Here is a 227,589-nt window from a genome sequence, read left to right as displayed (position 1 = left end):
TTATCCTCGACTGGGTGGTCGGACACTTTCCGACCGATGATCACGGCCTGGCCAAGTTTGACGGCACCGCGCTGTATGAACATGCCGATCCGCGCGAAGGCTACCATCAAGACTGGAACACCCTGATTTACAACTTCGGCAGAAACGAAGTGAAAAACTTCCTGCAAGGCAATGCCCTGTATTGGATAGAACGTTTCGGCTTCGACGGTATCCGCGTTGACGCCGTCGCCTCCATGATTTACCGCAACTACTCGCGCAAAGACGGCGAGTGGATTCCGAACCAATACGGCGGCCATGAAAACCTTGAAGCCATCGCTTTCCTGCGCGATACCAACACCATGTTGAAAGAAGAAGTTCCGGCTGCGACCGAAATTGCCGAAGAATCTACTTCATTTGCCAATGTAACCCGCCAAGAAGGTTTGAACTTCAGCTTCAAATGGAATATGGGCTGGATGAACGATACCTTGCGCTACATGATGGAAGACCCCATCAACCGTAAATACCACCACAACAAAATGACCTTCGGCATGATGTACCAGTACAGCGAAAACTTCGTCCTGCCGCTTTCACACGATGAAGTCGTACACGGCAAACGCTCGCTGCTTGGACGGATGCCCGGCGACTGCTGGCAGCAATTTGCCAACCTGCGCGCCTACTACGGCTTTATGTACGGTTTCCCCGGCAAAAAACTCTTGTTTATGGGCAGCGAGTTTGCGCAAGGCCGCGAGTGGAACTACAACGAAGGGCTGGATTGGTTCCTGCTGGAGCAAGAGGGCGGCTGGCACAAAGGCGTACAAGACTTCGTACGCGAATTGAACCATGTCTATAAAGACACCGCGCCGCTTTACCAGCTTGACCAATGGCCGGAAGGCTTTGAATGGCTGGTCGCTGACGACGGCAATAATTCCGTTTTTGTCTTCGAACGCCGCGACCGCGAAGGCAACCGCGTTATCGTCATCAGCAACTTCACGCCTGTAGTGCGTGAAGGTTACCGCTTCGGTGTGAATTCTGCCGGCGAATACCGCGAAATCCTCAATTCAGACGACCTGCATTACAAAGGCAGCGGCGTTTCTGCCGGCGCAACGGTGGAGACAGAAGAAGTTTGGTCGCATGGCAAACCAAATTCCCTGTCTGTGACCGTACCGCCGTTGGCAACTGTTTACCTGTATCAGGCGGCAGTCAAAGAAGAAGCGTAAATCAACTTTGAGGGTGGGCATCCTGCCTGCCCAATCAGCTGAAAATTAAAGATAGTGACATCAATATGACTCAAGGCCGTCTGAAAGATTTTCAGACGGCCTTATATTGGACACGAAACCAAATACATACCAAGGAATCATTCTATGTCTGCCAAATCATGGCATATCGAGGAAGGCAAGCCTTATCCCATGGGCGCGATCCTGACAAGCAAGGGCGCGAATTTCACCTTGTTTTCCATCAATGCCGAAAAGGTCGAATTGTGTCTGTTTGATAAGGATAAAGAAACCCGTTTGGAGATGCCTTCGCGGCGTGGTTCGGTATTTTACGGATTTGTTCCGGATGTTAAGGCAGGGCAGCGATACGGTTTCCGCGTGTATGGACGTGAAAACGCAGAATACGGCTCATGTTTCAATCCCAACAAATTGCTGATTGACCCGTATTCCAAAAAAATTGACGGCAAACCAAGCTACCGTAACACCGAAGAAATGGCATGGTTCAGGCCGGAAGATGAACGCGACAATGCCGCCGTTGCGCCAAAAAGCGTCGTGGTCGGACGCAGCCGATTTAATTGGGCCAAAGATTGCCGTCCGGAAATACCGTGGGGCAAAACCGTTATTTATGAAGCCCATGTCAAAGGGTTGACCAAGCAATTCCCTGATTTGAAGTATGCAGGCACTTATAAAGCCTTGTGCGATAAACGGGTTTTGGTCTATTTGCAAGAATTGGGGGTAACGACGGTCGAGCTGCTGCCGATTCATTTTCATCTGGATGAATACCATCTTCAGCAGATGAGCTTGAGTAATTATTGGGGCTACAACACTTATTCCCATTTTGCCGTCGAGCCGTCTTATGCCGACAATCCCGAACGTGCGGCGGCGGAGTTTAAACAAGCGGTCAAAGCCCTGCATCAGGCAGGTTTGGAAGTGATTTTGGATGTCGTGTACAACCACACGGCCGAGCAGGATGACAAAGGCCCGATGCTGTGTCAGCGCGGTATCGATAACACCTTATGGTATTGGCACACCCCTTACGGCAATTATGAAAACTGGTCGGGTTGCGGCAATACGCTCAATATTGTCCGGCGCGATGTTACCCGTTGGGCGGCAGACAGCCTGCGCTATTGGGCGGAAGAGTTTCATGTCGACGGCTTTCGTTTCGATTTGGGAACCGTATTGGGACGCGAGCCCGATTTCCAATCGTACGGCCGTTTTTTCCAAGTCCTGTATCAAGATCCGGTTTTGGCCGGTTTGAAGCTGATTGTCGAAGCATGGGACATCGGTGAGGGCGGCTATCACTTGGGCAATTTCCCGCAACCTTTTGCCGAATGGAACGGCCGTTTCCGTGATGACATGCGCGCGTTTTGGTCATGGGAAAGCGGCAATTTGGGCGCATTTGCCGAACGCTTGGCCGGGTCGTCCGATATTTTCAACCACAGCGGCCGCCACCCGTCCGCTAGCATCAACTTCATCACTGCACACGACGGCTTCACTCTGCGTGATTTGGTCAGCTACAACGAAAAACACAACGAAGCCAACGGCGAAAACAACCGCGACGGGCATAATGAAAACATCAGCTACAACCACGGCGTAGAAGGCGAAACCGATGATGAAGAGGTGTTGCTCAACCGCGAATACACCTCCAAAGCGCTGCTTGCCTCCTTGTTTTTATCCAACGGTACGCCCATGCTTTTGGCGGGCGATGAGTTCGGCAACAGTCAGCAAGGCAACAACAACAGCTACTGCCAAGATAATCCGATTACATGGTTGGATTGGCAAAATGAGCCTCATGAGTTGCAAAATTACACTCAAGCGCTGATACGCGTACGCAGCCGAATCAAGCTGCTGACAGATGATTGCTGGTGGGAAAAAGAGCGTGTGCAATGGCTCAATGCCGATAGCAGCCCGATGACCGAATATTGTTGGCACAACAGGGGCAGCAAGGCGATTCAGGTTGTTTTGGACGACGAGTGGCTGCTGTTGGTCAATGCCAAACGTAGTCGTCAGTTATTTAACCTGCCTCAAGGCAATTGGGAAATTTCTTGCGTACCATCTGAGAAATTTAATTACGAAGAGGCTGGAAAATGTGTTGTCGAACACATGGGGATTTGGATTTTACATAAAACGAATTAAAGAAAAACCAAGCCGTTATATTGTTAACCCTTTGATATTTTGTCTGTATCCGTTGGGCCGAAGCTTGCATGGCATAAATGGAAATGTCGATGAGATGATGAGTGGTTTAATTTGTAATTAAATGTTTTATAAAGAAAAAATAATACGGAGTTGAATCTTTCAGTTATAATCCGTATCAAACCTGAAACAAACCTACCTATAAATTTTTCAGACGGCATTTATACTTCTTCAGGCCGTCTGAAAACTGAATAACGTTGTTTCTATAAACCATCAGGCGCGTTGTCCAAGTGCCTCAAATGAAAGAAAGGCTTCCATGGCTAAGCAAAAACTCCCCATCTCCGGCTACGATTACGTTATGCCCAAACCGGATGCAGAAACCATCCGCAAGTCCATTGTTTACAAGTTGATTTTCATCTTGGGCGTCGATCCTAAAGAAGCAACTTCACACCAATGGCTCAACGCCGCCATGTTGGCCGCACGCGACCTGATTGCCGAGGATTTCCTCAAAACACGCCGTGCCCACATCGACAACAGCAAACGCATGGTTTATTACCTGTCTATGGAATTCCTGCTCGGCCGTGCGTTTGTCAATGCGCTGATTAACGAAGGCGTTTATGCCGAGTTTGAAGAAGCCTTCAAGCAACTGGGCAAAGAATTTGCCGATGTCTGCGAACAAGAAGAAGATCCGGGTTTGGGTAACGGCGGTTTGGGCCGTCTGGCCGCCTGCTTCCTCGACTCATTGGCAACCCTGCGCATTCCTGCCATGGGCTACGGCATCCGTTACCAATACGGTATGTTCAAACAAGAAATCGTGGACGGCCAACAAGTCGAAAAACCTGATTTGTGGCTCGACCAAGATTTGGCATGGCAATTTGCCCGTCCGAACAAACAATATTCCGTCCGTTTCGGCGGCCAAGTATTGAACTTGGGCAACAAAAAAGAATGGCAGCCGAGCGAAGAAATCTCAGCTTGGGCATACGATGAAATTATTCCGGGCTATGGCGGCGAATGTGCCAACCCATTGCGCTTGTGGACTGCGCACGCAGGCAACCTGTTCGACCTTGCCGACTTCAACCGAGGTGACTATGCCTCTGCCGTTCGCGCACAAAACAGCGACGAAAACATCTCGCGCGTCCTCTATCCGAACGACTCTACCGATTCCGGCCGCGAATTGCGCCTGAAGCAAGAATACTTCTTGGTTTCCGCGTCCGTTCAAGATATTGTTGCACGCCACAAATGCCGTTTCCCAAGCATCCGTACGCTGGCGGACGAAGTTGCCATCCACTTGAACGACACCCACCCGGTACTCGCCATTCCAGAATTGATGCGCATCCTGATTGACGAAGAAGGCATTGAATGGACTGAAGCATGGAATATGTGCTGTAAGATTTTCTCTTACACCAACCACACATTGATGAGCGAAGCCTTGGAAACTTGGCAGGTTGACCTGATGGGCCGTCTGCTGCCGCGCCACTTGGACATCATCTTTGAAATCAACGCCTACTTCCTCAATGCCTTACGCGCCATCGGCAACTTCGACGACGACTTTGTCCGCCGCGTATCCATCATTGACGAAACCCACGGCCGTCGCGTCCGCATGGCATGGCTTGCCGTGATCGGTTCGCACAAAGTCAACGGCGTGGCCAAAATCCACTCCGATTTGATGACCACATCCATCTTCGCCGACTTTGCCAAAATATTCCCAGAACGCTTTACCAACGTAACCAACGGCGTCACCCCGCGCCGCTGGATCAACATCGCCAACCCGGGCCTGACCAAATTCTTGGACAAACATCTGGGCGACGAAGACTGGCGCCTGCATTTGGACAACCTGACCAAGCTCAACGACAAAGTGGACGATGCCTCCGTACAGGCAGAATTCGGCGCAGTGAAAAAAGCCGCCAAAGAGCGCCTTGCCAAATACATTGAAACCGAACTGGGCATCAAGGTTAATACCGATGCACTTTTCGACATCCAAATCAAACGTATCCACGAGTACAAACGTCAAGCGTTGAACGTGATGCACATCGTCGACCGCTACAACAAAATCCTGGAAAACCCGGATTTCGATTGGCAGCCGCGCGTGTTCATCTTTGCCGGTAAAGCCGCATCCGCTTATTACATGGCGAAGAAAATCATCCGACTGATTAACGACGTTGCCAAAGTCATCAACAACGACACCCGTATCCGCGACCTGATTAAAGTTGTGTTCATCCCGAACTACAGCGTCAGCCTCGCCCAAATCATCATCCCGGCCGCCGATTTGCACGAACAAATCTCACTGGCGGGTACAGAAGCCTCCGGCACCAGCAACATGAAATTCGCCCTCAACGGCGCGCTCTGCATGGGTACGCTGGACGGCGCGAACGTCGAAATTTTGGAAAAAGTCGGCGCGGACAACTGCTTTATCTTCGGTAACACCGTCGAGCAAGTCGAAGAAATCCGCCGCAACGGTTACGACCCGTTGAGCTATATCGAACGAGACAGCGACCTGCGCCGCGTCGTCAACCAAATCAGCCAAGGCACTTTCTCTCCGGAAGAGCCAAACCGCTACAACGACGTGTTGCAACCATACGGCGACTTCTATCAACTGATGGCCGATTTCCGCAGCTACATCGACGCGCAATACAAAGCGGACGAACACTACCGCAACGTATCCGCATGGCGCAAATCAGCCTTGATCAACATCGCCAACATGGGCTTCTTCTCATCCGACCGCTCTATCGCCGACTACTGCCGCGATATTTGGTACATCAAACCATTGAGCGAAAAAGAATTGCCCAGCAGAAATTAAGCGTTAAGCAGATAGCGAAAGCCGATACATCGGAAAGGTGTATCGGCTTTTTTTCAGACGGCATGAGATAGAAACGAGTAAAACAGTATGGTTATATTTATTACTGTTTTAGCGTATTTCTAAATGACTCAATTTAAAATCGGTATTTAAAATTTAGTAGCCATTCATTCTGACGGTATCGGTAATGTACTGTATTGCTATGGGAGATTGAGCGTCTGAAACGAAATTCAGGATACACACCTTTAAGGTTCCACTGAGGAAAGCCTGCAGCGGCTATCATGATGTATTGATTGTCGCGCCGCCGTCTGTTGTCGCTGACAAAACTTGCTGCGTCATAAAGACTGCGGCGGTGAAGCAGGATGGTGTTGAGGTAAGTACCGCTTGAAAAAAAACTATACACTCCCAGCCGTGTCGTATATTCCTTGCTGGAAGAAGATTTTTCGGGATAGGCTTTGCGTGTTGCATCAAAGTTGGCGAACAGGCCGCTTTGGGGTGTGAAAGAAAATTCTGCCCCTACGCCTAGTTCGTATTGCTTATAGTCGGCAAAATAATCTTTGTTTTGTCCGCCGTATCCGGTCTTTTTTGCTCCGGCATGTGAGTTAATGCGCCAGCGAGGGGAGAGTGTGCGTGACCAGTTGACATCCGCACCCCATGCGCGGTAGTGGGTGTGGCGGTTGCGGAAGTCGTATTCGAAATAGGGCAGCAGGGAAAAGGAGGAGCGTGCGTCGGCATAGGCATATCCCGCATACAGCGAACCATTGTGATAGCCGTAATCCGGCATGGCCGCCGAATCTTTGTCTTTTTCCGTGTAGCGGTTGCCGTACAGGACACCGCGCACCTGTACACCGTGATGCCCTTTGAGCGGGACGGTTCTTTCGGCGGTTGCGCTATAGGATGAGAAGGTCGAATCCGTTGGCGCAGGCAGGGTGCGCTCCATCAGGCATATGCCCGCGATTTCCCACACGCATTGGCTGATGCCGTTGCCTTGGTTTACATTGCTATTGTAGCCGTAGCCGAGGCTGATTTGGCCGTGCCAGCGGCGGCGTTTGCCCAGTTCGGATAGGTAGTGTTCCACGATGGGGCGGGTTTCAGCAGGAATATCTGTTTTCAGAACTTTTTCAAATGCGGCGGCGGACTCTTTGTTTTGGTTGTCTTCGGCATAAAACCGCCCCGCTTCGAGCAGCAGGCGTGGGTTGTCGGGTTCGGCTTCCAAGGCCGTCTGAAAACTGTTCCCCGCCGCGCGAGAATCTCCTTCGGCCCGTTTTTGCAGCGCATCGGCCAAATGAATCAGCGCGGGTTTGTGCTGCGGCAGTTTGGCATAGCGGGCGGCAAACTGTCGCACCTTGTGCCACTGCCGCGCGTTGAGGGCGTGGTAAATCGCACTTTCCAGTTCTTCCGCCGTATCGCCGACTTGGTAGACTGTACCGTCTATCATGATGTAGCTGTCGTTTTCTCCCACTTCCCCGTGTGCCTGTTCCGTGTCCAGCCAGTCACTTTCTCGATATTGCTGCGTTTGGCGGCTGCTCTCATCCAGCAGGCGGCGGCGTTCATCTGCGGCATCGTTGGACGGAGCGGCAAGGCAGACCGTACAGAGCGGTAGAAAAAGCAGGCAGAAGTGGTATTTCATGGGATGGGGTCCTTTGGGCGGAGAGGCTGTCTGAAAGAAGTAAAAACAGAAATTCCGCAAGGCAATGCAGGTTTGCACGGCACTTCGAAAACAGGTCAGCCGCAGTATATTTATGCCTACTGCGGCTGCGGTTAAAAAACGGCGGTTTTCCTGATTGCGGGAATGGACGGCCAAACGCCGAAAACACCGGCATTCCCTAATCGCATAAGCAGGCAAGGTTATTTTTTCGCGCCGCCGAAGGCTACGTCTTTATCTGCGCCTGCACGATCCACGATACCTGCCAAGGCTTCCGCTCCGCTACCATAGAAGCGTCCGGTAATATGCTCGGTATTTTTATGGTTATCAAATTTACCGCTGCTTTCGATTTTGGTATTGGCAAAATTGATGCTGTCTCCGGCGCGGGAAATAGTGCCGGCCAGTTCATTTTTACCTGTTCCATAGTTGGCGGTCAGTACGCCGGTATAGAAATCATTTTTCCCTGGAGTATGCTTGTTAATACCTAATACATTGTATTTCGCATTGACCAGTTTCGGCATATTAGCTGTCGGATTCTCACCCACGAACCAAACCGTGCGGTTGCCGTCGTTCATATTCAAATCCGTGCTGTTGGCAATCTGATTGCTGTTGCCTTTGCGCGGTGCCCATTCGCCGAAGAAGACGTTGGTTGCCGCAGTCGGCACTTTGGCAAAGGTCATGCCGCCGAATTTCGGTGCAATCGGCAACAGCGGGTCAGCCATTTGGCGTACGCTGAACACCTCGGTGTTGTTGGCGCGTTTTTCATACCAAACTTGTCCGAGTTTTTTCGAGCTGAACCAGCCCAATACGGGATTGACATCACCTGGGGTGAGGTATCTCGGATTGGCCGCACCGTTTACATTGGCGTTCTGATTGCCGCCGTTGATGGGTGCGTTGCCGTATTTGGTGCGGATGCGTTGCGCGGGACCAGCTTGGAGGTTGATAGAATTGGATAAGCCATTGCCTGTGCTGACTTTGATGCCGGCAGCACCCGAACCAAAGGGCAGGGAATCGGATGTTTTGGGTTCGATTAAGTTCAGTTTGCTTGAACCACCTTCCACATTAACTGCATAAGCAGAGCTGAAGGTTGCAGTCAAAAGGACAGCGAGGGCTAATTGTGATACTTTCATGATTTTTCCTTTTAAAGAAAAGATATGGTGGATACCGCTGTTTTGTCTCGAGCGGCAAGGTGTATCGGGTGTTACCGATAGGGCGCATATTAATATAAATAAAAATATAAATCTAATTAAAACTCATTATCAAATGTAAAGTGCGGATTGCATTTGTTAATATTTTATTTTTAATATCATTGCATTATCATCTAAGAAATACAAAAATTATAGTAACGGTAACAGGTTGTAGCCGACGGGCAGATTCCTGCCCGTCGGCTACATAGGATACAGTCAAGCCTTAAAACCTACCCTTGATGCCGAAGGTAACTGTCCTGCCCGGGCCGGGGACAGGAGTGCTGGACATGGGGTCTAAGTAGTAGCGGTTGGCGAGGTTTGTTACTCCGAAGTTCAAGTCTATATGTTTCCCTATGCGGTAGCGGGCATAGGCATCAAGCAGGGTGGCGGCGTGCCAGCCGTAGGGTTTGCCGTTGCGCTCATACACCTGCCCTGCGCCGTCGGCAATCAGCTTGTCGTAGTTTTTCCGTTCCGCCTTGCTGTGATGGATGGCGCGCATGCCCAATTCCAGTCTTTCGTTGAAGAAGCGCGTGCCGACATCGAGGGTAAGCGAATATTTCGGCTGCAAGGACTGGAAGAAGCGGCTGAGGCCGAAGCCGCCTTCAAGGCATTCGGGTACGCGTTGCAGGTAATAGTCGAATTTGAAGGCGATGCCCTTGTCGCACACCATATGTTTCAAGCGGTAAGTGCCGCCGAAGGAGGCAAAGAAGCGGCCGCTGTCGAGGCGGCTTTGCAGTTCTAGCCCCTTGCTGATTGCCTTGTCGTATTGGATCATGCCGCCGTCCATATTCGAGGTGTCGATTTGGTTTTTGATTTTGTTGCTGTAGTAGGTGAGGCGGATATCGCCTTGGCGCAGCTTGGCGAAATGCGGGGCGAAATTGAAGTTGTAGCCGACTTCCCAGTTGGTGCTTTTTTCCGGCTTCAGGCTGTATTCGGCCACGGTCTCGCTGCCGTACAGACCGCCGCTGCCGGTGGCGGCGGTCAGTTCGTAAAGGCTGGGGAAGCGGCTCATGCGGGCATAGCGGGCGAAGAGGCGGTGGTTGTCGGCAAGATCGTAGCTGACCGACAGCATGGGCGCCCAGGAATGCGCGCGCTGTTCCTGCGGCATGCGCCAGCGGTCGGCTTCGCCGAATTGATGCCGGATCCAAGCGGTACGATTGTAATCGCTGCCATATTTCAGTACCTGATTATTGTCTTCTTTTGACGGAATTTGGTTTTCATTGGCCATACGTTCCATTTCTTCGCGTACCGGGTCGGTCATGTAAATATGCGATCCTGGGATATAGCGACGGTAGCTGCCGCTTTTTCCCTGCGGATTGTTTACCCTTTCGCGGTACATTTCCGGCGTAATCTGCACTTTGCCGTGATCAAATTTGCCCGCGACCATTGGGATAATTTGCTTGCGGCGCAGGACGTAGAGTACACCGTTGTTTTTATCCGCTTGGTAACTTTGAAACAGGCTGCCGTCGGCTTTGCTGTAAAGCCGTGTTCCCGAGACGAATGTATCGCCCGGACGGTAGTCATAGCCGTTTTTTTCCTTAAAGCGGCGGTTGAGCCTTTGATATTCTTCAACCTGTCCCCCGATTCTATCAGGGTCATAAAGCTGCTCCATCCGCCGCTGGCTGGCAATATCTTCTTCATCCGCCAATTCGTAATAAGGCATCATCAGGCCGGTAACATAGCTGTCCGAACCCAGGCCGTACTGATACCAAGGGTTGCGTGCGGCACGCTGCCGCGCCAGTTCGATATTGCGTCCTTTAAAGTTCTGATAGCGCACGCCCGCCTGTATGTTCAGGCGGGAAGTCGGTTTCCAGTCGAAGACCAGGTTCGCGCCCCATTCGCGCTTTTTCGCCGACTGCGGGCCGCCCAAGGCTGCCATGCGGGTCAGTACGCCGAACGTGTTCATCAGGTCGGCGCTGTTAGCGATGTCGGTGCGTTCTTCCAGTGTTTCGCGCTGGTAGTCGGCGGCAAGGGTGAGGCTGAGTTTGTCGGAAAGGCGGAAGCGGTTGCTGAGGTTGAAGCCGTTGCGGACGACGTCGGTACGCTGCCGCGCGCCGGGAATGATGATGCGGTCGGGATGTTCGATGTAGTAGCGTTCCTGATTCAGCTTTTGCTTCAGTTCGGCCAGGTTCATCAGCCTGCCCAGATGGTTGGTCTGGTCGGTCATCACATTTTTATCGGCGGGCGTAATGGCGTAGTAGCCGCCCGTATGCCCCATCCAGCGGTCGGTAATCGCACGGTTGTTTTCATCGTACTGGGCCAGCCTGCGGGCGATTTTGTCGGGCGTGTCTTCTATCATGCGCAGCACTTCTTCATGGGTTCGTGCCGAACCGTAGGCGTTCCACGTCATCGCGTCTTCGCAACTTTCCGTTCTAAGACCGGGAGACTGCCGTTTGCGTATGTTGCACCAGTACCAGATGTCGTAGTCCATGTCGGGCGTGGTTACGCCGACGACGGGGCCGCCGCTCTGATGGCGGTTGCTGTCGGTCTTCACCCGCCACATATCGGCCTGAAAATCTATCCACTTGTTGTCCTGCGGCTTCCATTCGTAGCCGATTTTGTAGGTTTTACTGTCGATTTTCGTCCCTATCCCTGGTGCCTGCTGCGCGGGGTCATTTAGGGATTGTTCGCTGAAACCGAGTATCCATGCCGTTATCAGGGGGTTGATTTCACCGAAGCCGATTTTGTTGTCCATATATTGCAGGCTGATTTTCTGATTGCCCGGCAAATACCAGTTATTTTTCAGCAGCAGGGTTTTGGTGTCGGTGTGGCTGTTCATGATTTCTTCGCCCGGCCTGAACAGGATGGCCATATTCGGCACCAGGCTGGCGGAAGATTTGCAGAGTATGTCTTTTTCCCGTTGCGATTTATCGGGATACTGGTCGTAACAGGCATCCGCACCGTAAATGGGGTTGTTGAGGTAGCTTTGATAGCCACGTTTGCCCGCGTAGTAGTTGCCCTTTTGACGGTGGCTGTATGCGGCAAGGCCGTCTGTAATGTCGGTTTTAAAGGCGGCGGACAGCATCAGCTGCCTGTCGTCTTTGAAGTTGGTGTGGCTTTTGCCGCCCGAGAATTTCGTGTCGGCTATGCCTTCGTCCAACAACAGGGCGGTGGGGGAGGGTTTGCCGGTATAGCCGGTCAGCACGTCCGCCATACCCGGTGTACCGTCCGCCGTCGCGCCTATGGGCGAGAGGGTGCGGTAGTCGCGGCCTAAGAATTGGCGCAAGTCGTTTTTCTGCGCCACGGTGTTGCCGGAAAATTCGGTTTTGACTTCGATTCCCCAGTTTCTTCCTTCGGGGATGATGTCGGAAGGTTCGATGGTGCGGATGGACATCGCGCCGCCGACGCCCGATTTCACGCCGCGCGTGAGGGCGGGGCTTTTTTCCACCGCGATGCTGCGGAACAGGGCGGGGTCGAGGTAGTTGCGGTCGCCCACGCCGTAGTTGTTGAGCCAGACATCGACCGTTTGCTCCGTGCCGTCCAGCGTTACGGGAATACGGCCTTTGCCGGTGATTCCGCGTATATTAGGCGTAATCGCGCCGCCAGCGGTGCGGGTGTTCATGTTGTACACGCCGTTTAAGCCTTTGAGTACGTCGCCGGCGGATTGGACGCGGTAGCGTTCGAGGTATTCTTTGCCGACGTAGGCGTTGGAAACGTTTTTGTAATACACATCGTCCGCGCCTTTTTGGTCGTTGGTACGTTTGCCACTGACAACAACGGTATCCAATTCTTGGTATTGTTCGGGTTGAGCTGAGGTTTCGATGACATTAGCAACGGTTAATGTACTGAATGCGCTGGCAAGGCTGAGAATGATTATTTTGGGTTTGGGAGTAAAAGCAGACATAGTTTCTCTTTGTTAAGAACTTAATATAAGAGGTTAAAATACTCTTTTATATGAAAAATATAAAATTTTTAAATATTATTAATATTTATCTAATAATTGATTATTCTTATTATTATTGAAATAATCTAATAAATAGTCTTTTTTATTGTGATTTTATTTGGATCATATTCAGATAAATAGAGATATGAAAAGGCCGTCTGAAACCTTTCAGACGGCCTTTTGTTTCATTTGTTTTGAGCATCAATCAAGCAAGATTATTTTTCAGCTTCTTCAAAGCCGACGACTTCGAGGCCGAAGCCGGTGAGGCCGGTGAAGGATGACGGTTGGCCGAGGACGCGCAGTTTTTTGACGTTGAGGCCGGCGAGGATTTGTGCGCCTATGCCGTAGCTTTTGCTATCCCATTTGTAGGCTTGGTTGGCGCCTTTGGGCAGGGTGCGGTCGAGCAGGGTGGCGCCGTCTTCGGTGCGGTGCAGGAGGATGACGACGCCGCTTTCGGCTTGTTGGATGCGCTCAAGGGCTTTGGGCAGCGACCATGAGTGGCGCGGGTTGGTTTGGATGAAGTCCATGACGCTGAAGGGCTCGTGGACGCGGACGAGGGTTTCTTCTTCGGCGGAAGGTGTGCCTTTGACAAGGGCAAGGTGGGTTTCACCGGAGAGTTTGTCAACGTAAACGTGTTGTTGGAACTCGCCCCACGGGGTTTGTACGGGCGCGTTGCCCATGTCTTCAAGCAGGCTTTCGGTACGGCTGCGGTATTCGATGAGGTCGGCAATGGTGCCAATTTTGAGGTTGTGTTCTTCGGCGAATTTCATCAGCTCGGGCATACGCGCCATGGTGCCGTCGTCGTTGATGATTTCGCAGATGACGGCGGCGGGAATCAGGCCGTTCATTTGTGCCAGATCGACGCCGGCTTCTGTGTGTCCGGCGCGGACGAGTACGCCGCCTTTTTGGGCGCGCAGTGGGAAGATGTGGCCGGGTTGGACGATGTCTTCGGGTTTGGCGGATGGGGAAACAGCGGTTTGAATGGTCAGGGCGCGGTCGGCGGCGGAAATGCCGGTGGTGATGCCGTGGGCGGCTTCGATGGAGACAGTAAAGTTGGTGCCGTATTGTGCGCCGTTTTTCTGGGTCATCATGGGCAGGCCGAGTTTTTCTACCATTTCGCCGTCCATCGGCAGGCAGACCAGGCCGCGTGCGTTTTTGATCATGAAGTTGATGGCTTCGGGGGTAACGAATTGGGCGGCCATCAGCAAGTCGCCTTCGTTTTCGCGGTCTTCGGCATCGGTGATGATGACCATTTTGCCGGCTTTGATGTCTGCTAGGATTTCGGGGATGGTGGAGATGTGGGACATGGTATTTCTTTCTTGGCTGATGGTGGGGGCGTGGCGGTCTTGATGGTCTTGATCCAGCCACATGTCGGGCATATTGGCTGCCTGCTCGATTTTTCGGGCTTTTTTCTCGCCGAAAGATTTGTTTTTCAGCAGGGCGGACAGCTCGCCTTGGTTGATGGCGATGGCTTGGGCAAACTTGGTTTGCTGGCCGTTGTGGTGTTGTGTTATCCATTGCCGCAGGTTGAGGCGGCGCAGGTCGGTGGTATTCATGATGGGATGAAGTTGAATTGTGTGTAATGGATTGTAGTCTTGTCTTTACCAAAAGGCAAACTTTGTTTGCGGGGATTTTTTTATTACTTTTTGGTAATGAAATTTATTGTTTCAGACGGCCTGAATATGGCTTGAAATTGATGGTTTTGGGAGAATATGGGGAATGTTTTGATGATTATTTTAACGGGGGATGTTTGAAATGAAAATGTTTGGGCGCGGATTGGCCGTGCTGGTGTTGTGTGCGCTGACTGCTGCGGGCGGCTGGTTTTATGCTCTGCATGGTCAGAACGAAGAACATCAGGTTTTGTCCCGCGAAGGGGTTTTGATGCAGATTAAGCAGATGAACCGCTTGGAAAGTACGGCATTTTATATCGATACGATTATCCGTACGGAGAAAAAAGGGGATTGGCGCAGGCTGTGGCAGGATTCGCAAAGCGGTATTTTTATTGTGCGCGGTAAGGTGTTGGCCGGTTTGGACTTGGACAAATTAGGCGCGGACAATGTCAATATTGTGGACGACAAGGTCTTAATCAGCCTGCCGGCGGTGGAAATTTTGAGCGTGGATTTGGAAAATATCGAAGTGTACGATATTCAGACCGGCTCGTTTAATTTGCTGCCTATGGATAAGTCGGTATTTAAGACGGTGCAGGAAGAGGCAAGACGGCAGGTGTTGCAAAGCGCGTGTAAGGCTGAGATTTTGGAACATGCCAACCGTCAGGCGCAAATGCAGTTGGAAAACTTGTTTGCATTGACGCAGACGAAGGTATCCGTCTATCCGGCTGCGGTAGGGAAGTGCGGTTAAATAGATTGCTTGCAAAGATAAGGCCGTCTGAAAATTTTTCAGACGGCCTTTGTTTCATCAAGCCATTATCCGCGGCGTAAAACGGCGGTATTGATGTATTTTTGAATGCCTGTTGCAATGGCTTGGGCACATTGTTGGCGGAATGATTCACTGCCGAGCAGCCGCTCTTCGGTAGGGTTGGAGAGGAAGGCGGTTTCCACCAAAATGGACGGAACATCCGGCGCGCGGAGGACGGCAAAGTTGGCTTCGTCAACGCGGCCTTTGTGCAGTTGGTTGAGCTTACCCAATTCGGTCAGCACCAAATGTCCGAGTTTGCGGCTGTCGCGCAGGGTTGCGGTTTGGGTCATGTCTAAAATCGTGTTGTCGACGTTGTGGTTGCCACTGGTCTGAATACCGCCGATGGCGTCGGCGTTGTTTTGGGTTTGGGCCAGGAATTTTGCCGCCGAGCTGGTCGCGCCTTTGGTATTGAGCATGTACACGCCGGTACCGCGTGCGGACGGGCTGGTAAAGGCATCGGCGTGAATGGAAACAAATACGTCGGCATTGCGCGCGCGGCCTTTGGCGACGCGGATGCCCAAGGGAATGAAGATGTCTTCGTTGCGCGTCATGAATACGTTGTAACCCAAGGCTTCGAGGCGTTTTTTGGTTTCGCGTGCGATGGAGAGTACGACGTTTTTCTCTTTGAGGCCGCTCGGTCCGATGGCACCGGGGTCTTCGCCGCCGTGGCCGGGATCGATCATAATCACGGGACGGCGGTTGCCGCCGCTGCCGCGGTTGCTTTTAGGGGCGGGGGTGTCGTATGCGGTGTTGGTATTGGGACGTTGTTTGGGGACGCTGCCGTTGAGCAAGGCCATCATCGGGTCGTTGGCATCTGCGCCGTGCGGATAGAGGTCGATAACCAAGCGGTTTCTGAAGTTGCCGACAGGGGTGAGCGCAAAGACTTGCGGATGGGTGCTTTGTTTGAGGTCGATGACGATACGCACGGTATTGGGCGTATTTTGACCGGCGCGGATGCTGCGGATGAAAGGGTCGTCAGACAGCACTTTGCTGGAAATGCCTTGTAGGACGCTGTTGATTTCCGCACCTTGGATATCCACGACCAACCGGCTGGGGTTGTCCAACATAAAATGTTGGTATTTCATCGGGTGGTTGCTCTCAAGGGTAACGCGTGTGTAGGCGTGCGCCGGCCAAATGCGGACGGCAAGGAATTGCGCAGGAGAGGCCGGTTTGGCCAATGCGGCCCCCACGGGCGTGAGGGTGAGAAATAGTCCTGTGCCTTGACGGAGAATGTGTCTTCTAGTTAATTTGACCATGATTCTAAACTTTTTCGGCCTTGGTTTGTATGGGCGGAAAAGGTGCAGGTTCTGCCCTTATCGGTGTACGTCAATGTAATGGTAATGTCTGCCGGAGGTGTGAATTCCCCGCCTTGCTGCGGCCATTCGATGAGGCAGATGCTGTCGGGCGCAAACAATTCGTCCAAACCGGCATCTTCCCATTCCTCGGGCATGGTAAAGCGGTAGAGGTCGAAATGGTGGAGGGTGAATGTATCCAGCGGATAAGATTCGACAATGGTGTAAGTCGGGCTTTTGACTGCGCCCGTATGCCCCAGTCCGCGCAAAATCCCGCGTGTCAGCGTGGTTTTGCCTGCACCCAGCCCGCCTTCAAGATAGATGGTCAGCGGAGCGGAAAGCTGCTTGCTCCATTCTTCACCCAGTTTCAGGGTTGCTTCTTCATCGGGTAGAAAACGGGTGTACAGTCCGTTTGAGTGCATGGAATAGGCCTTGTCGTTCAAAAGGCTTAATTATGATGGAATTGGCGGCGTTTGCAAACCTGATAGACGATAAAGTTAGATAAAGATAGTGTTGAGGTCGTCTGAAAACGGAATTCAGACGGCCTTTAATGTTAAAATCAAAATATCCCCCACAAAATTGCGAGACAGCTTATGCCTTTATCCATAGACGAACAATTATTGCCGCACCGCAATGCCATCGACAGCATCGATGCGGAAATCCTCCGTTTGCTCAACGAGCGCGCCGGTCATGCGCATGCTATCGGCGAATTGAAAGGGACAGGCGCGGTGTACCGTCCTGAACGGGAAGTGGCCGTTTTGCGCCGGATTCAGGATTTGAACCGCGGCCCTTTACCGGACGAATCGGTTACCCGGCTGTTTCGTGAGATCATGAGCGAATGTTTGGCAGTGGAGCGTCCGCTGACGATTGCCTATTTGGGCCCGAAGGGGACATTTACCCAGCAAGCCGCCATCAAACATTTCGGCCACGCCGCACACACCATGGCGTGTACCACCATCGACAACTGCTTCAAACAAGTTGAAACGCGCCAAGCCGATTATTTGGTGGCACCGGTCGAAAATTCGACTGAAGGCTCGGTGGGCCGTACTTTGGACTTGCTGGCCGTAACCGCGTTGAAAGCCTGCGGCGAAGTGGTTGTCCGCATCCATCACAACCTGCTGCGTAAAGACAGCCACGAAAGCGGCGGCATTACCAAAGTTTTCGCCCATGCCCAAGCCTTGGCGCAATGCAACGACTGGCTCGGCCGCAACCTGCCTAATGCCGAGCGTATCGCCGTAGCCAGCAATGCCGAAGCGGCGCGTTTGGTTGCCGAGTCTGACAGCCCGAATGTGGCCGCCATTGCTGGACGTATCGCCGCGGAAATTTATCAGTTGAGTTTTGCCGCCGAGTGTATCGAAGATGAGCCGAACAACACCACGCGCTTCTTGGTGATGGGCCATCAAGAAACCGGCCGCAGCGGCAACGATAAAACCTCTTTGGTCGTCTCCGCACCCAACCGTGCCGGTGCCGTTACTTCTTTGTTGCAACCTTTCACCGAGTTGGGCATTTCCATGACCAAATTTGAAAGCCGCCCAAGCAAATCGGTTTTGTGGGAATACCTGTTCTTCATCGATATTGAAGGCCATCAAAGCGATGAAAATGTCCAAAAAGCCTTGCAGCTTTTGGGCGAACGCGCTTCCTTCGTGAAAGTTGTCGGCTCTTATCCGACCGTTGTTTTGTAAGAATTATTGGGTATCAAAGGCCGTCTGAAAAGTTTTCAGACGGCCTAAATCATGTTCTTAATAGTTGCCATTTATGCAACATTATTGGCAGATTGATGTCAGTAAGTTTGCATGATTGGAAATGAACCCTCTATAATCCGAACGTTTTTAATATTTTCATGCAAAGAAAGGAGCAAGCCATGACACGCAATACTTCAATCCGCTCAATCACATTCTTTGCAGCCCAAGCGTCGGTCTGATTTTCGGATAACGCTTTTCGCATTCCATGTCGCCCGCTTCGGGCTGCTTTCCCTACGATTATCGGCTAGAAACCAGGCCGTCTGAACATTTCTCAGACGGTGGCTATTTATTGTCATCTGCTGACGGTTTCTATCCGTTTTAAAGAAAGCATAAACACATGGGCAATTATCCCCATCATATTCAAATTATTGCCGATTCAAATACATGGATTGAAGGCAATGCTGTCGCACAGCTTGAAACCACCGCCCGATTACCGCATATGTTGCGCGTTGCCGGAATGCCGGATTTACACGCAGGGCGCGGTTATCCGGTTGGTGCGGCATTTTTCAGCGACCGTCATTTTTATCCTGCCCTGATTGGGAACGACATCGGTTGCGGCATGGCGTTTTGGCAGACCAATTTACGCGCAGCCAAACTCAAACCGGCCAAACTCGCCAAACAGCTCGGTAACATCGATACGCCGCTAGACAAAGACGAACAGGTCGATTTATTAGGCTACGCTGTCGATATGCGCCAATTTTCAGACGGCCTTGCTGTAGGTACGATTGGCGGCGGCAACCATTTTGCCGAGTTGCAAACCGTTGACACCGTTTATCGCGCCGATCTGCTCCCGATAGATTTTGATGAAAACCATCTGCAACTGTTGGTGCATAGCGGTTCGCGCGGATTGGGCCAGCAGATTTTGCAACGCCATATTGCCGCCTTCGGGCATCAAGGTTTGGCGGAAGAGGGCGAAGCGGCGGCGGCCTATCTTGCCGAACACCAAACAGCCCTTGAATTTGCCAGCCTTAACCGCCGTTTGATTGCGGCCAGAATGCTCGACCGGTGGCGCGCAGAAGGAACATGCCTGCTCGATGTCCACCATAATTTTTTGGAGCAAACCGAGATTGACGGCATAACCGGTTGGCTGCACCGAAAAGGCGCAACGCCCACCGATAAAGGCTTGGTCATGATACCCGGCTCGCGTGGCGATTACAGCTATCTGGTCCGACCTGCCGAAGATTGCCAAATTTCGTTGAATACCTTGGCTCACGGCGCAGGTCGGAAATGGCAGCGCGGCGAATGCAAAGGCAGGCTGTCGCACAAATATACTGCCGACAGCCTGCGCCAGACCGAGTTTGGCAGCGTAGTCGTTTGTCAGGATAAGGCCCTGATTTTTGAAGAAGCACCGCAGGCTTATAAAAGCATCGACAGCGTTATTGCCGCCATGAAAAATGCAGGTTTGATTGAATTGGTTGCGCGGTTTAAACCTGTTTTGACCTATAAAACCGGCGGTGAGTGTGGAGCGTAAAGATGAAACAGAATACACCAGCGGTTTATCTGCAAATTTCCACCGCGCAAGGGCCGGCAGAGTGCCGTATATTTGCCCGTTTCGTCTTGGGCAAGCTGCTTGCCGAAGCCCAAGCCAAAGGCATTGATGCCGAACTTGTTAACGAAACCGCCGATAAGCACGGCATTTTGTCGGCGACGCTCAAGTTGGCAGGGCAAAAAGCCGAAAGCCTAGCGCAAACTTGGCAGGGGACGCTCCAATGGATATGCCCCAGCCCCGTCCGCCCGAAACATCCGCGCAAAAATTGGTATATAGGCGTTTTCCGTTTGCCCGATATGCCACAGACGTATGAAATGCCGTCTGAAAACGGAATCGAGTTTCAAACCTGCCGTTCGGGCGGTAAAGGCGGGCAACACGTCAATAAAACCGAGAGTGCCGTCCGCGCTACCCATAAAGAAAGCGGCATTTCCGTGCGGGTCGAGAGCGAACGCAGCCAGCATGCCAATAAAAAATTGGCGGTAATGTTATTGGCGCAAAAGCTGGCGGAGCATCATGCCGGACAGGCTGGAAGTTTTGTGCAGGAGCAACACGCGCAACTCTATCAAGTTGAGCGCGGCAATCCGAAAAGAACGTTTGTCGGTACTGCTTTTAAGGAAAAGTAATTTGCCTGCCGGATAAGGAGGTATTTAAAACATAAATCAAAGGCCGTCTGAAAATTTTCAGACGGCCTTTTATTGGTTTATCGATTAGCGTTCGCTTAACGCTTGTTTCATGCGCGTAATCGGTTTGATCAGGTATTGGAAGATGGTTTTTTCACCAGTTTTGATGTCCACCGTTGCCACCATGCCCGGAATAATCGGCATAGGTTTGCCGTTTTTGTCTTTCAGGGAATTGTTTTCGGTTTGGACGAGAACGCGGTAATAGACTTGGTTCGGGTCAAGTTTCAAGTCGTTGGCACGGTTTTGCATGGAATTGCTGACGGTATCGGCACCGACGAGGGTAACTTTGCCTTCCAAACCGCCGTAGATGGAGTAGTCGTATGCGCTGACTTTAACCAATGCAGGTTGGCCTGCGCGGATAAAGGCAATGTCTTGCGGACGGATATAGGCTTCGACCAGCAGTTTGTCGTCAACCGGGACGATTTGCATAATGTCTTCGCCTGCGTTCACAACGCCGCCGATGGTGGTGACTTTTATGCCTTTGACGATGCCGCGCATAGGGGCGCGGATTTGCGAGCGTTCAACCGGGTCTGCGCGCATGGCAACGTTTTCTTTGGATTGCGCCAGCTCGGATTCGGCTTGCAAAAGTTCGTTGTTGGCATCAGCTTTGTAGCGGTTGCGGCGCTCGGAAATTTGGGTGGCCAAGTCGGCAGACTCACGGCGCATTCTTAAGAGTTCGACTTCGGAAACCACGCCTTCAGCAACCATGGGGGCGGTAATGGCGATTTCGCGGTCAAGCGCAGCCTTGCTTTGGGAAAGGCCGCTGACGGCGTCGGTCATGGCTTGACGGCGTGCTTTGTAGGCGGCGATTTCGCGACGGCGAAGCTCGGGACCCACGCTGTCAGGGAAGGAGAGCTTGGTGCCGTAGGCTTCGGCTTTCAAGCGGGCAACAGTGGCTTCGAGGTTTTCGACTTTGGCTTCGCTTTCACGCAAAACAGCAGAGCTGCGCGTGTCGTCGAGTTTCATCAGAATCTGATCTTTCTCGACCATATCGCCTTCTTTAACCATGATTTCGGTTACGATGCCGGGGTCGAGGCTTTGGATTACTTGCTCACGGCTGCTGGGAATGATATTGCCGTTGCCGCGGGTCACTTCTTCGACAGGACTGTTGTATGCCCAGACGACGAAGACAACCAGGAAAAGGAAGAATAGGATAATGACCCAAAATTGACCGCTGTGCTTTTCTTTTTGAAGGGCGGCGTTGAGGTCGTTGATGAGGTGTAGGTCTTTGGATTTGACGTTGTTTTCGCGGCTCATAATCGTGTGTCTTTATTGTGTTTGGTGGATTTTAACCATTAGGGCAGGCCGTCTGAAAGGGTAAGCAGGTTTCAGACGGCCTTTTGCTTTATTGTGCTGCCGATTGAGGGGCGGCGGCTTGTTGTTGCTGTTTGGCGTTGACAGCTTGTTGCTGTTGTTTGACGTTGGCTGCTTTGGCCTGTTCGTTTTGCATGAGTTTTTGCAATACCAGGTCGCGCGGGCCGTCCATCACGACTTTACCATTGTCCATGACAATGATGCGGTTGACGATTTGCAGCACTTGCGGACGGTGGGTTACCAAAAGCATGGTGCGGTTGCGACCCCATTGGGCGATGGCATTGAGCGCCATGCGTTCGGTAGCCTGGTCCAGGCTGGTGGTCGGCTCGTCCAGCAGGACGACTTTCGGATTGCGCAAGGTCATGCGTGCCAGGGCGATGATTTGTTTTTGACCGCCGGACAAGCCCAAACCGTCTTCACCTAAAGGCATATCCAAACCGCGCGGATGGTTGCGGATGATTTTGTCGAGGCCGAAGCGGTTGAGCGCAATCAGCAGGTCTTGGTCGGTAGAGTAGCTGCCGGTACGCGCCAAGTCCATGTTTTCGCGCAATGTACCGAGGAACAGGCGTGGCGATTGGCTCAGCAGTAGGACTTGGTCGCGCAGGAAGTTGGGGTCAAGCTGGCGCATATCGACGCCGTCAAGGGTAACGTTGCCTTTTTCGGTATCGTACAGGCCGCTGGCCAGTTTGAGCATGGTGCTTTTACCGCTGCCGATACGGCCCAAAATACCGACTTTTTCACCCGGTTTGATGGTCAGGCGCAAATCTTCGACGGCGCTGTTGTTGTCGGCTTGATATTTGAACGATACGTTTTCAAAGGTAATATTGCCTTGAACGTTGTCCAAAGTAATGTATTTGCGTTCCGGATTGCGCTCGATAGGGCGGGTAACGATATCGTTTACGCCTTTGAGGGCAAGTTTGGCCTGTTGGAAGCGGGTCGCCAAACCGGCGATTTGTGCCAACGGCGCCAAAGCGCGGCCGGACAGAATCACGGAGGCAATCAATGCACCCATGGTAATGCGTTCCGCATGGTTTTCGGCATGAATCAGATAGGTACCGACTACGACCAAGAAGACGGTATTGAGCTGCTGCATGGCAACGGCAAAGTTGACCATGAAGTTGCTGGTGTCTTTGACTTTGATGGAGGAAGCGGAAGTTTTGGCGGTGTATTCGTCCCAGCGTTGTTGCGCCCAAGATGTGGCGTTGTTGGTTTTCAGGGTTTCGATGCCTTCGATGGCTTCAACGGCAAGGCCGGAGCGTTGCGAACCTTCTTTCATCGATTCGTTGATGTGGCGAGAGAGCGGGCGTTGTACGACAAAACCGACAATCACGACAATCGGAATGATGGTTAGGGGAACGAGTGCCAGTTTGCCGCCGACCATGGAAATTACGAAGATAAACAGCAACAGGAAAGGCAAGTCGACAATGGTCAACAAGCTGGCACTGGTCATGAACTCGCGCACGGCTTCAAATTCGCGCAGGTTGCTGGCGTATGAACCGGAGGAAGCGGGACGGTCTGCCAGGCGCAATGCCATCACGCGGCGGAATAAAGCGGAGCTGATGATCAGGTCGGCTTTTTTACCGGCAATATCGGTCAAGTGGCCGCGAATCATCTTGGCGGCAAACTCAAACAAAATCGCCAAGACCACGCCGATACTCAATACCCACAAGGTTTCATAGGCTTGGTTGGGAATCACGCGGTCGTACACGTTCATCACATACAGGGAGCTGACGAGCGCAAGGAAGTTAATGATGATGGTGGCCAAGATGACTTGGTAGTAGTAGCTGCGGAATCGCCAAATGACTTTCCAAAACCATGCTTTGGGCAAATGGTATTCAGGCAGCTCCGAGCGCATATCGGTAGCCATTTTGGGTTTGATAAACCAGCAGTAGCCTAAATACAGGCCGGAGAGCTGCTCGTGGCTGAGTTCCTGTTCCAAACCGTCAACCTGGCGGATATGGTATTTGCGCTCTTGGCCGGAGCCTTCGATTTTGGTGACGACCGCGGCCTCTTCGTTGTGCAGGATAATCATGACCGGCACGGCGAGCGAGGGGATGTCTTCTAAATTGCGTTTGGACAAGGTGTTTTCAAAGCCGTGGCTGCGCAGGACTTCGACCAGCGAGTGATAGTTGACCTTGAGCTTTTTGTCGCGCACGACTTCGGCGGACAAAGCGGCTTCGGATACGGGCGCACCCAAAAGACGGGTCACTAAAACGATGTGTTCAATGATGGCTTTCATATTTTTTCGCGTAATGTTTTTGGTTTAACCGGCGGATATGGCTTTATTTTTGCGCCAAACCGACCCAAGCGGAGATTTTGGCCTGGGTATTTAAATAGTCGAGCGCCGCATCGCGGAAATCGTTGCGGGCGGCAACGTAATCCTGTTCGATGGAGGATAACTCGCTGTATGCGCTCAAAACGTCGGTCAGCGTGCGTCGGGCGATTTTAAACTGCAATTCGTACACTTTGATGACTTCTTTCTGGGCGGCGATGTGTTGCGCTGTCAGGGCGGCACGCTGTTCGCTTTCCTGCATATCGATGGCCGACGTTTGGACGCGTTCGTTCATGTCGCGCAGGATTTGTTCGGATTTGGCTTCTGCGGCAATCAATGATTTGGCATTGCGCTCTACATTGTGTCGTGCGGCAATATCTAGCACATTCCATGCAACATTTAAATAAAGCTGTTTGGTATTGCGCGTTGCACTGCCTTCCAAATTGAGGGCAGGCAGACGTTCGGCTTTGGAGGCGTCCAAATCGGCACGGACGCTGTCGCGTTCGGCCAATTGTGCCTGATAGGACGGATTATTATTGCGGTTGGGGTTGCTGAAGCGTTCGCTGATGGATTTTGCCGTGTCGTTTTTAAACGGATCTTCCAAATCGTTGGCAGTCAGTTGGCGCGAGGTGTAGCGGGATAGGCGGCTCAGCGCCAAATCCATGGTGCGGCGTTGTTGGGCAATGATGTTGGCCACTTGTAATTGGCGCGCGCGTGCTTCAATCAACTCGGAACGGCGGCCGGCATCATATTTGACGATGGTATTTAAGTCTTTTAAGAGGTTGTTGTGGCGCGCCAAAGTCTGCTCGTTGAGAATCAGGGTTTCTTTTGCACGCAATGCGCTCAGATAGAGGCGGCCGATATCGCTTCCCAGCTGCTCTTGGCTTTCGGTGTATTTGTGTTGATAGTATTCTTCGCGGCTGCGGTCGCGGCGGACGGCGGCTTCAATCGCGCCCCATGAATAGATGTTCAGGCTGCCGCGTACGCCGACGCCGTCTTCCATATCGTTGCTGGTGTATTTATTGTGTTGTGCCAGCACTTTCGTGCCGGTCAGGGTAACAACGGGGTAATGGCGCGCACGCGTGGCTTTGGTCGTGCTTTGCGCCGCTTCTTGGGTAGCCTTGGCTTCACGCACAATCGGGTCGCTGATTAAAGCATCCCTGAGGATGTCTTGCAGGCTGTATGCAGAGGCCGTCTGAAACGGCAGCAGACAGCAGGCGACGGCAACGGCCGATGACAATAAACGGGGCTTTGTGGGGGAAGAATAAATATGCGACATGATTTTTAACCAAATGATTTATATATTATCGTTGTCCGTATCGGGTATCGCTTGAGGCATGGCCGGGCGAATTTTGAACGAGAACACATACATTTACAAAGCATAAAGCATTTTTTCCGGCTTTTCACAATATTCTGATAAAAGGTCGAGATACAGGCCTCAAAGTATATTATTGCAAAGCGCGACTATCGTAATTTATGGTTTTAATGTAAGAAATCTATCGATAAGGCCGTCTGAAAGGAATTCAGACGGCCTTTTTCAACCTTAATCCTTGCGTTGCAATACAGCGGCAAAGAAGCCGTCGGTTTGGTGTTCTCCGGAGTTGAGGCGCAGGTATTTTCCGGTATCCAAATCAACCTTCAGGCTTTGCAGCAGTTCGGCGCAGTTGACGAGTTCAAATTCGGGATGTTCGGACAGGAAACGTTCGACCTGCTGCTCGTTTTCTTCCGGCAATACGCTGCAGGTGGCGTACACCAAGCGGCCTTGCGGTTTTACCAGTTTGGATGCGGCATCGAGGACGCTGTGTTGCTGTTCCAAAAGGTTGGCCACGGTCTCGGCGGATTGGCGGTATTTGAGGTCGGGGTTGCGGCGTAAAGTACCCAAACCGGAGCAGGGTGCGTCCACCAACACGCGGTCTGCTTTACCTGCCAGTCGGGCGATACGGGTATCGTGTTCGCTGCTGATGCGTTCGGGGTGGATATTGGTCAGTCCGGCGCGGGTCATGCGCGGTTTGAGGTTGGCAAGGCGTTTTTCGGCGATGTCGAAGGCGTAGATTCGGCCTTTGTTGGCCATTTGCGCGCCGACAGCCAAGGTTTTGCCGCCGGCGCCGGCACAGAAATCGACAATGATTTCGCCGCGTTTTGCGCCCACCAATAAGGCAAGCAGCTGGCTGCCTTCGTCTTGGACTTCCAGCGTGCCGTCTAAAAACAGATCGTGTTTGTTAAGCGCGATTTTATTTTTCAGGCGGATGCCCCAAGGCGAATAAGGCGTTGCCTCTGCATCGGCACTTTCAGCCTGTAACAATGGCAATACTTTATCTCGTTTGCCTTTCAAAGTATTGACGCGGATGTCGAGCGGGGCAGGTTGGTTGATGCTGCGGCCGAAGGCGAGAATTTCTTCTTCGCTCCAATGCTGTTGCAGTTGTTCCACCAGCCATTGCGGCAATTCTGCGGCGGTATTCAGGCCGTCTGAAAACTCGGTTTTACGGGCTTTCAAATTGCCGAGGAACGCTGTTTCTTCTTCATCAAGCAGGTCTTTGATTTGGCTGATGTTGGTGCTTCTGCCGAGAACCAGCGCGGCAAGAGCGGCTTTGCGCGGCTGAGCGTGCGGACGGCGCAGGGCGGTGCTGATTTTTTGATAGTGGCGCAGCGCGGCAAAGGCAGTTTCGGCGATTTCGTGGCGGTCTTGGCGGCCGAGTTTTTTGTGTTCGCGGAAATAGGCGGAGAGGACGGTGTCGGCAGGCTGTTTGAAAGTCAGCATTTCAGCCAAAACTTTGGTGGTGTGGTCGAGTTGTGCGGCGTTCATGATGTAATGGGTTTCTCTTAAAGTTAGTAAAGGGTTTCAGACGGCCTTCATGATGCGTTCGATTTCGTGCCAAAAGCCGTCCGGCCGTAATTCCAAAACGGCAATCAAGCCTTGGTCGATACGGCGGATTTCGGTTGCGTTCAATGTTTCGGTTTCGGCAACTCGCGCAGGGGCGAGATAGGCCATGCGGTCGAGCAGGTGGTAGCGGGCTTCTTGGCGTTCAAACCCGTATTCCGCCCAATCTTGAATATAGATGCCGCGCCAGCCGTATGGGTTAAGTGGCGGCTCAAAAGCATGGAAACCTTGCGGAAAAAATCCGATACCGCGCACGATGGAAGCAGGGAGCGGATTTTCCGGCAGGCCTTGTGTAGCTAAGGTTGCTTTGCCTTGCGGCGTATGCAGCAGCTGGGATTGCTGCACCAATTTGGCGGCTTTGTCCGTCAGCGTGTCTTTAGGATTGAGGCCGCGCAGGTTTTGCACTTGGTCTCCGCCGTAGTATTTACACGCCAACTCGATATGGTAGGGTTGTTGGTTGAGGGAAACGACAAAATCCGCGGCGCCTAAGGTTTGGCCGTCTGAAAAAACGGGCAGATTGTATGCGTGCAGTTTGGCGTGCGGCGCGTTGGCAAACCAGAAAGCCAGCAGCTCTTCGGCATAAATGCCGAGACGGTGTCCGAATGGGGCGCGTTGGGCAAGGTAATCCGTCAGCGGCGCGGGATCGGCATCCAATGCCAAAAGGTAACGGAAACCGTGTTCCCCCAATAATTCGCGTACGCTCAATTCGCAACCGCTTTGCCACAAAGGCGGCGCAGTCAGCAGCGAGGCGAGGTCACGGACGGGTTGGCTGGTGAGTTTCCACCATAATGCGTCTAGGGCGTAATTCATGCTTATCCGAATATCAGTCATGCCGTCTGAAAAGCTGGAAATGTTTTCAGACGGCCTTAATCAGTCTTTTTTATGGATACGGTGGCTGACGGTATTGAAAAAACCGCGCAGGATATCGATGTCTTCGGTTTGCGTGTTGGCGCGGCCGAACAGGCTTTGCATTCGGCGCATCAGGCGCTCGCCGTTGCGGCGGTTGAAAAAGCCGATGTCGTTCATCACGCTTTCCATGTGGGCGACCATGCCTTTAATTTGCTCGTGGGTCGCGGCGTGGTCTTCCTGTTGAAGGTGGGTCATGGGCGAATCGGTTTGGCTGAAGATTTCGTAGCATACGACCTGCACGGCTTGGGCGAGGTTGAGCGAGAAATAGTCGGGGTTGCCGTTGATGGTCATCAGTCGGTTGCAGGCTTGGACTTCTTCGATGCTCAAACCGAACGTTTCGTTGCCGAAGACCAGCGCCACTTTCTCGCCGCGGTTGGCAGCCTGCAGTAATTCGGGTACTAACTCGCGCGGGGTTTGCAGCGGCGCAGTAATTTCGCGGCGGCGGCTGGTCAGGGCGCAGGCGATGGTGGTGTCGGCAAGGGCTTCGTCCAAAGAAGCGGCAATGGTGGCATTTTCCAAAACGTCTGCCGCGCCGGAAGCGAGGATGAAACTTTCTTCCGGTAATTTAAACGATTGCGGACGCTCCGGGTCGAACACGGGCGGATTTTCCGTCATCGGCGTTGCCATCAGATTTGGGGCGACGATGGTCAGTTTGTGCAGGCCCATCGTTTTCATGGCGCGCGCGGCGGAGCCAATATTGGAAGGATGGCTGGTGCGCGTGAGGATGATGCGGATGTTGTCCAGATAAGCGGGCAGGGCGGGTTTTTCGGAAGTCATGTTTTATTTTCTGTTTGTACGGGAATCAGGTATAATGCGCCATCTTTTTGTTTTCAGACGGCCTTTTTCCATGTCGTCTGAAATGTTCTTTAACAGCATCGGAAACGATTAACAGCCTCTTGTGTGCCTTGTTCGGCGCATTAGGGCGTATTTTACCTGAATTAGGAAGAAAACCATGAATCCGTTTTTAAATACCGCTTTCAAAGCCGCCCGTAAAGCAGGGCAAATGATGATTCGCGCCGCCGGCAATCTGGATGCCGTCAAAGTAGACAGCAAAGCATTCAACGACTTCGTTTCCGATGTTGACCGCAGCTCCGAAATGATTTTGGTGGAAGCGCTCAAAGAAGCCTATCCGCATCACAAAATCACTTGCGAAGAAGGCGGCTCCCACGGTAAAGCCACCGCCGAGTACGAATGGATTATCGACCCGCTCGACGGCACAACCAACTTCCTCCACGGCCATCCCCAATACGCCATCTCTATGGCACTCCTGCACAAAGGCGTGTTGCAAGAAGCTTTGGTGTACGCACCTGAGCGCAACGATGTATATATGGCTTCCCGCGGCAAAGGCGCGTTGCTCAACGACCGCCGCATCCGTGTCTCCAACCGCATCGAATTGAACCGATGCCTGATCGGTACCGGCTTCCCTGTTGTCGATCAAAGCATGATGGACAAGTATCTGGCAATTTTAAAAGATTTCTTGTCAAAAACCGCCGGCGGCCGTCGTGAAGGCGCGGCTTCTTTGGATTTGTGTGCCGTTGCGGCCGGCCGTTTGGACGGTTTCTTCGAGTTCAACCTCAAACCTTGGGATATTGCCGCCGGTGCATTGATTGTCCAAGAAGCAGGCGGTATCGTTACCGATATGTCCGGCAATGAAGGCTGGTTGGAAAGCGGCGACATTGTTGCGGCCAATCCTAAAGTATTGGCGCAAATGCTGAAAATTATTTCCGACCACCAATAAACGTTTGTAGGGAACGGTCTGTATTTATCTTTGCAGGCTAGAGTTTCAATAATCGGTAAAAGGCCGTCTGAAACCTGAAATAGGGTTTCAGACGGCCTTTTGTTTTATTGTTAACAGATTCGTGTAAAAGCTGAAAATATGGCTTTTGAAGGAGACACTTTTTAATTTTGTCTGTATTTTCTATTGCTTCGCAGTTATGATGTGGATTGGCTTGGCTGAAATAATGCCGCGTGCAATCATAAAAATAGAAAGCAGAGGAGAATAATGAAACGAGATTTTGAAGCAGTAAAACGCATTGTCATTAAGATTGGAACCAGTTCTTTGGTGTTGCCAAACGGCAAAATCAATTTGGCAAAAATCGACCAACTGGCCTTTGTCATTTCCAGCTTGGTCGGAAAGGGCAAAGAAATTGTGCTGGTGTCTTCCGGTGCGATGGGCTTTGGGCTGAATGTCCTCAATATGGAAAAACGTCCGGCGGAAATTGCGCAGCAGCAGGCTGTTTCCAGCGTCGGCCAAGTGGCCATGATGAGCCTTTACTCGCAGATTTTTTCCCATTATCGGATGACGGTATCGCAAATTCTGCTGACGCGCGATGTGGTCGAATATCCGGAAAGTTTGGTAAACGTTACCAATGCTTTTGAATCCCTGCTTTCCATCGGCGTCATCCCTATTGTCAATGAGAATGATGCAGTTAGCGTGGACGAGATGGACCATGCCACCAAATTTGGCGATAACGACCGTTTGTCGGCAGTCGTGGCGAAAATCGTTAAAGCAGATTTGTTGATTATGTTGTCCGATATCGACGGTTTGTTTGATAAAAATCCGGCTGTTCACGCCGATGCCAAGCTGCGCAGCCATGTGGCCGATATTACCGAAGAAATTATTGCTTCTGCCGGCGGCTCGGGCAGTAAGTTTGGTACGGGCGGCATGTTCAGTAAGATTAAGAGCGCGCAGATGATGTTTGAACATCACGGACAGATGGTGTTGATGAACAGCGCCAATCCGCGCGATATCCTTCAGGTTTTAGATGGCGCGCTTATCGGAACGTGGTTTGCACAAGAGAAATAGGGAGGTTTGATGAGCTATATCGAACAGTTGGGCAAGAATGCCCAAAAAGCCAGTAAAACGTTAATCAGTTTGGGAAGCGTAGAAAAAAACAATCTGCTGCATCAGGTCGCGGCGGCGTTGGTTGAACAGGCTGAGATGATTTTGGCGGAAAATGCCCGCGATTTGGCCGCTGCAAAAGAAAACGGCATTTCGGACATTATGCTCGACAGGCTGCGCTTGAATCACGAACGCATCAAAGGCATTGCGGAAGGTGTTGGGCAGGTTGCCGATTTGCAGGACCCGATTGGACAGGTTGTCCGCGGCTATACCAATCTGGACGGTTTGAAGATTGTTCAAAAACGCGTGCCTTTGGGTGTGGTTGCCATGATTTTTGAAAGCCGCCCCAATGTTTCGGTCGATGCGTTCTCTCTGGCCTTTAAAACCGGCAATGCCATTATTTTGCGCGGCGGTCGCGATGCCATCCATTCCAATACCGCATTGATTGCCGTCATCAGGCAGACTTTGGTACAAGCGGGAATAGATGCCGATGTGGTGCAACTGGTCGAAGATACCAGTCATGCTGCTGCCGAGGAATTGATGCAGGCAGTTGATTATATTGATGTACTGATTCCGCGCGGCGGCGCGCGCTTGATTCAGACGGTGAAAGAGAAATCGAAAGTCCCCGTCATTGAAACCGGAGTCGGCAATTGCCATATTTATGTGGATGACAGTGCCGATTTGGAGATGGCGGCCGATATCGTCGTCAATGCGAAAACGCAGCGCCCAAGCGTGTGCAATGCCGCGGAGTCTTTGGTTGTCCACGAAAAGATAGCGGAAGCGTTTTTGCCCAAACTGGAAGAAGCTGTTGCCAAAGTGCATCTGGTCGAATTTAGAGCCGATCAGGAGGCATTGCGTATGTTTAAAAATGCTGTTTTGGCGACCGAGGAAGATTATAAGACTGAGTTTCTTGACTATATTATGTCGGTCAAAATAGTGAAATCAGTGGAAGAAGCCGTCGATTGGATTAACGGCCATACAACGCATCACTCGGAAGCAATTGTGACCCAAAGCATTGCCCATGCCGAGTTTTTCCAAGAAAGCATTGATGCGGCGGCGGTTTATGTCAATGCGTCCACTCGGTTTACCGACGGCTTTGTGTTCGGATTGGGTGCGGAAATCGGGATTTCCACCCAAAAAATGCACGCCCGCGGCCCGATGGGTTTGGAAGCGCTGACTTCGACCAAGTTCTACATCAACGGCAACGGTCAGATCCGACATTGATAAACGCCCCTCAACTTCATCAATTTGCGTATAATGGCGGGAAATTTGATTTTCCCCGAACAACCGATTTAGTAAAAAGGAACACACCATGTCCTCTATCCACGATCAAATCAAAGAAGTCGTTACCACACACCGCGTCGTATTGTTCATGAAAGGCACGAAGCAATTCCCGCAATGCGGCTTCTCTTCCCGTGCCGTACAAATCCTGAATGCGGCAGGTTGCACCGACTATGTAACCGTCAACGTATTGGAAAACGATGCCGTACGCCAAGGCATTAAAGAATACAGCGACTGGCCGACCATTCCTCAACTGTACGTCAACGGCGAATTTGTCGGCGGCTCCGACATTTTGATGGAAATGTACGAAGCCGGCGAACTGCAAGAATTGTTGAAAGCTTAAGCATTTTAAATATTCCCGCAATGTAAAATTGTTGACAAAGGCCGTCTGAAACCCTGATTCAGACGGCCTTTCGCATGAATACGCACTTTGCGCGCCATGCGAAAAAAAGTATAATTCCCCTCCATCAACGCAATTCGGAAAATCAACATGAACGTTACCGTTATCAACCACCCTTTAGTCCGCCACAAACTCACGCTGATGCGTGAAGCGGATTGCAGCACTTACAAATTCCGCACGCTTACCACCGAGTTGGCACGTCTGATGGCATATGAAGCCAGCCGTGACTTTGAAATTGAAAAATACATTATTGACGGCTGGTGCGGCTCTATCGAAGGCGACCGCATCAAAGGCAAAACGCTGACCGTCGTCCCGATTTTGCGTGCCGGTTTGGGTATGCTTGACGGCGTACTCGACCTGATTCCGACTGCCAAAATCAGCGTTGTCGGTTTGCAGCGCGATGAAGAAACTTTGAAACCGGTTTCTTATTTTGAAAAATTTGTCGACAGCATGGACGAACGTCCCGCGCTGATTATCGACCCAATGTTGGCGACCGGCGGCTCTATGGTTGCCACCATCGACCTTTTGAAAGCCAAAGGTTGCCGTAACATCAAAGCATTGGTATTGGTTGCCGCTCCGGAAGGCGTGAAAGCCGTCAACGAGGCGCATCCTGATGTAACCATCTACACTGCCGCGCTCGACAGCCACTTGAACGAACACGGCTACATCATCCCCGGTTTGGGCGATGCCGGCGATAAGATTTTCGGTACACGTTAATTGAAATGTTTAAGGCCGTCTGAAAAGTGTCAAACCTAAACTTTCAGACGGCCTTGTTATATGGTTTGCTTTAAAACCCACATCAGAAAGGACAATCATGAGCTTCCAAGACAATCTGGCCGCCATGCCTGCCATCGATCATTTAAGCGGCTTGGATATTCTCGACAAAGAGGGCAATGTGGTTCATCACATTCCCAATGCACCCGGCAAACAAGGCTCGCTCAAGCTTTACCATGCTTTGGCACAAGAGTTTGGCGGTAAACTTGACGCAGCGGCGGCAGAACGTGGCCTGGCATGGTTTGCCGAACATGTTGCCGATGCCGAAGCCAATCCGGGTAAACATCCGAATATTGATTTGCTGTTTAAAGTGAAAGCTGAAAATGCCAGCCTGACTTTGAAACCATTGGCTGCTTAATGAATACAAAAAAGGCCGTCTGAAAACAATATTCAGACGGCCTTTTTATATGCTTAAAACCTTAAGCGATAGAAGCTTCAACGAATGCAGTCAGTTGGCCTTTAGCCAATGCGCCAACTTTAGTGGCAACGTTTTCGCCGTTTTTGAACACCATCAGGGTAGGGATGCCGCGAACGCCGAATTTGGCAGGAGTGGCTTCATTGTCGTCGATGTTGATTTTAACGACTTTCAGACGGCCTTGGAATTCGGAGGCAATGTCGTCCAAGATTGGGGCGATCATTTTGCAAGGGCCGCACCATGGTGCCCAGAAGTCCAACAATACAGGTACATCGGATTTCAAAACGTCTTGTTCGAAGCTGGCATCGCTGGCGTGGATAATCAATTCGCTGCTCATGTTTGTTTCCTTTTGAATCGGGATTAATAAATATGTTGTTCAGGATAGTGGCAGACAGGGAAAATTTCAAGTGCCGCCACTCAGTAATAGTTTTTTTGAAATGCGTCTATCGCAATCCTTAAAGATTCAGACGGCCTCTTGGACCATGTGGCCGGAGTGGGCAATCAAATGGCGCGTGTAGTCGCTGCTTGGATTGGCAAACACGCTTTCGCATTCGCCCTCTTCAACGACTTGACCGTCTTTCAATACCATCACGCGGTGGGAAATGGCGCGGATGACGGCGAGGTCGTGGCTGATGATGATGAAGGCGAGGCCGTATTCTTTTTGCAGGCCGCTGAGCAATTCAAGGATTTGTTGTTGCCATTGGACATCGAGCGCGCTGGTTGGTTCGTCCAATACGAGAATTTTCGGGCGGACAATGATGGCGCGGGCGATGGCGAGGCGTTGGCGTTGGCCGCCGGAGAATGCGTGCGGATAGCGTTCGAGGGCGTCTTCGGGCAAGCCGACTTGTTTGAGGACTTCTTGAACGCGGCGGCGCATTTCTTCGCGCGGCATTTCAGGTTCGTGTACGCGTAAGGCTTCGGAAACGGTATCGAAGACGTTCATGCGCGGATTGAATGCGCCGAACGGGTCTTGGAACACCATTTGGATTTCGCGGCGTAATTCGTGTCGCCATAGCTCGCCGTTGATGTGCAGGCTGCCTTCGGAGTCGATAAGGTGCATAACGGCTTTGGCCAGTGTGGTTTTGCCGCAGCCACTTTCACCGATGATGCCTAAGGTTTCGCCGGATTTGAGGTCGAAAGAAATGGGGTTGAGGATGGTTTTGTCGCGTTTTTTAAACCAACCGTCCGATTCTTTGACGGAAAAGGCGACGTGTTCGGCTTTGAGTACGGTGGCCGGGTTTTTAGGTAAGGGGGCGACGCGGCGTGTTGTGCCGGCATTGAGCAGCATTTTGGTGTATTCGTGTTGCGGATTAGCGAAGACTTCGGCGGCTTTGCCGGTTTCGAGGATGCGGCCGTTACGCATAACGGCGATGTCGTCGGCAAAACGGCGCACGAGGTTTAAGTCGTGCGTAATGTAGAGCATGGTCATGCCGTGGTCTTCCTGCAGGCGCGAGAGCAGGTCGAGAATTTGGGCTTGGACGGCAACGTCTAATGCGGTGGTCGGTTCGTCGGCAATCAGGAGTTTGGGTTGGGCGGATACGGCCATGGCAATCATGGCGCGCTGGCGTTGACCGCCGGAAAGTTGGAACGGATAAGCCTGGGCTTTTTGCTCGGGCTGGTGGATGCCGGTTTCGTCTAGGAGTTCGATGGCGCGCGCCCATGCCTGTTTTTTATCCAAACCCAGATGCAGGGTCAGGACTTCGGCGATTTGCTCGCCGACACGCATCACGGGGTTGAGGGCGGTCATGGGTTCTTGAAACACCATGCCGATTTCGCAGCCGCGCAGCTTTTGCAGGGCGCGTTCGGACTGGGTCAGCAGGTCGGTTCCGCAATATTTCAGACGGCCTTCAAAGCTAACCATCGGGTTGAGGCGCATAATGCCTTGCGACAATACGGTTTTGCCGCTGCCGCTCTCGCCGACCAATGCCAGCTTGCGGCCGGGTTGCAAGGTCAGGTTGATATTGTGCAGGACTTGCTTGCTCGGAAAGGAGCCGTTTAGGTTTTCGATTTCGAGTATAGGTGTCGTCATGGTCGTGGCCGTCTGAAAAGGTTTGTGGAATACAGGTTGTTTTCAGACGGCCTGCATGAATCAAGAGGCCGTCTGAAACAGCGGTTTAGTCTTGAAACTGTTCTTTGAGTTTGCGTTTTAACACTTTGCCGGTGGCATTGCGCGGCAGCTCGTCTTGGAAGATGATTTGTTTGGGGATTTTAAAGTTTGCCAGCAGGCCGCGCAGGTGGCTGCGGACTTCGGCTTCTTCCAGCTTCATGCCTTCTTTGAGTTGGATAAAGGCAATGATTTCTTCATCGGCGTATTGGTCTTTCACACCGATGACGGCGGCGGCTTCCACGGCATCGAGTTTGTAAATGGCTTCTTCGATTTCGCGCGGATAGACGTTTTGGCCTTTGGAGATAATCAGGTCTTTTTTGCGGTCGACGATGAAGATGAAGCCGTCTTCGTCTATGGTGACGAAGTCGCCGGTTTTCAGCCAACCGTTGACGATGGTTTCATCTGTGGCGTCAGGCATATTGAGGTAGCCTTGCATGACCGAGCCGCCTTTGATGATCAGTTCGCCCACTTCGCCGCGCGGCACTTCGACCAATTCGTCATCGACGGCTTTCACGGTCAGGCCGGGCAGGGCGACGCCGACGCTGGCAGTTTTTTGGCGTTCGGGCGTATTGACGGCCACGACGGGCGAGCATTCGCTCAAGCCGTAGCCTTCCAGCAATTTGGCGCGTGGGAATTTGGCTTTGAAGTCGTCAATGGTTTGTCCGGCCAGAGGCGCGCCGCCGCTGATAAACAGACGGACGCGATTGAACCATCTGAAATACCAAGGGATTTTGGCTTTGCTCATGGCAGTGTAAATAGCCGGTACGCCGAGGAAAATGGTAGCGCGTTTGAGCAAAACCTGTTTCAACACGTTGGAGAATGGGAAGACGGATTTGACCAAAATAATCGAGCAGGCTTGAGATATCGGCAGCAAAACCATGGCGGTCAGCGTAAAGCTGTGGAACATGGGCAAGAAGACGACGAAGCGGTCTTTTTGCGAAATTTGGAAAATTTGTTCGATGCCCGAAAGATTGGAAAACAGGTTGCTGTAACTGATTAATGCGCCTTTGGGGTGGCCGGTTGTGCCGGAGGTGTAGATAATGTGCGCCAAATCGTTGACGGACGGCTGACGGCTCAGATTCGGCTTGCCGGGGAATGTACGCGCGGCATCGAAATAGCTGTCATCGCCACTGGCGGCGTTGGTTTCGCCAATCCAGATGATTTTATTGACTTTGGTTTTGGCTTTGATGTTTTTGAGTTCTTTGGCCAACGGCGCGGAGGCAAACATAAAGCGTGCGTCGCAGTCATTGAGGATGTAAGAGAACTCTTCGCTTTTCAAAAAGACGTTGAGTGGGACGGCTACCGCGCCGATGGAAGTAATGGCGAAATAGGCGGCAATAAATTCGGGAGAGTTGGAAACGACAAGGGCGACCTTGTCGCCATATTGTACGCCTTCGTGTTGCAGATAGGCGGCGACGGTTTCTACTTCGTGTTTGAGGGAGGAATAGCTGATTTTTTCTTTGTCGTTGAAAATGACCGTGCCTTTACCGTTTTTTTGGCAGGCGGCTGTCAGCATGGCGTAAAAATTAGAGTGGGTGTGCATTTCGGAGTTCGTGTCCATATTGTGTCGATGGGTGTACGGTTTCGATGAACCGTTTATTTCGAAGGATAGGTTTTACATCCTATCGGTAAAATAAGCAAGAGGCCGTCTGAAAATACTTTCAGACGGCCTCTTGCTTTGTCGGGCTTAGGAAAGCAATATTTTGAATTTAAATTCATTTATTGTGTTGATGGAAATATTTCCATTCTTTAAAGGTCCGGCCGTCCGGAAGATGGCACAAGCCGATTTTGTTGTCGTTTCTGTCTTGAGCCATTTTGAGTTTGCCGCTGCGTTTGAGGCAGAACCGGTGGTAGAAAGTCTTAGAACTAGCCGTTGTTCAGACGGCTGTCGAGTACTTTCTTAAACAGGCGATAGAAATTGTCGCTGGTGTTTTGTGCCAATGTTTCCAAGCTCTCGCCGCGCAGATTGGCTACGAATTCGGCTGTATAGCGGACGTAGGACGGCTCGTTTTGTTTGCCGCGTTTGGGAACCGGCGCGAGGAAGGGGGCATCGGTTTCTACCAAGATTCTATCGGCAGGGACGTATTTGGCGGCTTCCTGAATCAGCGGCGCGTTTTTAAACGTCACAATGCCGGAGAAGGAAATGTATAAGCCCAAATCTAAAGCGGCTTTGGCAAAGGCGACGTCTTCGGAGAAGCAGTGGATCACGCCGGAGTTGGTGTGGCACTCTTTCAAAATCCGCAACGTGTCTTCGGCCGCATCGCGCGTGTGGACGATAACGGGCAGGCCGCTTTCGTTGGCGGCTTGGATGTGGTCGGCAAAGCGTTGATGCTGCCATGACAAATCGCCTTTACACCAGTAATAGTCCAAACCGGTTTCGCCGATACCGACGATTTTCGGATGTTTGGCCGCTTCTACCATTTCGGCAATGGTAAATTCCTCCGCTTCTTGGCTGTCGGGATGTACGCCGATGGTGCAGTAGATGTGGTCGTGCGCCTGGGCAATGTCGAAGACTTCGGCAAAACTTTGTTTGCTGACGCTGATGGCAAGCGCTTGTTTGACGCTTTGCGCTTCCATGTTGGCAAAGACTTCGGGCAGGCGGTCTTTTAGGCCGTCAAAGTTGAGATGGCAATGTGAATCGATTAAATGCATGGTATTACAGGGTAAAAGTAGTACGGTCGCTGCGCAGGCGCGGGCCGAGCTCGGCTTCGATCAGGTTTTTTGCCTGCTGGCAGCTTTCGTGTTCGGAAAAGGCAAGGCCTACGCCTTTGGGGCGGTGGGCCGAGGTGCGCGCCGGATTGATCCAAACGACTTTGGTTGGCAGGAAGCGTTTGGGATAGTCGGCGATTTCGACGGCCAAGAGAATGTCTTCGCCTAGGGAGAATACGTCATCGGTCGGCACAAACAGGCCGCCGTGTTCTAAAAACGGCATATAGCAGTTGTACAACAAATTGGGGTCTTTGAGTTGCAACGCCAACATCTTCGCCGGAATGTCTTTTTTATTCATGATTTATTACCTGTTAGGGTTTGTTTTGCCAAAAATCTAAATATTCGATAAGCAGATACTCAAGCTGCATTTTAACACTCAAGGTATGGTATCCGTAAGGGTTGAGCGCGTTCAGACGGCCCAATAGGGCAAACAGCCTGCGTGAATCGGTTTTGGAGGCCGTCTGAAGCAGGGCTTGGGCATGGTGCGGATAATAAAGCGGCGCCATGCTTTGTTGTGCCAAACCGACATCCGTCAGCCACTTTTGCAGCCAGTCGATGAAAACGGCAAGCGGTTGCTTTTGTTTGTCGAACGCAGCGGCGTAGTCGAGTATGGCCAACAGGCGCGGGGCAGCCAGCAGCGTCAGCAATTCTTCGCGCAATGCGTCCAATTCGGGAGCCGGTGTGAATAAAGGCGCGCCGCTGTGGAATGCCAACAAGGCTTCGGCATTTTCCACACCCTGTTGGCGCAGATATGCCGCAGCTTGTTCATGGGTCGGCGAGGGCAGCACCATCTGGCGGCAACGGCTTTTGATGGTGGGCAGGAGTTTGTCGCGCGCGTGGGTAACGAGCAGGAAAACAACGTGTTGCGGCGGCTCTTCCAAAGCTTTCAACAAACCGTTTGCCGCCTGTGTATTCATGCTTTCCGCCGGATGTACCAATACCACGCGCAGGCCGCCGCGGACAGCGGTCAGGTAAATGTTTTCCACAATATCGCGCACGGCATCGATTTTGATTTGCAGGAGTTTACGTCCTGTTGTCTCGCCTTCGGGAATTTCCGGCGTGAGTTCGTAAAAGTCGGGATGCGTGTTTTGGCTGAACAAATGGCACGAAGCGCACTCGCCGCAGGGTTCATGGCCGGACTTGGGCGATTCGCACAGCAATGCCTGCGCGACAAAGCGGGCAAACTCGGTTTTGCCGGTATTTTCTTTGCCGGTAAACAGCCAGGCGTTGGGACGGTTTTGCCAATGGGCGGCGAGCTGTTGCCATTGGGTTTCATGCCATGGATAAATCATATCGTTTGGGAACTATAAGGTAGGTGGTTATTATACGCTCAGGCCGTCTGAAAAAGTTTTCAGACGGCCTTTTATTAACTGCCTAAAAATTAATCAAATATCGTTTTGTTTTGAAATATCAAACATTAAGCAGACTTATTCACAGCCTTTGCACACGCTTGTTTGGGGAAAATGTGCATTTTGTCCGGCGGTAAAGTGATGCTTAAAATTTAGTCAGTCCTGTTTTTTAATGTTAAATCAGACAGTAATCTGATTTATGCACAAGCTGTCCACGCGATTGAACAGTGAAAATGTGCATGGTGGGGATATATTTCAGACGGCCTTATTTGCTGATTTTCAACAAAGCGGTCAAATCCCCGATAAATTTCGGTTCCCGTTTGATGAGGTAAACAATCAACGGAAGATTACCCACGGCAACAATCAAATACAGCAGCGTAATGCTGTCGAACAACATCAGCAAAACCGCGCTCAAAATAGCGGCCGACACCATAAACACGCCGTTGATGATGTTGTTGGCGGCGACGGCGTGGGCGCGGAAGGTTTCGCTGCTGGCGGTTTGCAGCCAAGTGTAGAGTGGTACGGAGAAAAAGCCGCCGAAAAAGCCGATGGCCGACATCACGAGCATAATCGGATACGCTTGGGCTTGCGATAAAAACCAGAGAATGCCGTTTAATTCGGTAAAGCGTTGGCCGTGGGTCAGCCACACCAACAATAATCCACAGACCGTCAGCCCCAGAGTACCGATGGTGACCAAGCCCAAAATCAGTCGCTCATGGCTGAGTTTGGCGCATAATACCGAGCCGATGGCGATGCCGATGGAGAACAGCGCCAACATCAGGTTGAACACATTATCGTTGCCGCCCAAATGGATTTGCGTGAACGTCGGCAGTTGGGTGGTATAAACCGAGCCGACAAACCAAAACCATGAAATACCGATAATGGAAGTGAATACAGGGCGGTCGGCCACCGCTTCTCGAATCAGCGAATTCGTGCCTTTGATGATGTTCCATTCGATTTTTGTGTCCGGCATTTTAGCGGCTACAGACGGCATAAACAGGCTGGTCATCGTGCCGCCGATGGCGACCAATAACACCAAACCGCCAACAATATACGGCGGAACGCCCGCGACTGCCGTGCCCAAAATCTGGCCAAGCAAGATGGCAATAAACGTACCCGATTCAATCAGGCTGTTGCCCATAATCAGTTCTTTGTCGTTGAGGTAATCGGGCAAAATGGCGTATTTCAGCGGGCCGAACAAAGTCGATTGCGTGCCCATGCAAAACAGGCAGATTAAAAGCAAAGGCGCGGATTGGATGTAGAAGCCATATGCCGCCACTGCCATGATGATGATTTCCAACAGCTTGATCCAGCGCGCCAAAACGGCTTTGTCGAATTTGTTGCTCAGCTGTCCTGATAGCGCGGAAAACAGAAAATAGGGCAGGATAAACAGCATCGCGCCCAAGTTCAGCATTTGGCTGGACGGCAGAAAGTCATTTTTGCCCAAACCGTAAAAACTGATCATCACGAATAATGCGGTTTTGAACACATTATCGTTAAACGCGCCCAAAAACTGCGTCCCAAAGAGCGGCGCAAAACGGCGGGTCGTGTGGAAATTCAGATTGTCTTTTTTAAGGCTCATTGTTCGGATTCTTTGTTTTCGTCTTTTTCGATCAGTTTTTCAGTGGAGTCGTCGTCCATCAAAATGCGGTGTGCAGGTCCTTCAAGGTCGTCAAACTGTCCGTTTTTACCCGACCACCAGAAAAACCAGCCGATGATAAAGGCCAAAATAATGCTGATGGGGACAAGGATAAACATACTTTCCATTACATCGCTCCGGTCAAATCGGTCAGGATAAAGGTTTTGCCGCTGACGGTCAGGTATTCGTTGCGCAGCGCACCGATGTTTTTATCGTCAAAAAACAATTCGATACGGTCTTTAACCACGCGCCAGTATTGCGGAATATCGGTTTGCTCGAAAGGCGACAATACCGCCGCTGCGGCTGCGTCTTCACTTTGCAGCTTGATTGCGAAGCGTCCGCTTTGCGGCGGATTTTGCGACTCATCGTCTGCCAACATAATAAAAAATCCGGCATGCTCACCGTCTTGAGTGTGGATACTGAAATAATGCATATTGAAAATTCTTCAAAACCGCCGTCATTTTTCAGACGGCCTAAAATAAAATTCCGTCCATTTTACATCAAATATTAAGTCAAGCAGCCGATTACATTTTTTGTTAGAATACCGCATTTACTTTGTTAATCTGTTCAGACCGCTACCCACTACGTCCCTCAGCGGATGCAACCCAGCCGGAGCAGCAGTAAGATCCCGACAAAAAGGCCGTCTGAAACCTCAAGGAGCATAAAAATGACACAAAAGTTAATCTTGGTTTTGAACTGCGGCAGCTCTTCCCTCAAGGGTGCCGTATTGGACAACGACAGCGGCGAAGTATTGCTGAGCTGCCTGGCAGAAAAACTCAATCTGCCTGATGCCTACATTACCTTCAAATTTAACGGCGAAAAACGCAAAGTCGATCTTTCTGCCAAACCTGACCATACCGGTGCCGTTGAAGCCCTGATGGAAGAACTGAAAGCGCATGACCTCGATAGCCGTATCGGCGCCATCGGCCACCGTGTCGTCAGCGGCGGCGAATTGTACAAAGAATCTATTTTGGTTACAGACGAAGTCATTGCCGGTATTGAAAAATGCATTCCGCTCGCTCCTTTGCACAACCCTGCCCACCTTTTGGGCCTGCGTGCTGCACAAACCATTTTCAAAGGTCTGCCGAACGTTGTCGTATTCGACACCGCCTTCCATCAAACCATGCCTGAACACGCTTACAAATATGCTGTTCCACATGAATTGTATGAAAAATACGGCTTGCGCCGCTACGGCGCGCACGGTACCAGCTACCGCTTCGTTGCCGATGAAACCGCACGTTTCCTCGGCAAAGACAAAAAAGATTTGCGCATGGTTATTGCCCACTTGGGTAACGGCGCATCCATTACCGCCGTTGCCAACGGCCAATCTCAAGACACCAGCATGGGCCTGACTCCGTTGGAAGGCTTGGTAATGGGTACCCGCAGCGGCGATATCGACCCTGCCGTTTTCAGTTTCTTGGCTGAAAACGCCAACATGACCATTTCCCAAATTACCGAAATGCTGAACAAAAAATCCGGCCTGCTCGGTATCTCCGGTTTGTCCAACGACTGCCGTACCATCGAAGAAGAAGCTGCCAAAGGCCATCCGGGCGCCAAACTGGCTCTGGAAATGTTCATCTACCGCTTGGCTAAATACATCGGCAGCATGACAGTAGCGGCAGGCGGTTTGGACGCATTGGTCTTCACCGGCGGTATCGGCGAAAACTCCGACATCATCCGCGAACGCGTATTGGGTTACTTGGGCTTCCTCGGTCTGCACATTGACCAAGAAGCCAACCTGAAAGCCCGCTTCGGTAATGCCGGTGTGATTACCACTGCTGACAGCAAAGCTGTTGCCGTTGTGATTCCTACCAACGAAGAATTGATGATTGCACACGATACTGCCCGTCTGAGCGGCCTGTAATCCATCATCATTGAAAACCTGTCCGCAAGGGCAGGTTTTTTATTGTGTATAGATGAAGAAAATTTTGAGGATATATCGAAAAAAGCCGGCAAACATTGTGTTTGTCGGCTTTTGAGTCAGTGTTGTATCAAGAATGCTGATAGATAGAGATAGGTTTAGAACTTATAACTGATGGTAAACAGCAAAGTCCTGCCTCGTGCGTAGTTGTTCAAGACGGAGCGTGTCGTGCCGCCATATTTGCCGTTGCATAAACCGTTGGCATCACATTCGACCTCTTCATCATCCAAACCGCCTTTTCTTTCAAATACGCTGAAATAGCGCTGGGTTGCAGCATCGTTTGCAGCATCCAAAGGATCGATATAGCGTTTATTGAACGCATTTTGAATGTCGAAACGAAGGATAAGGTTTTTCTTCGGTTCGTAATTGGCATAGAAATCAAAAATCAGCGGCTGTCTGTTGATGCTTTCTGTTTTTTTGATCACCCTTCTGCCCATTTGGTGTGAAGAGTAGGTATTGGCGCCGGTTGTCCCGTCAACAAATTCTTCCTCAGTCGTTGCCCGTGTACTTTTGCCGTAATAGCGCATAATGCCGCCGATGGTCAATTTGTTGCCCAACCAGCGTGATCCCAATTCAAACCGACCGTAATCTCGGGGCAGGCGGGAAATTTTGCTTAAGCCGTAGCCTTGTTTGATTTGGTCTTCTTTAGAAGAGTTACGGGGCGATTCGCTGGCATCGCTATAGTTGGTCGGCTGGTTGGTTTTTTGATAGGCGTAAGACAGGGTTGTAAAAAAGCGGCCGAAATCATAGTTCATTTCCACCTCCAAACCATTTTTATGGACAGGTTTGGCGTAGTTTCGATGCTGGATAGAGTATTGCAGGCCGGTGCTGGTTACCCAGCTGGGTGCTTTATCCAAATCCCACCATTTGCCATAAACATTGTGAATATAGTTGTTGATCCTGCTGCGATAGGCGACCAGTTTAAAACCCAATACATCGTCCGGCTTGAAAATCCCTTTTTTGAAGGTATTGAAACCTATTTGGTAAGTATTGGCCTGTTCCGGCTTGAGGGCGGTATTGACGCCCGAGTCGCCGATTTGTGAAAAATACATTTCTTGAATATTCGGCATTCTATGCGTGCGCGAATAGCTGATAAACGGCATAAAGTAGTCGTTGACATTGATGTTTAATGCCACCGAATGGTTTACCGCATGCTTTTTACCGGATTTGGTATAAACGGGTTCGTAAAGGTCGCAGCTTGGCGTGCAATGCTGTTTATAAATTTCAGAGTCTTCTCCAAATGCTTTTTTAAAGTCTTCTTGGGTATTGAAGTAGTCGGTATATTCGCCCTTGTAGCGGTAGTTGACCATATTGGCGCTGTAATTCAATTGATAAATGCCTTTTTTCAAGGAAGTATCAAAATAGAATGTATTGAATTTTTGCTGGCCTGAAGGTTGCAATATGGTTGATTTTTGAGGAAATATTCCTTTGTCTCCTTTGAAGCGGCCTAAAAAGCTGTACAGGCCGGCATCTTGATCCGGGCCGTCGTAAAACAGGCTCAGCTCTTCCGGAAAGCGGTTTTTACTGTATTGGTTTTTAAAGAAATTGAAACCGACAGTAGCTTTTAAATCTGTTTTTTGGGGAAGTTTGAAAGAAAAACTGTTGTTGATATCCAAAAGATTGGCTGTATTTTTGGTTTCCAAATAATCAAGCAGTCCCCATCCTGAAAAACGTGAGTTTTTCGGATATTTTTGTTTTCCCAAATTATGGGCGGCCAACACGTTTAAATCGACATAATCGCCAATGTTTAAGTTGTAATTGGCTTGGTAGTTGCGGTTTTCTACTTTGCGGCTGCCGATACGGTTGTTCATGGTACGAAGCTGAAGGTCCAGCTTGTTGTTGTCGTTTTCGTATTCCACTTTGACCAAATGGCTGTTTGAGCGTTGTTGCAGGCTGGTCGGGTCGATTGGAGTCAGATCCCATTGCGGTGCCAAATTCTCTTTCCAGCCTCTTTCCAAGTCATCGACATAATCTCTTTGTAAAACTTCAGGATCGTTATATTTTTTGGAGAAAGGGTAGTCCCAATAGCTTTTACCGACCGCATTGCGCTTGGAAAAGTCGCGAACCCAACGATTTTGCCCTTGGTCGAATTTCAATAAGTTGCTCTCAAAATATTCTTGTTTTTTACGGTCCAAATATTCTTCACCAAAATTGCCGATACGCTGACCGCCGCCGCCTACTTTATAGTTTTGCTCGACATTACGGTGGCTGTAACCATATAACGCCCCCAGGCGTGCACCGCTGTCAAACCATTTTTGTACCGCCCCGGTTGCCATAAAATTGCTTTTGGTACTGTTTGTGCCGGTCAATCCTTTGGTCAAGAGGCCGAAGGTATGGTTTCCGTGTACCACATCGTCCACCCGTAAAGTACGGAAATTGGCTGTACCGGATAAGGTATTAATGCCGTTGGCACCCGAGAAACTGCCTTTGGTTACATCCACACCGGCAATAAAATTGGGATCCAGTGCCGTACCGAATTGCGAGGAGCTGCCGCTGCGTCCGGCATCGGCAGAAGTGGAATAGAAGGTTTGGGTTACGCCGTCAACCATCGTATTGACACGTCCCAAACCGCTATCGCCACGGATATTGACCGCCAATACCCCCGATCCCTTGTCTTGTTGGGTGAAGACACCGGGCATGCTCCGCACGATGGTATCGATGTTTTCGCTGGATTGATAAATGCGTTCGCGCGAACTTTTGGCTTGGCCTTCGGTAAAAACTTTTTTCTCTTTGGCAATGTGTTTGCCTTTGACTTGAATTTCATCAAGCTCTTGAGTTGAAACTTCTTCTTCTGCGTGTGCGATACTTGTTATAGCCAGTAAAGATAATGTCAGTAGATTTAATTTGAAATTCGGATTCATGATAGTTACCTCAGAAACGAAGTCGCTACTGTATAACATATTATTAAACTTTACAAATATTTTGATAATGGTTTTTATTTTTTAAAAAATAAAGCAGATTCTTGTTTTAGGAAATAATCCACCGACATATTATTAATCTGGCTGAAAAGATAAAGCAGGTCTGAATTTGAATTTGATTGGTAGAGAAGAAGGGAGATTTAATTGAATTTAAACAGCCGGAAGAAGAAAATTTGATTGCGCTATGTGAATTGAGCCGTCGGTTTCAAATGAAACCGACAAAACATGAAATGCAAAATATAGTGGATTAAATTTAAATCAGGACAAGGCGACGAAGCTGCAGACAGTACAGATAGTACGGCAAGGCGAGGCAACGCCGTACTGGTTTAAATTTAATCCACTATATAAAGTCGATAGGGAAAGGTTTGAAGTCAGTTGAAGAAAAGGCCGTCTGAAAATGATATTTCAGACGGCCTTTATTGTTTTAAGCCTTATTCCGGACCGCGGAATGTATCGTGGCAAGATTTGCAGCTTGCACCGGTTTCGCCGTAAGCGGCTTTGATTTCTTCAAGCTTGCCAGTTTGGGCGACAGCATTGAGTTTCTCAACTGCGGCGGCAAATTTTTCTTCTTCGGCTTTGAAGGTTGCCGTGTCTGTCCAGATGGCAGGCAGGGCGCGGCCGTTGCCTTGAGGATCAGATTCAAACAGGGTGAACGGTTTTTTGCTGTTTTCAGCGAAGGTTGCGGCGGCTTGTTTGAATTTTTCTACGTCGTAAGGCTCTTCGTCTTTGACCATTTTGCCCATGCGGGTAAACTCGGGCATCATGGATTTGAACGCGGCTGTACGGTCTTCGGAAATCGGGCCTTTAGGCTGGGACGGCGCGCCGCTGCCGCCGCAGGCGGTCAGGGTAAGCGCCACTGCCGCCAAAGCGACAGGGAGAAAACGGGTTTTCATATGGAGTGTGTCCTATTGTAATGATATGATTATCGTTAAATTTAGAATCGGTCGGCCGAATTTCAGGCCGTCTGATAAGGCGTTATCATACCTTAAACTCAAGTCTGAAACGAGTACAGAAAGGAAACGATATGGCAATTTTGATTACCGGGGCATCGGCGGGATTCGGCGCGGCAATGTGCCGCACCTTTGTTGCGGCAGGCTATCATGTCATCGGCGCGGCACGGCGCGAAGACAAATTGCAACAGTTGGCTGAGGAATTGGGCGAGCAGTTTTACCCTTTGGAAATGGATGTTTCGCGCACGGAGTCGATTCAAAACGCTTTAAACAGCCTGCCCGAGCATTTAGCTGAAATCGATTGCCTGATCAACAACGCCGGTTTGGCTTTAGGTTTGGATTCTGCCGATAAAGCCGATTTTGGCGATTGGGAAACCATGATTCAAACCAATATCATCGGCCTGACTTTTCTGACCCGCCAGATTTTGCCGCAAATGGTTGCGCGCAAACAAGGCTACATCATCAATCTGGGTTCGATTGCCGGCAGTTATGCTTATCCCGGCAGTAATGTCTATGGCGCGACCAAGGCTTTTGTGCGCCAATTCAGCATGAATCTGCGCGCCGAATTGGCAGACAAAAACATCCGCATTACCAATATCGAACCGGGCTTGTGCGGCGATACCGAGTTTTCCAACGTCCGTTTCAAAGGCGACGACCAGCGTGCGGCCGAGGTTTATGAGAATGTCGAGTTTATCCAGCCGCAAGATATTGCCGATACCGCTTTATGGCTCTATCAGCGTCCGGCGCGGATGAACGTCAATTCCATCGAAATCATGCCGGTTGCCCAGACCTTTGCAGGCATGAAAGTTTACCGTGACGCGCCTGCTCCGGCGAAGGAAGAAACGTTTGAAAAACAAAGCATGTCTTTGTTTGGAAAAATTAAATCTTGGTTTAAGTAATCGGCATCAGGCCGTCTGAACGTTTCAGACGGCCTCTTTGTTATCTGAAATTGAACAAACACGTTATAATGTAATTTTTTATTAACAAGGCCGTCTGAAAGGCTGTTTCAGTTATGAACGCAATCAAACAAAAAATCTTAGAACAAGCGCAGCGCGATGGTGTGCAGGTAACCGCTTTGCGCGAGCAAGTGCTTGATATTGTTTTGAAACAAAGCGGCGTGATTAAAGCCTACAACGTTCTGTCGCAGATGCAGCAGCAAAGCGAGGGCGTGGTTGCGCCGCCGACGGCCTACCGCGCCCTTGATTTTTGGGCGGAGCAGGGCGTTTTGCACAAAGTGGCGGCGGTCAACGGCTATATTTTGTGCAGCCACGCGCAGCACGAGTGCAACGATCATTGCCACGACCACGAAGAAGCCGAAGCGCACCACAGCGCGTTTATTTTGGTCTGCACCGAATGCGGTACGGCGGATGAGCAGACTTTGAGCCAAGAATGGGCGGCATTGCGTGCAGGCGTGGCCGAAACCGGTTTCTCATTAAAAGAAGAACATGTTGTTTTAACAGGAATTTGTAAAAAATGTCAGAAGTAAAAAAGACTAAAGTCCACCTGATTTCAGGCTTCCTCGGAACAGGCAAAACCACCGCCCTTAAAAGTCTAATGGCACAAAAAGACCCGAATGAAAAATGGGTCATCATTGTCAACGAATTTGGCGAAATCGGCATTGACGGCGCCGTCTTGAGCGACAACGGCATTCCCGTAGCTGAAATCGCCGGCGGCTGTTTGTGCTGTACTGCCGGCGCGCAAATGGGTACGACCGTACAAAAAATGCTGCGCGATGCCCAACCCGACCGCTTGATGATTGAAGCCAGCGGACTGGCGCACGCTGCCAGCGTTATCGACGAACTGAAAGCCAAACCGCTCGACAGTATGTTGGAAATCGGCGCCGTCTTTACCGTTGTCGATCCGCGCCAATTCATTAATCCCGATTACGCGCAACAAGCCTTGTATAAAGACCAAATCGGCATTTGCGACGTATTGGTTGCCAGCAAAACCGACTTGTGCACGCCGGAGCAGCTGGCTGAGTTTCACGATAAAGCGGCCAAGCTGTTCCCGCCCAAAGCCAAAGTCGTTGAAGTACAAAATGCTCAACTCGACATCCAATGGCTTGATATTCCCGTGGTCGAAAAATCGCGCTACCGCCTTAAAGCCCTGCCGGACAACACCATGGGCTTCCAGTCGCAAGGTTTCACTTTCCCTGCCGGACGCGATTTCGACGGTGAAAAATTGACCGATTTCTTCAACGACCTGCCTAAATTTACAGACGGCCTCGTGCGTGCCAAAGGCGTGTTCCAAGTGCTCGGTACTTGGGTATGGCTCAACTGGGTGGACGGTCAATGGGGCGCAAATCAGGTTTCATGGCGCCGCGATTCCCGCTTTGAGCTGATTGCTAAATCCTTTGATGCGGATTTGATTGAGAAAAAATTGCTGGAGGCTTTGGAGAAGTAAATCATCGTCCAAACGCTTATTAATCCGTTACTATATGCCGTCTGAAGTCAGCGATTTCAGACGGCCTTCAAATCAAAAAAATAGAGGAACACTTAACCATGTGGCGTTATATCTTTCATCGTTTGCTCCTTTTGATTCCCACGCTGTTGGGGATTTTGGCGATTACTTTCGCCGTGATTCAGTTTGTTCCCGGCGGCCCGGTGGAGCAGATGGTTCAGCAGCTGACGCAGGGCGCAGTTGGCGGCGAGACGGCGGGACACAGTATGCCCGGAACTTTGGCCAAAAACGGCAACCGCATCAGTGCGGAAGATTTGGCCGCGCTGAATGCTTTATACGGTTTCGACAAGCCGCCTTTGACGCGTTTTGCCGATATGGTATGGAAATTCGCCCGTTTCGATTTGGGTGAGAGCTTTTTCCATCACCAAACTGTGTTTGAATTGGTGAAAGAAAAAATGCCGGTATCGATGAGTTTGGGTTTGTGGACGTTTTTCCTGACTTATTTGATATGTATTCCGTTGGGTATTGCCAAGGCGGTCAGGGATGGCAGCCGATTCGATACGATTACGGGCATGATCATTTTGGTCGGCTATACCGTACCGCCGTTTGTCTTGGGTTTGGTGTTGCTGGTGTTGTTTGGCGGCGGCAGCTTTTTTGCCTGGTTTCCTCAGGGTGGTTTGGTCGGCGATGATTTCGATACGCTCTCTTGGGCCGGTAAAGTCAAAGATTATTTGTGGCATATGGCCTTGCCGATTACCGCTTCGGTGGCAGGTAACTTGGCGGTAATGACCGTATTGACGAAAAACGTGTTCCTTGAAGAAATCCGCCGTCAATATGTTTATACCGCACGAGCTAAGGGCTTGCCTGAGAAACAGATTTTGTGGAAACATATTTTCCGCAACGCCATGATTCCTTTGATTACCGGTTTCCCGGCCGCATTTATCGGCGCGTTCTTTACCGGCAGCCTGTTGATTGAAACGCTGTTCTCGCTGGATGGTTTGGGTTTGCTGTCTTACGAGGCAGTGATGAAACGTGATTATCCTGTCGTAATGGGTACGCTGTATGTATTCACGCTGATGGGGTTGTTGGCTAAACTGGTGTCGGATATTTCTTATTCATGGGTCGATCCGCGTATTCACTTTGGCGGACAGAAATAAGGCCGTCTGAAAATATCTTCAATCCATTATTAAAGAATGTTTCGAACCATGAAAAAGAAAAAATCTACTTCAAACCCTACTTGGCAAGCCTTTAAGCAGCATAAGCGCGGTTGGTTGGCTTTGCGGATTTTGGCCGTTTTGTTTGTCGTCACTTTGCTTGCTCCTTTGTGGAGCAACGATAAACCTTTGTGGATACGCTATCAGGGCGAGTATTTCTTCCCCTTGGTAAACGAATACAACGAAACCACATTTGGCGGCGATTTCGATACGCCGGCGGATTATTTGGATCCGCTTATCCGTCACAACATCACTTCAGACGGCAATTTTGCCCTTTACCTGCCCAATCCTTACGATGCCGATACCTTAAACGATTTTGATACGGCACCCGATCCGGCCAAACCGTCCGAACGGCATATCTTGGGAACGGATGACCGCGGCCGCGACCTGTTGGCACGCTTGGTTTACGGTTTCCGCGATTCGCTGTTGTTTGCCTTGGTGTTGACTGTGGTGACTACCGTGATTGGCGTGGTTGCAGGCGCGGTACAGGGTTATTTTGGCGGTAAAACCGACCTTCTGATGCAGCGTTTTATCGAGGTTTGGGGCGGTATGCCGGAGTTGTACCTCTTGATTATCCTGTCTTCGTTCTTTAATCCGGGACTGTTGATTTTGTTGGTGTTGCTGTCGCTTTTCGGCTGGATGGGCTTGTCCGACTATGTCCGCGCCGAGTTTTTGAAAAACCGTCAGACCGATTACGTTTTAGCAGCGCGCGCGATGGGCGTAGGCAACCGTGAAATCATGTGGCGCCATATCCTGCCCAACAGCTTGACGCCGGTATTGGCCTTCCTGCCTTTCCGTATTTCCGGTGCCGTACTTGCCCTGACCAGTTTGGACTTCTTGGGCTTGGGCGTACCTGCCTCACAGGCAAGTTTGGGCGAGTTGCTGGCGCAAGGTAAAGACAACTTGGACGCGTGGTGGATTGGCCTGTCTGCCGTTGCTACGCTGACGGTAATGCTGCTTTTGCTGGTTATGATCGGCGAAGGTTTGCGTCAGGCATTTGATGTACGCGCACGCAGTTAATTGCTTTTCTAAAACGTGAAGAGGGTGGGCGGAAAAGCCTGTCCTTCATTCTCAAGGCCGTCTGAAAAGTTTCAGACGGCCTCATCCATTCGTTTGAATCATTAAAAATCATGAATCAAGAAATCACATTTCTTACTCTTTTTTTGCTCGGCTTTTTTGGTGGAACGCATTGTGTCGGCATGTGCGGTGGATTGAGCAGCGCATTCGCTTTGCAGCTGCCGCCACATTTAAACCGAATCGGGCTGATTGTATTGTTGAACTTGGGGCGCATCAGCAGCTATGTCGTCATCGGCCTTCTGGTCGGCTTGGTCGGGCAGGTCGGCATTTCCTTGGACGATACGCGCGCGGTTCAAAACGGTTTGTATATTGCCGCCAATGTTTTGCTGCTTTTGCTCGGTCTGTATCTTGCCGGTATTTCGACTGCCGCAACCAAAATCGAAGGCATCGGTAAACCGATATGGAAACGCCTGAATCCTTTGCTGAACAAATTGCTGCCGATTAAATCAGTGCCTGCCTGTTTCGGCGTCGGCGTGCTTTGGGGCTGGCTGCCTTGCGGTTTGGTGTACAGCGCGTCTTTGTATGCTTTGGGCAGCGGCAATGCCTTGCACGGCGGGCTGTATATGCTGGCGTTTGCATTGGGGACCTTGCCGAACCTGCTCGCGATGGGCATATTTGCAGCGCAGTTGAAAACCTTTCTGCAAAAACGCATGGTTCGTTTGTGCGCCGGATTGTTGGTGGCAGGATGGGCGATATGGCGCTTGGCTGTATTTGCGATGGGGCAAATCGGGTAAGGTAAAAAGGTTTTATTTAGTTTGTTGTTTTGCAATTAAAAAGGCCGTCTGAAAGAATTTCAGACGGCCTTTTTCACAAGAAAGATTTAATGTATCAAATTCCAAGCCATCTTGGCGGCAATCAGCAGCAACATGATGCCGAAGGCGATTTTGAGTTTTCGGGCGGGCAGCTTGTGCGCCGTTTTTACGCCGAGTGGAGCGAAGAGGATGGTGGCAACGCTCAATATGGCTACAGCCGGAAGATAGATAAAGCCTGCCGCGCCTTCAGGCAGGTGGGCAACATGTAAACCGTTGGCAAAATAGCCGATGGTGCCGGCAATCGCAATCGGCCATGCCAGACCTGAAGATGTGCCGATGGCGCGGTGTGCCGGAAAGTTGCAATATAGTAGAAATGGAACGGATAGCGAACCGCCGCCGATACCGACCCAACTTGAAGCCGCCCCAAAAAGCGTACCCACGGCTGTCAGGCCGTGGAGGGCAGGCAGGGTGCGTGAAGGTTTGGGTTTGGAATCGCGTAGGGTTTTGACTGCGATAAAGGCAAGAAATGCAATAAAGAAAACTTGCAAAGCCAGCGTCGGCATATATTTTGCCGTTACCGCGCCGAGGAGTACGCCAAGTATCATGCCCGGCGTCATTCGGCGGACGGTCGCCCAATCAATGGCGTGCTTTTTATGTTGGGCGTACATACTGGAGAAGGTAGTAAACACCATGACGGCAAAGGAAGTGCCGATGGCAAGATGCTGGGCATAGGGGTGGCTGCCTATGCCTTGCAGCTGCAACGCCCATAAGACAACGGGAACAATCAACGTGCCACCGCCTACGCCGAATAGTCCGGCAATAAAGCCCGCTGCGCTGCCGACGGCGAGCAGGGCAAGGATGATGTCCCAAGACCACATTTCAGACGGCCTTGTCGTGTTTGTGTGCTTTATGGCGTTTTTTAAACCAACGGATGACTGCCATCACATAACCGGACAGGCTGTAACCGAGGAAAAATAGGAAGAGGACGAGAGAAGGCTCCCAGTTGATGAGCAGCAATACCAACACGGCCAACACCATGCCCATAAACGGTACTTGGCGGCGGATGTTGATTTCTTTGAAGCTCCAAAACGGAATCTGCACAATCATGGAAATGCCGGCAAACAGGGTAATGCCCAATGCCCACCAATGCACGCCGGGGAAGCGTTCGATGCTGTGGTTGACCCAAATCAGGCCGACAATCAACGCAGCGGCGGTCGGGCTTGGAACGCCGATAAACCAGCGTTTGTCGACTTTGCCGATAAGCGTGTTGAACAGTGCCAAACGCAGAGCGGCGCAGGCGCAGTAGATAAAGGCGACGGAATAGCCGATTTTGCCAAACTGCCAAAGTTGCCATTTGTAGGCAATCAGGGCAGGCGCGACGCCGAAACTGACCATATCGGCGAGGCTGTCGAGCTGTTCACCGAATGCGCTCTGGCTGTTGGTCAAACGTGCAACGCGTCCGTCCATGCCGTCGAGCAGCATGGAAAGGAAAACTGCAATCGCCGCCGTTTCATAACGTCCGTGCATGGACTGTGTAATGGCGAAGAAGGCGCAAAACAGTGCGGCGATGGTAAAGGAATTGGGCAGCAGGTAAATGCTGTTTTTGCGGATGGAATTGCGTGGTGGAATCGGATTTTCTGTATTTTGTGAGTTGTCCATAATGTTTCCGTATATGCTGCGGGTGCAGATGAGGCATTATACCGCATTGGCAGGTTAAGGATTTTTAAAAGGCAGACATAGTTTCACTTCAATCGCATAAAGTTTCAGACGGCCTTTATTTTGTCAGTCAAACAACTCGCCCTGAGCCTGCTCTTTGGTCACGCGTACGTCGGTTTCGCCGTCGGCAAAAGTGATGTGCAGTTTCTGCCCTTGTTTCAATGTATCGGCATTGCGGATGACTTGTCCGCGTGTGTTTTTGACGACGGAGAAACCTCGCTCCAGAATATGCTGCGGCGATACGGCTTCGAGCAATGCGGCTTGGGCGATCAGGCTTTGACAGCGTTGGACAAGCAGCTGGCGGAAGGAATGCGACAAGGCCGTCTGAAAGCGGTCGATGTTGTGTTTGTAAATGGAAACATCAGGACGGCAATGTTTCAGGGTTTGGGTTTGGCGTTCAAAACGGGCGGTATGGGCACGGAGGTTTTGCGTCATCGAGTAAGACAGCGTTTGCGCCAGCTTGCTGATTGAAGCGCGCTGATCGTCAAGTTTTTGGCGCGGGTGACGGATTTGCCGCGCCAACCAGTCGAGTTTTTGGCTGGCATCGAAATAACGTTGCTCCAAAACGGTTTTCAGACGGCCTTGCGCTTGGGCTAGACGATGTAACGATTCTTGGCGGTTGGGGCTGACCAGTTCTGCCGCGCCGGTCGGCGTGGGTGCGCGTACGTCGGCGACGAAATCGGCGAGTGTGAAATCGGTTTCGTGGCCTACGCCGCTGACAACGGGAATTGCGCAGGCTTCGATGGCGCGCACAACCGGTTCTTCATTAAACGCCCACAAGTCTTCAATGCTGCCGCCGCCGCGACAGACAATCAGCACGTCACATTCGGCGCGTTGCGAAGCGGTTTTAATCGCTTGAGCAATTTGCAACTCGCTGCCTGTGCCTTGTACGGGCGTCGGATAAACGATAACGGGGATTTCGGGTGCGCGGCGGTTTAAGGTGGTCACGACATCGCGCAAAGCTGCCGCCGCCAGGCTGGTGACGATGCCGATACATTGCGGACGGGCGGGCAGAGGTTTCTTGCGTTCCGCTGAAAACGCGCCTTCCGCCTGCAACTGCGCCTTCAATCGCTCATAGGCTTCGTAAAGCTGCCCCAAGCCTTTGAGCCGCACCTCGTTCACCGTAATCTGAAATTCACCCCGCGCTTCATAAATACTGATTCTTCCTGATACCTCGATATGGTCGCCTTCTTTCAAAGGCTTCGCCAAGCGCATGGCCGCACCCTTAAACATCGCGCAACGCACCTGAGCGCGGCTGTCTTTGAGCGAGAAATAATAATGTCCGCTGGCAGCACGGGTCAGGTTGGATACTTCGCCGGCAATCCACAAGCCTGCGAGATGGTCTTCCAACAAGGCTTTGGCGAGGGCGTTGAGTTCGGATACGGAAATGGAGGAGGGCGCGAAGAGTTCGGACATTGCGAAACAGGAAAAATTTGGGAAAGTTGAATTATAAGGGTTTTAGAGCGATTCGTTGTATTCGTTTTTATGAAACTTGCGCCCTTTGTTTTAATATTATCAAAGGCGCATGTTCAGACGGCCTTGCCTGGGCGGGCTTGTGTTATATTATCGTTTGATTTTCGCTTCAAAAGCCGTGCGTATGCCCAAACTCCACCAAATTATCGAACGCCATTGGCAATCCCCCAATCCGTTTTTGTCTTTGCTGTTAAAACCATTGTCCAAGCTGTTTGCCAAAATTGCGGCGAAACGGCGCGATGATTTTGTTTCAGGCCGTCTGAAAAGCGAAAAATTGCCTGTGCCTGTGGTGGTAGTCGGCAATATCCATGCAGGCGGAACAGGGAAAACGCCGATAGTCGCTGCGCTGGTGTCGGGTTTGCAGGAAAAGGGCGTTAAGGTCGGTATCATCAGCCGAGGTTATGGGCGCAAGAGTAAGGCGGTTCATGTATTGAATACAGCCAGCAGTGCGGCAGATGCAGGCGACGAGCCTTTATTGCTGTTTCGCCAAACCGGTGCGCCGACGGCGGTAGGCAGCAGCCGTGCAGAAGCAGGCAGGGCATTGCTTGCAGCGCATCCGGAGCTTGAATTGATTGTGACCGACGACGGCTTGCAACATTATGCCTTGCAGCGCGATATGGAAATTGCCGTATTCCCGGCGGCGGATACGGGGCGGACGGATTTGGATTTACTGCCCAACGGCAGCTTGCGCGAACCTTTGTCGCGATTGGCTTCCGTTGATGCGGTCGTCGTCAGTGGCGGAAAGGCAGATGCGGCATTTAAGCCGTCTGAAAATATGTTTGTCAGCCATATTGAAACAGGGCGGATTTACCGGTTGAACAGGCCGTTTGAGAAATTGGATTTGGAAGGCTTGGGAAATCAAACCGTCGCTGCCGTCGCCGGTATCGCTAAGCCGGAGCGTTTTTTCAATACGTTGCAAAGCATGAATATCGCTTTGAAACAAACCGTTGCCTTGCCTGATCATGCAGATATTACGGCAGCGGATTTGCCGAATGCAGATGTGGTGATTATCACGGAAAAGGATGCGGTCAAATTTTCAGACGGCCACGGCCTGAATCATGTGTGGGTCTTGCCTGTTTATGCGATAATTGAGCCGGACTTGGCGGCGTTTGTATCCGCGAATGTTTCAATCTAAATGCTTATAGATGTTTCACAGATGTTTTAAAGATGATCTTCAAACTACGCGATAGGAGTAAATCATGAAGTTAAAATATTTGTTGGTCGCTTGCGCAGCTTTATTTGTATCCACTCAAAGTCTGGCTGCTAAACCAAGTGATGAATCTGCAATGAAATGGTTGGAGATTCAAGGGATAAGCAGTAATTATAGCGAGAAAGTACAACGTTCTTTGGAGATGGTGAATAAAGAGGACAATGAACGCTTGTTAACGATGACGCCCAAAGCTCAAAAAGCGCAGATGAAGGCGGTCATCAGCCGTTATATGAAAAACATGCAAGACGATTTGAGCCGTCCTGAGTTGAAAAAGCAATGGTTGGATGAAGAAAAGCGTGCCGTACAGAAAGTATTTACACAAGAAGAAGTCGATGTAACCAACCGTTTTTTCTCTTCACCTCAGGGAAAAAATATTTTGAAAAAGATAAGAAATTCACAACAGCATGGTGGAAATCTTGAGGATGTATTGAGCCAATCGGATATAGAAAAGATGGCTGAAGCATTTGGGCATGGTGCCGGTAAGTCTGCGCTCGAAAAAGTCAAGCATTTCGATAAGCTAAGTGATGAGATTATCCAAAAAAACATGAGTCAAAACTACCTCAATGCAAGCAATAAATATACGCCTGCTTTTGAGGAACAAACACATGGTATTTTATGCAAAGGCAACCAACATTTGCAGAAGTGTGCCAAATAATTTTCCGACTATCTGAAAATATTTATTTTTTGTTGAAAGGTAGAAAAAGATGAAGCTGAAAACCTTATTATTGCCCTTCGCCGCGCTGGCATTGTGTGCCAATGCGTTTGCCGCTACACCTAGCGATGAGTCGCTGGAGCGTTGGTTGGATACGCAGTTTTTTGACCGGGAATTAGAAAAAAATATGATTGACGGTTTCAATGTTGGATTTAAACCGTATGCAGATAAAGCCCTTGCCAAAGTACCGGAAGCGAAAAAAGAGCAAATGGCAAAAGCTATTGATCGTTATCGCGAAAATGTTTTGAGAGATTTGATCACGCCCGAAGTGAAACAGACTATCCGCAATAATTTATTAAAGAATGCCAAATTAACATACACTCAAGAAGAAGTTGACGGCATGATTGCCTTTAATAGTTCACCTGTCGGGCAGGCTGTTGTTGTTAAGACTCCTCTTATGCTCAATCAAGCTATGAACGAACTAATGACTTTTGGATTGGCATTAACAGAGAAAGTTGCACAGCGTCATATGCCTGAATTTGCGAAAGAGATGCAAGGTATCATGTGCGGCGGCAAAAAACCTGATACAAGCTGTAAACAAGCCAAACAGGTTGGGAAAAAGCATAAGAAATAAATTATAGTCGTCTGAAAATATTTCAGACGACCTCCAATTTATCAAACGAAAGAAACCCATGGAAAAAAAATTCTTAGACATCCTCGTCTGCCCCGTTACCAAAGGCAGGCTGGAATATCATCAGGACAAACAGGAATTGTGGAGCCGGCAGGCGAAGCTGGCTTATCCGATTCGTGACGGCATCCCTTATATGTTGGAAAACGAAGCGCGCCCGTTAAGCGAAGAGGAACTGAAAGCATGACCGAATTTGTCGTATTGATTCCGGCGCGGTTGGATTCTTCACGTCTGCCGGGTAAGGCTTTGGCCGATATTCACGGTAAACCGATGGTTGTACGTGTTGCCGAACAAGCAGCAAAAAGCGAGGCTGCGCGTGTTGTCGTTGCCACCGACCATCCGGATATTCAGACGGCCTGTCAGGCGCACGGTGTCGAAGTGGTCATGACTTCCAATCAACACGAAAGCGGTACAACGCGCCTTGCCGAAGCGGCCAATACGCTGAAACTGCCGCAGCATCTGATTGTTGTGAACGTACAAGGCGACGAGCCTTTAATCGATCCCGAACTCATCAACCGTACGGCCGAAGTTTTGGTTGAAAACAATGTGCAAATGGCGACGGCTGCCCACGAATTGCACGATTTTGACGAGTTTATGAATCCCAACGTTGTCAAAGCCGTCCTCGACAAAAACCGCAACGCCATCTATTTCAGCCGCGCTCCGATTCCTTATCCGCGCGACACCATGCGCGCCGAAAAACGCGAATTGCCTTCAGAAACAGCCGTTTTACGCCATATCGGCATTTATGCCTACCGCGCAGGCTTCCTGCAACGCTATTCCGAAATGGAAGTTTCTCCTTTGGAAACCATCGAATCGCTGGAACAATTGCGCGTCCTGTGGCACGGCTATCCGATTGCCGTTGAAATTGCCCGAGAAGCGCCAGCCGCCGGCGTGGATACGCAGGAAGATTTGGACAGGGTAAGGGCTGTGTTCGAGGCCGTCTGAAAGGAAAAAACATGAATGATTTACGCCATTTGAGCCGTGACGAACAAAAACTGCTTGCCGATGTCGCTTTGCTGGTCAAAGACGACGATCAAGAGTTCAACTACGAAATGTTGAAAGTAGCCGCGCCAGACGAGGCCAGCGGCGAATTTTGGTTTCGCATGGCAGAAATGCTCAGCACCCTGCCGCCCAACCAGTCTTTAGATTTGCGCATGACCGGCGGACGGTTGGCAGTCGCCGTATCGATTTTATCGGTGTTGTTGCAGGAAAGCCCCGACATTCCCCAGCTTTGGGCGCAAAAAGTGATTGCGCTCAACTATCTGGCACATGGCCATCGGACACGCGCCCTCGGTTTGGCGCAACAACCGGACAAAGCGGCAGAAGCCAACGAGGAAGAATATTTGGCAAAAGCCTTGTCCCAAAACCTACTTTCCACGTTGAAAGACGCGTTGGAACGCTTCCCCGAAGACAGCTGGTTTATCGAAATGCGCGATGATGCGTGGCAGCACTTTGGCGCAGAGCAGGCCGTCTGAAGTTTTGAACGATAAACGCAAGGCGTGTAGAATTAAACAAACATCAAATCCATAAACCAAGAAGGACTCATCATGAAAGTATTATTGTTGGGCGCACCTGGCGCAGGCAAAGGCACTCAGGCTCAATTCATCACCGCCGCATTCGGCATTCCTCAAATTTCTACCGGCGACATGCTCCGCGCAGCCATCAAAGCAGGCACCCCGCTGGGTTTGGAAGCAAAAAAAATTATTGATGAAGGCGGTTTGGTGCGCGACGACATCATCATCGGCATGGTGAAAGAACGCATCGCCCAAGACGACTGCAAAAACGGTTTCCTGTTTGACGGTTTCCCACGCACATTGGCACAAGCCGAAGCGATGGTTGAAGCAGGCGTGGATTTGGACGCGGTTGTTGAAATCGACGTACCCGACAGCGTGATTGTCGACCGCATGAGCGGCCGCCGCGTGCATTTGGCTTCCGGCCGTACTTACCACGTTACCTACAATCCGCCCAAAGTCGAAGGTAAAGACGACGTAACCGGCGAAGATTTGATTCAACGCGACGACGACAAAGAAGAAACCGTGAAAAAACGCCTTGCCGTTTACCATGAACAAACCGAAGTTTTGGTTGATTTCTACAGCAAACTGGAAGGCGAACACGCGCCGAAATACATCAAAGTCGACGGCACTCAGCCGGTAGAAGCCGTGAAAGCCGAAGTATTGAAAGCTTTGGGCAAATAAGTTTTACTAAAGTAAAATCATAAGGCCGTCTGAAAAAATATTTTCAGACGGCCTTTTCATATTATTGAATGTGGATCAACTGAATTTTTGTTCCAGTTCTTTTGCTAGAGTCCATCCTGCTGCTTCAAGTAATGCAACAGAAATAGTTGGTGCAACAACGCTGCCTAAGCCTGGAATTAATTTTGACAGTTCTTTTGCTATTGTTTTTATGGGTTGTTTTAACATGGTATTTTTAATTGCAGCAATAGCCATTGCCTTGGCAGCTGCTTCGGTCATATTCCCGCCAAAAACAGCACAAAGACTTGTGCACATGGTAGTCATTGTAACCATATCTGTAGCGATACCAAGTCCTGGGACGGGAACGGCATTACCTGCGGCAGCAGCAACTGCATGAGAATGGATAATTTTATGGCATTTTGATTCTTGAGCTGGTGTCATAGTTTTCTCGTAACAGATAAGATATAAAACGGTGTAATACTACGTTATTCGTAGTAAATAATCAAGAAAAATATACGAAATTCGTAACTTTGATTTTTAGGATAGAAGTTATGAATTTACAAGAAATTTTTACAAGGCGATTTAAGGAAGCAAGAAAAGCAAAAAATTTGACGCAGGAGAAACTGGGACTGGCGATAGGATTAGATGAGTTTGTGGCAAGTACGCGTATTAATCGCTATGAGAAAGGAAATCATCAGCCTGATTTGAATACTTTGCAGAAAATTGCTGAAGTATTGGAAGTTCCACCAGCCTTTTTTTTCAGTGATGATGAATTTTCTGTAAAAATTTTAGATTTATATAAGAATAATTAAGGTATGTTGTGATGAGGCCGTCTGAAAAAATACTTTCAGACGGCCTTTCGTGTACAAAAGCTGTTAAAATCGAAGCTATAACCGTTTATCCGCAGGCATCTTATGAATCCCTTAATCTCCGACTTCCAAACCCAGCAACAACATACTCCCGTTATCGTCGCCCTTGATTTTGCCAACGAAAAAGACACACTCGGATTTGTCCGTAATCTTGACCCGACATTGTGTCAAATCAAAATCGGCAAAGAGCTGTTTACCGCGACCGGTCGCAGTTTGGCAGAAAGCTTAATCAATCAAGGTTTCAAACTTTTCCTTGATTTGAAATACCACGATATTCCCCACACCGTTGCGCAGGCATGCAAAGTTGCCGCCGATATGGGCGTTTGGATGGTCGATATGCACGCATCGGGCGGCCGCCGCATGATGGAAGCTGCCGTAGAAGCCGTTGCCGGATATCACACCAAGCCGCTTTTGATCGGCGTAACCGTATTGACCAGCATGGAACAAAGCGACTTGGCAGAAATCGGTTTAAACATCGCCCCTGAAGAACAAGTCATCCGCTTGGCGAAACTGGCGCAAAGTTCAGGCTTGGACGGCGTGGTATGTTCCGCCCAAGAAGCCGCACCGTTGCGCCGTGAATTGGGACAAGATTTTGTCTTGGTCACGCCGGGTATCCGCTTGGACGTTGCCGGCAATAACGACGATCAACGCCGCATCATGACACCGGCCGAAGCATTGGCGGCAGGCTCGACTTATCTGGTAATGGGCCGTCCGGTAACCAAAGCTGCCGACCCAGTAGCCGTATTGCGCGAAGTGAACCGCGTGGTAAACCTTGAAGCAAACTGATTTTTAAGCGACCTTACAGGTTGAGGCCGTCTGAAAAAAACACAACGGAGGCAATATGCCCACCAAGTTCCAACAAGAAACCCTCAAATCTCGTTTTGCACAAGCCAAAGTCCTGGTTGTCGGCGATGTGATGCTCGACCGTTATTGGTTTGGCGATGTGTCCCGTATTTCTCCTGAAGCCCCCGTGCCGGTGGCGAAAATCGGACGTATCGACCAACGCGCGGGTGGCGCGGCAAACGTTGCACGCAATATCGCCTCATTGGGTGGTAAAGCAGGGCTGTTGTCCGTAACCGGCGATGATGAAGCTGCGGATGCACTGGATGCGTTGATGGTGCAAGACGGTGTTTCTTCCTATCTGATGCGCGACAAGCAGATTGCGACTACTGTCAAACTGCGCGTTGTTGCTCGCAACCAGCAGCTTATCCGACTTGATTTTGAAGAGCCGCCGCATCGTGAGGTATTGGAACAAATCAAGCAGCAATACCGCGAAGTGTTGCCCGAATATGATGCCATTATTTTTTCAGATTACGGCAAGGGCGGCCTGTCGCATATTTCCGATATGATCGATTGGGCGAAACAGGCCGGTAAACCGGTTTTAATCGATCCCAAAGGCGACGATTACGAAAAATATGCCGGCGCTACGCTGATTACGCCGAATCGTGCAGAATTGAAAGAAGTGGTGGGCAGCTGGAGAAACGAAAACGATTTGACCGAAAAAGCCCAAAACTTGCGCCGTCATCTTGATTTGAATGCGATTTTGCTGACCCGAAGCGAAGAGGGCATGACCCTGTTCAATGAGGGCGAGCCGATTTATCAGCCTACACGGGCTCAAGAAGTCTATGATGTATCCGGTGCGGGCGATACCGTTATTGCCGGAGTGGGCTTGGGTTTGGCGGCAGGTTATACCATGCCCGAAGCGATGCACCTTGCCAATACGGCAGCAGGCGTTGTCGTGGCAAAACTTGGTACGGCGGTTTGCTCGTTTGCCGAATTGACCAATGCATTGGAAGAGCAATAATGATTGTTTCAGACGGCCTTAAAATTCTAAATGCCGTCTGAAAATAGAGTTGGAAAATAAACCAGACAGAAAAGTTTTTATTTTCAGACGGCATGATTTCTTCAAGGCCGTCTGAAAAATCAAAATAAAGGAAATTCATTATGACCATTATCGTAACAGGCGCGGCCGGCTTTATCGGCAGCAACATCGTTAAAGCACTTAACCAGCGCGGTATTACCGACATTGTTGCCGTCGACAATCTGAGCAAAGGCGAAAAATTTAAAAACCTTGCCGAGTGTGAAATTGCCCACTATCTCGATAAACACGAATTTATCCGTCAAGTGCGCGGCCATCTTCTGCCTTACGACGATATCGAAGCCGTTTTCCATCAAGGCGCATGTTCCGATACCATGAATCATGACGGCCTTTACATGATGGATAACAACTACCAATACACGCTCGATCTTTTGGACTGGTGTCAGGATGAACGTATTCCGTTCCTCTACGCTTCCAGTGCCGCCGTGTACGGCAAAGGCGAAATCTTCCGCGAAGAGCGCAAACTGGAAAAACCACTCAATGTGTACGGCTACTCTAAATTCTTGTTTGACCAAGTATTGCGCCGTCGTATGAAAGAAGGCCTGACCGCCCAAGTCGTCGGCTTCCGCTACTTCAACGTATATGGACAGCAGGAGCAACACAAAGGCCGTATGGCATCCGTCGCCTTCCATCATTTCCACCAATACCGAGAACACGGCTATGTTAACCTGTTTGGTGCCAATGACGGCTATGGTAACGGCGAACAAACCCGCGACTTTGTCAGCGTAGAAGACGTTGCCAAAGTTAACCTTTACTTCTTCGATCATCCTGAGCTTTCAGGCATCTTTAACCTCGGTACAGGCCGCAGCCAACAGTTTAACGATCTTGCCGCTGCCACCGTCAACGCCTGCCGTGCAGCCGAAGGCAAGCCTGAAATGAGTCTGAAAGAGTTGGTTGAAGAAGAACTTATTCGCTATATCCCATTCCCCGATGCACTTAAAGGTAAATATCAGAGCTTCACTCAAGCGGACATCACCAAGCTGCGCGAAGCCGGGTATACAGAAGAATTTTTGGATGTAAAACAAGGCGTCAGCCGTTACGTGAAATGGATGCTGGAGAACTTGGTTTAAGTCCTTCTGATTTGAATGATAAGGCCGTCTGAAAAAGGATTTTCAGACGGCCTTATTATTTTGTGAAATTTTAAAATGAGACCTTTGTAAAATTTCTTTTCCTCCCAATAGCCGAAATTCAAACACAAATTTTCGGCTGTTTTCTGTGGGGGACTGTTAGTTTTTGCACAAGGAACAAATAGAGTAAAAAAACGCTGAAATCTTCGAAAGACGTGGATTTCGGCGTTTTTTTGTATCCGGAAAAGTTACGCCAGCTTTTTCACAAAACCGCGCCGGAATGCGCGGTTTTCTGTTTAAAGCTGACGAGATTAGGGAATTTTTAAAACTGTTTTAAGAGGTTTTTAAAATGGATTTAATCAATACTCCGGCCATACCACTCAACACGGCCTATGATGGCGATGTCGTCTTGGGCATTGCTCAAATCTATTTCAAACGGTGCGTAACGTGGATTTTCGGACGTTACAAGCAGTTTGCCCGGTATACGTTGCACACGTTTGACAAAGAGGTCATTGCCTATACGCAAGACATATAGGCCGTCACGCGGGTCGGTTTCGGCGTGATTGATGAGAATGGAATCCCCATGATTGAGCACGCCCTCCATTGAATCGCCTTTAACGGTAATTACAGACAGCTTTTCCGGCTGTTTGGTCACATAGTTGTCAATCCAATATTTCCGGAAAGCCAAGCAGAACAAAGGTTCTTCGCCGAAGACCGGTGCGCCATACCCTGCTGCTGCGGCTACGTTGTAGCGCGGCACGAATACAAACTCTGACAAGTCGACAGGGTTGCCCATAGTGTCGGTAATTCCATCAGAATTTCTGCTTACAGAGAATGCTCCGGCGTTTTCCGGCCTAGCTTTATCAAGATACGGTAAGCCTTTGCCGGTCAGCAGCCAGTTTAAATCACAACCGGTAACTTCTTGAATTTTTACTAGGTAATCGGCTGTTGGGATAGCTCCCTCTTTCCAAACTCTATTAAATCCAGAAGCCGACATTTCTATCTTGTTATAGATGTCAGATGGCTTAGCCCCATGAGGCCAAAGAAATTTGAGCCTATCTAAAAAAGTATCCATAGTAATCCTGATTTAACTCATTTAAGCAAAACATTAAGCAAAAAAGAAACTCTTTTACTTAAATAAGATTACTCAAATAATCAATATGTTGTAAAAATAATTACGTTTTTGAGAAAAATATTTTAGCAAAAGAGTTGCAGGAAACTGTTTTGCTAAATATAATTCACTCACTTACTAAATAACGGCGGTTAATAAACCTACTTAATTAAGGAATTGCGAGAATGAAAAAAAAGCAAGAAACCATGACTGATTGGCATCGTGCTGACATTGTGGCTCGTCTTAAAAAGGCAGGCTGGTCTGTGAGAGCGTTATCTATCGAGGCTAATTTAGCACCAAATACATTAGGGAAAGCTTTAGATGCTCCTTATCTGAAAGGCGAAAGAATCATTGCAGCAGCGATTGGAGTACCCGCAGAAGAAATCTGGCCATCTCGTTTTGAGAAACGAAACCATAAGCCAACCTTCCCAAGATCTATAAATAGATAACTGTTTTGCTAAATAGTTCCAAAAGAGTAACGCATTTAAGCAAAAATAGAAAGCGGAAAAAATGAAAATATCTGCATCTGATATTGCGAAATTAGGAATTCCGAGCCTACCAACTGATAGACAAGGGATTGAATACCATGCCAAGAAAAATAATTGGCAACACTGTTTTGAGCAAATAGGAAGAGGCCGTCCTAAAAAACTGTATGAAATCGCTTCCCTTCCAGCCGAAATCCGAGCCGCCATCATGAAACGGCAGTCGGACGAGCTGGCGGAGAAGATGCCGAAAACCCTGCCCCAAGTCAGACCGGGGACGGCGATGTCGGCTCAGGCACTGGCTGAAGCGGCCAAGCTGTTGAACGAGAAACAACGGTCGGTGGCGGATGCGCGATGTGCGGTGGTGGCGGCGGTGTTGGGGATCAAATACCAATACGGTTGCTCTGCGAAGGCTGCGGTGGCTCAGTTTTTGGGCTTGCTGGCAGAGGGTAAGTTGGACGCGGTTACGCTTGGGAATTTGGAAAAGGCTAATGACCGCAGCCGGTCGGCGAAGGTTGGCGAACGTACTTTAGACGGCTGGATATCTGCCTACCTTAAGGCGGAAAACGCGACGGAGCGGTTGGTCGCTTTGGCTCCGAAGACGACGAAGGCGGTCAAGCCGATTGAAAGCTACGGTTGGTTACCGATGTTTATGCAGTTTCACAACATCCCTTCAGCTCCGAAACTGGCACATAGCTACCGCCGGTTTGTGCAGTGGGCGGAAGCGGAAAATATGCCGGTCAATGATGTGCCTAACTTGAGTATGGTGCGGCGCGTTTGGGACAAGCTCCCGATGATTATGCAGGAGCGCGGCAGGAAAACGGGGGCGGCTTATAAATCGCTGCTGCCTTATGTGAAACGTGATTGGGGGGCTTTGAAGCCTAACGATGTTTGGATCGGCGACGGCCACAGCTTTAAAGCGAAGGTGGCACATCCGGTACACGGCAGGCCGTTTAAGCCGGAAGTGACGGTGATTATTGATGGTTGTACGCGGTTTGTGGTCGGTTTTTCGGTATCTCTTGCTGAAAGTTGTGTGGCGGTATCGGACGCTCTGCGTATCGGGGTCAAGCACTTTGGTTTGCCGATTATCTATTACTCGGATAACGGCGGCGGCCAAACCGGCAAGACGATAGACCATGAAATCACGGGTATTACGTCCCGACTGGGTATCCGGCATGAAACGGGTATTGCGGGCAACCCGCAAGGGCGCGGCATCATTGAGCGATGGTGGAAAGACAATCTGATTGAGATGGCGCGGCAGTATGAGACGTTTGCGGGCAGCGGGATGGACAGCAGCACGAAGAACCTGATGTACCGCAAGATGGAAAGTGCTTTTAATGCTTTGGAAAAAGGCAAGGATTTGACGGAGGAACAACAAAAATATTTGAAAAAACTGCCGAGCTGGTCGCGTTTTATCGCGGATGTGGCCAAGTGTATCGACGAATACAACAACCGCCCGCACGGCGAGCTGCCCCGACATCCGGACGGCGGGCATTATTCGCCGAAGGCTTATCGGGAAATGAGGCTGGAACAGGACGGTATCGCGCCGGATATGTTGTCGGTAGAAGAGCTGGCGACGATGTTTATGCCGCAAGAGGTGCGAAAAGTACAGCGCGGTTGGCTGGATTTGTTCAACAACTCTTATTTCTCAACTGAGCTGGCGGAGTATCACAAGGACGAGGTACGGGTCAGCTACGATTTGAGCGATGCGTCGGCGGTCAATGTGTTTGATATGGACGGCAAGTTTATCACTAAGGCGCAGGCCAACGGCAATACACGCGAGGCTTTCCCGACGGCGCGTATCGACCAACTGGCGGAAAAACGCCGAAAAGGCAAAATCAAGCGGGCGGAAAATGCAATCAAGCTCGCAAACGCGGAAGTCAATCCGGCACTGGAACAGGCTGCGGTTTGGGACGAGCTGGGAAATTTGGGCGGAAACGTCATCAAGGCGGAGTATGCGGTATTGCCGAAAACGGGCACGGACAATTTTGTGTTGTTTGAGGCGGATAGAAGTTAAAACGGTTTTAAACCTCTTTTAAAAGGACTAAAAAAATGAAACAAATCAATCATACATTGCAACAAAAACTGGCTGAATTTAAAGCCAAATCAGGTATGAACCAAACCCAACTGGCACGCGGTATCGGTACTTCGCCGGCATCCATCAGTATGTATCTCAATGGTACTTATGCGGAAAAAGGCGGCAATTATGAAACCATCGAGCCGAAAATCGAGGCGTTTTTGGAGATGCAGGACAGTAAGGCGCAACGTGAAGAGCTGGTGTTGGGATTTGTATCGACTAAGACGACACGCCGTATTGCAGAAGTGATGCGCGATGCGCACGAAGGCGGCGAAACGGTGGTGATCTACGGTCAGGCGGGTTTGGGCAAGACGCAGGCGGTCAAAAACTACTGCGAGAAAAACCCTGCGGCCATCTTGATTGAGGCTAATCCGAGCTTTACGGCTTTGGTCCTGATGCGCAAGTTGGCGACAGCGGCGAAGGTATCGGCGATGGGCAGTTTGAATGATTTGTTTGAGTCTGTATCTGACCGCCTGCGCGATTCGGGCCGTCTGATTGTGGTCGATGAAGCGGAAAACCTGCCGTTACGCGCCCTTGAAATTGTACGCCGTCTGCACGATGAGACTGGCTGCGGCTTGGTGTTGAGCGGTATGCCCCGACTGGTGGCCAACCTGCGCGGTAAGCATGGCGAGCTGGTGCAGCTTTACAGCCGCGTGTCTGTTGCGCTGAATTTGGGCGAATCTTTGCCGGATGACGAGCTATTTGAGATTGCGAAAGCGGCTTTGCCTGATGCGGACGAGGAGACGCTCTTGGAACTGGTTAAACATAGCAACGGCAATACGCGCCGGATGAGCAAATTGATGCGCGGCGCGGTACGCACGGCGAACAAGAACGGTATCAAGATGCAGGCCGGTATCGTTAAGAAATACAGCTCCCTGATTATCCGATAAGAAAGGCCGTCTGAAATGAGACAAGAATATGCGGTACACGCCGGAGTCTATGAGGACACTTGGCACGACTACGAAACCCATAAACGGCGCAAGATTTGGCGGGCTGATGTGCGCGGCAAGCGGAAAGAAGGCTTCGCATGGTTGCAAATCCGCCGACTGCGGAAGCGATTTGAAAGCAAAGAGGAAGCCAAGGAATGGGCGGCTCAAGTGAAGGCGGATTGGGTACGCAATAATTTTTTTGCCTTGAGAAAATATTAAGTAATTGATTTATAAGGAAATAGGAAAATGTCTAATTTGTTTTGCGAACGAAAAACCAAGTGGATCGGTTTGGCTTTTTGGTTGTTGTTTTGGGCGGTTTTGGTGGGAACGATGCTGCATAGCTGCTCTAAGCCGGTGGTGTCGGCGGCGAAATTGGAAATGTCGCGCCGCGAGCGTATGGCGGATTTGGAGGCTCAAGCTTTGGGCGAGCAATACGAGTCGATGAGTACGGAGGAAAAAATGAAAGGGATTGTTTATGAGCGATAAGCCATTGAGCCCTACGGCGAAACAAGAGGCTTTGGAACGTGCGCTTAAGGAAATCCGCGCGAAATATGGCGATAAGGCGATTGTGAAAGGATGTGTGAAATGAGTTTCGGACGACGTAATACGGATTGGCAGGCTTGGGGACAACACCGCAGGCGTGCGACGGCGCGAATGGCGCAAAAAAGCCGAGAGCGTGAAATCGAGGAATATCAGGCGCGTTTTAAACGGCCTGCCGAGAAGAAGGAGGAGAAAAAATGATTTGGTTTGTTGTCGGATTGGCGGTGTTGGTGGTGCTGGGGATTTGGCTTGAACTGCTGGCCCGAATCGTCGTATTGCACATGATAGGCAAATGCCATGACGGGTATGACGACAATTAAAACGGTAAGCCGTTGATGTTGCTCTATATTTTTTTGCCTTATTGTAAATATAAGGTATTGATTTAAAAGGAATTTAAAAATGAATGCAAAAGAAATTGCAGAATGGATCGAAGACCGTGGCGAGCTGATGTTGATGAAGAAGGACGGCGAGGGATTTGTGATTGCCGCGCGGTCGCCGGACGGGATGTGGAAAACGGCGGAAGCGGAAACTTTGGCTCGGGCGATAACTTTATGGGAGGAAGCGTGATGGACATTGAGCAATACAACCCTAAAAAGAGTCCGAAATATAGCAATTTTATTTATAGATTTTTGAAAAAGAACAAAAAAATTATACCGCATAGAGGAATGCCGGTTATCGAAAAGTTTGACACGTTGGGTATCTGGCGTATCGGATGGCATGACAGTGACGGATGGTTTACCGGTGCTCCCATCAGTTTTTTACCCAATGGCAAGGTAGAGATTTATGCATTTAAGCCAGGCGGACAAGTTGTCGAAAAAGTCGAATGGTGTGATTACAAACGTATTGGAGCCTGTGCTATTGACGGGTATGCGCATAAATGGCGTGAAGTTAATAAAAACAGTCGGTGCTGCGAATACTGCGGCCAATGGATACGACGGAAAGTTAAAACCGAGAAAGTTATTCGCCGCCGCGATATTTGGGAGATTGAATCATGATTTGCCGTTGTCCTAACTGCGGAGCGGCCAACAGCTTGGATAGTTTAGTCAGTGATGCTGAAGCAGCCGAAGTGCTGAAGATGTTGCTGGAACTTGATGCTGATATCGGGAAAGCGGCGATACGGTATATCGGTTTATTCCGCCCTGCCAAGTCCCAGCTCTCTTGGGCGCGTACCGCGAAACTGTTGAATGAGTTGCTGCCGATGATTAAGGCGCAGGAGGCGGCGCGTGATGGGGTTTGTTTTCCTGCCCCTACCGAGGCTTGGATTCATGGCTTTAACGAGACGGTCAATGCACGCGACCAAGGCCGTCTGAAACTGCCGCTTAAATCGCATGGTTATTTGTTGGAGATTGTGAGCCAGTGGCAGGGTTCGGGGTTGCCCTCTCCCCAGCCCTCTCCCACGGGGAGAGGGGGCGAAGGTGGTGCGCCGTCCAAGCTGCGGCAGGGTGTGGCAGCCTTGGGCGAATGGGCGGGGAATGATTGGGCGAAACGGGAAATCGCGGCAGGGTTTGCATTGCTCGCCGCGCTCAATCTGCCCAACCGCCCCGCAGCGCAAGACCTGCCGGTAGTCGCGGAAATTTGGTATCGGCAACTGAAGGAAGCCAAGGAAATCGTCTCGCCGGAGTATGACCCGATACGGATTCAGACGGGGTTTAAGGTGTTGCAGGCGGCAGAAACATGGCCGCAACCCGCCGAACTGCGCCGCAACCTACCGCCACGGTTGATACCGAGGGCGATGTTGGCGAAGCCCGCGCCGGACAAAGAAAAAGGCCGTCAGAAAATGGCGGAAGTGAAAGATGTTTTAAACAAGAAAGGAAAGTGAAATGAAAGTGTATGTTTTTAAAATTAGTAATGAGAACGGTAAGTTAAAGATAGAACTCCCCGAAATCCCAATGGGTAAGCAAATTGACGAAGTTGATTTGATTGCTGGGCTAACCACGGAATTTATTGCAAGTATGTTACGTGATGCCCAAAAAGATCGTCGCAAATTCGTAATCGACGCATCAAATCAATTGGCTGCAATCCAGGCATATCAAAAAATCTTTAATTAAGGAAGGAAGAGAAAATGGCTAAAGTCATTATTACCATTAAAGATAGTACCAAAAACTTATTTGATTTTGAAATCAAAGGATTGGAAGAGGAAAGTGGAAAAACTCCTGCAATCTTTGCCGGACATGCCGCCGCCGGCTATCTGAGAAAAAGGCAAACAGCCCTCCACGAGAATTTTTTAAGTCAAATTTTACGAGACTTATCAGATCAAGATTTTTAGAGCGAAAGGAAAAGAAAATGGCTAAAACCCGAATCAAACACCCCGCTATCGAAGCGGCACAAGACAAAGCGGAAGTCACTGCGTTTATCCGCAAAATCGGCGACTTGCAGCGCGAAGTCAAACGCCTGGAAACAGAAGCCGGAGACAAAAAAGCGGTCATCGAAGAAGAATATGCCGCCAAAGCCGCGCCGATGTGTGCCGAAATCATGAGCCTGACCGAACGTGTGGCCGCATACTGCGAGGCACATAAGGACGAGCTGACGGAAAACGGTAAAACCAAAACCGTGGACTTTACTACCGGCCTGATTAAATGGCGCATCCGTCCGCCATCCGTCAAGGTAACGGGCGTGGCCGCCGTCTTGGCGTGGCTCTCGGAGAAATCTGCCTTTGCCGAGTTTGTCCGCACTAAAAAGGAAATCGACAAAGACGCCATCCTGAATCAAAAAGAGCGTTTTTTAGACGGCAAGGTGCCGGGTATTAAGATTGTGTCGGGGCTTGAGGATTTTGTGATTGAGCCTACTGAGCAGGAGTTGGTGTGATGGCGAAAATTGTTATTACGATACAAGACGAGATGCCAGTAAACGGCTTGAACGGCGTGACCATCAGTTATGACGGCGATTTGGAGCCGCAAGGCGAACTGACGATGGCGCAGATGACGGCTTATAACATCAAGAAATTGATGGATGCGGTTGAGTTTGAGACCGCAAAAAGGCTAAGTAAAGCAAACTGACCCACGGCGGGCAACAGCCCGCCATTTTTGAAAAGGATTTAAATATGTGGTTTAAACAAGTTACCCCATTTCGCTTGCCGGAATTGCCCGAAAAACGCTATTTAGATGAATCTCTTGGAAGTAGCTGGTTTAAGAAACTCAATGGATTCGACTGGTTTTCCGAGGGCTTTACTCACCCAAATGCGTTTGCCGAACTTGCCGTGTTTGAAGCGCAAAAGACTATGCTTATTACCCTGAAGCGCGAAGAAAAAGTGCTGCCGAATGCAGTGATTAAAAACAATCTGGACGAAATCGTTAAAAAAATCGAAGCCAGAGAAGGAAGAAAAGTCGGTCGCAAAGAAAAGAACGAGCTGCGCGAAAACCTAACCAGCAACCTGCTAACCCGAGCCCTAACCAAAAGCAGCCGCACTTATGGTTTATTTGCTGGCGAGTGGTTATTCGTTGATACGGCAAATCGCCGCAAGGCCGAAAACCTGTTGACCAAGTTGCGCGAAGCCCTTGGCGGGCTGCCTGCTCAACATCCGGTTACCCGTCAATCGCCGGCATCATTGATGACCAATTGGCTGTTGCAGGGCGAAGCTCAAGGTCGGTTCATGCTGGATTCTGACGTTACCCTGGTCGGTGTGGGCGATGTTGCTCCCAAAGTTAAAATCAGCCGTAAAGACCTTACCGCCGAGGATGTGGTACAACACGCCAAAAATGGCATGAAAGTAACCGAACTTGGCTTGGTATGGAATGACCGCGTGGCATTTATCCTGACACAGGATTTAACACTGAAACGTATCCAATGGCTGGACGTTGTGCAGGAAGAAGCTGAAGGCAGCTGCGATGATGCGGAAAGTATGGCTTATGCCACACAGCTACTGATGGAGGCTGCACTGAGTGCGATTCTTGGTGAGTTGGTGGATTTACTGGGAGGTTGGCAGGAATGATGGAGGGTTGGGATGGATTCTAAAGGCTGGGATTTTTAAAGCTTGATTAAAGGCCGTCTGAAATGGGGTTTAAAACCTGTTTCAGGCGGCCTTTTTGTTTGTAGTCATATTGCGTATAATCAAACAACATTTTGACTATATCATATGAGGATAAATCATGAAGAAACTATTAATTGCCTGCGTAACTTTGGCTTTGGTGTCTGTGCCTTTAACTGTACAAGCTAAGGGCCGTCAGCCTTGTTCGGGTAAAAAAGGCGGTGTGTCGCATTGTGCGGGAGATAAGTTTGTATGCCAAGACGGCAGTATTAGTAAATCAAAACGTATTTGCGGCCGTTAATTAAGGTTTTGAAATTTTGGCTGTCTGAATTATTCAGACGGCCTTTTTTGTGCCTATCAGTTTCACAAAAAACATCGACTTAATACTATATATTGTATTTTATTGGTATAATATGCGCTAATTTATACTATATGTTGTATTGGAGAGATAATGCGCCGTGCGTTGATTGCGAAAATTAAGATTGCTCAAAAGGAGCTGGGTTTGGATGATGCGACGTATCGCGCAGTGTTGGAGCGTGTAACGGGCAAGCGGTCGTGTACCGAGTGCAGTATCCCCGAGCTGGAACGCGTAGTAGAGGATTTGCGCCAACATGGGTTTGCGCCGAAGAAAACGGCAGGTCGACGGCCGAACCGCCGAAGCTCCGCTGACCCGATGATGCGCAAAATCGAAGCCCTGCTGCTGGATAACGGCTGGACTTGGAATTATGCGCACGGTACGGCGAAAAAGATGTTTAAGGTTGACCGCGTGGAATGGTTGTCAGACGGCAATATGCACAAGTTGGTGGCGGCGTTGCAGATTGCGGCGAACCGTAAGAAAAAGGAGGCATAGGAATGAGCGTAAGTTGGGAGATGACGGAGCAGGATTTTGAGGATGTGAAACATCTTCTGCCGCAGAGCGTGGTGGCGATGATTACGGTCATCGGGCTGGAGGCGACATTTCACATGGTCAAGGTATGGGGCGGAACGAATTATCCGATATCCAACCGCCGCCGCAATACGCGCCAAAGCCGAATCTTACACGCGCAACTGGTCGAGGACATCGGCGAAGATGCTGCGGGACGATTAGAGCGAGCATATGCCGGTCAGCCTTTCTTGGCGATTCCGCGTTGCTGGGATGCAATGCGCGAACTTCGCAACCGATTTATCCGCCGCCAGTATGATGCGATGAGCGCGGAAGGTTTGAGCGATTTGGTTATTGTGCGCGAGCTGGTGTTGGCTCATCGGCTTTCTACGCGAAATATCCGTTACATTTTGAAAGAGGCCGACCGCGAGGCGGCGGCAAGAGCGCAGACGGATTTATTTGCAGCTTGATTGTGTTGTGTGTTTCTTGTGAGTGGACCTTTGCCCTGCTTTATGCGGGGCTTTTTTTGTTTGCGGGATAGTAAGTGCATTTGTGCCGACCGTCTTATGCCGTCTGAAAAGGTTAAATAAGGTTTTGAAAATAAATCGTGATTTAACTTGGAGATGCTAATGGGCAAAACTGTAACTTTAACCGCAGGCCACAGCAACACCGACCCGGGCGCGGTCAACGGAAGCGACCGTGAGGCGGACTTGGCGCAGGATATGCGCAATATTGTGGCTTCAATCTTGCGTAACGATTACGGCCTGACCGTACGCACCGACGGCGAAGGCAAAGGCAATATGCCGCTGCGTGAAGCGGTTAAGCTGATTCGCGGCTCGGATGTGGCGATTGAGTTCCATACCAACGCGGCGGCCGCGAAAACGGCCACTGGCATTGAGGCTTTGAGTACGCCGAAAAACAAACGCTGGTGTCAGGTGTTGAGCAAGGCTGTTGCGAAGGCGACCGGCTGGAAACTGCGCGGCGAAGACGGCTTTAAACCCGACAATGCGGGCCAGCATTCGCGCCTGGCTTATGCGCAGGCCGGTGGCATTGTGTTTGAGCCGTTTTTTATCAGTAACGACACTGATTTGGCTTTGTTTAAGGCTACTAAATGGGGCATCTGCCGCGTGATTGCAGACGCGATTGCGGTGGAATTGGGAGCGGCGAAGGTATGAAAAAGTCTTTGATTGCTTTGGCTCTGTCTGTGTTGAAACCGCCGATGCCTGAATTTGAGATTAAGCCTGCCAGTATTGGCTATTTGAAACAACATCCGTCTATGCGCATGGGTAAGTCGGGCGTGGCGGCTGCCAAACGCGCGGCGCGTAAACGCAAGAATCGTCGTTAATCATGGGACAGGTTGAGTTTTACGAAAAGATGATTGAGCAATGGTCGCGCAAACCTGCGTTTGAATTTGCGGAGGGCGAACTGGCCAATTATCGGGAAATGCTGAAACGGCACCTGCAAACCAAAAGTGTGGAATAGCAATGCGTATTTTGGATATTTTTAAAAACCCTGCGACAGGCAATGTGTCGCACTCGAAGCTGTGGGCAAATGTTGCCTGCGCGGCTGGGACGTTTAAATTTGTGATGTTGCCCGATCCGTCGGCGGAGATTTGGGCGGTGTATTTGGGAATTGTCGGCGGCTATGCGGTGGCGCGTTCGTTTGTCAGCGTCAAACGTCAGGAGGTTGAGAATGACGCTCAAACTGTTGACGAATAAATGGGTGTTGAGTGGCTTGGCTGCCATCTTAGTGCTGATTTTGGTGGCATCGTACAAGCAAGGGTACAAGACGGCATACCAAGAACAGCAGGCAGTCATCGATAAGATGGAAAAAGACAAGTCGGAAGCATTGCGTCTGTCGGCGCAAAACTACGCACGCGAGCTGGAACAAGCCCGCGAAGAAGCAAAACAATCTGAAGCCAAGGCGCATGCCGTCGGTGTGGAATTGGCACAAAAGCAGGCGGAAGTCAGCCGTCTGAAAACGGAAAACAAAAAGGAAATCGAAAATGCGCTTACTCAAGACCGCCAAAAAGCAGGCGGCGGTTGTATTGACGGCCTTGGCTCTCACAGCCTGCGCCTCTACGCCCGCGCCCTCGGCTACGGAAATTAAGATTGTCGAAAAGGCGGTCATGCCGACACCGCCCGCTGCGTTGATGGTTGCGCCGGTGCGCCCGAATCCGCCGAAAGACGGTAAAACGGCCACGCTGCTCGAACACGCCGCCGAGTTTGGCGGCTATGTTTCGGAACTGGAAAACCAAAATCAGGCTTGGCGCAACTGGGTCAACAGTCAAGCGGCAGTTGACGGTTCGGAGGGCGCGCGATGACGACTTATCGTGAGTTGGTACAACGTACGGTCGCCTGCCGCCATGCGGATTTAGAGCTGGGATTGAGCCGCGCACGCGAGCAAGAGCCGTTTGTCATTCATGTTTCCGACCTGTTGGATAAGGCCGGTATTGAGTACGCGGTACGCATGGATAAGGATTTTCAGACGACCTTTAATCTCGAATATCCAAATACAAGCTACGACACTTTTAAACGTGCAGTTTGGCAGACGATTTCAGCGTATTACTGCGTTTGTAACGATGGGGATGGACTCGAAATTACCAGCAATCGTCCTAACGGCTACTCCGTCCGTATCGTATTCGGCGATGTGCTGGTTTAAAGGGGTTTTAAATGGACTTTGAATTTGGTTTTAAAACTCTTTGGCCAATTGCGACGGCGGCGTTTTGGTTTTGGGTCAACGGCATTTCAGGCCGTTTGAAAGAGGCGGACAAGCGTATCGATGACCTTAAAGAAGAGCTGCACGCGGTCAAGCTCTCTTATCACACCAAGCAAGATGCCAAGGCAGACCGCGACAATATCGCAGCTTCTTTGGGACGCATCGAAAACAAGTTGGAAAAAGTAAACGAAAAACTGGACAGGAAAGCGGACAAATCATGAAAGACCCGATTTTGGAAGCCTTGGCGCGTATTGAAAACAAGACTGATCAAACTCTGAAAAATCAGAAGGAAATGCAGGCGGAAATTGCACAAATTCGCCAAGACACGAAACGCACGGCCATTACATTCGGCGCACTGGGCGGCGGCGTGATTACGGTCGGCTGGGAATTGCTTAAAGCGAAAATGGGATTGTAATTATGGCTCACCCGCAAGAAATCCGTGAAAAGTTACGCCGGCTCTATGTGAGCGGCGAGCAAACTTTGGAAACGGCGGCCTTGATGTGCGAAATCCCGCAGGCCACTGCGCGTGCGTGGAAACGTGCGGATAAGGAAAAAGGTGACGACTGGGATAAGATGCGCGCCGCCTACACTTTGGCCGGCGGCGGTATTGAGGACTTGAGCCGTGCGATGTTGGCCGGTTTTATGGTGCAGTACAACAGCACGATGACGATGCTGCAGGATTCGAGTACCGAAGATTTGCCGCCATCGGACCGTGCGAAGCTGTTGGCCAGCCTGGCTGATGCGTTTACGAAAACCGTATCAGCCAATGCCCGTGTGATGCCGGAAACGTCAAAACTGGCGACGGCTTTGGAATTGATTGAGTTCTTGATGGCGTTTGTGCAAGAAAAACACCCCAAACATTTGCCTGCCTTTGTGGAGGTATTGGAGCCGTTTGGGGCAGAAGTGGAGAAGAAGTTTGGATAAGTTGAAAGTCGAATACACACATAAGGGCTGGTTTTTATTCTGCCCGATTTGGATTGCCGATTGGGAAAGTGAAACTCCTGCAGTCGCACCGCGCTATAAGCTGGAGCCGTTGTTTTGGCTGGCCGACCAGTTTTTTTACTTTATGTCCGCCATGCATGAAATGAAAACGGGAGAGCCACTTCCTTTTTGTTTCAAGGTTTATCCCAAACCGCTAAAAAAACCTATCGTTCACTATTACAAGGCCGTCTGAAAAAAGGTCGGCTTATCAAACCCGACCCTTTGGATTAAACCGGCAATGCTGTAAACGTGCCGTCTTCTCGTCTGTGTGCCATGCCAAGAGCAACCTGAAGATTTAAGTGTTCGGTCAATTCAGGCAATGTAATGCTGAAGCCTTGCTCTTCCAATAGATCTTTTATTTCTGATGGTGTGTATCGGCCATTTTCGAGGATTTTTGCAAGTGAGTAATCGATATTCATATTGTATTTCCTTGTAAACTTTGCAGCAGATTGATAATTTGAGGAGATGTAACAGCGTCGATGGCTTTCTCGGTAAATTTTGCCAATGCGACATCTCCCATTTTGCTTAAGATAACCTTTAGCTTGCTTTTTTCTTCCGGAGGGATATCTGCTTGGTCAATTTTTGTATTGAGCAAAGCTTGAATAGTGTCACTGTGTAGTTTGACTGTGACAACCCCAAGAATAGCAGAAAGGCCGCCATCATCCATAAGGAAGTCTATGCCTTTGGCCGTGATTTTAACAGTAGCGGTTATGAGAGTCTCATTGTCGAAGACAACCAAGCCATGTTCGGCTAAATATTGCAGATTTGCGGATTGTTTTAATACAAACGAAGCATCTTCTTCTGCTTCTATAACACCACTAGTTTGGGCGATAGCGGCATTTATATAGTAGTCATAAGTAATACTGTCTGGATAAACCTTATAAAGCTCTGACAAAAATTCGTGTTGCAGGTTTCTGTCTAACCAATCCATTTTGAGCGCTCCATATGAAAAATAAAGAATTCCTCAAATCCCTTGCCGAACTGGCCGCCAGCCTGCGCCAAGTCATCGAAGCGGAAGTGGACGGCTTCGATGCGTCGTCCAAGGCTATTGCTGCACGCCGTGCCAAGGTGTTTGACCCGGTAGGCGGTTACGAATATTTCGTAAATACCTACTTCCCCCATTATATCCGCTCGCCTGAGAAATCCGAACTGCATGCGTTTTTATTCAGCCGTCTGCCGGAGATTATCCGCTCCCCTAAAGGGGAAAATGAGGCGGTGGGTGCGCCGCGCGGCGAGGGTAAATCGACGCAGGTTACTCAGTTGTTTACGCTGTGGTGTATCGTGACCGGCCAAAAACATTATGCGGTCATCGTCATGGACAGTATCGACCAGGCATATCCAATGCTGGAGGCCATTAAGGCAGAACTTGAGTTTAACCCGCGCCTGAAAACCGACTTCCCGGAAGTCTGCGGGCAAGGCCGTGTATGGCAGGCCGGTACGATTGTGACGGCCAATGACGTTAAAGTCCAAGTGGCTGGTAGCGGTAAAAAGCTGCGCGGTTTGCGTCACGGCCCTTACCGTCCTGACTTAACTGTTTTGGACGATATTGAGAATGACGAGCAAGTCCGCAACCCGGAACAGCGCGACAAGCTCAATGCGTGGCTGACTAAAACGGTATTGCCTCTGGGCGGGGTCGGCCAGAAATACGATGTGATCTATATCGGCACGATTTTGCATTACGACAGCGTACTGAATCGTACTTTGAATAACCCGTTTTGGCACGGTATTAAGTTTAAGGCGATGAAACGCTGGCCCGACCGCATGGATTTGTGGGACCGCTGGGAGGAACTTTTCCGAAACGACGGCGAGACGGTGGCCGAGGCGTTTTATCAGGCAAACAAAGACGAGATGGAGCGCGGCGCGCAAACAAGCTGGGCGGCTCGCGGCGTATTGGCATTGATGAAAATCCGTGCGCGTGACGGCCATGCGACATTTGACAGCGAGTATCAAAACGACCCAGTCAGCGGCGAAGATGCGCCGTTTGCCGAAAACATCAAATACTGGTCGGAGTTGCCGGACGATTTGGTGTACTACGGCGCTCTAGACCCATCATTGGGTAAAGCGGGTGCGGGGCGCGATCCGTCGGCAATTTTGGTCGGCGGTTATCAGAAATCAACAGGCCGTTTGTTTGTAACTGTTGCCCAAGTCAAAAAACGCCTGCCCGATTTGATTATTGAGGACGTGATCCGCATCCAAAAAGAGGCGCGGGTCAAGCCGGTGTTGTGGGTGGTGGAGACGGTGCAATTCCAAGAGTTTCTCAAGGATGAGCTGATTAAGCGCGGGGCGCGTTCGGGTGTGCATATTCCGGTGCGCGGTATCAAGCCGTCTTCGGACAAGATGTTGAGGATTGAGACCTTACAGCCGCATATGGCAAACGGGCTTATTCTGCTCAACCCCGACCAAAAGACCTTAATCAGCCAGTTGCGCCATTTCCCGAAAGCCGACCATGACGATGGCCCCGATGCGTTGCATATGCTGTGGATGGCGGCAACGACGGGCAATGTATCAAACAGAGCGCGGGCGATTGATTTGCCTGTGCCGATGTTGGAGATTTAACAATGTGTGATGGAAAACGTATAACCGCTCGTGAAAAAGAGCTGACAGAGGATGTTGAGTACCTCGAGCGTGGTTTGGATAAAGCGATTGCACATCTGCAAGAGGTTGTCTCCTGCTATAAGGCTGGGCGGCTATTAAATCTACATTTTATTGTCGCTGAAATTGAAGGTTTTTTGACGGCTCGCGGCGAAGAGTATTGATTTTAAGGTCGTCTGAAAACGGTTTCAGACGACCTTTGGAGTAAGAAAATATGTTCGGATTGATTAAAAGCGCAACACGGAAAACCGCCATCAAGACATTGACGAGCGCGACGGAAGATGCGTTGGAAAGCCTGTTTTCAAATATGGAAGGCACGGACTCTCTACTATCTCGCCTCGGCGTGGACAGACAGCAGGCGTTGGACGCGGTATCGGGCGACGATGAGGTCGCCGCCTGTTTGGAGGATTTGCATTCCGCCATGCAGAACAAGGCGTGGCGCATTTATGGCGAGGACTTGAGCGACGAAGACAAAGACCGTCTATGGAAAACGCTGAAACGCCATCTGCCCGCACTTGCCGAAATCGTGTTGACGGCGCGTTTGGGCGGCTATGGTGTCGGTCGGTACGTTTATCAGCCCGAACCCGACGGCTTTTTGACGATTAAGCATATCAGCAACAAAAGCGGCGAATTGGCGAAATACGTTCCCTACCGCGACGGCTCGCTGGTGTATCGCGGCAGCGGTGGCGAGGAAGCCTGCAATACGGACGTGCTGTATCTCTTTATTACCCACCGCGCCACTTCAACCAATCCTGCGGGCGAAATGGCGGCGGCGCGGCTGTATGCGCCGGTTGCGTTGCGTAAAAAAGGCTTTGTCTATGCGGCGCAATTTATTACGCGCTACGCCCAGCCTTATCTGATTGCCAAAATCCAAGCCAACAGCAACGACGACCACGACAGCTTCATGAGCCGATTTTACCGCTTTGTTTCCGGCGGCGCGTTGAGTATCGAACGCGAAGACGATGTAATGATGCTGCAAAACAGCGCGGATGGTCAGGCATTCCGCCGTCTGGAAAACCTCGCCAATGCGCGCATCCAAAAAACGCTGTTGGGCAAGGTCAAAACCAGCGACCTTGAGACCGCCAGCCGCGCGAGCCAAGAGACCGAAGAAAACAACCGCGACGAGCGTATTGGCGCGTATCTCGCTCTGCTCTCCCGCGCTGCACAGCACTTTATCGACGCGCTCGTGATGGTCAACAACGCCTACGGCAAGCCGATTAATGCGCCCAAAGGCGTATGGTTTGAGTTTGAAGAAGAAATCAAGGTCGATAAAACCCGCGCCGAACGCGACAAGATGTATATGGATACGGGGCAGCTCGTTTTGACCGAAACCTACTACCGCGACATCTTGGGCTTTGAGCCGGAGCATTTCGAGCTGCGCGACCCTAAAACGTCGTCTGAAAACCCTGCGCCTGCCAAATTCAGCCTGCGACTGTCTGACGGCCTTGCCCGTAATGCGCCTGATACGGCGGAGCAGGCAATCGCCCGACCGAAGATGGAGGCGGTGTTGGGTTTACTGGAAAGCTGCAAAGACTACGCCGAATTTGAGGCGAAGCTGTCCAAACTTGATTTGAGCCAGGGAGACAATCTCTTAATTCAGCGTTTGGTTTCAGACGGCCTTTCGGCTTGGGCTGACGGAGCGGACGATGGACGGGATTGAATACAACTTCTCAGGGCTGGTCGATAAAGCCGCTTTCGAGCATTTCAAATCCAAGAAAATCCTTGCGGGTTTCAGTCATTACGACGTTTGGCTATATCAACACAGCCTTGCCTTTACCGCCGCCAAGATGATGGACGCGGATATGCTTGCCGAAGTCAAAGACGCCATTGAATCCGCGCAACAAAACGGCACGGCGTTTGCCGATTTTAAAAAGCGTTTAAAACCATATTTGATGGCGAAAGGCTGGTGGGGCGAGCAAGTGATGACCGACCCGCTGGACGGCGAGCCGAAATTGGTACAGCTCGGCAGTACACGTCGTCTGAAAACCATCTTCAACACCAATATGCAAACCGCCTTTGCGGCGGGGCAATGGCAGCGGATTCAGGCAAATAAAAAAGCCTTGCCGTATTTGCGCTACAACCATTCCGCCGCCGGGCATCCGCGCGACAGCCATAAACGCTACTACGGCTTAGTCCTGCCGGTTGACCACGACATTTGGAAAGTCATCTTTCCGCCCAACGGCTACGGCTGTAAATGCTCGGTGTCCGCCCTGACCCGTCGGCAGGCGGAGCGCGAGGGCATCAGCGGCGAGCCTGATGTGGATATGGTCGAGTTTACCAATCCGCGCACAGGCAAAACGGTATTGATTCCCGACGACATCACGCCGAGCTTTGCGCACAACCACGGCGACCGACTGGGCGCAATGGACGCGCTGTTTGGCGAGAAAAACGGCGAAGAGGCACTGGCCGCCATGATTGCCGAGCGTGAGGCGTGGCTGGACAAGCGGTATAGCGTGCCGTCTGATAAAGTGGCGGTGTTGGCTTTGTCAGACAAGGTGTCGGAAAAAGAAGTGCGTAGGCTGACAAAAGAGCAGTCTGCCAACAATACCAAAGACCACGAAGCGAGAGCTGCGGCAGCGTGGCAGGCTGAAACGGGCGACAGGCTGGAAGTGTTCGATTTGGCGGTAGAAAAAGGCAAAGGACAAGCCGATTATCTGATTGTTTCAGAAGACCTGCCTCGTGAGCAATGGGTAAAACTGGATTTTATGTTTACCGAAAATCCCGAACGTGCGGAATTGATGAACCGTTATTTTGCGCACACCGCCGACGCATGGAAAGGGAAGGTTGACAATATTCAAGAGCATTTCAACAAAGCCGATATTGTCCCGCTTGATTTGCGCCATCTGAATGCGGTAAACCGGCATAAATTGTTGCAGTATGTGTTATCATTGCCAAAAGAACAGCGGGATAAAGTCCGCTTATTGGTAAAAATATCGGAGTAAGTCATGCCGTCTGAACTGTATGTCAGCCGCGAAGTAAAAGTATTTTTAGGCGGGAAAACCGCCCCGTCCGAATTATTGGACTATCTGTACCCGCGTCTTGCCGAAATCGACAAGGAGGCCGCCGAGCAAATGCAGGGCGAGTTTTCGGGCTGCGTTTTTTCGATTGCGGATTTATCCGCGGAGGCATTCGCCCGTGTATGCGGATGGATACTTGAGGCTGCTGAAAAGTCCGAGTGGATTAAGCCTTACAAGTCCGATTTAAAAGCCGCGCTTGAAGCCGATCCAAGATTCAAGTCTATATAACCCAAAGGCCGTCTGAAACCGATTCAGACGGCCTTTTTTATAACCGCTCAAATTTCGCGTTTTAGCGCGTTTAAATGCTTTGGGTAAGCAAAGATATATCCAGCATTTTAAAATCAATCCTAGAGGCTTCTAAAAAGCCCCTGAATCGAATTTTAAATAGATGAACCGCGCAAGGCCGTCTGAAACCTGATATTCGGGTTTTAGGCGGCTTTTGCATTTGGATTGGGAAGTGAAATCCTGCCGTCCGTCTTTTTGAACTTGGCAAGGCAAAATGGAGCAATGGATACGAACAACACCCCCCTCAATATCAAATTGTCCGCCGCGCTGCCGGTTGCCTTGGCGACCCGTGCGGATGATGTGCGCACCTTTAAGGGTGTCGCCAATTCGGGCAAGCCGTTCGGCTACGGCGGTTATCAAACCGTCGTCGATTTGGCTCAGTTGTCGCACAAAGCGTCCGTCCCCGTCCTGCTGGAGCATTCGCCGCTAAAAATGGCGGGCGTGTGCAGCCTGTCGGTAACGGCGGACGGCCTGATTGCGGAAGGCAGTCTGTTGTCCAACGAGTTTGGCACGCAGATTGCCGAAGCCGCCGACCAAGGTTTCCCTTGGGAGATGTCGGTTTACGCGCAAGCGGAATCCTACGAGGAGCTGGCGGCGGGCGCAGTATTGTCCGTCAACGGCAACGAGGTAACCGGGCCGGCCGTCATCCTGCGCCGTTGTGCGATACGCGAGGTGTCGTTTACCGCCGTCGGCGTGGACAGCGAGACGGAGGCGGTGGTGTTGTCGGACGGCAGTCCATTGCCGGATATTTTTAAACAACCTTTGGAGTTATCTATGACACCCGAAGAAAAGCAAGCGTTTGACAACCTGAAAGCGGAAGTCGATACGCTCAAGGCTGAAAAAGCCGAAACCGAGAAAAAGCTGAAAGAAGCCGAAGCGGCTGCCAAGAAAAACCAAGTCAAGGCGAAATTGTCCGCCGCCGGCTTTAAGGAAGGCGAAGACGGCAAGTTTGAAGGCTTGTCCGACGCAACCATGACCGTGCTTTTGTCTGCTGACATTGAAGCGGCAGAAGCCATGATTGCCGATTTGAAGCCGAAAGCCGCTCAATCTGCCGTACCACCCGCGCTGTTGAGCGAAGGCGCAGGCAAAGGCGCATCCGAAAACACCGGCGAGGCGGAGGGCAAGTTCTCCGTCGCCAGCCACAAAGGCTTATTGGGAGGCTCTTATGTCTAAAGCCAAAACCGAAATCCTCGGCCCTGCTATTTCCGATTTTTTGAAATATGAAGCGACGCCGTTAACGCGTGTGGCGATTGATGCTCCGCAAGGCACAAAAGCCGGTACATTTGTTAGTTGGACTTTCCGTAACGGGGGCAAGCTGCTGGCATTGACAGATGAAGCCGACGGTAAAGTCATCGTACAGCCGCACAATTGCATCATCAATCTGAATCAATGCTTAGACGCTGAAATTCGTGCAGGTGCATCGAAATTATCAAGCAATGTGATTGAGCAGCTGAATAAAGACGGCGATCCATACGGCATCGTTTATTTTGTAAACCGTACTGTCAATTCGAGTAGCGACAGCCTGTAACCATAAGGAAAAAATATGCCTTTATCTGATAACAGCAAATTCGGCGTGCAGGCTTTGACCACCGCCATCAACAAAATCGACCCGGGCGCAAGCCAAATCCGTGAACTGGGTATTTTCGAACCCGAATATCTGACCACCACCTACGCCGACATTGAGTTCCAAGACGGCAAAGTCCACTTGGTAGCCAGCAAAGAGCGCGGTACGGCCGGACAGGCGGTCGAAAGTCCGAAACGCACCGTGCGTACCGTCAAAATCCCACACCTTCCGATTCATGACGTCATCCGTGCCGATGACGTACAAAACCTGCGTGCTTTCGGCACGACCCAAGCCGCGACCGTCATGGACAAGGTCAACGAAAAGCTGGCCGGCGGCAAATCCGACCTTGAATACACCCGTGAGCACCTGATGCTCGGCGCGTTGCAAGGCAAGATTTTGGATGCGGACGGCAGCGTGATTTTGGACATCAATACCGATTTCAAAGTGCAGCGCAAAACACAAGACATCGAATTGTCGAAAGACACGACCAAAGTCGGCGCGGTATTGGACAAGCTCTTGTCCGAACAACGCCAAAAATTCAACGGTGCGCAAGTGCGCGGCTGGGTTGTCTATTGCGGCATGGAGTTTTTGAGTGCGCTCAAAGAGCATAAGTCTATCTTCGAAGTGTACAAACGCTTTGACGAAGCACGCGCCTACCGCGAAGGCGATACGCTCAATCCGACCGAGTTTGTCCACAAAGGCATCCGCTTTATCGAGTATGCCAACCATTTCGGCAGCGACGCCGACATCGGTGCGGACAAAGCCATTCTGCTGCCGGTTGGCCGCAATCTCTACAAAGAGTATTTCGCGCCTGCCGACATGAACGCCACCGTCAACACCCGCGCCCTGCCGTATTACGCCAGCCGCGAGAAATTGCAGCACGACAAAGGCTGGAGCCTGCATATGCAGTCCAATCCATTGCCGATTGCGCTGCGCCCCGAGTTGTTGGCAACGCTGACCATGTCTTAAACGGATTTCAGACGGCCTTTAAGGCAGTTTTAAAGGTCGTCTGAAAACGGAGGACGGCATGATTACCATCCAAGACATGATTACCCGCTTCAGTGAGCAGGAAATGGCGGAACGGTCGAATCATGAAAACTACGAAACCATAGACGAAGCAGTGATGGCGGCGGCAATCGCCGACGCGGAAGAAGAAGCGGCAAGCTACCTTCGGGCGGCGAAACTGTTTTTTACCAACGACACTGCGCCGCAGGTTTTGAAAATCAAAGTCTGCGACATCGCCCGCTACTACCTCTACGACGACGCGGTAACGGGTATTGTCGAAGAGCGTTATCAGTCGGCAATCGCCTGGCTGAAGATGGTCGTCAAAAATCCGAATATGCTGGACGAAAACCGCGTATCGGATGACCGCAGACCGTCAACGTGTGCCGTTTATGTGAATGCCGAACCCGATTTGCGGGAATGGCTGAAGGAGTAGGCAATGCGGATTACGGTATCGCACGACTTGTCGCGTATCGCCCAAAGCCTGAACCGCCTGTCGGGCAGGTTGAACGGCAGCCTTGAAGAGCCTTTGCGCGCTATCGGCGGCATCCTCGAATCTTCGACCCGCCGCCGTATCGCCGAAACCAAAACCGCGCCTGACGGCAAACGCTGGCAGGATGTCAGCCCTGCTACGGCAGAAGCCAAAAACGGACGCGGCGGGATTTTGGTGGATTACGGCAACCTCTTGGCAAGCATTACGCACGAGGCATCGGCAAAAAGCGTGATTACCGGCTCAATCATGGGCTACTCGGTTTATGTGCAGGAAGGCACGAAAACCATGCCTGCCCGCCCGTTTTTGGGCTTATCGTCGCAAGATTATCAGGACATTGACGATTTAATGTCCGATTGGCTGGAAGGATTGATTGTCTGATATGGCTTTAAAACAGCATGAAAACTTATTGGCGGTCTATCCCGAAATCCTAGGTCGTCTGAAAACCGTCAAAGGCATTAAGGCGGTCAAGGAAATCGGCGAACTTGCCGAGCTGCTCGCCCAAGGCGCGGCGAAGCGCAAAGCTGCCCCGCTGGACGGCGCGGTCTATGTCGTTTACGGCGGCTCGACCTTTGCCGACGAAGCGAAAAACGGCAAATTCCTCAAATCGACGCTGCACTTTACCTTTGTTCTCGCGCGAAGCTATACCGCCAACGGCAAATCCACGCTGTACGAGGTCGGCGAGACCCTGACGGCAATCCAACGGGCGTTTTCTGGCTGGGACGCTGGCGACGAATATGCCGTTACCCCTTTCCGCCGCATCGCCTCGCCATCCATCGAATACAACGACGGCTTTGCTTTTTACCCTATTTCATTCGCCTGCGACACCGTGCAGGCGGCAAACTAAAGGAGCTGCCACATGGCAAAACAAAACGACCACGGCTTAATCTTTGAGGGCGACGTCAAGGTACGCAACCTCAATCAAAAAGGCTCAGGCTTTATCGAAATCGGCAATACCACCGCCCTGACCACGCAGACCAGCGTGGAAACCAAAGAGCGCGTGTCCAAGCAAAAAGGCACTTACGGCAGCGCACTCGACAGCCTGAAAACCGTCAAGCCTACCGAAATCGGCTTGAAGCTCGACACTTTCGATAAAGACAACCTCGCGCTTGCCCTGATGGGTGAAGCCGCCGTCATCGCGGCTACGGCGCAGACCGTTACAGGCGAGACCGTAACCATCGGCAAAAAAGGCATGGCGTACAAACTGGCAAACGGCAACATCGATCCGGCTACCGTCAAAGTCAAAAACAAGTCAAACGTCAATGTTGATGCCAAGCATTTGGACATTAATGCCACCTTGGGCATGATTACCATCCTGACGGCCGCCGATACTGTCAATGATGGCGAAAACGTCACCGTCGAATACAAAACCCGAGATTCCGGCGGCTACAAAGTCTCTGCCGCTACCTTGTCCCGCTTGGACTTGGAAATCTACGTTGACGGCCGCAACCGCGTTACCGGCGAGACCGGCATTCTGCATATCCCCCATGCCGTACTGGCGGCGGACGGCAGTATCGACTGGTTCGGCGACGACTTCAACGAAGCCGAATTTAAAGGCACGGCAGTGTTGGCTTCGGGCGAGACTTCGACCTATTCCTTTACGTCGTACAACAACTAAAGATTCGGTAATAAACAAAGGCCGTCTGAAATTGGCTTCTGCGTGTAGGCGCAGCGGCGGCAGGTTTCAGACGGCCTTTTTTAAACGGGTTTTAAAACAGGATTAAATAATGGCGAATATTCAGGCAGGTTTAGAGATTAAGGCGGGCGTGTCCGGCGTTGAAAACATCGACGCGCTGGCGCAGTCCATCGAGGCGGCGGGCATCGATACGGGCAAGCTGACCACCGAAGCGAAAGAGCTGGGCGCAACGCTGGCCAAAGCACAAGCGCAACAGGCGGCAATTGCAGAATATAAGGCGTTGTCGGCGGAATTGGACAATACCGCTAAAGAAATGCGTGCACTGGACGAGCTGACCGCGACGTTGGAGAAATCCATGCGCGGTGGCGGTACGCAGCAACAGCAGGCCGATTTGGCGAAACTTCGCGCCGAATCCGAACGCCTGGCAAAAAGTGAAACCGAGCTAACGGGCAAGCTGTATGCCGCCCGCGATGCGATGTCGGTGTCTGGGGTGTCCGTCAAAAACCTTGCCGCCGAAGAGGCGCGCCTGTCGTCCGAATCCGCCGCCGCAACGGCGCAGCTCGACCGCCTGACCGCCGAAGCACAAACCCTAAAGGCGATCGCCGATGCCAAAATCCAGCTCGGCATCGATACCGACGACAAGGCGCGGCAGGAAATCCAAAAGACCAAAGACGCCTACGAATTGCTTAAAAACAGCGGCACACTCTCGCATGAAGAATTAGCCCGGGCGGCGCAGTTGCAGGAAGGCAAGGTGCGCGAACTTGAAGCCAGCCTGAAAGGCGTGAAGCCGTCTATTGCCGAGGTTGCTTCGGAGATTCAGGGCTTGGTTGGTGGTGCGGGCGGCTTGGCGTTTGCCACCCGCGAGGCGATGAAGTTTGAAACCGCTATGGCGGGTGTGAAAAAAGTCGCTGACGGTACGGACGAGCAGTACGTCCAACTTTCAGACGAGCTGAAGAAAATGGGCGCGGAATTAGGCATTTCCGCCGCTGAAATGGCCGAGCTTGCCGCAGCGGGCGGACAACTCGGCATTCCGATTGAGAAATTGTCGGAATTTACCGCTATTGCGTCCAAGATGTCGGTTGCCTTCGGCATGACCGCTGAAGAGGCAGGCAATGCCGCCGCGACGATTGCCAACGTGTTCCAACTTCCGATTGGAGAGGTGGAAAAACTCGGCGATGCCATCAACGTTTTGGGCAACAATACCGCCGCACGAGAAAAAGACATTGTTGCGGCGATGGCACGTATCGGCGGTACTGCCAAGCAGTTCGGTTTGGCTGCCGACGAGGCCGCCGCGCTTGCCGACGCATTTATCGCATTGGGCAAACCGCCCGAAGTGGCGGCGACCGCCATCAACGCCATGCTGCAAAAACTGCAAACTGCGCAAAGCCAGGGCAAAGGATTTCAGGCGGCCTTGGAAGGCATCGGTACGTCTGCCGACGAGATGGCAGCCAATATCGCCGCCAATCCGCAGCAGGCTTTAACGGACTTCTTGCACAAACTCGAAGGCTTGGACAAACAAAGCCGCGCCCTGATACTCTCGGAACTCTTTGGCACGGAATACAGCGACGACATTGCGCTTCTGGTCGGCTCACTCGGCGAATATGAAAAGGCTTTGGGCTTGGTAAACGATCAAGCTCAAATACAAGGCGCGATGCAGAAGGAGGCGGCAGCTGCATTAAATACTACCGAAGGGCAAATCAATAAGGCCAAGGCGGCAGTTTCCAATATGGCGGGAGAACTGGGTAATGCCTTATTGCCTATTTTAAAAATAACGGCATCCACAGTTGAAACGGTTGCAACGGCAATTAGCGATTTCACAAAAGATTTTCCGGTATTGTCAAAGCTGGCAATTTACTTTGCGGCCGCCCGTGTTGCAATGGAGGCGTATTCTGCAGTTGTGCGTCTTGGTGGTGCGACTGCGCTGAAAAGTTTGGTGTCTCAAAAAGCTGCTGTCGATGCGTTGACTGTTTCATATGGCAAAGCCGGTTTGGCGGCTAAAGAATATGGAATAAGTGCGGCGGCAGGTGCAGCGCAAACACGCGGCGTGAGTGGTTTGGCATCAGGACTGTCTGCGGTCGCCTCCCGATGGGGACTGATTGGGACGTTGGCGGTAACCGCCGGTGAAGCCCTCGGATCATTCATTCAGGACCTATACGAACACATCCCGGGCCTACGCGGTATTTTTGACGAGATAGCACGCCCGATCGCCATGATAGAGAGTCTGGTAACAACGGGAAGTTTGGATAAATATCACGAATTTTTCAAAACTGACGCTGAAATCAAGCGCGAGCTTGCAGAATCAAACAAAAAGGCTACTGAAGCTGCCGAAAAAGCCGCTGTCGCCAAGAAAAAAGCTGCCGAAGAAGAGGCAGCCGCCGTCAAAGCCCTGCAAGCCGAATATCGTGCGTCTGCAACAGAGTTGTCAGCGTTGGAGCACAGTATGGCCGCCTTGCGTGCAGACGGTCGAGAAGCCAGCGACTTTTACAGTGAACTGGCAATCAAGCTGGAAAACGTGCGTACCAAAACCGCCGAACTGAAAGCCGAACTTGATAAGAAAAACGTCAAAATCAGCGCAGATACGGGCGAGCTCGCCGCAGCACAAAAAGCCCTTGAGGCTTTGGGTTTGACGGCGGAAGAAGTAACCACCGGCATGAGCAAAAAGGCGGCGGAAGGTATTGCCAATTTTTCGCGTGTTGCCTCTCAGTTTGGTAATGATGCCGAGCAGATGGGCCGGGTGTTTCAGGCTGCGCTCAAGCAGATGGACAGCAAAGAATCAACTGATGCTCTTTTGGCTGAATTGGAAAAGGTAGGCAAACAATCCGGGCTGACGGCCGAAGAAATCAAGAAAATCGGAGATACGGCAAGGGAGTCGACGGACAAGGTTGCCGATGCCTTCGCCAAAATCGGCGTGGACAGTAAAGCCGTGATGACGGGCATCAGCAGTGATGCGCGGCAGGCATTCGCCGATTTTCAGACGGCCTCGACAGAAGCGGCGGCGGCCGGTCAAAAAGATGCCAAGCTGATACAGGCAGCCTTTGAGGCCATGATGGGCAAACTTAAAAGCAAGGAGGAATTTGCCGAGTTTCAACACCAGCTCAAAGCCAGCGGCGACGCGGCACTGTTGACGCAGGAGCAGCTTGCCCGGTTGGGCGATGCGGCTTCGGGCGGTGCGGAAAAGGCCAAAGCCGCCTATCAAGGGCTGAACGATACTGCCGCTAAAGCAGGCGAAGCCGCGAAAGCCGCGCATGACAAAGGCTCGCAAGCGGCGGAAAACCATGCCCAATCGGTCAGAAAAGTGGCGACAGCCAACAAAGAGGCGGCAGTGGAGGCAGACAATGCAGCAAAAGCGGCGGCAAATGCGTCTAAATCGTTTAGTGATTATGGCTACCGTCTGACGCAAACGGCTGGATTTTATAAGCTCAATAATGAGCAGCTGGATTTAATGAACCGACAGTTTTCCGGGATTAAGTTGGGCATGGAGGCCACATTCCGCACTGCTCAGATGAAAGAGTACACGCAACAGATTTACAACGCGAATACCGCGATGCAAAGGCTGACCAATGCTTCTGCTCAAGGCGCAGTGACACAGGATATCTTGAACGATGCGGCCAGCGCGGCATCTCGTGCTGCCGATAAATTGGGGAATACTGAGCTGACAAAATTCCGCAATGCGATATCCGATGCCCAACGCCGGCTGAATGCCCTGCGTCAAGAAGCACATGATGCAACCCGCGCGCTTGAGGCCGAGCTTGCCGAGCTTAATGGTAATACGGAAGCGGTTTATTCTTTGCAGCAAGAAAGAAAAATCCGTGAGCTGCAACAAAAACTCGACAATGCCAACCGCCTCAAACAAACCGACGTTGCGCGCGAATATCAGCGTCAAATCGATTTGCAGCAACAGATTTACAACAGGCAGCGCAGCAAGCGCGCCGAATCTGCCGCGCAAGAGCAAGTCCGCAACCAAGGTTCGTATGGTAACAGTAATGCCGCCCAGCGGTTGCAACAAATCGGCAATACGCAGGTTAATATCGACCCGGAAAAGCTTAACCAAATTTTGGCGCAGCGCGACCAAGCGGTTGCCGAGAAAGCTGTTAACGGTTTTATGAATAGTTTACAAGCTTCATTAAAGCGCACGACCTAATTCAGACGGCCTGCAAACATCTGACTGCAACCATGCCAAGCCCCGATTTTCGGGGCTTTTGTTTTAATAGGGTTTTGAGAAAAATACGCAAAGGCCGTCTGAAATGGCAAATCAAGAATGGACGCTGAAACGGAAAGACACCGGCGTGGCCGTACATCTGCCGCAGGATATGCGCTGGGACGATGAATTTGAATGGAACAAGGTTGCGCAGGCCGCTCCGCAGCGCACCTTGTCGGGCGGATTGGTCATCCAACAAGGCATTAAGGCAAACGGTCGTCCGATTACGCTGTCGGGCGATTGGGTATGGCTTGATTTAAGTATCTTGCGTACGTTGCGCGACTGGACGGACGTCCCCGAATTGGAAATGACGCTGACGCACTACGACGGCCGCGAATTTAATGTTATTTGGCGCACCCACAACGCGGCTTTGAACAATGTCGAGCCGGTGCATTACTCAACGCCGGAAACGGATAGCGAGCGATACACCGCCCAGCTCTGCCTGATGACGTTTTAAGGTCGTCTGAAAGTAGGTTTAAACAGGATTTAAAAAGGTTTCAAACATGGAAAAAACAACGCGCCTAACGCAGCAGGATTTGCAGATTTACCCCAGCCAGCGCATGACCGATACGCCTGACGGCGGCGGTTTGATGGTCGGCCAACCGCTGACCGGCGAGGATAACGAGATTTTCCCACCCGTCTCGGACGTTGACCGCACGATGGGCAGCCTGGACGCGCGTCTGCTGTACCCTGCCGTCTTGCGCAATGATTCCGAGCCGCTTTACGGCGGTCATTTTGTCATTACCGAGCCGCCGACCTCCGAAAACGTGTCTTTCTTGGCGTTTAAGGCGCGCAACTACGGCGAGAGCCGCGCGGATATTATGCCGCGCATTGAGGCGTATTCTGTGCCGACAGTGGAGAGCCGCATGACGTTATTGGGTCGCCATTTGGCAGGCGTTCGCCTTGTGCAGGCGTATCAGCGCGTAGAGGCTCCTTTGCCGAAGGTTGGCGAGCGTTATTGCCTGCAATATGAAGAAAAAACCAAAGATGTGACGCGCCGTATCACGGAGTATTTCCGCATTATCAACATCGAAGATGAAGTGCGAGTTTTTGAGATCCCAAAATCAAACGGTGAGGTCGAGGAAGTGCCGCGCCGTGTAGTCAAAATGGAAATCAGCAATCCGTTAACCCGAGATTTTGATGGTGTCGATTATCCGGTTAAGGGGTATGCCGCGCCTAAAGTTAAGATTTTGGAAACCCAAGTGGCAGATTCCGCGGCTTATTATGGCGTGAAACCTGTATCAGACGGCCTTTCGGCAGGAGATGCCACGCTGACGGTGTCTAGCATTTACGAAAAGCTTGTACCGACCTCGACAGTCGAGACACCTTATGCGGACGAATACCCGGTTCCCGGTGAAGCATGGGTCGCCGCTGCGCCGGAAAAGCAGCTTTTTGCGGGGCATGTCAATAGTGGAACCTTAACTTTGCCTTCGGCTGTTTTACCCGGCAGTATCAAGATTGGGAACTACACAGACAATGGCTTCGGTCAACTTAAAAGCGGGGACAATATCGTCAATGCCGATTACGCTCATGGGCGTCTGAGTGGTTTGCCGACAGGTTATTACACGGTAACTGCGGTTCCTGGTGCTAAATCATCATCCGCTCGATATGCTATTGCGGTAGAAATTAAAGAAACCAATCACGGTACATCATTTGCCCCTCTGCTTAGACCTAATCCTGCTTTGGGTAGTTTAAAAGTGTCTTTTATGGCTTTGGGCGTTTGGTATGTTTTGACCGATACAGGCGACGGCGTGTTACGGGATGAGGCCGGTAAAAGTGTAGGTACGGTATCGTCTGCAACAGGCAGTGTATTGCTTAATCTACCGTCTCTTCCGGATGTTGGCAGCCGCTTAGTGTTCCAATGGGGAGACTCCTCTGGTTTCACGTCTTTTGATGGCGGAAAGACGGGCGGAAATAATCTGCCCAAGGCTGCAAACGGGAAGTGCACTTATTCCCTGGGGCATTCGATTAAGCCGGGAACGCTGGTGCTTACTTGGCAAAATAACGGTAAGAAAAGAGCGCAAGACGATGGCGCAGGAAAATTAACGGGTGATGCAACTGGCAGCGTGGATTATTTGAACGGTACGATTAGATTGCCGGCTTATATTGACTCTACTTCAGTTGATTATGTTTGCGATGAGCCTGAACGCATTCAGGTTGGTCTTGCTGATGGGCGTGGGTTGACCGCAGAGGAAAAAGGAGAGATATGGAATATCACACTAGGTACGGCAGTACCGGATTGGCGCACTGTTTCTTTAACGGCTTTGGGAGGCTTTGAGGAATATACAAGTACAACCGTTTCAAACAGGTATTCTTGGGAATTGGCAGCATTGAGATAGGATAAGTAATGGGAGTAAAAACTGGTTCAGGCGGCTTTAAAATTGTATTGTCCGCCAACCCTGCGAAAAATGGCGAGTTTACAATCGGCGGTCGAATAGCCGAGGGTGTGAGTGGTGTAGGGTCGACAATGATCGTGCCTAAAGCGGTGTTACAGGTTACCGGTAATGAAAGATCGATGGTTGAACAAAATATTTTGGATACACCACATAAGTACCTAAAATCGCTTGAGACAAAAGAAATAAACCGTTATGGAAAAATAGTCAGTTGGTATGCAGATTACCTGACTAGTGATCCAGCTTCAATAAAAAAACGTCGTGGCAGCTTGAACGGCGGCTTGTTATTTAATGTTTTGAGCGACTTTGATCAAGGAAGCGTCTGTGTTTTTGATACCTGGTCATTTCATGACGGCGAGACAGAGATTATTGAGCGAGGCGGTACGCTTTATAAGAATTGGAATGCAGTACAAGGTTCGGGCGATGCAGTCGGTACGTTGACTGCTGACGGTAAAGTCATTATCAATGACCGTAATATTGCCTTCCTGAATCTTAAAATTACAGGCGGTATCGTACGCCAGCCACAGATCAAGGGTTATGGTTATGCAGGCCGCACACCTGCCGCGCCGGTCAAGCCTGAAAGCTTTACCGTTTACGCGGGCAATGGCGAAATTGTCGGCAGAAGCAACGCCGCAGGCGAAATTACCGGCGGCATCACAGGCAAAATCGACTACGAGACAGGCTTTTATGAAATCAAGCGCGATGAGGGTTTTTACCCCGAAGATTTACGCTACAACGCCGTGACCCAAGACAACCTGCCTTTGGATTCGTCGATTATCGGCATTGATGCAGTGCGCCTGCCTGCCGACGGACGCGTCCCTGTGTTCCGCAAGGGCGATATGATCGTGATTTCCAACCGCCTCAAGCAGGATTTGGGCAGCGCGTTTACTGCCGCTCAAAAAATCACGCTCAACCGTCAAAATATCGACCGCCTATGCTTGGTCGACAGCAAGGGCAAACACGTCCTCGCCGAGAAATACACGGCAGACCTCAAAGCGGGCAGCATTACTTTTGCCGAGCCGTTGGACTTGTCGCAATATACCCTGCCGCTGACGGCCGTGTGCGCGTGGGAAGAGGAAAACCGTGTGACCGGCGTCGATATTTCAGGCCGTCTGAAACTCCAGTTTGCGATTGGGCGCAACTATCCGAAGGAGCATACATTTGTGTCTTCCGCCCTGATCGGCGGCGATTTGCTGGTGCGCGCTACCGAGCCGTTTTCTCAGCAGGCATGGGACAATGTGTGGAGTGACGCGCAACGCGGGGAGCCTATTTTGGCGCGTACCAATGTCAAAGACTACCCGATTAAGTTGGCCAGCAACGGCGCAATTACCGAGCGTTGGCTGATTAAATTTATTACTGCAACCCAATTTGAGCTTTACGGCGAGCGGCTGGGCTTGGTCGCAAAAAGCGATACCTTGACCGATCTTGCGCCGACCAATCCGGCAACCGGCAAGCCTTATTTCACGCTCAAGGCGGCCGCATTCGGCGGCGGCTGGTCGGTGCAGAACTGTATCCGCTTCAATACCTACGGTACGCCGTTGCCTGTTTGGATTTTGCGCAGTGTCCAGCCTTCGCCGGACAAGCAAAACGGCCGCGATGGTTTTACCGCGTGTTTGCGCGGCAATACAGTGGCCGAATAAAAGATAAGGCCGTCTGAATAGGACTTTCAGACGGCCTTCATACCGTTTGTTTCTTTTTTATGCCGTTTGTTTTAGAATACATTATTTAAAATAAATATGGAGAATGAAATGGAAAACTATTACAAACTTCTTGGGATTATGTCATCTGCAACGGAAGAAGAGATTAAACGGGCTTTGAGGCGTGCTGCGGAGCGACAGAAACTTGAATTGGATGAGATAAGATGGTGTCGCGAGTATTTGCTGAATCCGGCGGCAAAGGCGGAATACGATAAAATCCTCCATGCCGAAAATCCCGATCTTGCCAAAGAAGAAAGCGAAAAAGCGAAAGAAAGAGAAAAGCTCAGACAGAAAAATAAAAAAAGCGGAGGGTCTGATTTCTTGAAATTGATCGGTACCGGGATTCTGGTTTCCATCCCGATGCTTTGGTTTACATTCAAAAACGGCGGCACGTCATCCAAGCCGAGCGTATATCAGGCACAATCAGCCTGCGAAAGCGCGGTAACGGGTATTTTAAAATCGCCTGCTTCGGCTGATTTCGGGGGATGGCAACGGCGTGAAAATGCCGATGGGACGTTTGAAATAAGCGGATATGTCGATTCGCAAAACAGTTTCGGGGCTATGTTGCGTGCGCAATTTAGCTGCTCCGTCGATGCAAGCGGCAGTCAGGCGACAATTACTTATTTCCGCTGAAATCAATAAAACAAAATAGAAACAAGCTATTGAGTGCAACTATGCCAAGCCCCGATTTTCGGGGCTTTTGTTTTAATAGGGTTTTAAATAAACCATTGAAGTAAAAAGAAAGGCCGTCTGAAATGTTTGATACGCAACGTGTGCCGGTAAAGGTTTACCGCTGGGATGACGAGGGTGCGCCGCAGGTTGAATCGGCGGCAGGCAGTATTAAAACGATTTTAAAAGCCTGCCTGGTTACCGGTTATGGCGAGGGTAATAAACGCAAGGACGCTCTAGGCTGGGAAATGGCGTTTGAAAAGGCGCAAGAAGCCTGTTTCCGCAGTATGCACCCGAAGGCGACAAAGTGGTGGCTGGGGGTGGATGATACGAAGTATTTGGCAGGCGGCGATAGAAATAGTCGTTATACCGATGTCTGTGGGATTTTGGAGCCGACATCTGCTACAGCGGGCAAGAAGGTTCAATATGTTTGGCGTAATTCGGATAGGGTTCGGTTTACTAGTGCCTATTATTCCGATAATAGTTTCAGATTGGAATGGGTTTTAGTAGGTCATGCACGTGCCTTTGCCCTTATTTTGCTGGGTCCGGATAATTCGTCCATCAGCCCTGTACTTTATTTTGGGGAGTTTCCAAGCCTGGCGGTGGCGGATGAGCATCAAAACCTATTGGGGCTGGGTGGGCCCGGAGACAGAAGATATTTTACTTTGAATGACACCAACGCATTTCATTGCTCGGCCATGCGCGATTACAAAGGGGATGCGCCAAATGCATTTTATTGTGGTGCTAATGTGGTTCAATCCTCTGTCCCTTACCCAAGTCCTATCAGTGGCGGCTTTACTGCTTCCGACCTGTATCTTTTTGAAGAGCTTAATGGCAGTAAATATGCGATTCGCGGCTTAGTTCCGGGTTTGATGCGGACCAACGAAGAGATGCCGAGTAACAGTGTTATTCCGCAAGGTACTGTTTACGATAATTTAGACAATTCCGGCGATGAATGGATGTATGCCAAAGTTTTTGGTAATCGTTCCGGCCTGCTGATCAACCTCACAGCCTGGGAGCTGTAAGCCATGCCGAATTATGTTTTCCGTAGCCGTCTTGCCGTTAAGCGCGGCAAGTTGCGTAGCAAAATCGTCAATCGGATTGGGCGAAACCGTGCAGTCAAATCGCCGCATTGGAAATACGGCGGCCACGGCTATATTGCCGGCGAAGGTACGGGTATTGTTACGGTGGGCGGCCAGCCGGCTTCGCGCCGTATTTATCTGTTTGCCCGGCCTAATATGTACTGCATCGCCGATACTTGGAGCGCGGAAGACGGCAGCTACCGCTTTGACCGGCTCAAGGAAGACGAGGAGTATTTGATGGTGGCGACGGATTATAAAAAGCAATACGAGCCTGTTTCTTATGATTTTATTAAGCCTTATGTCGAGCGTGACGGCGGCGGTTGAGGCCGTCTGAAATGTCTGAAGACAAAATTTATGATGATTCGGCGCGTATCCCTTTGCCTTTCGGCTTGGCGATTGGCTCCCGTCCGTCGTCCAGGCTCTTGCCGTTGGCGTTCAGACGGCCTTTACGCCATATTGAGGATGGCGGTGAGATTGTTCCCGATACGCCGCTTAAGCCTAATCCGTACCGCCCTCCGGATGGTTATGCGACTGTTTCGGGGGCATGGGGCTTTGTGCAGCAGGCGGTGTCAACGCAGGCGGTGTGCGCGGCCGGTCGTTATGATTTGGGCGACATGGCTGCCCAAGTGTCGGGGATAACGGCGGAGGCTGTCGGGGAGGCGGTTTGTTTTCAGACGGCCTTTTCGGATATGCCTGAGTTGGAAAGCTGCCTGCATGAAACGGTCGGCTTGTCTGACGTGGTTTCCGGGTGTATGCAGGCGGTGCAGGCCGGAATGGATGGTCTGGACGGCTGTCTGCATGATGCTTTCCCCGATGATTTGTTCTTAAGCGGCTGTAATGCAGACCGATCATCGGCAGGTCTTGGTGAGGCTTTGGCGGCGTGTTCGGAGAGTGTGTTTTCCGATGACGCGCCGGTGGACGATTGTTTGGTATCGGAGGTGCGCGAGGCGGCGGTATTGGCGCGCTGTGCGCATCCGCAAAGCCTTCCTGCTTTGGCTGTGCCTTGCGAGTATTATGAGATTCCGGTTGAGCCGGAGCCCGTCCCTGAAACTTATGTTTGCGGTATCCGCCCGCCTTCAAACCGTCTGCACCTGCGCTTTTACCGCAAAAAGATTGCACACGATGCGCGCCATATTCCACTGCCGTTTGCTTGTTTTGATACGGTAAGCACTCCTGTTTTAAACGGATATATCATGCAAAATATTATTAAGGCTACGGTTGACGGCCAGCCGATCGGGCTGTTTTCTGCTTCCTTTACGACGGACACTGCCGGTTATTGCTGGCAAGGCAGTTTGACTGTTTCGCCCGATGATTTTGCCAAGATTAATCCTGATGCCCGACCGAAAGGCGGGGAGGCTGAAATCGAGGTGCAAATCAATGCGGATACTTTTGTCATTATTGCCGAAGATTACAGCGACAACCGCCGCTTTGGGCAAAAGAGCTATATGGTAACCGGCCGCAGTGTTACCGCCCGTTTGGGCGCGGACTATGCGCCTAAAGGCCGCGGTACATACCGCAATCCGATTTATGCGCAACAAATCGCAACGGAGGTTTTACGCCCGACAGGTGTGGATTTGGACGGCTGGACGATGGTTGATTGGTTGATTCCGGGAGATGTGTATTCGTTGACCGATAAAACGCCGATTGCTGTTTTGCAAGAGCTGGCTCAAGCCGCCGGGGGATTTGTGGAGAGCGACCGCGCCCGACCTGTTGTCCGCTTTAAGCCTAAATGGAAAAAGGCTTCTTGGGAGGTTTCCGATGCGCCTGCCGATGTCAGTGTCCCTGTCAGCGTGATTTTCAGCATCAGCGGCCAGCGCAATGTATCGGAGCGTGCCAACGGGGTTTATGTTTGGCCGAGCCATAACAAGGGCAAAGGCGCGGATGTGTACCGCAACGGCAGCAACCGCGAGCCGCGTGCCTCCGCGCTGACCAATACGCTTTATACCGACCAACCGGTCTTGCTTGCCGCCGGTATCGCCGCTTTAAGCGAGACCGGTGTTCATAAGCGCGAAACGGTGTCTTTACCGGTATCGGATAAATACGCCATTCCTATGGCGAATTTAGGCGAGATTTGGCAAATCAATGAGCCTTCGGGGAGCTGGCAAGGCGTGGTGGTTGGTGTGTCGGTCGAAGTCAAAATCGAAAACGATGCGCCTGTCGTGACTCAAAATGTAACGATAGACCGCTATTTTGACGAATGATTAAAGCTGGTTTAAAGATGCTTTAAAGGCCGTCTGAAAGCCATGTTCAGACGGCCTTTTATCTTTTTGTTGAGGATAACAAAATGACTAATCTGTATCAAAACCTGACGGCACTGCTCAAGCGCGAACAGCGCGGCATTGCCAAAATAACGGGCGATTTGGGCGGCGGCTCATGGGCGGCGCAAACGCAAAGCGGCGGCAATCTTGTTTTAAGCGGGCAAGCCGCTTTAAATCAGCGCGTGTTTTATGATGTCTTGAGCAACCGTATCCTTGGGCAGGCTCCCGATACTACTGTTTTAGAGCTTGGTGTATAAGGCTAAGTGCAGTATAGCCAGGCGTTGCTTTCGTATAACGTCTTAAAATAATTATTATTATTATTATTTTGAAGAGGTTTTATGCGAACTGAAGTGTTGGGTGTCGGTATTGGCGACATTTTAAAATTTGAAGCCACTACCTTGACGCGTGTGAAGGTAAAAGTGTCTGAGGGTACGCGTGCCGGTGATTGGGTCAATTTCTCTTTGCGTGACAATAAATTAGTCGCGTTAACCGATGAACAGGACGGATACGCTCTTGTTCATCCGCACAACTGTATTATTGACCTGCGTTATTGCGCTAAACCTGAAAATATTTCTGATACCTTGCAGCAAGGCGACCGATTCGGCATTCAATATATTGGCGCACCGGTCGAGCATGAGCGTCATACCGTTATGCCGTCCGGCCCTGTTATTCCTCCGAAAGAGGCGGCACGCCCGGTAGCTCCTCCTTCCCCTCCTTCTGCATTGAAACGTAGCCTCAATTTCTTCGGCGACTCCACCAATGCACGTATCGGCGGTCAGGCTGTGAGTGTTGCCGCCGCTGAAAATCTGCCGGTTGTAAACAACGCACAGGGCGGCAGTCTGGCTGCGTATGCCCTAATGTCGATGAACGGCAGCCCGGTGGAAGTTACTTTTAAAGTCGATACTATTCCAGCTAAAGCAAATGGCGTGATGGTTGATGGCGAGTTGGTTTACGGCGAAGGCGTTACGCCTTTCAGTATGCACTCTACCGTCGTTATTATTGGCGATGACATCGAAGCGGTCATGACCGGCCAAACCGCTAATATTAAAGTCATTCCGCGCGATAGCCAGGCTCATAACGTTGTTCCGGGTAAAAAATATCCGGTACGCCTGAAAAACAGCGGTGGTGTCGATGGTATTTGCGTGTTGGCAACCGCAAAAAACGACATTAACGGCGCAAATGTCGGTAACTGGCAGACGGTTTTGGAGCGTATTAAAGGCTATGTTGAAAAATGTATTCAACAAGTTCAGCCTAAAGAGTCTCCCCGTTATATTGTCCTGACTGTATGGGCTGATAATAAGCCGGGTTGGGCCAAAGAAAACCACCCATACCGACATCAGCTCAAGGATCAATTTAATAATTGGCTCAAGTCTAAATATGGCAATAATGTCTTTGATATTGAGCAATATATTTTATCTGATCAGATTTGGACGGATAGCGGCCTCACGCCAAATGAGGCGGATAAAAAAGCGCAAACAGACGGCGTAATGCCGTTGTCACTCTCACAAGACGGCGGTGCCCATCTGCTTCCGGCGGTTGAGGCTAAAGTCGCTGAACGTATCATCGCAAAAGCGAAAGAGTTGCGCTATTTGTAGGCAAATATAAATAAAAGGCCGTCTGAATAAGGCGGCCTTTGGGAGGATTTTAAATATAAGTGGGACGGCGACGTAACAGTGCGGCAACACTGTTACGCCAGCCAAGCAGAGTATGCCTGCATTGACTTCTAAGGCCGCCTTAGTCTCTAGAGACCGAGGCATTCTATCTGATACAGGAGTGGATGCAAATGCAAATCTATCGTGAATTACGCTGTAAGTTTTGTGGGAAATTGCTGGCAAAAGGCAGCGGCTGTGTACAAATAAAGTGCGCTCGTTGTAAAAACATCAATTCTTTCAGCTAATTAATAAATCAAAAGAATGCCTTTGAGCGTCATATTAAATCTGATTTAGAGCATCGCGAATGCCATAATTTAGGAGTATATATGATGCAAAAAATGCAACAGACATTACCTATTATCCCCTGGATGGGTGGCAAACGTCGTTTAGCAAAACATCTTTTGCCCATGTTCCCCGAGCATTCTTGCTATGTCGAGTTGTTTTCTGGTGGCGCAGCATTGTTCTTTATGCGCCCAACGCCTGCTAAAGTAGAGGTGCTCAACGACATCAACGGACAGCTCATCAATCTCTATCGTGTGGTACAACACCATTTCGACGAGTTCGTCCGTCAGTTCGAGTGGACGCTGACCAGCCGTGAGACATTCTCCGGCCTGCAAAATACGCCGCCCGAATGCATGACAGATATTCAACGTGCCGCTCGTTTCTTCTACCTTCAACACAACGCTTTCGGCGGCAAAACCGTCCATCAGCATTTTGGGACAGCTACCACGTCAAAAGCGTGGGATGCATCTCAGATTGAGGTTAAATTAAAGGCTGCTAAAGACCGTTTAAAAGGTGTTTATATAGAGAATGAATCGTGGGATCGTTGCTTCAAGCGATATGACCGTGAGCATACCTTCTTCTATGCAGACCCACCATATTGGCAGACCGCAGGCTATGACCAATCATTTGGCTGGGAGCAGTATAAATTACTGGCCAAGGCAATGGCAGAGAGTAAGGGTAAGGTCATGCTATCCATTAATGACCACCCTGATATCAGGGAATTGTTTAAAGATTTCCGTATCACTCAACTTGAATTGGCTTATACGGTCGGAAGAAATAAAACTGGTAAAACCAGTGGAGAATTGGTCGTATGTAATTGGTAAAATAAAAAGCGACGGTAGCGTCGCTTTTCTTATTTCTCATCATCCGATATAGTGCAAAAGCTGTCGAAACTTTCGCGAAGCCTAGAGTGCAAAAGTTACTGCAACAAAGTGCAAAAGTCGGCGGCGGCTTACATTTCGCCCCTAATTGTTCCTGATTCTACCCAAATACCCCCTTAATCCACCTTGGATACCTGATTAATCAGGCATCCGAGCCACCTTTTAGGCAGCAACAGGCACACTTAGCCTGTTGGCGGCTTTCAACAGGTTCAAACACATTGCCTTCAGATGGCTTTGCGCACTCACTTTAATCAGACCGAAATAGGCTGCCCGGGTGTAGCGGGACTTACAGTGCAGCGTACCGAAGCTTTGTTTGACCACATAACGGGTCTTCGATAGATGTCGGTTACGTTTGGTTTGCGCTTCCGACAGTGGATGTTTGCGGTGGGCTTTGTGCATAATGCCGTCCAGCAAACGATGATTACCAGATGCTACCAGTCTTCCTTACTGTCATAGTTTGAGGCCTTTGCAGGAGCTTGTCACATTTGATACATACGGGGCAAGTTAGACACAAATCAGGCACAAACAAAAAAGACAGCCTTACAAATAAGCTGTCAATTGGAAATTTGGAATCTTAGATTTTCAATAAATTCAGATAAAATTCAGATATTTATTGGTGCCCGGAGCCGGAATCGAACCGGCACGGCCGGTTTAGGGCCGACGGATTTTAAGTCCGTTGTGTCTACCTATTTCACCACCCGGGCATAGACAGTAAATTGAGAAATTGGAGGCGGGGGCGCGGATTTGAACCGGCCTGTATAAGGGTTGCACCCCTTATAGCATAAACACTCTGCCACCCCGCCATGAAAGGGATGGAGGCGAGAGTCGGAATCGAACCGGCGTAGACGGATTTGCAATCCGCTGCATAACCACTTTGCTATCTCGCCAAAACTACGTTTGAGTGTTGTAGTATGAAACTGGAGCGGGAAACGAGTCTCGAACTCGCGACCTCAACCTTGGCAAGGTTGCGCTCTACCAACTGAGCTATTCCCGCATATTCGGATGCATGATTTGATGGAGCGGGAAACGAGTCTCGAACTCGCGACCTCAACCTTGGCAAGGTTGCGCTCTACCAACTGAGCTATTCCCGCATTTGAGTGCATCTGAAATTAAACTGGAGCGGGAAACGAGTCTCGAACTCGCGACCTCAACCTTGGCAAGGTTGCGCTCTACCAACTGAGCTATTCCCGCATATTGAAAAAGAACAATCAACAAGTAATCAGAATGGAGCGGGAAACGAGTCTCGAACTCGCGACCTCAACCTTGGCAAGGTTGCGCTCTACCAACTGAGCTATTCCCGCTCTGATATTTGTTGCTTCGTATATCGAAGAAGACGCAATTATTATGGATTTAATCGCGTGCGTCAAGTGTTTTGTTTTTATTTTTTCAAAAAATTTATTTGAATTCCTTCCATGCCATTTTCAGGTAGTAGCACATTGACCAGATGGTTAATACAGATGCTATAAACATCAATATGTTACCGATGAGATAGAAAGGATCGTTATATTTGTCTGTGCCGATAAGCAAAAGGAAGATGGCGATCATTTGGGCAGTGGTTTTGAATTTGCCGATGGTTGCCACGGCAACGCTGCCGCGTTTGCCCATTTGTGCCATCCATTCGCGCAAGGCGGAAATGGTGATTTCTCGGCCGATAATAATCATGGCGAAGATGGCGTATGTTCTGCCAAGGCTGACGAGCAGGAGCAGGGCAACTGCGACCATGAGTTTGTCGGCAACGGGGTCGAGGAATGCGCCAAAGTCGGAAGTTTGTTTCCAGCGGCGTGCCAAAAAGCCGTCGAACCAGTCTGTAATAGCGGCAAGTGCAAAGATAATAGCGGCTGTCCAGTTGACGGTTTGTGGTTGAATCCATGTGTTCGGCAAATAGAATAGGATGGTGAACACGGGGATTAATAGGACGCGCATCCAGGTAAGTAAAATAGGTATGTTCCAAGGCATGGTTTGGGATCTTTTGGATGATGTGTCGGGTTGTTCATTATAGCTTATTTGTTCACTCTGCTTTTTGAAGTGTTGTTTTTTTGCCGACAAGTATCTCGGGCATAGATTTTTGTCGTGTGGGTTGTGAAGAAAATCTGCTAAGGCCGTCTGAAAAATAGGCTGTTGCGGGGTGTAAATGTTTTTGGGTAGAAAAGTGGCTGCGAAATAGTGGGCAATAAGGTCTGCCTGCTGTTCGATATTTAATTGGTTAATGTGTGGTAAGGGGATGGGATAGGCGTAAGCTTTGCGTTTTCTGTATCCGCCTTTGAGCATGATGAATAGGCCGGAAAGCCAAACTTTGTGACCGTGTTGGTGTTGCCAGACATGTGTCAGCTCATGAATCAGCCAAATTTTGTAGGCTATGCCGGCTTGAGTGAAATCTTCGGGGCAGTGTTTACGCGGAAAGTATATGTTTCCATTGGGTGCAATGGCGGTATTGGCGTTGGGTATAAGTGGAATGCCGCGATATATTTTGATGCGGTGGAAGTTTATGCTGTCTGCAAAAACTTGTTTTGCCATACGGACTTCGTTTTCGGTCAGTCTGCGCCAATCGGAAAAAATCATCTTTGGAAGAGAATAAATATAAGAGGGTATGAAGATTTCAGGCCGTCTGAAAGGTTTCAGACGGCCTGGGTCGGGATTTATTGTTCTGTTGAAGCGGCTTGTTTGCCGTTGTCGAACAATTTGTCCATGGGTGTCAGGTTGACTGCATTGCCTTGGCTGACTATCCATTTGTTTTCAACACGCCATATGCCTGAGGCATCTTCAACGCGCAAGTACCAATGATTGGTTGGGCGTAAAGGCTTAAAGACGGCTTCGTATTCCATGCGGCCGTTTTGCGGCTCGACTGTTACGGCGCGCAGCTTGACGGTTTGGTCATCGGCTTTGCGCGTCGGGTGCATCAACAATAGGTTTAATGGCTGTTTGGTATCGAATTGTCCGCTGACGAATACTTTGGCGGCGTTCATATCCGGACTGATTAAGACCTGCACCTGAATTTGCCGTTTAACGGCTTCTTCATCGCGGTGAAGTTGGATTTCGATGTGTTTGCCGTCTTTGTAGTAATCGTCAGACACCAAGTCTGTCGTGTGTTCTTTTGCGACGAAGAACATGGAAACGCTGGCGATAACGACGAAGATGGGGCCGGCCATCAGCACCCAGGGCCAAATATGTTTGTACCAAGGTTTGATTTGGGGTTGTGGGGACACCGTTTATTCTCCGATAAAGGTTGCTTTTTCTTCTAAAGTAGTCGGTTTGGAGTCGGCAGAGCCGGTCTCGCGATAGGTAAAGGTAAATTCGATCGGATGGCTGCCTTTGTCGGCGTATTCGGGAATGGTAGACACCTGTACCGGGATGGTAACGGTTTCCCGCGGCGCAATTTTAATACCGTTTTCAGGCAGGCCGGTCAGCGCGATTTCATCAAAGCCTTTGACGGTTGCGGTCATCAGTTGTTCGTTTTCACTATTGTTGATAATGCGCAGGTTATAGGCATTTTCCAACCAGCCTTGGCTGTTTTCGCGAACCATGACGCCACGGTCTTTCAGGATATCGACTTCGACCATTTTTCGGGTGGAAATGCCGACCAGGAAGGCAATGATGACCACCAAGAGTACTGCGCCATAACCGGCTACGCGCGGACGTTTCAAGCGTTTTTTGATGTCGCTTTCAGGGTATTCGTGTTCCAACGCGCCTTCGGTCGTATAACGGATCAAGCCGCGCTCGTAGCCCATTTTGTCCATGATTTCGTCACAGGCATCGATACACGCCGCACAGCCGATACATTGGTATTGCAAACCGTTGCGGATGTCGATACCGACGGGGCAGACTTGCACGCACATGGTGCAGTTGATGCAGTCGCCCAAGCCGCTGTCTTCTTTGTTGGCGGTTTTCTTGCGTGCGCCGCGCGGTTCGCCGCGTTCGGCATCGTAAGAAATAATTAGCGTGTCTTTGTCAAACATTGCACTTTGGAAACGTGCATACGGACACATATGCAGACAAACTTTTTCGCGCATGATGTGGGCGAAGAAGAACGTCATGAATCCGTAAAACGCTGCGGCAAACATCGCGCCGCCGCCTGCTGCTCCGGTAAACAAATCAGGAACAAACTGGCGGATCGGGACAAACCAGCCGGCAAAGGTAATGCCTGTCCATGCGCAGACAAGGAAAATCAGCAGGTATTTAGTGGCTTTGATGCGGATTTTGGTGAAATTCCACGGCGATTTTTCCAGTTTTAGGCGTTTGTTTCTATCGCCTTCGACCAAGTTGTCAATCCACAGCATAATTTCGGTGTAAACCGTTTGCGGGCATGAATAGCCGCACCACAAACGGCCGGCAATGGTTGTCCACCAAAACAATCCGAATGCGCAAATCATCAGCAGCAAGGCAAGGTAAATCAAATCGCCCATGCCCAGCGACAGTCCGAAAATGAAGAAATGACGGTCAGGAATATTGAATAAAACCGCCTGACGGCCGCTCCAGTTGAACCATGGAATAACGTAAAATACAAACTGGGTCGCCAATACGGCGGCGATACGCAGTTTGGCAAAGCGTCCTTCCGCCTTTTTGGGATGGATGCGTTCGCCTTCAGGATGGATTTGAATCACGCTGGATTTGGGTTTGGAAGGTTTGGGCGGAGTAGCTTTTGCTGTTTTTTCTGTTGAGGGTGTGGTGTTTTCAGCTTGGTTTTCTGGTGACATTTCAGTGTTCCTTGATGAAGTGCACACAAGCCTGTTGTCATGGTAGTAGTTTGATGTGAATATTTTCAGACGGCCTTTCGCGTGCATACAAATCATAACATTTGACTCTATTCAAAGCAAAAGAAGGACTTCGTCTTAACAATGGATTCCTTGCGGCCGTTTGATGTAGGGCCGTCTGAAAAGGGCAGTATTCAAAGGTTTGCGAATCAGTCTGTGTGCAAACTTATAGTGATTTGCTATTTACACGATAAAAATATATAAAGTACTGTTTCAAAACGAAATAACAGTTAATATCATCTATTCATTCCGTTTCGGGCAACCGAGTGGAAACAGGCCGTCTGACAAAGCGAATATCAAAAGCTATCCTTGAAAGCACGGCTGATTCAGGCGATAATCGGCACACCTTTTTTCATATTTCCAATCTTGTCCAAGGAAGGTCAAACCATGTCTCAACTGGCAAACGCAATCCGTTTCCTCTCAGTCGATGCCGTACAGAAAGCCAACTCCGGCCACCCCGGCGCACCTATGGGTATGGCGGAAATGGCGGAAGTATTGTGGACGAAGTTCCTCAACCATAACCCCGCCAACCCTAAGTTCTACAACCGCGACCGCTTCATCCTTTCCAACGGTCATGCGTCCATGCTGCTGTACAGCCTGTTGCACCTGACCGGCTACAATGTATCCATCGAAGACTTGAAAAACTTCCGCCAATTGCACAGCAAAACCCCCGGCCACCCCGAATACGGTTACACCGACGGTGTGGAAACCACGACCGGCCCCTTGGGACAAGGTATTGCCAACGCTGTGGGCATGGCTTTGGCCGAAAAAATCTTGGCTGCCGAATTCAATAAAGACGGCTTAAACATCGTTGACCACCACACCTACGTCTTCATGGGCGACGGCTGCATGATGGAAGGCGTGTCGCACGAAGCCTGTTCGCTCGCCGGCACTTTGGGCTTGGGCAAGCTGATTGTTTTATATGATGACAACAATATTTCCATCGACGGCAAAGTGGACGGCTGGTTTACCGAAAACATCCCGCAACGCTTTGAAAGCTACGGCTGGCATGTGATTCCAAATGTGAACGGTCATGACACTGATGCCATTCAGACGGCCATTGAAGCAGCCAAAGCCGAAACCGGCAAACCGTCCCTTATCTGCTGCAAAACCTTAATCGGCAAAGGCAGCGCCAACAAAGAGGGCAGCCACAAAACCCACGGTGCGCCTTTGGGTGCGGACGAAATCGAAGCCACGCGCAAACATTTGGGTTGGAGATATCCTGCGTTTGAAATTCCGCAAGAAATCTATGCCGCATGGAATGCAAAAGAAAAAGGCGCAAAACTTGAGGCCGAATGGAACGAGCTTTTCGCTCAATATCAAGCCAAATACCCTGCCGAAGCTGCAGAATTCGTGCGCCGCATGGATAAAAAACTGCCGGACAACTTCGATGCTTACGTTCAAGCCGCATTGAAAGAAGTGTGCGCCAAAGCCGAAACCATCGCCACCCGTAAAGCTAGCCAAAACAGCATCGAAATTCTGGCCAAAGAGCTGCCTGAGTTGGTGGGCGGTTCTGCCGACTTGACACCATCCAACCTGACTGACTGGTCAAACAGCGTCTCCGTTACCCGCGAACACGGCGGCAACTATATTCACTACGGCGTACGCGAGTTCGGCATGGGTGCCATCATGAACGGCCTTGCCCTGCACGGCGGTGTGAAACCCTTCGGCGCGACTTTCCTGATGTTCAGCGAATACGAACGCAACGCCCTACGCATGGCGGCACTGATGAAAATCAACTCCGTCTTCGTGTTTACCCACGACTCCATTGGTTTGGGTGAAGACGGCCCAACCCACCAACCTGTCGAGCAAACTGCCACTCTGCGCCTGATTCCAAATATGGATGTATGGCGTCCGTGCGATACCGTTGAATCCTTGGTGGCGTGGTCTGAAGCCGTTAAAGCGGCCGATCATCCGTCCAGCTTGATTTTCAGCCGTCAAAACCTGAAATTCCAAGCGCGTGATGAGCAACAACTGAACGACATCAAACGCGGCGGCTATGTCATCAGCGAAGCCCAAGGCAACGCCCAAGCCGTCATCATTGCCACCGGTTCTGAAGTTGAATTAGCTCTTGAAGCGCAAAAAGTATTGGCAGAACAAGGTATTGCCGTGCGTGTCGTTTCCATGCCGTCCACCAACGTATTCGACCGCCAAGATGCCGCCTATAAAGCCGCCGTTCTGCCCGAAGGCTTGCCACGTGTAGCCGTAGAAGCCGGACACGCCGACGGTTGGTATAAATACGTCGGTTTGAACGGCGCAGTAGTCGGTATCAATCGCTTCGGCGAGTCTGCACCTGCTGATTTGCTGTTTAAAGAATTCGGCTTTACCGTAGACAATGTGGTTGCTACTGTTAAATCCGTCTTGTAAATCAGATTTTTGATTGAGATAAAAAGGCCGTCTGAAATTTCAGACGGCCTTTTTTCTAGGTCTTGCCGTTTGGATCTTCGAATACACTAAATTGTCATTTAAATAGAAACGTTTTAATCAGCATCATTTTCGAGTTTATGAGGAATTACTTTTAATCTAGTAACTGTTTTTCAAATGTCTATTTCTTGGAATTTCCGACGGCCCTCCACCTGTGTAGGAAAAAAGGCTGATTGAAACGGCATGTTTTGTTTCCATTCCTGTTGCATTAAAACTGTTTCTCCACACTGACGAATGTCTGCATATTCTTGCGGGAGTAGAAGCCGCTCATATTGCTGTCGATTTTCAGGTAACGGAAATTTAAATGCGGCACTAAGCCTTTCCATGCAATTTTATTGTGCCAAATAGAGGCATTTGCCTGATATTCATGGTCTTTTCGGGTTAGGCGGTACACCAGGCTACCCGGTGCATCAAAGGTACGGCGGGCGTAGCGCAGGTTGGTGCGGATGCCGAATCCGTTCTCAAACGCTTTCGCCGCGCCGAAGTGTATGCCCTTGCGCACAGATGCTTGCTCGGCTTCTTTGGTCATGTCGTGCGACCAGTCCGCGCCGCCGTAGAGCAGCCAGTTTTTCGGCGCAGAGTATGCCAGCGTTGCACCCGCCAGTGGCATATGGCTGTTGTAACGCTCTGCCGAATCGCTGTTCCGATAGTATTTTTTGATATAACCTGCATTGAGTGAGAACCGCCATTTTTCGTTCAGACGACGTGAAAAGTCGGTATTGATACCGGTTTCACGATTATAACGTTTGCCGCCCAGCCAGTTTTGCTCGGCAAACGGTACAACCCCGAAAGATTGCACCGCCGAACGGTTTTTATAGCCTGCTGCTAAGTGCAGGCTTTGCTCGTTAAAATCCTGATTGTCCCAATAATGCACGCCGTCGCCGCTGAGGTTGCCGTAAACAAAATGATGTCCACCCACATTGATTTCGCGCGCTACGCCTGCGCCATAGCGGATACTGTGCGCCTTTTGCGGCAGGCTCTCAGCGGTTTTATTCCAGCGTCTGCCGTTCCATTCTATAACGCGCTCGGACGAGGCATTGTTCACATTATCGGTTTGCTCGTATTGCAGCGAAACATCGGGCTGCCAGCTTTGCGTCGATTCAATGGAAGCAAGATAGCGGTCGGCAAGTTGCTGCATGGGCGGCTGCAAATCCGGTTTTGCCCGTTTCAATTCAGCTTTTGCCTCATGGTACTGTTTGTTTTCAAACATCATTACGCCCAAATCGAAACGCGGATACGCCAAATCGGGATGTTTCGCCAAAATGCCGCGATAGAGTGATACAGCCTCACCATGCCGCAACTGACTGCGCCGCAACGCGCCTAAAGCATAATCGTATAAAACGGCATCCCGGTCGGGCACGGCTTTATATTGCGTCAACAAACCTTCCAGCGTCTTCCAGTCCCGTCCGATTAATGCGCGGTTGATCTGTGCTTCCAATGAGGAATCGGCAGGAAGGTCGTCTGAAAGCCTCTGTTCTGCAGGTTTGTCGTCGGTAAATTCTTTTGAGGGCGTTTCGCTGTTGGATTGTTTGTCAAAAAATACAGGAGCAGGTACACGGACAACGGGTGTTTCGGCAAGGGCGGCTGATGTGAAGGAGAATATTAGTAAGACGAGATGGTTTTTATTCATTTTATTCAGTGGGATATGGGTCGTAGGAATATTCTGTCATTATAAGGATAACACGGTGAAAATGGTCGAAAAGGTCGTCTGAAACGTTTTCAGACGACCTTTTGGTTATATTACATTAATATTAGCGGGAGCCGGCAAAGCCGATTTCACCATTTTTTTATCATCGACAGTACCGACGATTTCTTCCGCATCCGGACCGAAGAAGCCGAGTCGGTAGCTGCCACGGTTGGAAGAGCCTTCGATGCCGTGTCCATTAATTACTGTGTTATCGATTTCGTTGGTGTAGCTGCCTTCTCGAATAGACGCTTCGTGCAGATTGATGTCGCTGCCGACACCGGTAATTTTACCGCTGCCTTTTCTGCTGTCGAAGTCAACAGAATAAGCCAATTTGCCTTTGCTTGCGCCATCGCTTGCAATACCTGAGTAGTCAAATTTTCCCGAAGTCGGCAGGGTTTGGGTAGTTTGACCTTTAATCAGGATATAAGTATCGTCAAGATTTTCAGATTTGTTGATGTCTGGACCTCTAAGAGTAGCTTTTGTCGGATTGATGCCCGCAATCAAAGAGTAGTTTTGACGGTAAATATGGGCTTTACCGCTTTGGATAATGGTGTAATTTTTACCTTCGGCACGCGCAATGGCGGTTTCTTGGAAGTCTTGATTGAGTGCTAATTTTTTGAGCGGGTATCCGGACAAATTAAGTTCCTTGCCCTTACTGGTTTGATTACCTAATTTCACAGTGTATGATTGAAGGGCCGCATCATCAACACCAAACTCTTTTGCTAGGTGTTGAACAGCTTCATTAGCATTGCTTTTTAAGCCTTCATATGAAACTGAAAAATCAACGCGTGGTGTAGCGTTGGCAGAAGAATTATTGTTGCCGGAAGTATTGCTATTGTTGCCGGAAGTATTGCTATTGTTGCCGGAAGTATTGCTATTGTTGCCGGAAGTATTGCCATTGTTGCCGGAAGTATTGCTATTGTTGCCGGAAGTATTGCCATTGTTGCCGGAAGTATTGCTATTATTGTTGGAAGTATTACTATTATTGTCAGCAGAATTGCCGTTATTCTTCTGGATGCCATTTGATGAACTAGTGATGGATGGAGTGTCATTAGGCTGGTTGTTGCTGCAAGCCGCCAAGCTCAGGGCGATAATAGTTGCTGCACTTACTTTTTTGAAAGACATAGATATTTCCTTTGCAATGAATTGATTGATAATTAAAATGTAGATGTATTATCAAATAGTCATTTAAAAATATCAAGTAAATAATTTACAAAAATAATTAATTTGTTAAATTACGAGGTATTTTGTTATTTGTAGCCTCTATATAGACGGAGAATTAGGCATTAATTACAAAAAGGTTGTCTGAAAACGGAAATCTCGTTTTCAGACGACCTTTTTTGCCTTTATCCTTCAAACCGCTGCTGTTTCAGGTTTGACCTTGCTTTTCTTAAACTTCAATACGGCTTCTTCTTTTGCTGCATCCCAGTCTATACGCACGAAGCCGCCGTCGGCGAGTTTGCCGAACAGGAGTTCGTCGGCGAGTGGTTTGCGGATTTTTTCCTGAATCAGGCGGTGCATCGGGCGCGCGCCCATTTGCGGGTCGAAACCTTTTTCCGCTAGATATTTGCGCAATGCCGGCGTGAACTCGGCTTCAACTTTTTTGTCGAGGAGCTGGTGTTCGAGCTGGAGCAGGAATTTGTCCACGACTTTGGCGATGACGGGTTCGGACAGGGGCGCAAACGGGATAATCGCGTCCAAGCGGTTGCGGAACTCGGGCGTAAAGAGTTTGTTGATCGCCTGCATTTCGTCGCCGCGCTCGCGTTTGGCGGTAAAGCCGAGGCTGGGGCGGCTGAGGCTTTCCGCGCCTGCGTTGGTGGTCATAATCAGGATGACGTTGCGGAAATCGGCACTCTTGCCGTTGTTGTCGGTCAGTTTGCCTGCATCCATGACTTGCAGGAGAACGTTGAAAATGTCGGGATGGGCTTTTTCGATTTCGTCCAAGAGCAACACGCAGTGCGGCTGTTTGTTGACGGCTTCGGTCAAAAGGCCGCCCTGGTCGAAACCGACGTAGCCCGGCGGCGCGCCAATGAGGCGCGATACGGCATGGCGTTCCATATATTCGGACATATCGAAGCGTTGCAGCGGTACGCCCATCGAGTAGGCAAGCTGTTTGGCGACTTCGGTTTTGCCGACGCCGGTCGGGCCGGAGAAGAGGAAGCTGCCTATGGGCTTGTCGGGTAGGGCAAGGCCAGAGCGCGACATTTTGACGGCGGCAACCAGCGCGTCGATGGCGTTTTCCTGACCGTAAACCATGTTTTTCAAATCGCGGCCGAGGAATTGCAGCACTTGTTTGTCGTCATGCGAGACGGTTTTTTCAGGAATCCGCGCGACTTTGGCGATGACGGTTTCGATTTGCGCTTTGCCGATGACTTTTTTCTGTTTGGATTTGGGCAGAATCCGTTGTGCCGCGCCTGCTTCGTCCATTACGTCGATGGCCTTGTCGGGCAGGAAACGCTCGTTAATATAGCGGGCAGAGAGTTCGGCTGCGGCTTCGAGTGCGCCTTGCGTATAGCGGACTTGGTGGAAATCTTCAAACATCGGTTTCAAGCCGCGCAGGATTTGCACGGTTTCGGCGACGGTAGGCTCGACCACATCGATTTTTTGGAAGCGGCGGCTTAAGGCATGGTCTTTGTCGAAAATGGTACGGTATTCGTCGTAGGTGGTCGCGCCGATGCAGCGCAGCGAGCCTTTCGCCAATGCAGGTTTGAGCAGGTTGGACGCGTCCATTGTGCCGCCGCTGGTACTGCCCGCGCCGATGATGGTGTGGATTTCGTCGATGAACAAAATGGCGTGCGGGATTTTTTCAAGCTGTTTCAAGACGGATTTAACCCGCGCTTCAAAGTCGCCGCGGTATTTCGTACCCGCCAAAAGCGAACCCATATCCAGCGCGTACACTTCGGCTTCTTTCAGCGCATCGGGAATGTCGCCGTTGACGATTTGATGTGCCAAGCCTTCCGCCAGCGCGGTTTTGCCCACGCCTGCTTCGCCGACCAAAAGCGGATTGTTTTTGCGGCGGCGGCACAGGATTTGCACCAGTCGTTCCATTTCGTGTTTTCTGCCGATTAAGGGGTCGATACGGCCGGCTTTAACTTCGGCGTTGAGGTTGACGGTGTAGTCGGAAAGGGAGCCGGTTTTTGGTTCCGCTTCTTCGCCCTCACGTTCCAGGCCGTCTGAATCATTGCCGTCTTCGTCATCGGGTGAGCCATGGGCAATGCAACGCAAGACTTCAAAGCGCGTAATGGATTGCAATTTGAGGAAATAAACGGCATGGCTTTCGGATTCGCTCATCATGGCAACCAAAATATCCAAAGGCTCTACTGAGGCTTTACCGGCAGACTGGGTATGCACCATTGCCCGTTGGATGACGCGTTGGAAGCCCAATGTCGGCTGGGTTTCGACCGTATCCAGAAGATGATCGGGAATTTGCGGCGTATTTTCGGCAACACTGGCGGCCAGCTGCTCGGACAGGACTTTCAAATCCGCACCACACAGTTTCAAGACGTTTGGCACAGCCGCATCTTCTTCTATCAGCACCAAAAGCAGGTGTTCCAAGCTGATAAACTCATAACGCGCGTTGCGTGCTTCACGGTAGAGCAGTTGCAGGATGTGTTCCAATTCGGGTGAAAGCATGGTTTAAACCTCTTCGACTATACATTTGAGCGGATGCCCTTCAGCTTTGGCGCGTTCCATGACCTGATGCTGCTTGGTTTGCGCAATATCGCGCGTGTAGGTGCCGCACAGGCCTTTGCCTTCGTGGTGCACCAGCAGCATAACGGCCACTGCCTGTTCCTGTGCAAGCATAAAGACTTCGGTCAGGATTTCGACGACAAATTCCATGGTGGTGTAATCGTCGTTCAATAAAAATACGCCGTAACGTTTCGGCGGCTGCGTGTTGATATCGCTGATCAGGGTATCGGATTGGTGGTCGGTATTCGGATGGTTCATAAGCTTAGATTTCAGTTTTCAGACGGCCTGTTTTAGAGTGCAAACCGTTTTCTGTTGTATTTCGGCCAATTTTTTCTATTTTCCCACTTTTTTGAAAACATAGCTTGACGTTTTGTCTTAACAAATGTAAAAAGACGGTTAAGCAGAAGTTGGCACTCGACCGCGTAATAAAAACGGGGGAGAAACGCTGAACGTTTTAGTTTGCTGTATGCCTTGTTTTGCTGATTTTGTTAATTTTTAAGTATAGGAAGTTTCTAATGGCAACCGGTATCGTAAAATGGTTTAACGACGCTAAAGGTTTTGGTTTCATCACTCCTGACGAAGGTGGCGAAGATCTGTTCGCTCACTTCTCAGCGATCAACATGGAAGGTTTCAAAACCCTGAAAGAAGGCCAACGCGTGTCTTTCGACGTAACCACCGGCCCTAAAGGCAAACAAGCTGCTAACATTCAAGCTGCTTAATCAAATGCGCGGCATAAGCCGTAAAATCATGGCGGGGTTTCCCGCCATTTTTTATGGGCGTTCGAGTTAAAAATTATGAATCCAAATTCATCTTATCAAAATGCTTTAAACCAGTTGGACGAGCTTATCCGTCATTTCCGCAGCGAAGGCGAGGTCAGCTGCGCCGTTGCCGAGCGTGAAGACCAAATTTTGATCCGCCTTGCCGATTTGAAATTGGATTTGCGCCCTGAAGATGAAAAAGCGATTGCCGATATAGACCGCTTTTACCGCCGCCATGTTTTAAGCGAATAAACGTTTCAAAACCGTTTGCCGTTTTATTTTTTAAGCATGCCTGATAAAATAGGCCGTCTGAAAAGTTTGTAAAGAATCAGCACAATGAGTATTGCCAATAATAAAAAAGCCTTTCACGATTTCTTTATCGAAGACCAAATCGAAGCCGGTATAGTATTGGAAGGATGGGAAGTCAAAGCCATCCGCGCTGCACGCGTGCAATTAAAAGAAAGCTATATCTACTGGAAAAAAGACGCGTTCTATTTGGTGGGCTGCCACATTACCGCGTTGCCCACTGCCTCGACACACGTCAAACCCGACCCTGTCCGTCCGCGTAAGTTATTGTTGAAACAATCGGAAATCAATAAGTTAATCGGCAAAACCGAACGCGCCGGTTATACGATTGTGCCTTTAAACCTGCATTACACCCGAGGTAAAATCAAAGTGGAAATCGGTTTGGCCAAGGGTAAGAAACAGCATGACAAACGCCAAAGCCTGAAAGAAGCGGATTGGAAGCGTGAGAAACAACGTTTGATGAAAAACGTACGTTGATTTTTTCAGACGGCCTTTGCATGAAGGCCGTCTGAATATTTATTGTTTGAACATTTTAAAAGGAAAACAGATGAAAACCATGATTTTAGCGGCGGCTTCAGCCGTATTGTTGCTGGGCGCGTGTTCCACTACGGAACAAAGAGTATTGAAACCTGAAGAGCTGACCAGCATCAAACATGTCTGCATCATTCAAAACGCAAAAGTAAGACCGCATGATTTGGATCGTGCTTTGTCCAAAGCTTTGGCGAAACGCGGCATTGGCAGTACGATTGTAACCGCGGACAACCGCGGCAAACTGTATGATTCTTCTTGCCCGTATAACCTGCGTTACAAAACCAAAGGCAATAACGAAATCTTGCGTAAAGGCGTATTTGTGTTGCGAAGCACCAAGTACGCGGTTTCTACGGTCAGCTACTCTTTGAACGATGAAAACCACTTCCGAACCAATCCTGATTTGGTGAAACAGGCCGAAGGCGTTGTCGCCAAATTGTTGGAAAAAAATAGTAAATAAAAGCCAGAATAAAAAACCGGCTTGCCGTGATATGGAGAATATCGGGCAAGCCGGTTTTATTTTCAGACGGCCTTAAATGGATTTGATTTTTTCCCAAAGGGTTTTGACCGTACCTTGATAGTAAGTATCGGAAGTGCAATAGACTGTTTCTAAAGCACATTGTCCTTGAGAGCCATATTTTTTGATGCACTGGCTCAAGGCAATTTGATGCACGTTTTTGAAGCGCGGAGACGTAATGGCCACCACGTTTTGAGCAGTTAATTTGCCCATGGCTTTAGGGTAGGCAACCGCGATACAGGTATTGTGCAGTGGGACAACCGTTTTGCAGCCTGTTGCTTGGCCAGCGCCGATACCGGCTAAGGCATCTTGGCCTTTGCAGAATGTTTCGAGTTCTGCCGTCGCGTCCAGTTGGGTGGCATTTTCTTTGGTGGTTTTGATTTGCAGCGCTTCATTGCTGTCGGCTGGGTTTTGCCACATGGCCAGGTAGCCGTAAGTATCGGCAGCCAGGGCGGCAGGAGTCAGTGCGCAAAGGATAAGTGTCGTTAGTGTTTTTTTCATGTTTGTTCCCTGTTTGTTGGGTATTTGTTGTCATTATAAAGCAAAAGTACTTATTTGATATAAATTTGCCATTAAAATGAAATTCAGTGTGGCAAACAGATGATAGGCCGTCTGAAATTTCAGACGGCCTGTTGATGATGTTTCAAAGAATAGAATGTGGCTTAGAGGCTTATACGCTGTGGCGGTCGAGCCAACGTTCGGCATCAAGTGCGGCCTGACAGCCGGAAGCCGCGCTGGTGATGGCTTGACGGTAGGTATGGTCTTTGACGTCGCCTGCCGCCCATACGCCTTCGATATTGGTTGCGCCGACATTATCACCGGTACCGCCTTTGGTTTTCAGGTAGCCGGTTTCATCCATATCAAGTTGACCTTTGAAGATATCGGTGTTGGGTTTGTGGCCGATGGCGATGAAAACGCCTTTTACAGCGATTTCTTCAGTGCCGCCGTCATTGTGTTTCAAGCGTGCACCGGTAACGCCGCTTTCGTCGCCCAAGATTTCATCAACCGAGCTGTTGAGCTTGAGGATGATTTTGCCTTCTTCGACGCGTTGCATCAATTTGTCCACCATGATTTTCTCGGCACGGAAGCTGTCGCGGCGGTGAATCAGGGTAACGGTGTTGGCGATATTGGCAAGGTAGAGGGCTTCTTCCACAGCGGTATTGCCACCGCCGACTACGGCAACATCTTGTTTTTTATAGAAGAAGCCGTCGCAAGTTGCGCAGGCGGAAACGCCTTTGCCGGCAAAGGTTTCTTCGCTTGGCAAACCTAAATATTTGGCGGATGCGCCCGTGGCAACGATGAGTGCATCGCAGGTGTATTCGCCCATATCGCCTTTGAGGGTAAACGGACGGTTTTGCAAATCAACGGTGTGGATTTGGTCGAAAATCATTTCAGTGCCGAAGCGTTCGGCATGAGCTTGGAAACGGGCCATTAGTTCCGGACCTTGTACGCCTTCTGCATCGGCAGGCCAGTTGTCCACTTCTGTGGTGGTCATCAATTGTCCGCCTTGCTCAACACCGGTAATGATTACAGGGTTAAGGTTGGCGCGGGCGGCATAGACGGCGGCAGTATAGCCGGCAGGGCCGGAGCCGAGGATGATGAGTTTGTGATGGTTGCTCATGATGGTTTCCTTGCTGATAAATGATTGAATTTTGTCGTGTCTACGCTTTCAGACGGCCTAAATTCTACTTGAATCTGCCGCCGTCTGAAATATGTTTGTCGTTTGGGTTTAGTGGCTGTCTTTCCATTGATAGTATTTTGAACCGAGGTAAGAACCGAGTTTGCGCAGGAATGGTTGGGTAATAATGTTGCTGTGGCGCAGTTGTTCAAAAGGTTTCAGACGGCCGTCATCGCCCATGATGGCTTCGGCAATTGCCAAACCGGCAATGCCGGTAATTGCCATGCCGTGTCCGGAGTAGCCTTGTGCAAAGAAAACGGTAGGGGCGAGGCGGCCGAAATGTGGGGCGAGGTTGCGCGTAATGTCGCATTCGCCGCCCCAAGAATGCTCGATTCTGACATCGGCAAGTTGTGGAAAAACTTTCAGCATGTCTTGGCGGACGAGTTCGGTCATGCGGTCTGGATCGTCGATAAATTCGTTGTCTTTGCCGCCGAAGAGCAGGCGGCCGTCGGCGCTGAGACGGTAGTAGTCGAGGACGTGGCGGTTGTCGCAGATGGCCATATTGTTGCGGATCAGGTCTTTGGCACGCTCGCCCAGAGGCTCGGTGGCGATGATAAAGGTGCTGACTGCAATGGCTTTTTGTTCCAATACTTTGAATTTCGGGTGTAAACCGGCATAAGTATTGACGGCATAAACGAGGTTTTTGCACTCAACGCTGCCATTGGGCGTATGAACCAGCCAGCCGTTATCGCATGGCTCGATACGTGTCATGGGGGACTGCTCAAAAAGTTGTGCGCCTGCATCGGCTGCCGCTTTGGCAATGCCTAGGGTGTAATTGAGCGGGTGCAAGTGGCCGGATAAAGGATCAAATTGCGCGCCTTGATACCTATCACTGGCAAGTTGCTGCTTCAGCGTGGCTTTATCCCAAAGCTGGTAATGGCTTGCGCCATAATGTTTTTGGGCGTGTTCGTGCCATTGTTGCAATTCTTCCCAATGCTGAGGACGGACGGCGACGGTCGCATAGCCGCGTTGCCAATCGCATTGGATATTGTGTTTTTGAATGCGCGAGTCAACCAGTTCAACGGCTTGCAGGGATTGCTGCCAGAACCATTGGGCCTGTTCTAAGCCGACTTGTTTTTCGATCTCTTCCATGCCGCAGGCAAAATCACTGATGACTTGTCCGCCGCTGCGGCCTGATGCGCCGAAACCGATACGTGCGGCTTCAAGCACGATGACTTCATGGCCGTTTTCGGCAAGCGGTAGGGCGGTGCATAAACCGGTCAAGCCGCCGCCGATAACGCAGGTTTCAGTTTTCAGACGGCCTTCAAGCGTCGGATAAGACGGATGGGGATTGACTGTGCTGACATAGTAGGAAGGAAGGTATTCTTTGAAGCTGGGATTGATCATGATTTGGGCTTTAGGTTGGTTTTCACTTTATTGAAAACAGGTTTTCAGACGACCAGGAATATGGGCTTAAGTTTAGGCCGTCTGAAAGGATAAAATGCGGTTAATAAAACAGGCTGTTCCGACACTTTATCGGACAGCCTGTCTGCATATTAGGCGGCTTTCTCGGCTGCCAATTTTTCTTGGCGGTAGGCTTCGGCAGCCTCGCGTTCCCGTTTGGTTGCCTGACGCATCATCCAGTAGTTGACGACAATCACCAGCGTACCGATGATACCGATCAGGATGGTTGCCAAAACGTTCATCTGAGGGTCAAGGCCGAGTTTGATTTTGGAGAAAATCACTTGCGGCAATGTCGATGAACCCGGGCCCGATAGGAAGGAGGTAATGACCAAGTCGTCTAAAGACAGGGTAATGCCCAAGAGGAAGCCGGAAGCAATCGCAGGGGCAATCAGCGGCAGGGTAATCACGAAGAAAATCTTCAGCGGACGGGCGCCCAAGTCCATAGCGGCTTCTTCTAAGGATTGATCCAATTCCACCAAGCGCGAGCGGATGACGACGGTAATGTACGCCATGCAAAGCGTGGTGTGGCCGAGGAAGATGGTGAAGAAACCGCGATCGAAGTAGAGCGATTGCAGCAATTCACTGCCTTGCAGGAACATTTGTACCTGAATAATCAGCAGCAGCATGGACAAACCGGTAATCACATCAGGCATCACCATAGGCGCGGAAATCATACCGGCAAACAGGGTGCTGCCACGGAAGCGTTTAATCCGCGCCATAGCGTAGCCTGCCAATGTGCCGAGTGCCACGGCGGCAAGCGAGGAAACGATGGCGATACGCAATGACAGCCAGGCGGCTTCCAAGATGGTGTCGTTTTCCATCAATGCGCCGTACCATTTGGTTGAGAAACCGCCCCAAACGGTAACCAGTTTGGATTCATTGAAAGAATAGATGACCAAAACTACCAGCGGAATATAGAGGAATGCCAGCGAGAGCAGGAGCATCAGTTTCAAGAACCAGGATAATTTGGTTTTCTGCATTATTTGCCTCCTTCTTCCAATTCGCGGTTTTCATAGTGTTGGAACAGGGCAATCGGTACAACCAACAGGGCAACCATGACGACGGCGACGGCAGAAGCCAGCGGCCAGTTGTTTTGGTCGAAGAATGCCTGCCACAATACTTTACCGATCATCAGATTTTCAGAACCGCCCACCAATTCAGGAATCACAAATTCACCGACAGCCGGAACGAAGACCAGCATAGAGCCTGCAATGATGCCGGTTTTGGACAAAGGCAGGGTAATGGTAAAGAACGATTTGATCGGACCTGCACCCAAGTCGGAAGCGGCTTCGAGCAGACGGTTGTCCAGTTTTACCAATTGTGTGTACAGCGGCAAAATCATAAACGGCAGATAGGCGTAAACCATCACCAAATTCAGCGAAAAAGCATTGTAGAACAAGTCTAAAGGCTCGCTGATGATTCCGTATTTGATTAAGAAATTGTTGATGATGCCGTTGTGTCCCAATAAGCCCATCCATGCGTAAACACGCAACAGGAAAGAGGTCCAGAAAGGCAGCATGATTGCCAACAGCAGGCCGTTGCGCGCAGCCGGATTCGCGCGTGAAATGGCATAAGCGGTCGGATAACCGATCAACAGGCAGATGATGGTTGTCGTCAGCGCCGTCTTAATCGAAGACCAGTAGGTCATCAGATAGATATTGCTGTTTTCACTGTCGCCAAACGGATTGAGCGTATTCCAAAAGTTTTGGAAGATGTCGGCGTAGTTCTGATAGCTGATGGCAATGTTCAGACGGCCTAAGTCTTCATCAATCGTTGTCAGCGGCGTAAATGGCGGAATGGCAATTTCTTGTTCGGCAAAGCTGATTTTCAATACGATGGCGAACGGAATCAGAAACAGAATCAAAAGCCAAATATACGGCACGGCAATCACTGCACGCTGGCCGGGGCGGCGGAACAGTTTGTTTTTCAGTTTTTTAAGGTTCATTGCATTTCCCTCAAATTAACTGAACAGAGGTGTCGGTTGGTTTTCAGGCCAGCTGATGTAGACAGTCTCGTCCCAGGTCGGCGGCGTAATGTTGCGCACATACCAATAAGGTGCGGGAACTTGGCTTTTGACGACACGGCCGTTGGCAAGTTTGATGTGGTAAATCGCGAAGCTGCCCAAGTAGGCAATTTCTTTGACTGTGCCTTGGGCCCAGTTGTGCGCGCCCAAGTGTTCCGGTTTCTCTTTGTGCAAATCAATGTCTTCAGGGCGGATGCTGATCCAGATTTCATGGTCGTTCGGAACGCCCAGGCCGTGGTCGATGCGGACGTGGTTTTCCAAGCCGTCACATTTGACGATGGAGAAATCGGCGCGGTCGTCAATAACGACGCCGTCAAAAATATTGGTTTCGCCGATAAATTCAGCGGTAAAGCGGCTGTTAGGGTAGTCGTACACGTCGCTAGGTGTGCCGACTTGACGCAATTGGCCGTCGGACATAATGGCGATACGGGTCGCCATCGTCATCGCTTCTTCTTGGTCGTGGGTAACCATGATGCAGGTTACACCGACTTGTTCCAGCGTGTTGACCAATTCCAGTTGGGTTTGTTGGCGCAGTTTTTTATCGAGTGCGCCCAAAGGTTCGTCAAGCAGCAGGATTTTCGGACGTTTTGCCAGGCTGCGCGCCAAAGCGATACGTTGTTGTTGGCCACCGGAAAGTTGGTGCGGCTTACGTTTGGCGTATTTGGTCATTTGCACCAGGCGCAACATTTCTTCGACGCGGGCATCGATTTCGCCTTTAGGCATTTTGTCTTGTTTCAGGCCAAAAGCAATGTTTTGTTCAACGCTCATGTGCGGGAACAGGGCATAGCTTTGGAACATCATGTTGATTGGGCGCTCATACGGGGCAAGCTTGGTAATGTCTTGACCGTCGAGAATGATTTTGCCCTGATTGGGGCTTTCCATGCCTGCCAACATACGCAGCAGTGTGGATTTGCCACTGCCTGAGCTGCCCAAAAGGGCGAAGATTTCGTGTTGATAGATGTCCAAGTCGATGTTATCGACAGCGTAATTGTCACCAAACTTTTTCACCAAGCCTTGGATTTGCAAATAAGGTTTGGCTGAAGACGCAGTGGTTGCGGTCATAATGGCAATACTCCAAAAAGAAAGACGAGTACCGGCAAAACGGATTTTCGAATGGGTGATAAAAAGCTGTTTGATTGCTGGCGGGAGTCGGACGGAGGCCGTCTGAAACTCTTGTAAAGCGCACAGGCAGCGTGGATAGAAAGCAGTTTAAGCCTCAGCTTTTGCTCTCGGCAAACTCAATATTATATTAGCCTAAGCCTCATAGGGGCAATATGAAAATGCTTGTAGCGGCTGATTTGAAACAAATAGGAAAGGAAAGGCAGGCAGGGGAACAGGATAGCGAAAATGGGTAACGTTGTTTTTCTGCACAAAAGGGTTTAATTTATATTCAAATGTCTTAAAAAATAATTCAAGATAGAATAAAATACGCAAATTGCATTAATTTGCTAAAGCCATAATGGATTACGTTTTATATCGGGTGAGGCGGTTTTGCTCAGAATTGAAACTAAATCCTCTATATGAATAAAAGGGAAAACATGAGTATCAAAGAATGGCCCGAAGGGGAACGACCGAGGGAGAAGCTCTTGGCGCACGGTGCAGCGGCGTTGAGTGATGCGGAGTTGCTGGCGATTTTGCTGCGTGTCGGAACGCGCGGCATGAGCGCGGTTGATTTGGCGCGTTATTTGTTGAGCGAGTTTGGCAGTTTGGGAAAGCTGATGAGTGCGGATGCCAAAACACTTTCTGCTTGCAAGGGCATGGGTTTGGCGAGCTATACTCAGTTTGCCGTGGTCAAAGAAATCGGACGGCGGATTTTGGGTGAGGATTTGCAGGAGCAGATGGTTTTGTCAAACCCGAAATCGGTTGCGGATTATCTGCGCCTGCATCTTGGGCATGAAAAAATCGAAGTCAGCGTTGCGTTGCTGCTCAACCGTCAAAATCAATTGATTGCGGTCCGGGAATTGTCGCGCGGTACGGTGGCGGAAAACACGGTTTATATTCGTGAAATTGTCAAATTGGCATTGGATGAATATGCCGACAGTTTGATTTTGGCACACAATCATCCGGGCGGCTCGGCAAGGCCGTCTGAATCTGATGTGCAGTTTACAGAGCGTTTGAAACAGGCTTTAAGTTTGGTGGATATTACGCTCTTAGACCATTTTATCGTAACTGCAAAAGAAACCTGCTCTTTGCGCGAACAGGGCTATATGTAAGGATGAATGTTCAGACAGCCTTGGTAAGATGGGTTACTTTACCGAGGCCGTCTGAAGGATTATTGCGTTACTTCATCGGAGGACTCTTCCTTATAGATGATTTCTTCCGATTTTGGCTTTTCTTTGCTCTTTTCTTTGTCCTTGTCTTTTTTGCCGTCAGGAATGGCAGCATCAATCACTGCACCCGTTCCTTTGACAACCAATTTTCCGGCAGTCAGGACGGTTGTCGCAGCCAAATCGACAGCCGCGCCTACAACGCAGCCGTTAAGCGTCAGGCAAAGGGCAAGTGTTGGAAGCAGGCGTTTTGCACATTTCAATGGCTGCATCCGCAGTGTCCTTCATGATGATGGCTGCATCCGAGTGCTTCTTGCCAAGCATCGTCGTCGCCGTCAAATTCTTCGACTTCGTCAAATTCACCGTTTTCTACCATGCTTACCAGCTCTTCCAAGCTTTCTGCGCCTTCTACCCAAAAGCAGGGAATATCGGGCGGTGTGTCGGGGGCAAGCAGGGCGGATTGTTGGTCGTGCCAAGCAATCCAGTAGCCGTTTTGCGTTTGTACGAATACGGCATCGGGATGGATGGTTTCGTTTTCAGTATTGACCAGCATTCTGGCGGCGATATCGGTTTGAAAAGGTAAGGTTTGCATGATGGTTTGAGAATGTGGGAAAAGAAAGTATTGTAACATGGCAAAAACAAACGCACCGTCTGAGTCAGGCGGTGCGTTTGTATCTCGGCAACTTGGGTGCGGACGGTTTAGGGTATCGGCCGCACCGGAAATATCATTCCGTTCAGATTATTTGTCGTCGTTGTTTGCCAAAACAAAGCGGTAAATAGCCGCGCCAACTGCTGCGCCGGCAATAGGAGCCAACCAGAACAACCACAGTTGTTCAACAGCCCAGCCGCCTTGGAACAAGGCAACGCCGGTAGAGCGTGCAGGGTTGACGGAAGTATTGGTCACAGGAATGCTGATCAAGTGAATCAGGGTCAGACCCAGGCCGATGGCGATAGGGGCGAAGCCGGCCGGAGCCAGTTTGTCGGTAGAACCCATGATGATGATCAGGAAGAATGCGGTCAGGACGAATTCGATCAGCAACGCGGCCATCATGTCGTAACCGTTAGGAGAGTGTTCGCCGAAACCGTTGCTGGCAAAGCCGGAAGCAACAGCATCAAAACCGGTTTTACCGGAAGCAATCAGATACAGAACGCCTGCAGCGGCAATCGCACCGACAACTTGGGATACGATGTAAGGCAACAGGTCTTTACCGTTGAAACGGCCGCCGATGAATAGGCCGACGGAAACGGCAGGGTTGAAGTGGCCACCGGAAATATGGCCGACGGCGTAAGCCATGGTCAGTACGGTCAAGCCGAACGCCAAGGCGACACCGGCAAAGCCAATGCCGAGTTCAGGGTAGGCTGCTGCCAATACTGCGCTGCCGCAGCCGCCGAATACCAGCCAAAAAGTGCCGAAAAATTCTGCAAAATATTTTTTCATTTGTTTTTCCTCGTAAAGGGTGGGGGTGTTGCCGAAGGCTTGAATCATAATAATATTGTTTCTAATCGAAAAACGGATTTACCTGTTTTTTCCGGTCTTGACAAAAGGCCGTCTGAAAATGGTGACAAACGGGTAGAGATATGTATTTTGTAGGTTGAGTTTGGTTGATTGAACTTTGTTTATTTGTGAAGCAAATACCGTCAATGTAAAAGCATTTAGATTTGTAAGAAATGTTGTTTATAGATTACTTATTTGCTTGTTTATTTGATTGGAATTGCTGAACCATATCTGATTTAAAAAGGCCGTCTGAAAAGTTTTCAGACGGCCTTAATTTTAAACAAGGATAAATTAATCCAGATGGTCGCTGCTTTGCGCCAAGATGGTGCGGTTGCCGTTGTTTTCTGCCGGGGAAACAATACCGTCGGCTTCCATTTGTTCAATCAGGCGGGCGGCGCGGTTGTAGCCGATGCGCAGTTGGCGTTGGATATTGGAAATGCTGGCCTTACGCGATTTCAAGACAACGGAAACGGCTTCGTCATACATGGGGTCGAGGTCGCTGTCGTTGCTGCGGCTGGTGCCGGTAAAGTCTTCGGTGGAACCGTTGCTCAAAATATCGTCGATATAGTCGGGTGCGCCAAATTGTTTCAGGTATTCCACTACGCGGTGAACTTCATTGTCGGAGGCGAATGCGCCGTGTACACGTTGCGGATAGTTGGTACCGGGTAGCTGGAACAGCATATCGCCTTGGCCGAGCAGGTTTTCCGCACCCATTTGATCAAGAATCGTGCGGCTGTCGATTTTGCTGGACACTTGGAAGGCAATGCGTGTCGGAATATTGGCTTTAATCAGGCCGGTAATAACATCCACGCTTGGGCGTTGGGTGGCAAGAATCAAATGGATACCGGCTGCGCGTGCTTTTTGGGCGAGGCGGGCAATCAGTTCTTCAATTTTCTTACCGGCGGTCATCATCAGGTCGGCAAACTCATCTACGACGACCACGATAAACGGCAGTTTTTCCAATGGCTCAGGATTTTCAGGCGTGAGGCTGAACGGGCTGCCGATTTTTTCGCCACGAGCGGCGGCTTCGGCAATTTTTTGGTTGAAACCGGCAAGGTTGCGCACGCCCATAAAGCTCATCAGGCGGTAGCGTTTTTCCATTTCGTTGACGCACCAGTTCAGCGCGTTTGCAGCCAGCTTCATATCGGTTACGACAGGGGCGAGCAGGTGCGGAATGCCTTCGTAAATGCTCAACTCCAGCATTTTCGGGTCAATCATAATCATGCGCACGTCTTCAGGCGTTGCTTTGAAGAGCATGGACAGAATCATGGCATTCACACCTACGGATTTACCCGAACCGGTCGTACCGGCAACCAGCAGATGCGGCGCTTTGGCCAAGTCGGTGACGACAGGCTGGCCGGTGATGTCTTGGCCGAGTGCGAGGGTGAGTTTGGATTTGGATTCGGTAAACGCAGGCGAATTGAAGATTTCGCTCAAGCGGATCATTTGGCGTTTCGGATTAGGCAATTCCAAGCCCATGCAGGTTTTGCCGGGGATGGTTTCCACCACGCGGATGGAAGCCACGCCAAGCGAGCGCGCCAAGTCTTTTTCAAGATTCAAAACAGCACTGCCGCGCACGCCGACATCAGGCTCAATCTCGTAGCGCGTAATGACCGGGCCGGAATAGGAGTCCATCACTTTGACTTTAACTTTGAACTCGGCCAGTTTTTCTTCGATGGTAATGCTGTTTTCCAACAACTGTTCTTCAGTTTGCGAGGCGCTCGGGTCAAACTGCGGCGGCAGGAGCAGGGCAGTGGTCGGCAGGTGTGCCTCGGTCAGTGTTGCCGAAGTTGGAATCGCTACGCTTGGTGTATCTTCTTGAACGTTGGGTTCTACGGTTTGCACAGGTGTTTCAACGACTGTCTGTGTATATTCAGACGGCCTTACGATTGTTTCAATAGATTCAACAGGTTTAATCGTTTCAACCGCTTGAATCGCTTCTGTTTCCTCTTGTACAGGCGCTTCTGGCTCACCATCTAATTCTGTTTCTTCTTCCGCAGATTCGCTGATTAAATAATCGCGGATACTGCGTTCAGGCTGGTTGCTGACGTGCGCATTGACTTGTGCATCAAAAATCGGCACTTGGATTTTATGTTCGAAAGCAGGCGGCTCGGGAATATCAATCGGCGCAATCGAGGTTTGGAAAACGGGCGGCTCGGGAATATCGGTTTTCGCCATCGGGACGACCGGTACGGCAGGCGGCTCGACTACGGTTGCGTTTGGTGCGGCAGGTCGGGAGATATAAGGGGATTTTTTAACAGGCGCAGCCGGTTTTGGACGGGACGGCGTTGCCGGTACGGCAGGTTGTGGTGCAACAGCTTCCGTAGCAGCTTGTTTACGTGCCCATCTTTCGGCGGCCGCTTCGGTATGGCGAACTTGACGGCGTAAGCTGGCAGGACGGCTGATTTGTCCCAAGTTGGCCAAAATTTCGTCATTTTCAATGGTGCGCGGAGAGTAGTCGCGCAAAGGGGCGACGGCAGCGGCCAGTTTGTGGCGCGCGGCGGTACGGCGGGCAAGGTTGTCGTGAATATCTTCCGCTTGGATTTCAGAAGGAAAAGCCTGCATGGAAGTATAGGGGAGTATGGCTTCTTTTTCGGCAGTTCTTAAGGCCGTCTGAACGGTTTCGATGTGCGGCGCATTGGCTTCTGCCACGCGGACATTGTTGGCGCGCGCCAAGGCACGCTCGCGTGTGCGGCGCAAAATAGGGTCGTTGTAGTCGATGATTTCCATGCCGGTCATCGGCAGGGATGAAGCGCGTAACAATGGAGTTTCGACTTCGTCTTTGTAAATCGGCGCATTTTTTTCGGCCAAATGCTCGTTCCATTCTTCAACCGCTGCTTCATGCAGGGAACGGGTGGCTTCTTCTAATGTGATTTCTTCAAAATTGCTGTTTTGCACCAAAGATGGGCTGTATTCGGGCGTTTCCATTTGTGCAAACGGCGTGATTTTAGGAATACGTTCCGGCTTGGCAGATTTGCGGGTTTTAGGCGCAACTTTGATTTCTTCCTCGGTCGCTGCGATGTGTTCCGGCTCTTCGGCAACGGGTTCTGCTGCGTGCTCTTCGTTTGTTTCGGCGCGTTGCATTTTATTGTGTTCGAGCGCGGAAAGCAGGCGGATGCGGGCGATTTTATGGTTGTCGGCGGTGCGCTTGTTCATGCTGAACAAACGTTTCAGGCTGTCCAGTTGGCTGGCAAAACCGACCGGGCTGTCTTCTTCGTTGATTTCTTCTTCATCGCCACTGAGTCGGGCCAATTCTTGGCGCCACTTTTGCTCTTGTTTCTGGCGCCACCAGAACAATCCGGCTATGACAGCCAGCAGAATTAAAGCCAATATTGTCCAAAGCATGCGTCCATCCCCTTAATTAAACGGCAAAGTCCGTTATTCTAACGCTTTTTTCAGGTAAACAAAACCAGCCGAAACAAGCTTTAACGGCAAAGGCAGACAGGATTGTCAAAGCTGTGGCTTGAGGCGCGTATAATAGGCCGTCTGAACATTTTGCGGATGAGAAGATGATTTTTCAAAACGGATGGTTTCCCGTTGGTGTCGTGATGGCGGCATGGCCTGTGTTGCTGGTGATTTTTGCTTTGTGCGCAAAGCAGGCATGGGTGTCGGTATCGCAGCATCGTTCCGCATTTTTGTTGGCTGCCGTGATGTTGCCGCTGGCTTGGAGTTTGAATGCCTCCCCGGAAAGCGGACAACTGGCCGGCATGAGCTATCATTTGCTCGCCTTGAACCTGACGGCTTTAATGCTGGGCACCTCTGCTGCGTTCTGCATCGGCGTTTTGCTGTTTTTTCCATATTTGTGGCTTTGGGGCGATTGGCATATGTTCCCCATCAATGCCTTGTCCGTATTGCTTCCGCCTTTGTTGGTGAACTTGGGCTTCCGCCATTGGGTGACGCGTTTGCCTGCCAATATCTTTATCTTTATTTTTCTGAATGGTTTTTGGGCCGCGGCGGTCGGCATGGTGTTTACCGGCGTGGTTTTGGTCGGTTTGTTGAACTGGGCGGATGTATTTGATACGGCGGTATTATGGAAAACCGCTTTTCCTGTTTTCTTCTTAATCGCTTGGGCAGAGGCATTTTTGAGCGGTATTTCAACAGCCATTTTTATCGCGCTTAAGCCGCAATGGATTTGTACTTTTGATGACGGCAGGTATTTGAAATCTGCGCCTAAGATTTGGCAATAAGATATGAAGGCATCTTTGTGTGGTTTTCAGACGGCCTCATGACCGGATGGCCTGTTTTTTGAATTGAATTCTTAACGTATTATGTTTGCTTATATTTTTCCCATTGTTTGCGGCGCTGCCGTCGGGGCTGTATTGCGTTGGCTGTTTGGCTTGGTGCTGGTGTCTTTTACGCCTTTTTCTATTGGTACATTGGCGGCAAACTGGCTGGGCGCGCTGCTGATCGGCGTATTGGCAGAACTCTTAACCGATCCGCAATGGCGTTTGCTTTGGATTACCGGATTTCTCGGTAGCTTGACCACATTTTCAGGTTTTTCAGTGGAGATGGTGGGTTTGATGCAGGCGCAACGCTGGGGCATGGCTTTGATGGCAACCTGTCTGCATGTTTTCGGTTCGTTTGGTTTGACGGCACTGGGGATTAAATTGGCGCAGATTTGGAAGTAAGCAAAAGTTACAGGGTGCAAAATTGCACCCTGTTATTTTTTATAGGTATTCAATCAATGCCAATAGGTAAACAGACGGTTTCTTGACAATAGGTTTTGCCGGACTCGCTTAAATGCGCCGGTTTGTAGGCGGCAAAGGTGTAGGTCAGGTCTGCGCGGAATGTGTCGGGATCGGCTTCGGCGGTGTCGCAGTTGAGGCCGGTGGGAATATCGAGGGCGACTTTCAGGCCGTCTGCATGATTGAGTTGGCGGCAGAGGGCGGCGATTTCGGTTGGAAGCGCGCCGCTGAAGCCTGTGCCGAATATGCCTTCGATAATGATGTCGTAACCGTTTTTCAGACGGCCTTCCAGTTTTTGGACGGATATCAATTCAATATGGGGCAAACCGTTGAGGCGTTCTTGATTGGTTTGAGCCAAGGAGGAGAGGTTTTCTCCGAGTGAAAACAGAATATCGATGTGCCAACCTTGCGCCTGCATATATCTTGCCATGACTAAGCCGTCGCCGCCGTTGTTGCCTTTGCCGCAAACGATCAGGGCGCGTCCGGCTTGAGGGTGACGCTGCATGAGGTCTCGGGCGGCAGAGCTACCGGCGTTTTCCATTAGTTGGTCGAAGCTTGTGCCTTTATCGACGGCTGCTTGTTCGCGTTCGCGCATTTGGGCGGCGGTATAGACTTTCATGATCGGCTCTCTTTGCAGGAAGTTATTGGTCGGCGGTATTCATCAGGCGCAAGGCTTTCAGACGGCCTATTTCTTTTTGATATTCCACCAGCCCGATAAATGTGCCGTCTCGGTTGTACACACGGATGGGCTGCTCGGCGGAAATGTCTTCGGTGAACTGGGGACGTTGGCCGTGTTTGAGCATGGTAACGGCGTAGTCGTTTAGCTCAAGTTTGGGGAAATGTTGCACCAAGACATCGCAAGGCAGCAGCAGGGCATCGCGTTCGGCTTCGTCCAATTCTGCCAAGGCTTCGAGCGTGTGGCTTTGGGCAATGGTAAAGCCGGCGGTTTCAGTACGGCGCAGGGCGGTCAGGTGGGCGAATGTGCCGATGTGTTTGGCGATGTCTTCGCTGAGGGTGCGGATATAAGTACCCTTGCTGCAACGTACGTCTATCACGGCTTTGGGTGCATCAAATTCAGTGATATCAATGGAGTAGATGGTAATATCGCGCGCTTTGCGTTCGATAACGATGCCTTTGCGTGCGTATTCGTACAGCGGTTTGCCTTCGTGTTTGAGGGCGGAAAACATGGGTGGAACTTGGCGGATATCGCCCGTTAAGGCTTGGCAGGCCGTCTGAAATTCGGACAATGAAATATCAGCGCGTGCGGTGGCGATGATTTCGCCTTCGGCATCGCCCGTGCTGCTGGCTTCGCCCAGTTTCAGCGTGGCGGTATAGGCTTTGTCGGCATCAATCAGGTATTGGGCAAACTTGGTCGCTTCGCCGAAACAAACAGGCAAAAGCCCTGTGGCCAAAGGATCGAGTACGCCGGTATGCCCGGCTTTTTCGGCACGGAATAAACGCCGCGCTTTTTGCAGGGCGGTATTGCTGGAAAGACCTTCGGATTTGTCGAGGAGAAGAACGCCGTTGACCGGGCGTTTGGTGGGTTTGGCTGTCATATTAAGTAGGGGGAGTGTTAATGTTCAGGCCGTCTGAAAGGGTTCAGACGGCCTGCGTGTTTTAATCAATCAGTCTTCAACCGGTTTTTCCGCCGCCACTTGGTCGATCAGGCTGGAAATGCTCATGCCGCGTTCGAGTGATTCGTCGTATTTGAAGTGCAGCTCGGGCGTTTTGAAGAGTTTGATGCGTTTGGCCAATTCGCTGCGCAAATGGCCTTTGGCGTGTTCCAAAGCTTCTTCGGTGATGTCGCGTGTGCTGTCGTCGAGGACGGTGTAGAACACGGTCGCGTGGCTGTAATCGCGGGTAACTTCGACTTCGTTGATGGTGATGAAGCCTGCGCGCGGATCTTTCAGGCCGGTGCGGACGAGTTCGGCCAGTTCGCGCATAATTTGTTCTTTGACACGGTCTTGGCGGGCGTAGCCGCGTTGGGGTTTTCTCATGGTTTTCCTTGATGTATGGCAGGCTGTCGTTTTCAGACGGCCTGCGGTTTGGATTTTGAACAGCTGCCTATTATAACGGAGCGCGGTTTATTGTGCTTGAACCGAGAAAGGCATATCGATTTTTTGCCATTGCGCGCTTTCGTAGTCCAGCGCATCGGCGATGAGGGGGTGTTGCTCCAGCCATTGGGCGTTGATGCGCAAGATGAAGCTGTGGTTGCTTTCATCAATGCGAAGCTGGGTTTGCGGCGGTAAATCGAGCGGCAGGCGCGAGCGGCAGAAGAGGGCGGCCAGACGCAGGGACAATACGGCACACCACATGATTTCGTTGTCGCCGATAATATCCGCCATTTTCTTGAGGTCGCCGCGATGGCCGATAACCAGTTGCGCCAAAATGGTTTGCTCTTTGCGTGAGAAGCCCGGCATATCGGCGTTTTCGAGAATGTAGGCGGAGTGTTTGTGATAACCGGTATGGGCGATATCCAAACCGATTTCATGTAGACGGCCTGCACGGCTGAGGTATTGGTTCCACAGGGCAAGCTCTTGAACGGTTACGTTTTTGGCGTGGCATAGGCTGTTCATAAAGGCTTGCGCGGTATCGGCAACGCGTTTGGCTTGGTTGAGGCTGACGTGGTAGCGTTTTTGGAACTCTGCCGTTGTCTGTTCGCGCATATCGACATTGAGACTGCGGCCGATTAAGTCGTAGAACACGCCGTCGCGGAGTGCGGCTTCGGTAACGGTCATTTTGGTCAGCGAGAGTTCTTCAAAAGCGGCCATCATCACGGCCAACCCGCCTGCAAAAACTTCGACACGTTCGGGTTTGAGGTTTTCAAATTTGGCTTTTTTAACCGAACCGGCTTCGATAATCCTATCGGCAAGATAACGCATGCCTTGGGCGGTAATATCGGCTTCTTGCGGCAATTCGGCCGCCAAAACGTCGCGTATGGATTTGGCCGAACCGGACGTGCCGATAGCGAAATCCCAACCGGTGCGCTTCATCAGTTTGCTGATGCGTTGGATTTCGATACGCGCGGCGGAAACGGCGGCTTGGAAATCTTTGACGGTAATTTTGTTTTGGAAGAAGCGCATGCTGTACGTTACGCAGCCTAAAGGCAGGCTTTCTGTGGTCAGCGGTTGCAAATCCGAACCGATGACAAATTCGGTCGAGCCGCCGCCGATGTCGATAACCAGCATTTTGTCGCCTTTGGGCGGCAGGGTATGCACTACGCCGGTGTAAATCAGACGCGCTTCTTCGCGGCCGGCAATGACTTCGATGGGGAAACCCAGCGCCGCTTCGGCACGGGGCAGGAATTGGGCGATGTTTTTGGCGACGCGGAAAGTGTTGGTGGCCACCACGCGCACGTTTTCAGGTTGGAATCCGCGCAGGCGTTCGCCGAATTTTGCCAAACATTCCAAGGCTTGTTCTTGAGAGGCTTCGCTCAGGTTTTTTTGTTCGTCCAAGCCGGCGGCAAAGCGTACCATTTGTTTGAACGAGTCGATGACTTTCAGCTGGCCGTTGTTGTTTTCACAAATTTGCAGGCGGAAACTGTTGGAACCCAAATCGACGGAGGCTAAAACGTTGGCGGGAGTGGTGGTCATAAAAAATACCGCTTGATTAGAAAAACCTAAATGTTACTTGAGGCGGTATCACTTGACAATAAAAGGAATACAGCTCTTTGATTCTGCTCATAGATGTATTTTATAATGCCGATATTTAAGCAAATATATCAAAGGCCGTCTGAACTTTTCAGACGGCCTAAAAAGAGAAACACATGAAATCGGAAAACCAAGATTCCTTATTTTTATCACGCCGCCGCCTGTTGCAAGTCGGCGGAGCCATGCTTTTGACGCCTGCGGCCGCATGGGCGGGGGCGCAACGTGAAGAAACGCTGGCTGATGATGTGGCGTCCGTGATGCGCAGTTCGATCAATAGCGCCAGCCCTGCGCGGCTGGTGTTTACCGATGCAAGGGAAGGGGAGCGTTGGTTGGCGGCGATGTCTTCCCGATTGGCACGCTTTATTCCCGATGAAGGCGAGCGCCGCCGTCTGCTGATCAATATCCAATACGAAAGCAGCCGGGCCGGACTCAATACTCAAGTGATTTTGGGTTTGATTGAAGTGGAAAGCGCGTTTCGCCAATATGCCATCAGCGGCGTGGGTGCGCGCGGTTTGATGCAGGTGATGCCGTTTTGGAAAAACTATATCGGCAATCCGTCGCACAACCTTTTCGACATCCGCACCAATCTGCGCTACGGCTGCACTATTCTGCGCCATTACAACAATATCGAAAAAGGCAATATTGTCCGCGCGTTGGCAAGGTTTAACGGCAGCTTGGGCAGCAACAAATATCCGAATGCCGTATTGGGTGCGTGGCGGAATAGATGGCAGTGGGGTTGAGCGGCTTGCGATTTGCCCCATGCAATTCCTTTGAATCCTGTATAATCAGAAAATCTGTTAATTCACACTTTCAGACGGCCTTTCGCAAATTTAAGGCCGTCTGAAACATTATTTATGGCAAGAGATAACCGCATTCAAATGTTTCCGCACGAATGGCGTGCCAGTACCACACTCTCCGGCGTTTACGCACTGCGTATGCTGGGGATGTTTTTGGTGCTGCCTGTTTTGGCGATGTATGCCGCTTCGTTGCCCGGTGCGGAAGATAATAAAGCATTGGTCGGTATGGCAATGGGCATTTACGGGCTGACACAGGCCTTGTTACAGTTGCCATTGGGCATCGCTTCCGACAAGTTCGGCCGTAAAAAAGTGATTTATATCGGCTTGATTGTGTTTGCCGCCGGTAGTTTTTTGGCCGCAGTTGCCGACAGCCTGCAAATGCTGGTTGCCGCGCGTGCCATTCAAGGCGCGGGCGCCGTCAGCGCGGCGGTAACGGCTTTGCTGGCGGATTTAACCCGTAGCGAAGTGCGGACGCGTGCGATGGCGATGATCGGCCTGAGTATCGGCTTGACCTTCTCCGTCAGCCTGGTGCTTGCCCCGATGATTGCCAGCTTTATCGGCGTATCCGGCCTGTTTGCGCTGACCGGTATCCTGACGGTAATCAGTATCGGCGTGGTTGCGTGGATGACGCCGGAGCCGGAAGAGTCAAAATTGCACGAAGACACGCAGGCGCAGCCTTCGCGTATGGGCGAAGTATTGAAAAACCGCCAGCTGCTCAATCTCGACTTCGGCATTTTTGCCTTGCATGCGGCGCAAATGGCATTATTTACCGCATTGCCGTTTGCCATGACGCAGTTGGGTTTGGAAAAAATCCATCACTGGCAAGTCTATCTGCCGTCAACCATTACCGGCCTGATTATTATGGTGCCGCTGATTATCGTTGGTGAAACGCGCAACAAACTCAAGCAAGTGTTTATTCTCGGTATCGTCTGCATTGCCGCGGCACAAATTGGCTTGTTGTTTGGCATGCACTCAATATGGTTGATTACCGCTTATTTGATTGTTTATTTTATTGGTTTCAATGTATTGGAAGCCAGCCTGCCGTCTATGGTATCGAAAATCGCCCCGTCCGATTTGAAAGGAACGGCGATGGGCGTGTATAACACATTACAGTCAGTCGGCTTGTTTGTCGGCGGCGCAACCGGCGGCTTATTGTTCCAAAAATATGGGTTTTCAGGCGTTTTTACCTTTTGTAGCGTATTGATGCTGCTGTGGCTGGTATTGGCACTCATCTTACCGGCACCAAAACCCGTCAAAAACCTCAGCTATCCGCTTAACGCCGAATGGCAACAAAATCCGGATTTGCTTTACCAAAAACTGACCGAAATTGAAGGCGTCGAAAGCATCAGCTTCAGCGCAGACAAACAAACCATTTATATCAAGGCCTTGCAAAAAGGATTCGACCAAGAGGCCGCCGAAAAAATCATCACAGGAGTGTAAAATGTCATTGAATAAAGTTATCCTCATCGGCCGTCTCGGCCGCGACCCGGAAGTCCGCTATATGCCCAACGGCGAGGCCGTCTGTAACTTCAGCGTTGCCACCAGCGAAACTTGGAACGACCGCAACGGCCAACGCGTAGAACGTACCGAATGGCACAACATCACCATGTACCGCAAACTCGCCGAAATCGCCGGCCAATACCTGCGTAAAGGCAGCCAAGTGTACCTAGAAGGCCGTATCCAAAGCCGTAAATACCAAGGCAAAGACGGCATCGAGCGCACCGCTTACGACATCATCGCCAATGAGATGAAAATGCTCGGCAGCCGCAACGACAACAGCGGCGGCGCACCATACGATGACGGCTACAACCAAGGCAGTCATTCAAGCCAAAGCAGTTACCAACAAGCGCCTCAACAGCAATACCAATCTGCCCCGGCGCAAGAACCCCCGGCCGCCCCGGCCCGTCGTCCTGCTCCGGCACAACCGACCGCTCCAGTTGAGGATATCGACGACGATATTCCGTTCTGAGTTATGTAATGAATTAAGATTTAGTTAATTTCAAGCCCTCTAATGACTTTGATAGGTATATTAGAGGGCTTTTCTTTTTTGAAAAAACTGTTTAACGGGCAAATTTCTTACTGTAATTAATCCCATGTAGTAAAATCTAGTGTTAATTACTCGATGTTCAATAAAAAATAGTTACAAAATAAACAGTCATTGCAATTTCATTAATAAAGCATGGAAGGCTTTATTTTTAATTTCTTATAAAAGCTAACGAGGTACCTAGGAAAAATATGGGAAAACAAATAACCTACAACCAGCATCCAGAACAGCAAGCCCGCGACATTATCGATAAAAAACTGGAGCAGGCAGGCTGGACGATACAGTCGGTGAAGCACTTTAATCCCAACAATGGTTTGGGCGTAGCAGTGCGTGAATACCCTACAGACAGCGGGCCGGTAGATTATTTGCTATTTGTCGATAGAGAGCCGGTTGCCATTATTGAAGCCAAAGAAGAAAACTTTGGCCATAAGCTCAACACAGTGGAAGAGCAAAGCGCGCGTTATGCCGATAGCGAACTCAAACATATCCCGCAAGCGGATATTGCTTTTTTATATGAAAGCACAGGTGTAATTACCCGCTTTACCAATCGCAACGATCCTGCCCCTCGCGCCCGTGAAGTATTTCATTTTCATCGTCCTGAAACATTGCAAAAATGGGCAAGCGAGGGCAAAAATACCCTGCGCGCCAAACTCAAGGCTATTCCTCCACTCAATCCCAACCATCTGTCTGCGGCCGAACTTGGTTTGCGCGATTGCCAATTAACCGCCATCGAAAATATGCAAGACTCTTTGGCAAAAGATTTACCGCGCGCCTTGATTCAAATGGCCACAGGTGCAGGTAAAACTTATACCGCCATCAGCATTATGTATCGTTTGCTCAAATACACAGGCAAACGCCGCATCTTGTTTTTAGTCGATACCGTCAATTTGGGCGAACAGGCCGAGCAGGAAATGTTGGTTTTTACCCCGTCTGACGACAACCGCAAATTTACCGAACTCTACAACGCCCAAGTGATTAAATCGCCGCACATTCCCAAAGGCGTAGAAGTTTGTATTTGTACCATTCAGCGCATGTATTCCCTATTAAAAGGGGAAGAGATGGCGATACCGGATGAAAGCGTGGAATTAGAAGAATGGGAAAACCGCTTAAAAGAGCCCTTGCCCGTTGCCTATCAACCGGACCTGCCACCCGAATTTTTTGATTTTATCTTTATCGACGAATGCCATCGCTCCATTTACAACCTATGGCGACAAGTATTGGATTATTTTGATGCCTATCTGATTGGCTTAACCGCCACACCGGACAACCGCACTTTTGGTTTTTTCAATCAAAATGTCGTCAGCGAATACAGCCATGAGCAAGCCGTTGCCGATGGCGTAAACGTAGGCAACGAAGTCTATCTGATCAATACCAAAATCAGCCTGGATGGCGGCAAATTCAAAGCAGAAGAGCTGGTCGAACACCGCGAACGCACCACACGCCGCAAACGCTGGCAGCAGCAAGATAGCGATGAAGACTATACCGCCAAACAACTCGACAGGGATGTTGTCAATCCAAGCCAAATCCGCACCATTATCCGGACATTCCGCGACCATTTACCGGTGATGTTCCCAAATCGTCAAGAAGTACCCAAAACCTTGATTTTTGCCAAAAACGACAGCCACGCCGACGACATCATCAAAATGGTGCGTGAAGAGTTCGGGCAAGGCAACGAATTCTGCAAAAAGATTACGTACAAAGCCAAAGACGATATTGTGGGAGAGAACGGCGAAATCATCGAACAAGGCGAAGAACCCAAAACCGTCTTGGCGAATTTCCGCAACAGCTACAACCCGCGCATCGCCGTTACCGTCGATATGATTGCCACAGGAACGGATGTCCGCCCGCTCGAATGCCTGCTGTTTATGCGCGATGTCAAAAGCCGCAACTATTTCGAGCAAATGAAAGGGCGCGGCACACGCACGCTTGATAAAGAAGGCCTGCAAAAAGTCAGTCCTTCCGCATCATCCGCCAAAACCCATTATGTGATTGTCGATGCCATCGGTGTTACCAAATCGCTTAAAACGGCAAGCCAACAATTAGACACCAAGCGTTCGGTCAGCTTTTCCGATTTAGGAAAAGCCGTCGTCTTCGGCGGCGCATTTGATAGCGACAGCATCAGCTCACTGGCGGCACGCCTTGCCCGTTTAAACAAACAGCTGGATAACGAACAACAGCAGCAGATTACGGCCATCACAGGCGGCATTCCATTATCGCAACTGGTCAAAGATTTATTTCACGCCATCAATGCCGATGAAGTTCATCAAGCTGCCTGTGAACAAGAAGGCATTTCCATCGATGAGATGCCGTCTGAAGAAAATCTTGCCAAGGTTCAAAAACAACGCGTCAAAGCCGCCACACGTCCGCTTTCCATGGAACTCATCACCACATTGGACGACATCCGCAAACAAAACGAGCAGAAAATTGACGCCGAGATTGATGAAGTCATCCACGCAGGCTGGGCAGAAAATGATGAAACCCTGACCCAAGATTTTGCCGAATGGATACGCAGCAACAAAGACGAAATTACCGCCTTGCAGATTTTCTATAATCAGCCTTATCAACGCCAAGCCTTAAGCCTTGCGATGATTAAAGAGCTGGCGGCCGCCATCAAAAAAGCCAAACCGAAATTGGCATTCAGCCATATCTGGCAGGCGTACGCGCGTTTGGATAACGTCAGCGAACAGGCAGAAAGCGAACTCACCGCCTTAGTCAGCCTTGTTCGCCGCGTGATTGGCATTGATGACAAAATCACGCCGTTTACCAAAACCGTGCGTAAAAACTTCCAAACCTGGACCTTTGAACACAACGCCCGCGCCGACAAACCGCTGACCGAAGAACAAATGCAATGGCTGACCATGATTCGTGACCACATCATCACTTCCTTTGCCATCGAAGAAAACGACTTTGAACTTACCCCGTTCAACCAATACGGCGGATTGGGTCAAGCCTATGATGTATTGAGCGAAGTCGCCGCTAACGACCAAGACTTTAACACCCTATTAGACGAGATTAACCGACAATGGACAGCATAACAATGACCACAGAACAGCAATTGCCTGAAGGGTGGAAGAAAACGACTTTGGGAGAAATCTGTGAGATTTTTGATAGTAAAAGAGTTCCATTAAATAGGGAACAAAGAGAACAGCGCATCAATAATAAAAAAACTGACGAACTCTTTCCTTATTATGGTGCGACAGGTGAGGTTGGAAAAATTGATGATTATATTTTTGATGGAGAATTTGTTTTATTAGGAGAGGATGCAGCTCCTTTTTTCGAACCAAATAAAAATGTTGCTTATTGCGTTAAAGGGAAGTTTTGGGTAAATAATCATGCTCACATTTTAAGCTCATCAGTTTTGGAAAATTTATATATTTGCCATTATCTGAACCAATTTAATTTTAGTGGTTATGTATCAGGTACAACTAGACTAAAACTCTCACAAGGTTCGATGAAAAAAATTCCCATTATCTACCCAACCAGCAAAGAAACCCAACAAGCCATCGTTAATAAAATCGAAAGCCTGTTTGACGAAATCGACGAGGGCATAGGCCGTCTGAAAACCGCAGCGCAGCAAATCCAACAATACCGCCAATCCCTGCTCAAAAACGCCTTTAACGGCGAACTCACCAAAGAATGGCGCAGCAAGCACGCAGACACCTTGCCGTCTGAAAACGAACTGCTCGCCCAAATTCAGACGGCCCGAGAACAACACCACGCCCAACAGCTTGCCGACTGGCAAACAGCCGTCAGCCAATGGGAACAAAATGGAAAAGAAGGGAAAAAACCGAGCAAACCCAAAGCACCGACAAAAGCGGTTAAGTTTGAAGAAAATTTTGCAGATTTGCCGAGTGGGTGGATATGGGGAAAATTATCAGACCTAGGAGAGTTAGCTCGTGGAAAATCGAAACATCGCCCAAGAAATGATAAAAAACTTTTTGGAGGGAAATATCCTTTTATTCAAACGGGAGAGGTTCGTGCTGCAAATCGAATCATTAAAAAATATGAACAAACATATAGTGAATTTGGATTAGAGCAAAGCAAACTTTGGCAGAAAGGGACTCTTTGTATCACAATCGCTGCAAATATTGCTGAAACTGCCTTTTTAGGATTTGACGCTTGTTTTCCCGATAGTATCGTCGGGTTTTCTGCTTCAAAAGCGGTATTACCAGAATATATTGAATTATTTATAAAGTCTGCGAGAACCAAAATCGAATCTTATGCTCCTGCGACAGCACAAAAAAACATTAATTTAAATACTTTAGAGAATTTAATCGTTCCGTATTGTTCCCTAACCGAACAAACCCAAATCGTTGCCATTTTAGAAAGCAAACTTACCGCCTGCGACCAACTCGCCGCCGAACTTTCTAAGCAACTCAAACAAGCCGAGCTGCTTAAACAGGCGGTCTTAAAAGCGGCTTTTTCAGGCAGCATTTTGGATAAATAAATTAAAGAGAAAACGAATATGACCACAACGCAAAACCACACTTCAAACGCCATCGTCCAAAAGGTTTGGAGTTTCTGCCATATGCTGCGCGATGACGGCGTAAGCTACGGCGACTATTTAGAACAAATTACTTATCTGATTTTCTTGAAAATGGCGTTTGAATACAGCCAGCCGCCCTACAAACGTGATGTCGGCATTCCTGAAGAATACAACTGGAAAAGTCTGACCGACCGCACGGGCGCGGAATTGGAAAGCCATTATCTTGCTTTGTTGCGCGATTTAAGTATGCGTAAAGGCTTGCTTGGGCAAATCTTTGCCAAGGCGCAAAACAAAATCCAAGACCCTGCCAAATTATCCCGTTTGGTGGCGATGATTGATGAAACCAAATGGACGCGCTTGGGCGTGGATGTGAAAGGCGATATTTACGAAGGCATTTTGGAAAAAAATGCCGAAGATACCAAATCAGGCGCAGGGCAATACTTTACGCCGCGCGCTCTGATTGAGGCGATAGTCGAATGCGTCCGCCCGCAGGCAGATACCCTGATTGCTGACCCGGCGGCAGGTACCGGCGGTTTCCTGCTGGGTGCATACAGCTATCTGGAAAAACATGCCGATTTAAATGCCGAGCAAAAAGCGCGGTTAAAAAACGGGACGTTTTTCGGTAATGAAATTGTCGCCAATACCCGCCGTTTGTGTTTGATGAATCTGTTTTTACACGGCATCGGCGAAATGGACGGCGAAAGCCCGATCAGCTCCGATGATTCCTTGGTTGCGCCAAGCCCTCGCAAAGTGGACTTGGTTTTGGCCAATCCGCCGTTCGGCAAAAAAAGCACCATGACCATTACCAATGCCGAGGGTGAAGCCGAAACCGAAGATTTTGTCTATAACCGCCAAGACTTTTGGGCAACCACTTCCAACAAACAAGTCAACTTCTTGCAGCATATTTACACCATGCTCAAAAACAACGGGCGTGCGGCCGTAGTCGTGCCCGATAATGTGCTGTTTGAAGGCGGCGCAGGCGAAACCGTGCGCAAAAAACTCTTGCAGATGACCGATTTGCATACAATTTTGCGTTTACCGACGGGGATTTTCTACGCCCAAGGCGTGAAAGCAAATGTGTTGTTCTTTGACAACCGCCCCGCACAGGAAAAAGCCGTTACCCAAGAAGTCTGGGTATATGACTACCGCACCAACGTGCATCACACGCTGAAGAAAAAACCGATGCAGTTGGCAGATTTGCAGGATTTCATTGCCTGCTATTGTCCTGAGGACCGTTCAAAACGTGTGGAAACCTATCATGCCGAAAACAATCCCGACGGACGCTGGCGTAAATTTAGTATCGATGAAATCAATCAGCGAGAAAAAACCAGCCTGGATATTTTCTGGCTGAAAGACCATTCTTTAACCGACTTGGACAATCTGCCCACCCCCGATATTTTGGCCGAGGAAATCATTGAAAATATCGAAGCGGCTTTGCTGAATTTCCGCAGCGTTGCAGCGCAGTTGGGAGAAAACGAATAGAAAAGCATCTGATGCCTTGTTGATTGGGTTGTCATTAGGTTGGCTAGGCTTTGTGTTTAGAAATAGTTATTGCCACTGAAAGTTTAAGGGTTGTCTTGATGCTCGGTTGCTTTATATGAATATTTTTCTATTTTTGAACAACGTAAAGGCCGTCTGAAAATAGACTTCAGACGGCCTTTAAAATGATTTAATTTAAAATGATTTAAAAGAAAATCCTACATTTGTACCGAGCCGTTAACAGTCAGGCTGATTTCTTCCGAACCCGGAGAAGCCGGTACGCCATCTTCTATTCCTGCCGCCACTTCTGCGGCGGGGATTGCACGCAGCATTTTGGCGTGTGCAAAGTCGCCGCCGACTGGGCGGTTGCCGATATGGCCCAGGTTGAGTTTGATGATTTTGTAGCTGGAGAAGCCGAGTGTTTGGGCGAGGTTTTGGGCGCGGTCTTTGAAGCGCAGGATAACGGCTTTGCTCAGTTGGTCGACGGTTTCTTCGCGTTTTTCTTTGGATACGGAAAATGAAGAGTTTTCCAAAACGGCGATATTGATGCTGTCGGCAATCAGGCGGTTGAGCGCTTCAAAGTCTTTGCTTTCTACTTTGAAGTAAGCGTGTTCTTCCCAGCCGGTTTGGGTGCGTTTGCCGTTGGTGTATTGATAGCGTGGGGACGCGTTGCGCTCCATCAGCTCGGCTTTAAATTTGCTGTTTTGGGAGATTTTGTTGAACTGGTTGAATTTCTTCATGAAGGCTTGGTTGACAGCTTGACGGTCTTTGCCTTCTGCATTGACGCTGAAATACGCGGTCATGGTGTCCCGTGGTACTTCCATGTTGGCGGATTCGGAAAATTCAACGATGTTGTAGTTGAGGCTTTCTGCTGCTACGGGCAAGGAGGCGGCTAGCAGTAGGGCGGTAAAGGCTGGACGGAGCATTTTGGTTTCCTTATAAGGGGATTTCAAAAAAGTAATTTAGCATGAAAGATGGAAACGTTGGCTTTGGTGAGTGTAAGGATTTGTATGGGATGAGGCCGTCTGAAAAGAAGTTACTTTGTATCCATCAGGCTGACTTCATGGGGATTGAGGCGGGCGTTTTCTTCTTGGCCTAAGCCGACCAATTTCCGCAAGCGGGTCATGTAGGCGTTGACATCAAGGCCCCGTCTGTAGCGTTGTGCTTCCCAGATGGTTTCTGCTAAGGCTTCCATCATATCGTGTTCGGCTTTGACCCAGTCGCCGTTGTAACGGGCGCAAAGTTGTTGGTGGATGGCACGGATGCCCGGGGGCTGGTCGATGGCGCTTTGCTCTTGTAGTGAAAGGTGTAGCGACATATGCAGGAATGGGTTACTTTCGCCGTCTTCGGGCAGCCATTCTTTATCTAAATATTGTTCGATGTTTTCGAGATAGTGTCCGTATTCGGGATGGGCTTCGATAATGCGTAAGGCTTTTTGCTGTAGGCCGTCCAATTGGAGCGGTGCGAGCCTGTGTTGCCAGACGTGGGCAAAAAATCGGCGGACATCGTGGGTGTTTACGTCATACATGATGGGTGTAATTTGATTTTGGGATATGTGATTATATAGCGATTGCGATAAAAAGGCCGTCTGAAAAGTGTGTTTTCAGACGGCCTTTGTTTGATAGGGTTTAGCGGCGGTCGATGATTCGGTAATATACTTCGCCGTCTTGAACATAGCCCAATTCGACGCGGGCAATTTCGGCGATGGCCTCTTGTCCGTGTGCCAAGTCTTCAACTTCCGCATTGAGGAAATTGTTGCGTAAAGTGAGCGTTTGGTTTTTTTCCTCCTGACGGACGAGCTGCTCCTGCAATTCTTCCGTATGCCCGACGCTGCCTTTGCCAAACCAAAGGCTGTACTGACAGCACAAAAGTGCGAAGGTTAAAACAAAAGTCACCCACTTCATACAATCAATATCCTATATTTTTCTTATTTGCCCAGTTGGTAGAATGCGGCTTTGCCAGGGTAGTAAGCGGCTTCAGCCAATTCTTCTTCGATGCGCAACAATTGGTTGTATTTCGCCATGCGGTCAGAACGGGACAGGGAGCCGGTTTTGATTTGCATACAGTTGGTGGCAACTGCCAAGTCGGCAATAGTGCTGTCTTCGGTTTCGCCGGAACGGTGGCTCATTACGCTGGTGTAGCGGTTGCGTTTGGCCAAGTCAACGGCTTTCAGGGTTTCGCTCAATGTACCGATTTGGTTTACTTTAACCAGCAATGCGTTTGCCACGCCTTTTTCGATGCCTTCAGCCAAGATTTTTGGATTGGTTACGAACAAGTCGTCACCGACCAATTGAACTCTGCCGCCCAATTTTTCGGTCAGCAGTTTCCAGCCTTCCCAGTCGTTTTCGTCCATACCGTCTTCGATGGAAATGATTGGGAATTCGTTAACCAGGCCTTCCAAGTATTCGGCAAATTCTGCGCTGGTGTAGGAGCGGCCTTCGGCTTCCAAGTGGTATTTGCCGTCTTTGTAGAATTCGCTGGATGCGCAGTCCAGGGCAAACAATACGTCTTCGCCTGCTTTGTAGCCTGCAGCTTCGGTTGCTTCGACGATCAGTTGCAGGGCTTCTTTGTGGCTGTTCAGGTTAGGTGCGAAACCGCCTTCGTCACCAACGGTAGTTGGGAAACCTTTGCCGTCACACAGTTTTTTCAGTGCGTGGAAAATTTCGGCGCCGCAACGCAGAGCTTCGCGGAAAGATTTTGCGCCGACAGGCATGATCATGAATTCTTGGATGTTCAGGCTGTTGTTGGCGTGTTCGCCGCCGTTGATTACGTTCATCATCGGAACCGGCAGAGCCATTGGGCCTGCGCCGCCCAAGTAACGGTACAGCGGCAGGCCTGAATCTTCGGCAGCCGCGCGTGCTACGGCCATGGAAACGGCCAAAGTGGCGTTGGCGCCCAAGTTGCCTTTGTTTTCAGTACCGTCCAATTCGATCATGATTTGGTCGATATAAGATTGTTCGCTGGCATCGATGCCGATGAGGGCTTGCGCGATTTGGTTGTTAACGTGGTCAACGGCTTTCAATACGCCTTTGCCCAAGTAACGGGATTTGTCGCCGTCACGCAGTTCCAAAGCTTCTTTTTGGCCGGTTGATGCGCCGCTTGGTACGGCTGCGCGTCCCATGACGCCGGATTCCAACAATACGTCACACTCTACGGTAGGGTTGCCGCGGGAGTCCAAAATTTCGCGTGCAAAAATATCAACGATTGCGCTCATGAATATCTCCAAATAGGATGGTAAAAGAAAAGTAGCTTTGTTACGTTTCAGACGGCCTTAAGGATGATTGCCAAAGTCTGATGGATGCAGACATTATACCGTCTTTGCCAAGTATGGCATCGGAGTCGATATGAAACCGACTGTAAGTTTGTTTCACGTCAATATCGCTCAAACAAACATAAGCCGTATAGTGTAACATTTTTTACCCTTTTTAGGGTGAAAAGCTGATTAAATAAGGCATAAGGCCGTCTGAGAAACGGATTAGCCTTCGCCAAAAATCATCGAGCCTACGCCGTCATCGGTCAGCACTTCCAAGAGCAGGGCGTTGGGAACGCGGCCGTCTATGATGTGCGTGGCTTTAACGCCGCTTTTGGCGGCTTCGACGGCGGAGGCAATTTTAGGCAGCATGCCGCCGTACAGCGTGCCGTCTTCAATCAGTTCGTCAATGCGGCTTGGCGTCAGGGTGGTCAATAATTTGCCTTCTTTATCCAGTACGCCGGGAATATTGGTCATCATCAGCAGTTTTTCGGCTTGAAGTTTTTCCGCCAGTTTGCCGGCAACCAAGTCGGCATTGATGTTGAACGCTTCGCCGTTTTGGCCTACGCCGATGGGTGCGATGACCGGAATGCAGCCGCGCTCGACCAAGCCTTCCACCAAACGGGTATCAATGTCGGCCACGGTGCCGACTTGGCCGATGTCCACGCCTTTTTGCTCGGGCGTATCGATCAGGAGTTTTTCCGCTTTGATGAAGTGGTTGTCCCGGCCGGTAATGCCGACGGCGCGACCGCCGAAGGAGGTAATCATGGAAACGATTTCTTTATTGACGTGTCCGCCCAAAACCATTTCTACGATGTCCATGGTTTCGCTGTCGGTGACGCGCATGCCTTGAACAAATTCCCCTTTTTTGCCGACTTTTTCCAGCATTTCATTGATTTGCGGGCCGCCGCCGTGAACGATGACGGGATGTAGGCCGATCAGTTTGAGCAGGACGACATCGCGTGCGAAGCCCTCTTTTAAGGCCGACTCGGTCATGGCGTTACCGCCGTATTTGATGACGATGATGGAGCCGGAAAAACGGCGGATATAAGGTAAAGATTCGGCAAGGACGCGCGCTTTGATCGCAGAGGAGACAGATTGTTGCTGAGTCATGGTTTCAACCTTGTTTCATGATTTCGGCCTTTATCTTAATCCCAAAGGCCGTCTGAAACAATATTTCCAAGCGCTTGAAATCCTGTTAAATCAGTTAAATGGTTGAAACCAGCCTCATGCAAACGGTAAAATGACGGTTTGCTTCGGCCTCTTTGCCGATTACTAAGGATACCCATGATGAAAATCAGCACCCAATTCGATGCCGGTTCGGTCGTTGTCAAAGATTTGAGCAACCCTGCCGATATCCGTCTCGCCCTGCGTCCCGACAATGCTTCGGAGTTTGCCCAATGGTTTTACTTCCGTTTGCAGGGTGCGGCCTATCAAAACTGCGTGATGCATTTTGAAAATGCGGCGGACGCTGCGTATCCTTTGGGCTGGGAGGACTATCAGGCTTGCGCCTCTTACGACCGCCAAAATTGGTTCCGCGTGCCGACCAGCTATGAAAACGGTGTGTTGACCATCAACCATACGCCTTTGTCCAACAGCGTTTACTACGCTTATTTCGAGCCTTATTCCAACGAGCAGCATTTGAACCTTTTGGGCGATGCGCAGGGCAGCGGCTTGTGCCGTATCGACGACTTGGGCAGTACCGTTCAAGGCCGTGATATTAATCTTTTGACCATCGGCAACCAAGTCGAAAGCGACATGAAAGTCTGGATTATCGCCCGTCAACATCCGGGCGAAACCATGGCGGAATGGTTTGTCGAAGGTTTGCTGGGCCGCCTACTTGATCCGCAAGATCCGACCGCGCGCATGTTGCTTGACCGTGCGACTTTCTACATTGTGCCGAATATGAATCCGGACGGTTCGGTTTTGGGTAATTTGCGCACCAATGCCGCCGGCGCCAACCTTAACCGCGAATGGGAAAACCCGACTTTGGAGCGAAGCCCCGAAGTCTTTACCGTGCGCGAAAAAATGATGGAAACCGGCGTGGATTTGTTCTTGGATATTCACGGCGATGAAGGCCTGCCGTTTGTCTTTGTGGCCGGTACCGAAGGCGTGCCGAACTACAACGAGCGCATCGAAGCCTTGGAAGACCAATTCAAACTCGCGCTGCTCAATGCCAGCCCAGATTTCCAAGACGATTACGGCTATGACAAAGATGCGCCGGGTCAGGCAAATATGACTTTGGCGACCAACTGGGTTGGCAATCATTTCAACTGCCTTGCCTATACTTTGGAAATGCCGTTTAAAGACAATGCCAACCTGCCGGACGACGATTTCGGCTGGAACGGCCAACGCTCGCTGCGCTTGGGCGAGGCCATGTTGTCTGCTATTTTGAATGTGGTTGGCGATTTGCGTTAAACCGCCTAACACTGCATACAGGCCGTCTGAAAGTTCAGGCTTTCAGACGGCCTTTGAGATAAGGAACATACATTATGATGATACATCCCCAGTTTGATCCGGTGCTGATCAGCATCGGCCCGCTTGCCATCCGCTGGTATGCCTTGAGCTATATTGTCGGCTTTATCCTGTTTACGATTTTGGGCCGCCGCCGTATCGCGCAGGGCAATTCTGTGTTTACCAAAGAAACACTCGACGATTTCCTGACTTGGGGTATCTTGGGCGTCATCTTGGGCGGCCGTATCGGCTACGTTTTGTTTTATAAATTTTCCGACTATTTGGCCAACCCGTTGGATATTTTCAAAGTGTGGGAAGGCGGCATGTCGTTTCACGGCGGCTTTTTGGGTGTGGTCGTTGCCATGTGGCTGTTTGGCCGTAAGCATAACATCAGCATTTTAAAATTGATGGATACCGTTGCACCGCTCGTACCGCTGGGCTTGGCTTCCGGCCGTATCGGCAACTTTATCAACGGCGAACTTTGGGGACGTGTGACCGAACTCAATGCTTTCTGGGCGATGGGTTTCCCCCAAGCGCGTTACGAAGATGCGGAAGCCGCGGCACACAATCCTTTGTGGGCTGAATGGCTGCAACAATACGGCATGTTGCCGCGCCATCCGTCTCAGCTTTACCAGTTTGCCCTTGAAGGCATTTGCCTGTTTGTTATCGTTTGGATTTTCTCGAAAAAACCGCGTCCGGCCGGACAAACGGCAGCATTGTTCTTGGGCGGTTACGGATTGTTCCGCTTTATTGCAGAATTTGCCCGCCAGCCTGACGACTATCTCGGCCTGTTGACCTTGGGTTTGTCCATGGGTCAATGGTTGAGCGTGCCGATGATTGTATTGGGCGTGATTGGTTTTGTTTGGTTTGGCCGTAAAAACAGTGTTGCCAAAGCGTAAATAAAACAATGAATAAAGGCCGTCTGAAAAGGTTTTCAGACGGCCTTTTTATGGCTTCAAGCAAATGGATTTTAGGCTTAACCGAAAAAGCCCATTTTGACTTGAATGAGTTTTTCCAACTCCGGCAGGACGCGGCGGCGTGAGACGAAGAAGATAATGTGGTCGCCGTCTTGGAGGATGGTTTCGGTGTGGTGTCCCATGATGACCTCGCCGGTTGCGCCGCGGACGATGGCGGCGATGTAGCAGTCGCTCGGCCATTTGATGCCGCTGATGCGGCGGCCGACGATGGCGGAAGTGTTTTTATCGCCATGTACCACCACTTCGATGGCTTCGGCCGTGCCGCGGCGCAGAGGGTGGACGGCAACGATGTCGCCGCGGCGGATGTGGGCGAGGATGGAGCCGATGGTAATCAGGTGGGGGGAAACGACGATATCGATTTTGTTGCCTTCGAGCAAATCGACGTAGCTTGAGCGGTTGACGATGGTGATTACGCGTTTGGCACCAAGGTTTTTTGCCAACAGGCTGGACATGATGTTGTTTTCGTCGTCGTTGGTCAGCGCGCAGAAGACGTCGATTTCGTCGATGTATTCTTCGTCCAGCAGGGTTTCGTCGGTGGCGGAACCTTGCAGGACGAGGGTGTTGTCTAGATTTTCGGCCAGCCATTCGGCACGGTGGGGTTTGTATTCGATGATTTTGATGTCGTATTTGGACTCGAGCTGCTTGGCGAGGCGGTAGCCGATGTTGCCGCCGCCGGCGATCATGATGCGGCGGGTGCGCGCTTCTTTCGGACGTAATTCGCGCATGATGGCTTCCACGCTGTTGATGTCGGCGGCAAACAGGACTTCATCGCCTTCGATGATGACGGTTTGCGGGGTAGGGACGATCAGGCGGTTGTTGCGGTAGATGGCGCAGATTTGGCAGTCCACGCCTTCGAGCAGATGTTGGTTGATGTCGGCAATTTCACGGCCGATCAGCAAACCGCCTTTGCGGGCTTGAACAATCACCATGCGCACTTTATCGTTGGCAAAACTGAGTACCTGCAATGAGCTGGTGTAGTTGAGCAGGCCGACGAGTTGTTCAGTAACCAGTTGTTCGGGGCTGATGGTTTCGGTAATGCCGAAGATGTTGAGGCTGCCTTCTTCGGGGTTGTCGCTGCCGGCAACCGGGTATTCAAGGTATTCGCTTGAGCGCACGCGTGCGATGCGGCTGGGGATGTTAAATAGGTCGGCGGCGATTTTGGAGGCGACAATGTTGGTTTCGTCGCTGCGGGTCAGGGCAAGCAGGAGGTCGGAATCTGCCGCGCCTGCCTGTTCGAGGGTAAAGGGCGATGCGCCGTTGCCGACGATGGTTTGGACATCGAGGCGGCTGCTGATGCGGTTGAGCGCTTTTTCGTCGATGTCGATGATGATAACGTCGTTGCTGGGAACGGAGGCGAGGTTTTGGGCGACGGTCGAGCCGACTTGGCCGCTGCCGAGAATGAGTATTTTCACGGTAATCGAGTGTGTTTGGTAAAAATGAAATTGTAACAAAAGGCCGTCTGAAATTGGAGTTTCAGACGGCCTGATTTTTCAATCGGCTAAAGGATTACCAATAGCCCAAGGCTTTCCACCACAAGATGCCGACAGTGCTGAAAATCAGGATTTCGACCACGCTCATGATGAAGCCGGCTTTCCACCATTCGGTCATGTTGACGTAGTTTGAGCCGTAAATGACAGGTGCGGAACCGGTGGCGTAGTGGGTCAGCGACATCATGATGCCGGTAGCGGCTGCCATAATCAGGGCAAACAGCATCGGTGGCGCGCCCAAGGCCAAGCCTGCGCCGTAGAATGCGCCGAACATGGCGGTAACGTGTGCCGTACCGCTGGCGAAAACGTAGTGGGCGTAGAGGTAGGCCAGCATCAACAGGGCGCAACCGGCTTCCCAACCCAAGCCCATGTGGGCGATACCGCTTTGCATGGAGTCGGACAACCAGCTGATGAGGCCCAGTTTGTTGAGGAAGTTTGCCATCATCACCAAGGCCGCGAACCAGACGATGGTATCCCACGCGCTTTTTTCTTTCAGCGCGTCGTCCCAAGTCAGTACGCCGGTCAAAAGGCACAGGCTCAAGCCGAGGAAGGTGGTGGCGGTAGCGTCCACTTTCACGCCGAACAGCATTTCAGGAATACCCGCCCACAACAGCAGCAGAACTAAGAAAATACCCAGCATGATTTTTTCTTCATGCTTCATCGGCCCCATGGCAGCCAAATGCTCTTTTGCCAATGCAGTGGCGTTGGGGGTCTGTTTGATTTCAGGCGGATACAGGAAATACAGCACCAGCGGCATCAGCAGCATAGCAATCAGGCCGGGTACGACCATTGCCAAGAACCAAGTACCCCAAGAGAGTTGGATCTCCGAATTGGTGGCTTTGGCAACCAATTCGACCACCAGCGGATTAGGTGCGGTGGCGGTGATAAAAATCAGACAGGTAATTACATTGGAGTGGAAGTTGACCAGTGAAAGGTATTTACCGATTTTGCCTTCCGTCCCTTTTTCTGGGTCGGAGTCGAAGCTCAAGGCAATGGATTTCATAATCGGATGCACGATGGCACCGCCGCGCGCAGTATTACTCGGCGTTACCGGACCGATGACCAAGTCGGCCAGCGCCAAGCTGTAACCAACGCCCAGCGTGCGTTTGCCGAAGAGGGAAATCAAGAGGTAGCCGATACGCATACCCAAGCCGGTTTTCAACAGGCCGCGTGAAATGATGATAGCGATACCGATCATCCAGATGAGCGAGTTGTTGAGGCTGCTCAAAGCGTCTTTGGTTGCATCGGCGGCTTTTTCGTTGGTCACGCCGGTCAGTGCAACCAAGGTAATGCCCAAAATTGCCATGGCACCGATGGGCATGGCTTTGCCGATGATGCCGGCGATGATGCCGACGAACAATGCCAAAAGATGCCATGCGTCAGGCGATACGCCTTGAGGAACGGGGATAACGAACCAGATAAGCAGCGTCAGCACAAGTGCGACCGCAGCAGGAATTGGCTTGAAGCCCATGTTGAATCTCCTAATTTGAGGATTAAAGAATTGGGAAATCGGTTTTCAGACGGCCTGAGTGTTGCTTAAGGCCGTCTGAACGTATTTTGGTAGGTTCGGAAGGTATTTTTCTTAATGGGTTTCTTTTCTATCTTAGAAAGAAGAGAAAGGGGGGCGGGTATCGTTTTTCAGACGGCCTTTACAGTAATAGGCCGTCTGAAAACAATACCGATTTACTCCTGCTCCGCCGGCAGGCCGTACTCTTCGGGGAAGGTACGCAGCGAACTTTGCAGAACCGTTACCGCGCCGTCAATCAAACCGCAACGGCCGCTTCGGGGCAGCAGTTGGCACAGGCTTTGCAAGGCGCGCAGGTCGTCGGGAGTGCCGATACCGGTATCCACGCGGTTGAGCAGGCGGGAAAGTTGGAACGTGCCGCCTTTGCACGGCGGGCACTGTCCGCATGAGTTGGCAGCAAAAAACTCCACATATTCAGAGACTTTACGCACTACACTCGTGCCTTCGGAAATCACAATCATCGCACCCGTACCGAGGCTGGATTTGCGTTCGCGCACGGAAACGAAGTCCAATGGCACATCCAAATCTTTGGCAGTCAGAAGCGTGTTTGATGGACCGCCAGTGAAGACGGCTTTAAACGTGCGGCCTTCAAGCATACCGCCGCCGTGATCGAAAATCAGTGATTTCAGCGTTGTACCCATCGGCAGCTCGTACAGGCCAGGATTCAATACGTCGCCGGAGAGCGAGTAGAGTTTCGTACCTGCGGCATCGCCCAACCCCAGCGATTTGTACCATTCCGCGCCTTTGGCAAGGATTTGCGGAATATTGGCGAAGGTTTCGGTGTTGTTGATTAGGGTCGGTTCACCGTTGACACCGCTTTCGGCAGGGAAAGGCGGTTTGCGGCGAGGGAAGGGGAAGCCGCCTTCCAACCATGAAATGACAGCGGTTTCTTCGCCGCCGATATAACGGCCCGAAGTTTCAACCAGCTGCAAATCCAAAGGTTTGCCCAGATAGTTTTCGATGCGGATGAACAAATCGCTTTTTTTCCATTGCTCGATGGCGGGCACGATGGCGGCGACGGATTCGGTCTGGTGCGGGTTGACATACATAATCGCTTTGTTGGCGCGGCAGGCGACGGCGGCAATCAGTACGCCCTCGATAACTTGGTGCGGCGTTTTCGCCAGCAATACGCGGTCTTTGAACGTACCCGGTTCGTCTTCGTTGGCGTTACAGACGACGTATTTGTCGCCGTGTTTGCTTTGGGCTGCGACGGCTGCCTCCCATTTGCGCCAAGTCGGGAAACCTGCGCCGCCCATGCCGCAGAGGTTGGCGTCTTGCAGCTTGGAAACGATGCTTTGAGGATCGGCAAGTGCCGCCAGCAGGCCTTCGCCGCCGCCGACTTTGCGCCACGCGGCCAAATCCGCGCCGACTTGGCGGGAAGGGTGCAGTAAGTTTTGATTGGCTTGATTCATGATTGTTGCTCCTGCAAACCGGCGTGTTCGCGCAAATCGAATTTGCCGTAGTCGGGATATAAAACGGGGGCTTTGATGTCGCTGGTCAGACCGGCGCGGGTCATTTCGCGTTGCAGGTCGTGGACGTGGCCGACACCGCCGCGTACTTTTTTCAGCGGCAGGCCGCAATTTGCCGCGGCTTTACCGGCACGGCGGCCGAAGCTGATGATGTCCAGAAGTGCGTTGCCCATCAGGCGGTTGCGGCCGTGGATACCGCCGGTTACTTCGCCGGCGCAATAGAGGCCTTCCACGCAAGTCGCGCCGTCGCCGTTGATTTCGATGCCGCCGTTTTGATAGTGAAGGGTCGGATGAATCATCATCGGCTCAACAGCAGGGTCGATGCCGCATTTGTGGGCGACGTGGCCGAGTGTTACCAAACGGTTCAACACGTCGGGGTCGTTGGCAATCAGGCGCGGGGTGTCGAGGAACACGCCGACTTGACCGTCGCGCACCACGCCGCGGCCTTCGCGACACTCGCGCAGGATGGCGGCAGCAACGACGTCGCGCGGCTGCAATTCGTCAACAAAACGCTCGCCCAAACCGTTGACCAGTTTGGTGCCTGCAGAGCGGACGGCTTCAGAAATCAGCGCGCCTGCCAAGTGTGGCGGATGGGCGACGCCAGTCGGGTGGTATTGGAAAGAGTCGACATCGCGCAGTTTCGCGCCGATACGGTAAGCCATTACCAGGCCGTCTGCAGTCGCGCCATAGTGGTTGGAAGTGGCAAAACCTTGCAAGTGCAGGCGTCCGCTGCCGCCGGTTGCCAAGACCACGGCTTTGGCGTGAACCAATACCAAAGAGCGTTTTTCCAAATCGTACAAAATCGCGCCGACGCAGCGGCCGTGTTCGTCTGATAATAATTCGATGGCGGGGTGGCGGTTGAGCTGGGTGATGTTTTCGTCGAGTTCGACTGCTTCGCGCAGTACGCGCATCATTTCGAGGCCGGTAAAGTCGCGGTAGCTCAAAATACGCGGTACGGTTGTACCGCCTGCACGTTTGCGGCTCAACATGCCGTTGCTGTCCGCGCCTTTGGCAAGGTCGAAAGTCATGCCCAAGCCAATCAGCCAGCGGATGGCGGACGGCGCGTCGGTAACCATTTGTGCCACCAATTCTTTTTTGCCTGCGTTGTGGCCGCCTTTGATGGTGTCGTCAAAGTGTTGCTGCAGGCTGTCTTCCGCGCCGACTGCCGCCTGAATGCCGCCTTCGGCCATCACGGTATTGCTGTCGCCGATACGCAGCTTGTTTGCCATGATGACGCGTGCGCCGGCTTCAGTCGCAGACAATGCCGCCGCCGCACCTGCACCGCCGCCGCCGATCACCAAGACGTCGGTGTTCAGGTGTTCTGCACCAGACAAATCATAGTCGTCAATCAGAGGCTGACTGATTAAGAGTTTGGCCAGGTCAGGGTGGCAGTAATCGCCTTGGTTCGGGCCGATAGGCAGTTTCACACGCGCATCGGCTTGATAGTCGGGGTGAAACTGGCTCAGCAATTCGTTTTTTTCAGGTAAATCGCCACGCAGTTCCAATGAGGACGCACGCAGATTGGCAAGGGCGGTTTCGTAGTCTATGCCTTGGATTTTGTTAGCCATCACACTGACTCCTCTTCAAATTCGACTTTCATTTTGCCACTGTCGATTTCGCGCAGGCGGCGCATCAAATCCACCGGACGCAACGTACGCGCCGCTTTCATGCGGCGGGCGAACAGGCCCAAGTGGTTCGGACGGATGTGTTCTGGGCAGGAGAGGGTGCAGAGGTTGCACATCACGCATTGGTCGAAGGTCAGTGCAGCCGCGCCGAAATCACCGGAAACTACCTGTGCTACGCCGTTTTCCACTTGTAAACCTTTAGGACAGGCGCGGTTGCAGCCGCCGCAATGACGGCAGTTTTGCGCTTCAGGGAAGGCTTTGGCGGTATCGTCCAACCAGTTCCAGCCGTCGCCAATCTCGCTCACGTCGTAATATTGGATATGCTCAGGAATAAAGTAGTCCAAGAAGCTGACCTGCATGCCTTCCTCGACTTTGGTCTCGCATGCCAGTGCAGTCGTTACTTCGCGCTCGCCTTCTTTACGAATCATGCAGCGGCAGGAACCGCATACGCCTTGACCCATGCAGCCGACGTTGGCAGTAATCGCATTGCCCGAACGTGCATAGGCTTGGATGATTGACGAATCGGCGGAAGCTTTGACTTCGTGGCCGTCTATGGTCAGGGTTAACAAATTTTCACTCATGATTTGTTCCTGTGAAATTGGAAGTTGGAATAGTGGATAATTTGGTTAATTGTATTTTTATTACATTTATTACGTATGAGGAAAATATCCAAGTGATTTACTCGGAAATTCTTTTAAAATCAATGTTTATCTATATAAGGCGAAGTGTATCAGAATTTGTTGGATTTGATGATAGGGAGGGATTAGCCTTGCTTAAGGAAGAAATTGTAAACAAAATATGCCTATTATTTAGACAAATTAATCATTTATATTTGATTTTAAAGGTAAAAGAAAATTACCTTTTTAGTATATTTGCAAAAATAATCTAATATTTGCTAGTAGAAATCATTATTATATCTTAAGGTTTAATATATAACTTATTGTATATATTAGATAATATTAATTTTGTAAACAAACGAAAAGGCTGTTATAAAATTTCATAAAATTAAATAAGTTTGACATCCGTCAAGAAGGTTGAGGGAGGGAATGACATAAATTTTACAATTGTGTATCGTATTAAAAAATAAAATGGCCGTCTGAAATGGGGATGGTTCTCTTTTAAATACAGGCTACTAAATTTTTTACTCAGATGTGCAGGGCAAATATTTCAGATGGCCTGGCAATAAGGTTATCGTTTAAAAATAATGTAGTTTTATTTCTGTGTAAGTGAATGGCCAGTAGATATGGGTTATCAATAACCAAGTGATTTAATATGTTATTAAATTCTAATTAAATCAATGAAGTATGAAAATGATATTGTCTGGATTATTCATTTGAAAGCACTATTACACTATTGAAGGCCGTCTGAAAAATCGGTCTCTTAAAAAATAAACAAACCCTTCCTACCATGACTCCCGAAAAGGAACACAATCATGACCGTCATCAAGCAAGAAGACTTTATCCAAAGTATTTTCGACGCTTTCCAATTTATCAGCTACTACCATCCTAAAGACTACATTCAGGCTTTGTACAAGGCTTACCAAAAAGAAGAGAACCCTGCCGCCAAAGATGCAATGGCGCAGATTTTGGTCAATAGCCGTATGTGTGCCGAAGGCCATCGTCCGATTTGTCAGGATACCGGTATTGCGACCGTATTCTTGAAAGTGGGTATGGATGTACAGTGGGATGCCGAGATGAGCGTACAGGAAATGGTCAACGAAGGCGTACGCCGCGCATATACCTATCCTGACAACAAACTGCGCGCCTCCGTATTGGCCGACCCGGCTGGCAAACGTCAAAATACTAAAGACAACACCCCTGCCGTTGTACACATGGAAATCGTGAAAGGCGACAAAGTCGAGGTTACTTGCGCGGCCAAAGGCGGCGGTTCTGAAAACAAAACCAAAGTGGCCATGCTCAACCCATCAGACAGTATCGTTGATTGGGTATTGAAAACCGTTCCTCAAATGGGTGCAGGCTGGTGTCCTCCGGGCATCTTGGGTATCGGTATCGGCGGCACGCCTGAAAAAGCAGTGTTGATGGCCAAAGAGAGCCTGATGAGCCATATCGATATTCAGGAGCTCAAAGAAAAAGCCGATTCCGGTGCAGAATTGTCTACCACCGAAGCCCTGCGCTTGGAACTCTACAAAAAAGTAAATGCCTTGGGTATTGGCGCACAAGGTTTGGGCGGCTTGAGCACCGTGCTGGATGTCAAAATCCTTGACTACCCAACCCACGCGGCTTCCAAACCGATTGCCATGATTCCAAACTGCGCGGCAACCCGCCACATCGAATTTGAATTGGACGGCTCAGGCCCGGCCAAACTGGAAGCCCCGTCTTTGGAAGACTGGCCGGATCTGACTTACAGCCCGGATAACGGCAAACGTGTCGATGTCAACAATCTGACCAAAGAAGAAGTGGCTACATGGAAAACCGGCGACGTATTGTTGCTGAACGGTAAAATCCTGACCGGCCGCGATGCCGCGCACAAACGTCTGGTTGACATGCTCAATAAAGGCGAAGAGTTGCCGGTGGATTTTACCAACAAACTGATTTACTACGTCGGCCCGGTTGATCCAGTCCGCGACGAAGTTGTTGGCCCAGCCGGTCCGACTACTTCCACTCGTATGGATAAATTTACCCGCCAAATGCTTGAACAAACCGGCCTCCTAGGTATGATCGGCAAATCCGAACGTGGCGCAGCGACTTGCCAAGCCATTGCTGATAACAAAGCCGTTTACCTGATGGCTGTCGGCGGCGCGGCATATCTGGTGGCCAAAGCCATTAAAGCATCTAAAGTTTTGGCGTTCCCAGAATTGGGTATGGAAGCGATTTACGAATTTGAAGTCAAAGACATGCCTGTGACCGTTGCAGTGGATAGCAACGGCGAATCGGTTCACGCTATTGCGCCAAAACAATGGCAGGCTAAAATCGGTATTATCCCGGTTGAAGCTTGATATTTGACTGAATAATCAAAGGCCGTCTGAACGATTTCAGACGGCCTTTTTTTGCTTACAAATAATTCAAATGTTTTCAAACGAGTAAATTTCCCTTCCTAAAAAACACTTGTCAAAATCAGTATTTGAAACTAAAATTCATGGCTTATCGAGTCGGAGTGTGGCGCAGTCTGGTAGCGCACTTGCATGGGGTGCAAGGGGTCGAAGGTTCGAATCCTTTCACTCCGACCAAAAGATTTTAAGGACTTAACCTGTTTTTCCAGTTAAGTCCTTTTTGTTTTTACTCTTCAAGTTTCATTATAGATTGCTCACTTCGGTATAGGCTATTAGGCTGAAAAAAATCTTGCAACCTTGTGGAACAGTATGATTATTTTTGTAGTAAAGGCCGTCTGAAAAATAACGAAAAACCTGCTTAAAAAAGCAGGTTTTGTTGTTTCTAAAGCAGGTCTATTCGGCACTATCTTTCAGCGTGTCTTTATAAGTATAAAGATACGATGCGCCGACAAAGGATGCTCCACCGACGACATTGCCCAGGAATACGGGAATCATGTTGAAGAAAAATTGCCCCCAAGTAATGTTTGCGCCTGCCAAAATGCCGGCCGGGATAACGAACATATTGGCGACAAGGTGTTGGAAGCCGTTTAATACGAAAATCATGACGGGGAACCAAATGGCCAGCATTCGTCCGGTTGTGTTTTTAGCGGCAAAGTGCAGCCATGCCCCCATGCAGACCATCCAGTTACATGCGACTGCCGATACGAAAGCACGGCCGAAATCCATATGGATTTTTGCTTCTGCCACAGCAATGGTTTTTTCTGCCACGCTGCCTTCAATCATACCGACATAGTACCCAAGGAAAAAAGCCATCGCCAGCGTGCCTACCAAATTGCCCATGCAGACGATAACCCAGTTTCGCAGCAGCATTTCAGAGGAAATCCGTCCGGCCAATCTGCCTAAAGACATAATCATCATGTTGCTGGTTACCAGCTCGCCGCCGCCAAGCAGGATACAAATCAAGGCGATTGGGAACACGGCGGCACCGAGTAAAGTCGCAACGCCGCCCCATTCGTGCGGAATGCCGCTGACTACTTTTAAATAGGCAAGATAACCGAAGCCGATGTATCCGCCGGCCAAAATGCTCAAAATTGCCAGTGTGGGGATGCTGGATTGTGCTTTGGCGCAGCTTTTGTCGAGAACAACCTGTAAAATTTCCTGTGGGTATAAATCGCGCGAAGCCATGATGTTCCTTAAAGTGGGTTGAGGAGGAAACGTTGTTTTAAAGGTGGTACAAACTGTCGCGGTAGAGTGGTGTTATAGGGAGCCGATGTACGGCCTTTGTCTTATCAATCAGTCTGAATTAAACCTAAAAAACAGATACTTCGCCTTGTTTTAGCTCAAAAGAAATATTATTACATTTTGTCTCCATATTAAAAAAGGCCGTCTGAACATTGAAATTTCAGACGGCCTGGTTTTGATTTCTTAAACTGACAAATGAGCCAGCTTTGCATTGCCTTCGCGTGGAATAGGGCGCGGATTACCTTGTGCATCGATGGCGACGTAAGTGAATACGGCTTCAGTAACCAGTTGGCGGTCTTCCGTTACCATATCGTTCATCAAAGTCTTCACCCACACTTCGATTTTCAGTTGCAAAGAAGTATTGCCGACGCGTACGCAATGACCATAGCAGCATACGACATTGCCAACCTTTACCGGTCTGATGAAATTCATTTCTTGAACGGCCACGGTGACAATGCGTCCCTGTGCGATTTCTGCCGCCAAAATACCGCCGCCCAAATCCATTTGCGACATAATCCAGCCGCCGAAGATGTCCTGATTAGGGTTGGTATCGCGCGGCATGGCTACCGTACGCAATAAAAGTTGTCCTTCGGGTGCGGCATGGGTTTGTTTGTTGTCAGCCATAAAAAATCCTGTCAAAAAGTGGTATTTTACGCCATTTGTGGCGTTAAACCTATGTAGGCCGTCTGAAAAATCAGCAGGTAAAGTGTTACAATTAAATATATTCATCAGACAAAGGAGAAAGCTCATGCATCCGATTCAAGAACCACGAAATAGCGGCCTTTTACGCGTATCTGACATTCACGAAATCTACTGGGAAGAGTCAGGCAATCCTGATGGCCACCCCGTGATTTTCCTGCATGGCGGCCCCGGAGCAGGCGCATCACCGGCCTGTCGCGGCTTTTTCAATCCAGAACATTTCCGCATCGTCATCATCGACCAACGCGGCTGCGGACGTTCCAAACCCTATGCCTGTATCGAAGACAACACCACATGGGATTTGGTTGCCGATATCGAAAAAGTACGCGAAATGCTCGGCATTCAAAAATGGCTGGTTTTCGGCGGTTCATGGGGCAGCACCTTGTCGCTGACTTATGCCGAAACCCATCCCGATCGCGTCAGTGGCTTAGTTTTGCGCGGTATTTTCCTGTGCAGGCCGTCTGAAATGGCATGGCTGAACGAAGCAGGCGGCGTCAGCCAAATTTATCCGGCTCAATGGCAAAAATTCATCGCCCCCGTAGCCGAAAACAAACGCCAAGCCCTAATCAAAGCCTACCATGAAATGCTGTTCAGCGAAGATGAAGCCACGCGCCTCAAAGCGGCCAAATCATGGGCAGACTGGGAAAGCTACCTTATTCAGTTTGAACCCAAAGACGTGGATGAAGACCCGCAAGCCTCTCTTGCCATCGCAAGAATGGAAAACCATTACTTCGTGAACGAAGGCTGGCTGCAGGGCGATAAAGCCATCTTGGCAAACATCGACAAAATCCGCCATATCCCAACCATCATTGTCCAAGGCCGCTATGACCTATGCACCCCGATGCAAAGCGCATGGGAACTCTCGCAAGCCTTCCCTGAGGCAGAATTGAGAATCGTCCAAGCAGGCCACTCTTCTTTTGATCCTTCACTTTCCGAGGCCTTAGTGAAAGCAGTAGAGGATATTAGAAGCAAGTTGTAAAGGTTAAACAATAATAATGCCGTCTGAAAAAGTTTCAGACGGCATTTTTTCTATTTACATATTAAATTTAATATCATATTATCATTGCATGATATCAGTTTGAATTTTTTTAGAATTTCAATATGAAACCTCTAATTTACTACGCCCATTCCGCGCAAGACGAACTCGGCAATCTCTTACCTTACGAACATTGGCAAACCTTACAAAGCCATTTGGTCAATGTTGGGGAAATAGCGGCGGAGTTTGCTCGGGTATTTGGTGCACAGGAAATTGCCTACCAGACGGGACAACTTCACGATTTAGGGAAATATTCAGAACTCTTTAATCAGCGATTGCATGGTGGCCCATCAGTCGATCATGCTACTGCCGGAGCCAAAGTTGCAAAAATGCTTGCTTCAGGGTGGGTTCCAAAGTATAAACTGTGGTTATCTTTCTTAGGCTAGATAACTTTATTAATGAATTAAAAGGCAAAAATAATGGAAACGAAACAAACCAATTCAACCATCAAATCGCGTGCGGCGGTGGCATTCGCTCCAAATCAACCCTTACAAATTGTGGAAATCGATGTAGAAATGCCGCGTAAAGGCGAGGTGTTAATCCGTAACACTCATACTGGCGTGTGCCATACTGATGCATTTACGTTATCAGGAAGCGATCCTGAAGGCGTATTCCCTGTGGTGCTTGGGCATGAAGGTGCGGGTGTGGTCGTTGCTGTGGGCGAAGGTGTGTCAAGTGTAAAACTGGGTGATCACGTTATTCCGCTTTACACTGCGGAATGTGGCGAATGTGAGTTTTGTCGTTCGGGTAAAACCAACTTATGCGTCTCAGTGCGTGATACGCAAGGTAAAGGTTTAATGCCGGACGGCACGACGCGTTTTTCTTATCAAGGTCAGCCGATTTATCACTATATGGGCTGTTCGACTTTCAGTGAATACTCAGTTGTTGCCGAAGTTTCACTGGCAAAAATCAACCCGGAAGCCAACCACGAACATGTATGTTTGCTCGGCTGCGGCGTTACCACAGGTATTGGCGCGGTACATAACACAGCAAAAGTGCAAGAAGGCGACTCTGTGGCCGTGTTTGGTTTGGGGGCGATTGGTTTGGCGGTAGTGCAAGGTGCGCGTCAAGCCAAAGCTGGTCGTATTATTGCTATTGATACCAATCCTGCAAAATTCGAGTTGGCAAAACAGTTTGGTGCAACGGATTGTTTAAACCCGAACGATTACGATAAACCGATCAAAGATGTGTTGTTAGATATCAACAAATGGGGCATTGACCATACCTTTGAATGTATCGGTAATGTAAATGTAATGCGTCAAGCATTAGAAAGCGCACACCGTGGCTGGGGACAATCCATTATTATCGGCGTAGCGGGTGCAGGACAAGAAATTTCAACGCGTCCGTTCCAGTTGGTAACGGGTCGTGTTTGGAAAGGCACGGCATTTGGCGGCGTGAAAGGCCGCTCTGAACTGCCGAAAATGGTGGAAGACTCAATGAAAGGCGACATTGAGTTAGAACCGTTTGTGACCCACACAATGACACTCGATCAAATCAATGAAGCCTTTGAGTTAATGCACGAAGGTAAATCGATCCGCGCTGTTATTCATTACTAAGGTACGCGATGAAACTGATTGAACAACATCAAATTTTTGACGGTTTGCAGCAAGTTTGGGCACACCATGCCCAAACGTTGCAATGCGAAATGAAATTTGCTGTCTATTTGCCGGATAATCCAGAGAATCGACCACTTGGTGTGATTTATTGGCTTTCCGGCTTGACGTGCACTGAACAAAATTTCATTACCAAATCAGGCTTTCAGCGTTATGCGGCAGAACATCAAGTGATTGTGGTTGCGCCCGATACCAGCCCTCGCGGAGAGCAAGTGCCGAATGATGCTGCTTACGATTTAGGGCAAGGTGCAGGCTTTTATTTGAATGCGACCGAGCAGCCTTGGGCGACGAATTATCAGATGTATGATTATGTCTTGAACGAATTGCCTGATCTAATTGAAGCAAATTTCCCTACTAACGGCAAACGTTCCATTATGGGGCATTCAATGGGCGGACACGGCGCATTGGTATTGGCATTGCGAAACTGGGAACGTTATCAAAGTGTCTCTGCCTTTTCGCCCATTTTGTCGCCAAGCCTTGTGCCTTGGGGAGAAAAAGCCTTTACTGCCTATTTAGGGAAAGATCGTGAAAAATGGCAGCAATATGATGCTAGTTCGCTCATTCAACAAGGCTATAAAGTGCAAGGTATGCGCATTGATCAGGGCTTGGAAGATGAGTTTTTGCCAACACAATTGCGTACCGAAGATTTTGTCGAAACCTGCCGTGCGGCAAACCAACCGGTCGATGTGCGCTTCCATAAAGGCTACGATCATAGCTATTACTTCATCGCCAGTTTTATTGGTGAGCATATTGCCTATCATGCGGCATTTTTGAAGTAAACCAAAGAAGTAATTTGTTTTAATAAATTAAAAAGGCATCGGATTGATGCCTTTTATTTTTTATAAATGATGAAAAATAATGCGATTAAAATGAGCTAGCTTGCTCACTCTCATTTAAATATCTCCCCATTCCAATCCAAATCGCTGTAAATATTTCCTTAATCGGTCGCTGTCATTGACTTTTGCCCTTTCTGTTCGGGAGACGTTGAACAATGCACGGCCGGCAGCAGCCATGTTGGGGTGTTTGCGGCATTCGTCGATGACGTGTTGCAGTTGCAGTTTGTCGAACAAATCCAATGTGTCCCAATTGATTTTATCAGGGTAGTCTTGTGCTTTTTCAGACGGCCTGTTATGTAGGAGGCCGTCTGAAAAGGGTTCTTCCGACCATAACCATTTGAGGCGTTCGATTTCGGCTTGGACTTGTTCTACCTGTATCCTGCCTTGCGGCGCGAGTGTGGCCAGGCGCATGATGCTGGCGGCTAGGTCGCGGAAGTTGCCGCGCCATGGTGCTTGGTTGGAGTGGGCGAAGTCGAGATAGGCGGCTAGGGCTTCTTTGTTGAAGCGGGTGGTTCGGCCGAGTTCCTGTGAAGCTAGGGCGAGCTGGTGTTCGACATTGGGCTCGATGTCTTCGCGGCGGTTGGCGAGTGCGGGCAGCGGATAGTTCCAAATATTGATGCGGGCAAACAGGTCTTCGCGGAAGCGTCCGGCGCGGATTTCGTGGCGTAGGTCGCGGTTGGTGCCGGCGATGAGTTGGAAGTCGCTTTTGACTTCGCTGTCGCTGCCGACGGGATAAAAGTGTTTTTCCTCAATGGCTTTGAGTAACATGGCTTGTTCGTCCAAGCCCAATTCTCCGATTTCATCTAAAAACAGTACACCGCCGTCGGCAGTTTTTAGATAGCCTTCACGTTTTTCCGCCGCGCCGGTAAAAGCGCCTTTTTTGTGGCCGAACAAGGCAGATGCTGCGCCGTCGCCGCGAAGGGTGGCGCAGTTTACATCGACAAATGTGCCTTTAATCAGATGGCGCGCTTTTTTCAATTCGAAAATCCTGCGTGCCAGCATGGATTTACCTGCGCCTGTCGGGCCGGAAAGCAGAATGGGGGAAGGAGAGTTGAGTGCGACCTGTTCGATTTCGGCAATCATGCGGTTGAAGGCGGCGTTTTGGGTGGAGATGCCGCTTTTCAGGTAGCGCACTGCGTCATCGCGTACGGCGGCAAGGCGTTCGGCAAGTACGTCGTAACGAGCCAAGTCTAAATCGATGATTTCATAACTGCCGACATTGCCGTCCTCCATACTGCGTCTTTGATTTTTGGGCGGAGCGGTTTGTAACAGTACGCCGGGGATTTGACGAGATTCCACCAATAAAAACAGGCAGATTTGAGCAACGTGTGTACCTGTAGTGATGTGGGTGAGATAAGTTTCTTCTTCTGTATCAAATGGATAGCTCGCTGCCCAATCATGCAGTTTGGTATAAACCTCGGAGAAATCCCACGGGTTTGCCAGCTCCATAGGTACAAGATTGACGACCGTGTGCGGCGACACCTGCTGAATATCGGCTTTTACATGATCCGCCAGCTCGCGGTATTTTTCCGCATAAAACAGCTCCATGCGGTCAAGATGAAAATCCTGACGCTGATTCATGGCGACATTCGGCCGCCATTTCTGCCAACGCCCTTGACCGAAACCACTGTCCAATACCGTACCGAGAAAGCTGACGGCGACTTGTTTTTTGTTACTCATCTTTTATTCCGTTTATTCCGTTCGAGTCTCAGACAGCCTTGTATTCAAGCTGCCTTCTTCATGTTTGAGATAGCCTGAAAAACTCTTTTTACTCAGGCGGTATCACTAACATAGGAATAACAAGCGTCCATTTTTCCAGCTTTTTCGTACCGATTTTTTCTGGGATACGTTGGCGAAATGATTCTCCTACTTCGTCTAAATAACGTACTCTGAAAGTGTTGGCATAGGCGGTAGTTTTTGTCGGCAACGGTGGTAATTTAACGGTACGGGCAACTTCAATATCATCAGAAAGGAAAATATATCTGCCATCCTCAGTCCGTTTCATTTCCAGTGGATCGTCTTTTTTCAGCTTCGCAGCAGTAAACAGGCGTTGTCTCACAGTTTCGACATTGTTGTGACAAACGATGAAGTCGATATCCAAATCACTTTTGCTGTCGGTTTTTCCCTCGGCTGCCGTGTTTCGATAAGCCGCCAAACGTCTGTATTCGGTATTCAAATCAGGTAATTCGGTAAAGATTTGAGCCACGTTTTCAATATCATCAGGTAGCTTTGCCATCCAAGGATGCTCTGGGGTAGTTTGCAGTAGGGTCAGTGTTTCTATGGCACGAGTCATAGCGACGTAATAAAGCCTCTGTTCGGCTTCGTCAACTCCCTGCCAACCGCCGTCTAAAATGAAGACGTGCTTAAACTCCAACCCTTTGACTGCGTGCGCCGTGCCTAGAAATATACCTTCCGAACGGGTTTCATGTTCATCACCTACATACTCGTAGAGCCAGCTTTTCAGAAAGGCAGACGAATATCGGTTAACAGTGCCACTACCGTTTTCAGACGACCCGTTGTCTTCTATGGGCGACGCTTGGATTTCTGCCTCACGACTCTCTGCAAGGTTATCCGACTTTTCAGGTAGCTTCTCATCTTGCAGTGGATATTCGTTTAAGAAATCAGTTTGTAATTGCCTAAACCAAACGCACCAACTGCCACCGCTTTTTTTCACTTGTTCGCTAATAAGTTCTGCAAAAGCTTGTGATGTAAAGCCTTCGGTTTGTTTTTCCACGCCATCAATCAGGCGGACAAACTCACGGGTGTGGCGCAATTTGATTTTGCTGCTTTTGTCGGCACTCAAAAAATAAGGTATGCCGTTTTGTTCACACCATGCCTGCAGAGGTTTGAGACTGGCATTATGACGGGATAAAACTGCAATCTCATTCCATGCGACTTCGCTCAAGGTTTTCAGACGATCTATTTCGGTGATAACAGCTTGTGCCTGTATGTTGCTGCTACTACCGAACGGCAGGCTGATGTGGCGCACACGCCCCTGCCTTTCGCTGTCTGTTGCAGCCCATACGCCACCGTTGGGCTGTGTTTGACGTTCAGGGTTGATAACAATCGGATGCAGTGTTTTCAGACGACCTGTCATACCGTTTATCACGCTGTTGGCAGCGCTGATGATGTATTGCGTACTGCGGTAGTTGTAGGTCAAATAGTCGGGTTGGGCAACGTCGTAGTCTTTTTGGAAACGGTGTATGTACTCGTTGCTCGTGCCATTGAAGGCGTAGATGTTTTGGTCATCGTCACCAACCGCCAGAATGGTCAGCTTGTCTTCTTCAGCCCGCTTCCTACCCGCAAGCGCAGAAACAAGCCGGTAGTGTTCTTCACTGATGTCTTGGTATTCATCTACCAGAATATAGCGGAAACCTGCCATGATACGTTCGCGTGTTTCATCGTTACCATCATCGTTTTCAAGGTCGTCTGAAAGCATAGCGGCAGCCTGCCTGCACCATTCTTTAAACTGACTTTTGCCGTATTCTCGGTTGTTGCCGTCAAAGCGCACACCCAAAAGCTGCATTGCCATACCGTCATAAGTCATAACCGTAACGGCAGTAGCAAGAGGGCCGACCAGTCCGAACAGGCGGCGCTTGACCTCCTGCGCCGCCAAACGGTTGAAAGTCAATACAATGATGGCGGATGCGGGAACATGTTGCACCCGTAAAAGGTAGGCAACACGGTGTACAATAACTCGCGTTTTTCCTGAACCCGGTCCGGCAAGAATAAGACGGTTGCTGCCGCTTTGGTCGGTAACAACGGCTTTCTGCATCTCATTCAGCCCGTCTGTAATTTCACGCAGGGTTTGTGGCGATGCAGGCTCGTCCAATTCTTTCAGACGACCTTTAAACCATTTATTCTTAAAATTCTTTTCTTCCAAGCCAAAGTAATCACGCACCAAATTCAACCCTTCAGTAAGATTTTTCAGTGCGCGAAGGGCATATTCCTGCATCACATGGATTTGAAAGCGTTTTTCGCCGTAAAAAATGGAAAGCGGTTTATAGTCCTCCGCAAGATACTGGCGTTTAGCTGAGAGTGCTTTTCGATTGGGTGTAATAGTCATGGCATGCCTCAGAATGGTCATGCCGTGGTTAAGTTTGATAATGCCTTGTTTGTGCATAAACAGCAGTGTCTGCCTGAGCAGAAGCTCGCGACGGTCAGCCGGGATTTGTACCGATAATACCAAATCGTCGGCAAGCTGCTGCACCAATTCACCCATACGGGTTTCAACCATTACGTCTTTTTGACGCACTCCATTGGTTTTTGTCATTAGGAATGGTAAAAGGCACAGACCGATATTACGGCGAAGTTCGGCATTGTTTTGTAGGTTTTCCCAACTGTTGCTTTGGGGATTCTTGAAACGTACTTTCAAAAGGTTGTTGCCAACATCACGGATTTGGAAACTTCCACTGCTGTTTGTTCGCTCTGCTGCTTTATCATCGGCAAGCGACTGCATCAGAAGTTTGATTTCAGCAGGATTGGTTTCTAAACCTACTTCATGCATTTGGTGGCAGACAGCGCTCAATGAGAGGTTTTGCCAAATACCTTGATCTGCTTCTGGAATTTCGTTTTTTAAAATCTGCCAGAGTTTTTCCTCACAGGCGATAACTTGTGCCAGACGTTTGTCGGCAGGCTTTATGTTATCGGTACGCAAAATGATCGTCATATGCGTATCGTTGGTAAGGATACCCAATTCCTCCAGCTTTTTTAGATGACCTCGCAATTCGGTGAAACTACATGCTGTTGCCTGCACCAAATCATCGGTACTCAAAGGCGCGTCCTCTGGCGCTTTAAACACAATTTCGGCAATCGTTTGGTAAATTTCCGAGATACGCTTGCTGAACTTGCTTTTTTCAATAATAGCCAGCGCCTCATCTAGATTCAGACGACCTGAGCGTGCGGGGAAAATACGGGTTTGATTTTCCTTACGCTCCAATAAGTCTGCACGTTCCAACCATGCCAATACGGTTTTGACTTTGGTATCTGCCTGTCTATCATCGCTGTCAAAACTCATGTACTCCTCGGTGTCGCGCAAAATTTCGCCACCTGTTGCCACGATTTCACCGCAATGGTCTTTGCCGTATGCCGCCTGATTCAGCCAACCAACTTTCTTCCACACTGATTTCAAATCGCGTAATTCGATTTGCGACATTTTGCTGATGGAAAACTGTGTGTCCACGTCTTTGCCGTCATACAGCAACACGCATTTTGCCTCTGCCTGATCACGCCCTGCTCTGCCCGCTTCCTGCAAATAATTTTCCAGCGAGCCGGTGATTTCAGCGTGAATAACCAAGCGTACGTCAGGTTTATCCACGCCCATACCAAAGGCGTTGGTGGCGACAATAACGCGCAAATTACCGCCAATAAACTGATTTTGAATATCAGCTTTTTCGTTGTTGCCCAAACCGGCGTGGAAATGCTCACATGCCCAGCCTTGTTCTTTCAGATAATCCGAATAGGTTTTCGCACTTTTCCGCCGCCCGACAAATACCACTGCACCTCCGCTTTGATGATCAAGTTCACGATGCAACAGTTCGTTGATTTTTTGCTTTTTAAGGTCATCTGAAATTTCCAGCACATCATAAAACAGATTGTCGCGCTCGTTGTCACCAATAAATTGGCGGAACTCAATACCAGCCTCCACACGGAAATGGTTAGTGATGTCGGCGAGGACATCGGGTTTGGCAGTAGCAGTAAAACAACTTACTGGAGCCATCGTACCGTTGTTTTTGCTGTGTTCAGCGATAAATTTAACTGCGTATAGATAGTCTGGACGGAAATCATGGCCCCATTTAGACAGGCAATGTGCCTCATCGAATACCCAGCCGTTGATTTGGCGTTGCGAAATAGCGTTAATAAAACTGGTGTTGCGGAACTGTTCAGGCGCGACAAACAAAATGCCGATATCGCCCAAAGCTATTTTGTCTAAAATTTGGGCGCGTTCAACCACCTCAACCAAGCCGTTAAGCATAGCAGCGCAGGTAGCTCCTTTTTTCTCCAAACCGTCCAACTGATCTTTCATCAGCGATTGCAAAGGTGAAACAACTATTGTCAAGCCTCCGTTGCGGTAGTAGCGGTTGAGTGCTGGCAACTGATAACACAAGGATTTGCCGCCGCCTGTGGGCAGCACCGCCAGCGTATGCAACCCCTTCATACCTGATTGCACCACAGCACGTTGTCCACCATCAAATCCTTTTACATCGCGAAAAGTCGGTAGTTTGAAATAACGCTGTAACTGCGCCTCAGGATTGAGCGTATCCTGACAATAACGGCATTCCGTACTACCGCAATCATGGTCGCGCAATTCGGCAATCAGCCGAGCCGTATCGGGAAACTGGTGCCTCACCCACGGAGCTAACACAGAATTACCACCAGAGACATTTAACCAAGATAAGGCATAGCTGAGGGAAGGATATATGGCAGGATTGCGGATGTCAGTTTTCATTAATTCCAAAAAACGTGTGCGGCAGACTTTCAGACGACCTTGATCATTGTTGTCCTGCATCATCAACCAAATAGTGTCGATCAGTTTCTTGACATCTGGCGATGTATCATGCTCGGGAATCATAATGTCTTCTGAAAGACGATACGGCAGGGGTATATCAGACAGGGCTGTCCACAGCGCAAACTCCTTGGGCTTTTCGGCTTTGATTTTTCCGAACGCAATGCATTGGTCTTGAAAAAGCTGCCAGCAAGCGTGACAGTCGGCAAGTGGGGAATTAATTTCAGAAGAGATGATTTTATGGTTTTTGATTAGTCGGTGATACGGATTTTGCGGAAATGCCAAAGGCGAGAGCCACAGCGTATCGATAACAGGCACTTTAAGCCATGCGGCTTCAGGTACTACGGCCTTCAAATATTTTAAATCGTGCCCGAGGATGTTGTGCCCCATCAGCCACTTTAATCCACTGGTCAGATGAGCCATTTCACACAAGGCGGTATGAAAACCCTTTTCTCCACGAAAAGCTTTTTCAAAAAACAAACCTGAGTCGGGGCGGAATGCACCGATTTTGAACGGCTTGTCGGTTTTTGGATCGACTTCCAAATCAATGATAAGAACAGCAGGGATTTGTCCTTTTGTAGCAGTATTCATTTTTAGACGACCTCTAAACAATTTAAACAATTCTTTCCAGGACAAACACGCCGTAATCATCGCCCAACGGCAGCTCGAAATCCGTATGCAGGATTTGGCGTTTGACTTGTACGGTTTCGTTAGTTTTCGGATTAAAACCTTCTTTTAAGGCCGTCTGAAAATACACACCGAAGCCACGTTTCTGCCACGCAGGCAGTTCGTTGAAATTAATGCTGTTTTCAAACAGTAAATCGTGTTTTTGAGCTCGTGTCAGGCCGCTGACGGCATCTGTGGCGCGGGACGCGCTTTCTCCTTTCTTGCGCAACATCCAATAGCAGTGGGCGTTGAGCGCGTTGCGGTATGAGTCTTCGTGCCGCCAACGGAAATAATCGACCACCAGTTTTTCGTTCGGCAAAACGCAAACCCGTGCATCAAAAGCAGCAGGTTGCCCGTGCGCCACGGAAAAGGCGGCGCTGGCTTCTCCAGCCAATACAGAAATGATTTTGCGCGTTTTGCGTTTGAACGTATTGTCGTCTCGGTGCAGCAACAGTGAAATTTCATCGCTTTCCGAATAGCCGTATGCTACATTGAAACCACACTGCATCAGATGGTGGACGGTGTGTGCCATCAGGTCGCGGAAACGAATGTCGAATGGGGCTTCAAACTGCCAAATTTCCTTGGTTAGTCGTGTAAAACCGCGCCCGTCTAAGCGAACAACAATAAAATTTTCCTGTGGTACGCAAAAATCATAAGCGGTTTCGTATTGTCGCAGGCGTTTGTCCAAATCATCGAATCTCATCATATATCCTTTTATATTTTATTTTCTATATAACTATCTATAAATATATTTTTTAGCATTTTACGCTTCTTGCCGATAAAAGCTAATTAAAAATATATTTTCTTTATATTCAATCGATTAAAAATTATTTTTATAAAAATTTTATTCTTGGCACGCTGTTGGCTATGTTGTGAATGTAACGATACAGCAGATGCTTCGGGAAATACAGTTACCGGAGAAAAATTTTCCGTAAATTTAGTTGCTGTGTGGTTACAGGGCGAATGCCGACAAGACTACATTTGGATTAACAGGTTCGAGTCCTGTCTCGTCTGATAGACGTTGAACGTCTTGTTTATTTAGTCGCCCACCCTTTTCAATATGGCAGGCAAATGCCTAGGGAAACTACAACATGGATATCCTTATGTCGCAGGTTCGAGTCCTGTCTCTGTTGTTTCAAATAGCAGAGTAGCTCAGTTGGTAGAGCCAAGGCATGTTTCCCTGAAAAACTTGTTGCGTGCCATATTATTTTTACGGCAGCAGGCGGATGCCCGGAAGAGAGTACATTAGCTTTCAGTTAAAACCGTTTCTCTTCATCTTTAGCCGCTATGCTGCCACCCATTCAAGGCCGTCTGAAATATTCAGGCGGGCCGATATAAAAACCGTTTTCGGTGCAAACGGCAAATGCCGGAGGAATTACAGCCTGCTAAGCTCGAGGTCGCGGGTTCGAGTCCCGTCTCTGCCGCCAACAATGGCAGAGTAGCTCAGTGGATAGAGCGCGTAAAAATTTCTCCATTCTTTGTTGCCCAATGTACCACCCCTTATGGGTGAATGCCATTAGGATTACATTCCTTCCTTGCTACAAACCTGAATGATCCTAATTAAACTAGTCGCCCTACGGCAGCAGGCGGATGCCCGGAAGAGAGTACATTAGCTTTCAGTTAAAACCGTTTCTCTTCATCTTTAGCCGCTATGCTGCCACCCATTCAAGGCCGTCTGAAAAACAAAGCTAAAACAAGTTCAGACGGCCTCAAACCAACAATATGAAAGAAAATGAAAATGGCTAATACTACCTTGTTTCAATCTATTAAAAACCGTTTGACTAAAACCGACACTTATAACGAAGCCGGCGGCATCGCCTACACGCTGACGCCCAAACAACAGCTGGCCCAACTTGCCGCCACCGGCTGCCTGAACAGCACCTACTACACCGATGCGCAAGACCAGCTTGAGCAAGTATTGGAATTGGCGGAACAACTGGATGCCGAGTTTATCGCCAAAACCGCCGTGTACGCCCGTCAAAAAGGTTTCATGAAAGATATGCCCGCGCTGTTGCTTGCCGTGTTGGCGCAAAAAGACGTGAACATGCTTGCCCGCGTATTCGACCAAGTGGCGGACAACGGTAAAATGTTGCGCAACTTCGCGCAAATCATCCGAAGCGGCGCGGTCGGCAGAAAATCCTTCGGCAACCGTCCGAAAAAACTGATGCAGACCTGGCTTTTGACCGCCACCGAAAAACAATTGTTGAACGCCGCTATCGGCAACGCCCCGTCGCTGGCGGATGTGGTCAAAATGGTGCATCCCAAACCGCGTGAAGCATGGCGTGCAGCCTGGTTTGCGTGGCTCATCGGCAAACCGTACGACCGTGCAGCATTGCCGCCCATCACCCGCGCTTTTGAAGACTACAAACAAAGCCGCCAAGGCGCATTGCCCGACGTTCCGTTCCAAATGCTCACTGCGTTGGAATTGAACAGCGGCGACTGGGCGCAAATCGCCCGCAACGGCTCATGGCAGCAGGTTCGCCAAAACCTGAACACATTCCTGCGCCACGATGTGTTTGCAAAAAGCAAAAACATCAAAATGGTGACAGAAAAACTGCGCGACAAAGCCGCCATCCGCCGCGCCCGCGTCTTGCCTTACCAATTGCTGACCGCGTATCAGGCAACATCCGAACAGATGCCGTTTGAAATCCGCGAAGCCCTGCAAGATGCGATGGAAACCGCTGTACAAAACGTACCGGCAATCCAAGGCAAAGTCGTGGTTTGTCCGGACGTTTCCGGCTCTATGCACAGCTCGGTTACAGGCTATCGCGGCAGCGCGACCAGCAAAACCCGCTGCATCGACATTGCCGCGCTCGTGTCCGCCGCCATGTTGCGTACGAATCCGCAAGCCCGCGTGATACCGTTTGAACAAATCACGGTAAACGTGAAGCTCAACCCACGCGACAGCATCATGACCAACGCCGAAAAACTCGCCAATATCGGCGGCGGCGGAACGGCATGCAGTGCACCGCTCGCCATGCTGAACCGTGAAAAAGCCGACGTGGATTTGGTCGTCATCGTATCAGACAACGAAAGTTGGGCAGATGACAGCCAACGATGGGGCGCAACAACCAGCCTGATGAAAGAGTGGAATATTCTGAAACAACGTTGTCCAGAAGCTAAACTCGTTTGTCTGGATATCCAGCCCTACACCAAGGCTCAAGCACGAAACCGTCAGGATATCTTGAACATCGGCGGCTTCTCCGATCAAGTATTCTCCCTGATTGGTTCCTTTGCCGAACGAGGTATGGGTACAGATTTCTGGGTAGATGAGATTGAGAAAACGCCGTTGGCAGCTGTGAACTGAAGCTAAGGCCGTCTGAAAAAAGTAGAAATATATTTCAGACGGCCTATTCAGTCAGGGAAGACTGAGAAAAAGAATAAGGAAACAAAATGCAAAAATTTATCTTAATCCGCGGTCATCAAGGTTCGGGAAAATCGACGTTTGCCGAACAAAAAGCCGCCGAATTTAAAGCGCAGTATCCGGATGCGGAAGTGGTCCGTATTGAAAACGATTTGTTTATTACCGATGAATACGGTGAGTATCGTTGGTCGGGCGAAGCGGTGGATAAGGCGCAAAAACGCGGTAATGCTTTGATGACTGAAACCTTGAGACTTGGACGTCAAAATCCGAATCGAAATATTTTGATCATTCATTCCAATACCAACCAAAAAGCTTCGCGTTGCCGTCATTTATTGGATCTGGCGAAAAAAAGCGGTTTTGAAACAGAAGTCTACCGACTGCACAATTTCTATCCCAACCTGCACGGTGTGAAAGAGCATGACGTGTTGGCGGCATATATCAAGTTGAATCAAAACCGAGTAGCAAACGAAATCCACATCGAGGCCGTGCAGCCGGCAAATGCGGAGCAGTTAGAAAAAATTGAACAGATGCAGGCTATCGAGCATAAGCCGCTGGTGTTTGATGAGGTGCAGCAAACCTTTGTGACCGATCACTATCTACAACACGACAGCCGTAACTTTACTGCCAAAGTGTCCAAACGTTATCCTGAATTGCGCGTGTTGAAATACGCCCGCAGCGTGTTCTATAACAACCGATTTAATGATGCTTTGCTGGAAATGCGCGGTTTGATTATCGATGCGCACAACCGCATCATCGTGCGTCCGTTTAAAAAAGTGTTCAATTATTCGGAGCGTATTGCCAAAGGCAGCCGTTATCCGATCCGAATCAGCGACGATAGATTGGTAGATGCGGTCGTAAAAGTAAACGGCTTCCTCGGCTGTTGCACTTTCGTCTCGCTTTCAGATGACCATCCGTCTAAAGGCGCTTCGTTTAACGGCAAAGTGCTGTATTCGACCACCGGTTCGCTTGATAGCGCGTTTGCAGACATGACCGCCGCACACTGCGCGCAATACGAAACCCTGTTCCGCGCTTATCCGAACCACACTTTTTTGTTTGAAATCACAGACGCGAAAGACGTACACATCATCCGCGAAGCATTGGGCGAAACCTTAATCGGCTGCATTGATGTGGCGACCGGCCGTCAGTTTAGCGAAGCGGAATTGGACGAAATCGGCAAACAATACGGCATCCGTCGTCCCGAAATGCTGAAAAACATCACGTTCGGCGAGCTGAAAGGCCGTCTGAAAAACGTGGAACATGAAGGTTTTATGGTGTTTGATGCGCAAAACGGCGAAATGCTGTTCAAACTCAAATCGCCGTATTACCTGATTTCCAAGTTTCTGGGACGAAGCAACGAAGGCAATATCGGCCGCAAACTGGACAAACGCCATGTTGATGAAGAATTTTATCCTTTAATCGACTATATCCACGAGCATCAGGAAGCGTTCAACGCTATGCCGGAATTGGATAAAATCGCGTATATTCAGGCGTTTTTGAGACAGTTGTAAGGCTGTCTGAAAAATACCGTATGATTGTGTTAGTATGACGATGGCGGATGGATTGTTTCATCCTCCATTCTATTAATGAACAAGGAAAAAACAATGAAAAAAACAAGTATCGTTAGGAAACTGATGCTCGCCGTCGCCATGCTTCCGTTGGCTGCTCAAACTGCGCAGGCTGAGGAATTTGGGTCTTTCGGCGCTCCGCCTAAAGGCTTTAAAGTCGGCTATCAATCCGCGCAAAATGGTGTGACATTGATAGAACTTGTGCCGCAGAAACAGACTGTGGAAGACTGGACGCAAATGGTCACGCTGCAATCCATGGCAGGTATGAAACCGGGTGTTGAGCAGTTTTTCGGCAATCTTTCAGCATCATGGCAGAATGCCTGTCCGCAAAGTAGTGTCAACCCAATAACGGCAGGTGAGGAAAACGGCTATCCATTCGCCTTGGTGATGTTGTTTTGCGCCAACAATCCGCAAACCAGCAAACCTGAATTTACTTGGATAAAAGCCGTACAGGGTAACGAAGCTTTGTACGTGAAGCAATATGCTTTCCGTTACGAGCCGACGAAGGCCGAGTTGACCAATGCCGTCATGCATTTGCGCAATTTACGCGTCTGCGACAACAGCGCAGGACATCCTTGCAATAAAAAAGGAAAATAAGCGTTTAAATATTTTCAGACGGCCTTACCGGTTTTGCTAAAGCGAAACGTAACAAGGCCGTCTGAAAATATATAGAGCAACGCGTATTTATTTTCCGCGCTCATACGCTTCGATTTCGCCAACCTTAGGCGCATAGCCGCTGCTTGTGTCGTGGCGCAAATCCAACCAGATATCGACCAATGCCCAAGCGGCAGGCGCGGCGATGACGTTTTGCCCCATACATAAAACCTGCGCGTTATAGTTCTCCACCGAGCCGCGGACGGTAAGCAAATCATGTGCCGTCGCCGCCCGTATGCCGCGCACTTTATTGGCGGCAATCGCCGTACCCACGCCGGTACCGCAAATCAACAGCACACGGTCGGCGCGTCCTGCCGCGACTTCTTCGGCCGCGGCAAACGAGAGTTGCGGATAGGTCCCTTCGGGCGAGGATAAATCGACCAAGCTGCTGACGCGCGGGTCGTTTTGCAGATGCGCTTTGAGCGTGTCCTTCAATATTGCGCCGTTGGCCGGCGCGGCAATAACCAAACGCATACGAACTCCTTGAAGCACATAAAAACATTGTTCAGCATACGCCCGCGCGTGATACGATTCAAGCCTGCAACGCAGAAAGCACGGTATGAGAAAAATCTACTTCACATCAGACCTACATTTCTCACATAAAAACATCGCCAAATTTTGCCCGCAATTTCGACCGTTCGATAACGTGGAGCAGATGGATGAATTTTTAATTCAGACATGGAATGAAACCGTTACGCCTGAAGATACGGTGTACAACTTGGGCGATTTTTCCTTTGCACACGACCATAAGCAGATAGAGCGCGTTTTGTCGCGTTTAAACGGGCAACATCACTTGATTTATGGCAATCATGATCATGTGATTCGGCAGCATGCCGATTTTTTCCGCAGCCAAACCAAGCATGACGGCCATCCGCTGCTGTCGTCCATACGGCCGTATATGAAACTCAAATTGCCGGAAATTAAGAATACGCTGGTTCTCTTTCACTATCCGATTCAGGAATGGGACGGCTGTTATCAGGGCTGGTATCACTTGTACGGTCATTTGCATGATAGGGTGGCGGAAATCAAAGGGCGTGCTTTAAATGTCGGATTCGATTTGCACGGCCGCTTTTTGACGGTAGAAGATGTCGATAAGTTTTTGTGTGAGTTGCCTAAAATTTCGTATTTTGGCGAAGCAGGATTGAAGGCCAACTCGCCGGAAGAAGCGGCTGAGCTGGTGTCTTGGAAACTGGCACAGTTAAATCAGGTATAATTTCAGACGGCCTTTGCGGATTTCCGGCAAAGGCCGTCTGAATATCAATTTCCCATTTTTGAGTGAGACATGGAAAACCTTTCGGCTTACTTACTACAAAAAATCAGCCTCCCCAATCAATCCGGCAAGGGTAAGTCATGAGCGGCAAGCCTTTGAAGTATCCCGTTTCCGCTTTGGTCGTTTTGCATGATGAAGACGGCAATATCCTGCTGATTGAACGCACGGCGCCGCAAGGTTTTTGGCAGTCGGTTACCGGCAGCTTGGAAGAAGGCGAACGTATCGAAGAAACCGCATGGCGCGAAGTGTGGGAAGAAACCGGTATCCGCCTTGCAGACGGACAGCTGGAAAACTGGCATGACAGCACCGTTTATGAAATCTATCATCACTGGCGCCATCGCTATCCCAAAGGCGTTTTTGAAAACCGCGAACACATCTTCTCCGCCCAAATTCCGCACGATACGCCCATCGTCCTGCAACCGGACGAACACGTTGCCTATGGTTGGTTTGGTGCAGAAGAAGCGGCGGAAAAAGTGTTTTCGCCTTCCAATAAACGCGCAATTTTAGAACTGGTCAAAAGGCTGAATGCCAAAAAGGCCGTCTGAATACGACAGTTTCACATTTTCAGACGGCCTTGGGTTTGCTATACTTTCGCCGTTTGACTCTCTTTAAAATCAAAGGAAACCATCATGGCAGACTTCAACAAAATCCTGACCCCGGGCGACGTGGACGGCGGCATCATCAACGTTGTCAACGAAATCCCTGCGGGCAGCAACCACAAAATCGAATGGAACCGCAAACTGGCCGCCTTCCAACTCGACCGCGTTGAACCGGCAATTTTCGCCAAACCGACCAACTACGGCTTTATTCCGCAAACGTTGGACGAAGACGGCGACGAATTGGACGTATTGCTGGTTACCGAGCAGCCTTTGGCAACCGGTATTTTCCTGGAAGCACGCGTTATCGGCGTGATGAAATTCGTTGACGACGGCGAAGTGGACGACAAAATCGTCTGCGTTCCGGCCGATGACCGCAACAATGGCAACGCCTACAAAACTTTGGCCGACTTGCCGCAACAACTGATCAAACAAATCGAATTCCACTTCAACCACTACAAAGACCTGAAAAAAGCAGGTACCACTAAAGTTGAATCTTGGGGCGATGTGGAAGAAGCGAAACAAGTCATCAAAGAATCTATCGAACGTTGGAACAAACAAGCCTAATCAGTTTGTCCCGTACAATATCAAGGCCGTCTGAAAGCAAAGTTCAGACGGCCTTTTTATGTTTCCAACCAATATAACAAAATCGTCTTTAAAACAAACAAACCATTCTTTCCCATTTTCAGACGGCCTCATTAAAGTAACGCCTATACCAAAAATAAGGAGTACTTCAATGACTGCTACTACGACCGACCCGCGCGCCAAGCTGCCTGATACACCGCTTTCCGGCAACGAAGCCTTGAAAGAACGCAGCGATTATCTGCACGGCACCATTAAAGAAGAGTTGAAAGACGACTTTACCGGCGGCTTTACCGCCGACAACTTTCAACTTATCCGCTTCCACGGCATGTACGAACAGGACAACCGCGATATCCGTGCCGAGCGTACCGAACAAAAGCTTGAGCCTTTAAAAAACATGATGTTGCGTTGCCGTTTGCCCGGCGGCATCATTACGCCGAAACAGTGGCTGGGTATCGATAAATTTGCCGGTGAAAATACGATTTACGGCTCCATCCGCCTGACCAACCGCCAAACCTTCCAATACCACGGCATTCTGAAAACCGATTTAAAACAGGCACATCAGGCATTGCACAAACTGGGTCTGGATTCCATTGCCACAGCCAGCGATGTCAACCGTAATGTGTTGTGCACCAGCAATCCTGTACAAAGCACTTTGCACCAAGAAGCCTATGAATGGGCGGCGCGCATCAGTATGCACCTCCTGCCGCGCACCATGGCATATGCCGATGTATGGCTGGACGGTGAAAAAGTGTTCACGACCGAGCCGACCGAGCCGCGCAATAAAGAAATTGCCGACGACGTAGAGCCGATTTTGGGTAAAACCTATTTGCCGCGCAAATTCAAAACCGCCGTTGTGATTCCGCCTGATAACGATGTGGACATTCATTCCAACGACTTAGGTTTTGTGGCGATTGCAGAAAACGGCAAGTTGGTGGGTTTCAATGTATTGGTCGGCGGCGGTTTATCCAGCGAACACGGCAATACCAAAACTTATCCCAATATTTCCTATGAATTCGGTTTCGTTCCGCTGGAATACACCCTCAACGCCGCAGAAGCCGTCGTCAGCACCCAGCGCGACTGGGGTAACCGCAGCGACCGCAAAGCAGCGCGTACACGCTATACGCTGCAACGCGTCGGCGTAGATGTGTTCAAAGAAGAAGTCGAAAGGCGCATGGGCATTAAATTTGAACCCATCCGCCCTTACGAATTCACCCACCGCGGCGACCATATCGGCTGGGTACAAGGACATGAAGGCAACTGGCATTTGACTTTGTTTATTGAAAACGGCCGCCTGCTCGATTATCCCGGCAGACCTTTGAAAACCGGCGTACGTGAAATTGCCCAAATCCATCCTGGCGACTTCCGTCTGACGGCCAACCAAAATCTGGTGGTTGCCAATGTACCGCCCGAATTGAAAGACACGATTGATAAAATCGCCAAAGATCATGGCCTTATCAGCAAATCGATTACCATCCAGCGTGAAAACTCCATGGCTTGCGTTGCCTTGCCGACTTGCCCGCTGGCGATGGCTGAGGCCGAACGCTTCCTACCGACATTCTCCGATAAAATCGATGAAATGTTCGCCAAATACGGCTTGGAAGACGAATATATCGTTTTGCGCGTAACCGGTTGCCCCAACGGTTGCGGCCGCGCCATGCTGGCGGAAATCGGTTTGGTCGGTAAAGCGGTCGGCCGCTACAACCTTTACGCAGGCGGCAACCGCGAAGGCACCCGCATCCCGCGCCTGTTTAAAGAAAATATTACCGAACCTGAAATCCTTGAAATTGTCGAAGGCTGGGTGGCCGATTGGGCTCAAAACCGACTCGATGATGAAGGCTTCGGCGATTTTGCCGTCCGCACCGGTATCGTCAAACCCGTATTGGACGCACCTCGCGATTTCTGGGCATAACGCACATAAACAGACCCACAAGTCTGCAATAAGAAAATAGAGAAGGACTAAAGGCCGTCTGAAAAATCAGGATAACTGGTTTTCAGACGGCCTTTTATATTAGGGATGTTTATATGAAAGATAGGATATAAATCGAATCAGCGGCGGCGGCCAAAGCCTCGGCCCATGCTGGGGCGACGGTAGTTGGAAGGCTGACGCGTAGTTTCGCGGTATCGTTGTTGCTGCTGGGCGTTTTGTTGCTGGGCACGCAGGGTGCGTGTATTCAGCTGTTGGCTGGTGCGTCCGTTTGGACGTGCGCTTTGATAATAGTTGGCACGGGCTTGACGGGCAATCGGGCTGTTTTGATTGCGCGCCTGTGTGAATTTATTGGCCAATGCGTTGCCGATAAATGCACCGGCTGCCGTACCCACCAAGCTTTGCAGCAGCCAGCTGCCGGTAGATTGGTCGTAGATGTATTGTTGGCCGTCTGTACCGGTTACCGGTTGGCCGTTGTTGCCGTTGGCTTGTGCCTCGGCAGGAATGGTATCTTTCACGGCTTCAGGCGTGAGCTGGTAAACCGTATTGTCTTCTTGTTGGCCGTTTTGTTGTGCTAACTGTTGTTGCAATGCTTCGATTTGTTTTTGTTGCTGCTCAAGCTGTGCCTGGGTATTGTCTTTGCAGGCAGCAAGGGCGAAAGTGGAAAGGGCGGCTAAGGCAATCAGTTTTTTCATTGTTTTTCCTGAGAGAAGTTTGTCTTTGCCGAGATTTCGGCGGAGTGTGTTTGCCTAATATTAAACCATTTCCCTGTTTTTCAAGTGGTTTTACAAAATAATATTGGAAAGTTGCGCTGCAAATGCACGGCTGTTGGCGGCCAGATTGCCCAGTGCAGGCATCTCGTGTTCGGTTTCGATAATCAGCAGGTTGGCAGGGCGGCGGGTGTGCAGGGACATTTGCATTTCAGCGGGAGAGAAGGGCATGTGATGGCGTTTGGCAAAGGCTTCGGCGCGTTTGTTGGCGGTTTTGAGCATGGGCAGCAGGGTAATGTCCAAATGGAAACGGCGTACGCCCAAAACTAAAATACGCGCCGCGAAGAAATCCGCTTCATCAGTAAAAACATTCGGGCTGCTTTGATTGAAATCGTGACGTTCTGCGGCAATCAAAGTCGCGATGGTGCGTACTTGCGGAATTAAGGCTTCGCTGATGAGGTTGTCGGGCGTATCAGGCAAAGTGAGCGTGTTGGGCATGCTGTGGTGGCTGTTGCTGTCAACGACCATGCGGCAGGTGTGTAACATTTGAGTTTGGCTGTGGATTTTAGTTGAAGCGGTCATGGCTGTATTCCTTATTTCTTAAAAATGGGTGGATTTAAGCGGCCATGGTGGGTATAAAAAAAGCCGCTCAAATGAGGCGGCTCTGATTTGCGTATTTTCAATTTGGTCTGTTTCAGACAAGCGCAAAAAAGTACCGCACGTTTGTGTGGTACCAATAGAAGAAAGTAGCGGAGCATTGCGCGGTTTGCATGATGAAAATACGTCTTTAATGTATAAAAGAATAAAGCGTAGTTTAAAACAAGAATGCCAGTAATTTCAATATCCAATCGACAAAACCCACCAATAAATCTACAAGTTGTTGTAATCCTTCCAATTTATTTTCTTTCAAGTGAGTCAAATTTGCATAATTATAATGCAAGACAAGATAAATTGATAACAATCCGAGCAAGTTCCTTAAAAAGGCCGTCTGAAATTCAGCTTTCAGACGGCCTTTATTTTGGCTTGTCCAATCAATAAACGTCGCGTTGGTAGCGTTTGTCTTCGCGCAGGTCGTTGAGGTAGTCTTCGGCTTCGTCACGGCTGAGTTTGCCTTGGGTTTCGATAACTTCGATCAGGGCGTTTTCGACATCGCGTGCCATGCGTGTGGCGTCGCCGCAGACGTAGATGTGTGCGCCTTGTTGCAGCCAGTTCCAAACTTCGGCGGCGCGTTCGGTGATTTTGTGTTGGACATAGACTTTGTGTTCGCCTTGGCGGCTCCATGCGAGGTCGGCGCGGGTGAGGAGGCCGTCTTTGCGCCATTCGCTCCATTCGAGTTGGTAGAGGAAGTCGTCGGCCAGGCGTTGGTTGCCGAAGAAGAGCCAGTTTTTGCCGCTGTCGCCATTGGCGGCACGTTGTTGCATGAAGGAGCGGAAGGGGGCGACGCCTGTGCCTGCGCCGATCATGATGATGGGGGTGTCGCCGTTTTGTGGCAGGCGGAAGTTGGGGTTGGGTTCGACAAAGACACGGACTTCGCTGCCTTCTTCGAGGCGTTCGCCCAAGTAGCCGGAGGCTGCGCCGGTGTAGGTGTGGTCGTGGTGGTCGAAACGGACGACGCCGATGGTGAGGTGGACTTCTTCGCCGACTTCGTCTTGTGCGGAGGCGATGGAATAGAGGCGCGGGGTTTGTGGGCGGAAGAGGCTGTATAGGGTTTGTGCGTCCAGTGGGTGCGGATAGGCTGCGAATACGCCTACGGGCGGTGTGGCGGCGAGGTAGGCATCCAGTTGGGCTTTATCTGCGGCTATGGTTTTGAGTTCTTCGTTGTTTGTTAATTCGGCGTATTGTTGGACGAATGCCGGTGTGTTTTGGGTGATGTCTGCGGATTCGGTCAGGGCGGTGCGGATGTCGGTTTCGCGGCCGTCTGAAAGCTGGACGGTTTCGCTGCCGGTTAGTTGGTTGAGGTCGAGGATTTCTTGAACGAGGTCGGCGGCATTCAGCGGCCATACGCCGAGCGCGTCGCCTACCTGATAATGCAAACCTGAGCCGCTGAGGTCAATTTCGATGTGTTCGACGTCTTTTTCTGCGGTGCGTGAGGTGATTTTTTGGCGCACGGAGAGGGTGGCTGTGTAGGGGTTTTCTTTGGTGTATGCGGTGCCGCTGCTTGGGGTGGCTGGGCTGTGTGCTGCGGTGGTTGTGCTTGGGCTTGCTGCTTGGACGGTCAATTCGGCTACTTTGGGTACGACGGCGGCTACCCATGCGTCGGCATTTGCTTGGAACTCTAAGTCGCAGATGCCCAAGTTGTTCAGACGGCCTGCGCCCAGTTCGGCAAATTTGGCATCAAAGTCTTTGCCTGCTTGACAGAAGTTTGGATAGGAGGAGTCGCCAAGGCCTAAGACGGCAAAGGTGAGTTTGCTGAGGTCGGGTTTCTTTTTGCCGTAGATGAATTTGTATAGGGGCAGGGCTTCTTCGGGCGGTTCGCCTTCGCCTTGGGTGGAGGTAACCAAAAGGACGATGTCTTCGTCGGGCAGGGTTTTGCTTTTGAAATCGCCTGCGCTGCTGAGGCGGGCTTCTACGCCGGCGGCTTGAAGTTTGGCGTGTAAGGATTCGGCAACGCTGCGTGCGTTGCCGGTTTGGGAGGCGGAAAGGACTAACACGCGGCGGCTGACTGTCGGGGCAGCTGCTTGCAGGATGGTCGGTTCGGCCGCTGCGCCGGATACGCCTTGGCTTTGCGCCCAGCAATAGCCGGAGAGCCAGGCAAGTTGGGTGGGGGATAGGGCGGAGAGTTGGGCGGAGAGTTCGGCAGGCAGTGGATTGGCTTGGCTCATTTTGTTTCCTTTGTTGGGACGGCTATAGCCGATTGTTTGAATAATGAACAGTCGCTACTTTAAACAGGCCGTCTGAAAAAAGGAAAGAATGCTTGGTTTTAATTTAAGATGATTTCGTTATATTCGGAATATAAGAAGGCCGTCTTGGTTTCAGACGGCCTTTGCGGTTTTTTAATGGCTGGAAAGTTTCATGACGATTACGCCTGAAATAATTAAGAATGCGCCGAGCCAGCGGCCGAAGTTGGCGGCATCGTTGAAAAAGGCTACGCCTACTAAAAATGCGCCTGCCGCGCCTATGCCTGTCCAAACGGCATAGGCAGTCCCCATCGGTATGTTTTTTTGGGCGAGGAATAGAAAAAATCCGCTGCCGACAATGCAGGCCAAGGCGGCAGCAATACCCTGCCAACGGTAGCCTTCTTGTTGTGCCAATTTCAGCCCCAAGGGCCAGCCGATTTCCAGTATTCCGGCTAAGATTAAATAAAACCAACTCATAATATGTCCTGATAGTGTGTTAAGGTTTCAGACGGCCTTGGAAAGATTGTTTTCTTCCGAGAGTTCAACGCGTTGTCCGATGTCTTTTAGATTGGAGTATTGTTCGACCAAGCGCGGTACATCGTCCAAGCTCATTGCAAACATCCATAAATAAGTGCTGACGGAATAGATATGGCCGGCGCTGCCGTAGCCTTTAAGCGTCATGTGTATAAAGGCGAAGCCAAACAATACGCTCATCGCCATGCCGATACTGAGATAGCCTAAGGCTTCGCGGTTGGAAATCAGCACGCGTAGTTTGGCAACCCAGCCGTAGTGGCGGTAGAGCTGATGCTCGTTGCCGTCGCGGATAAGGTGGTTGTCGCGTTCAAGCCGGTTGTTCAAACGGAAATATAGGTTTTCGCTGATGGCGGCAAAACGCGGCAGCAACCATAAAAACAGGGCAAGTATCGCGACAGCCAATACGCCCACCCAAAATTCCAATATCAGCAACATCATACATGCACCGAAGATGGAGACCAGCGAAGTAGCAGCGATGGGCAGGTGTTCTTCAAAGAAACTGACAAACTCACGCGATAGGGCGACGCGTGCAGTAATGGCGGAATGCGGTACTTCTCGCTTGCGCTGTTCCAAAACGACAGGGACGGCTATCTCAGTATAGATCTGGGTAAATGTGCGCGTATCGGCTATCCTGCGGGCGGCACCGATTATCCACATTAATAAAACCACCACACCATACGACATTGCCTGCCAGACTTTGCCTTCCATAACGGCATTAATCGCCCAGCCTCCAAACACGGGATATACCAGCAAGAGCAGATTATCCAAGCCGACGAGAGAGAAGGTTGAGATGAGTTTGCGGCGGTGTGTTTGACCGATGTGTTTCAACATTTTCCACATGGTTGCCCTCCTTATTTAGTATTGAGGGTTTGCGCCATTAATTCGGCCAACGCGTCCAAATCGGTAAACAGTCGGGCTGCACGTTTTTCACCGAAGGCGGTAAAAATTCGTTTGCTGAATTCCTGCATGTTTTGCACCAATGGTGCAGCGGATTCTTTACCTTGCTCGGTCAGCGACAATAAGCGTTCGCGTTTGTCTTGTTCGCTTTCGTGAAATGTCAGCAAGCCTTGTTCCGCCAGCGTTTTGCATGTGCCGGAAACGGTTTGCTTGGGCAGGCTCCATTCTTCGCCTATGTATTTTTGAGTGCGGCTGCCTTCGGTGGCCAAGGTGTAGAGAACGGCGAAGGTGTTGTAGTTGGTGTTTTGCTGTTTAATCCATTGGTCAAATGCGCTGTCTATATGACTGATGCGCATACCGAGTTGATCGAGCTGATTCATAAATTGGTCTCAATATTGACTAATTGGATGCGGATTATAGTCATGTTTAGGACTAATTGCAAATAGAAGGCCGTCTGAAACAATCATTTTCAGACGGCCTTGAAACCGTTAAAATAATTAATGTAGAAACGATATATTCAAACTACGATAAACCTAATAAAACCATCTTCAGCACATACGCCATGATTCATTTCTTATCTCAAAACATCTCCTCTAAACAAGCCACTGCCATCGGGCTGCTTGCCGTTGCTTTGTGGAGCTTTGTCATTTCTCTGATACGCTCTTTGAGCCTGCATATGGGGGCAGTGGGCGGCGCAGCAATGATGTACACCCTGTCCACTGTGTTGATTTGGTTGATTTTCGGCAGGCCGCATTTGCGTAATTACAACCGCGGCTATTTGCTTTGGGCGAGCATTTTTTTTGTCGGTTGCGAACTGTGTTTGTCGTTGTCGGTCGGTTTTGCTCAAAATGCCCGACAGACGGTTGAGATCGGTATGGTCAATTATTTGTGGCCGACGTTTACTATTTTAGGCGCGGTCTGTTTCAACGGGCAGCCGGCAAAATGGTGGATAGGCATAGGCTTTGTATTGTCGTTTTTCGGGATTGCCACGGTATTGGGCGGCGACGGCGGATTGTCGCTTTCGGGGATTTATCACAATGTCCGCACCAATCCTGCCGGTTATCTGATGGCATTGGCCGATGCACTTTTTTGGGCGGCATATTGCACGCTAACGGCGCGCGTGAAGGCAGAAGGAAGCAGCGTGGGCTTTTTCTTTATGCTGGTGTCGCTGCTTTTGTGGGCGGAATATTTTATCGGCGGGACACACAGTCTGAATTTTGATGCGGAGTCCGTCGGCTATGCCTTGGCCGCCGCGTCTTGCATGGGTTTGGGCTATGCGGTTTGGAACATCGGTATTTCGCGCGGGAACATGACGGTATTGGCGGGCGCATCTTATTTTATCCCTGTGTTTTCCGCGCTGGTGTCTTCGTTTGTCATCAGTGCGCCGTTGTCTGTACAGTTTTGGCAGGGGGCAGGGATGGTGTGCGCAGGTTCGGTTGTTTGCTGGTTGGCGACGCGCCGAAAATCGATATAACAAAAATATCTTTTTTAACAACCAAACATTCTTTCCCATTTTCAGACGGCCTGTTTAAAGTAGAGACCAGTTTGAGAAATCACGAGAAATAGGAAAGAACCATGACCGCAACCACCGCCCCGCTTTTGCGCTTCATCACCGCCGGTAGCGTCGATGACGGCAAATCCACACTCATCGGCCGCCTGCTCTACGACAGCAAAACCCTGCTGACTGACCAGCTCGACAAACTCAACCGCGCCGCCGAAAACGGCGAAACGCCTGATTTTGCCAGCCTGACAGACGGCCTTGCCGCTGAGCGCGAACAAGGCATCACCATCGACGTCGCCTACCGTTATTTCGCCACGCCCAAACGCAAATTCATCATTGCCGATACGCCGGGACATGAACAATACACGCGTAATATGGTTACCGGCGCATCGACTGCCGATGCCGCCATTATTTTAGTCGATGCTACACGCGTCGATTTTTCAGGCAGCGAGCCTGTCCTCCTGCCCCAAACCAAACGCCACAGCGCGATTCTGAAACTTCTGGGCTGTCCCAACATCATCGTCGCCGTCAACAAACTCGACCTGCTCGACTTTGACGAAGCCAAATATCAAGCCATTACCGAAGCCTACCGCAAACTGGCGGAGCAAATCGGCCTCCAAGCCCAAATCCACTTCCTGCCCATCAGCGCCTTAAAAGGCGACAACATCGTCAATGCCAGCAGCCAAACCCCTTGGTATCAAGGTTTGCCGCTTCTGCCTTTGCTTGAAAGCCTGCCCGTCAACCGTCAAAACGCCGCCGACCAAGCCGCGCATTTTCCCGTACAACGCGTGGCGCGCCAAGACGGCAGCAGCAGCGACGACTTCCGCGGCTATCAAGGCAGATTGGAAGCGGGCCGTCTGAAAGTGGGCGATGAAATCAAAATCCTGCCCAGCGGCCATGTTGCCAAAGTTGCCGAAATCTACAATGCCAACGGTAAAACCGAATCTGCCGAAGCAGGGGAAGTGTTGACCGTTGTTTTGGATACCGATATCGATATTTCGCGCGGCAACAGCATTGTTTCAGCCGACAGCGCCATTGTCCCCGAACAACAATTCCAAGCCGCGCTTTGCTGGTTTGACGATATTCCGCTCAATCTGCGCCGCAAATATTTGCTGAAACACACGACTCAAACCACGCCCGTAAAAATCAGCGAAATTGCCTACGTTTGGGACGTCAACACCCTCAGCCGGGTCGAATCCGCCGAAACGCTCAAGCTCAACGACATCGGCAGCGTCAGCTTCAAAACCCAGCAGCCGCTTGCCGCTGCCGCATACGAAGACAACCATGCTCAAGGCGCGTTTATTTTGATTGACGAAGCCACCAACCATACTGTCGCGGCAGGCATGATACGCAAAGTCAGCGAAACAAACAGTTTTGAAATTTAAAAGAAAGTTGCAATAAAAAAGGCCGTCTGAAGTTTCAGACGGCCTGTTATTTTATCCAAGGCGAAATGCTTATGCGCCGTAAACCGGATATTTATTGCACAAAGCAGTCACTTGTTCGCGGACTTTGGCGAGGTTGGCTTCGTCTTCAGGGTTGGCCAATACGTCGGCAACCAAGTTCGCCAATACGCGCGCGTCGGCTTCGTTAAAGCCGCGTGTGGTCATGGCAGCGGAGCCGATGCGGATGCCAGAGGTAACGAACGGTTTTTCCGGATCATTCGGGATGGCGTTTTTGTTGACGGTAATGTGTGCTTTGCCCAAAGCGGCTTCGGCGGCTTTGCCGGTGATTTTCATCGGTTGCAGGTCAACGAGGAAAACGTGGCTTTCGGTACGACCCGAAACGATGCGCAAACCGCGTTTAACCAACTCTTCCGCCATTGCTGCAGCATTGATTTTCACTTGTTTTGCGTATTGTTTGAACTCAGGTTGCAACGCTTCTTTAAACGCCACAGCTTTGGCGGCGATAACGTGCATCAACGGGCCGCCTTGCAGGCTTGGGAAGATGGCGGAATTCAACGCTTTTTCGTGGGTATTGTCACGGCACAGAATCACACCGCCGCGAGGGCCGCGCAGGGTTTTGTGGGTGGTGGTGGTGACGAAGTTGCAGAATGGCACGGGGTTGGGATATTCGCCGCCGGCAATCAGGCCGGCATAGTGCGCCATATCGACAAAGAGGTAGGCACCGACTTTATCGGCGATTTCGCGGAATTTTGCCCAGTCGATTTGCAGCGCGTAGGCAGATGCGCCGGCCACAATCATTTTGGGTTTGTGTTCAAGCGCCAAGCGTTCGACTTCGGCATAGTCGAGAACTTCGTTTTCATCCAAACCATAAGTAATGGCGTTGTAGAGTTTGCCGGAAATATTGACGCTGGCACCGTGGGTCAGGTGGCCGCCGTGTGCCAGAGACATGCCCAAAATGGTGTCGCCCGGTTTCAAAACAGAAGCATATACGGCTTGGTTGGCTTGGGAGCCGGAGTGTGGTTGGACGTTGACATATTCTGCGCCAAACAACTCTTTAGCGCGGTCAATCGCCAATTGTTCGACAATATCAACGTATTCGCAGCCGCCGTAGTAGCGTTTGCCCGGATAGCCTTCGGCGTATTTGTTGGTCAATTGCGAACCTTGGGCTTCCATTACGGCGCAGCTGACGTAGTTTTCTGAAGCAATCAGCTCGACATGGTCTTGCTGGCGTTGGTCTTCTTGGGCGATGGCGGCTGCCAGATCGGGGTCATATTGTGCGAGGGTAACGCTTTTTGAAAACATGTTCTCGGTTCCTTTGTGTTGGGCTGAAAATAAGGGATGGAGTACTGCGGATTGGTTCAAGATGAACTATTTTTCTTGCATTGTCAACAATTGTGTCGGGTGTTTGGTTTCAGACGGCCTGGAGCTGAAGGATTCATTTGAAAATATCGTCTTGTTTTAAATGAAAATCCATTTTTTCCAAAAGCGCGGCCAAATCGGCTTCGGCTTGGGCGGCTTGAAGATTTTTTGCCAGCTCGGCCATGGCCGCTGCATTTAAACGCTCTTTCTCCAGCCGTAGGGCTTCTTCGCTGAAGATTTTGATATTGTCTGCCGATTCGGCGGCATCTATTTTTTCAAATGGATAAAATGATTCTTCGTGCACGGCCAAACCGTCGGGCAGGGGCGCGGCATGGTTGAAGTCGGCATCATTGACCGGCATCCATGAAGGATGGTTTTCAAGCAGGATAAATTGTCCGTCCATGCCGTTGATATGACGGAATAGGGTGGTTCGACCATTGTGTAAACGCATAAGCCCGATTGTATGCCCAAGTCGGCAAACCGTCTATAAACCCGTTTCTTTCCATTGGGACGATGGCTAATGTTGATATTATTAATTTTGACATAAAGCAGTTTCGGCTTAAAAAAGACTGGATAAAACGCCCGTGTTTGTTATAATGAAGCTAAAGATTAATTCGTCCTAGTTTTTGGCAGCAGTACTTTTTTATTTAATTAACAAGAGAGGAAAACAAAATGTTTCCAGAATATCGCGATCTGATTTCTAAACTGAAACAAGAGGATGCACACTTTGCCCGTTTGTTTGAGGAACACAACGAGCTGGACGATAAAATTACCGGTTTGGTGAATAACGTGGTAACCAGCGGCTCCGAAGAAATCGAGGAGCTGAAAAAAGCCAAACTCAAACTCAAAGACGAATTGTATGCCCTTTTGCAAAAAGCAGCAGGCAAATAATTAAAATTTGAATAAGGCCGTCTGAACGGTATGATAGGAATCTCAGATTCCCTTTCATGCCGGTTCAGACGGCCTTTTTAATTATTAGGCATTTGGTTATTTTTATTGGCTTAATTTAACGAATAATTGTAAATCACTCTTAATTGCATTGAAAACTCTGTTAAGTTTATTTAAAATCCCGAATAATTTTTATTTTGATTTTAACAAACAAAGTTAAAGAGAAACGATGCAATGAAAACATTCACACTCGCCATTTTGCCTTTGGCATTAATCAGCGCATTCTCTCACGCTGCTGAAGAGAAAGCTGCCGAACAGGCTGAAGTCGATACCGTTTACGTTACTGCCGAGAAGCAACTGCAACAGTCGCTGGGCGTGTCGCGTATTTCAAAAGACGACATCGACAAGCGTCCTGCCGTCAACGATATTTCCGAATTTGTCCGCACCATGCCGGGCGTCAACCTGACCGGCAATACAGCGACGGGTCAGCGCGGCAACAAACGCCAAATCGACCTGCGCGGTATGGGCCCTGAAAACACATTGATTCTGATTGACGGCAAGCCTGTAAACTCGCGCCAATCCGAGCGTATCAGTATGCGCGGTGAACGCAATACGCGCGGCGACAGCAACTGGGTGCCGGTTGAAGAAATTGAATCCATCACCGTTTTGCGCGGTCCGGCGGCAACACGTTACGGCTCCGGCGCGATGGGCGGCGTGGTCAATATTGTTACCAAAAAAGTGTCTAAAGAATTAAAAGGCCAAGTCAATCTTTACGCCAATCAGCCGCAAGACAGCAAAGAAGGCGCAACTCGCCGTATCGGCTTCAATTTGAGCGGTCCGATTATTCAAGATACTTTGGGCTTCCGCATTTACGGCAACCTGAATAAAACGGATGCAGATGCAGCCGATATCAATGCCGGACACGGCAACGACAGCGCGGCCGGTGTCGAAGGCGTACGCAATAAAGACATTGCAGGCCGTCTGCAATGGAAAATCAGCCCTGCGCAAACATTGATTTTAGACAGCAGCTACAGCCGTCAGGGCAATATCTACAACGGCGATACGCAAAACAGCAATCCACGTTCCGCTTTAGTTAATTCTTTAGCTGACGGCAAAGCCGAAACTGCCCGTTTATATCGTTCCGCTTATTCTTTAACGCATGACGGCGCATGGGAATGGGGCGATACCAAAAACGTGATCAGTTATGAGCGTACAGTCAACAGCCACTTGCCTGAAGGTTTGGCCGGCGGTCCCGAAGGCAGCTATACAGGCTTGGATTTTGTTCAAAGCCGTCTGAAAAACCTGCGTTTCAGCAGCGAAGCCAATATTCCGTTTAAACTCGGTGTTGATAATGTATTGACGGTCGGCGCAGAATTTACTGACAGTAAGCTGGATGATCCTGCTTCCAATAGTCAGGGATTTAAAGACCAAGGTAAGACTGACGTGTTTGATGGTATTTCAGCAGTACGCGGCGGTAAGGCATCGCAACGCAACTGGGCAGTTTACGTTGAAGACAATATTTCGTTGACCGACAAAACCCATCTGATTTCGGCCATCCGTTTCGACCACAACAGTGACAGCGGCAGCAACTGGAGTCCGGCGTTGAACTTCTCGCATCAAATCGGCGAAAACTGGTTGGTCAAAGGCGGGATTGCCCGTGCGTATAAAGCGCCAAATCTGTATCAAACCAATCCTGACTTTATCCTGTACACGCGCGGTCAAGGTTGTCCGATTGATGCGCCGAACAGTGTCCGCTGTTACTACATGGGCAATGGCAATTTGAAACCTGAAACCAGTATCAATAAAGAGATTGGCCTTGAGTTCAATAAAAACGGCTGGCAGGCATCCGCGACTTATTTCCATAATGCGTACCGCAATAAAATCGTGATTGGTGAAAATATCATTGCCACCAGCAATATCCGCAACTGGCTTTTGCAATGGGAAAATACGCCGAAAGCGACTATTTCGGGTATCGAAGGCAACTTGGTGATTCCGTTGCATGACACACTCAAGTGGAGCAACAATTTCACTTATATGCACAAATCTGAAGATTATCAAGGTAATCCATTGTCTCTGGTACCGAAGCATACCCTCAACAGCACGTTGTCTTGGACACCAAACGAACATTTTGATGCCAACCTGACCTTTACCCACTATGGCCGTACTAAACCGCGCGGCGTAGCGATTAATAGACTGGAACGAGACGGTAATCCTCGTGCAGGGGTTACTCCTTTGACTTCCGAACATAACCAAACGCAAGTCGGCTCTTACGGCATTTGGGGCATCAATGCCGGCTACAACTGGAACAAACGCGTGGCCGTTCGTGGCGGTGTCAGCAACCTGTTCAATAAAAAACTGTACCGCACAACTGCCGGCGCACAAACATACAACGAACATGGCCGTGCTTTCTACGGCAGTTTGAAAGTATCGTTCTAAGCAGTAGCGTATTAAACAAGGCCGTCTGAAACGTTGTGAAATGAAATCTAGGATTTCTGACACAGGGTTTGAGATGGCCTTTTTATTTGGATTTTTAGCAGTCTTTGTTGTTACGGAATTTGCTTCTCTTTTAGAAAAAAATAAAAGGGCGGCATGGGCCGCCCTGAAAATCCAAACCGCTTATTCAACCCAAGTTACCATTTCTTCAATCGGTTTGCGTGCTTTTTTGGTAATTTCTTTGGCGCGATAGCCGAATGTTGCCGCTACGGATACGCCCCATTCGTTGGCATCAAACAGGCCTTCTGCTGCCAATACTTCGTTCATTTTGTCGTAGTTGAAGCCTTCGATTGGGCAGGAATCGATGCCGATGGCGGCTGCGCCTGTGAGCATATTGGCCAAAGCGATATAGGTTTGCTTGCCGCTCCAGTCAAAGAGTGCGCGTTGGTCATCGGCAATTTTAATGTCGGTTTCTTGGAAGCTTTTGTATCTTGCCAACGCTTTTTCCAGCTGTTCGCCTTGCAGGCCTCTACGTTCGGCAACACTGCGGAAGAACGGGGTATCGTAACGGGCATTTTTCTTGGCAAGGATAATAACCAGATGGCTGCAGTCGTCCAGTTGCGATTGCATACCCCAGCTGAAAGGTTTGAGCTTTTCTCTCAAGGCTTTGTTTTGGATAACCAAAAATTTCCATGGCTCGGAGCCGACGGAGCTGGGAGAAAGGCGGGCAAATTCTAAAATCGCTGCAAAATCTTCTTGGCTGATTTTTTTTTTCGGGATCGTAATAACGGGTGGAGCAGCGATTTTCGAATACTTGCAGCATTTGTTCGCGTGTAATTTTACTCATTGGTTTTTCCTAATAAATGAAGATGTTATTTTGACCGTTTTGCCGAATCCGGTTTGCGTGAATTGGAGAAGGAAACAGGATAGGGCAGCACCATGTTAAATCAAACCCTGCGGTTAGGCTATCTTTTAATTTTGAATTTCGCAGAAAAAATCGATTAAGTATCAATATGAATATGAAAAGGCCGTCTGAAATTTTAAAAGTGAAGTTTCAGACGGCCTTTGATTTCAAATCCTGATTACAGATGCGGATTCATCAGGTTTTCTGGTGAGAGGATGCGGTTGAGCTCTTCTTCGCTCAACAGGCCGCGCTCCAGTACGACTTCGCGCACGCCTTTGCCGGTTTGGGCGCAGATCTTGCCGACCAAATCGCCGTTGTGGTGGCCGATATACGGATTCAGATAAGTGACCAAACCGATGGAGTTGAAAACGTAGCGTTCGCAGATTTCGCGGTTGACCGTAATGCCTTTGACGCATTTTTCGGACAGGTTGACCGCGGCGTTGCCCAAGAGGGAAATGGTTTCAAACATACATTGGGCGATGACCGGCTCCATGACGTTCAGCTGCAATTGACCTGCTTCGGCTGCGAAAGTGATGGTGGTGTCGTTGCCGATGACTTTGAAGCACACTTGGTTGACGACTTCAGGAATTACCGGATTGACTTTGGCCGGCATGATGGAAGAACCGGCCTGCAATTCAGGCAGGTTGATTTCTTTCAAACCGGCGCGCGGGCCGGAAGAGAGCAGGCGCAAGTCGTTACAGATTTTGGACAGTTTGACGGCTGTGCGTTTCAATGCGCCGTGTACCATCACATATGCGCCGCAGTCGGAGGTTGCTTCGATCAGGTTTTCAGTCAGTTTGCAAGGCAGGCCGCTGACTTCGGAAAGTTTCTCAACAACCAAAGCCGCATAGCCTTTAGGCGTATTCACGCCTGTACCGATGGCGGTGGCGCCGAGATTGACTTCAAGCAGCAGGGATCGGGTGCGGTCGAGGTTGAGGATTTCTTCTTCCAGCAACACTTGGAAAGATTGGAATTCTTGTCCGGCCGTCATCGGTACGGCGTCTTGAAGCTGGGTGCGGCCCATTTTCAAAACGTCTTTAAACTCTTCGGCTTTGGCGGCAAAGGCGTTTTTCAGGATGGCCAGTTTGTCGAGCAATTCGCCGATGCTGTAATACACGGCAAGGCGGAAGCCGGTAGGATAGGCGTCGTTGGTGGATTGGCTGGCATTGACATGGTCCATCGGATTGACGATGTCGTAGCGGCCTTTTTCGTATCCCAACACTTCCAGCGCAAGGTTGGCAATGACTTCGTTGGTGTTCATGTTGACCGAAGTACCGGCGCCGCCTTGATAAACATCGGACGGGAATTGGTCGAGGCAGTGGCCTTTGACCAATACTTCGTCGCAGGCTTTTTCAATGGCGGCCGCAATTTCCGGCTTGATGGCACCCAATGCGCCGTTGGCTTGCGCGGTGGCTTTTTTAACCATCACCATGCTGCGGACAAATTGCGGTACGTCGGAAATTTTTTGCGTGGAAATTTTAAAGTTTTCAATGGCGCGCAGCGTGTGGACACCCCAATAAACATCAGCGGGGATTTCGCGGTCGCCCAATAAATCGTGTTCGATTCGTACAGTCATTTCTCTTACCTTCTCGTATAGTTGTGTTGGTGTGCGTTATGCGTTTGGAACATTAGCCCAGTTCGGCAAGATTGTCCAGTCGGTAAGGCTTAATCGTCAGGGTGAAAACGTGCCGCTTCGCGCTCTTTCGCGGCTGTCTCTTTATCTTTCAATTTCGCACCCAGTCCCAACATTTTTTCATATTCGGATTGCGGCGTGCCGTCGTCCTGCATACCGAACGCGCTGGCGTTGACCCAGAGGGCGAGTAGGGAAACGATAATGGCGAAAAAGCTGACGATATACCAAAACATTTTTTTCTTCCTTGTGTGTCTGCGGGGGCAGATTGTTGTGGTTTGTAAAGATGTGAATGTAGCACAAACGCGGTTGGGTTTAAATTCTTCTCCCGCATCCTTTCATTGATTTACCTGTAAGTGTTTAGAAAGGAAAAGGCCGTCTGAAAAGTAAGACTTTTCAGACGGCCTTGAGGCTTTATCGGGAAGATTAGCCGCCGCATGCGCCGCAGCAACCGCCTTCGCTGTGACCGCCGCGTTTTTCTTCGTTGTTGATAACGGGCAGCTCGGTTTCTTCGGTTTGCTCTTTTTTATCTTCAGGCAAATCGTTTACTTTGATTTTGTTTTCTTCGGCCATGATACATCCTTTCAATGGATTGAGGAGTGGAAAGATTTATAAAGATAGCATCTTTAAACGAATAAACCAAGCAGCACAAAACTGCCTTGTGATAATGCCATGACTTGGAACAATAAATTTGCTTGTAAAAGCGTTAAGGCCGTCTGAAAAAATCCAAAGAGGAGTGTTGGTTTTTATGGTTTGGAATGATGGCCGTAAGATTTGTGAATGTTTGGGTTTTAGGGTTGAACTGACATGGATTTCAAAAAACAATACAATGTTATCATCATCTGGACACTGCCAATTTATTGGAGCATATATGTATTCACACCACAGCGAACGCCATTTCAGCGACCGTAACAACTGGCTTCGGGCAAGCGTATTGGGGGCCAATGACGGGTTGATTTCCACTGCCTCGCTATTGACAGGCGTAGCCGCCGCCGCGCCCGATTTCCAAACCCTGCTGTTGACCGGTGTTTCGGCGCTGATCGGGGGCGCAGTATCGATGGCGGCGGGGGAGTACGTTTCCGTATCCAGCCAATCGGATACGGAAAAAGCCGATTTGCACAAAGAATGCTACGAATTGGCAAACAATCCTGATGCAGAGTTGGAGGAGCTGACTGAAATTTACCGCCGCCGCGGTTTGTCCGGCGCGCTTGCTGCCGAAGTCGCTCAAGCCTTGATGGAACACGATGCACTTGCCGCCCACGCGCGCGACGAAATCGGCATCACCGAAACCTCGGCAGCCCGTCCCATGCAGGCCGCGCTGGCTTCTGCCGCTTCATTTTGTGCCGGCGCAATTTTGCCTTTACTGGTTGCATTGACAGCTTCTGGTGCCATTGTCCCTGCATTGGCCGTCTCCACTTTGTGCGGACTGGCATTACTGGGCTATGTTTCCGCCAAACTGGGCGGCGCACCTGTTGTTCCTGCGGTTATACGCGTGTGCCTGTGGGGCGTGGCGGCTTTGGCGATAACCGGGTTTATTGGAAAATTGGCCGGTGTGGCGGTTTGAATGTAAGGCCTTGTATTCTTTTAAACCTGTATCCAGTAAAATTGAAAATCTATTTGATTGCTAAAGGCCGTCTGAAAATTTTTCAGACGGCCTGCGGTGCTTGTATTGACTTATTGCACACTGTTTTGTCATGACCTATCCGATTCCTAAACCCCGTGAAAAATCCCGTTGGCTCAATCTTTCGCAAGGCTCGCTGCCCTTGGCTTTGGCGCGTTATCTGCCGCATAAACAGCTCAAGGTTGTCTTGACCCAGGATGCGGAACAGGCGCTACGCCTTCAGACGGCCTGGCTGTTTTTCCGTCCGCACGATACGGCGGTGTTCCTGCCGGACTGGGAAACGCTGCCTTACGAGCGTTTTTCTCCGCATCAGGATTTGGTGTCGGAGCGCTTGTCGGCATTGTGGCGGATTAAGAGCGGCGCGGCGGACGTGTTGTTCGTGCCGGTTGCCACGGCAATGCAGAAACTGCCGCCCGTGCCGTTTTTGGCGGGGCGCACGTTTTGGCTGAAAACGGGGCAGACTTTGGATATAGGCCGTCTGAAAACCGATTTGGTGGATGCGGGCTACAACCATGTTTCCCATGTTGTCGCTGCGGGCGAGTTTGCCGTGCGCGGCGGGATTGTCGATTTGTTTCCGATGGGCAGCGAAATGCCTTACCGCATCGATTTGTTCGACGATGAAATCGACAGCATCAAAACCTTTGACACCGACACGCAGCGCACCATCTCCCCCGTTTCCGAAATCCGACTGCTGCCGGCGCACGAATTTCCCACCGACAGCGAGGCGCAAAAGATTTTCCGCAGCCGCTTCCGCGAGGAAGTCGATGGCAATCCGAACGATGCCGCTGTGTACAAAGCCGTCAGCAACGGCCATTTCGGCGCGGGCGTGGAATATTATCTGCCGCTGTTTTTTGAAAACGAGCTGGAAACGCTGTTTGACTATATCGGCGAGGATGCGCTGTTTGTCTCTTTGGGCGACGTTCACGCCGAGGCAAACCGCTTTTGGAGCGACGTCAAATCGCGTTACGCCATGGCGCAGGGCGATGAAACCTATCCGCCTTTGCTTCCACAGCATTTGTATCTCTCTGCCGATGTGTTCGCAGGCCGTCTGAAAAACTACGGACAAGTGCTGCCCGATGTTTCCGGAAAAGAACACACCTTGCCCGATCTTGCCGTGAACCGCCAATCCGACGAGCCTTTGCAGGCATTGAAGGATTTTCAGACGACCTTTGAAGGACGGATTTTGCTGTGTGCCGAAAGTTTGGGGCGACGCGAAACCATGCTCGGTTTCTTGCAGCAAAACGGTTTGAAAGCCAAAAGCGTGTCCGACTGGCAGGGCTTTTTATTGGCGCACGAGCCGCTGATGATTACGGTTGCGCCGTTGGCTTACGGGTTTAAATTAGAAGATCAAAACATCGCGGTCATTACCGAATCCGATCTTTATCAATACGTTGCCCGTTCGCGCAAACATCATCGCAAGAAACACGCCGCCGTTTCAGACGGCCTGTTGCGCGACCTTGCCGAAATCAACATCGGCGACCCCGTCGTGCACGAGGAACACGGCATCGGCCGATATATGGGCTTGGTCACAATGGACTTGGGCGATGAAACCAACGAAATGATGTTGCTTGAATACGCAGGCGAAGCGCAGCTTTATGTGCCTGTTTCGCAGCTTCATTTAATCAGCCGCTACTCCGGTCAGGCGTATGAAAACGTCGCTCTGCACAAGCTCGGCAGCGGCGCGTGGAACAAGGCGAAGCGTAAAGCCGCCGAAAAAGCGCGCGACACCGCCGCCGAGTTGCTCAACCTCTACGCCCAACGCGCCGCCCAATCAGGACACAAGTTTGAAATCAACGAGTTGGACTATCAGGCGTTTGCCGACGGCTTCGGCTACGAAGAAACCGAAGACCAGGCCGCCGCCATAGCCGCCGTGATTAAAGACTTGACGCAGGCGAAACCGATGGACCGTCTTGTGTGCGGCGATGTCGGCTTCGGCAAAACCGAAGTCGCCCTGCGCGCCGCGTTTGTGGCGGTGATGGGCGGCAAACAGGTCGCTGTACTCGCCCCGACCACGCTTTTGGTCGAGCAGCACGCACAAAATTTCGCCGACCGCTTCGCCGATTTCCCCGTGAAAGTCGCCAGCCTTTCGCGTTTCAACAACAGCAAAGCCACCAAAGCCGCGCTGGAAGGTATGGCGGACGGCACGGTCGATATCGTTATCGGTACGCACAAACTGGTGCAGGACGATATAAAATTCAAAAACTTAGGCTTAGTGATTATCGATGAAGAACACCGCTTCGGCGTGCGCCAAAAAGAGCAGCTCAAACGCCTGCGCGCCAATGTCGACATCCTTACCATGACTGCCACGCCGATTCCGCGCACCCTCAGCATGGCGCTCGAAGGCCTGCGTGACTTTTCACTGATTACCACTGCACCGAGCCGCCGCCTCGCCGTCAAAACCTTTGTCAAACCCTTCAGCGAAGGCAGCGTGCGCGAAGCCGTATTGCGCGAACTCAAACGCGGTGGACAAGTGTTTTTCCTGCACAATGAAGTGGATACCATCGAAAACATGCGCGAGCGGCTGGAAACCCTGCTGCCCGAAGCCCGCATCGGCGTGGCGCACGGGCAACTGCGCGAGCGCGAGTTGGAGCAAGTGATGCGCGACTTTTTGCAGCAAAGATTCAACGTGTTGCTCTGTTCCACCATCATTGAAACCGGCATCGACATCCCCAACGCCAATACCATCATCATCAACCGCGCCGACAAATTCGGACTGGCGCAACTGCACCAGCTTCGCGGGCGTGTCGGCCGCAGCCACCACCAAGCCTACGCCTACCTGCTCACGCCCGAATACATCACCAAAGACGCAGAAAAACGCCTCGACGCCATCGCGGCGGCAGACGAACTCGGTGCAGGTTTCACCCTAGCCATGCAGGATTTGGAAATCCGTGGCGCAGGCGAAATCCTTGGCGAAGGACAATCCGGCGAAATGATACAGGTCGGCTTCACGCTCTACACCGAAATGCTCAAACAAGCTGTGCGCGACCTCAAAAAAGGCCGCCAGCCCGACCTCGACGCACCGCTGGGCATCACCACCGAAATCAAACTGCACAGCCCGGCATTACTGCCTGAAGACTACTGCCCCGACATTCACGAGCGCCTCGTCCTCTACAAACGCCTCGCCGTCTGCGAAACCGTACAGCAAATCAACGCCATACACGAAGAACTGGTCGACCGCTTCGGCCTGCCCGAACAACCCGTCAAAACCCTCATCGAAAGCCACCACTTACGGCTTACGGCAAAAGAATTGGGTATAGATGCTATTGATGCAACCAGCGAAGCGGTAACGGTAACCTTTGGCAAAAACAACAATGTCGATCCAACTGAAATCATCCTATTGATTCAGAATGACAAAAAATACCGCCTTGCCGGAGCCGATAAGCTGCGATTTACCGCAGAGATGGAAAATATCGAAGTGCGGATTAATACGGTGAAGAATGTATTGAAGACTTTGAAAGATAGGGTGATGGTTAAGTAGAGAGGTTAGGAAAAGGCCGTCTGAAAATTTTCAGACGGCCTTTAAAATTATAAATGGATAGATTTTTTGACTATTTTATTTCGGCAACATTTCAAGATTTTTCTGCACAGAAAAAGGAATACAGCAACTGTATCATCTCGGTTACCCTCGGGTCGGCAATGTAATATTGCCGTTCCCGATGGTTTACTTCAAATGATACCAAACCGGCTTCGCGCAACAGGGCTAATTGGCTGGACATTGCCGCTTGCGGCAGTCCGGATGATTCAGCCAATTCGGTTACATTGTGCGGCCTTTCATGTAGTTTGCACAATACGGCGAGGCGGTTGGGATTTGCCAGAAGTTTGAGAAAAGCGCTGGCTTCTTCGTAGGGCGGTTGATTGTCGGCAGTGGTCATTTTTCACGCTTGTCGGCAAATGAGGAGGTCGAATTATCAGTCATAATGGCCTCAGCAGCAACTTTCAGACGGCCTTTGCTTAATGGTTCCATGGCATTTTGGCCAGCAGGCGTGCCATGCCGCAGAATCCGGTTAGTCCGGCCGTTAACAGGCCTGCGCCGACCATCACGTCTATCAGATAAAACCAAGGCGATACCAGCCAACCTGCCAGCACGCCCAACAGAATCAAACTGCCCGCTATGGTTTGCACCTGCCGCATGATGTCCGGTGCCGACTGGTCGGCAACAATAGGAAGTCCTACTGATTTCCATGCCAGTAAGCCGCCTTCTAGAATATAGCATTCGCGACCTTGGCTAAGTGCTGACAATATTGTTTCTGACCGTGTTGTACGTTTACCGCTCAGGCAATAAAAAATTAGGCATGGGGCCGTATCATCGGGCAGTTTGTCTCGCTGCTGTTCAGGCGGAAGGGATAATGCACCGCCAATATGTCCGCCCCGATATTCGGCTTGGCTTCGGATATCGACTGCCAACGCGCCCTCACGGATTTTTGCCATTGCTTCGGAAGGCGTAATTCGCGGGAGTTGTCCGACCGTACTCATGTTTTGCCTTCGTTATTTTTTGTTGATGCGGCAGGTGTTGATGCCCAATAAACTGTACAGCGCGCAGTTGCCAATCAGTGCTGTACCCAGGGGGATGATGCCCAGCCAACCCCACCAGCCAATTTGTCCGGTAGCGGCTGCAGCGATTAGTGCTACACCGATAACAATACGGATTACGCGATCCAAAGTACCCAAGTTTCGTTTCATTTTATTGCTCCTTGTTTAAGAATGGATTGTCTATAAATAAACACATATAATAAAAATCATATATGAGAAATATTATAGCTTTAAAGATGACTTTGTCAAATGGTTTACAGTAAAAGTGTAATGAATATTTGCATTGTATTTTTTAAACGCACAAATAGAATCAATCTCCAACGGTATGGTTAAATGTAAAAATACAGCCTGATATTTTCAGACGGCACTGGAGATGATCTATATAATATTTTATTTATATTGGAAGAATTGGTAGTCAGTTTTCAGAAGGAATCAAATCATGACCGATTTGGAAAAGAAGCCCAATGGAGAAGATTTGAAGACTGGATAATCCGTTGTGTAACTAGCAAGGGAGAGGAGATACTTTAAAATCAAATTGTCTACGAATTATAAAAGGCCGTCTGAAAATTGAATTTCAGACGGCCTTTTGGTTTCTTTATAACGTCGTTCGTATTATCAGAAACGATAGTTCACGCCCAAGGCAAACTCGCGGCCGCGTTCGTAGAAGGGCACGCGTCCGTTGCCGTCAGGGAAGCGTTGGCTGTGTGAACGGTATTGCTTGTTACCGATATTGTTGACGGCGAAGTTGACGTTCAGGTTGTCTTTTTTCAGCGGCTGCCAGTTGGCGTAGATGTCGTGTACGCCGTAACCGGCTTTCTTGCCGTGTATCGTGCCTTGTCCTCGGGCGACGTCGGTGTATTTCACGCTTTGGGCGTAGCGGCCGCGCCAGCCGATTTCGAGTTTGGGGTTTTCAAACTGATAAGACAGACCGGTCAGCCATTGGCGGCCGGTGTTCCAGAAGGTGAACGAGCTTTCGTGGTCTTCTGCTTGAATCGGGCTTTCGCCGTAGTACATTTCGCCATTCAGACGGGGTTTGACGTAGGACACGCCGGCGCGCGCGGTCAGACCACCCCAGCGGTAGGATGCGTCAAGTTCGTAGCCGTAGGTTTTGAGCGTGCCGCCGTTATAAATCTTGCCGCGTTCGGTGATGGAGGCGGTGTTGTTGTTGATTTTTGCCCAACGATAGACGATGAGGTCTTTGATGCGTTGGTGGAACACGCTGCCGCTGACGTTGAAGTTGTCGTTGCGCCATTTGAAGCCCAATTCGGCGCGGCGGGCGGTTTCGGCTTTGAGGTTGCTGTCCAAATCGGCGGCGGCACCTGCGCGTTCGTTAGCCAACAGGGCTTCGTTCAGGCGGGGCGCACGGCTTGCCTGATTGAGGTTTGCCAAGAGGGAGAAGTTGTCGTTGATGTCCCAAATCGCGCTGATGCTGGGGTTGAGCTGGCCGTGCGACGCGCTTTGTTTGCTGGCGGCGTTGTATTTGAAATGGTCGTAACGCAGGCCGGTGGTCAGGGTAACGGGGTGCAGGTTCCAAATGCCTTCCGCGTACACGCCGTATTCGGCTTTTTTCTCTTTGTCGCGGTCATACAGGCCGAGAATCTTCAGCCACGCGCCTTTGTCGGAAGGCTCTGAGGTTTCGTGGCGGTAGTTGACGCCGTATTTCACCATGTGTCCGTCGCCGAAAGAGCTGGCGAGGTTCAGGTTAGCGCCGGTCGCTTTGATTTTGCTTAACTCAAGTTTGCCGATAGGAACGCCGCCTTGCGCAGTGCCGGAAGCTTGGGCTTTTGGAGAAGGGGCGCCTTTGGGCGGTTTGGTGTCGTCGGTATTGATTTGGAAGACGTTGGCATCGATTTTGTCGATGAAGCCGACATTGCGGCCGCGGTATTCCAGATTGTAGGTTTGTTCTTTTTGATAAGTGCCGTCCACGCCGATGTAGCTGTCAACGTTTTGGAACTCGGCTTTGTCGGTGCGGTTGCCTTTTTGGTATTCCTGACGGTAGGTTAGGCGGATGCCGTGGTCGTCGTTGAAATCGTAGCCGAGTTTGGCGAGGTAGCTGTGCTGTTTCAGACGACTGCCGAGGTTGACATTGCCGTTGCCATCTTTGTAGTCACGGTTGTTGAGGAAGTTGCCTGCAAACAGGGCATCGAAGCCGTTTTGATAGCCGTAAACCGCTGCGCTGCCGGTTGAGCCTTTATTGCTGCTCAAGCCTGCGCCCAGTTTGAAACCGAAAGGTTTGCCGTCGGTCAGCAGGTCTTTTGCGTCAACCGTTGTTACGCGGATGGTACCGCCGACCGCACCCAAACCCGCGCTCGCCGCACCCGTGCCTTTTTCGACGTTGATGCTTTTCACCAAAGCAGGATCAAGCTGGAAGCGGCTTTGGTGGTGGAAGATTTTTGTGGATTGGCTGGTGTTGTCGACTTCTAGGTTAATTTTGTCTTCACCAACGCCGCGGATGCTGTAAAACTGCGCTACGCCGTTGCCGCCGCCGACATCCATACCGATTTGATCTTTCATGACTTGTTTCAAATCGGTCGAAGTTTCGCGGTCGAGCTGGTTGCGGGTTACACGAGTCGGTACGGCAGTACCGGTGACCTTAATTTCATTCAGCTCGGCAGTTTCTGCGGGTTGCAAATTTTCGGCATGAGCGAAGCTTGTTGATAATGCGAGTGTAATGATACTAAGGCGGAATACAGGAGAGTAGACCTTATTCATGATTTTTCCTAAGTAAAAAATTGACTGCTTATTCTAATTGTTATAATAATGATTATCAAATTCTTAATGGATATTAATAAATATATTCTGTTTTATTCCAGTCTCAAATTAATAGGATTTTTATAAAAATCAATTAGTTTATATTTTAGTTAAATTTGGTAAAGATTCTTTGGTTGGGAAATGGGTTGAGTCTTACTTTTTCCGAGAGGGAGAGAAAGGATAGCTTGAATATCCGTCAATAAAGAATTTTATCTATCAGTGTTTTATTTAAAAGGCCGTCTGAAAAATATTTTTCAGACGGCCTAAATATTTATGTTTTACAACAAAGGGCTCATTAGACGGACGGCATTTTCCACAAGGCCGCGGAGTTTGGAGCGTTGTTGCCATGATTTGATGGCAATGTAGCTGCTGCTTTTAAGGTAGCTGCGCTGTAGGTGGCAGATTTGTTTGGTGGTATCGCGATCGTAGATGGCGAGGCTGATTTCGAGGTTGAGGAAGAAGCTGCGCATGTCCATGTTGACCGTGCCGAAGAGGGAGTAGTCTTCGTCAATGGTCATGGTTTTGGCATGTAAGAGCCCACCTTCAAACATGGCAATTTTGACCCCGGCTTCCAGCAACATAGGGTAGTAGGCGCGTGAGGCGTAGCGTACCATCAGTGAATCGACTTTGGCTGGCAGTATCAGGGTCACTTTGACGCCGCGTTTGGCGGCAACGGTTAATGCCATGAGAAGCGGCTCGTCGGGGACAAAGTAGGGAGTGGTAATCGTGATTTGTTTGGTGGCGGCATAGATGGCGCTGATGATGGTTTCGTAGATGACAAAGCTGCCTTGCTCGGGAGCGGATGGAATGATTTGGGCAACAATATCGCCTTGCTGCATTTTTTCAGGAAGGATTTGGGGCAGCAGGCTTTGGGCTTGATTGAGGTATGTTTGTACGTTTTGGAGGTTTTCATCGGTTTCGACGGCGAGGTCGGCGAAGAAGACGGCAGACAGTTCCAAAACCATAGGCCCTGTACAGCGCATCATGACATCGACCCATTCTCCGACCCCGGAGTTTTGTTTGAAATAGCGCGGGTCGACGAGGTTGAAGCTGCCGGTGTAACCGATTTTGCTGTCGATAACGAGGATTTTGCGGTGGTTGCGCAGGTCGGTGCGCGTGAATAATGTACGCCAAATACCGACAGGTAATGAGGTATGTACTTCAACGCCTGCTTGGCGCAGTATCTCTACCCAATCGCTTTCAAAAAAACTCCTGCTGCCGACGGCATCGGCCAGAATGGCGCAGTCAACGCCTCGATCTGCGGCGGCAAGAATTTCATTTAAAATTTCTTCGATGCGGCCTTTTGGCTCGATAATGTAAAAAGCCAGCAGGCAGGAGTGGGTTGCGGCGCGTATGTCTGCGAGCATGCTGTCGATGATGGCATCGGTGGTGGAGAGCAGACTCATGGCGTTGCCTTTGGTGGCACCCAGCCCCGTTCCTTTTTCGGCAACTTTACTGATGCCGTGGTAACGTGATTTGACTTGGTCGGCAATGTCGAGATAGATATCGGCTAGATGGGTGGCGGCAAAGTTGCGGTAGAAGCGGTTCATTTCGCCGGTACGTTTGGCGCGGGCGGTGCCGAGACGAGGCTCGCCGATAAGGATGTAGGCGATGGTTCCGAATACGGGGAAAAGGAATAGGATAATCAGCCAGGCAAAGGTTGAGCCGATGTTTTTTTGTTTGTACAACACGCGCAGCATACAGACGAGTGCGGCGCAGGTGTGGGCGAAGATGAAAATTTCGGTCCAGGTGATGTCTTTTAAAAAATTCATATTCGGTAGCGGGAGTGGATGTGTTTTTAAGTTTGAAGGTGTCAGCTGATAAGCTTCAGATATTAAGTATATAGAAAAACCGTCTGAAAACAAATTTACACGATAATCGTGTTTTTGCTTTCAGACGGCCTTTAGGTCTTGTTTTTCGTCGGTTTTGAGGTGTTAAACCACTAAACAATACAGTCAATGCTGCACCTGTGGGCAGGTCGATCAGTACGAGGGGAAAGAATGCTGTAGAGTCGAAGGTTGTCAGCTCGTGCAACACGGTTAACATAGCAACGGAAACGTGTATACTGAATAAGCAGTTGCTGCCTTGGTCAACTGCCAATCAATGACCTGCTCTAATTTCAATAGTGGGAAACGATCGATGTGTTTGGCAATCATGGCCTGTGCAATTTGTTGGAAGAAGGTACTCATGAGAAATCCCCTAAATGTCTTGGGTCGGAATTTAGGGGATTTTTGGGAATTTTGTAAAGGTCTCAAATAATGAAATTAACGAAATATCCTTATAATTCCATAAGAGAGTTAGAGGACTATTTACTAAATACTTATCAAAAATATATTATTCTAAGAGAGGAAGGAAAGGAGATTTATCGATGTTTTATTCTTTCTTTTCACAAAGAATTCAATATAGGTATTGGATTAGCTGTTTCCTGTATAAGTATTTCCCCAAAAGTATTAATATTTGGTGATAAAAATATTTTTATCGGATTTGATTCAGTCGTTTTTTGTATTTCTATACAAAAATTAGAAGTTAATATGATAAATATAGATGGAATAGTTTTTGATATTTATTTATTGGAGAATCAAAAAATTTGTATTATTCATGAGTTGGGTGCAATTATTACAGATAAAAACTTAACAAGAGAGAATTTAGTATCTACCGATATAATATCAGAATGGAAAATAGATAAAATTAATAAGTTAATTATATTAACAGAATTAGACTCTGAAAAAATAATTTCTCTAAATTATGATTGAGGATGCTTGGTTATTTAAGATATTCTCCTCATTATGCAATGTGGGTTGGCTGAAAACTAGGAAACTGTTTCAGACGACCTTTATTTATCAGCTTGAGTGGCGGCGACACTACCTATGCTAACTCTAATAGACGGCCATTTTATAGGCCAGTTGAAAATAGCCGTTCTATTTTTTCAATAACTCCAAATGAATTAAAAGTTATTTTACAAAGTAGAAATACGATATCCTCTCCAGTAACAGCCATCCCTGGCGGTCAGTTTGTCCGTGTAGTCGATACTGGTAAGAATATTGGTATAACTAGTTTGAAGGAAGGAGGAACACCAACTAGATATATTAAGATATTTACTGACAAAATGGGAAATTTAATCACAACATATCCAGTGAAAGGGCAGTAATTATGCAAAAAAAAATAATACTTTCTTTAAAAGAAAAAATAGAGGGTATAGGTAATAATGTAGATCATATCTTACTCGCAACTTTAATTCTTAAATGGTTACATGATTATCCTAGTTTAGAGAAAGAATTTTTAGATCACCATTCAAATATTTCTAAATTTATGAATATAGAAATTTTAGATATCCCTAATTATCCAATAAAAAAATCACTAATTAGTTTTTACGATTTAAAATCTCTTAAACGGCAAATAGATATTTCCATGCAAAGAAATAAATCATATATTTATCAATCGCTACAAAATTTTTTAGAGAATTTATTTATTATTCAAGAACCAGATATGGAATGTAATATTTGCCATGGCACCTATGGTTTTGATTTATGGAAGGAAATAGAGACTAATAGATTAGTTTATTGCTGCAAAACATGTGCATTCTCAGAATATGTTAATGGGGAATTTAGAAATAATGAAAATCACCTTACCATTCCAACAAATGATGATTTGAGTTTATTGAATACATAATTAATAGAATAAGTTATAGAAAACCATGTTTATTCATCATGAGAAGCTTATGACTGAATTAAATCTTGTTTTAGATAACCTCAACTTGTTGCAAACTAGAAAAGGAGAATAACCATGAATCATGAGCAATCCGTAGCCCATATGAAATCTAAACTCAACAAGTAGGATGTATGTGGAACGCACGCATGCGGTTCTCAGGGTTTGAGCTAAGAGGCCGTCTGAAACAACAAATACGGTTTCAGACGGCCTTTTACGTTACGCGCTCAATCAAGCGTGATACTGACGGGACAATTCGTGTACGGTATCGACCAAGATTTTGGCGTGTTCCGGATTGGCGTGTTGGTTGATGCCGTGCCCGAGGTTGAATACATGGCCGCTGCCATTGCCGTAGTCGGCAAGGATGCGTGCGACTTCGGTGCGGATAGATTCCGGTGTGCCAAAGAGGGCGAACGGATCAAAATTGCCTTGCAGGGCAACTTGTTCGCCGACGCGACGGCGGGCTTCGCCGATGTTACAGGTCCAGTCCAAGCCTAATGCGTCTGCGCCGATTTCTGCCATGCTTTCCAGCCATAAGCCGCCGCCTTTCGCAAATACGATAACAGGCACGCGGCGGCCTTCGCTTTCGCGTTTGAGTCCGGCAACGATTTGTCGGATGTACTTCAGGCTGAACTCTTTAAACGCTGCATCGCTCAACACGCCGCCCCAAGTGTCGAAAATTTGTACGGCTTGTGCGCCGGCATCGATTTGGGCGTTGAGATAAGCGGTAACGGCTTGAGCATTGGTGTCGAGGATTTTATGCAGCAAATCAGGACGCGAATACATCATGGTTTTGATGGTGCGGAATTCTTTGCTGCTGCCGCCTTCAACCATGTAGCAGGCGAGTGTGAACGGGCTGCCGGAGAAGCCGATCAGCGGAACTCGGCCGTCCAGTGCTTTACGGATAGAAGTTACGGCATCAAAGACGTATTGCAGTTTTTCCATGTCGGGAACCTGCAGTTTTGCAATGTCGGCTTCGTGTTGCAAAGCGCGTTCAAATTTTGGGCCTTCGCCTTCGGCAAAATACAGGCCCAAACCCATGGCATCGGGAACGGTCAGAATATCGGAAAACAGAATTGCTGCGTCCAGATCAAAACGTTCTAAAGGCTGGATGGTAACTTCGGTTGCCAGCTCGGTGTTTTTGCACAAATCGAGAAAGCTGCCTGCGCATGCGCGCGTGGCTTTGTATTCAGGCAGATAGCGTCCGGCTTGGCGCATCATCCAGATGGGTGTGTATTCGACAGGCTGTTTGAGCAGGGCGCGGAGGAAAGTGTCGTTTTTCAGAGCAGTCATGATAAATAGGCTTTCTGATTTGGTGTGTTGGACAAAGTTCAGACGGCCTTAGATATGTATTGAGGCCGTCTGAAATGATTAAATGGTTGGTTCTGTTGTAGATTTCATACTGTCGCTTAATACAAAATCAGCACATCAATTTGGTTGAGGAAGGGCTGCCGGATGTTCTTCTTCGGCCACGCTTTCCAAAACCAGATTGCGTTGTTCTTGCGCTTTTTGCGGTTGGTCGGTTTCATCAAACACGCGCGCTAGGACCAAATGTGCGGATACGCTGGGTTGCAGGGCGATGCTGGCTTCGAGGTAGCCTTGGGCTTTGCCCCAAAGTTTGCGTCCGTAAGCCAGTTGGCCAAGATACATCAACAGCGGTGCATTGTCGGGTTGTTCCTGCAGCCAAGAGTCTGCCAAGTCGATGGCTTTTTGTTGCTCTCGTTCGCTCAAGAAACGCACGGATTCGACAAAAGCTTCCAAAAGCTCGGGCTGGCGGTTTTGCGGATAATGGGTTTTTACCCATTTGACCGCTTCGGCATACAAGCCCAAACGCTCGTATTTCTCGGCAATCGCAACGCACAATTCGCCAGATTTCACGTTTTCGGGAATCTGTTTCAAACAGGCTTTCAGACGGCCTGCATCGGTTACTTCGCTCAAGAGGCGGCGATATGCCCAGTTTTGATACTGTTCTGCTTCGTAATCGTTGATGGCGCCGGCTTTGACCAGTTTTTCCGCTTTTGCCAAGACATCTGAAGCATCGCCGTGATCAAAGGCATAACGCAATTGCAGGCGCACCAGGCGGCTTAAGTTGCCGTTGATTTTGGCTGCGGCTTCAAGATTTTGTGCGGCGGTCGGATAATCGCGGCGGCCCAGTGCAGATTCGGCCAGCAAAAGATGACGGGAAAGCTGTTGTTTTTGCGGAAGGTGTTCGATTTCGTGCAGGTAGCGGTCGCGCAGTTCGAAGTTTTCCATTTGGTCGGCCGCGTGCGCGCCCAACATCAAAGCCAGGGTGCGGTTATCGCCTGCTTCTTTGTTTTGCAAGACTTTGGCGGCTTCTTGTTCGGCTTTTTCAAAACGGCCTTCAAAATATGCCAGACCTGCGCTGTTCAAAGAGGCAGAAGCCTGACGGCCTTTGCGGGCAATGCCGAAGCGTTGCATACGCGCCGGAAGGTTCAAGAGGCCGAACACGAATTTAATCAGGAAATACAAGACGAATACGCTCAACAGCAGGCCTAAAACAAAGGCATGCAGATTGATGCGCAGCATGGTTTGCTCAACCACGACATACACATTGCCTGTATAAATGCCGGAAGCCAACGCTAAACCGACGGCGGCAGCAAACAGAATGACAATCCAAACGACGGTTTTCATGCTTGCTCTCCTTTAATTTTGGCAGCAGGCTTGGTTTGGTTTTGTGGTTTGGCAGCTTCGGCAGCCGGTTCTTTTTTGTTTTCAGACGGCAAGGCAGGTGCTTCCAGAGATTGAGGGGCAGAAGCGGCGGCCGGTGCGGCAGTTGTGGCTTGCTCGGTAGCTGCCGCCGCCGGAGCGGAAGCGGTTTTCTCGGCGGCTTCGGTTTGTGCAGTTTCTTCGGCTGTCATTTGTGTACGCGAACCTTCTTGATAAGCGCGAACGGCACTCAAGCTGGCTTTCAGGCTGTCGTCTGAAATCATGCGGACATCAAGGGCTTTGAGTTCGGCCAACTCTTTCAGCCATGACTGGGTAGCAGGGGATTTGCTGTCGAAGTATTGTTTTACGGTTGCTTCAACGTTGTTCAAATCGCTTTGATACACTTCGCCGTTGTGTTGCAACAGGGCAATGCGCGCATCCAAAAGGCGCAGGCGCAGGTTTTCGCGGATGAAGTAGGTTTGTTCGGGTGAAATCAACATGGCGTCGTTGCTGTCCAGATGACGGACTTCAACCAAGCCTTTGAGGGCATTGAGGGATTTTTCCCATGTGTTTTCCCACCAAGTTCCTGAATGGGCGGTTTCGACAGGCGCGGCACCCGGTTTCAATACGCCGTCCAAGACCAAAGGCAGGCCGGAAATGGCGGTTTCCAAACGGTCGATACGCAGGGCGGTAGCGGAAATATCGACATAAGGACGGTTTTTCAGCGCGGCCAAATCATTGCTGATGGCTTGTTTGACGGGGATAAGCTCGGGCTGGTCAAAACGGCTCAGGCGGCTGTCGATGTGTTCCAATACGCTGACCGCGCCTTGGAGGTTGCCTGACAGCATCAATTGTTGCGAAGCTGTGTTCAACATGGATTCGGCTTCGTCAACCAGCCAGTTGACACGGCCTTTGAGCAGCTCTTGATAAGCTTTTTGCGTTTGCAGAATTTGATCGCTATTGCTTTTTTGACCGTTGTTCAAGCGGTCTAACTCGGCCTGAATAGCGGTTTGGCGGTTGAGGTTGTCTTTTAAAAGGCTGGCATTTTCAGACTCGCCCAACGCAGCTTTGTCGATTTTTTGATTGAATTCGAGCTCTTGGTTTTTTAAAACATTTTGACCCTGTACAAACAGGAATCCGCTCGCGCCCAAGCCAAGCAGTGCCAAGACGGTTGCACCTGCGGCCAAGGCTTTGCCGCCGGATTGTTTGATGATAACAGGGGCGTTGTTTTGTGGGAGATTGTTGGACTCGGGCATGCTCGCCTCCACTCGCTGAGGTTGGGTAGGTTTGATTGGTTCAGACGGCCTGGTGTTTTCAGAACGTTCAGGCGCCGGCGCTGCCGTATTGGCAACTTGTCGGGTATCTTTATTGTCTTCGACTTGGGTCACTGCTTGGCTCCTTTGTGGCATGGATGAAAGTGCAGCGGATAAAGAAGTGACGGTTTCTACATGTTTGGCGCCGACGATGCGAAGTGCATCGGCAATGCGCGGGTGGTGGGTAAAGTATAGCAAGGATTCGAAGAATCGGGAAAATTGCGGCGGAATCTGATGGAAAAATTCGCGTGCAAGTTCGCCGGATGTAACGTAGGCGGCGGCGATGTCTTCAGTTTTAAAGTGCTGCCAATCGATGGCGTGTGGCCGTCTGAAATAGATTTCGGCGAAGTCGATTTGAAAACCCAGTGCGCTTAATTTGTCTGCCAAATAATCGCGGCCGCCATGACCTCGAATAATGAGAACTCGGGCGTTGGGCGGCAGGTTTTTCCAAATAGGCATTCTCAAGACGGCTTCGCTGTCGTTGCCGTCTTCGGGGGAGAATACGGGATAGGGGGAGAATTGCGCCAAAGTATGTTGACTGGTTTGGCCGACGGTAATGTGTGCTTTGGGGCCGTCTGAAAAGTTCAGGTGCGGCGCTGCGGTTTCAATAGCGGTCGGGCTGACCCAAAACACGACATCGGCTTGCTTGAATTGTTCGGGAAGTTTGTTTAGTGCCGAACGGTCTGCCTCTATTTCAATCGGACTCAATACTTGAGCCTGCCAACCGGCTGCATGGCAGGTTTGGATATCTTGTTGCGGACGGTTGGACGGACGGATAATGAGTAGAGTAGGCATAATGTGAGATAAATTATTAAGGTTTTAGGCCGTCTGAAAGAAGGGTTTCAGACGGCCTGTTGCCGGGGATACGTTATTGATCGACGAATGCGCGCTCAATCAGGTAGTCGCCGCGGACACCAGTTTTCGGAGAAACGGTCAGGCCGAATTCGTCCAAGACGTTGCAGGTGTCTTTCAACATGGCAGGGCTGCCGCACAACATGGCGCGGTCGTCTTGCGGATTGATTTTAGGCAGGCCGATGTCTTCAAAGAGTTTGCCGCTGCGCATCAAATCGGTCAGACGGCCATGGTGTACATAGTCTTCGCGTGAAACAATCGGGTAGTAAATCAATTTTTCTTTAACCAAATCGCCCAGGTATTCGTGTTCGGGCAATTCTTTGGTAAAGCGGTCGTAGTATGCCAAGTCTTTTTTGTAGCGCACGCCGTGAACCAAGATGATTTTTTCGAATTGCTCGTAAATTTCAGGGTCTTTGGTAATGCTCAAGAAAGGGGCGATGCCGGTACCGGTGCTCAAGAGGTAGAGGTGTTTGCCCGGATTCAAATCGCCGGCAACCAGAGTACCGGTCGGTTTTTTACTGATGAGGACATCATCGCCGACTTTAAGGTGTTGCAGGCGGCTGGTCAAGGGGCCGTCTTGTACTTTAATGCTGAAAAATTCCAGATGCTCTTCCCAGTTGGCAGAAGCCACGCTGTATGCGCGCATCAGCGGTTTGCCGTCAACCATCAGGCCGACCATGACGAATTGGCCGTTTTCAAAGCGCAAAGATTCGTCACGGGTGCAGGTGAAAGTGAAGTAAGCGTCGGTCCAGTGATGTACGGACAAGACTTTCTGGGTATTGAATGCTGCCATTGATATTTCCTGTCGGATAAGGCCGTCTGAAAAGGATAAGTCGGGGCGGCCGAGGTTAATAAAAAGAGTGGAATACGGCTTCAGCTACTTGCTCGCCGGTACGGCTGATTTTTCGCTGAGGCTGTGCAGGTCGGCATAGCGTCCGCCTGCGCTGATTAATTCTTGGTGTGTGCCTTGTTCGACGACATTGCCTTCATGCATGACAACGATGTTGTCGGCTTTTTCGATGGTAGAAAGTCGGTGGGCAATCACCAAAGTGGTACGGTTTTGCATCAGGTTTTCCAATGCGGTTTGTACCAAACGTTCGGATTCATTATCCAATGCGCTGGTGGCTTCGTCCAAAATTAAAATCGGCGCGTTTTTCAAAAGCGCACGCGCGATGGCGAGGCGTTGACGTTGGCCGCCGGACAGTTTTAAACCGTTTTCGCCAACTTCAGTGTGCAGGCCTTGTGGCATTTTTTGGATAAATTCCCAAGCATTGGCTGCTTTTGCGGCATTAATAATTTCTTCTTCGCTGAATTTGTCAGCTTGTGCATAGGCAATGTTTTCAGCAATCGTACCATTAAACAGGACAACGTTTTGGCTGACGAATGCCATGCGGCTGCGCAAGCTTTCGAGCGTATATTCATTGATGTTGATGCCGCCGATCAAAACTTCGCCTTCATTGGGATTAAGGAAGCGCGGCAACATATTGGCCAAGGTGGTTTTGCCGCAACCCGATGCGCCGACCAATGCAGTCACTTTGCCTTGTGGGACAAGCAGGTTGATATGGTTCAAACTGTTGCGTTCGGCTTCGGGATAACGGTGTACAACATCGCAAAATTCGATATCGCCAGGGTTTGGGCTGAGGGTTTGTTTGCCTTCGTTGCTTTCTTCGGGCTGGTCCAAAAAGGTGAAGACGCTTTCAGCCGCCGCCAAACCGCGCTGCAGGGATTGCATCACGCCGGTCATGCGTTTGATGGGGTCAAACATCATGATCATGCTGGACAAAAACGACATAAAATCGCCTGCACTAAAGCCGGAAAGCCCTGCTTGGCGGGCGGCTGCGTAAATAATCGCAGCCAGTGCAACCGAAGCCATTAATTGCGTAATGCCGGTACCGGCAGAGCTGGCGGAAACCTGTTTGAGCAGGTTGCGGCGAACATCATTGGCAATACGGTCGAAGCGGCGGTTTTCATAATCTTGGCCGCCGTAGATTTTTACAACGCGTTCGCCATTAATGCTTTCGCCCAAGACCTGCATCAGCTGGCCAAGATAAATTTGGTTGTTGGCAGACAGTTTGCGCAGGCGTTTGCTGACTGTTTGGATACATACAGCAACAACCGGCAAGATGATAAAAGTAATCAGGGTCAAACGCCAGTTCAGATAAGTCAGCAAGCCCAACAGGCCGACTACGCTCACGCCGTCTTTGGCAATCACGGTAATGACGTTAAACCCTGCATCGGTAATTTGATTGACGTCGTTCAAGATACGAGACATCAAACGGCCGCCGGTATTGCTGCTGAAATACGAAGTCGGCAGGTGCATCATTTTGTTGAACATTTCACCGCGCAAGCGCTGCACCAAGTGGCTGGACAGATACGTCGTGCAATATTCGTTGATGAAGTTAAACAGGCCGCGAACGAAAAATAGCGCCACAATTGCCAGCGGCAACCATGACATGCTTTTCATGTTTTTATCGACAAAACCTTCATTGATCAAAGGTTTGAGCAAGTAACCGAAAGCCGGCATCGTACCGGCGACAATCAGCATGGCCACTACGGAGACGATAAACATCTTCCAATAGCTTTTCAAATATCCAAGCAAGCGCTTGTATAGCTCCCAGTTGGATGTGGCTTGTGTTGTCTGCATATCAATCCAAATTTAGAGCAAACATGCAATTCTAAACGAAAATATCTGTCATTACAATGTTTGCAATTGAAAGTCAAAAGGAGTTGGTATTGTTTTAACGCCTTGATTTTATATGATAACGACTGTAATGCGGTGGGGTTGGCAATAACGCTGCCTACTTCTCAAATACCAGTTGTGGCCGTCTGAAAAAGTTTCAGACGGCCTCTTCAGTCATCAAAGACAGCCGATTAAGCCAGAGCTTCCTTAATGATGTCTTTCACTGCCGTCGCATTATTAGGGACAACACGGACCCGTTGCGGCAGATTTTCCAAGCCTTCCAATGCGGCAGGGCGGGGGATGGAAACTTCGCCGACCGCTTCATGGATGGTGGCTTCAAATTTGGCGGCCAGTGCGGTTTCGAGGCAGATGATGGTTTCGCCGGCTTCGCGGACTTCACGGGCAACTTTGACGCCATCGGCTGTATGCGGATCAATCAATTCATGATCTTGCTCGTAAACCTGTTTGATGGTGGCAAGGCGGTTGGCATGGGTTGATTTGCCGGAAACAAAGCCATATTGTTGATGTACTTTGTTTAAGGCAAATTCCAAATTGAAACCTTTGCCGGAGGCTACTTCCGCCCATAAGGTTTGGATTTCGTCCGCATCGCGGTCCATTAGGTCAAACACAAAACGCTCGAAGTTGGAGGCCTTGGAAATGTCCATGGACGGGCTGGAAGTAACGTGGGTGTGTTCGCTGTTGCGCGGACGGTATGCGCCGGTTTTGAAAAATTCGTCCAATACGTCGTTTTCGTTGGTGGCAACAATCAAGCGGTGGATGGGCAGGCCCATTTGACGGGCGATATGGCCGGCGCAGACATTGCCGAAGTTGCCGCTTGGTACGCAGAAGCTGACTTTTTCGTCATTGTTTGACGTGGCGTTGAAATAACCGGCAAAGTAGTACACGACTTGGGCGACGATACGGCCCCAGTTGATGGAGTTGACTGTGCCGATATGGTATTTGGCTTTGAATTCGGCATCGTTTTGTACTGCTTTGACGATGTCTTGGCAGTCGTCAAACATGCCTTCAACGGCGATGTTGTGGATGTTGGCATCTTGCAGGCTGAACATTTGCGCGCGTTGGAATGCGCTCATTTTGCCTTCCGGAGACAGCATGAAGACGTTGACGCCTTTTTTACCGCGCAGGGCGTATTCGGCGGCAGAGCCGGTATCGCCGCTGGTGGCGCCTAAGATATTGAGTTCTTTGCCTTCTTTGTTCAATACATATTCAAACGCATTGCCCAAGAATTGCATGGCCATGTCTTTGAATGCCAAAGTCGGGCCGTTGGAGAGGGCTTGGATTTTGATGCCGTCTGAAAGTGTGCGCACCGGAGTAATGGCTTTGGTACCGAATACTTCTTCGGTGTAGGTGCGGTTGATGATGTCGCGTAAATCATCAGCAGGGATGTCGGTGGCAAACAGGCTCATGACTTCAAACGCCAGCTTGGGGTAGTTGAGTGTGCGCCATTGGTCTAAAGTAGCACGGTCGATTTGAGGGTATTGCTCAGGCAGCATCAAACCGCCGTCAGGAGCCAAACCCATCAATAAAACTTCGCTAAATTGCTTGCGTGCGGTCGCACCGCGGGTGCTGATGTATTTCATGGTTTCTTCTCTATGTATTTAAAATTCAAATAGAAAGTCAAAACGAATTCAGACGGCATTGATGTGAAAAAAGGCCGTCTGAATGATTATTTGTAGAGTCGTTTGAAGCAGGCGGTAACCGTTTTTGCGGTAACGGAAGCAATGGCCTGCTCGCGAGTTGCCGGACTCAATACCTGCATCATTTCGGTTGCAGTCAATTGGTTTGGCGCTTCTTCGCTGGCGCAGCCGCAGATTTTATTTTCCCATTCGGCTTGTTTTTCCGTGCTCATGGCCAAAGCAATGACGCGCCATTCGTTACGTTTGTTCAATTCGGTACGGCATTGGCTGTCTACCGCCATTTTCACTACGCTGCTGCCGATACCCGTACCGCTGCCCAAACCGCCGAAAGAGTCGCCACCGGTAGCGCATGCACCCAATAAGAAAGCTGATGTAACAGCTGCCAAAAGAGCTTTTGAAGTCATGATGTTTCCTGTAAACAAGGCCGTCTGAAACGCCTGAAGAGTTCTCAAAATAGCATGTATTATACCGTAATGCGGCCAGATATGTGTGTTTGCGAAACTACCGTATAATGCTAGCGAGTTTTCTTTTCAATCAATCAGCACGAAAGCCGCTATGTCCGACCTTTTTGCACGCCAACCCGAAGCCCCTTTAGCTGAACGCCTGCGCCCGCATTCTTTAGACGAAGTCATCGGGCAGCAGCACTTAATCGGCGAGGGCAAACCTTTGCGCGTGGCGGTGGAAGGTGGAAAGCCGCATTCTATGTTGCTGTGGGGGCCACCAGGCGTAGGCAAAACCACGCTGGCACGGATTTTGGCGCAGAGTTTCAATGCGCAGTTTCTGCCTGTTTCCGCCGTATTTTCAGGTGTGAAAGACATACGCGAGGCTATTGAAAAGGCTGAAATTGCCCTGCAACAAGGGCGAGCAACGATTTTGTTTGTTGACGAGGTACACCGCTTCAACAAAGCGCAACAGGACGCATTTTTGCCTTATGTCGAAAGCGGCTTATTAACCTTTATTGGCGCTACCACGGAAAACCCGTCATTTGAAGTCAATCCGGCATTGCTCAGCAGGGCGCAGGTTTATGTCTTGCAATCTTTGTCTTCAGACGACCTAAAAAAGCTGATTGCCAAAGTGTTGGCCTTGCCCGAATACCAAGATTTTACGATTGAAGCCGATGCGCAAGAATTGCTTGTGAATACCGCAGATGGCGATGCGCGCAGATTGTTGAATTTATTGGAACAACTTTTACGTGCTGCCGATACACGCCGTCTGAAAACCTTAACCGCCGAATTCCTCGCCGATAGTTTGGGTGCGCAAATCCGCCGTTTTGATAAGGGTGGCGAGAGTTTCTACAATCAAATTTCCGCATTGCACAAATCCGTGCGTGGTTCGCATCCGAATGCCGCGCTGTATTGGTTTTGCCGTATGCTCGACGGCGGCACCGACCCGCGCTATCTCGCCCGCCGCATTGTCCGCATGGCATGGGAAGATATCGGCTTGGCCGATCCGCGTGCCTTAACGATTGCCAATGATGCCGCCGCAACTTATGAGCGCTTAGGCTCGCCGGAAGGAGAGCTTGCTTTGGCGCAAGCCGTGTTGTACCTTGCCGCCGCCGCCAAATCCAATGCAGGCTATAAGGCATACAACCAAATGCGCCGTTTCGTCAAAGAAAACGCCAGCGACGAAGTGCCCGTCCACCTGCGCAATGCGCCGACCAAGTTGATGAAAGAATTGGGTTACGGACGCGAATACCGCTATGCCCACGACGAACCAAACGCCTACGCCGCCGGTGAAAGCTATATGCCCGACGGCTTGGACGAACCCGACTTCTACCAACCCGTCCCGCGCGGATTGGAAATCAAAATTGGCGAAAAGCTGAAATGGCTGAAATCCTTGGATGAAGATGCTTTAGATGGTTGAAGCGATAAATACACATAACATTAATCACGGAATAAATTAAATTTTTCAGACGGCCTTTGATGTCTGAATGTTTCCAACCTATACCACACATAATTTTTTATGAATATTCTCGAAGCCTTACTATTATTGTGCCTGCTGATTGTCATTAGCGCGTTTGTATCCTGTTCCGAACTCGCGCTGGCTTCGGCGCGCAAAATCAAATTGCAAGTCATGGCTAAAGACGGCGGCGATACACGCGCGCTGGATGTGCTCAATATGCAGCAGCAACCGGGCAGTTTTATTACCGTCGTCCAAATCGGTTTGAACGCCGTCGCCATTCTTGCCGGTATCGTCGGAGAGGCGGCGGTGCGCCCCTATTTTGACGGCTTGTTGGCAAACGCTGGCAGTTGGGGCAGTACGGCTGCGTCGCTGCTGACATTTACGTTGGTAACAGGCAGCTTTATCCTGATTGCCGACCTGATGCCCAAGCGCGTAGCGATGACCCACCCTGAAGCGGTGGCGGTACGCATTGTGCGGCCAATGATGTTTTTAATTTTTATCTTAAAGCCGTTTATTTTGATTTTTGACGGATTGGCAAACGCAATATTCAAGCTCTTCAAAATTTCCACCGTCCGTCAGGAGCAACTGACCTCGGAAGACATTTACGCCGTCGTCGATGCCGGTGCGCAGGCTGGTGTGTTGAAAGAACAAGAACACTATCTGATTGAAAACATTTTCGATATGCAAGAGCGCACGGTTACTTCCACCATGAGCACGCGCGAATACATTGTCTATTTTGATAAAAACGACAACAGCGATACCGTGTTGGAAATGATGTCCGACAAACCGCACAACAAATTCCTCGTATGCGACGGCGATTTGGAACGCGTCATCGGCTACATCGAATCACATACGCTGCTTACCTTGTTTTTAAAAGAAAAAGATGTCCGCTTGACTGACAAACGCGTGTTGCGTAAAGCATTGTTCATCCCCGACACACTGTCGCTTTATGATGTATTGGAGACCTTCAAGACTTCCGGCGAAGACTTTGCCGTAGTGGTGAACGAATACGCGCTGGTAGTTGGTGTGGTAACGCTGAAAGATGTGATGAGCATTGTGATGGGTGAGCTGGTTAATACCGAAGAAGAGCCGCAAATCATCCGCCGTACCGAAGATACATGGTTAGTGGACGGCGCGACCCCGCTCGCCGATGTTATGCGTGCGCTGGATATCGAAGAGTTTCCCGATTCGGAAAACTACGAAACCATCGCCGGCTTTATGATGTATTCCCTGCGCAAAATCCCGAAGCGCACGGATTTCCTGGTTTATGCCGGTTATAAGTTTGAAATCATCGATACTGAGAATCTAAAAGTTGACCAACTCTTGGTTTCCAAACAAGAAAATGTGGTGGGGAAAATGTAACCAGTCGCTGGGAACGCTTGAAAAGAAAATTAAAAAAATAAATAAAAAGGAAAAAATATTATGACGACAACCGAACCTCAAAAATACGCCCGCAGCCTGCACGCGCCCATCAGCCTCGGCACAACCTCTGACGACCGTTTTATGCCGCGTGGCTTTCTTTCATATTTTGCCGAGCTGCCGAAGTTGGTTTTAACCGAAAAATTAGATGGACAAAACAACTGTTTTGCCGCACACGGCCTCTATGCCCGTAGCCATACTGCGCCTACCCAGCATCCGTGGGATAAACCTTTGCTGCAACGATGGCAGCAAATCAAAGATGATTTGGGCGATCTCGAACTTTTTGGCGAGAATATGTACGGCATTCATTCGATTGCCTATTCTCAATTGGAAAGCTATTTTTATCTATTCGCCGTCCGTCGTGGCGGACATTGGCTTTCATGGGAAGAGGTTAAATTTTATGCGCAGCTGTTTGATTTTCCGACTGTGCCAGAAATTCCCATTATGCAGCCTCTTGCAGATTTCACTCAAAAATACGCCAATGAAGATATTGCTTTAGCGCAATGGCTGGCCGCTAATTTGGGAGAGTCGTGGACGGAGAGCGTACAAACTGCCGGCAAACTTGGCGGCTACGATCCGAATACAGGAGCAGCATGCAGCGAAGGTTTTGTTATCCGTAACGCCGCTGATTTTGCCACCAACAACGGCAACCTATCTGTTCAATCCAATGAATTCGACAACCTTTTCAAATTGGTACGAGCCAAACACGTTAAAACCGATGTTCATTGGACGAAAACTTGGAAGCCTGCCCGTCTTATTGATTACGACAAATACCATTGGCAAAGCTGGCAGTTTCAGACGGCCTGAAGTCCAATTATCCAATAATAAGAAAGACAATTATGTGGACATTCCCATATTACATACCCGGTCAACTTCCTGATTGGCAAGCATTAGAACGTCGTTTCAGCTGGTTTGCCGATATGAAGGATGTTCCGCAAGACCCTGAGTGGCATGCCGAAGGCGATGTATTTACGCATACCAAAATGGTGTGCGAAGCCCTTTTGAAACTGCCCGAGTTTCAAGCGCTTGATGAACAGGAGCAACATATTCTGTTTGCTGCCGCCATGCTGCATGATGTGGAAAAACGCAGTACGACCAAGCGTGAAATAGAAAACGGCAAAGAGCGTATCGTTTCGCCGCATCACGCAAAAAAAGGCGAGCATACCGCCCGTACTTTACTGTATACCGAACTTGCCGCTCCGTTTGCCGTAAGAGAAGCAATCGCTAAACTTGTACGTTTGCACGGATTGCCCTTATGGGCGATTAACAAGCCTAATCCTGAGCGAGCCGTCATAGCAGCCAGTTTGCAGGTTAACACTGCGTATCTTGCCATGCTTGCTAAAGCCGATGTTTTAGGCCGTATATGCTGCGATCAACAGGATATTTTGCTGCGCATTGATTTGTTTCGTGAACTCTGTGAAGAAAATGCTTGTTGGGGCAAGGCGCGTACTTTTGCCAGCGACTACGGACGCTATCTCTATCTTAACGGCCGTAGCGAAATGCCGGATTATCAGCCATTTGATGATCGGACCTTTGATGTATACGCCATGTGCGCCATAGCAGGTAGCGGCAAAGACAGTTACATCAGGCAACATCTTGCCCATTTACCCATGCTGTCGCTGGATGAGATTCGCCGTGAGCGCAAACTTGATCCCGCAGATTCCAAACATACTGCCGAAGCAGTGCGTTTGGGTAAAGAGCAGGCAAAAGAATACCTGCGAGCCCGTACGTCATTTGTCTTTAATGCGACCAATCTTAACCGCGATCTGCGCAGCAAATGGCTGCCGATGTTTGCCGATTACGGTGCACGCGTGCATCTCATTTATTTGGAAGTGCCTTACACGCAATTACTATCGCAAAACCGTAACCGCGAACATTCTGTGCCGAATGATGTGTTGCACCGCATGATAGAAAAGCTGGAAATCCCTGATTACAGTGAAGCGCATACAGTGGATTTTGTGGTTTCTTCTTAACAGGTAAAAGGCTTGTAATCAGGCCGTCTGAAAATCAAATAATCAAAAAAGAAAACCGGATTTCCATCAACTGGGAATCCGGTTTGTTTTATTTTCAACTTAGAACGTCAGCCTTACACCAGCGCGGACGGAGCGGCCCGGCAATGGTGCGATATATTTGAGCATGGAGTTTTGCGGTCTTGCGGTACGGTTGGCAAGGTTGCGTGCATCGAGGAACCATTCGGCTGTCGATTTTCCGTGTTTGGTGGTATGGCTCATGTACATATCCCACATGGTATAGCCGCCCAAAACAGGCTCTTTGTAGTGGGCAGCCATGTGGCCTGTATGTTTGGCTGGGCGGTAGCGTGTCAGGCTGGTGCCCAGTTGCCAGTTGCCTTTATTCCATGTCAGGCCTGCGCCGTAGCGGGATACGGGCATATTGGGCATGTAATAGCCGTTGTTGCGGACACGGTTGCCATTGCCTAATGTGCTGTTGCGCTCGTCGTCCAAATCAGCGCGGTTGTGTACGAAGTCGCCAAACAGGCGGGCTTCCAATGTGCCGTATTTATTCAGGTCAAACCATTGGTTTACCTCCAATTCCACGCCGTGAAGCTGGGTGTCGCCGGAGCGCCAGTATTTGGTTGGTAGGCGTTGGCCGCCGTCATGTGCGGCATCTACGAGGAAGGTGTAGTCTTTAAATTGGGTTTTATACCAGCTTGCACGGAAGCGGCCGTCTTTCCAACCGATTTCGCCGTTTACCTCCCAAGTGCCTGCTGTTTCCGGACGCAGTACGTCTACTCCCCAGTGTGATTCTGAAGCCATCAGGGCATAGTGATCGCCACCTGCATACAACTCGTTGACTTCAGGGGCACGTTGTGAACGGCTATATCGTGCGCCCAGTTTTAAGAAGTCAAACAAATCTACGCCTAAGCCTGCATGATAGTGGTTTAAGCTGTATTTCAGACGGCCTCTCTCTTCCAATCCTTTAACGGTCGAGCTGTTGCGTCCAGGTTTGTAATCGCCGATGTCGACCGAGTGACGGACTTCGCCATGTCGCCAACCCAAAGACGCATTCCAGTTTTTCCACTTAAAGTTTTCCAAAGCGAAAATGCCGTATTCTTTGCTGTCTGTATCGGGCAGGTAGGCATAGTTTCCGGTGCGTTTGCCGTTGATGCCTGAAGATTCGGTGCTGCGCTGTTTCCAATCTGCGCCCAATGTACCTTTCAGCCAAGAACCTGCTTTGTGGTTGAACTCCAAACGGCTTTGGAAAGTTTTGCTGTCCAAAGTTTGCATTTTGGTGTCTCCCAAGTATTCGGATGTTGGGTTTTGCGTATAGGCGGCTTGGAATTTGATGTTTTCAATCCATGGCGTCAATGGACGGTACATGGCTTCTGCCTGCCAACGGGTTTGTTGAGCGCGTACGGAAGCGTATTCGCGTGCCGGTGCTTTGTGGGTACCGCCGTGGTGGTGGCCTGATTCGGCAAAATTGTAATAGCCAAAGCCTGCAATACCGGATTTGCTCAAGAAGCGGCTGACGGATACGCCTGCATAGCTGCGTTCACCGATATGGCTTAGGCCGAAAGCAAAGTTTTGATTGCTCAGATGGCTGTTTTTCAGACGGCCTTTTTCAACAGGCATATCATCTTTCATGGCATTGATGACTTTATTTCTAAAGTTTGGACTGCCGTCATAAAGCGGATTTTCTACCCAATCGCCCCAAAACGGTTTGTTTAATTTGTACAATTCAGATTCGTCAGGTTCCGAGCCGTCGTTATAGCGTTTCCATAGTTCAATGAAAGCCGGAATGTCTTTTGTGACATAACGGTAATAGCCTTTGTTTAAGGTTTCGGTAATGTCGGGCGTAACCTGACATGCCCACATCAGGCGAGAGCTATAAATATTGGCATGATCGTAGCAGGCAGCAGGTTTGGAATCTCCCGGAATACGGTAATCATTGGCATTAGTGTCCGCCCCCGACAAATGCCAAGCTACATTGCCGACCTTGCCGTTTAATTTGAACGCTGTGACACGCGGCGTATTGTAGCCGCCGCTGACTTCGACTTTGCCGTTTAAATCTTTTTCAGGCACTTCTGTGGCGATCACGCCGGTATCGACATCAACTGCGCCGCCAATCGCATTGCCGCCATACAAGACTGCTGCCGATGATTTTAAAACGGTAATCTTTTCCGCCATAAACGGATTAACCATCAGCGGTAAATCGGGGCTGACAGAAGCAGCATCCGAAATACCCAAACCATTTTCACTGACATATACGCGCGAGCCGCTCAAGCTGCGGATTTGCGGTACGCCGGTATTGGGGCCGTAAGCATTGTTTTGAACGCCGGAGACTTGTTCCACAGTCTGTCCGAGCGATACGGCGCGTTTTGTTTTTAAATCGTTTGTAGTTAAAACTTCTCCATCTGTTAGATAGTCTTTTGCGCCAGGCTGCAAACGCCAGTTACTTGAAGGCGCATTGCCGACAACTTTGACTTCAGGTATATCTACTTGAGGAAGCTCTTCCGCAAATGACTGGCCTGAGAAAACAGCCAAAATGGCGCATAACATTTTATTTTTGTTACATAAAAATTGTTGTTTCACCGCTTATCCTTTATTGATATCACATTACGAAAGGTGTCATGATATATCTTTTCTACGGTAATTATTATGAATAAACATGTCTATTTTAATTAGTTTTGATTATTATCAATAATTATAAATACTGGTAAAATTTAGTATAGACTAATTA

General features: G+C 50.0%; 217 protein-coding genes, 8 tRNA genes and 5 pseudogenes (1 of these 230 only partly in view). 127 read left to right on the top strand and 103 right to left on the bottom strand.

Annotation, left to right across the window (positions count from 1 at the left end; all coding sequences use genetic code 11):
* The 3 genes from glgB to ACTHUG_RS06170 form a co-directional block, all read left to right on the top strand.
* A protein-coding gene (glgB, locus tag ACTHUG_RS06180; protein WP_440385663.1) for a 1,4-alpha-glucan branching protein GlgB crosses the window boundary here: on the top strand, positions 1-1,196 show its 3' end. 3,091 nt of this gene lie to the left of the window's left edge; 1,196 of the gene's 4,287 nt are visible here — the last part of the coding sequence; its start codon lies off the left edge, out of view; its stop codon occupies positions 1,194-1,196.
* A gap of 144 nt (positions 1,197-1,340) precedes the next feature.
* Entirely contained in the window at positions 1,341-3,326 is a 1,986-nt protein-coding gene (glgX, locus tag ACTHUG_RS06175; protein ID WP_440385664.1) for a glycogen debranching protein GlgX, read from the top strand.
* 313 nt (positions 3,327-3,639) lie between these two features.
* A complete protein-coding gene (locus ACTHUG_RS06170; protein ID WP_440385665.1) occupies positions 3,640-6,120 on the top strand; it encodes a glycogen/starch/alpha-glucan phosphorylase in 2,481 nt (826 codons plus the stop codon).
* A gap of 133 nt (positions 6,121-6,253) precedes the next feature.
* Here ACTHUG_RS06170 and ACTHUG_RS06165 read toward each other — a convergent pair whose 3' ends face one another.
* The 4 genes from ACTHUG_RS06165 to ribBA form a co-directional block, all read right to left on the bottom strand.
* Positions 6,254-7,747 (bottom strand): surface lipoprotein assembly modifier, encoded by a 1,494-nt coding sequence (locus ACTHUG_RS06165; RefSeq protein ID WP_440385666.1) that lies wholly within the window; start codon positions 7,745-7,747, stop codon positions 6,254-6,256.
* 218 nt (positions 7,748-7,965) lie between these two features.
* Positions 7,966-8,892 carry a Slam-dependent surface lipoprotein gene (locus ACTHUG_RS06160; protein ID WP_440385667.1) on the bottom strand — a complete coding sequence of 309 codons (927 nt, stop codon included), beginning with the start codon at positions 8,890-8,892 and terminating at the stop codon, positions 7,966-7,968.
* Positions 8,893-9,172: 280 nt separating this feature from the next.
* Entirely contained in the window at positions 9,173-12,793 is a 3,621-nt protein-coding gene (tdfG, locus tag ACTHUG_RS06155) for a TonB-dependent receptor TdfG (RefSeq protein WP_440385668.1), read from the bottom strand.
* 254 nt (positions 12,794-13,047) lie between these two features.
* Positions 13,048-14,388, bottom strand: coding sequence for a bifunctional 3,4-dihydroxy-2-butanone-4-phosphate synthase/GTP cyclohydrolase II (gene ribBA, locus ACTHUG_RS06150; RefSeq protein WP_440385669.1), 1,341 nt, complete (start codon positions 14,386-14,388; stop codon positions 13,048-13,050).
* A 190-nt stretch (positions 14,389-14,578) separates the two neighbouring features.
* On the opposite strand from ribBA, the gene ACTHUG_RS06145 reads away from it, so the two are divergent.
* On the top strand, positions 14,579-15,190 hold the full coding sequence (locus ACTHUG_RS06145) for a DUF4230 domain-containing protein (protein ID WP_188213678.1): 612 nt from the start codon (positions 14,579-14,581) through the stop codon (positions 15,188-15,190).
* A 65-nt stretch (positions 15,191-15,255) separates the two neighbouring features.
* On the opposite strand, the gene ACTHUG_RS06140 is transcribed toward ACTHUG_RS06145, so the two are convergent.
* Together ACTHUG_RS06140 and tsaE are read right to left on the bottom strand one after the other, a co-directional pair.
* The gene (locus ACTHUG_RS06140) at positions 15,256-16,503 is read right to left on the bottom strand and encodes an N-acetylmuramoyl-L-alanine amidase (protein WP_440385670.1); all 1,248 of its coding nucleotides are present in this window, start codon (positions 16,501-16,503) and stop codon (positions 15,256-15,258) included.
* The gene (gene tsaE, locus ACTHUG_RS06135) at positions 16,491-16,961 is read right to left on the bottom strand and encodes a tRNA (adenosine(37)-N6)-threonylcarbamoyltransferase complex ATPase subunit type 1 TsaE (RefSeq protein ID WP_063076419.1); all 471 of its coding nucleotides are present in this window, start codon (positions 16,959-16,961) and stop codon (positions 16,491-16,493) included. The genes ACTHUG_RS06140 and tsaE overlap by 13 nt, the downstream gene beginning before the upstream one ends.
* 171 nt (positions 16,962-17,132) lie before the next feature.
* Here tsaE and pheA point away from each other — a divergent pair, with 171 nt between their 5' ends.
* The 3 genes from pheA (at position 17,133) to prfH (ending at position 20,393) form a co-directional block, all read left to right on the top strand.
* On the top strand, positions 17,133-18,221 hold the full coding sequence (pheA, locus tag ACTHUG_RS06130; RefSeq protein WP_440385671.1) for a prephenate dehydratase: 1,089 nt from the start codon (positions 17,133-17,135) through the stop codon (positions 18,219-18,221).
* Positions 18,222-18,618: 397 nt separating this feature from the next.
* Positions 18,619-19,752, top strand: coding sequence for an RNA ligase RtcB family protein (locus ACTHUG_RS06125; RefSeq protein ID WP_440385672.1), 1,134 nt, complete (start codon positions 18,619-18,621; stop codon positions 19,750-19,752).
* Between the two features lie 2 nt (positions 19,753-19,754).
* Positions 19,755-20,393 carry a peptide chain release factor H gene (gene prfH, locus ACTHUG_RS06120; protein ID WP_440385673.1) on the top strand — a complete coding sequence of 213 codons (639 nt, stop codon included), beginning with the start codon at positions 19,755-19,757 and terminating at the stop codon, positions 20,391-20,393.
* Positions 20,394-20,477: 84 nt separating this feature from the next.
* Here the strand turns inward: prfH and ACTHUG_RS06115 are convergent, their stop codons facing one another.
* The 6 genes from ACTHUG_RS06115 to ACTHUG_RS06090 all read right to left on the bottom strand — a co-directional run bounded on the left by ACTHUG_RS06115 (position 20,478) and on the right by ACTHUG_RS06090 (position 28,600).
* Positions 20,478-21,707 carry an HlyD family type I secretion periplasmic adaptor subunit gene (locus ACTHUG_RS06115; protein WP_049323522.1) on the bottom strand — a complete coding sequence of 410 codons (1,230 nt, stop codon included), beginning with the start codon at positions 21,705-21,707 and terminating at the stop codon, positions 20,478-20,480.
* Between the two features lie 88 nt (positions 21,708-21,795).
* Positions 21,796-24,003, bottom strand: coding sequence for a type I secretion system permease/ATPase (locus ACTHUG_RS06110; protein ID WP_440385674.1), 2,208 nt, complete (start codon positions 24,001-24,003; stop codon positions 21,796-21,798).
* Between the two features lie 43 nt (positions 24,004-24,046).
* Complete coding sequence (locus tag ACTHUG_RS06105; protein ID WP_430225210.1) at positions 24,047-25,315, bottom strand: TolC family protein; 1,269 nt, start codon at positions 25,313-25,315, stop codon at positions 24,047-24,049.
* A 264-nt stretch (positions 25,316-25,579) separates the two neighbouring features.
* The gene (locus tag ACTHUG_RS06100; RefSeq protein ID WP_440385676.1) at positions 25,580-26,839 is read right to left on the bottom strand and encodes an RsmB/NOP family class I SAM-dependent RNA methyltransferase; all 1,260 of its coding nucleotides are present in this window, start codon (positions 26,837-26,839) and stop codon (positions 25,580-25,582) included.
* Between the two features lie 36 nt (positions 26,840-26,875).
* Positions 26,876-27,745 (bottom strand): DUF1853 family protein, encoded by an 870-nt coding sequence (locus ACTHUG_RS06095; RefSeq protein ID WP_440385677.1) that lies wholly within the window; start codon positions 27,743-27,745, stop codon positions 26,876-26,878.
* Between the two features lie 39 nt (positions 27,746-27,784).
* Positions 27,785-28,600, bottom strand: a complete 816-nt coding sequence (locus tag ACTHUG_RS06090; protein WP_049329264.1) for an RNA methyltransferase — start codon at positions 28,598-28,600, stop codon at positions 27,785-27,787.
* Between the two features lie 175 nt (positions 28,601-28,775).
* Here ACTHUG_RS06090 and ACTHUG_RS06085 point away from each other — a divergent pair, with 175 nt between their 5' ends.
* The 6 genes from ACTHUG_RS06085 to ACTHUG_RS06060 all read left to right on the top strand — a co-directional run bounded on the left by ACTHUG_RS06085 (position 28,776) and on the right by ACTHUG_RS06060 (position 33,478).
* Entirely contained in the window at positions 28,776-29,561 is a 786-nt protein-coding gene (locus ACTHUG_RS06085) for an inositol monophosphatase family protein (RefSeq protein ID WP_107867667.1), read from the top strand.
* A gap of 264 nt (positions 29,562-29,825) precedes the next feature.
* On the top strand, positions 29,826-30,629 hold the full coding sequence (proB, locus tag ACTHUG_RS06080; RefSeq protein WP_440385678.1) for a glutamate 5-kinase: 804 nt from the start codon (positions 29,826-29,828) through the stop codon (positions 30,627-30,629).
* 9 nt (positions 30,630-30,638) lie between these two features.
* Positions 30,639-31,889: a glutamate-5-semialdehyde dehydrogenase gene (locus tag ACTHUG_RS06075; RefSeq protein ID WP_440385679.1), complete on the top strand. Its 1,251-nt coding sequence runs from the start codon at positions 30,639-30,641 to the stop codon at positions 31,887-31,889.
* Positions 31,890-31,977: 88 nt separating this feature from the next.
* Positions 31,978-32,289, top strand: coding sequence for a Grx4 family monothiol glutaredoxin (gene grxD, locus ACTHUG_RS06070; RefSeq protein WP_003681608.1), 312 nt, complete (start codon positions 31,978-31,980; stop codon positions 32,287-32,289).
* Positions 32,290-32,436: 147 nt separating this feature from the next.
* Positions 32,437-33,063 carry a uracil phosphoribosyltransferase gene (upp, locus tag ACTHUG_RS06065; protein WP_003746048.1) on the top strand — a complete coding sequence of 209 codons (627 nt, stop codon included), beginning with the start codon at positions 32,437-32,439 and terminating at the stop codon, positions 33,061-33,063.
* 97 nt (positions 33,064-33,160) lie between these two features.
* On the top strand, positions 33,161-33,478 hold the full coding sequence (locus tag ACTHUG_RS06060; protein ID WP_049335566.1) for a DUF2322 family protein: 318 nt from the start codon (positions 33,161-33,163) through the stop codon (positions 33,476-33,478).
* Positions 33,479-33,539: 61 nt separating this feature from the next.
* On the opposite strand, the gene trxA is transcribed toward ACTHUG_RS06060, so the two are convergent.
* The 10 genes from trxA to ACTHUG_RS06010 all read right to left on the bottom strand — a co-directional run bounded on the left by trxA (position 33,540) and on the right by ACTHUG_RS06010 (position 41,772).
* Positions 33,540-33,872 carry a thioredoxin TrxA gene (gene trxA, locus ACTHUG_RS06055; RefSeq protein ID WP_003681479.1) on the bottom strand — a complete coding sequence of 111 codons (333 nt, stop codon included), beginning with the start codon at positions 33,870-33,872 and terminating at the stop codon, positions 33,540-33,542.
* A 126-nt stretch (positions 33,873-33,998) separates the two neighbouring features.
* Positions 33,999-35,564: an ABC transporter ATP-binding protein gene (locus ACTHUG_RS06050; RefSeq protein ID WP_440385680.1), complete on the bottom strand. Its 1,566-nt coding sequence runs from the start codon at positions 35,562-35,564 to the stop codon at positions 33,999-34,001.
* 85 nt (positions 35,565-35,649) lie between these two features.
* A complete protein-coding gene (locus ACTHUG_RS06045; protein ID WP_440385681.1) occupies positions 35,650-37,203 on the bottom strand; it encodes a fatty acid--CoA ligase in 1,554 nt (517 codons plus the stop codon).
* Positions 37,204-37,357: 154 nt separating this feature from the next.
* Positions 37,358-37,456 (bottom strand): DUF333 domain-containing protein, encoded by a 99-nt coding sequence (locus ACTHUG_RS06040; RefSeq protein WP_079453980.1) that lies wholly within the window; start codon positions 37,454-37,456, stop codon positions 37,358-37,360.
* A 52-nt stretch (positions 37,457-37,508) separates the two neighbouring features.
* Positions 37,509-38,294, bottom strand: coding sequence for a TatD family hydrolase (locus ACTHUG_RS06035; protein WP_440385682.1), 786 nt, complete (start codon positions 38,292-38,294; stop codon positions 37,509-37,511).
* A 4-nt stretch (positions 38,295-38,298) separates the two neighbouring features.
* The gene (locus tag ACTHUG_RS06030; RefSeq protein WP_003746058.1) at positions 38,299-38,652 is read right to left on the bottom strand and encodes a PilZ domain-containing protein; all 354 of its coding nucleotides are present in this window, start codon (positions 38,650-38,652) and stop codon (positions 38,299-38,301) included.
* A gap of 10 nt (positions 38,653-38,662) precedes the next feature.
* A complete protein-coding gene (locus tag ACTHUG_RS06025; protein ID WP_440385683.1) occupies positions 38,663-39,643 on the bottom strand; it encodes a DNA polymerase III subunit delta' in 981 nt (326 codons plus the stop codon).
* A 322-nt stretch (positions 39,644-39,965) separates the two neighbouring features.
* Positions 39,966-41,282 carry an MFS transporter gene (locus tag ACTHUG_RS06020; protein ID WP_440385684.1) on the bottom strand — a complete coding sequence of 439 codons (1,317 nt, stop codon included), beginning with the start codon at positions 41,280-41,282 and terminating at the stop codon, positions 39,966-39,968.
* On the bottom strand, positions 41,279-41,467 hold the full coding sequence (gene ccoS, locus ACTHUG_RS06015) for a cbb3-type cytochrome oxidase assembly protein CcoS (RefSeq protein WP_004520838.1): 189 nt from the start codon (positions 41,465-41,467) through the stop codon (positions 41,279-41,281). The genes ACTHUG_RS06020 and ccoS overlap by 4 nt, the downstream gene beginning before the upstream one ends.
* On the bottom strand, positions 41,467-41,772 hold the full coding sequence (locus ACTHUG_RS06010; protein WP_070625817.1) for an HLGFF motif protein: 306 nt from the start codon (positions 41,770-41,772) through the stop codon (positions 41,467-41,469). The genes ccoS and ACTHUG_RS06010 overlap by 1 nt, the downstream gene beginning before the upstream one ends.
* A gap of 234 nt (positions 41,773-42,006) precedes the next feature.
* Between ACTHUG_RS06010 and ACTHUG_RS06005 the strand changes: the two genes are divergently transcribed.
* Complete coding sequence (locus ACTHUG_RS06005) at positions 42,007-43,203, top strand: acetate kinase (RefSeq protein WP_440385685.1); 1,197 nt, start codon at positions 42,007-42,009, stop codon at positions 43,201-43,203.
* Positions 43,204-43,358: 155 nt separating this feature from the next.
* Here ACTHUG_RS06005 and ACTHUG_RS06000 read toward each other — a convergent pair whose 3' ends face one another.
* Positions 43,359-46,121, bottom strand: coding sequence for a TonB-dependent receptor domain-containing protein (locus tag ACTHUG_RS06000; RefSeq protein WP_440385686.1), 2,763 nt, complete (start codon positions 46,119-46,121; stop codon positions 43,359-43,361).
* 292 nt (positions 46,122-46,413) lie between these two features.
* Here ACTHUG_RS06000 and ACTHUG_RS05995 point away from each other — a divergent pair.
* Positions 46,414-46,536 (top strand): annotated as a pseudogene (locus ACTHUG_RS05995) (IS5/IS1182 family transposase); the annotation flags it as partial.
* A gap of 73 nt (positions 46,537-46,609) precedes the next feature.
* Here ACTHUG_RS05995 and ACTHUG_RS05990 read toward each other — a convergent pair.
* Complete coding sequence (locus ACTHUG_RS05990) at positions 46,610-47,071, bottom strand: c-type cytochrome (protein ID WP_315116042.1); 462 nt, start codon at positions 47,069-47,071, stop codon at positions 46,610-46,612.
* 131 nt (positions 47,072-47,202) lie between these two features.
* Between ACTHUG_RS05990 and ACTHUG_RS05985 the strand changes: the two genes are divergently transcribed.
* The 6 genes from ACTHUG_RS05985 to ACTHUG_RS05960 all read left to right on the top strand — a co-directional run bounded on the left by ACTHUG_RS05985 (position 47,203) and on the right by ACTHUG_RS05960 (position 52,553).
* Positions 47,203-48,027 (top strand): SDR family oxidoreductase, encoded by an 825-nt coding sequence (locus ACTHUG_RS05985; protein ID WP_440385687.1) that lies wholly within the window; start codon positions 47,203-47,205, stop codon positions 48,025-48,027.
* 113 nt (positions 48,028-48,140) lie between these two features.
* Positions 48,141-48,614, top strand: a complete 474-nt coding sequence (locus ACTHUG_RS05980; RefSeq protein WP_049329244.1) for a Fur family transcriptional regulator — start codon at positions 48,141-48,143, stop codon at positions 48,612-48,614.
* On the top strand, positions 48,602-49,531 hold the full coding sequence (locus ACTHUG_RS05975) for a CobW family GTP-binding protein (RefSeq protein ID WP_070838309.1): 930 nt from the start codon (positions 48,602-48,604) through the stop codon (positions 49,529-49,531). The genes ACTHUG_RS05980 and ACTHUG_RS05975 overlap by 13 nt, the downstream gene beginning before the upstream one ends.
* A gap of 98 nt (positions 49,532-49,629) precedes the next feature.
* The gene (locus tag ACTHUG_RS05970; RefSeq protein WP_003746080.1) at positions 49,630-50,685 is read left to right on the top strand and encodes an ABC transporter permease subunit; all 1,056 of its coding nucleotides are present in this window, start codon (positions 49,630-49,632) and stop codon (positions 50,683-50,685) included.
* Positions 50,686-50,721: 36 nt separating this feature from the next.
* Positions 50,722-51,762, top strand: a complete 1,041-nt coding sequence (locus tag ACTHUG_RS05965; protein WP_004520828.1) for an ABC transporter permease — start codon at positions 50,722-50,724, stop codon at positions 51,760-51,762.
* 110 nt (positions 51,763-51,872) lie between these two features.
* Complete coding sequence (locus ACTHUG_RS05960; protein WP_003680951.1) at positions 51,873-52,553, top strand: sulfite exporter TauE/SafE family protein; 681 nt, start codon at positions 51,873-51,875, stop codon at positions 52,551-52,553.
* A gap of 86 nt (positions 52,554-52,639) precedes the next feature.
* On the opposite strand, the gene ACTHUG_RS05955 is transcribed toward ACTHUG_RS05960, so the two are convergent.
* The 3 genes from ACTHUG_RS05955 to xseA all read right to left on the bottom strand — a co-directional run bounded on the left by ACTHUG_RS05955 (position 52,640) and on the right by xseA (position 55,703).
* Entirely contained in the window at positions 52,640-53,449 is an 810-nt protein-coding gene (locus tag ACTHUG_RS05955; protein ID WP_004520827.1) for a sulfite exporter TauE/SafE family protein, read from the bottom strand.
* A 1-nt stretch (position 53,450) separates the two neighbouring features.
* On the bottom strand, positions 53,451-54,230 hold the full coding sequence (pssA, locus tag ACTHUG_RS05950) for a CDP-diacylglycerol--serine O-phosphatidyltransferase (RefSeq protein WP_004520826.1): 780 nt from the start codon (positions 54,228-54,230) through the stop codon (positions 53,451-53,453).
* Positions 54,231-54,353: 123 nt separating this feature from the next.
* Positions 54,354-55,703, bottom strand: a complete 1,350-nt coding sequence (xseA, locus tag ACTHUG_RS05945; protein ID WP_049344148.1) for an exodeoxyribonuclease VII large subunit — start codon at positions 55,701-55,703, stop codon at positions 54,354-54,356.
* Between the two features lie 181 nt (positions 55,704-55,884).
* Between xseA and lpxK the strand changes: the two genes are divergently transcribed.
* From lpxK to adk, 7 genes are all read left to right on the top strand, one after another.
* On the top strand, positions 55,885-56,895 hold the full coding sequence (gene lpxK, locus ACTHUG_RS05940) for a tetraacyldisaccharide 4'-kinase (protein WP_440385689.1): 1,011 nt from the start codon (positions 55,885-55,887) through the stop codon (positions 56,893-56,895).
* Positions 56,896-56,959: 64 nt separating this feature from the next.
* Positions 56,960-57,625, top strand: a complete 666-nt coding sequence (locus ACTHUG_RS05935) for a hypothetical protein (RefSeq protein ID WP_440385690.1) — start codon at positions 56,960-56,962, stop codon at positions 57,623-57,625.
* A 49-nt stretch (positions 57,626-57,674) separates the two neighbouring features.
* Positions 57,675-58,256, top strand: coding sequence for a DUF2059 domain-containing protein (locus ACTHUG_RS05930; protein ID WP_440385691.1), 582 nt, complete (start codon positions 57,675-57,677; stop codon positions 58,254-58,256).
* A gap of 58 nt (positions 58,257-58,314) precedes the next feature.
* Positions 58,315-58,497 carry a Trm112 family protein gene (locus ACTHUG_RS05925; protein WP_070607687.1) on the top strand — a complete coding sequence of 61 codons (183 nt, stop codon included), beginning with the start codon at positions 58,315-58,317 and terminating at the stop codon, positions 58,495-58,497.
* Positions 58,494-59,255, top strand: coding sequence for a 3-deoxy-manno-octulosonate cytidylyltransferase (gene kdsB / locus ACTHUG_RS05920; protein ID WP_204788085.1), 762 nt, complete (start codon positions 58,494-58,496; stop codon positions 59,253-59,255). The genes ACTHUG_RS05925 and kdsB overlap by 4 nt, the downstream gene beginning before the upstream one ends.
* An 11-nt stretch (positions 59,256-59,266) precedes the next feature.
* Positions 59,267-59,785, top strand: a complete 519-nt coding sequence (locus ACTHUG_RS05915; protein ID WP_003746102.1) for a hypothetical protein — start codon at positions 59,267-59,269, stop codon at positions 59,783-59,785.
* Positions 59,786-59,857: 72 nt separating this feature from the next.
* A complete protein-coding gene (gene adk / locus ACTHUG_RS05910; RefSeq protein ID WP_440385692.1) occupies positions 59,858-60,505 on the top strand; it encodes an adenylate kinase in 648 nt (215 codons plus the stop codon).
* A gap of 75 nt (positions 60,506-60,580) precedes the next feature.
* On the opposite strand, the gene ACTHUG_RS05905 is transcribed toward adk, so the two are convergent.
* The gene (locus tag ACTHUG_RS05905; RefSeq protein WP_440385693.1) at positions 60,581-60,943 is read right to left on the bottom strand and encodes a hypothetical protein; all 363 of its coding nucleotides are present in this window, start codon (positions 60,941-60,943) and stop codon (positions 60,581-60,583) included.
* A 110-nt stretch (positions 60,944-61,053) separates the two neighbouring features.
* On the opposite strand from ACTHUG_RS05905, the gene ACTHUG_RS05900 reads away from it, so the two are divergent.
* The 4 genes from ACTHUG_RS05900 (at position 61,054) to rfaD (ending at position 64,320) form a co-directional block, all read left to right on the top strand.
* Positions 61,054-61,314 (top strand): helix-turn-helix domain-containing protein, encoded by a 261-nt coding sequence (locus ACTHUG_RS05900; protein ID WP_003746109.1) that lies wholly within the window; start codon positions 61,054-61,056, stop codon positions 61,312-61,314.
* Between the two features lie 102 nt (positions 61,315-61,416).
* Positions 61,417-62,157: an orotidine-5'-phosphate decarboxylase gene (pyrF, locus tag ACTHUG_RS05895; protein ID WP_440385694.1), complete on the top strand. Its 741-nt coding sequence runs from the start codon at positions 61,417-61,419 to the stop codon at positions 62,155-62,157.
* A gap of 55 nt (positions 62,158-62,212) precedes the next feature.
* Positions 62,213-63,175, top strand: a complete 963-nt coding sequence (gene rfaE1, locus ACTHUG_RS05890; RefSeq protein WP_440385695.1) for a D-glycero-beta-D-manno-heptose-7-phosphate kinase — start codon at positions 62,213-62,215, stop codon at positions 63,173-63,175.
* A gap of 140 nt (positions 63,176-63,315) precedes the next feature.
* Positions 63,316-64,320, top strand: a complete 1,005-nt coding sequence (rfaD, locus tag ACTHUG_RS05885; protein WP_440385696.1) for an ADP-glyceromanno-heptose 6-epimerase — start codon at positions 63,316-63,318, stop codon at positions 64,318-64,320.
* Between the two features lie 352 nt (positions 64,321-64,672).
* On the opposite strand, the gene ACTHUG_RS05880 is transcribed toward rfaD, so the two are convergent.
* Complete coding sequence (locus ACTHUG_RS05880) at positions 64,673-65,392, bottom strand: LexA family transcriptional regulator (protein ID WP_002219323.1); 720 nt, start codon at positions 65,390-65,392, stop codon at positions 64,673-64,675.
* Between the two features lie 221 nt (positions 65,393-65,613).
* Here ACTHUG_RS05880 and ACTHUG_RS05875 point away from each other — a divergent pair, with 221 nt between their 5' ends.
* The 29 genes from ACTHUG_RS05875 (at position 65,614) to ACTHUG_RS05735 (ending at position 78,174) form a co-directional block, all read left to right on the top strand.
* Positions 65,614-65,877 (top strand): helix-turn-helix domain-containing protein, encoded by a 264-nt coding sequence (locus tag ACTHUG_RS05875; protein WP_082815528.1) that lies wholly within the window; start codon positions 65,614-65,616, stop codon positions 65,875-65,877.
* Between the two features lie 61 nt (positions 65,878-65,938).
* Positions 65,939-67,927: a Mu transposase C-terminal domain-containing protein gene (locus ACTHUG_RS05870; RefSeq protein ID WP_440385697.1), complete on the top strand. Its 1,989-nt coding sequence runs from the start codon at positions 65,939-65,941 to the stop codon at positions 67,925-67,927.
* Between the two features lie 35 nt (positions 67,928-67,962).
* Positions 67,963-68,877, top strand: coding sequence for an AAA family ATPase (locus ACTHUG_RS05865; RefSeq protein WP_070646145.1), 915 nt, complete (start codon positions 67,963-67,965; stop codon positions 68,875-68,877).
* 15 nt (positions 68,878-68,892) lie between these two features.
* Positions 68,893-69,135, top strand: coding sequence for a toxin PIN (locus tag ACTHUG_RS05860; RefSeq protein WP_296186341.1), 243 nt, complete (start codon positions 68,893-68,895; stop codon positions 69,133-69,135).
* 27 nt (positions 69,136-69,162) lie between these two features.
* Positions 69,163-69,402 carry a hypothetical protein gene (locus tag ACTHUG_RS05855; RefSeq protein ID WP_063076373.1) on the top strand — a complete coding sequence of 80 codons (240 nt, stop codon included), beginning with the start codon at positions 69,163-69,165 and terminating at the stop codon, positions 69,400-69,402.
* 99 nt (positions 69,403-69,501) lie between these two features.
* Positions 69,502-69,657, top strand: coding sequence for a hypothetical protein (locus ACTHUG_RS05850; RefSeq protein WP_004520477.1), 156 nt, complete (start codon positions 69,502-69,504; stop codon positions 69,655-69,657).
* Positions 69,654-69,776, top strand: a complete 123-nt coding sequence (locus ACTHUG_RS05845; protein WP_281256729.1) for a hypothetical protein — start codon at positions 69,654-69,656, stop codon at positions 69,774-69,776. Before ACTHUG_RS05850 ends, ACTHUG_RS05845 begins: the two co-directional genes overlap by 4 nt.
* Positions 69,777-69,855: 79 nt before the next feature.
* Positions 69,856-70,023: a hypothetical protein gene (locus tag ACTHUG_RS05840; protein WP_199900973.1), complete on the top strand. Its 168-nt coding sequence runs from the start codon at positions 69,856-69,858 to the stop codon at positions 70,021-70,023.
* Positions 70,023-70,451 carry a hypothetical protein gene (locus ACTHUG_RS05835; protein ID WP_049227033.1) on the top strand — a complete coding sequence of 143 codons (429 nt, stop codon included), beginning with the start codon at positions 70,023-70,025 and terminating at the stop codon, positions 70,449-70,451. Before ACTHUG_RS05840 ends, ACTHUG_RS05835 begins: the two co-directional genes overlap by 1 nt.
* Positions 70,448-71,275 carry a hypothetical protein gene (locus ACTHUG_RS05830; protein WP_440385698.1) on the top strand — a complete coding sequence of 276 codons (828 nt, stop codon included), beginning with the start codon at positions 70,448-70,450 and terminating at the stop codon, positions 71,273-71,275. Before ACTHUG_RS05835 ends, ACTHUG_RS05830 begins: the two co-directional genes overlap by 4 nt.
* A 1-nt stretch (position 71,276) precedes the next feature.
* Positions 71,277-71,504, top strand: a complete 228-nt coding sequence (locus ACTHUG_RS05825; RefSeq protein WP_070823982.1) for a hypothetical protein — start codon at positions 71,277-71,279, stop codon at positions 71,502-71,504.
* A gap of 14 nt (positions 71,505-71,518) precedes the next feature.
* Positions 71,519-71,722 carry a hypothetical protein gene (locus tag ACTHUG_RS05820; RefSeq protein WP_285070083.1) on the top strand — a complete coding sequence of 68 codons (204 nt, stop codon included), beginning with the start codon at positions 71,519-71,521 and terminating at the stop codon, positions 71,720-71,722.
* Positions 71,723-71,739: 17 nt separating this feature from the next.
* Positions 71,740-72,261 (top strand): host-nuclease inhibitor Gam family protein, encoded by a 522-nt coding sequence (locus tag ACTHUG_RS05815; RefSeq protein WP_440385700.1) that lies wholly within the window; start codon positions 71,740-71,742, stop codon positions 72,259-72,261.
* Positions 72,261-72,452 (top strand): hypothetical protein, encoded by a 192-nt coding sequence (locus ACTHUG_RS05810; RefSeq protein ID WP_440364733.1) that lies wholly within the window; start codon positions 72,261-72,263, stop codon positions 72,450-72,452. Before ACTHUG_RS05815 ends, ACTHUG_RS05810 begins: the two co-directional genes overlap by 1 nt.
* 44 nt (positions 72,453-72,496) lie before the next feature.
* Positions 72,497-73,384, top strand: coding sequence for a recombination-associated protein RdgC (locus ACTHUG_RS05805; RefSeq protein ID WP_440385701.1), 888 nt, complete (start codon positions 72,497-72,499; stop codon positions 73,382-73,384).
* 157 nt (positions 73,385-73,541) lie between these two features.
* The gene (locus tag ACTHUG_RS05800; RefSeq protein WP_222570255.1) at positions 73,542-73,721 is read left to right on the top strand and encodes a hypothetical protein; all 180 of its coding nucleotides are present in this window, start codon (positions 73,542-73,544) and stop codon (positions 73,719-73,721) included.
* Positions 73,722-73,871: 150 nt separating this feature from the next.
* Positions 73,872-74,270 carry a gp16 family protein gene (locus ACTHUG_RS05795; protein WP_440364621.1) on the top strand — a complete coding sequence of 133 codons (399 nt, stop codon included), beginning with the start codon at positions 73,872-73,874 and terminating at the stop codon, positions 74,268-74,270.
* A 2-nt stretch (positions 74,271-74,272) separates the two neighbouring features.
* A complete protein-coding gene (locus ACTHUG_RS05790) occupies positions 74,273-74,752 on the top strand; it encodes a Mor transcription activator family protein (protein WP_049350550.1) in 480 nt (159 codons plus the stop codon).
* 159 nt (positions 74,753-74,911) lie between these two features.
* Positions 74,912-75,457, top strand: coding sequence for an N-acetylmuramoyl-L-alanine amidase (locus ACTHUG_RS05785; RefSeq protein WP_440364620.1), 546 nt, complete (start codon positions 74,912-74,914; stop codon positions 75,455-75,457).
* The gene (locus tag ACTHUG_RS05780; RefSeq protein ID WP_188209081.1) at positions 75,454-75,627 is read left to right on the top strand and encodes a hypothetical protein; all 174 of its coding nucleotides are present in this window, start codon (positions 75,454-75,456) and stop codon (positions 75,625-75,627) included. The genes ACTHUG_RS05785 and ACTHUG_RS05780 overlap by 4 nt, the downstream gene beginning before the upstream one ends.
* A 2-nt stretch (positions 75,628-75,629) precedes the next feature.
* Entirely contained in the window at positions 75,630-75,764 is a 135-nt protein-coding gene (locus ACTHUG_RS05775) for a hypothetical protein (RefSeq protein WP_440364619.1), read from the top strand.
* A gap of 2 nt (positions 75,765-75,766) precedes the next feature.
* Positions 75,767-76,000: a hypothetical protein gene (locus tag ACTHUG_RS05770; RefSeq protein WP_440385702.1), complete on the top strand. Its 234-nt coding sequence runs from the start codon at positions 75,767-75,769 to the stop codon at positions 75,998-76,000.
* Positions 75,975-76,391 (top strand): hypothetical protein, encoded by a 417-nt coding sequence (locus ACTHUG_RS05765; RefSeq protein WP_440385703.1) that lies wholly within the window; start codon positions 75,975-75,977, stop codon positions 76,389-76,391. Before ACTHUG_RS05770 ends, ACTHUG_RS05765 begins: the two co-directional genes overlap by 26 nt.
* Positions 76,288-76,605, top strand: coding sequence for a hypothetical protein (locus ACTHUG_RS05760; protein ID WP_440385704.1), 318 nt, complete (start codon positions 76,288-76,290; stop codon positions 76,603-76,605). The genes ACTHUG_RS05765 and ACTHUG_RS05760 overlap by 104 nt, the downstream gene beginning before the upstream one ends.
* A complete protein-coding gene (locus ACTHUG_RS05755) occupies positions 76,602-76,943 on the top strand; it encodes a hypothetical protein (RefSeq protein WP_440385705.1) in 342 nt (113 codons plus the stop codon). The genes ACTHUG_RS05760 and ACTHUG_RS05755 overlap by 4 nt, the downstream gene beginning before the upstream one ends.
* An 11-nt stretch (positions 76,944-76,954) precedes the next feature.
* On the top strand, positions 76,955-77,221 hold the full coding sequence (locus ACTHUG_RS05750) for a hypothetical protein (protein WP_002253472.1): 267 nt from the start codon (positions 76,955-76,957) through the stop codon (positions 77,219-77,221).
* Entirely contained in the window at positions 77,218-77,415 is a 198-nt protein-coding gene (locus tag ACTHUG_RS05745) for a hypothetical protein (RefSeq protein ID WP_070630689.1), read from the top strand. Before ACTHUG_RS05750 ends, ACTHUG_RS05745 begins: the two co-directional genes overlap by 4 nt.
* 2 nt (positions 77,416-77,417) lie before the next feature.
* Entirely contained in the window at positions 77,418-77,924 is a 507-nt protein-coding gene (locus tag ACTHUG_RS05740; RefSeq protein ID WP_004520456.1) for a DUF1804 family protein, read from the top strand.
* Positions 77,917-78,174: a hypothetical protein gene (locus ACTHUG_RS05735; protein WP_440385706.1), complete on the top strand. Its 258-nt coding sequence runs from the start codon at positions 77,917-77,919 to the stop codon at positions 78,172-78,174. Before ACTHUG_RS05740 ends, ACTHUG_RS05735 begins: the two co-directional genes overlap by 8 nt.
* A 34-nt stretch (positions 78,175-78,208) precedes the next feature.
* Here ACTHUG_RS05735 and ACTHUG_RS05730 read toward each other — a convergent pair whose 3' ends face one another.
* Positions 78,209-78,400 carry a hypothetical protein gene (locus tag ACTHUG_RS05730; protein ID WP_440385707.1) on the bottom strand — a complete coding sequence of 64 codons (192 nt, stop codon included), beginning with the start codon at positions 78,398-78,400 and terminating at the stop codon, positions 78,209-78,211.
* Entirely contained in the window at positions 78,397-78,912 is a 516-nt protein-coding gene (locus ACTHUG_RS05725) for a hypothetical protein (protein WP_440385708.1), read from the bottom strand. Before ACTHUG_RS05725 ends, ACTHUG_RS05730 begins: the two co-directional genes overlap by 4 nt.
* Before the next feature lie 14 nt (positions 78,913-78,926).
* On the opposite strand from ACTHUG_RS05725, the gene terL reads away from it, so the two are divergent.
* The 24 genes from terL (at position 78,927) to ACTHUG_RS05605 (ending at position 103,622) form a co-directional block, all read left to right on the top strand.
* The gene (terL, locus tag ACTHUG_RS05720; protein WP_440385709.1) at positions 78,927-80,537 is read left to right on the top strand and encodes a phage terminase large subunit; all 1,611 of its coding nucleotides are present in this window, start codon (positions 78,927-78,929) and stop codon (positions 80,535-80,537) included.
* A 2-nt stretch (positions 80,538-80,539) separates the two neighbouring features.
* Complete coding sequence (locus ACTHUG_RS05715; RefSeq protein WP_440385710.1) at positions 80,540-80,737, top strand: hypothetical protein; 198 nt, start codon at positions 80,540-80,542, stop codon at positions 80,735-80,737.
* Between the two features lie 50 nt (positions 80,738-80,787).
* On the top strand, positions 80,788-82,233 hold the full coding sequence (locus ACTHUG_RS05710) for a phage portal protein family protein (protein ID WP_440385711.1): 1,446 nt from the start codon (positions 80,788-80,790) through the stop codon (positions 82,231-82,233).
* Positions 82,220-83,515: a phage minor head protein gene (locus ACTHUG_RS05705; RefSeq protein WP_440385712.1), complete on the top strand. Its 1,296-nt coding sequence runs from the start codon at positions 82,220-82,222 to the stop codon at positions 83,513-83,515. The genes ACTHUG_RS05710 and ACTHUG_RS05705 overlap by 14 nt, the downstream gene beginning before the upstream one ends.
* A 3-nt stretch (positions 83,516-83,518) precedes the next feature.
* A complete protein-coding gene (locus tag ACTHUG_RS05700) occupies positions 83,519-83,818 on the top strand; it encodes a glycine cleavage system H protein (protein ID WP_440385713.1) in 300 nt (99 codons plus the stop codon).
* A 279-nt stretch (positions 83,819-84,097) separates the two neighbouring features.
* Positions 84,098-85,048, top strand: coding sequence for a hypothetical protein (locus ACTHUG_RS05695; protein ID WP_440385714.1), 951 nt, complete (start codon positions 84,098-84,100; stop codon positions 85,046-85,048).
* Positions 85,041-85,403, top strand: coding sequence for an oxaloacetate decarboxylase alpha chain (locus tag ACTHUG_RS05690; protein ID WP_440385715.1), 363 nt, complete (start codon positions 85,041-85,043; stop codon positions 85,401-85,403). Before ACTHUG_RS05695 ends, ACTHUG_RS05690 begins: the two co-directional genes overlap by 8 nt.
* A 15-nt stretch (positions 85,404-85,418) precedes the next feature.
* Positions 85,419-86,408, top strand: coding sequence for a major capsid protein (locus ACTHUG_RS05685; protein ID WP_440385716.1), 990 nt, complete (start codon positions 85,419-85,421; stop codon positions 86,406-86,408).
* 58 nt (positions 86,409-86,466) lie between these two features.
* Entirely contained in the window at positions 86,467-86,877 is a 411-nt protein-coding gene (locus ACTHUG_RS05680) for a phage protein Gp36 family protein (protein WP_440385717.1), read from the top strand.
* A gap of 3 nt (positions 86,878-86,880) precedes the next feature.
* Entirely contained in the window at positions 86,881-87,312 is a 432-nt protein-coding gene (locus tag ACTHUG_RS05675) for a phage virion morphogenesis protein (RefSeq protein ID WP_440385718.1), read from the top strand.
* Between the two features lies 1 nt (position 87,313).
* Entirely contained in the window at positions 87,314-87,778 is a 465-nt protein-coding gene (locus ACTHUG_RS05670) for a phage tail terminator protein (protein WP_285070029.1), read from the top strand.
* 12 nt (positions 87,779-87,790) lie between these two features.
* On the top strand, positions 87,791-88,549 hold the full coding sequence (locus tag ACTHUG_RS05665) for a hypothetical protein (protein ID WP_440385719.1): 759 nt from the start codon (positions 87,791-87,793) through the stop codon (positions 88,547-88,549).
* A 109-nt stretch (positions 88,550-88,658) separates the two neighbouring features.
* Positions 88,659-92,708 carry a phage tail tape measure protein gene (locus tag ACTHUG_RS05660; protein ID WP_440385720.1) on the top strand — a complete coding sequence of 1,350 codons (4,050 nt, stop codon included), beginning with the start codon at positions 88,659-88,661 and terminating at the stop codon, positions 92,706-92,708.
* Between the two features lie 103 nt (positions 92,709-92,811).
* Positions 92,812-93,222, top strand: coding sequence for a hypothetical protein (locus tag ACTHUG_RS05655; RefSeq protein WP_063076042.1), 411 nt, complete (start codon positions 92,812-92,814; stop codon positions 93,220-93,222).
* A 46-nt stretch (positions 93,223-93,268) separates the two neighbouring features.
* Entirely contained in the window at positions 93,269-95,104 is a 1,836-nt protein-coding gene (locus ACTHUG_RS05650; RefSeq protein WP_440385721.1) for a hypothetical protein, read from the top strand.
* Positions 95,105-95,112: 8 nt separating this feature from the next.
* Positions 95,113-96,798 carry a hypothetical protein gene (locus ACTHUG_RS05645; RefSeq protein ID WP_440385722.1) on the top strand — a complete coding sequence of 562 codons (1,686 nt, stop codon included), beginning with the start codon at positions 95,113-95,115 and terminating at the stop codon, positions 96,796-96,798.
* Positions 96,799-96,906: 108 nt separating this feature from the next.
* Positions 96,907-97,488 carry a J domain-containing protein gene (locus tag ACTHUG_RS05640; protein ID WP_440385723.1) on the top strand — a complete coding sequence of 194 codons (582 nt, stop codon included), beginning with the start codon at positions 96,907-96,909 and terminating at the stop codon, positions 97,486-97,488.
* A 122-nt stretch (positions 97,489-97,610) separates the two neighbouring features.
* Positions 97,611-98,549, top strand: a complete 939-nt coding sequence (locus ACTHUG_RS05635) for a hypothetical protein (RefSeq protein WP_440385724.1) — start codon at positions 97,611-97,613, stop codon at positions 98,547-98,549.
* A gap of 3 nt (positions 98,550-98,552) precedes the next feature.
* The gene (locus ACTHUG_RS05630) at positions 98,553-98,930 is read left to right on the top strand and encodes a hypothetical protein (RefSeq protein WP_440385725.1); all 378 of its coding nucleotides are present in this window, start codon (positions 98,553-98,555) and stop codon (positions 98,928-98,930) included.
* 11 nt (positions 98,931-98,941) lie between these two features.
* Entirely contained in the window at positions 98,942-100,807 is a 1,866-nt protein-coding gene (locus ACTHUG_RS05625) for a hypothetical protein (protein WP_440385726.1), read from the top strand.
* Between the two features lie 83 nt (positions 100,808-100,890).
* On the top strand, positions 100,891-101,121 hold the full coding sequence (locus tag ACTHUG_RS05620; protein WP_049323799.1) for a hypothetical protein: 231 nt from the start codon (positions 100,891-100,893) through the stop codon (positions 101,119-101,121).
* 81 nt (positions 101,122-101,202) lie between these two features.
* Positions 101,203-102,459 (top strand): hypothetical protein, encoded by a 1,257-nt coding sequence (locus ACTHUG_RS05615; protein ID WP_440385727.1) that lies wholly within the window; start codon positions 101,203-101,205, stop codon positions 102,457-102,459.
* 182 nt (positions 102,460-102,641) lie between these two features.
* Positions 102,642-102,761, top strand: a complete 120-nt coding sequence (locus ACTHUG_RS05610) for a zinc finger domain-containing protein (protein WP_311457636.1) — start codon at positions 102,642-102,644, stop codon at positions 102,759-102,761.
* Positions 102,762-102,842: 81 nt separating this feature from the next.
* Positions 102,843-103,622, top strand: coding sequence for a DNA adenine methylase (locus tag ACTHUG_RS05605; RefSeq protein WP_440385728.1), 780 nt, complete (start codon positions 102,843-102,845; stop codon positions 103,620-103,622).
* A gap of 219 nt (positions 103,623-103,841) precedes the next feature.
* Here ACTHUG_RS05605 and ACTHUG_RS05600 read toward each other — a convergent pair.
* The 11 genes and pseudogenes from ACTHUG_RS05600 to ccoG form a co-directional block, all read right to left on the bottom strand.
* A pseudogene (locus ACTHUG_RS05600) lies at positions 103,842-104,099 on the bottom strand (transposase); the annotation flags it as partial.
* A 194-nt stretch (positions 104,100-104,293) separates the two neighbouring features.
* A tRNA-Leu gene (locus tag ACTHUG_RS05595) sits at positions 104,294-104,383 on the bottom strand.
* 21 nt (positions 104,384-104,404) lie between these two features.
* Positions 104,405-104,482: transfer RNA gene (locus ACTHUG_RS05590), tRNA-Cys, on the bottom strand.
* A 10-nt stretch (positions 104,483-104,492) separates the two neighbouring features.
* Positions 104,493-104,566: transfer RNA gene (locus tag ACTHUG_RS05585), tRNA-Cys, on the bottom strand.
* Between the two features lie 31 nt (positions 104,567-104,597).
* Positions 104,598-104,673, bottom strand: a tRNA-Gly gene (locus tag ACTHUG_RS05580).
* Between the two features lie 21 nt (positions 104,674-104,694).
* Positions 104,695-104,770, bottom strand: a tRNA-Gly gene (locus ACTHUG_RS05575).
* A 24-nt stretch (positions 104,771-104,794) separates the two neighbouring features.
* A tRNA-Gly gene (locus ACTHUG_RS05570) sits at positions 104,795-104,870 on the bottom strand.
* A 34-nt stretch (positions 104,871-104,904) separates the two neighbouring features.
* A tRNA-Gly gene (locus ACTHUG_RS05565) sits at positions 104,905-104,980 on the bottom strand.
* Positions 104,981-105,074: 94 nt separating this feature from the next.
* Positions 105,075-105,635, bottom strand: coding sequence for a CDP-diacylglycerol--glycerol-3-phosphate 3-phosphatidyltransferase (pgsA, locus tag ACTHUG_RS05560; RefSeq protein WP_003679552.1), 561 nt, complete (start codon positions 105,633-105,635; stop codon positions 105,075-105,077).
* A 680-nt stretch (positions 105,636-106,315) separates the two neighbouring features.
* Complete coding sequence (locus ACTHUG_RS05555; RefSeq protein ID WP_188213707.1) at positions 106,316-106,882, bottom strand: FixH family protein; 567 nt, start codon at positions 106,880-106,882, stop codon at positions 106,316-106,318.
* Positions 106,883-106,885: 3 nt separating this feature from the next.
* Positions 106,886-108,370: a cytochrome c oxidase accessory protein CcoG gene (gene ccoG / locus ACTHUG_RS05550; RefSeq protein WP_440385729.1), complete on the bottom strand. Its 1,485-nt coding sequence runs from the start codon at positions 108,368-108,370 to the stop codon at positions 106,886-106,888.
* Positions 108,371-108,814: 444 nt separating this feature from the next.
* Here ccoG and tkt point away from each other — a divergent pair, with 444 nt between their 5' ends.
* Positions 108,815-110,794 carry a transketolase gene (gene tkt, locus ACTHUG_RS05545; protein ID WP_440385730.1) on the top strand — a complete coding sequence of 660 codons (1,980 nt, stop codon included), beginning with the start codon at positions 108,815-108,817 and terminating at the stop codon, positions 110,792-110,794.
* A 265-nt stretch (positions 110,795-111,059) separates the two neighbouring features.
* Here tkt and ACTHUG_RS05540 read toward each other — a convergent pair whose 3' ends face one another.
* Positions 111,060-112,481 (bottom strand): surface lipoprotein assembly modifier, encoded by a 1,422-nt coding sequence (locus ACTHUG_RS05540; RefSeq protein ID WP_440385731.1) that lies wholly within the window; start codon positions 112,479-112,481, stop codon positions 111,060-111,062.
* Between the two features lie 105 nt (positions 112,482-112,586).
* Positions 112,587-113,174 carry a factor H binding protein domain-containing protein gene (locus tag ACTHUG_RS05535; protein WP_440418666.1) on the bottom strand — a complete coding sequence of 196 codons (588 nt, stop codon included), beginning with the start codon at positions 113,172-113,174 and terminating at the stop codon, positions 112,587-112,589.
* A gap of 112 nt (positions 113,175-113,286) precedes the next feature.
* On the opposite strand from ACTHUG_RS05535, the gene ACTHUG_RS05530 reads away from it, so the two are divergent.
* Entirely contained in the window at positions 113,287-113,688 is a 402-nt protein-coding gene (locus ACTHUG_RS05530; protein ID WP_440418667.1) for a hypothetical protein, read from the top strand.
* Between the two features lie 203 nt (positions 113,689-113,891).
* Here ACTHUG_RS05530 and clpA read toward each other — a convergent pair whose 3' ends face one another.
* Together clpA and clpS are read right to left on the bottom strand one after the other, a co-directional pair.
* Positions 113,892-116,171: an ATP-dependent Clp protease ATP-binding subunit ClpA gene (gene clpA / locus ACTHUG_RS05525; RefSeq protein ID WP_440385733.1), complete on the bottom strand. Its 2,280-nt coding sequence runs from the start codon at positions 116,169-116,171 to the stop codon at positions 113,892-113,894.
* A 3-nt stretch (positions 116,172-116,174) separates the two neighbouring features.
* Positions 116,175-116,486 carry an ATP-dependent Clp protease adapter ClpS gene (gene clpS / locus ACTHUG_RS05520; RefSeq protein WP_440385734.1) on the bottom strand — a complete coding sequence of 104 codons (312 nt, stop codon included), beginning with the start codon at positions 116,484-116,486 and terminating at the stop codon, positions 116,175-116,177.
* A gap of 257 nt (positions 116,487-116,743) precedes the next feature.
* On the opposite strand from clpS, the gene ACTHUG_RS05515 reads away from it, so the two are divergent.
* The 4 genes from ACTHUG_RS05515 (at position 116,744) to ACTHUG_RS05500 (ending at position 118,280) form a co-directional block, all read left to right on the top strand.
* Positions 116,744-116,947, top strand: a complete 204-nt coding sequence (locus ACTHUG_RS05515; protein ID WP_002217533.1) for a cold-shock protein — start codon at positions 116,744-116,746, stop codon at positions 116,945-116,947.
* 75 nt (positions 116,948-117,022) lie between these two features.
* On the top strand, positions 117,023-117,238 hold the full coding sequence (locus ACTHUG_RS05510) for a hypothetical protein (protein WP_003746135.1): 216 nt from the start codon (positions 117,023-117,025) through the stop codon (positions 117,236-117,238).
* An 84-nt stretch (positions 117,239-117,322) separates the two neighbouring features.
* Positions 117,323-117,769, top strand: coding sequence for an SsrA-binding protein SmpB (smpB, locus tag ACTHUG_RS05505; RefSeq protein ID WP_049348437.1), 447 nt, complete (start codon positions 117,323-117,325; stop codon positions 117,767-117,769).
* 70 nt (positions 117,770-117,839) lie between these two features.
* Complete coding sequence (locus tag ACTHUG_RS05500) at positions 117,840-118,280, top strand: hypothetical protein (protein WP_003682952.1); 441 nt, start codon at positions 117,840-117,842, stop codon at positions 118,278-118,280.
* 72 nt (positions 118,281-118,352) lie between these two features.
* Here ACTHUG_RS05500 and ACTHUG_RS05495 read toward each other — a convergent pair whose 3' ends face one another.
* From ACTHUG_RS05495 to ACTHUG_RS05470, 6 genes are all read right to left on the bottom strand, one after another.
* Positions 118,353-118,838: a DUF4189 domain-containing protein gene (locus ACTHUG_RS05495; RefSeq protein WP_254344777.1), complete on the bottom strand. Its 486-nt coding sequence runs from the start codon at positions 118,836-118,838 to the stop codon at positions 118,353-118,355.
* Between the two features lie 169 nt (positions 118,839-119,007).
* The gene (trxB, locus tag ACTHUG_RS05490; RefSeq protein WP_204788314.1) at positions 119,008-119,958 is read right to left on the bottom strand and encodes a thioredoxin-disulfide reductase; all 951 of its coding nucleotides are present in this window, start codon (positions 119,956-119,958) and stop codon (positions 119,008-119,010) included.
* Positions 119,959-120,066: 108 nt separating this feature from the next.
* A complete protein-coding gene (locus ACTHUG_RS05485) occupies positions 120,067-121,362 on the bottom strand; it encodes an NAD(P)/FAD-dependent oxidoreductase (RefSeq protein ID WP_440385735.1) in 1,296 nt (431 codons plus the stop codon).
* A 149-nt stretch (positions 121,363-121,511) separates the two neighbouring features.
* Positions 121,512-122,399 (bottom strand): ABC transporter permease subunit, encoded by an 888-nt coding sequence (locus ACTHUG_RS05480; RefSeq protein ID WP_003679574.1) that lies wholly within the window; start codon positions 122,397-122,399, stop codon positions 121,512-121,514.
* Positions 122,399-123,364, bottom strand: coding sequence for an ABC transporter permease subunit (locus ACTHUG_RS05475; RefSeq protein ID WP_003746146.1), 966 nt, complete (start codon positions 123,362-123,364; stop codon positions 122,399-122,401). The genes ACTHUG_RS05480 and ACTHUG_RS05475 overlap by 1 nt, the downstream gene beginning before the upstream one ends.
* A 15-nt stretch (positions 123,365-123,379) precedes the next feature.
* Entirely contained in the window at positions 123,380-124,504 is a 1,125-nt protein-coding gene (locus ACTHUG_RS05470; RefSeq protein ID WP_003746147.1) for an ABC transporter ATP-binding protein, read from the bottom strand.
* A 476-nt stretch (positions 124,505-124,980) separates the two neighbouring features.
* Here ACTHUG_RS05470 and radC point away from each other — a divergent pair, with 476 nt between their 5' ends.
* Entirely contained in the window at positions 124,981-125,655 is a 675-nt protein-coding gene (gene radC / locus ACTHUG_RS05465) for a RadC family protein (RefSeq protein WP_440385736.1), read from the top strand.
* A gap of 59 nt (positions 125,656-125,714) precedes the next feature.
* Here radC and ACTHUG_RS05460 read toward each other — a convergent pair whose 3' ends face one another.
* The 4 genes from ACTHUG_RS05460 to ACTHUG_RS05445 form a co-directional block, all read right to left on the bottom strand.
* Positions 125,715-125,981, bottom strand: coding sequence for an NF038104 family lipoprotein (locus ACTHUG_RS05460; RefSeq protein WP_440385737.1), 267 nt, complete (start codon positions 125,979-125,981; stop codon positions 125,715-125,717).
* Entirely contained in the window at positions 125,969-126,301 is a 333-nt protein-coding gene (locus tag ACTHUG_RS05455) for a hypothetical protein (protein WP_440385739.1), read from the bottom strand. Before ACTHUG_RS05455 ends, ACTHUG_RS05460 begins: the two co-directional genes overlap by 13 nt.
* A gap of 147 nt (positions 126,302-126,448) precedes the next feature.
* Positions 126,449-127,195, bottom strand: a complete 747-nt coding sequence (gene aqpZ, locus ACTHUG_RS05450) for an aquaporin Z (protein WP_440385740.1) — start codon at positions 127,193-127,195, stop codon at positions 126,449-126,451.
* A gap of 300 nt (positions 127,196-127,495) precedes the next feature.
* Positions 127,496-130,549 carry a DNA translocase FtsK gene (locus tag ACTHUG_RS05445; RefSeq protein ID WP_440385741.1) on the bottom strand — a complete coding sequence of 1,018 codons (3,054 nt, stop codon included), beginning with the start codon at positions 130,547-130,549 and terminating at the stop codon, positions 127,496-127,498.
* Positions 130,550-130,713: 164 nt separating this feature from the next.
* On the opposite strand from ACTHUG_RS05445, the gene ACTHUG_RS05440 reads away from it, so the two are divergent.
* Both ACTHUG_RS05440 and ACTHUG_RS05435 read left to right on the top strand, forming a co-directional pair.
* Entirely contained in the window at positions 130,714-131,391 is a 678-nt protein-coding gene (locus tag ACTHUG_RS05440; protein ID WP_440385742.1) for an energy-coupling factor ABC transporter permease, read from the top strand.
* An 81-nt stretch (positions 131,392-131,472) separates the two neighbouring features.
* Complete coding sequence (locus tag ACTHUG_RS05435; protein ID WP_440385743.1) at positions 131,473-131,832, top strand: CrcB family protein; 360 nt, start codon at positions 131,473-131,475, stop codon at positions 131,830-131,832.
* A 49-nt stretch (positions 131,833-131,881) separates the two neighbouring features.
* Here the strand turns inward: ACTHUG_RS05435 and ACTHUG_RS05430 are convergent, their stop codons facing one another.
* The 4 genes from ACTHUG_RS05430 to ppx form a co-directional block, all read right to left on the bottom strand.
* Entirely contained in the window at positions 131,882-132,508 is a 627-nt protein-coding gene (locus ACTHUG_RS05430; RefSeq protein WP_440385744.1) for an NAD(P)H-hydrate epimerase, read from the bottom strand.
* 22 nt (positions 132,509-132,530) lie between these two features.
* A complete protein-coding gene (gene truB, locus ACTHUG_RS05425; protein ID WP_440385745.1) occupies positions 132,531-133,445 on the bottom strand; it encodes a tRNA pseudouridine(55) synthase TruB in 915 nt (304 codons plus the stop codon).
* A gap of 69 nt (positions 133,446-133,514) precedes the next feature.
* Positions 133,515-133,886 carry a 30S ribosome-binding factor RbfA gene (rbfA, locus tag ACTHUG_RS05420; RefSeq protein WP_003685554.1) on the bottom strand — a complete coding sequence of 124 codons (372 nt, stop codon included), beginning with the start codon at positions 133,884-133,886 and terminating at the stop codon, positions 133,515-133,517.
* Between the two features lie 87 nt (positions 133,887-133,973).
* Positions 133,974-135,482: an exopolyphosphatase gene (gene ppx, locus ACTHUG_RS05415; RefSeq protein WP_440385746.1), complete on the bottom strand. Its 1,509-nt coding sequence runs from the start codon at positions 135,480-135,482 to the stop codon at positions 133,974-133,976.
* A 173-nt stretch (positions 135,483-135,655) separates the two neighbouring features.
* Between ppx and ACTHUG_RS05410 the strand changes: the two genes are divergently transcribed.
* From ACTHUG_RS05410 to ACTHUG_RS05385, 6 genes are all read left to right on the top strand, one after another.
* Positions 135,656-136,279 (top strand): lytic transglycosylase domain-containing protein, encoded by a 624-nt coding sequence (locus tag ACTHUG_RS05410; protein WP_003746174.1) that lies wholly within the window; start codon positions 135,656-135,658, stop codon positions 136,277-136,279.
* A gap of 114 nt (positions 136,280-136,393) precedes the next feature.
* Positions 136,394-137,776: an MFS transporter gene (locus tag ACTHUG_RS05405; protein WP_036491405.1), complete on the top strand. Its 1,383-nt coding sequence runs from the start codon at positions 136,394-136,396 to the stop codon at positions 137,774-137,776.
* Position 137,777: 1 nt separating this feature from the next.
* Entirely contained in the window at positions 137,778-138,305 is a 528-nt protein-coding gene (locus tag ACTHUG_RS05400) for a single-stranded DNA-binding protein (protein WP_003746178.1), read from the top strand.
* A 266-nt stretch (positions 138,306-138,571) separates the two neighbouring features.
* Positions 138,572-141,415: a type I restriction endonuclease subunit R gene (locus tag ACTHUG_RS05395; protein WP_440385747.1), complete on the top strand. Its 2,844-nt coding sequence runs from the start codon at positions 138,572-138,574 to the stop codon at positions 141,413-141,415.
* A gap of 2 nt (positions 141,416-141,417) precedes the next feature.
* Positions 141,418-142,827 carry a restriction endonuclease subunit S gene (locus tag ACTHUG_RS05390; protein ID WP_440385748.1) on the top strand — a complete coding sequence of 470 codons (1,410 nt, stop codon included), beginning with the start codon at positions 141,418-141,420 and terminating at the stop codon, positions 142,825-142,827.
* Between the two features lie 18 nt (positions 142,828-142,845).
* Positions 142,846-144,348: an N-6 DNA methylase gene (locus tag ACTHUG_RS05385; protein WP_440385749.1), complete on the top strand. Its 1,503-nt coding sequence runs from the start codon at positions 142,846-142,848 to the stop codon at positions 144,346-144,348.
* A gap of 215 nt (positions 144,349-144,563) precedes the next feature.
* On the opposite strand, the gene ACTHUG_RS05380 is transcribed toward ACTHUG_RS05385, so the two are convergent.
* From ACTHUG_RS05380 to argB, 5 genes are all read right to left on the bottom strand, one after another.
* A complete protein-coding gene (locus ACTHUG_RS05380; RefSeq protein WP_440385750.1) occupies positions 144,564-145,271 on the bottom strand; it encodes an SIMPL domain-containing protein in 708 nt (235 codons plus the stop codon).
* A 110-nt stretch (positions 145,272-145,381) separates the two neighbouring features.
* Entirely contained in the window at positions 145,382-145,873 is a 492-nt protein-coding gene (locus tag ACTHUG_RS05375; protein WP_107768938.1) for a DUF1841 family protein, read from the bottom strand.
* Positions 145,874-145,973: 100 nt separating this feature from the next.
* Positions 145,974-146,249, bottom strand: a complete 276-nt coding sequence (gene ftsB, locus ACTHUG_RS05370; RefSeq protein WP_003679613.1) for a cell division protein FtsB — start codon at positions 146,247-146,249, stop codon at positions 145,974-145,976.
* Positions 146,250-146,272: 23 nt separating this feature from the next.
* Positions 146,273-147,559 (bottom strand): phosphopyruvate hydratase, encoded by a 1,287-nt coding sequence (eno, locus tag ACTHUG_RS05365; protein WP_440385752.1) that lies wholly within the window; start codon positions 147,557-147,559, stop codon positions 146,273-146,275.
* Positions 147,560-147,820: 261 nt separating this feature from the next.
* Entirely contained in the window at positions 147,821-148,708 is an 888-nt protein-coding gene (argB, locus tag ACTHUG_RS05360; protein WP_440385754.1) for an acetylglutamate kinase, read from the bottom strand.
* Positions 148,709-148,882: 174 nt separating this feature from the next.
* On the opposite strand from argB, the gene ACTHUG_RS05355 reads away from it, so the two are divergent.
* Together ACTHUG_RS05355 and lgt are read left to right on the top strand one after the other, a co-directional pair.
* The gene (locus tag ACTHUG_RS05355) at positions 148,883-150,013 is read left to right on the top strand and encodes a M14 family metallopeptidase (protein WP_003746205.1); all 1,131 of its coding nucleotides are present in this window, start codon (positions 148,883-148,885) and stop codon (positions 150,011-150,013) included.
* A gap of 74 nt (positions 150,014-150,087) precedes the next feature.
* Positions 150,088-150,948 (top strand): prolipoprotein diacylglyceryl transferase, encoded by an 861-nt coding sequence (gene lgt / locus ACTHUG_RS05350; protein ID WP_003746206.1) that lies wholly within the window; start codon positions 150,088-150,090, stop codon positions 150,946-150,948.
* Positions 150,949-151,025: 77 nt separating this feature from the next.
* Here the strand turns inward: lgt and trkA are convergent, their stop codons facing one another.
* From trkA to ACTHUG_RS05325, 5 genes are all read right to left on the bottom strand, one after another.
* Positions 151,026-152,438 (bottom strand): Trk system potassium transporter TrkA, encoded by a 1,413-nt coding sequence (gene trkA, locus ACTHUG_RS05345; protein ID WP_440385755.1) that lies wholly within the window; start codon positions 152,436-152,438, stop codon positions 151,026-151,028.
* Positions 152,439-152,532: 94 nt separating this feature from the next.
* Positions 152,533-153,984 (bottom strand): DASS family sodium-coupled anion symporter, encoded by a 1,452-nt coding sequence (locus ACTHUG_RS05340; protein ID WP_440385756.1) that lies wholly within the window; start codon positions 153,982-153,984, stop codon positions 152,533-152,535.
* 212 nt (positions 153,985-154,196) lie between these two features.
* Complete coding sequence (locus ACTHUG_RS05335) at positions 154,197-155,450, bottom strand: complex I 51 kDa subunit family protein (RefSeq protein WP_440385757.1); 1,254 nt, start codon at positions 155,448-155,450, stop codon at positions 154,197-154,199.
* Positions 155,447-157,075 carry an FAD-binding protein gene (locus tag ACTHUG_RS05330; protein ID WP_070838242.1) on the bottom strand — a complete coding sequence of 543 codons (1,629 nt, stop codon included), beginning with the start codon at positions 157,073-157,075 and terminating at the stop codon, positions 155,447-155,449. The genes ACTHUG_RS05335 and ACTHUG_RS05330 overlap by 4 nt, the downstream gene beginning before the upstream one ends.
* A complete protein-coding gene (locus tag ACTHUG_RS05325) occupies positions 157,075-157,713 on the bottom strand; it encodes a 2Fe-2S iron-sulfur cluster-binding protein (RefSeq protein WP_063068720.1) in 639 nt (212 codons plus the stop codon). The genes ACTHUG_RS05330 and ACTHUG_RS05325 overlap by 1 nt, the downstream gene beginning before the upstream one ends.
* Positions 157,714-158,564: 851 nt before the next feature.
* Here ACTHUG_RS05325 and ACTHUG_RS05320 point away from each other — a divergent pair.
* Together ACTHUG_RS05320 and ACTHUG_RS05315 are read left to right on the top strand one after the other, a co-directional pair.
* On the top strand, positions 158,565-160,088 hold the full coding sequence (locus ACTHUG_RS05320) for a fumarate hydratase (protein ID WP_049323434.1): 1,524 nt from the start codon (positions 158,565-158,567) through the stop codon (positions 160,086-160,088).
* Positions 160,089-160,242: 154 nt separating this feature from the next.
* Positions 160,243-160,319: transfer RNA gene (locus ACTHUG_RS05315), tRNA-Pro, on the top strand.
* Between the two features lie 216 nt (positions 160,320-160,535).
* Here the strand turns inward: ACTHUG_RS05315 and ACTHUG_RS05310 are convergent.
* Both ACTHUG_RS05310 and yciA read right to left on the bottom strand, forming a co-directional pair.
* The gene (locus tag ACTHUG_RS05310) at positions 160,536-161,327 is read right to left on the bottom strand and encodes a formate/nitrite transporter family protein (protein WP_440385758.1); all 792 of its coding nucleotides are present in this window, start codon (positions 161,325-161,327) and stop codon (positions 160,536-160,538) included.
* A gap of 240 nt (positions 161,328-161,567) precedes the next feature.
* Positions 161,568-162,008: an acyl-CoA thioester hydrolase YciA gene (gene yciA, locus ACTHUG_RS05305; RefSeq protein WP_036491440.1), complete on the bottom strand. Its 441-nt coding sequence runs from the start codon at positions 162,006-162,008 to the stop codon at positions 161,568-161,570.
* A gap of 124 nt (positions 162,009-162,132) precedes the next feature.
* Here yciA and pip point away from each other — a divergent pair, with 124 nt between their 5' ends.
* The 4 genes and pseudogenes from pip to fghA all read left to right on the top strand — a co-directional run bounded on the left by pip (position 162,133) and on the right by fghA (position 165,511).
* Positions 162,133-163,062 carry a prolyl aminopeptidase gene (gene pip / locus ACTHUG_RS05300; RefSeq protein ID WP_036491443.1) on the top strand — a complete coding sequence of 310 codons (930 nt, stop codon included), beginning with the start codon at positions 162,133-162,135 and terminating at the stop codon, positions 163,060-163,062.
* A gap of 122 nt (positions 163,063-163,184) precedes the next feature.
* Positions 163,185-163,445: pseudogene (locus ACTHUG_RS05295) on the top strand (CRISPR-associated endonuclease Cas3''); the annotation flags it as partial.
* 93 nt (positions 163,446-163,538) lie between these two features.
* On the top strand, positions 163,539-164,675 hold the full coding sequence (locus ACTHUG_RS05290; RefSeq protein ID WP_440385759.1) for an S-(hydroxymethyl)glutathione dehydrogenase/class III alcohol dehydrogenase: 1,137 nt from the start codon (positions 163,539-163,541) through the stop codon (positions 164,673-164,675).
* Between the two features lie 8 nt (positions 164,676-164,683).
* Complete coding sequence (gene fghA, locus ACTHUG_RS05285) at positions 164,684-165,511, top strand: S-formylglutathione hydrolase (RefSeq protein WP_440385760.1); 828 nt, start codon at positions 164,684-164,686, stop codon at positions 165,509-165,511.
* A 114-nt stretch (positions 165,512-165,625) separates the two neighbouring features.
* Here the strand turns inward: fghA and rtcR are convergent, their stop codons facing one another.
* The 3 genes from rtcR to ACTHUG_RS05270 form a co-directional block, all read right to left on the bottom strand.
* On the bottom strand, positions 165,626-167,248 hold the full coding sequence (gene rtcR / locus ACTHUG_RS05280; protein ID WP_440385761.1) for an RNA repair transcriptional activator RtcR: 1,623 nt from the start codon (positions 167,246-167,248) through the stop codon (positions 165,626-165,628).
* An 88-nt stretch (positions 167,249-167,336) separates the two neighbouring features.
* Complete coding sequence (locus tag ACTHUG_RS05275) at positions 167,337-172,664, bottom strand: RecQ family ATP-dependent DNA helicase (protein ID WP_440385762.1); 5,328 nt, start codon at positions 172,662-172,664, stop codon at positions 167,337-167,339.
* Between the two features lie 22 nt (positions 172,665-172,686).
* Complete coding sequence (locus ACTHUG_RS05270; RefSeq protein WP_440385856.1) at positions 172,687-173,442, bottom strand: tRNA(His) guanylyltransferase Thg1 family protein; 756 nt, start codon at positions 173,440-173,442, stop codon at positions 172,687-172,689.
* 1,029 nt (positions 173,443-174,471) lie between these two features.
* Between ACTHUG_RS05270 and ACTHUG_RS05265 the strand changes: the two genes are divergently transcribed.
* From ACTHUG_RS05265 to ACTHUG_RS05255, 3 genes are all read left to right on the top strand, one after another.
* On the top strand, positions 174,472-176,046 hold the full coding sequence (locus ACTHUG_RS05265; protein WP_440385763.1) for a vWA domain-containing protein: 1,575 nt from the start codon (positions 174,472-174,474) through the stop codon (positions 176,044-176,046).
* 86 nt (positions 176,047-176,132) lie between these two features.
* Positions 176,133-177,611, top strand: a complete 1,479-nt coding sequence (locus ACTHUG_RS05260) for an RNA ligase (protein ID WP_440385764.1) — start codon at positions 176,133-176,135, stop codon at positions 177,609-177,611.
* Between the two features lie 93 nt (positions 177,612-177,704).
* Complete coding sequence (locus tag ACTHUG_RS05255) at positions 177,705-178,265, top strand: hypothetical protein (protein ID WP_295701282.1); 561 nt, start codon at positions 177,705-177,707, stop codon at positions 178,263-178,265.
* 87 nt (positions 178,266-178,352) lie between these two features.
* Here ACTHUG_RS05255 and ACTHUG_RS05250 read toward each other — a convergent pair whose 3' ends face one another.
* Positions 178,353-178,796 carry an RpiB/LacA/LacB family sugar-phosphate isomerase gene (locus ACTHUG_RS05250; RefSeq protein WP_440385765.1) on the bottom strand — a complete coding sequence of 148 codons (444 nt, stop codon included), beginning with the start codon at positions 178,794-178,796 and terminating at the stop codon, positions 178,353-178,355.
* Between the two features lie 85 nt (positions 178,797-178,881).
* Here ACTHUG_RS05250 and ACTHUG_RS05245 point away from each other — a divergent pair, with 85 nt between their 5' ends.
* The 4 genes from ACTHUG_RS05245 to cysI all read left to right on the top strand — a co-directional run bounded on the left by ACTHUG_RS05245 (position 178,882) and on the right by cysI (position 182,682).
* On the top strand, positions 178,882-179,535 hold the full coding sequence (locus tag ACTHUG_RS05245; RefSeq protein ID WP_440385766.1) for a phosphoesterase: 654 nt from the start codon (positions 178,882-178,884) through the stop codon (positions 179,533-179,535).
* 137 nt (positions 179,536-179,672) lie between these two features.
* Entirely contained in the window at positions 179,673-180,137 is a 465-nt protein-coding gene (gene nudB, locus ACTHUG_RS05240; protein ID WP_440385767.1) for a dihydroneopterin triphosphate diphosphatase, read from the top strand.
* A gap of 84 nt (positions 180,138-180,221) precedes the next feature.
* On the top strand, positions 180,222-180,755 hold the full coding sequence (locus tag ACTHUG_RS05235) for an inorganic diphosphatase (RefSeq protein ID WP_003678634.1): 534 nt from the start codon (positions 180,222-180,224) through the stop codon (positions 180,753-180,755).
* Between the two features lie 169 nt (positions 180,756-180,924).
* A complete protein-coding gene (gene cysI, locus ACTHUG_RS05230; RefSeq protein WP_440385768.1) occupies positions 180,925-182,682 on the top strand; it encodes an assimilatory sulfite reductase (NADPH) hemoprotein subunit in 1,758 nt (585 codons plus the stop codon).
* Between the two features lie 137 nt (positions 182,683-182,819).
* On the opposite strand, the gene ACTHUG_RS05225 is transcribed toward cysI, so the two are convergent.
* The 6 genes from ACTHUG_RS05225 to ACTHUG_RS05200 form a co-directional block, all read right to left on the bottom strand.
* Positions 182,820-183,392 carry a hypothetical protein gene (locus tag ACTHUG_RS05225; protein ID WP_188209781.1) on the bottom strand — a complete coding sequence of 191 codons (573 nt, stop codon included), beginning with the start codon at positions 183,390-183,392 and terminating at the stop codon, positions 182,820-182,822.
* A 90-nt stretch (positions 183,393-183,482) separates the two neighbouring features.
* Positions 183,483-183,989 (bottom strand): hypothetical protein, encoded by a 507-nt coding sequence (locus tag ACTHUG_RS05220; protein WP_070849760.1) that lies wholly within the window; start codon positions 183,987-183,989, stop codon positions 183,483-183,485.
* A 449-nt stretch (positions 183,990-184,438) separates the two neighbouring features.
* Positions 184,439-186,229, bottom strand: a complete 1,791-nt coding sequence (locus tag ACTHUG_RS05215) for an assimilatory sulfite reductase (NADPH) flavoprotein subunit (RefSeq protein ID WP_440385769.1) — start codon at positions 186,227-186,229, stop codon at positions 184,439-184,441.
* A 171-nt stretch (positions 186,230-186,400) separates the two neighbouring features.
* The gene (locus ACTHUG_RS05210; protein WP_003746275.1) at positions 186,401-186,721 is read right to left on the bottom strand and encodes a DMT family transporter; all 321 of its coding nucleotides are present in this window, start codon (positions 186,719-186,721) and stop codon (positions 186,401-186,403) included.
* Positions 186,722-186,748: 27 nt separating this feature from the next.
* The gene (locus ACTHUG_RS05205) at positions 186,749-187,618 is read right to left on the bottom strand and encodes an ABC transporter six-transmembrane domain-containing protein (RefSeq protein WP_204788917.1); all 870 of its coding nucleotides are present in this window, start codon (positions 187,616-187,618) and stop codon (positions 186,749-186,751) included.
* Between the two features lie 11 nt (positions 187,619-187,629).
* On the bottom strand, positions 187,630-188,055 hold the full coding sequence (locus tag ACTHUG_RS05200) for a MarR family winged helix-turn-helix transcriptional regulator (protein ID WP_070814529.1): 426 nt from the start codon (positions 188,053-188,055) through the stop codon (positions 187,630-187,632).
* A gap of 182 nt (positions 188,056-188,237) precedes the next feature.
* On the opposite strand from ACTHUG_RS05200, the gene yddG reads away from it, so the two are divergent.
* Together yddG and ACTHUG_RS05190 are read left to right on the top strand one after the other, a co-directional pair.
* Positions 188,238-189,149, top strand: coding sequence for an aromatic amino acid DMT transporter YddG (gene yddG, locus ACTHUG_RS05195; protein ID WP_049348216.1), 912 nt, complete (start codon positions 188,238-188,240; stop codon positions 189,147-189,149).
* Between the two features lie 101 nt (positions 189,150-189,250).
* Positions 189,251-190,561 carry a sulfate adenylyltransferase subunit 1 gene (locus ACTHUG_RS05190; RefSeq protein ID WP_440385771.1) on the top strand — a complete coding sequence of 437 codons (1,311 nt, stop codon included), beginning with the start codon at positions 189,251-189,253 and terminating at the stop codon, positions 190,559-190,561.
* A gap of 69 nt (positions 190,562-190,630) precedes the next feature.
* Here the strand turns inward: ACTHUG_RS05190 and glyA are convergent, their stop codons facing one another.
* Entirely contained in the window at positions 190,631-191,881 is a 1,251-nt protein-coding gene (gene glyA / locus ACTHUG_RS05185; protein WP_440385772.1) for a serine hydroxymethyltransferase, read from the bottom strand.
* A gap of 133 nt (positions 191,882-192,014) precedes the next feature.
* Complete coding sequence (locus tag ACTHUG_RS05180) at positions 192,015-192,389, bottom strand: hypothetical protein (RefSeq protein WP_049322337.1); 375 nt, start codon at positions 192,387-192,389, stop codon at positions 192,015-192,017.
* A 221-nt stretch (positions 192,390-192,610) separates the two neighbouring features.
* Here ACTHUG_RS05180 and ACTHUG_RS05175 point away from each other — a divergent pair, with 221 nt between their 5' ends.
* Both ACTHUG_RS05175 and ACTHUG_RS05170 read left to right on the top strand, forming a co-directional pair.
* On the top strand, positions 192,611-192,829 hold the full coding sequence (locus tag ACTHUG_RS05175) for a YdcH family protein (protein ID WP_036491484.1): 219 nt from the start codon (positions 192,611-192,613) through the stop codon (positions 192,827-192,829).
* A 231-nt stretch (positions 192,830-193,060) separates the two neighbouring features.
* Complete coding sequence (locus tag ACTHUG_RS05170; protein WP_440385773.1) at positions 193,061-195,262, top strand: FepA family TonB-dependent siderophore receptor; 2,202 nt, start codon at positions 193,061-193,063, stop codon at positions 195,260-195,262.
* A gap of 180 nt (positions 195,263-195,442) precedes the next feature.
* Here the strand turns inward: ACTHUG_RS05170 and ACTHUG_RS05165 are convergent.
* The 4 genes and pseudogenes from ACTHUG_RS05165 to ACTHUG_RS05150 form a co-directional block, all read right to left on the bottom strand.
* Positions 195,443-196,106 (bottom strand): annotated as a pseudogene (locus ACTHUG_RS05165) (NAD(P)H-dependent oxidoreductase).
* Positions 196,107-196,341: 235 nt separating this feature from the next.
* Positions 196,342-197,739, bottom strand: a complete 1,398-nt coding sequence (aspA, locus tag ACTHUG_RS05160; protein WP_440385774.1) for an aspartate ammonia-lyase — start codon at positions 197,737-197,739, stop codon at positions 196,342-196,344.
* Positions 197,740-197,828: 89 nt separating this feature from the next.
* Positions 197,829-198,029, bottom strand: a complete 201-nt coding sequence (locus ACTHUG_RS05155) for a hypothetical protein (protein WP_063068698.1) — start codon at positions 198,027-198,029, stop codon at positions 197,829-197,831.
* Between the two features lie 190 nt (positions 198,030-198,219).
* Positions 198,220-198,366 (bottom strand): hypothetical protein, encoded by a 147-nt coding sequence (locus ACTHUG_RS05150; protein ID WP_003685706.1) that lies wholly within the window; start codon positions 198,364-198,366, stop codon positions 198,220-198,222.
* Positions 198,367-198,664: 298 nt separating this feature from the next.
* On the opposite strand from ACTHUG_RS05150, the gene ACTHUG_RS05145 reads away from it, so the two are divergent.
* The gene (locus ACTHUG_RS05145; RefSeq protein WP_440385775.1) at positions 198,665-199,357 is read left to right on the top strand and encodes a VIT1/CCC1 transporter family protein; all 693 of its coding nucleotides are present in this window, start codon (positions 198,665-198,667) and stop codon (positions 199,355-199,357) included.
* Positions 199,358-199,487: 130 nt separating this feature from the next.
* Positions 199,488-202,892: a transcription-repair coupling factor gene (mfd, locus tag ACTHUG_RS05140; protein WP_440385776.1), complete on the top strand. Its 3,405-nt coding sequence runs from the start codon at positions 199,488-199,490 to the stop codon at positions 202,890-202,892.
* A gap of 91 nt (positions 202,893-202,983) precedes the next feature.
* On the opposite strand, the gene ACTHUG_RS05135 is transcribed toward mfd, so the two are convergent.
* The 6 genes from ACTHUG_RS05135 to ACTHUG_RS05110 all read right to left on the bottom strand — a co-directional run bounded on the left by ACTHUG_RS05135 (position 202,984) and on the right by ACTHUG_RS05110 (position 208,884).
* Positions 202,984-203,286: an ArsR/SmtB family transcription factor gene (locus ACTHUG_RS05135; protein ID WP_070625688.1), complete on the bottom strand. Its 303-nt coding sequence runs from the start codon at positions 203,284-203,286 to the stop codon at positions 202,984-202,986.
* Positions 203,287-203,365: 79 nt separating this feature from the next.
* Positions 203,366-203,887, bottom strand: a complete 522-nt coding sequence (locus ACTHUG_RS05130; protein WP_440385777.1) for a rhodanese-like domain-containing protein — start codon at positions 203,885-203,887, stop codon at positions 203,366-203,368.
* A gap of 12 nt (positions 203,888-203,899) precedes the next feature.
* The gene (locus ACTHUG_RS05125) at positions 203,900-204,094 is read right to left on the bottom strand and encodes a YgaP family membrane protein (RefSeq protein ID WP_003685761.1); all 195 of its coding nucleotides are present in this window, start codon (positions 204,092-204,094) and stop codon (positions 203,900-203,902) included.
* A 465-nt stretch (positions 204,095-204,559) separates the two neighbouring features.
* Entirely contained in the window at positions 204,560-206,656 is a 2,097-nt protein-coding gene (locus ACTHUG_RS05120) for a TonB-dependent receptor plug domain-containing protein (RefSeq protein WP_440385778.1), read from the bottom strand.
* Between the two features lie 317 nt (positions 206,657-206,973).
* Positions 206,974-208,467 carry a cardiolipin synthase gene (cls, locus tag ACTHUG_RS05115; protein WP_293207900.1) on the bottom strand — a complete coding sequence of 498 codons (1,494 nt, stop codon included), beginning with the start codon at positions 208,465-208,467 and terminating at the stop codon, positions 206,974-206,976.
* Between the two features lie 267 nt (positions 208,468-208,734).
* Positions 208,735-208,884 carry a hypothetical protein gene (locus ACTHUG_RS05110; RefSeq protein ID WP_349267146.1) on the bottom strand — a complete coding sequence of 50 codons (150 nt, stop codon included), beginning with the start codon at positions 208,882-208,884 and terminating at the stop codon, positions 208,735-208,737.
* A gap of 69 nt (positions 208,885-208,953) precedes the next feature.
* On the opposite strand from ACTHUG_RS05110, the gene ACTHUG_RS05105 reads away from it, so the two are divergent.
* Both ACTHUG_RS05105 and ACTHUG_RS05100 read left to right on the top strand, forming a co-directional pair.
* Positions 208,954-209,448: a hypothetical protein gene (locus ACTHUG_RS05105; protein ID WP_440385779.1), complete on the top strand. Its 495-nt coding sequence runs from the start codon at positions 208,954-208,956 to the stop codon at positions 209,446-209,448.
* A gap of 397 nt (positions 209,449-209,845) precedes the next feature.
* On the top strand, positions 209,846-210,364 hold the full coding sequence (locus ACTHUG_RS05100) for a hypothetical protein (RefSeq protein ID WP_440385780.1): 519 nt from the start codon (positions 209,846-209,848) through the stop codon (positions 210,362-210,364).
* Between the two features lie 267 nt (positions 210,365-210,631).
* Here ACTHUG_RS05100 and hemE read toward each other — a convergent pair whose 3' ends face one another.
* From hemE to ACTHUG_RS05060, 8 genes and pseudogenes are all read right to left on the bottom strand, one after another.
* The gene (hemE, locus tag ACTHUG_RS05095) at positions 210,632-211,693 is read right to left on the bottom strand and encodes a uroporphyrinogen decarboxylase (protein ID WP_070646024.1); all 1,062 of its coding nucleotides are present in this window, start codon (positions 211,691-211,693) and stop codon (positions 210,632-210,634) included.
* Between the two features lie 135 nt (positions 211,694-211,828).
* Positions 211,829-213,052: a heme biosynthesis protein HemY gene (locus ACTHUG_RS05090; RefSeq protein WP_440385781.1), complete on the bottom strand. Its 1,224-nt coding sequence runs from the start codon at positions 213,050-213,052 to the stop codon at positions 211,829-211,831.
* Entirely contained in the window at positions 213,049-214,323 is a 1,275-nt protein-coding gene (locus tag ACTHUG_RS05085; protein WP_440385857.1) for a uroporphyrinogen-III C-methyltransferase, read from the bottom strand. The genes ACTHUG_RS05090 and ACTHUG_RS05085 overlap by 4 nt, the downstream gene beginning before the upstream one ends.
* Positions 214,324-214,479: 156 nt before the next feature.
* A pseudogene (locus tag ACTHUG_RS05080) lies at positions 214,480-215,175 on the bottom strand (uroporphyrinogen-III synthase); the annotation flags it as partial.
* 73 nt (positions 215,176-215,248) lie between these two features.
* Positions 215,249-216,025, bottom strand: coding sequence for a ferredoxin--NADP reductase (locus ACTHUG_RS05075; protein ID WP_003746329.1), 777 nt, complete (start codon positions 216,023-216,025; stop codon positions 215,249-215,251).
* An 84-nt stretch (positions 216,026-216,109) separates the two neighbouring features.
* Positions 216,110-217,876 (bottom strand): lipid A export permease/ATP-binding protein MsbA, encoded by a 1,767-nt coding sequence (gene msbA / locus ACTHUG_RS05070; RefSeq protein WP_036491179.1) that lies wholly within the window; start codon positions 217,874-217,876, stop codon positions 216,110-216,112.
* 227 nt (positions 217,877-218,103) lie between these two features.
* Positions 218,104-219,513, bottom strand: a complete 1,410-nt coding sequence (thrC, locus tag ACTHUG_RS05065; protein WP_440385782.1) for a threonine synthase — start codon at positions 219,511-219,513, stop codon at positions 218,104-218,106.
* A gap of 86 nt (positions 219,514-219,599) precedes the next feature.
* Entirely contained in the window at positions 219,600-219,974 is a 375-nt protein-coding gene (locus ACTHUG_RS05060) for a hypothetical protein (protein ID WP_440385783.1), read from the bottom strand.
* A 151-nt stretch (positions 219,975-220,125) separates the two neighbouring features.
* On the opposite strand from ACTHUG_RS05060, the gene ACTHUG_RS05055 reads away from it, so the two are divergent.
* The 4 genes from ACTHUG_RS05055 to ACTHUG_RS05040 all read left to right on the top strand — a co-directional run bounded on the left by ACTHUG_RS05055 (position 220,126) and on the right by ACTHUG_RS05040 (position 224,864).
* The gene (locus ACTHUG_RS05055) at positions 220,126-221,433 is read left to right on the top strand and encodes a replication-associated recombination protein A (RefSeq protein ID WP_440385784.1); all 1,308 of its coding nucleotides are present in this window, start codon (positions 220,126-220,128) and stop codon (positions 221,431-221,433) included.
* A gap of 99 nt (positions 221,434-221,532) precedes the next feature.
* Positions 221,533-222,834, top strand: coding sequence for a hemolysin family protein (locus tag ACTHUG_RS05050; protein WP_440385785.1), 1,302 nt, complete (start codon positions 221,533-221,535; stop codon positions 222,832-222,834).
* A 60-nt stretch (positions 222,835-222,894) separates the two neighbouring features.
* A complete protein-coding gene (locus tag ACTHUG_RS05045; RefSeq protein ID WP_070461720.1) occupies positions 222,895-223,698 on the top strand; it encodes an RNA ligase family protein in 804 nt (267 codons plus the stop codon).
* Between the two features lie 32 nt (positions 223,699-223,730).
* A complete protein-coding gene (locus ACTHUG_RS05040; RefSeq protein ID WP_440385786.1) occupies positions 223,731-224,864 on the top strand; it encodes an AAA family ATPase in 1,134 nt (377 codons plus the stop codon).
* A 99-nt stretch (positions 224,865-224,963) separates the two neighbouring features.
* Here the strand turns inward: ACTHUG_RS05040 and ACTHUG_RS05035 are convergent, their stop codons facing one another.
* Positions 224,964-227,408, bottom strand: coding sequence for a TonB-dependent receptor (locus tag ACTHUG_RS05035; RefSeq protein WP_440385787.1), 2,445 nt, complete (start codon positions 227,406-227,408; stop codon positions 224,964-224,966).
* Positions 227,409-227,589: the final 181 nt, after the last annotated feature.

The sequence above is a fragment of the Neisseria sp. P0022.S009 genome, from assembly GCF_051956675.1.
In the GTDB taxonomy this organism is placed as follows: domain Bacteria; phylum Pseudomonadota; class Gammaproteobacteria; order Burkholderiales; family Neisseriaceae; genus Neisseria.
Note: the sequence above shows the minus strand (reverse complement) of the source record. Positions and strands in the feature narration are given on the sequence as shown.

Excerpts from the sequence above, each read along its gene's own strand:
- glgX (WP_440385664.1), top strand. The coding sequence starts at position 1,341 with ATGTCTGCCAAATCATGGCATATCGAGGAAGGCAAGCCTTATCCCATG.
- ACTHUG_RS06170 (WP_440385665.1), top strand. The coding sequence starts at position 3,640 with ATGGCTAAGCAAAAACTCCCCATCTCCGGCTACGATTACGTTATGCCC.
- ACTHUG_RS06165 (WP_440385666.1), bottom strand. The coding sequence starts at position 7,747 with ATGAAATACCACTTCTGCCTGCTTTTTCTACCGCTCTGTACGGTCTGC.
- ACTHUG_RS06160 (WP_440385667.1), bottom strand. The coding sequence starts at position 8,892 with ATGAAAGTATCACAATTAGCCCTCGCTGTCCTTTTGACTGCAACCTTC.
- tdfG (WP_440385668.1), bottom strand. The coding sequence starts at position 12,793 with ATGTCTGCTTTTACTCCCAAACCCAAAATAATCATTCTCAGCCTTGCC.
- ribBA (WP_440385669.1), bottom strand. The coding sequence starts at position 14,388 with ATGAATACCACCGACCTGCGCCGCCTCAACCTGCGGCAATGGATAACA.
- ACTHUG_RS06145 (WP_188213678.1), top strand. The coding sequence starts at position 14,579 with ATGTTTGAAATGAAAATGTTTGGGCGCGGATTGGCCGTGCTGGTGTTG.
- ACTHUG_RS06140 (WP_440385670.1), bottom strand. The coding sequence starts at position 16,503 with ATGGTCAAATTAACTAGAAGACACATTCTCCGTCAAGGCACAGGACTA.
- tsaE (WP_063076419.1), bottom strand. The coding sequence starts at position 16,961 with ATGCACTCAAACGGACTGTACACCCGTTTTCTACCCGATGAAGAAGCA.
- pheA (WP_440385671.1), top strand. The coding sequence starts at position 17,133 with ATGCCTTTATCCATAGACGAACAATTATTGCCGCACCGCAATGCCATC.
- ACTHUG_RS06125 (WP_440385672.1), top strand. The coding sequence starts at position 18,619 with ATGGGCAATTATCCCCATCATATTCAAATTATTGCCGATTCAAATACA.
- prfH (WP_440385673.1), top strand. The coding sequence starts at position 19,755 with ATGAAACAGAATACACCAGCGGTTTATCTGCAAATTTCCACCGCGCAA.
- ACTHUG_RS06115 (WP_049323522.1), bottom strand. The coding sequence starts at position 21,707 with ATGAGCCGCGAAAACAACGTCAAATCCAAAGACCTACACCTCATCAAC.
- ACTHUG_RS06110 (WP_440385674.1), bottom strand. The coding sequence starts at position 24,003 with ATGAAAGCCATCATTGAACACATCGTTTTAGTGACCCGTCTTTTGGGT.
- ACTHUG_RS06105 (WP_430225210.1), bottom strand. The coding sequence starts at position 25,315 with ATGTCGCATATTTATTCTTCCCCCACAAAGCCCCGTTTATTGTCATCG.
- ACTHUG_RS06100 (WP_440385676.1), bottom strand. The coding sequence starts at position 26,839 with ATGAACGCCGCACAACTCGACCACACCACCAAAGTTTTGGCTGAAATG.
- ACTHUG_RS06095 (WP_440385677.1), bottom strand. The coding sequence starts at position 27,745 with ATGACTGATATTCGGATAAGCATGAATTACGCCCTAGACGCATTATGG.
- ACTHUG_RS06090 (WP_049329264.1), bottom strand. The coding sequence starts at position 28,600 with ATGACTTCCGAAAAACCCGCCCTGCCCGCTTATCTGGACAACATCCGC.
- ACTHUG_RS06085 (WP_107867667.1), top strand. The coding sequence starts at position 28,776 with ATGAATCCGTTTTTAAATACCGCTTTCAAAGCCGCCCGTAAAGCAGGG.
- proB (WP_440385678.1), top strand. The coding sequence starts at position 29,826 with ATGAAACGAGATTTTGAAGCAGTAAAACGCATTGTCATTAAGATTGGA.
- ACTHUG_RS06075 (WP_440385679.1), top strand. The coding sequence starts at position 30,639 with ATGAGCTATATCGAACAGTTGGGCAAGAATGCCCAAAAAGCCAGTAAA.
- grxD (WP_003681608.1), top strand. The coding sequence starts at position 31,978 with ATGTCCTCTATCCACGATCAAATCAAAGAAGTCGTTACCACACACCGC.
- upp (WP_003746048.1), top strand. The coding sequence starts at position 32,437 with ATGAACGTTACCGTTATCAACCACCCTTTAGTCCGCCACAAACTCACG.
- ACTHUG_RS06060 (WP_049335566.1), top strand. The coding sequence starts at position 33,161 with ATGAGCTTCCAAGACAATCTGGCCGCCATGCCTGCCATCGATCATTTA.
- trxA (WP_003681479.1), bottom strand. The coding sequence starts at position 33,872 with ATGAGCAGCGAATTGATTATCCACGCCAGCGATGCCAGCTTCGAACAA.
- ACTHUG_RS06050 (WP_440385680.1), bottom strand. The coding sequence starts at position 35,564 with ATGACGACACCTATACTCGAAATCGAAAACCTAAACGGCTCCTTTCCG.
- ACTHUG_RS06045 (WP_440385681.1), bottom strand. The coding sequence starts at position 37,203 with ATGGACACGAACTCCGAAATGCACACCCACTCTAATTTTTACGCCATG.
- ACTHUG_RS06040 (WP_079453980.1), bottom strand. The coding sequence starts at position 37,456 with ATGGCTCAAGACAGAAACGACAACAAAATCGGCTTGTGCCATCTTCCG.
- ACTHUG_RS06035 (WP_440385682.1), bottom strand. The coding sequence starts at position 38,294 with ATGCATTTAATCGATTCACATTGCCATCTCAACTTTGACGGCCTAAAA.
- ACTHUG_RS06025 (WP_440385683.1), bottom strand. The coding sequence starts at position 39,643 with ATGATTTATCCATGGCATGAAACCCAATGGCAACAGCTCGCCGCCCAT.
- ACTHUG_RS06020 (WP_440385684.1), bottom strand. The coding sequence starts at position 41,282 with ATGAGCCTTAAAAAAGACAATCTGAATTTCCACACGACCCGCCGTTTT.
- ccoS (WP_004520838.1), bottom strand. The coding sequence starts at position 41,467 with ATGGAAAGTATGTTTATCCTTGTCCCCATCAGCATTATTTTGGCCTTT.
- ACTHUG_RS06010 (WP_070625817.1), bottom strand. The coding sequence starts at position 41,772 with ATGCATTATTTCAGTATCCACACTCAAGACGGTGAGCATGCCGGATTT.
- ACTHUG_RS06005 (WP_440385685.1), top strand. The coding sequence starts at position 42,007 with ATGACACAAAAGTTAATCTTGGTTTTGAACTGCGGCAGCTCTTCCCTC.
- ACTHUG_RS06000 (WP_440385686.1), bottom strand. The coding sequence starts at position 46,121 with ATGAATCCGAATTTCAAATTAAATCTACTGACATTATCTTTACTGGCT.
- ACTHUG_RS05990 (WP_315116042.1), bottom strand. The coding sequence starts at position 47,071 with ATGAAAACCCGTTTTCTCCCTGTCGCTTTGGCGGCAGTGGCGCTTACC.
- ACTHUG_RS05985 (WP_440385687.1), top strand. The coding sequence starts at position 47,203 with ATGGCAATTTTGATTACCGGGGCATCGGCGGGATTCGGCGCGGCAATG.
- ACTHUG_RS05980 (WP_049329244.1), top strand. The coding sequence starts at position 48,141 with ATGAACGCAATCAAACAAAAAATCTTAGAACAAGCGCAGCGCGATGGT.
- ACTHUG_RS05975 (WP_070838309.1), top strand. The coding sequence starts at position 48,602 with ATGTCAGAAGTAAAAAAGACTAAAGTCCACCTGATTTCAGGCTTCCTC.
- ACTHUG_RS05970 (WP_003746080.1), top strand. The coding sequence starts at position 49,630 with ATGTGGCGTTATATCTTTCATCGTTTGCTCCTTTTGATTCCCACGCTG.
- ACTHUG_RS05965 (WP_004520828.1), top strand. The coding sequence starts at position 50,722 with ATGTTTCGAACCATGAAAAAGAAAAAATCTACTTCAAACCCTACTTGG.
- ACTHUG_RS05960 (WP_003680951.1), top strand. The coding sequence starts at position 51,873 with ATGAATCAAGAAATCACATTTCTTACTCTTTTTTTGCTCGGCTTTTTT.
- ACTHUG_RS05955 (WP_004520827.1), bottom strand. The coding sequence starts at position 53,449 with ATGTGGTCTTGGGACATCATCCTTGCCCTGCTCGCCGTCGGCAGCGCA.
- pssA (WP_004520826.1), bottom strand. The coding sequence starts at position 54,230 with ATGGACAACTCACAAAATACAGAAAATCCGATTCCACCACGCAATTCC.
- xseA (WP_049344148.1), bottom strand. The coding sequence starts at position 55,703 with ATGTCCGAACTCTTCGCGCCCTCCTCCATTTCCGTATCCGAACTCAAC.
- lpxK (WP_440385689.1), top strand. The coding sequence starts at position 55,885 with ATGCCCAAACTCCACCAAATTATCGAACGCCATTGGCAATCCCCCAAT.
- ACTHUG_RS05935 (WP_440385690.1), top strand. The coding sequence starts at position 56,960 with ATGAAGTTAAAATATTTGTTGGTCGCTTGCGCAGCTTTATTTGTATCC.
- ACTHUG_RS05930 (WP_440385691.1), top strand. The coding sequence starts at position 57,675 with ATGAAGCTGAAAACCTTATTATTGCCCTTCGCCGCGCTGGCATTGTGT.
- ACTHUG_RS05925 (WP_070607687.1), top strand. The coding sequence starts at position 58,315 with ATGGAAAAAAAATTCTTAGACATCCTCGTCTGCCCCGTTACCAAAGGC.
- kdsB (WP_204788085.1), top strand. The coding sequence starts at position 58,494 with ATGACCGAATTTGTCGTATTGATTCCGGCGCGGTTGGATTCTTCACGT.
- ACTHUG_RS05915 (WP_003746102.1), top strand. The coding sequence starts at position 59,267 with ATGAATGATTTACGCCATTTGAGCCGTGACGAACAAAAACTGCTTGCC.
- adk (WP_440385692.1), top strand. The coding sequence starts at position 59,858 with ATGAAAGTATTATTGTTGGGCGCACCTGGCGCAGGCAAAGGCACTCAG.
- ACTHUG_RS05905 (WP_440385693.1), bottom strand. The coding sequence starts at position 60,943 with ATGACACCAGCTCAAGAATCAAAATGCCATAAAATTATCCATTCTCAT.
- ACTHUG_RS05900 (WP_003746109.1), top strand. The coding sequence starts at position 61,054 with ATGAATTTACAAGAAATTTTTACAAGGCGATTTAAGGAAGCAAGAAAA.
- pyrF (WP_440385694.1), top strand. The coding sequence starts at position 61,417 with ATGAATCCCTTAATCTCCGACTTCCAAACCCAGCAACAACATACTCCC.
- rfaE1 (WP_440385695.1), top strand. The coding sequence starts at position 62,213 with ATGCCCACCAAGTTCCAACAAGAAACCCTCAAATCTCGTTTTGCACAA.
- rfaD (WP_440385696.1), top strand. The coding sequence starts at position 63,316 with ATGACCATTATCGTAACAGGCGCGGCCGGCTTTATCGGCAGCAACATC.
- ACTHUG_RS05880 (WP_002219323.1), bottom strand. The coding sequence starts at position 65,392 with ATGGATACTTTTTTAGATAGGCTCAAATTTCTTTGGCCTCATGGGGCT.
- ACTHUG_RS05875 (WP_082815528.1), top strand. The coding sequence starts at position 65,614 with ATGAAAAAAAAGCAAGAAACCATGACTGATTGGCATCGTGCTGACATT.
- ACTHUG_RS05870 (WP_440385697.1), top strand. The coding sequence starts at position 65,939 with ATGAAAATATCTGCATCTGATATTGCGAAATTAGGAATTCCGAGCCTA.
- ACTHUG_RS05865 (WP_070646145.1), top strand. The coding sequence starts at position 67,963 with ATGAAACAAATCAATCATACATTGCAACAAAAACTGGCTGAATTTAAA.
- ACTHUG_RS05860 (WP_296186341.1), top strand. The coding sequence starts at position 68,893 with ATGAGACAAGAATATGCGGTACACGCCGGAGTCTATGAGGACACTTGG.
- ACTHUG_RS05855 (WP_063076373.1), top strand. The coding sequence starts at position 69,163 with ATGTCTAATTTGTTTTGCGAACGAAAAACCAAGTGGATCGGTTTGGCT.
- ACTHUG_RS05850 (WP_004520477.1), top strand. The coding sequence starts at position 69,502 with ATGAGTTTCGGACGACGTAATACGGATTGGCAGGCTTGGGGACAACAC.
- ACTHUG_RS05845 (WP_281256729.1), top strand. The coding sequence starts at position 69,654 with ATGATTTGGTTTGTTGTCGGATTGGCGGTGTTGGTGGTGCTGGGGATT.
- ACTHUG_RS05840 (WP_199900973.1), top strand. The coding sequence starts at position 69,856 with ATGAATGCAAAAGAAATTGCAGAATGGATCGAAGACCGTGGCGAGCTG.
- ACTHUG_RS05835 (WP_049227033.1), top strand. The coding sequence starts at position 70,023 with ATGGACATTGAGCAATACAACCCTAAAAAGAGTCCGAAATATAGCAAT.
- ACTHUG_RS05830 (WP_440385698.1), top strand. The coding sequence starts at position 70,448 with ATGATTTGCCGTTGTCCTAACTGCGGAGCGGCCAACAGCTTGGATAGT.
- ACTHUG_RS05825 (WP_070823982.1), top strand. The coding sequence starts at position 71,277 with ATGAAAGTGTATGTTTTTAAAATTAGTAATGAGAACGGTAAGTTAAAG.
- ACTHUG_RS05820 (WP_285070083.1), top strand. The coding sequence starts at position 71,519 with ATGGCTAAAGTCATTATTACCATTAAAGATAGTACCAAAAACTTATTT.
- ACTHUG_RS05815 (WP_440385700.1), top strand. The coding sequence starts at position 71,740 with ATGGCTAAAACCCGAATCAAACACCCCGCTATCGAAGCGGCACAAGAC.
- ACTHUG_RS05810 (WP_440364733.1), top strand. The coding sequence starts at position 72,261 with ATGGCGAAAATTGTTATTACGATACAAGACGAGATGCCAGTAAACGGC.
- ACTHUG_RS05805 (WP_440385701.1), top strand. The coding sequence starts at position 72,497 with ATGTGGTTTAAACAAGTTACCCCATTTCGCTTGCCGGAATTGCCCGAA.
- ACTHUG_RS05800 (WP_222570255.1), top strand. The coding sequence starts at position 73,542 with ATGAAGAAACTATTAATTGCCTGCGTAACTTTGGCTTTGGTGTCTGTG.
- ACTHUG_RS05795 (WP_440364621.1), top strand. The coding sequence starts at position 73,872 with ATGCGCCGTGCGTTGATTGCGAAAATTAAGATTGCTCAAAAGGAGCTG.
- ACTHUG_RS05790 (WP_049350550.1), top strand. The coding sequence starts at position 74,273 with ATGAGCGTAAGTTGGGAGATGACGGAGCAGGATTTTGAGGATGTGAAA.
- ACTHUG_RS05785 (WP_440364620.1), top strand. The coding sequence starts at position 74,912 with ATGGGCAAAACTGTAACTTTAACCGCAGGCCACAGCAACACCGACCCG.
- ACTHUG_RS05780 (WP_188209081.1), top strand. The coding sequence starts at position 75,454 with ATGAAAAAGTCTTTGATTGCTTTGGCTCTGTCTGTGTTGAAACCGCCG.
- ACTHUG_RS05775 (WP_440364619.1), top strand. The coding sequence starts at position 75,630 with ATGGGACAGGTTGAGTTTTACGAAAAGATGATTGAGCAATGGTCGCGC.
- ACTHUG_RS05770 (WP_440385702.1), top strand. The coding sequence starts at position 75,767 with ATGCGTATTTTGGATATTTTTAAAAACCCTGCGACAGGCAATGTGTCG.
- ACTHUG_RS05765 (WP_440385703.1), top strand. The coding sequence starts at position 75,975 with ATGACGCTCAAACTGTTGACGAATAAATGGGTGTTGAGTGGCTTGGCT.
- ACTHUG_RS05760 (WP_440385704.1), top strand. The coding sequence starts at position 76,288 with ATGCGCTTACTCAAGACCGCCAAAAAGCAGGCGGCGGTTGTATTGACG.
- ACTHUG_RS05755 (WP_440385705.1), top strand. The coding sequence starts at position 76,602 with ATGACGACTTATCGTGAGTTGGTACAACGTACGGTCGCCTGCCGCCAT.
- ACTHUG_RS05750 (WP_002253472.1), top strand. The coding sequence starts at position 76,955 with ATGGACTTTGAATTTGGTTTTAAAACTCTTTGGCCAATTGCGACGGCG.
- ACTHUG_RS05745 (WP_070630689.1), top strand. The coding sequence starts at position 77,218 with ATGAAAGACCCGATTTTGGAAGCCTTGGCGCGTATTGAAAACAAGACT.
- ACTHUG_RS05740 (WP_004520456.1), top strand. The coding sequence starts at position 77,418 with ATGGCTCACCCGCAAGAAATCCGTGAAAAGTTACGCCGGCTCTATGTG.
- ACTHUG_RS05730 (WP_440385707.1), bottom strand. The coding sequence starts at position 78,400 with ATGAATATCGATTACTCACTTGCAAAAATCCTCGAAAATGGCCGATAC.
- ACTHUG_RS05725 (WP_440385708.1), bottom strand. The coding sequence starts at position 78,912 with ATGGATTGGTTAGACAGAAACCTGCAACACGAATTTTTGTCAGAGCTT.
- terL (WP_440385709.1), top strand. The coding sequence starts at position 78,927 with ATGAAAAATAAAGAATTCCTCAAATCCCTTGCCGAACTGGCCGCCAGC.
- ACTHUG_RS05715 (WP_440385710.1), top strand. The coding sequence starts at position 80,540 with ATGTGTGATGGAAAACGTATAACCGCTCGTGAAAAAGAGCTGACAGAG.
- ACTHUG_RS05710 (WP_440385711.1), top strand. The coding sequence starts at position 80,788 with ATGTTCGGATTGATTAAAAGCGCAACACGGAAAACCGCCATCAAGACA.
- ACTHUG_RS05705 (WP_440385712.1), top strand. The coding sequence starts at position 82,220 with ATGGACGGGATTGAATACAACTTCTCAGGGCTGGTCGATAAAGCCGCT.
- ACTHUG_RS05700 (WP_440385713.1), top strand. The coding sequence starts at position 83,519 with ATGCCGTCTGAACTGTATGTCAGCCGCGAAGTAAAAGTATTTTTAGGC.
- ACTHUG_RS05695 (WP_440385714.1), top strand. The coding sequence starts at position 84,098 with ATGGATACGAACAACACCCCCCTCAATATCAAATTGTCCGCCGCGCTG.
- ACTHUG_RS05690 (WP_440385715.1), top strand. The coding sequence starts at position 85,041 with ATGTCTAAAGCCAAAACCGAAATCCTCGGCCCTGCTATTTCCGATTTT.
- ACTHUG_RS05685 (WP_440385716.1), top strand. The coding sequence starts at position 85,419 with ATGCCTTTATCTGATAACAGCAAATTCGGCGTGCAGGCTTTGACCACC.
- ACTHUG_RS05680 (WP_440385717.1), top strand. The coding sequence starts at position 86,467 with ATGATTACCATCCAAGACATGATTACCCGCTTCAGTGAGCAGGAAATG.
- ACTHUG_RS05675 (WP_440385718.1), top strand. The coding sequence starts at position 86,881 with ATGCGGATTACGGTATCGCACGACTTGTCGCGTATCGCCCAAAGCCTG.
- ACTHUG_RS05670 (WP_285070029.1), top strand. The coding sequence starts at position 87,314 with ATGGCTTTAAAACAGCATGAAAACTTATTGGCGGTCTATCCCGAAATC.
- ACTHUG_RS05665 (WP_440385719.1), top strand. The coding sequence starts at position 87,791 with ATGGCAAAACAAAACGACCACGGCTTAATCTTTGAGGGCGACGTCAAG.
- ACTHUG_RS05660 (WP_440385720.1), top strand. The coding sequence starts at position 88,659 with ATGGCGAATATTCAGGCAGGTTTAGAGATTAAGGCGGGCGTGTCCGGC.
- ACTHUG_RS05655 (WP_063076042.1), top strand. The coding sequence starts at position 92,812 with ATGGCAAATCAAGAATGGACGCTGAAACGGAAAGACACCGGCGTGGCC.
- ACTHUG_RS05650 (WP_440385721.1), top strand. The coding sequence starts at position 93,269 with ATGGAAAAAACAACGCGCCTAACGCAGCAGGATTTGCAGATTTACCCC.
- ACTHUG_RS05645 (WP_440385722.1), top strand. The coding sequence starts at position 95,113 with ATGGGAGTAAAAACTGGTTCAGGCGGCTTTAAAATTGTATTGTCCGCC.
- ACTHUG_RS05640 (WP_440385723.1), top strand. The coding sequence starts at position 96,907 with ATGGAAAACTATTACAAACTTCTTGGGATTATGTCATCTGCAACGGAA.
- ACTHUG_RS05635 (WP_440385724.1), top strand. The coding sequence starts at position 97,611 with ATGTTTGATACGCAACGTGTGCCGGTAAAGGTTTACCGCTGGGATGAC.
- ACTHUG_RS05630 (WP_440385725.1), top strand. The coding sequence starts at position 98,553 with ATGCCGAATTATGTTTTCCGTAGCCGTCTTGCCGTTAAGCGCGGCAAG.
- ACTHUG_RS05625 (WP_440385726.1), top strand. The coding sequence starts at position 98,942 with ATGTCTGAAGACAAAATTTATGATGATTCGGCGCGTATCCCTTTGCCT.
- ACTHUG_RS05620 (WP_049323799.1), top strand. The coding sequence starts at position 100,891 with ATGACTAATCTGTATCAAAACCTGACGGCACTGCTCAAGCGCGAACAG.
- ACTHUG_RS05615 (WP_440385727.1), top strand. The coding sequence starts at position 101,203 with ATGCGAACTGAAGTGTTGGGTGTCGGTATTGGCGACATTTTAAAATTT.
- ACTHUG_RS05610 (WP_311457636.1), top strand. The coding sequence starts at position 102,642 with ATGCAAATGCAAATCTATCGTGAATTACGCTGTAAGTTTTGTGGGAAA.
- ACTHUG_RS05605 (WP_440385728.1), top strand. The coding sequence starts at position 102,843 with ATGATGCAAAAAATGCAACAGACATTACCTATTATCCCCTGGATGGGT.
- pgsA (WP_003679552.1), bottom strand. The coding sequence starts at position 105,635 with ATGCCTTGGAACATACCTATTTTACTTACCTGGATGCGCGTCCTATTA.
- ccoG (WP_440385729.1), bottom strand. The coding sequence starts at position 108,370 with ATGTCACCAGAAAACCAAGCTGAAAACACCACACCCTCAACAGAAAAA.
- tkt (WP_440385730.1), top strand. The coding sequence starts at position 108,815 with ATGTCTCAACTGGCAAACGCAATCCGTTTCCTCTCAGTCGATGCCGTA.
- ACTHUG_RS05540 (WP_440385731.1), bottom strand. The coding sequence starts at position 112,481 with ATGAATAAAAACCATCTCGTCTTACTAATATTCTCCTTCACATCAGCC.
- clpA (WP_440385733.1), bottom strand. The coding sequence starts at position 116,171 with ATGCTTTCACCCGAATTGGAACACATCCTGCAACTGCTCTACCGTGAA.
- clpS (WP_440385734.1), bottom strand. The coding sequence starts at position 116,486 with ATGAACCATCCGAATACCGACCACCAATCCGATACCCTGATCAGCGAT.
- ACTHUG_RS05515 (WP_002217533.1), top strand. The coding sequence starts at position 116,744 with ATGGCAACCGGTATCGTAAAATGGTTTAACGACGCTAAAGGTTTTGGT.
- ACTHUG_RS05510 (WP_003746135.1), top strand. The coding sequence starts at position 117,023 with ATGAATCCAAATTCATCTTATCAAAATGCTTTAAACCAGTTGGACGAG.
- smpB (WP_049348437.1), top strand. The coding sequence starts at position 117,323 with ATGAGTATTGCCAATAATAAAAAAGCCTTTCACGATTTCTTTATCGAA.
- ACTHUG_RS05500 (WP_003682952.1), top strand. The coding sequence starts at position 117,840 with ATGAAAACCATGATTTTAGCGGCGGCTTCAGCCGTATTGTTGCTGGGC.
- ACTHUG_RS05495 (WP_254344777.1), bottom strand. The coding sequence starts at position 118,838 with ATGAAAAAAACACTAACGACACTTATCCTTTGCGCACTGACTCCTGCC.
- trxB (WP_204788314.1), bottom strand. The coding sequence starts at position 119,958 with ATGAGCAACCATCACAAACTCATCATCCTCGGCTCCGGCCCTGCCGGC.
- ACTHUG_RS05485 (WP_440385735.1), bottom strand. The coding sequence starts at position 121,362 with ATGATCAATCCCAGCTTCAAAGAATACCTTCCTTCCTACTATGTCAGC.
- ACTHUG_RS05480 (WP_003679574.1), bottom strand. The coding sequence starts at position 122,399 with ATGCAGAAAACCAAATTATCCTGGTTCTTGAAACTGATGCTCCTGCTC.
- ACTHUG_RS05475 (WP_003746146.1), bottom strand. The coding sequence starts at position 123,364 with ATGAACCTTAAAAAACTGAAAAACAAACTGTTCCGCCGCCCCGGCCAG.
- ACTHUG_RS05470 (WP_003746147.1), bottom strand. The coding sequence starts at position 124,504 with ATGACCGCAACCACTGCGTCTTCAGCCAAACCTTATTTGCAAATCCAA.
- radC (WP_440385736.1), top strand. The coding sequence starts at position 124,981 with ATGAGTATCAAAGAATGGCCCGAAGGGGAACGACCGAGGGAGAAGCTC.
- ACTHUG_RS05460 (WP_440385737.1), bottom strand. The coding sequence starts at position 125,981 with ATGCAGCCATTGAAATGTGCAAAACGCCTGCTTCCAACACTTGCCCTT.
- ACTHUG_RS05455 (WP_440385739.1), bottom strand. The coding sequence starts at position 126,301 with ATGCAAACCTTACCTTTTCAAACCGATATCGCCGCCAGAATGCTGGTC.
- aqpZ (WP_440385740.1), bottom strand. The coding sequence starts at position 127,195 with ATGATTCAAGCCTTCGGCAACACCCCCACCCTTTACGAGGAAAAACAA.
- ACTHUG_RS05445 (WP_440385741.1), bottom strand. The coding sequence starts at position 130,549 with ATGCTTTGGACAATATTGGCTTTAATTCTGCTGGCTGTCATAGCCGGA.
- ACTHUG_RS05440 (WP_440385742.1), top strand. The coding sequence starts at position 130,714 with ATGATTTTTCAAAACGGATGGTTTCCCGTTGGTGTCGTGATGGCGGCA.
- ACTHUG_RS05435 (WP_440385743.1), top strand. The coding sequence starts at position 131,473 with ATGTTTGCTTATATTTTTCCCATTGTTTGCGGCGCTGCCGTCGGGGCT.
- ACTHUG_RS05430 (WP_440385744.1), bottom strand. The coding sequence starts at position 132,508 with ATGAAAGTCTATACCGCCGCCCAAATGCGCGAACGCGAACAAGCAGCC.
- truB (WP_440385745.1), bottom strand. The coding sequence starts at position 133,445 with ATGACAGCCAAACCCACCAAACGCCCGGTCAACGGCGTTCTTCTCCTC.
- rbfA (WP_003685554.1), bottom strand. The coding sequence starts at position 133,886 with ATGAGAAAACCCCAACGCGGCTACGCCCGCCAAGACCGTGTCAAAGAA.
- ppx (WP_440385746.1), bottom strand. The coding sequence starts at position 135,482 with ATGACCACCACTCCCGCCAACGTTTTAGCCTCCGTCGATTTGGGTTCC.
- ACTHUG_RS05410 (WP_003746174.1), top strand. The coding sequence starts at position 135,656 with ATGAAATCGGAAAACCAAGATTCCTTATTTTTATCACGCCGCCGCCTG.
- ACTHUG_RS05405 (WP_036491405.1), top strand. The coding sequence starts at position 136,394 with ATGGCAAGAGATAACCGCATTCAAATGTTTCCGCACGAATGGCGTGCC.
- ACTHUG_RS05400 (WP_003746178.1), top strand. The coding sequence starts at position 137,778 with ATGTCATTGAATAAAGTTATCCTCATCGGCCGTCTCGGCCGCGACCCG.
- ACTHUG_RS05395 (WP_440385747.1), top strand. The coding sequence starts at position 138,572 with ATGGGAAAACAAATAACCTACAACCAGCATCCAGAACAGCAAGCCCGC.
- ACTHUG_RS05390 (WP_440385748.1), top strand. The coding sequence starts at position 141,418 with ATGACCACAGAACAGCAATTGCCTGAAGGGTGGAAGAAAACGACTTTG.
- ACTHUG_RS05385 (WP_440385749.1), top strand. The coding sequence starts at position 142,846 with ATGACCACAACGCAAAACCACACTTCAAACGCCATCGTCCAAAAGGTT.
- ACTHUG_RS05380 (WP_440385750.1), bottom strand. The coding sequence starts at position 145,271 with ATGCTCCGTCCAGCCTTTACCGCCCTACTGCTAGCCGCCTCCTTGCCC.
- ACTHUG_RS05375 (WP_107768938.1), bottom strand. The coding sequence starts at position 145,873 with ATGTATGACGTAAACACCCACGATGTCCGCCGATTTTTTGCCCACGTC.
- ftsB (WP_003679613.1), bottom strand. The coding sequence starts at position 146,249 with ATGAAGTGGGTGACTTTTGTTTTAACCTTCGCACTTTTGTGCTGTCAG.
- eno (WP_440385752.1), bottom strand. The coding sequence starts at position 147,559 with ATGAGCGCAATCGTTGATATTTTTGCACGCGAAATTTTGGACTCCCGC.
- argB (WP_440385754.1), bottom strand. The coding sequence starts at position 148,708 with ATGACTCAGCAACAATCTGTCTCCTCTGCGATCAAAGCGCGCGTCCTT.
- ACTHUG_RS05355 (WP_003746205.1), top strand. The coding sequence starts at position 148,883 with ATGATGAAAATCAGCACCCAATTCGATGCCGGTTCGGTCGTTGTCAAA.
- lgt (WP_003746206.1), top strand. The coding sequence starts at position 150,088 with ATGATGATACATCCCCAGTTTGATCCGGTGCTGATCAGCATCGGCCCG.
- ACTHUG_RS05340 (WP_440385756.1), bottom strand. The coding sequence starts at position 153,984 with ATGGGCTTCAAGCCAATTCCTGCTGCGGTCGCACTTGTGCTGACGCTG.
- ACTHUG_RS05335 (WP_440385757.1), bottom strand. The coding sequence starts at position 155,450 with ATGAATCAAGCCAATCAAAACTTACTGCACCCTTCCCGCCAAGTCGGC.
- ACTHUG_RS05330 (WP_070838242.1), bottom strand. The coding sequence starts at position 157,075 with ATGGCTAACAAAATCCAAGGCATAGACTACGAAACCGCCCTTGCCAAT.
- ACTHUG_RS05325 (WP_063068720.1), bottom strand. The coding sequence starts at position 157,713 with ATGAGTGAAAATTTGTTAACCCTGACCATAGACGGCCACGAAGTCAAA.
- ACTHUG_RS05320 (WP_049323434.1), top strand. The coding sequence starts at position 158,565 with ATGACCGTCATCAAGCAAGAAGACTTTATCCAAAGTATTTTCGACGCT.
- ACTHUG_RS05310 (WP_440385758.1), bottom strand. The coding sequence starts at position 161,327 with ATGGCTTCGCGCGATTTATACCCACAGGAAATTTTACAGGTTGTTCTC.
- yciA (WP_036491440.1), bottom strand. The coding sequence starts at position 162,008 with ATGGCTGACAACAAACAAACCCATGCCGCACCCGAAGGACAACTTTTA.
- pip (WP_036491443.1), top strand. The coding sequence starts at position 162,133 with ATGCATCCGATTCAAGAACCACGAAATAGCGGCCTTTTACGCGTATCT.
- ACTHUG_RS05290 (WP_440385759.1), top strand. The coding sequence starts at position 163,539 with ATGGAAACGAAACAAACCAATTCAACCATCAAATCGCGTGCGGCGGTG.
- fghA (WP_440385760.1), top strand. The coding sequence starts at position 164,684 with ATGAAACTGATTGAACAACATCAAATTTTTGACGGTTTGCAGCAAGTT.
- rtcR (WP_440385761.1), bottom strand. The coding sequence starts at position 167,248 with ATGAGTAACAAAAAACAAGTCGCCGTCAGCTTTCTCGGTACGGTATTG.
- ACTHUG_RS05275 (WP_440385762.1), bottom strand. The coding sequence starts at position 172,664 with ATGAATACTGCTACAAAAGGACAAATCCCTGCTGTTCTTATCATTGAT.
- ACTHUG_RS05270 (WP_440385856.1), bottom strand. The coding sequence starts at position 173,442 with ATGAGATTCGATGATTTGGACAAACGCCTGCGACAATACGAAACCGCT.
- ACTHUG_RS05265 (WP_440385763.1), top strand. The coding sequence starts at position 174,472 with ATGAAAATGGCTAATACTACCTTGTTTCAATCTATTAAAAACCGTTTG.
- ACTHUG_RS05260 (WP_440385764.1), top strand. The coding sequence starts at position 176,133 with ATGCAAAAATTTATCTTAATCCGCGGTCATCAAGGTTCGGGAAAATCG.
- ACTHUG_RS05255 (WP_295701282.1), top strand. The coding sequence starts at position 177,705 with ATGAAAAAAACAAGTATCGTTAGGAAACTGATGCTCGCCGTCGCCATG.
- ACTHUG_RS05250 (WP_440385765.1), bottom strand. The coding sequence starts at position 178,796 with ATGCGTTTGGTTATTGCCGCGCCGGCCAACGGCGCAATATTGAAGGAC.
- ACTHUG_RS05245 (WP_440385766.1), top strand. The coding sequence starts at position 178,882 with ATGAGAAAAATCTACTTCACATCAGACCTACATTTCTCACATAAAAAC.
- nudB (WP_440385767.1), top strand. The coding sequence starts at position 179,673 with ATGAGCGGCAAGCCTTTGAAGTATCCCGTTTCCGCTTTGGTCGTTTTG.
- ACTHUG_RS05235 (WP_003678634.1), top strand. The coding sequence starts at position 180,222 with ATGGCAGACTTCAACAAAATCCTGACCCCGGGCGACGTGGACGGCGGC.
- cysI (WP_440385768.1), top strand. The coding sequence starts at position 180,925 with ATGACTGCTACTACGACCGACCCGCGCGCCAAGCTGCCTGATACACCG.
- ACTHUG_RS05225 (WP_188209781.1), bottom strand. The coding sequence starts at position 183,392 with ATGAAAAAACTGATTGCCTTAGCCGCCCTTTCCACTTTCGCCCTTGCT.
- ACTHUG_RS05220 (WP_070849760.1), bottom strand. The coding sequence starts at position 183,989 with ATGACCGCTTCAACTAAAATCCACAGCCAAACTCAAATGTTACACACC.
- ACTHUG_RS05215 (WP_440385769.1), bottom strand. The coding sequence starts at position 186,229 with ATGAGCCAAGCCAATCCACTGCCTGCCGAACTCTCCGCCCAACTCTCC.
- ACTHUG_RS05210 (WP_003746275.1), bottom strand. The coding sequence starts at position 186,721 with ATGAGTTGGTTTTATTTAATCTTAGCCGGAATACTGGAAATCGGCTGG.
- ACTHUG_RS05205 (WP_204788917.1), bottom strand. The coding sequence starts at position 187,618 with ATGTGGAAAATGTTGAAACACATCGGTCAAACACACCGCCGCAAACTC.
- ACTHUG_RS05200 (WP_070814529.1), bottom strand. The coding sequence starts at position 188,055 with ATGAATCAGCTCGATCAACTCGGTATGCGCATCAGTCATATAGACAGC.
- yddG (WP_049348216.1), top strand. The coding sequence starts at position 188,238 with ATGATTCATTTCTTATCTCAAAACATCTCCTCTAAACAAGCCACTGCC.
- ACTHUG_RS05190 (WP_440385771.1), top strand. The coding sequence starts at position 189,251 with ATGACCGCAACCACCGCCCCGCTTTTGCGCTTCATCACCGCCGGTAGC.
- glyA (WP_440385772.1), bottom strand. The coding sequence starts at position 191,881 with ATGTTTTCAAAAAGCGTTACCCTCGCACAATATGACCCCGATCTGGCA.
- ACTHUG_RS05180 (WP_049322337.1), bottom strand. The coding sequence starts at position 192,389 with ATGCGTTTACACAATGGTCGAACCACCCTATTCCGTCATATCAACGGC.
- ACTHUG_RS05175 (WP_036491484.1), top strand. The coding sequence starts at position 192,611 with ATGTTTCCAGAATATCGCGATCTGATTTCTAAACTGAAACAAGAGGAT.
- ACTHUG_RS05170 (WP_440385773.1), top strand. The coding sequence starts at position 193,061 with ATGAAAACATTCACACTCGCCATTTTGCCTTTGGCATTAATCAGCGCA.
- aspA (WP_440385774.1), bottom strand. The coding sequence starts at position 197,739 with ATGACTGTACGAATCGAACACGATTTATTGGGCGACCGCGAAATCCCC.
- ACTHUG_RS05155 (WP_063068698.1), bottom strand. The coding sequence starts at position 198,029 with ATGTTTTGGTATATCGTCAGCTTTTTCGCCATTATCGTTTCCCTACTC.
- ACTHUG_RS05150 (WP_003685706.1), bottom strand. The coding sequence starts at position 198,366 with ATGGCCGAAGAAAACAAAATCAAAGTAAACGATTTGCCTGAAGATAAA.
- ACTHUG_RS05145 (WP_440385775.1), top strand. The coding sequence starts at position 198,665 with ATGTATTCACACCACAGCGAACGCCATTTCAGCGACCGTAACAACTGG.
- mfd (WP_440385776.1), top strand. The coding sequence starts at position 199,488 with ATGACCTATCCGATTCCTAAACCCCGTGAAAAATCCCGTTGGCTCAAT.
- ACTHUG_RS05135 (WP_070625688.1), bottom strand. The coding sequence starts at position 203,286 with ATGACCACTGCCGACAATCAACCGCCCTACGAAGAAGCCAGCGCTTTT.
- ACTHUG_RS05130 (WP_440385777.1), bottom strand. The coding sequence starts at position 203,887 with ATGAGTACGGTCGGACAACTCCCGCGAATTACGCCTTCCGAAGCAATG.
- ACTHUG_RS05125 (WP_003685761.1), bottom strand. The coding sequence starts at position 204,094 with ATGAAACGAAACTTGGGTACTTTGGATCGCGTAATCCGTATTGTTATC.
- ACTHUG_RS05120 (WP_440385778.1), bottom strand. The coding sequence starts at position 206,656 with ATGAATAAGGTCTACTCTCCTGTATTCCGCCTTAGTATCATTACACTC.
- cls (WP_293207900.1), bottom strand. The coding sequence starts at position 208,467 with ATGAATTTTTTAAAAGACATCACCTGGACCGAAATTTTCATCTTCGCC.
- ACTHUG_RS05110 (WP_349267146.1), bottom strand. The coding sequence starts at position 208,884 with ATGAGTACCTTCTTCCAACAAATTGCACAGGCCATGATTGCCAAACAC.
- ACTHUG_RS05105 (WP_440385779.1), top strand. The coding sequence starts at position 208,954 with ATGAAATTAACGAAATATCCTTATAATTCCATAAGAGAGTTAGAGGAC.
- ACTHUG_RS05100 (WP_440385780.1), top strand. The coding sequence starts at position 209,846 with ATGCAAAAAAAAATAATACTTTCTTTAAAAGAAAAAATAGAGGGTATA.
- hemE (WP_070646024.1), bottom strand. The coding sequence starts at position 211,693 with ATGACTGCTCTGAAAAACGACACTTTCCTCCGCGCCCTGCTCAAACAG.
- ACTHUG_RS05090 (WP_440385781.1), bottom strand. The coding sequence starts at position 213,052 with ATGAAAACCGTCGTTTGGATTGTCATTCTGTTTGCTGCCGCCGTCGGT.
- ACTHUG_RS05085 (WP_440385857.1), bottom strand. The coding sequence starts at position 214,323 with ATGCCCGAGTCCAACAATCTCCCACAAAACAACGCCCCTGTTATCATC.
- ACTHUG_RS05075 (WP_003746329.1), bottom strand. The coding sequence starts at position 216,025 with ATGGCAGCATTCAATACCCAGAAAGTCTTGTCCGTACATCACTGGACC.
- msbA (WP_036491179.1), bottom strand. The coding sequence starts at position 217,876 with ATGCAGACAACACAAGCCACATCCAACTGGGAGCTATACAAGCGCTTG.
- thrC (WP_440385782.1), bottom strand. The coding sequence starts at position 219,513 with ATGAAATACATCAGCACCCGCGGTGCGACCGCACGCAAGCAATTTAGC.
- ACTHUG_RS05060 (WP_440385783.1), bottom strand. The coding sequence starts at position 219,974 with ATGACTTCAAAAGCTCTTTTGGCAGCTGTTACATCAGCTTTCTTATTG.
- ACTHUG_RS05055 (WP_440385784.1), top strand. The coding sequence starts at position 220,126 with ATGTCCGACCTTTTTGCACGCCAACCCGAAGCCCCTTTAGCTGAACGC.
- ACTHUG_RS05050 (WP_440385785.1), top strand. The coding sequence starts at position 221,533 with ATGAATATTCTCGAAGCCTTACTATTATTGTGCCTGCTGATTGTCATT.
- ACTHUG_RS05045 (WP_070461720.1), top strand. The coding sequence starts at position 222,895 with ATGACGACAACCGAACCTCAAAAATACGCCCGCAGCCTGCACGCGCCC.
- ACTHUG_RS05040 (WP_440385786.1), top strand. The coding sequence starts at position 223,731 with ATGTGGACATTCCCATATTACATACCCGGTCAACTTCCTGATTGGCAA.
- ACTHUG_RS05035 (WP_440385787.1), bottom strand. The coding sequence starts at position 227,408 with ATGTTATGCGCCATTTTGGCTGTTTTCTCAGGCCAGTCATTTGCGGAA.